The organism is Pseudoxanthomonas beigongshangi, from assembly GCF_016820515.1.
In the GTDB taxonomy this organism is placed as follows: Bacteria; Pseudomonadota; Gammaproteobacteria; order Xanthomonadales; family Xanthomonadaceae; genus Pseudoxanthomonas_A; species Pseudoxanthomonas_A beigongshangi.
Genome location: NZ_JADHDV010000006.1, coordinates 1 through 194,529 on the forward strand (window position 1 = coordinate 1; position 194,529 = coordinate 194,529).

Sequence of the window (194,529 nt, forward strand, 5' to 3'; positions counted from 1 at the left end):
TGTCTACAGAACTCTGGCCGGTCCAAATCGCGGGCGCTGTAGGTACCGTAACCGGTGGGATTGGAGGGCGGTTGGCAACCCAAGCGGCAAAAGGAACCATTACTGCAGCACGCGCGACCATTCAGACTGCGAAGGCTGGGGGGGCTGCTGCAACTCTTGGGTCTGGAGCAAAGGATGTCGCGAATGGTGAATCACCAAACGGAGCGAAAATGGCATTATCCGGTGCAATTGGAGCGGTCGCATCGGGTGCAGGTGCTCGCATAGGACTGACTAGTGTTGCGAACCTTGAGCGTGCAGCCCTCTCCTCTGCGCCAGGTGGGCCCAGCATTGCATCAACAACGCAATCAGCATTGCGTACCGGAGAGGTTTCAACCACCGCTGGACAAGCCGCTGCGCAGGTAGGAGTTGATGTGGCATCAGGTGCGGCTGACAAGGCGGCGGAGGTGCAGATGCAACGATGGCAAAAGAAATGAAGTGGCATCTTTTGGTTCGCGCAGAGATACACATTGCCGCTTGGGCGCTGTTCCCTGCGGCTATGTACTACTTTGCTCGCGACGCTGAAACGGCATTGTTGGTCTTTCTTGCTTGCTTCTTAGTTCCCCAACCGTTTTTACTATTTGCCGTTCGAAAACGAAGATAGTTCGGAGTAAGACTGGATAACGGAACCTAAGTGGCGGCTACTGATGCTCCGATTGGAAGCTTGATTAAGCCCTCGGGCCATCGCATCTCAGGTGGGTTTGGTAGTGGAATTGCCTCAATGTGCACCCCCAAACTCCGCCTCGATCTGCTCCAGCGTCCGCCCCTTGGTCTCCGGCAGCAGGAATGCCGCCACCAGGAAGTACAGCACGGTGCAGGCAGCCCAGAAGAAGAACATGCTGGCGTAGCCGTAGTGGCCGACGGTGGGCAGGAAGATCGCCGCGATGGTGGTGGAGACGAACTGGTTGATCAGCAGGGCGATGCTCATGCCGTTGGAGCGGATGCGGGTGGGCATGAGTTCCGACAGCGCCAGCCACACGCACACGCCGGGGCCGACCGCGAAGAAGGCCACGAACACCAGGATGCAGGCGGCGACCGCCCAGCCGTGTGCCGGCGACGGTACCGCGCCGAGGCTGGCACGCTCGATCACCAGCGGCGCGTGTGCCGCTTCGGCCGGATCCGGGAACGGATTCAGGTGCAGCCGGCGGAAGAAGGCTCCGATGACGCTGTCGGCCTGCACGGTCTGGTCGCGGCGCAGGACCACCTCGGGCGCGCCGGGCGCATCGCTGCGCAGCGATCGCACGTTGCTGAAACCTCCGTAGGCGTAGGCGATGGTCAGCTGCTGCGGTCCGGTCGCGCCGTCCACACCGAGGCGGCGCCATTGCGCGGCGTCCAGTTCCAGCTTCAGCGCATCGCCGGCAATCTGCGATTGCAGCACCGGCGAGACATCGCGCTGGCCGCCTTCGGCGCGGACGAACAGCAAGGCGGCGGCCAGCAGCGCCACCGCGATGCCGCCGCTGCCGAGCATCAGCAGGAACTTGCGTCCCTTGCGATCCACCAGCACCAGCGCCACCACCGTCATCACCGCGTTGAGCACCTTGATCGCCACGTCGGCGCCGTTGGCGACCGCGCCGGGCAGACCGGCCTGGTTGAGAATGTTGACCGCGTAGGCCAGCACGGAGTTGATGCCGGTGGCCTGGGTGAAGGCGAGCACCGCGCAGGCCAGCAGGAATGGCCACACATAGCGACGGCTGAGCAGGCGGTCGCGCGCCTGCGGGCCGCCGGCGTCTTCCGGCGCCTGCATCCGTGCCAGTGTCATCTCGACCTCGCTGGCGGGAACGGTCCGGCACAGCGCGTCGCGTGCGCGTTGGATCCGTCCACGCCGTACCAGCCAGCGCGGCGATTCGCTCAGCAGCAGCACGCCGGCGGTGAACACCAGGCCAGGCAGCAGGCAGCTCCAGAAAATCGTCCGCCACGCGTGATCCTTCGCGGCGAACAGCACGCGTTGCTGTTCGGCGGCGGCCAGTCCGCTTACCGAGGCTTCCGCCGCATCCACCGCGTGTGCGTGGTACAGGCCGATGACCGCCGCCAGCACCAGGCCGATGGTCAGCAGCAGCTGGAACATCGCCGCGCCGCGCCCGCGCCGTTCCGGCGCGAGCACTTCGGCCAGGTACAGCGGCACCACCACGCCGATCAGGCCGCCGCTCACGCCTTGCAGCAACCGGCCGAGCAGCAGTGGTGTATAGCCGGAGGCCAGCGCCATGATCGGAATGCTGAGGGTGAACAGCAGGCCGGCCAGGAACATCGCGCCGCGCCGGCCGATCAGATCCGCGATGGCGCCGGCGAACAGCGACGAAAGCACGCTGCCCAGCAGTACCGCCGCCACCACGAAGCCGAGCTGCTGGCTGGTGAGATGCCAGCTGATCGTGGCCGTGGCCTCCAGGTACGGCAACGCGCCGGCGATGATGCCGATGTCGATGCCATAGAGCAGGCCGCCCATGCCGGCGATGAACAGCAGGTAGCGCACCTGCCAGCGCGGAGAGGCGTCATGTGCAGGTGCGGCCAGGGTGGCGGAGGGATCGTTCATTCGGATGCCGGTCCTGTCGATTCATGCGCGCAAGGCGCGGGAAACACCGGCACGGGCGTACCGGTGCGGAGAACGAAAGCGGATCAGCCCAGCGGAATCGCGTCGCCTTCGACGAACACCTGCCGCACCTGAAGTTGCGGATCCAGGACCACCAGATCCGCCCACGCACCGGCCTGCACGCGGCCGCGATCGATCAGGCCCAGGTAGTCGGCCGGATAACGCGAGAGGCGGTTGGAGGCATCGGCGACATCGAGTCCCAGCGAGACCAGGTTGCGCAGCGCCTGATCCATGGTCAGCGCGCTGCCGGCCAGCGAACCGGCCGCCAGCCGCACGCAACCCAGGCACTTGAACACGCGCTGCGAACCCAGCGCGTATTCGCCATCGGGCATGCCGGTGGCGGCGGTGGCGTCGGTGACGCAGTACAGGCGTGGAATCGCCCGCAGTGCAGTGCGGATCGCACCGGGATGCACGTGCTTCAGGTCCGGAATCAGTTCCGCGTACTCGGCATGCGCGAGCGCGGCGGTGGCGATGCCCGGATGATAGTGGTCCACGCCGGTCATGCCGTTGAACAGATGGGTGAAACCGGCGGCGCCGGCCCGCAGCGCGGCCACGCCGTCCTCGTAGCTGCCGGCGCTGTGGCCCAGCTGCACGCGGATGCCGAGTTGGTTGAGCTGCGGAATCAGCGCCTGGTGCGCGCCGATTTCCGGTGCGAGGGTCAGTACCCGGATGGGCGCCAGCGTGTGCAGGCGGCGGACCTGGTCGAGCGTTGCCTCGACCACCAGCGGCGGCTGCGCGCCCAGCCGCTCGATGCTGATGTAGGGGCCTTCCAGGTGCACGCCCAGCACCCGCGCCATGCCTTCGTCGCGCTTGGCGATGGCCGGCGCGAGGCCTTCCAGCGCCTGCGCGATGTCGTCCTCGTGCGCGGTCATGGTGGTGCCCAGCAGCGCGGTGGTGCCGTGGCGCGCATGCGCGCGGGCCACGGTGCGCGCGGCGTCGCCGCCCTGCATGATGTCCACGCCGTCGCCGCCGTGCACGTGCAGGTCGACGAAGCCGGGCAGGATCAGCGGCTCGTCGCCGTCGCCTTCGCCGGCATCCGGCGCGGGATGGAGCGCACGCACGCGCTGGTCGAACTCGATGGTTCCGCGCATCCAGCCGTCGGCGGTGAGGATGCGGCCCTGCAACGCGCGTGTCGCGGTCATGGCGGTGGTGGCTCGGCGATGATCACTTCGATGCCCAGTCGCTGCAGTCCTTCGCGGTACTCGGCGCTGATGCCTTCGTCGGTGATGATGGTGTGGATCTGATCCAGGCGGGCGATGCGATGCAGGCTGACCCGGCCGAACTTGGAGGCGTCGGTCAGCACCACGATGCGGCGTGCACGCTCGACCATGCGATGGTTGAGGCTGGCTTCGGCCTCGTGGTGGGTGGTCAGGCCGAATTGCAGGTCCAGGCCGTCCACGCCGAGGAACACGGTATCGAAGCTGTAGGTGTTGAGGCTGGCCTCGGCCTGGCTGCCGTGCAGCGACAGCGACTGCTTGCGCAGCAATCCGCCGGTCAGCAGCAGTTCCACGCCAGGCGCGTTGGCCAGTTCCCAGGCGATGTTCAGGCCGTTGGTCATCACGGTGACGTCGCGATGATCGCGCAGGTGCCGCGCCAGGGTCATCGTGGTCGAGCCGGAGTCGATGATGATGTTGTCGCCGGGCTTGACCAGGCGCGCGGCGTGCGTGCCGATGGACTCCTTCAGCGGATGGTTGAGCGCGTCCTTCTCGTGGATGTCCTGCTCGGTCGGCGGTGTGCGCACCAGGGTGGCGCCGCCGTGGTTGCGGGTGGCCAGGCCCTGCGATTCGATGTGGGTCAGGTCGGCGCGGATGGTCACCGACGACACCTCGAAGCGATCCACCAGATCCGCGACCTGCACGTTGCCGTGCTGGACCAGCAGCTGGAGGATCTGTTGCCGGCGTTGGCGGGTATTGCGCATGACGGACCTGTGGACGTTCGGAAGCGGAACCGGAAGCTTACCGTTCCGAAAGCGCGCTGGCTGCGGAAGTTTCGTTTCCGGACCGCGAACCCGCCTGGTTGCGGGCACAGGCACGGGCGTACTCGCCCAGCCGCAGGGCGATCCGGTGCTGGATCAGCGCCAGCGGATCGGCGGTGAGGGTGCCGGCTTCGATGGCGCGCTGCTGTTCGGGCAGGAACTGGCTGAGCAGGATCATCGGCGGCGCGTGCCGGCGCAGGTTGGCAACCAGGCGATCCACCGCCACCCTTACCTCCGGCTCGCCCCAGTAGTAGCGGCAGCGATCGCTGAGCGCGTAGCGGCGCAGCAGGCGCAGTTCGGCCGGGTCGCCGCTGTAGTGGTTCTGCCAATGCTTCGGCTTCTCCACCATGCAGCGATCCAGCACCTCGGGCAGATGCGAGCGTTCGGCTTCCGGCAGCAGTTCGTCCTCGATCGCCGCCAGCGCGAACAACGCCTCGCGATAGGCGAAGGTGGCGGCCGGGCCGACCTTGAGGATGGCGAAGTGATCCCGTACCAGCGCATGCAGCGCGGCTTCGGTCTGGTAGTCGGTGGAGTGCGCCTCGAACACGATGCGCGGCTGGGTCTGGACGAAATCCGACAATGCGGTGGCGGCGACCGGGTCGTAGCCATGCACCTGGCTGTGATCGAAATCCACGCCCGGCTGCACCACCATCGCGATGACCCGTTCCCAGGCCGGGGTCAGTTCCGGCGTGGAAAATGCCTGGCGATGGATTTCCAGCGTGCGCGCGGCGGCGGCCGGCGTGGTGACCGCCAGACCGCCTTCCAGCGAAGCCTCGCCGCCGGGCACCGGCACTTCCGTGCCGATCACGTAGACCGGCGTCGGCAGCCCGGCGTCGGCGGCGGCGCGCTCGGCGATGACGGCCAGTTCGGCCGAGCGCGCGGCGACGATTTCGTCCGGCAGCGGATGCGGATCGCCGGCGCAGGACATGCTGCAGTCCAGATGGATCTTGTGGAAACCGGCGGCAACGTAGGCGGCGATCAGATCGCGCGCGTGCGCCATCGCCTGTTCGGCCGGGAGCTTCTGCCAGGCGTTGGGCCCCAGGTGATCGCCGCCGAGGATCAGGCGATCGGCGGGAAAGCCCTGCTGGCGTGCCAGCGTTTCGACATAGGCGCGGAACTGCACCGGATTCATGCCGGTGTAGCCGCCGAACTGATCAACCTGGTTGGAGGTGGCTTCGACCAGCAGCACCGTGTCGTACCGCCGCGCGACCTGCATCGACGCCAGCAATACCTGCTCGTTGCTGGAGCAGATGCTGTACAGGCCGACGTTTTCGCCTTTGCGATGCGCGGCAATCAGGGATTGGACAGCGGACACGGAACAGCCTCCGGGAAATATCAGGAAATCGGGTGGTGCTGGCGCGCCAGCAGCGCCGCGCCGCGCGCGCCGCCGGCATCGCCGAACACCGGCGGCAGGATCGGTGGCACCCGCACGCCGGTGAACAGATGGGCGGCGATCGCCGCCGGCAGTTCGCGGTACAGACGCTCGTCCTTGGACAGGCCGCCGCCCAGCACGATGACGTGCGGGTCGATGGCCAGGATCAGGCTGGCCAGCGCGTGGCCGAGCAGATCCCGGTGCACGTCGAGCGCCTGCGCGGCTAGCGCGTCACCCTGGCCCGCGCGCGCGATGATGGTCGCGGCATCGCCGTCGCCACCGAGGTGGCGATGGATCATCGCCAGCCCACCGCCGGAGACGTAGCGCTCCACGCAGCCGCGCAGGCCGCAGGCGCAATCGATCACCGGCAGGCCGTGTTTCGCCAGCAGGTGTGCGGCGACGCTCCAGTGACCCCATTCGCCGGCGATGCCGTTGTAGCCATCGATCAGCCGGCCTTGCACGCAATAACCGCCGCCTGCGCCGGTGCCGAGGATGGCGCCGAACATGCTGGGCTGGCCATCGGCCGCGCCGCCATGGGCCTCGGACAGGGCGAAGCATTGCAGGTCGTTGCCGAAGTGCAGCGGCTGCGCGATTCGCGCCTGCAGATCGCGGCCAACGGTCTGGCCGCTCAGCGCCGGCACGTTGGCGCTGAGCTGGCGGCCGCTGGCGCGATCGACCACGCCGGGCAGACCGATGCCGATCGCCTGCGCCGGCTGGCCGAGTTCCGTCCCGACTTCGCCAATCAGGCTGGCGACGGCGTGCAGGAAGGCCGGATAGTCGCGCGTGGGCGTGTCGATGCGGCGGCGGTGCAACACCTGCAGGCGCGCATCGCAGGCAACCAGTTCGATCTTGGTACCGCCGATGTCGATGCCGTAGTAGTGCTGCATGGCCAGCTCCGGATCAGCCGTGAGCGTGGATGACCACGCCCTGCACGACACGGTTGACCGTGCCGTCGGGGAAGGGGTTGTCGGGGGTCAGGCCGAGCGCGGCCGACCGGCGCAATGCGTAGCGCTGCGCCAGGGTCAGCCATACCGGCGCCAGCCAGGGATCCGGCAGCGACGGCACCGCGAGCGGGAAATCGTCCGCCGCGCCGTCCTCCGCGCGTGGACCGACCGACAGCACGCGTCCGGCCACGCCGTCGCGACGCAGTTCGTCCAGCAGATCCTGTTCGTAGCGGCGGGCCACCGGCTGCGCGCTGCGCATCATGACCACCAGCGTGTCGGCGTCCAGCGTCGATTTCGGTCCGTGGCGGAAACCGAGCGGCGTATTGGCCAGCGCCAGCACGCGGCCCGCGGTCAGTTCCAGTACTTTCAGCGCCGCTTCGCGGGCGAGTGCTTCCAGCGGGCCGCTGCCCAGGTAGATCACGCGCGAGAAGGCGCCGTCACCGGCCAGCGCGGTGACCGCGCGTTCCCAGTCGGCGAGCGCGCGCCGGCCCAGCGCGGCCACCGTGTGCAGTTGTTCCAGGCGTTGCTCCCAGGGAGCACGATCGAACACCGCCAGCGCCGCCAGTTGCATGCAGGTCAGGCTGCTGGTCATCGCGAACGCGCGATCGCAGCTGGCCGGCGGCATCAGCAGGGTCAGCGTGTCGTCGCGGCCACGTCCGCGGCGCGCGAGTTCGCCTTCGCTGTTGCAGGTGATGTCGAGGAAACGGCTCAGGGCCACGCGTTCGCGCACCAGATCCACGGCGGCGATGCTTTCCGGACTGGAACCGCTGCGGCCGAACGACACCAGCAGGGTGGGGCGTTCGCGTTCCAGGTACAGATCCGGATGGGTCAGCAGATTGGTCGTATGCAGTGCGCGCACGTCGGCGGGCCACTGCGCGTTGATGATGTCGGCGACCATTTCGGCGATGAAACCGGAACTGCCGGCGCCGGTGAAGATCACGCGATGGCCGGGTTGGCGCAGCCAGTCGCCGAGGAACGCATCGATGGCGGCCTGCCGGTCGGCCAGGGCTTTCGCCAGCGCATCCCACAACGCGGGTTGCTGGGCGATTTCTTCGGCGGTGTGGTGTCCGCCGAGGGGCTGCCAGGCGGACAAGTCGGAAAGCAGAGGAGCGTCCATTCATCGTTCCTGTTGGGCATGCGCACGATCTGCGTTTTCTTTCGAAATGTCAAATATCGAAAGATATTGGAAAGTTAGATGTGGCTAGCATTTTTCCACTTTCGGGATCGAAATCGCCCTACGGGTGCGATCGGAGATTGTCCTGTTAAGCGTCTTGAAGGGGTTGTGGCGAAAATGAATAGCGGGTTCTGAAAGTATTGCTTCGCAACAACTTTCGATATCCAGTAAATATCCTTCTTTTTTCTTTGCAATTTGTTGACATATTTCGAGACGCTGCCCTAGAGTCGGCCGCAATGGTTTCGTACTCCCGCTCACGCGGGCCTGGGGAGCAAGTTGGAAACCCACGTTTGGCATCGCTGCAACCGCTTCGTCGCCCTCGCCTTGCTGGCGTTCGCCGCGAGTGCGCCCGCCTTTGCCGAAAACGTCGGCAACGTGCGCACCCTGCAGGCCGCGCCGGCGCGTGATGGCACGCCCGGCTGGGATATCACCACCGACAGCGGCGCACGGGTACGCGTGGACCTGCTGCGTGCCGACACCCTGCGCGTGCAGGCCGGCCGCCAGGGCAAGCTGACGCCCGCCGGCGACAAGGCCGCGCCGATCGTGTTGCCGCAACCGGCGGGCAAGGTCGATTTCGCTTTCGAGGAGGACGCGCAGGAAGCGCGCATCCGCACCGGCGAGCTGGTGCTGCGTATCCAGCGCCAGCCGCTGCGCCTGTCGCTTGGGCGCGTGGCCGGCGATCAGGTCACGCCGCTGTGGCGCGAGTTGCAGCCGCTGGATCTGGACGCGCAGCAGAGCGTGCAGGTGCTGTCCAGCGAGGCAGGCGAACACTTCTACGGCGGCGGGCAACAGAACGGCCGCTTCGAGTTCAAGGGTCGCGAACTGGAAATCGCCTACTCCGGTGGCTGGGAGGAAGGCGATCGCCCGAGTCCCGCGCCGATGCTGTTGAGCTCGCGCGGCTGGGGCATGCTGCGCAATACCTGGAGCGACGGCAATTACGATCTGCGCCAACCGGACCAGGCCACCCTGCTGCACCGCGAGGACCGTTTCGATGCCTACTACTTTGTCGGCGCCGGCCTGCACGAACTGCTGGATCGCTACACCGCGCTGACCGGTCGTCCCGGATTGCTGCCGCGCTGGGCGCTCTCCTACGGCGACGCCGATTGCTACAACGACGGCGACAACAGGAAGAAACCCGGTACCGTGCCCGAAGGCTGGAGCGATGGCCCGACCGGCACCACGCCGGACGTGATCGACAGCGTCGCCCGCAAATACCGCGAGCACGACATGCCCGGCGGCTGGATCCTGCCCAACGATGGCTACGGCTGCGGCTACACCGATCTGCCCAAGGTCGTGCAGGGCCTGGCGCGCTACGGCTTCCGGACCGGGCTGTGGACCGAGAACGGTGTCGACAAGATTGCATGGGAAGTCGGCAAGGCCGGCAGCCGCGTGCAGAAGCTGGACGTCGCCTGGACCGGCAAGGGCTACCAGTTCGCGATGGACGCCAACCAGTCCGCCTACAACGGCATCCTGGACAACTCCGACTCGCGCCCGTTCCTGTGGACGGTGATGGGGTGGGCCGGCATCCAGCGCTATGCGGTGGCCTGGACCGGCGACCAGAGCGCCAGCTGGGACTACATCCGCTGGCACATCCCGACCCTGATCGGTTCCGGCCTGTCGGGCATGGCCTACGCCACCGGCGATGTGGACGCGATCTTCGGCGGCAGCGCCGAGACGTACACCCGCGATCTGCAATGGAAGAGCTTCACCCCGGTGCTGATGGGCATGTCCGGCTGGTCGTCGGGCGCGCGCAAGCACCCGTGGTGGTTCGACGAGCCGTACCGCAGCATCAATCGCGACTACCTCAAGCTGAAGATGCGCCTGACCCCGTACATGTACGGGCTGGCGCGCGACGCGGAAACCACCGGCGCGCCGATCGTGCGCGGCCTGATGTGGGATTACCCGGCCGATCCGCAAGCGTGGACCGAGGCGCACAAGTACCAGTTCCTGCTCGGCCGCGAACTGCTGGTCGCGCCGGTCTACCGCAGCCAGGCCGCCAGCCGCGGCTGGCGCCGCGACATCCACCTGCCACAGGGCCGCTGGATCGACTACTGGGATGGCCGCCAACTGCAAGCCGACGCGAACGGCCGACGCATCGATCGCCAGGTGGAACTGGCGACCCTGCCGCTGTTCGTGCGCGCCGGCGCGATCCTGCCGATGTATCCGGAGATGCTGTACGACGGCGAGAAGCCGCTGGACGAACTGACCCTGGATCTGTATCCGCAGGGCGAGTCGAGCTACACCTTGTACGAGGACGACGGCAACACCCGCCGCTACTCCAAGGGCGAGTTCAGCGAACAGGCCATCCGCATGCGCGCGCCCGCGCAGGGCAGCGGCGAGGTGCGCGTCGAAATCGATCCGGTGCGTGGCCAGTACGCCGGCCAGCTGCCGCAGCGCCGCTATGCGCTGCGCGTGCTGAGCCGGACGAAGCCGAACGCGGTGGAACTGGACGGCCGCGCGCTGCCGCCACTTGCCGATCGCGCCGCCTTCGACGCCGGCGCCGAAGGTTGGTACTTCGATGCGAAGGAGCGCCGCGGCACCGTGCATGTGCGTAGCGCGCCCACCGACATCCGCCGCGCGCTGGCGTTCCGGCTGGACATCCCGGTCGCCGCGACGCCGGCCGACGATGCCTTCCCGGCCGCGCCGGAACTGGGCCGCGCGTTGCCGGCCGACAGCCTGCTGGTGGTCAATCGTCCCGCCGAGGAACCCGGGCATCCGCTTGAGAACGCCTTCGACGACGATCCGGCTACCTGGTTCCGCACCGTGCGCAACCAGGCCGTGCGCACCGGCGCGCACGAGTGGACGCTCGGTTTCGGCGAACGCCGCCTGATCGACGGCATCGAACTGGCGCCGCGTACCGACCAGCACTGGAAACACGGCCAGGTGCGCGACTACGAAATCTACCTGGCCGACAGCAACGGCGAATGGGGTGAGCCGATCGCGCGTGGCCGCCTGAAGCTGGAACAGGGCACGCAGACGATCAGTTTCGCGCCGCGCGCCGGCCGCCTGCTGCGTTTCCGCGTGCTGAGCACGCAGAATCCCGACGGTGACGGCGCCGCCGGCAGCGATCCGATGGTGACGGCGGCGCAGGCCGGCACCGCGCGCGCATTCGATGCCTTGCAGCCGCGCGAGGTCGGGCCGATCACCCTGTCCACCTTCCGCGTGCTCGAACACCAGGATGCCGAGCGTCCGGCGCAGCAGCGTTATCTGTCCGAACTCGAATCGCCGGCCGGCGCCGCGCGGGATCGCGCCTTCGGCGGCCAGGCCGAGATGCGCATGAACGGTCTGCATTTCCGCCGCGGCCTGGGCGTGGGTGCGGAAAGCCGCATCGATATCGAACTGAAAGGCGGCTGGCGCCTGCTGCGCGCCGACCTCGGCATCGACGACAGCTGCCGCGAGGCCGGCGGCATGCAGTTCCAGGTCTGGGGTGACGATCGCCTGCTGTACGACAGCGGGATGGTGCGCGCGCCGGGCGTGGTCAAACCCGAACTCGACATCCGCGGCCTGCACCGCCTGAGCCTGCGCACCCTCGGCGCGCAGGGCGCGCGGCCGGCGCAGGTCTGCGGCAACTGGGCCAATGCTGTCCTGATGGGACAGGAGGGCGATACCGCCACCATTTCCCCGCCATAACCCGCTCCACAAAAAAGTTTCACGTCGTCTCCCCCGCCTAGTGACTGCGGCCCGTTGGCCGTGGCCCGGGACCGCTGTTGCCTCACGCAAGCCCATCCACCACAGCAGCGCCGCGCGCTGCACCCCCGAAACGAGGAGAGAACCCGATGTCGTCCGCAAGCCGCCGCCAACGCTGTATATCCATCACGCCACTGGCCTTCGCGCTGGGCACGGCGCTCGCCATGACCGGCACGGTCGCGGCGCAGACCGTCGAGACGCCGAAGGAAGACGGCAAGGCCACCGAACTGGCCCGCATCGAGGTCACCGGTTCCAACATCAAGCGCACCGACGTCGAGACCGCTTCGCCGGTGCAGATCATCAGCCGCCAGGACATCGAGAACATGGGTGCGCGCACCCTGTTGCAGGTGCTGGACAACCTGCCGGCCGCGCGCCCGGCGCAGCAGGACTTCAAGTCGCTGTTTACCGGCTCGGACGGCGCATCGCAGGCCAATCTGCGCGGCATGGGCGCGCAGGGCACGCTGGTACTGCTCAATGGCCGCCGCCTGTCGTACTACGGCGCGCCGGCGGGTTTCCAGACCCAGTTCGTCAACATCGACGCGATTCCCGCCGCGGCGATCGAGCGGATGGAAGTGCTGACCGACGGCGCCTCGGCCGTGTACGGCACCGATGCAATCGCCGGCGTGATCAACGTCATCACCAAGAAGTCCTACCAGGGCCTCGAGGTCAACCTGACCACCGACAGCTCCTCCCGCATCACCAGCTATGGCGAACACCAGGCCAGCATCACCGGCGGCTTCGGCAACCTCGACGAGGATCGCTACAACGTCTACGCCTCGCTGAACCTGTATCGGCGCGACCCGATCCCGCTGAGCGACTGGTACGACAAGAAGCCCGGCCAGTACTACGTCAATAATCCGAACTACATCAACAATTTCCGCCTGGGTACCGGCAGTGCGCCGGGCACGTTCAATCCCGGCAGCTACTTCGCCTTCGATCCGGTCACCGGCCGGCGCGTGCAGGAAGCCGCACCGGGTTGCCAGAACGTGGTCGTCGAGGCCGCCGGTCCCCGTTGCATCTGGCAGACCTGGATGAACAACGAGATTGACGCGGGCGCGAAGTCCGAGCGCATCACCGCCTACGTCAATGCCCACTTCCTGATCGGCGAAACCACCGAGGCCTTCGCCGAGGCGACCTACACCGACATCGATCTGCGCGCCAACGGCGGCACGCCGCGTGCATTCGGCACCACCACCGGCAATCCGACCAGCTGGTTCGCCCGCAATACCGGCACCAACGTCAACCAGTTCTTCTACCCCTACCTGGGCCCGAACAACGTCTACAACCACGCCAGTCCCGAACTGCGCGCGCTGATGGGCGGCGTGGTCGGCCTGCAGTACCTGATGCAGGACGTGGGCAAGAACCACTTCGGCCAGCGCAACACCGACAAGAGCTACCGAGGCCTGGCCGGCCTGCGCGGCAGCTTTGGTGACTGGAACTGGGAAACCGCGTTCGCCACCGCCGGCACGCATTCGGTCACCTACCAGACCGTCAACGTCAACCTGGACGGTTTCGCCCGGGCGTTCGGTCCGTTCACCGTCGATCCGGGCACCGGCCGCGTGATCATCTCGGACAATCCCGCCTACCGGTTCGGCGAGATCAGCGAGGCCAACGCGAAGCTGCTGCGCGAGGCCTACCCGACCTTCGACATCCAGTCCTGGACCCGCCTGCACACCCTGGACGGCAAGGTCGAAGGCCCGCTGTTCAACCTGCCCGCCGGCGAAGTACGCGCGGCCTTCGGCTTCAACGTCAGCCGCGAGACCTTCTATACGCCGGGCAATACGGATGCGGCCAACGGCAAGATCACCCAGCAGGGCGGTTCGTGGTTCGACGGCAAGCGCACCACCAGCGCGCTGTTCGCCGAAGTCGTGGCCCCGCTCACCGAGAAGCTGGAACTGGATGCGGCGCTGCGCGTGGACAAGTACCCGAACTTCGACGCCAACATCGCGCCGAAGATCGGCCTGAAGTACCAGGCGCTGCCGACGGTGATGCTGCGCGGCACCTACTCGGAAGGCTTCCGCGCACCGAGCCTGGCTGAAGCCGGCACCGGCGGCGTGTTCGCCCAGCTGGGCGGATTCGAGGACGACATCCGCTGCGACGAGACCAACGCGATCGCCAACCTGCTGTTGCAGTCGAATCGCCCGGGCGACGTCGATCTCGGCAATTCGCTGCTCAACGCCGACTGCAGCCGCACCGTGGCGCGCATGACCCAGCCGAACCAGAACCTGCAGCCGGAGAAAGCCAAGATCGCCACACTGGGCGTGGTGCTGGAGCCGTTCGACTGGCTGTCGGTGTCGGCCGACTACTGGTTCATCTACCGCCGCAACCAGATCGCCGCGCCGGACTACAGCAAGGAAACCGACATCGTGTCGATGACCCGCAATCCGATCACCGATAGCGACCGCGCCGCGGAAGCCGCGGTGGCGGCGATGTGCGCGGATCCGGCCAGCGGAGTGACCTGCCCGGGCACGCTGCCCACCTACAGCGTGGGCAACGTGGCCAGCGTGGTAGGCCAGTACAAGAACCAGGGCCGCACCCTGATCGATGGTTTCGATGTCGATGCGCGCGGTCATTTCCCGCTGGGCCAGTGGGGCGAGCTGAATGTCGGCGTGGCCGCGACCATCGCGCGCCGCAACGAGGCGTATCTGGACGATGAAACCCGCTGGTACTACGGCAACACGATCGGCTACTACGGCAACCCGCGTCTTCGCGCCACCTTGAATGCCGACTGGACCTACGGCGAGGTGACCACCAGCTTCTTCGTCAACTACGTCGGCAAGACCAAGTGGGCATGGGACCGGGTCGATGCGCAGGACAACTCGCCGGAAACCTGCACCGCCGGATCGCTGCCGGTGGATCCGGACAACTGCAATGGCGTGCCGGCCTGGTGGACCGCCAACCTGGGCCTGTCCTGGCGTCCGGATGACCACTGGCACGCCGGCTTCACCATCAAGAACCTGTTCAACCGGATGCCGTTCTACGATCCGAACAGCTTCCTGGGTGATTCCAGCGACTATGCCAGCATCTTCGGCCGCAGCTACAGCTTTACCGTAGGCTACAAGTTCTGACGAAACAAACGCGCCGGTCCGCCGGCGCCCTGTCACAGGGAGTCCCACTGCAAATGAAACGTAGAGAGTTCATCCTCGCGGGAGCCGCGCTCGGCGCGGCCACCCTGCTGCCGAGCACGCCGGCCTGGGCCAGCAAGCGCAAGATCCGGCTGGGCATGATCGGCACCGGCATGCGCGGCCAGGTCCTGCTGAAGGAGCTGCTGCGCCGCGAGGACGTGGAAGTGGCCGCGCTGTGCGACATCGAGCCGATCATGCTCAAGCAGGCGCTGGACATGGCCGCCAAGGCGGGCAAGCCGGCGCCGAAGGCATACGGACAGGACGGCGACACGCATGCCTACCGTCGCCTGCTCCAGCAGCGCGGCCTGGACGGCGTGATCATCGCCACGCCGTGGGAATGGCACGCACCGATGGCGATCGAGGCGATGGAAGCCAAGGTGGCGGTCGGCTGCGAAGTCGTCGCCGGCATCACCCTGCAGGATCACTGGGACGTGCTGGCCGCGCAGCAGCGCACCGGCACGCCCTACATGCTGCTGGAAAACGTGTGCTACCGCCGCGATGTGATGGCGGCGCTGCAGATGGTGCGGGCCGGCCTGTTCGGCGAACTGGTCCACCTGCAGGGCGGCTACCAGCACGATCTGCGCGCGGTGAAATTCAACTCCGGCAATCCGGCCGAACCCTATGGCAGCGGCGTGGAATTCGGTCCCAAGGGCTGGTCGGAGGCACGCTGGCGCACCGAGCATTCGGTCCGCCGCAACGGCGAGCTGTATCCCAGCCATGGTATCGGCCCGTGCGCCATGTACACCGGCATCAACCGCGGCAACCGCTTCACCCACATCAACAGTTTCGCCACCAAGGCGCGTGGCCTGCACGAGTACACCGTGGCCAAGAGCGGCGGCACGACCCATCCCAGCACGCAGGCGAAATTCAAGCTCGGCGACGTGGTCACCACCACCCTGGCCTGCGAGAACGGCGAGACCATCCTCCTCCAGCACGACACCTCGCTGCCGCGTCCGTACTCGCTGGGGTTCCGCGTGCAGGGCACCAGGGGCCTGTGGATGGATCTCAACCAGTCCATCCACATCGAGGGCCGCAGTCCGGGGCACAAGTGGGAACCGTTCCAGGCCTACCAGGACGAGTTCGACCATCCGTTGTGGCGCAAGTACGCGCAGGATGCGGAAGGTGCCGGCCACGGCGGCATGGACTACTTCGTCATCCACGCCTTCGTCGAGGCGGTGAAGGCCGAGGCGCCGATGCCGATCGACATCTACGACGCGCTTGCCTGGAGCGCGATCACGCCGTTGTCGGAGCAGTCCATCGCCGAAGGCTTCAAGACCCTGGAATTCCCGGATTTCACCCAGGGCCTGTGGAAGTCCCGCAAGCCGATCTTCGCCTTCGACGCGAAGTATTGATGTAGAGCCGAGCTCGCTCGGCTCCCCGGGAAAGATGGATCGCGTGCAGGTGGGTCGAGCTCACTCGGCTCCCCGGGGAGGATGGATCGCGCGCAGCCGAGCAAGCTCGGCTCTACGATCAGCGGAAGCGCCGCGCGTAACCGACGTAGATCTGTACGTCGGGACTGTCGTCGTTGAGTCCGGCGTTGACGCCCGCGTCCCATTGGGCGTCTTCGCCGTGCTGCCAGCCGAACGACAACCCGGCCAGCGCCTCGGTAACGTGGCCTGCGCGATCGCGATCCCGAATCAGCGAGACTTCGAACGAGCCGGACACCGCATCGCTCACCCCGAATCCCAGCCCGGCCACGGATCCATAGCTCAGGTGGCGGCCATCGCCGTCGCCGTCCACGGCGGCCTCGATCTGCGGGGTGAAACCCAGCGAGACCGCGCCCAGTTCGATGCTCATTGGCAGCCGCAGGCCGGCGCTCCAGTCTTCCGCGCCCACCGGCGTGCGGCCGCTGGGCAGGTTCACGTAGGGCATCAGCGCCAGCGAGAAGCCGCCGCCGTCGGGATTGCGCAGGTTCTGGCGCAGGGCGAGGCTGACATCGCCGAAACGCGAGGCCCGCGTGGTCGCGCCGGACAACGTGTCGCGTTCGCGCACACGGCCGTAGGTGGTCAAGCCCACCTGCGCCTCCAGCGTGTCGTTCAGGCCGAAGCGCAACAGCGCGTCGCCGATCAGGAATTGTTCGCTGCGCAGGCCGGGTGAACTGTCACGGGTCCAGTCGGCCAGGCCGATCTCGAACACCGTGTCGCCGCGTTCCACCGTGCAGGCCGGCGTGCCAAGGCCCGGACGATCGGGACACAGGTCACGGGGTTCCGACGCCAGCACAGGCGCGGTCGCCAGCCATGCGGCGGCGAAAAGAAAACCACGCATCCTTCTCTCCCTCGATCTCCGGTCCAGGCATTGAACCGGGGCGGGCGACGAGAATCAATGCCGCGGCGATCGCGCCATCACTCGTCGTCGTGATCGGGCAACGGCGATGCAGGAGCGCCTGGCGTGAACTCGCCTGGTTTGACGTAGGCGGCGAAGACGATGTCGATGACTTCGGCGCCATCGCGCATCAGATCGAACAGCTCCGGTTCCAGCATCGCGCTGTAGAGCACGCCGGACAGGCTGGCGTGCAGGATGCGCGATGCCGTGGCCGCATCCGCGTCGTCGCGGAGCTGGCCCAGATCCCGGGCGCGCTGGAAGGCGAGGGTGATGATCTCCAGTTCCTCGAGCGTGCTTTCGTGCTGCAGGTCCTGCATGGCCTGGCTTTCGGCCGACAGGTCATTGCGCAACATGATCTCCATCATGTTGCGTGCGCGCTCGTCCTCCGCCAGTTCCTGGATGGACACCAGCAATGCCGAACGCAGATCCAGCACCGGCGTGGTGCGCTTGGGAGAGTAGGTGCGGCGCAGGCGCTGGATGAAGGTGACGCGCTCGCGGTTGATCATCGCCTCGAGCACCTCGGTCTTGTTCTTGAAATGCCAGTAGACCGCGCCGCGGGTATAGCCGGCGCGGGCGCCGATCATCGCCAGGGTGGTGCCGGCGACCCCGTGTTCGTGGAAACAGGCCTGGGCGGCGTCGAGGATGCCTTCCCGCGTCGCCTGCGCTTCTTCTTTGGTTTTTCTGGCCATCTGCCTTGCGCATTCGCTGGGTGAAACCGGGCTGAATTGTACCGGTTTGCAAACAAACATTCATGCATGTATATTTCGCGCCCTGCACTGGACCCAGCCGGATGCCGCGCTCCGCGAGTAGCCAGGCCCGGTGCTCGTTTCCCGCTTTTTGACGGCCACTTGGCGCCGATAAGGCGCCTTTTAGCCGCCAATTGGCGCCCGAATCCCTACTTCGACCCCACCGCCATGTCCCGAATCCCGCTCCCCTTCCTCGCCCTGTCGCTGGCGATCGGCCTGTCCCTGTCCGCCTGTGGCGGTGGTGAACCGGAGGCGCCCCAGGGCGGCCCCGGCCAGGTCACCGTGACCACCTTGAAGACCGAACAGGTCGGCCTGACCCGGGAACTCCCCGGCCGCACCCAGGCGTTCCTGGTCGCCGAAGTCCGCCCGCAGGTCAACGGCATCGTTGCCCGCCGGCTGTTCACCGAAGGCGGCGTGGTCAAGGCCGGGCAGGCGCTGTACCAGCTCGACGACGCCAGCTATCGCGCCCAGGCCAACACCGCCCGCGCGCAGCTGGCGCGCGCCGAGGCCACCGCCCACGCCGCCCGCCTGAGCGCGCGCCGCATCGGCGAGCTGGCGAAGATCGACGCGGTCAGCCAGCAGGATCTGGAAAACGCCGTCGCCGCGCAGCAGCAGGCCGACGCCGATGTCGGTGCCGCCCGCGCCTCGCTGGACGCGGCCAACGTGACCCTGGGCTATGCGCGGATCACCGCGCCCATCAGCGGCCGCATCGGCAAGTCCACGGTCACCCAGGGCGCGCTGGTCAATGCCGGCCAGGCCGAAGCGCTGGCCACGGTGCAGCAACTGGATCCGATCTACGTCGACCTCAGCCAGTCCTCGGCCGAATTGCTGCAACTGCGCCGCGAACTGGCGGCCGGGCGATTGCAGGACAACCAGCAACTGCCGGTGAGCATCCTGCTCGAAGACGGCAGCACCTTCGATCACAAGGGCACGCTGGAGTTCTCCGAAGTCAGCGTCGATCCCGGCACCGGCAGCTTCGGCCTGCGGGTGAAGGTCGACAATCCCGAGGGTGTGCTGATGCCCGGCATGTATGTGCGCGCGGTGATCGGCGGTGGCGTGCGCAACGACGCGCTGCTGGTGCCGATGCAGGGCATCGCCCGCGACCCGAAGGGCGATACCACCGCGATGGTGGTCGGCAAGGACGGCAAGGTCGAAGTGAGGCCGGTCAAGGTCAGCCGCGCGCTGGGCGACAAGTGGCTGGTCGAGGACGGCCTCAAGGCCGGCGACAAGGTCATCGTCGAAGGCCTGCAGAAGATCGGTCCCGGCATGCCCGTGCAGGCCACCGAGCGGGATGCCAAGCCGGCGAGGACCGCGACGTCCACGGCGCCGGCCGCCGCCCACGGCGCGCGGTAAGCGGAGAATCCCATGGCACGCTTCTTCATCGACCGACCCATCTTCGCGTGGGTCATCGCCATCATCATCATGCTCGCCGGCGGCCTGGCCCTGTTCAAGCTGCCGGTCTCGATGTATCCCAACGTCGCGCCGCCGGCGGTGGAAATCAGCGCGACCTATCCGGGCGCCTCGGCCAAGGTGGTCGAGGATTCGGTGACCCAGATCATCGAGCAGAACATGAAGGGCCTGGACGGGCTGATCTATTTCTCGTCCAACAGCTCCGCCAACGGCATGGCGACGATTACCCTGACCTTTGAGAGCGGGACCAACCCGGACATCGCCCAGGTGCAGGTGCAGAACAAGCTGCAGCTGGCGATGCCGCTGCTGCCGCAGGAAGTGCAGCGGCAGGGCATCAACGTGGCCAAGTCCAGCTCGGGCTTCCTCAACGTGCTCGCCTTCGTCTCCGAAGACGGCAGCATGGACGAGAACGACATCGCCGACTATGTCGGCTCCAATGTCGTCGACCAGCTCAGCCGCGTGCCGGGCGTCGGCAACATCCAGGTGTTCGGCGGCAAGTACGCCATGCGCATCTGGCTGGATCCGAACAAGCTGCACACCTACAACCTCTCGGTACCGGAGGTGGTCGCCGCGATCCGGGCGCAGAACGCGCAGGTCGCCATCGGCCAGCTAGGCGGCGCGCCGGCGGTGAAGGGCCAGCAGCTCAACGCCACCATCAACGCGCAGTCGCGCCTGCAGACGCCCGAGCAGTTCCGCGACATCGTCGTGCGCAGCGCGCAGGACGGATCGGAACTGCGCCTGAGCGACGTGGCCCGGGTCGAGCTGGGCGCCGAGTCCTACGACTTCATCACCCGCTACAACGGCCAGCCGGCCAGCGGTCTGGCGATCACCCTGGCCACCGGCGCCAACGCGCTGGACACCGCCGCCGGCGTGCAGAAGACCCTCGACGAACTCACCCCGTTCTTCCCGGCGGGCCTGAAGGCCGAGACGCCGTACGACACCACCCCGTTCGTGCGGGTGTCCATCAAGGGCGTGGTGAAGACCCTGCTCGAAGCGATCGTGCTGGTGTTCGTGGTGATGTACCTGTTCCTGCAGAACTTTCGCGCCACCCTGATTCCCACCATCGCCGTACCGGTGGTGCTGCTGGGTACCTTCGGCGTGCTGGCCGCGCTGGGCTTCTCGGTTAACATGCTGACGATGTTCGCGATGGTGCTGGCAATTGGCCTGCTGGTCGACGATGCCATCGTGGTGGTGGAGAACGTCGAGCGCATCATGTCCGAGGAGGGACTGTCGCCGCTGGAGGCCACCCGCAAGTCGATGGGCCAGATCACCGGCGCGCTGGTCGGCATCGGCCTGGTGCTGTCGGCGGTGTTCGTGCCGATGGCGTTCATGAGCGGCTCCACCGGCGTGATCTACCGCCAGTTCTCCGCCACCATCGTGTCGGCGATGGCATTGTCGGTGCTGGTCGCGATCGTGCTGACCCCGGCGCTGTGCGCGACCCTGCTCAAGCCGCTGAAGAAGGGCGAGCATCATGTCGCCCACCGCGGCCTGGCCGGTCGCTTCTTCAACGCATTCAACCGCGGCTTCGATCGTTCCAGCGAAAGCTACCAGCGCGGCGTGCGTGGCATCCTGGCGCGGCCGTGGCGCTTCATGGGCATCGTGCTGGGCATGTTCGTGCTGATGGGCGTGCTGTTCGTGCGCCTGCCCAGCGCGTTCCTGCCCAACGAGGACCAGGGCGTGCTGATGGCGCTGGTGCAGGCGCCGGTGGGCGCCACCCAGGAGCGCACGATGGAATCGATCCGGGCGTTGGAGAACCACTTCCTGGAGAACGAGAAGGGCGCGGTGGAGTCGGTGTTCTCGGTGCAGGGTTTCAGCTTCGCCGGCATGGGCCAGAACGCGGGCATGGCCTTCGTCAAGCTCAAGGATTGGGGCGAGCGCGGCGCCGAGGAGGGCGTGATGCCGGTGACCGGCCGTGCGATGGCCGCGCTCGGCGGGATCAAGGACGCTTTCATCTTCGCGTTCCCGCCGCCGGCGATTCCGGAACTGGGCACCGCCTCGGGTTACACCTTCTTCCTGAAGGACAACGGCGGGCAGGGCCACGAAGCCCTGCTGGCCGCGCGCAACCAATTGCTCGGCATGGCCGCCGAAAGCGGCAAGCTGGCCAACGTGCGTCCGAACGGACAGGAGGACACGCCGCAGTTCCGCATCGACATCGATGTGGCCAAGGCCAGCGCGCAGGGCCTGTCGATCGAGCAGATCAACAGCACCCTGGCGACCGCCTGGGGCAGCCAGTACATCGACGACTTCGTCGACCGCGGCCGGGTCAAGCGCGTGTTCGTGCAGGCCGACCAGCCGTTCCGCATGGTGCCGGAGGATTTCGATCTGTGGTCGGTGAAGAATGCAGAGGGCCGGATGGTGCCGTTCAGCGCGTTCGCCTCCAAGCACTGGGACTACGGCTCGCCGCGCCTGGAACGCTACAACGGCGTGTCGGCGATGGAAATCCAGGGTGAACCGGCGCCCGGCGTGGCCTCGGGCGACGCGATGGCCGAGATCGAACGCCTGGCCGCGCAATTGCCACCGGGCTTCGGCATCGAATGGACCGCGCTGTCGTACCAGGAGCGCCAGGCCGGCGCGCAGACGCCGCTGCTGTACACGCTGTCGCTGATGATCGTGTTCCTGTGCCTGGCCGCGATGTACGAGAGCTGGAGCGTGCCGACCGCGGTGCTGCTGGTCGCCCCGCTGGGCATCCTGGGCGCGGTGCTGGCCAACACCTTCCGTGGCATGGAGCGCGACGTCTACTTCCAGGTGGCGATGCTGACCACGGTGGGCCTGACCAGCAAGAACGCCATCCTGATCGTGGAGTTCGCCAAGGAGAACCTGGAGCGGGGCATCGGCCTCATCGAAGCCACCATGAACGCGGTCCGCGATCGCCTGCGCCCGATCATCATGACTTCGCTGGCGTTCGGCCTTGGCGTGCTGCCGCTGGCCATCGCGGCGGGCGCGGGCTCCGGCGCACAGCGGGCGATCGGCACCGGCGTGCTCGGCGGCATGATCGTGGGCACCGTGCTGGGCGTGTTCTTCGTGCCGCTGTTCTTCGTGGTGGTGCAGCGCGTCTTCAGTCGCAAGAAGGCCGCCGCGAATGTCGGAAACGGGGAGATCCAGGGAGAAACCCATGCATAAGCCTTCGACCGCCGGCCTGGCGCTGGCGATGATCCTGGTGCTGTCCGGCTGCGCGACGCTCGCGCCGCGCGGCAGCGAAGTGACCCCGTCGATTCCGTCGCAATGGCCGGCGTCGCTCGCGGCCGGCGATGCCTCGCCGGCCCGGGCCGTGGCCGATGTCGCCGACATCGGCTGGCGCGAGTTCTTCCCGGACCCGCGCCTGCAAACGCTGATCACCCAGTCGCTGGACAACAACCGCGACCTGCGCGTGGCCGCGTTGAACGTGGTGCGCGCCCGCGCGCAGTACCGCATCCAGCGCGCCGACCGCCTGCCTTCGTTCAACGTGCAGGGACAGATGACCCGCAGCGGCGGCGACGTCCCGGTCAGCGAACAGTTCAGCGCCAATCTCGGCATGGCCGAGTTCGAGCTGGATCTGTTCGGCCGCGTGCGCAACCTGAGCGATGCCGCGCTGCAGAAGTATTTCGCCGAGACCGAGAACCGGCGCGGGGCGCAGCTGACGCTGGTGGCGGAAGTCGCCAACGCCTGGCTGACCCTGGGCGCGGATCGGGAACAACTGCGGATCGCCCAGGCCACCCTGGCCGCGCATGAGGACTCGTTGCGCCTGATCGAGGCACGCCACCAGCGCGGCGGCTCGTCCGCGCTCGACGTGAGCCAGGCCCGCACCCTGGTCGAAACCGCGCGCACCGACGTGGCGCGCTTCACCGGCCAGGTCGCGCAGGATCGCAACGCGCTGGTGCTGCTGGCGGGTGGCCCGGTCGAGGAAGATCTGCTGCCGCAGGACAACCTCGCCGACATCGCCGCACTGCGGCCGCTGCCGGCCGGCCTGCCGGGCGACGTGCTGCTGCGGCGCCCGGACGTGATGGCCGCCGAGCATGTGTTGCTGTCGGCGAACGCGAATGTCGGCGCCGCGCGCGCGGCGTTCTTTCCTTCCATCCAGCTGACCGGCGCCATCGGCTCGGCCTCGACCGAATTGTCCGGCCTGTTCGACGGCGGCACCCGCGCGTGGAGTTTCATCCCCCGGATCACCCTGCCGATCTTCCAGGGCGGGCGGCTGCGCGCGAACCTGGGCATGGCCACGGCCGATCAGGACATCGCGCTGGCCCAGTACGAAAAGGCGATCCAGTCCGGTTTCCGCGAAGTCGCCGACGCGCTGGCGCTGAGCGACAGCCTGGACGGGCAACTGGCCTCGCAGCGTGCGCTGGTGTCCGCCACCGAACAGGCCGAACGCCTGTCGCAGGCCCGCTACGACGCCGGCCTGGACAGCTTCCTCACCCTGCTCGACGCGCGCCGCGCCGCCTACGGTGCCCGCCAGACGCTGGTGAACACCCGGCTGGCCCAGCAATCCAATCAGGTCGCGCTGTACAAGGTGCTGGGTGGTGGCTGGCGCGAGGGCGGCCTGGCGCACATCCGACCGCAGCAGTGAGTCGAAAATGGCCCGACAAGCGCCAGCCTGATCCTCCCGCGGAAGGCGTTCAGTAGCGCGCCGCGGTCAGCGGCGCATCCGCCCACTGCCAGGCCGCGGCTTGCCGGCGCGAAGTCTCGCGCGCGGCATCGGCCTGGCCGAGTTTGGCCTGCGCCTGTGCCAGGCCGAACAGCGACCAGCCATTATCGGGATAGGTCTTCAGATCCTGGCCGAAGGCTTCCGCGGCACCTTGGGCGTCGCCGGTTTCGAGCAGTGCGGCGCCCAGATAGAGCCGTGCCGGCAGTGGCCAGTCGGCAGGTTCGTTGTAGGCCAGGGCGTCCTCGGCGGCGACAGCCTCGCGCAACGCGGCGATGCCATCCGCCGTCTTGCCCTGTCCACGCAGCAGCTCCCCGCGCAGCAGGGCGTCAGCGACCCGCAACACGCCATCGGCGTGGTTGATGTCGAAGAAGCTCACCTTCGTCATTGCCGGATCGATGGCGAGCGCGTGCAGGGCATCGGCCTCGCGCACGGCATCGGCCTCGCGCACGGCATCGGCCGGCGCGCCCTTGCGCAGGTGCGCCATGCCGCGCGCGAAGTGCCGGATGGCGGCCAGGTAGGGTGGCTCCGGCGATGTGCTGGCGTCGGCCAGGATCGCATCCCAGTCACCAAAACGGACCCGCGTGAGCAGGGGCGTGGCCACGAACTGCTGCATGAACTCCATTGGCGCCTGTCCCATCGCGGCGCGATCCGCGCGACTGGCGGTCTGTTCCGCCGCCTGCAGCGCCAAGGTGCGGGATCCGGTCAGGCCCGTGGTCATGGTGGCGAAATGCCAGTTGTGCGGCACATAGCCCAACGGGTAGACGCCGTTGCTGCCGCGGCACACCGCCAGGAAATCCTTGTCCGCGGTGGTCGCGGCGAAATTGGTCAGGGTCGCATCGTGGTAGCGGCCGACGCGGATGTAGATGTGTGCGGGCATGTGCACCAGGTGGCCCGAGCCGGGCGCCAGCGCGGCCAGCGCATCGGCGTAGCGTTCGGCACGCTGCGGCGCGGGCGAGGCTTCGACGGCATGGATGTAGTAGTGCATCGCGCCGATATGGCGCGGATTGCGCGCAAGTACCCGTTCCAGTTCGCCGAGCAGGCGCGGGGTGAATTCCGTGGGTGTGCCGTCGGTGTTCCAGTATGCCCAGGGCGACAGATCCATCAGCGCTTCCGCGTACAGGGTCGCCGCGTCGTCGTCGTCGGGAAACTGCGCGACCACCCGCGCCATCGCGTCGGCATAGGCGCGATCCAGCGGCTTGCGATCCTCCGGCGCCGGATCGGCGTAACGTGCCTGCAGGGCCTGGATCAGCGCGCGATCGGCCGGGCGTGCCGAACCGGCGAGGTGCGCGGCGCGCGCGGCGAGGGCCGTGGCGTCCTTCGCCTGCTCGGGATCCATCGGCAGGTTGATGTTCGGCCCCAGCACCAGCGCCTGGCCCCACACGCACATCGCGCATTGCGGATCGAGCCGCGCCGCCTCGGCGAATGCGCGTCCGGCCGCCTCATGGTTGAAGCCGTAGGCCATGCGCAGACCCTGGTCGAAGTAGCGTTGCGCCGCGGGCACGCGGATGGCCACGTCGCGATGCAGATCGCCGAAGGTGTCGAACAGGGGCAGGGCTGCGGAGGCGCGGGGCGCGGGCGCGGCCTCGGTGGCCGCCTCGCGGCTTGAATCGCAGCCGGCCAGCAGCAGCGTCGCCAGCAGTGGCAGGAGCAAGGAACGACGGATCATCGCGGTCTCCCCAGGCGGTGTACAAGTCACCAACGGCGTCAGTGAGCCGAAAGCGGACAGGACAGCCAGGCAGGTCGAGGGAACCAAGAGAAGATGGGTTGCGCCAAGGGTGCTGCCAGAGTCCGCAGGCATTGCCACAGGCTGGGCGTTTGCGTCCGGTCGGCGTCCCTGCCGCCGAGGGCTGGGAGAAAATGGCGCGCCCGGAGGGATTCGAACCCCCGACCAATGGCTTCGGAAGCCACTACTCTATCCGGCTGAGCTACGGGCGCGCAGACGGCATAGCTTACCCGAACCCAGCGCGCAGCCCAATGGCCGGCGGCGGAACGCGTGAAATCCCGGGGCCGTGCAACGCGGGGACGGCGGTCCGCCGTCGCCGGGGCGGTAAGATCGGCCGATGGCCCCGCCGGCCAGGATGCAGGCGGGCGCCATCGCCTCCACCGACATGCGCCGAAGATGGGCTACGAACGTTTTGAAGCTTCCCCGACGCCGCGCTGGCGCGAGCGTCTGGGCCAATACTGGAAACTGACCCGCGGCGATCGGCCGATCGGCGTGCTGTTGCTGCTGTGGCCGACCTGGTGGGCGCTGTGGCTGGCGGCCGGCGGCACGCCGCCGTGGTGGATCCTGTTCGTGTTCACCGCCGGCGTCTGGCTCACCCGTTCGGCCGGTTGCGTGATCAACGACTACGCCGACCGCTGGCTGGATCCGCATGTCGAGCGCACCAAGGGGCGACCGCTGGCGACCGGCGTGGTGAGCGGTCGCGAGGCGCTGATGGTGTTCGCGGCGCTGATGATCGCCGCATTCGCGCTGGTGCTGACGATGAACGCGCTGACCATCGGCATGAGCGTCGTCGGGCTGTTCCTGGCGGCCAGCTATCCCTATCTCAAGCGCTACACGCATCTGCCGCAGGTGTACCTGGGCATGGCGTTCGGCTGGGGCATCCCGATGGCGTTCGCGGCCGTACAGGGCGAAGTGCCACCGATTGGCTGGGTGCTGTATGGCGCCAACATCCTGTGGTCGACCGCCTACGACACCTGGTACGCGATGGTCGATCGCGACGACGACATCCGCATGGGTTCCAGATCCACCGCGATCCTGTTCGGCGATCTGGATCTGGTCATCCAGGGCGTGCTGTACGCGCTGGTGTTCCTGGCATTGGCGCTGGTCGGCCGACAGGCGGATCTGGGACTCTGGTACTGGGCCGGGCTGGGCGTGGCGGTCCTGCTGGTGGCCTACGAATTCCTCATCGCGCGCCACCGCGAGCGCGGGCCGTGTTTCCGCGCATTCCTGCACAACAATTGGGTGGGCGCGGCGGTGTTCGCGGGCATCGCGCTGCACTTCACGCTAGGCAGCGGCTAGGGCGACGCGCCGAAGGTGGGGTCACCGCCTCCGGCGCGCGCGGGCGGGATCAGCCCACGGATTGGAGGCGCTTGAGCCGGAACGCGACGATCAGCTGCAATACGCCGTAGATCAACGCACCCACGGCGATCCACACCGCGATGGTGATCATTCCGATGCCCGGCCGCGCCAGGAAAAGCACGCCCAGCAGCATCGCCAGCACGCCGCTGAGCGCCAGCAACCACTCGCCATTGATCAGCTTGCGTACCTGGATGGCGAACACGATGCGGGCGATGCCGGCGATGATCAGCCAGATGGCCAGCAGCCACAGCATCGCTTCGGCCATCTGCGCCGGCTGGGTGATGGCCAGCACGCCGAAGCCGATGGATATCAATGCATAGAGAATCAGCAGCCAGTTCGGCAATGCGATGTCCTTGCGGAAAATGCTGAGCAGGCTGACGATGCCATCGGCCAGCGACAGCACGCCGAACGCCAGCACCAATGCCAGCACCGAGCGGCCGGGCCACAACAAGGTGACCACGCCGAATACCAGCGCCAGCACGCCATAGAGCAGGAACACCCACCAGCCACGTGCGGCATTCGCCAACAGATTGCTGCCCATTTCCTTCTCCTTTCCGGGAAAGCCGGGCCACGAATACGCCCGGTGCGGGAAGCCGTCAAGTCGTGGCTTCCGTCCCGCAGGGAAACTGTGGGCGGCCCGGTCCGAATCAGGGCTTGGCGCGATACGGCACGTAGGTTGCGCTGGCGAGCTTCCAGTGGCCGCCGTCGCGGCGGAATTCGAATACCGTGCGCAACTGCTTCTGCTGCTCGGCGCCCTGGATGCGCAGCTTCGCGGTGTTCAAGGCGATGAGTCGCGCGTGATCGCCGTCGACGTGGACCTGTGGTTCCCCCAGGCTCGCCGACACCGGCTCCACGCCCTTGGCCAGCATCTGTTCGCGGGCCTGCGGCGCATAGAAGCCCAGTACCTCGTCGCGCGTATCGACATCGCCCACCGGCGAGACCTCGACGTAGTCCGATGCCAGCACCCTGTCCAGCGCGGGAACGTCGAAACGGATCTGGGCATCGAGCACCGACTGGGCCAATGCGCGCAACGTGGCGTCGTCATCGGCGGCGAAGGCGGCGGTGGATGTCACGCACAGCGACAGGCCAAGCAACAGCGGGCGAACCTTCATGGAGGGAAACTCCCGGGGATGTCCCGCGGAATGTGCGCCACCGCGTGCGTCCGCGCACCTGCCGGAAGTCCGGTCACGGCACGCGCGCGCAGACCCAGGCATCGACCCGCGCGACCCCGGCTCGCCGCAGCGCGGTGGCGGCGGCATGCAGGGTCTGTCCGGTCGTCATCACGTCATCGACCAGGGCCACGTGGTCCGGCAGCTTCGCGGCGTCTGCCGCGTGGAAGGCCCCGCGCAGGTTACGGCAACGCCCGTGGACATCCAATTCGGACTGCGGCGCGGTATTGCGAACCCGCCGCAGCGCCCCGGGCAGCAGCGGCAGATCCAGCCGCCGCGCCAGCGGCCGGGCCAACTCCAGCGCCTGGTCATAGCCCCGTTGGCGCAGGCGATCGCGGTGCAGTGGCACCGGCACCAGCGCGTCCGGCCTGGGCTGTGCGGCCAGCGACGCGGCCATCAGCCCGGCCAGCAGTCGCCCCGCCGCCAGATCGCGGTGGAATTTCAGCCGGGGCAGCAGCCGGTCGAGCGGAGCCGCGTACAGGAATACCGCGTGGGTCGCTTCCAGCGGCAGTGGCCGACGCAGGCATTGGCCGCACCGGCCGGGTGTCGGCAGCGGCAGCGCGCAACGGTCGCATGCGGCTTGGTTCCAGGGAAGGGAATCGAGGCAGATGGGGCACAAATCAATGCCGTTGCCGCCATTTTCGCGGCAAACGAGGCAGCGAGGAGGAAGCAGGGCATGGCCCAGCGAGGTCAGCCAGTTGTCAACTTTCATCGCGTCCTTGCGGTTGACAGGGTGGGGCGGGATTTCCAGACTGACCGACTTTATCCCCGCGAGCCTGCGATGTCCGCTCACATTGAAACGCCCGAACTCCGCCATGACTGGCAGCGCGAAGAGCTGCTGGCCCTGTTCGACCTGCCCTTCCCGGAACTGTTGTTCCGGGCGGCGACGGTGCATCGCGCCCATTTCGACCCGGCCGAGGTGCAGGTCTCGACCCTGCTGTCGGTGAAGACCGGCGGTTGCCCGGAGGATTGCGCCTACTGTCCGCAGGCGCAGCGCTACGACACCGGCGTGAACGCGCAGAAGCTGATGGAAACCGATGAGGTGCTGGCCAGGGCGCGCCAGGCCAAGGCCGCCGGCGCCTCGCGGTTCTGCATGGGCGCGGCCTGGCGTTCGCCGAAGGATCGCGACATCCCGAAGGTCGCCGAGATGATCCGCGAGGTGAAAGCGCTGGGACTGGAGACCTGCGCGACCCTGGGCATGCTCAGCGGCCCGCAGGCCAGCGCGCTGAGGGACGCCGGGCTGGACTACTACAACCACAACCTAGATACCGCGCCGGAGTTCTACGGCGACATCATCCGCACCCGCGAATACCAGGATCGCCTGGACACCCTGGCGCACGTGCGCGATGCCGGCATGAAGACCTGCTGCGGCGGCATCGTCGGCATGGGCGAATCGCGCGACCAGCGCGCCGGCCTGCTGCAGGCGCTGGCCAACCTGCCGGCGCATCCGGATTCGGTGCCGATCAACCGGCTGGTGCAGGTGGCGGGTACACCGCTGCACGGCACGGCAGAACTGGACCCGTTCGAGTTCGTGCGCACGATCGCGGTCGCGCGCATCGTGATGCCGCGTTCGATGGTGCGGCTGTCGGCGGGTCGCGAGGCGATGAGCGACGAGTTGCAGGCGCTGTGCTTCAGCGCTGGCGCCAACTCGATCTTCTACGGCGAGAAACTGCTGACCACCGGCAACCCCGATACGGAGCGCGACCTTGCCCTGTTTGCCCGGCTGGGCCTGCGGCCGATGGCGGTACAGGTGGAAAATTTTGACGACAGTCACAGAAGTAATGTTACCGGCGGCGCTACGGTGCACGCCGACATCACCGCGCCGGCCGCCTGCTGCGACCACGCGGCGTAGTCGGTTGTGCTCAGGGGGAATCTGGCAGACAGGCACGGCGCCGCAACGGCGTCGTCGGCGTGCGTCGTGTTTCCGGCCGTGCGGCGCAATTGAGGAAATCCCTTCGCCGTTCCGATGCCAGGCTGCCGTCCGCCATGACCCGTCCCGATCTGCTTGAACGCGTCCAGAACCAGCGCAAGCTCCGCGCCGCGCAGGGACGCTCGCGCGTGCGCCGTACCGTCACCCGCCGCGACGGCGTGCGGGTGGAGGTCAATGGCCGCTGGCTGACCGAATTCGCCGGCAACGACTATCTGGGCCTGTCGCGGCAGTTCGAGGTGCAGAGCGCACTGCAGGACGCGGCCGGCCGCGAAGGCGCGGGCGCCGGTGCTTCCCATCTGATCACCGGGCACCACCTCGCCCACGAGGCACTGGAACAGGACGTCGCCGACTGGCTGGGCTATCCGCGCGGATTGCTGTTCGGCAGCGGCTTCCTGGCCAACCTCGCCGTCCAGCAGGCCTTGTTGGAGGATGGTGACGTGTGCGTGCAGGACCGGCTCAACCACGCCAGCCTGATCGACGCGACCCGCCTGGCGGGCTGCAAGCTGCGCCGCTACCCGCACCTGGATCCGGAAGGCGCGATGCGCCAGCTGCGGCAGGCGCCGGAAGGCGCGGCGATGCTGGTTACCGATGGCGTCTTCAGCATGGATGGCGATGTCGCATCGCTGCGCGCATTGAGTTTGGTGGCGCGGATGCAGCAGGCCCTGCTGTACGTGGACGACGCGCACGGCGTGGGCGTGCGCGGCCCGGATGGGCGCGGCAGCGTCGCCGAGGCGCGGATGGGCGTGGACGAGGTGCCGCTGCAACTGGTGACGCTGGGCAAGGCGCTGGGCGGCTACGGCGCGGTGGTGGTGGGCAGCGAAACGTTGATCCAGCACCTCGCGGAAACCGCGCGACCGTACATCTACACCACGGCGCTGCCGCCGGCGCTGGCCGCCGCCGCCCGGGTGGCGGTGCGGCATGCGCGCCGGGATCACTGGCGCCGGGAGAAGCTGCAAGGCTTGGTGGACCGTTTCCGCACCGCCGCGCAGGGGCGCGGGCTGGAGCTGATGGCTTCGGACACGCCGATCCAGCCGGTGCTGTGCGGCAACGAGGCCAATGCGCTGGCACTGTCCTCGGCGCTGGAAAGCGCCGGCTTCTGGGTGCCGGCGATCCGGCCGCCGACCGTGCCGGAAGGCAAGGCGCGCTTGCGTGTCACCCTGTCGGCGTTGCACGCGCCGCAGGACGTGGACCAACTGGTCGATGTGCTGGCGCGTTCGTGGGAAGCGGTGCGCCGCATCCGCAACGTCGGCACCTGAACCCGCGGTGGCCGCCTGCGCGGCCGCCGTTCCCGAATCGGCGACAATGGGCGCCGTCTTTTCCCGTCGGTTGCGCCGGCGGCTTCCAGCTCCGTAACGCATGCATATCGAAGTCGTGGGCCACGGCCCTTCGCTGGTTCTGATTCATGGCTGGGCCCTGCACGGCGGCGTGTTCGCGCCGCTGGTCGAACGCCTGGTGGATCGCTGCACCCTGCATCTGGTCGATCTGCCGGGCCACGGCCACAGCCGGGAGTCGGCCACGCCGCTGGAACTGCAGGCATGCGCGACGGAAATCCTCGCGCGCACGCCGCCGGCGATCTGGCTGGGCTGGTCGCTGGGTGGCCTGTTCGCGATGCAGGCGGCGGTATCGTCGCCGCAGGTGCTGGGGCTGGCGCTGATCGCCGCGACCCCGCGCTTCGTGCGTGACGCGGACTGGCCGCACGCGGTCGAGTCCACGGTGTTCCACCAGTTCGGCGAGGAACTGCGGCGCGACTATCGCGGCACGCTGGAACGCTTCCTGGCGCTGGACACGATCGGTTCCGAACATGCGCGCGAGGAACTGCGCACGCTCAAGCAGACCTTGTACGCGCGCGGCGAGCCCGCGCCGGAAGCGTTGCAGCAGGGCCTGCGGTTGCTCGAACAGGTCGATCTGCGCGACGCGCTCGCCGGCCTGGCGATGCCCAGCCTGTGGATCTCCGGCCGCCGCGACCGGCTAGTGCCGGCGGCGGGCATGCGCGACGCCGCAGCGCTGGCGCCGTGGGGTCTGCACGTGAACATCGCCGGTGGCGGGCATGCGCCCTTCCTCGGCCATGCCGACCAGGTCGCCCGCGAGTTGATCGACTTCCTCTCCGCCGTCGGCCACGCGTCCGCCGGCTCCAGGACATGACCCGTCCAGGTCATTCCCCGCACCCGATTACAATCCGAAGATGAGTTCCCAGTTCGATCACCGCCACATCCGTCGCGCCTTCTCGCGCTCGGCCGCCGGCTACGACGCCGTCGCCGTGCTCCAGCACGAAGTCGAGAAACGCCTGCTGGAATCGCTGGACTATCTGGGCGATCGCGCGCCGAAGCTGGCGGTCGACGTGGGCAGCGGGCCGGGCCATGCCGCCGCGGCGATGCACAAGCGCTGGCCGAAGGCGCAGGTGGTGGCGCTGGACCTGGCCCTGCCGATGCTGCGCGAAGCGAAGAAGCAGGCGGGCTGGTGGAAACCGTTCGCGCGCGTATGCGCCGACGCGCGCGCGCTGCCGCTGGCCGAGGGCAGCGTCGACGTGCTGTTCTCCAACCTGTGCCTGCAATGGGTGGAGGATCTGCCGGCGGTGTTCGCCGGGTTCCGCCGCGTGCTCAGGCCGGGCGGGTTGCTGCTGTGCTCGACCTTCGGTCCGGATACGTTGCAGGAACTGCGCGACGCTTTCGCCCACGCCGACGACACGCCGCACGTCAGCCGCTTCACCCCGATCGCGCAGTTCGGTGACGCCTTGATGATGTCGGGCTTCCGCGATCCGGTGCTGGATCGGGATCGCTTCACCCTGACCTACGCGGACCTGCCGGCGTTGATGCGCGAACTGCGCGCGATGGGCGCGACCAACGCGATGAGTGCGCGCCGCCACACCCTGACCGGCCGCCGCCGCTTCGCCGCCGCCAGCGCGGCGTACGAACCGCTGCGTGGCGCCGACGGCAAGCTGCCCAGCACCTGGGAAGTCATCTACGCCCACGCCTGGGCACCGGAGCCGGGCGCGCCGATTCGCGGGCAGGGCGAGGAAATCGCCAGCGTGCCGGTGTCGCGGATTCCGATCCGCCGACGCGGGGAGTAGCGCCGGCGGATTGCGCCCACTGTGTCGGGTGAGGCGCATGGCGGATGCCGGTTTTGCCGTCATGCACGGCAGGAGATGCGGAGCCTTCCCTGATCCCGCGCAAATCCCCGTCGCCCGCTGGAGCGGGCGCCCATCCCCTTTTTGCTTTCAACAGCCGAATGGCTGATCAAGGGGGCTCTCCAAGATTGCGTCCGAACCGAAGTACCCGCCTTTCCTCCCCCTTCGCAGAAGGGGGACCGAGGGGGATTTGCTGTTCGCTCTCGCTGAAACCAGCCGCGTACTACTGGCTCACCTGCGCTATCCAGCCTGCAGGTTGTAGTCACTCGAACCGACGCACCCTCCTTTCCTCCCCCTTCTGCGAAGGGGGACCGAGGGGGATTTGCTGTTCGCTCTCGCCTGAACCCGCCGCCGTGCTACTGGCTCACCTGCGTAATCCAGTCCTGCAGGTTGTAGTCATTCGAACCGACGCACCCGCCGTTCCTCCCCCTTCTGCGAAGGGGGACCGAGGGGGATTTGCTGTTCGCTCTCGCCGGAACCCACCGCCGTGCTACCGGCTCACCTGCGCTATCCAGTCCTGCAGGTTGTAGTAATTGGTGACCCGGGCAATCCGGTCATCGCGGATATCGAAGAACGCGCCGCCGGGCAGCACGTAGGCCTGTCCCTTGGCCGGCGGCAGGCCTTCGTCGGTGTTGAGGTATTCGCCGTGCACCACGTACTCGGCGGCCGCGCGATCGCCATCCAGCGAAGCAAGCACCACGATGTCGCGCAACTTCTCGCGGTAGCTGGCGTTCATCCGGCCCAGGAATGCCGCGAAGGCTTCGCGTCCGGTTTCGCGCGCGCCCTGGTTGAGATCGTGCACGACATCGTCGGCAAGCAGCGCCAGCATGCCGTCCCAGTCGGCCCGGTTGAAGGCCGCGTAGTAAGTCAGCACCAGTTCGGTGGCGCGATCCTGCCTGCGGTTGCCGTCGATCTTCATGGGCGTGGCCTCGTCCGGAGCAAACCCGGATGATACTCCCGGCATGCGTCCACGGCGCTCATCGTGATTGCGGCAGCCGATCGCGGTGGAAGAAGTACACCTCGGCCAGCAGGAAACGCCAGCGGGTGGTGAAGCTGCGGAAGCGGGTGGTCGGCGTGGGCGATCCCAGCGCGTCGATGCCCTGTTCGTGGCTGATGCGCAAAGCGCGCGCCATGTGCAGCGGATCGCTGACCACGATCGCGCTGCGCAGATCATGGGTCTGCATCAGCGCCGCGGCCTGGCGCAGGTTCTCATGGGTATTGCGGGACACCGATTCGATCAGGATGGCCCTGGCCGGCACGCCCTGGCGGATGGCGTAGCGGCGACCGACCTGCGATTCGGAAAAACGCGCACCGGAGCCGCCGTAGCCGCCGGTGAAGATCAGGGTCCTGGCCATGCCCCGCTTGTACAGGTCGATGCCGTGGCGGATGCGCTCTTCGAACACCGGAGAAGGCTTGGCGTCGTAGGCGGCCGCGCCCAGCACGATGATGGCGTCGGCCGGGGCGGCCTGATCGCGCTGGCCCACCCAGCTGATGTAGCCGGCCACGCCGGCCAGCCACAGCAGCAGCAACATCAGCAGGCGCCACGTCCAGCCCCAGAATCCCCTGCGCCGCTTGCGGCGCGCCCCGCCCATGCTCACGCCGGCCCCCAGGGCAGGGCGTCGAGATCGACATTGCCGCCGGACAACACCAGCCCGACCCGTTGCCCGGCGAAGCGTCCGCGATGTTTCAGCAGCGCCGCCAGCACCAGCGCCGAGGAGGGTTCGACGACCAGCTTGAGACACTGCCAGAGCAGGCGCATCGCCGAGATCGTTTCCGCATCGTCGGCCACCAGCACCTGCACCCCGTGCTGGCGCAGGGCGGCGAAATTGGGTTCGCCGACGAGGGTGCGCAGGCCGTCGCAGATGGTGTCCGGCGTGAAAGCGTCCACGCGCCGACCGGCCACCAGCGAGCGCGCGGTGTCGTCGGCGCCGGTCGGTTCGGCCGCATAGATCCGGCAATCCGGTGCGACCCGCGCGGTGGCGATCGCGGTGCCGGTGCTCAGGCCGCCGCCGCCCACCGGGGTCATCACCGCGTCGAACGCGCCGTGGCTGTTGTGCAATTCCAGGATGGCGGTGCCCTGCCCCGCAATCACCGCCGGATGGGTGAACGGATGGATCAGCTGTGCGCCGGTTTCGGCCTGCACCCGCGCGCAGGCCGCCTCGCGCGCGGCCTGGGTGGGCGCGCAGCGATGGATGGTCGCGCCATAGCGCTGGATGGAAGCCAGCTTGGCGGCCACGGCGCCCTCGGGCACGACCACGTGGCAGGGGATGCCGCGGGTGCGCGCGGCCAGCGCGAGGGCGCCGCCGTGGTTGCCGGAAGAATGGGTGACCACACCGCGCCGGGCGTCGGCTTCGGGCAGCGACCACACGGCATTGCAGGCGCCGCGGAACTTGAACGCGCCGCTGCGCTGCAACGGTTCGGCCTTGAAGAACAGGGAGCAGCCGGCCAGTTCGTCGAGTTCGCGCGAGTGCAGGACCGGCGTGGTGTGGGCGTGGGGCGCGATGCGCGCGGCGGCGGCCAGGATGTCGTCGAACGTGGGCAGGGTGTGCGGCATGGCAACAGGTTAACGCACCGCCCGGCCCGGCTGGATGGAGGGGACGGGCAACGGCAGGTAAAGCCCCCGGCCCGCGATGGCCAGGGTTAAGCACGGATTCAATCCGCCGGCCCGATGCTGGCAGTCGCTGGAAAAGTCAGGGGCCGCACATGAAACCAAGACTGCTGATCATCGCTGCGCTCGCCGCGGCCGCACTGAGCGGTTGCGCGACGTACGACCATGTCGGCGCCAGCGCGGCCGGAGGCTATTACCAGGGCCGCCCGGTGGTCCGTTATTACGACGCCTACGGCTATCCGGTGTACGGCGGCTATTACGGCGGTTACTACAACCGGCCCTCCTACTACGGCCGTCAGCCGTATTACGGCTACTACGGTCCGTACTACCCCTATTACCCGCCGCCGGTGCATCGTCCGCGTCCGGGCCATGACCACGGCGGCTACCGGCCGCCGCCGGGCAGCGGTCCGGGCGGCAACCGTCCGGCGCCCTGGCGCGATCCGACCCGGGGCGCCTGGCGCGAGCACGGCCAGCAGCCGGCGGTCCCGGGCCAGCCGCCCCGACGGGTGAGTCCCGGCATGCCGCCGAGGGTCTCGCCAGGGGCTCCGCCACGGGTCTCGCCAGGCGCGCCGTCGCGGCCGCAGTCGATGCCGCGCAGCATCAACGAGCGTCCGGCCGGGGCGCCGCGAATCCAGCCCCGCGGCGGACGGGTCCGGGTCATCGAGAACTGATCCAGGGGGGCAGGCCGCCGGCCGTCGGGCCGTTGGAACCGAAGTTGACCGGTTGCGTCGCTTTCTGACGTCACAGGCGATAAAGGTTCCATGTCGACGTCCGGTGGGGAGTTCTGGATCCCCCCTGTTCCGGTCCCTGCCGGGCGTCGGCGCCCCTTCAAACCCGGCTCCGGCCGGGTTTTTCATTGGCCGACGCGGTATCCTTCGCGCACAAAAAAGGGCCGGCAGTCCCCCGACTACCGGCCCCCGGCATCCCCGCTGTGCGCATGGCTGGCCCCTGTTCCAATCCCAGCCCACGCCCCTGTCGCTTGCCACATCGGGTGCCACGGGTATTTCGCAGGAAGCGTGCCAATCCGGCACCACCCGGCCCGGCGACTCCACCGCGAACGCCGGCCTCCCAGGCTGAACACGAACCATGAACCACGATTTCTACCGCTACGACGTCATCATCATCGGCGGCGGCCACGCCGGCACCGAGGCCGCGCTTGCCGCGGCCCGCGCCGGCGCGCGCGCGCTGTTGCTGACCCACAACGTCGAGACCGTCGGCGCGATGAGCTGCAATCCGGCCATCGGCGGCATCGGCAAGGGTCACCTGGTCAAGGAAATCGACGCGCTGGGCGGGGTGATGGCATGGGCCGCCGACCGTGCCGGCATCCAGTGGCGCACCCTCAACGCGTCCAAGGGTCCGGCGGTGCGGGCGACCCGCTGCCAGGCCGACCGCGCGCTGTACCGTCGCGCCATCCGCAGCGCGGTGGAGGCCCAGCCCAACCTGACCGTGTTCCAGGCGGCGGTGGACGATTTGATCATCGAGAACGAAAGCGTGCGGGGTGCGGTCACCCAGACCGGGCTGCGTTTCCATGCACCCGCGGTGGTGCTGACCGCCGGCACCTTCCTGGCCGGCAAGATCCACGTCGGCGAGACCCAGTACGCCGCCGGCCGCGCCGGCGACCCGCCGGCCACCGCGCTGGCGCACAAGCTGCGCGAAGGCCGCTTCGTCGTCGATCGGCTGAAGACCGGCACGCCGCCGCGCATCGATGGCCGCACGCTGGACTACGCGGTGATGGAGGAACAGCCGGGTGACGATCCGATGCCGGTGATGTCCTTCATCGGCGACGTCGCCGATCATCCCGCGCAGGTGTCGTGCTGGATCACCCACACCAGCGAGCGCACCCACGAGATCATCCGCAACGCGCTGCACCGCTCGCCGCTGTACACCGGCCAGATCGAGGGCATCGGTCCGCGCTACTGCCCGTCCATCGAAGACAAGGTGGTGCGTTTCGCCGAGAAGGCCAGCCACCAGATCTTCGTCGAGCCGGAGGGCCTGGACGTCGTGGAGATCTACCCCAACGGTATTTCCACCTCGCTGCCGTTCGACGTGCAGCTGGATCTGGTGCGCAGCATCCGCGGCTTCGAGCAGGCCCACATCACCCGTGCCGGTTATGCCATCGAATACGACTTCTTCGACCCGCGCGGGCTGAAGTCCTCGCTGGAGACCAAGGCCGTCGCCGGCCTGTTCTTCGCCGGCCAGATCAACGGCACCACCGGTTACGAGGAAGCCGCCGCGCAGGGCCTGATCGCCGGCCTCAATGCCGCCCGTTTCGTGCAGCAGCGGGAGGCGTGGTCGCCGCGCCGCGACGAAGCCTATATCGGCGTGCTGATCGACGATCTGATCACCCACGGCACCAACGAGCCCTACCGCATGTTCACCAGCCGCGCCGAATACCGGCTGCAGCTGCGCGAGGACAACGCCGACCAGCGGCTGACCGGCGTCGGCCGCGAACTGGGCCTGGTCGACGACGCGCGCTGGGCGCGCTTCAGCGCCAAGCAGGAAGCGGTCGAGCGCGAGACCGCGCGCCTGCACGCGCTCTGGGCCACGCCGAACAACGCGCTGGGGCGCGAGCTGGAAGCGGTGCTGGGCGTGGCGGTGAGCCGCGAGACCAACGCGCTGGATCTGATCAAGCGTCCCGAACTGGACTACGCCAAGCTGATGCGGGTACCCGCGCTGGGACCGGCGGTCGACGACGCCAAGGTCGCCGAGCAAGTGGAAATCGGCGTCAAGTACGCCGGATACCTGGACCGCCAGCGTGAGGAAATCGAACGCCAGCAGCGCAACGAGTCCACCCCGATTCCGGCCGGTTTCGACTTCGCCGGCGTGCACGGCCTGTCGGCCGAGGTGCAGCAGAAACTGGCGCGCGTGCAGCCGCAGACCGTCGGCCAGGCCCAGCGCATCCCCGGCATGACCCCCGCCGCGATCTCGCTGCTGCTGGTGCATCTCACCCGCGCGCGGCGCGCGCAGGTGGCGTGAAGCACGAGGCTTGAACGCAAGCCGATATCGAACAGGAAACCACGTGACGCAAACGGAAACGGACATCCACCCCATTGCGCCGGAGAAACGGGCCGCCATCCTCGCAGCCCTGGCGGACATCGAACGAGAACACGATGTCCGGGTCGTGTTCGCCTGCGAATCCGGCAGCCGTGGCTGGGGGTTTTCGTCGCCGGACAGCGACTACGACGCGCGTTTCATCTATGTGCATCGCGCGGAGTGGTACCTGACCGTGAACGAGCGGACGCGTCCGGGGGCTCCCCAGCGGGATGTGATCGAGCTTCCGATTGACGGTGAACTGGACGTCAGCGGCTGGGATCTGCGCAAGGCACTGCGCCTGCTGTCCAAATGCAATCCCACGCTGTCCGAATGGCTGCGTTCGCCGATCGTCTATCTTGAGGACGGAAAGATCGTCGGAGGACTCCGCGAACTGGCGCAGAGCCACTATTCACGGCTTGCGGCGTGGCATCACTATCACAGCATGGCGAAGACCACTTTCCGTAGCCATTTGAGCGGCGATCGCATCCGCACGAAGAAGTATCTGTACGTCCTGCGCCCGATCCTGGCCTGCCTGTGGATCGAGAAGTCGGAGCAACCGCCGCCGATGGCCTTCGAGACCTTGCTGGATCAGCTGTTGCCGCATGGGCCGGTACGCGAGGCCATTGATGCGTTGTTGGTGGTGAAGCGGACCAGCGGCGAGATTGCCGATGGGCCGCGCGTTCCGGCGATCAGCGACTTCATCGAAATGCAACTGGAACGAATGGGGCGGGATGCTGTGCACCTGCCCGTGCGCGAGGCGGATGAAGAGCCACTCGACACGTTTTTCCGCCAGGCAATCGGCTTCTCCGCGCGCTAGTGGCGGGCCGGCCGGGGCCGAACCCGCCATTGCCGGCTTACTCCGCCGGCAGCCCCATTTCCTTCAGCAGGTGCGGGGCCGCGTAGACCTTGGACATCAGCCAGCGCATGTAGCGCATGTCCACGTGCACGGCGCGCTTGTAGCGCGGATCGAACATCCAGCTGGCGCTGACCGACTCCCAGTTGCTGTCGAAGTTCAGGCCGATCAGCTGGCCGCGCGCGTTGAGCACGGGAGAACCCGAGTTGCCGCCGGTGGTGTCCAGGTTGGTCAGGAAGTTGACCGTCTGGGTCTTCAGCGCGGGATCGGCGGTGCTGCCGAAGTCGCCCTTGGCGATCGCCGCCAGCAGTGGCTTGGGCGCATCGAACGGTACCGTGTCGGTGTTCTTCTCGACGATGCCGGCCACGGTGGTCACCGGCGAGTAGGTGACGCTGTCGCGCGGATGCAGCGATTCCACCTTGCCGTAGCTGACCCGCAGGGTGCTGTTGGCGTCCGGGTAGACCGAACGTCCCTGGCTGCGGTACCAGCCGGTCAGCGCCTGCATGTAGGCCGGGCGCAGGCGCAGCAGATCGCCGTCGCGCTGCTTGCGCTCGTTCTCGATGCGCAGCAGCGCCGGCTGCAGCTGCGCGGCGAGCGCCAGCAACGGATCGGTCGAGCCGGTGATCGCGGCCGGTTCGGCTTTCAGCAGGCCGACGCGGGTTGCTTCCTCACCCAGCGCGGTGCCGCCGTAGACACGCGCGAGGGTGGCTTCCAGGCTGGCGGCGTCGCGACCGAAGGCCGCGTCGAATTCCGGCAGGCGCTGCGCATCGGGCAGCTTCTGGTAGCGGCCGACCAGCTCGGTCAGGAAGGCGCGCTCCATGCCGGCGTCGTAGCGGCGCTGGACCTGCTTCAACTGGCCCTCGATGAGGGCGAGGTCGCGATCCTGGTAGCCGCCTTCGCGATCCGCGTCGGCCTTGCCGCGTTCCAGCGCCAGCCGCTGCAGGGTAATCGCGCTGCGCAGCAGCTGGGTGCGGCCGTCGATCATGCCGACCAGCATGTCGCGCTCGCGCATGGCGCTGGCCTGGTCGAGCAGCGCCTGCGCCTGATCGATGCGCGCGCGCGTCGACGTGGCGTCGCCGCCCGACTTCGCCAGCCACGCATACATCGCCTTCTCGGCGTCGGCGCGGACCTGGATGGCGTTGCTGCGGCGCAGGCCTTCCAGTTCACCGCTGAAGCGCTTGCTGCTGTTCTTCAGGCCGGACAGCTGGCTGGCGTACTTCACGCCGGCTTCCGGATCCGCCTTGCCGCGCTGCTGGACGATGCCGATCAGCGCGTCCAGCACTTCGACGTTGGCCGGCAGGCCCCATTCGATGCGCTCCTTGAACTCGCTGGCGAAGCGGTGGCGGTAGGTGATGCCGGGATAGCCGGCGAGCATCGCGAAATCGCCTTCCTTCGGGCCATCGAGCGCGACCTGCAGGTGCGCGGGTGCGCGGTAGGGCACGTTGTCCGGGCTGTACGCCGCCGGCTTGCCATCCTTGCCGACGTAGGCGCGCAGCAGGGTGAAGTCGCCGGTATGGCGCGGCCACATGAAGTTGTCGATCTCGTCGCCGTAGTTGCCGATCGCGCGTGGCGGTGCGTACACGAGGCGGATATCGCGCAGTTCCAGCTGCTTGATACGGTAGAAATCGGCGCCGTAGTACATGGTGGCGACGCTGCAGCGCATGCCCGCCTCGCGCTCGCACTCGCTGACGATGCGCTTGTTGGCGCGATCCACCGCGTCGTAGTACTCGCGACCGGTCTTGCCGGCGGCATCGCGCATCACGTCATCGGTCACGCGATCGAAACCGACGGTCACCAACACCCGGTAGTCGGGATTGGCCGGAAGCTCGGCGGCGCGATCGCCGGCGATGTAGCCCTGATCGATCAGGTTCTTCTCCGGCCTGGAGTTGTACTGGATCACGCCGTAGGCGACGTGGTGGTTGGTCAGCACCAGGCCATCGGCGGAGACGAACGCGCCGGTGGCGCCGCCGACCTTGACCACCGCGTTGAGCGGCGGCCGGGTCAGGTCGGCCAGCGCGGCCGGATCGCCCTCGAAACCCGCCTGGCGCAGCGGCGCGGCCAGCTGCGGCAGCTGCGAGGGCATCCACATGCCCTCGTTGGCCTGCGCGGGCAGGGCCAGGGCGATGCCCAGGGCCAGGGCGGTGAAGGGCGTGCGTGCGCTCATGGGCGGGAATCCTCGGAAAAGACAGCCTGCGACGATAGCGGCCCGCGCCGCGCGGGGCAATTGCGATCGCCGCATGGGCGCCTCAGTCCGCGGCGAGCACCACCGGCTGGCCGATGAACTCCCCGTAGCGTCTGGCGGCCCGCGCGAGCGCAGGCCGGTCCGCCTTGCGCAGGGGTCGCAACGGCGTCAGCGAGAGCGTGGCGCCCTGCCGGTCCAGCGTGCGCTTCCACAGTGCGTTGACGCGGCCGTCGACGATCAGGCTGGGGTTGACCAGCCCGTTGATGCCGACCACCTGCCGGTTGTGCGCGGCGTCCAGCGCGGCGCTGCGGTCCTTGTAGCCGACCAGGTATTCGTCGAACGGCGGCAGCAGGTGCACCGCCGGGACCGCTCGCGCGGGCGCCGACGGCGATTCGGTGAACCAATGCCGGACGCCGTCGTAATCATGGTGCGAAAGGGTCGGCTTTGCGCCATCCACCGCCGCCTGTGCATCGCGCACGGTCAGGCCCGACCACCAGGCCAGATCGTGCACGGTGGCCGGACCGTGTCCGGCGAAGTAGCGCCGCGCCAGTTCCGCCAGCGCCGCATCGCGGTCGAGGATCGCGGTGCGTGGAATCCATTCGTCCAGCAGCACGAACGTCGGCTGCTTGCCCTCACGTGGCCCCTGGCAGATCAGGCCCTCATGGGCGAGTCGACCCAGGATGTGCAGGCCGCGTTGCCCTTCGGTGTCGACTTTCCGGTCGGCCAATGCTTCGTAGAGCGCGCCACGGGTCAGCTGCCTGCCGCCTTCGAGCAGTCGCGTGACCACCTCGGCACAGCGGCCCGTCGTGCGCGCATCCAGGCCGAACTCGCGCTCCTGGCGCGCACGGTCGCGGTCGAGTGCACGAACCGCCATGAGCGACAGCATCCAGCGTGCATCCTCCGTCGCCACCAGGTGCAGCGTCCCGCGCATCGGCCAGGTGCGCACGATGCGGCGCTCGGCGATGGCCCGTTCGACATCGACCTCGCGCGCACCCGTGGTGCGCAGGCCCACCGCCCACAGTGACCCGTAGTAGTCCTGTGCCTGTACCGCCAGCAGGTGGCGGACCGTGTCGGCGGGATCGTCGCCCAGCGGCGTGCTGATGCCTTGCCGGTGAAGCCGCCATCCGGCTACCGAGGGAAGGTGTTCCATCTCAGCGCTTGAGCTCGAAGACCGCCCGGACGTTCTCGCGGTATTCCACGGTGGGCTGGACGTAGCGCCCGGATGCGCTGCTTCCGGTGACGGTGACTGCGTCCAGCATTCGACCCCGGTATCCGAACTCCACCTGCGAGGTGACACTGTCAATGCTGTAGATGGGGCCGAGTGCAGCACCGAACGCTACGGAAGTGTCGCGTGCCTGCGCGTGCGCATTCTGGATGGCCTTGCGCTTGGCCTCGGCGCGAAACTCGGCCGCACGCGAGGACTCAAACTGAAGGTTGCGGAAATTCGTGGCACCCGCAGCGAGTCCCGTGTCAATCAGATCATTGAGCTGATCGATCCGCGTCAGCAGCACGGTGACGGTCCGGCTGGCCTCGTAACCATTGGAAACCCGCTTTCCGGAGTCGGTGTAGTCCACGTCCTCGGAAGCCTGCAGGCTTCCCGCCTCGATGTCCCCGTCCGCGATGCCGAAGCGGGAAAGCGCTTCAAGCAACCGGTTGACTCCCTGATCCACGGCCTTCTTGGCGGGGAGCGGCTGCGCGGCACGGGATTCGAATTGGAAACTCAGGCGAGCATTGTCGGGTTTGGCGGTGACCTCGCCTGCGCCCGACACCACGATGTGCGGCGTGTCGGGAAGCGGAGTACCGGCGAAGGTGGGAGCGGCGAGGATGAACAACAGGGCAAGAAAAACCTGACGCATGAAAACTCCCTTTCCAGCGAAGTGGATGAACCCGTTCTATTTTTCCTTGCGCCAGTTGATCGAGCCACGGCTCTCGATCGTGCTGGACTCGATTTCGATGTCGAAGCCCTTGCGCAGCAGGTACTTCAGCGTCACCGCGGAACCCGAGCCGACCATCGAAACGCCGTAGCTGACATACAGCCGCGGCGAAAGGTACTTGCCGACGCCGAACACCGAACCGCCCAGCGTGCGCGATTCCAGCACGCCGGCGTCGTCCAGGCCAATCTTGGCGCCCAGCTGCGAGGCCAGCAGGCCGGCGCCCGCCGACAGCGCCGAGGAGGCGGCGTTGATGCGCTGGCTTTCGTCGCTGCTGGCGCTGTTGAGCGAGCGACCCAGCACCAGGTAAGACAGTGCCTCGGATTCGGAGCTGGCCGGATCCGACCACACCTTCGCACGCGGTTGGCTGGCGCGGCCGGTGACGTCGATACCGGCGGTGACACCCGCGCTGATCACCTCGCGCTGGGCGCGGATGTTGATGCGCGGATCACTCACCGCATTGTTGCTCCAAGTCAGCTCGCCGCGGGTGATCTGCAGCTTCTGTCCGTAGGCCTCGTAGCGTCCGTCCACGTCCAGCCGGCCCGTCGCGACCATCTCGCGGCCCAGGCGCGAGCGCACCCGCATGTTGCCGCCCAGCGTGCCTTCCAGCCCGTAGCCCTTCAGCGCGACCTTGTCGCCGAGGGTGATGCCCAGATCCAGATCCAGCCGCGAACTCGGCGTGCGTTCCGGATCCGCCGGATCCAGCACCACCACGTCCTCGGATGCGGAAACGCCATCGTCGAGTTTTTCGACGTCGATGCTTGCCGACGGTACGGTGACGTCGCCACGCACCTGGATTGTGTTGTCGGCGAAGCCGACCTGGATATCGGGCGAGGCGATGGCGCGCAGATCGGTGGTGTCGGACACCAGCACGTTGTCGCCGCGCACGTTGAATTGCAGCGGCGTGGTGTCGTTGTTCCAGCCCAGGCTGCCGTCGACCCGCAGCACGCCTTCGCCGGACTTCACGCTGCCGTCGATGCGCGCGCTGCCGTCGGCCAGCGCGACCAGGCGGGCGGTGCCGTCGGTGAGGGTGATGCCCAGCGCGGGCAGTTCGCCGGTGAACTCGGTCAAATCCGCTTCGCCGGTGAGCGCCGGGCGGCCACGGGTGCCGGCCAGGCCGATGTGGCCGGCCAGCTTGCCGCGCGGGCGTACCAGGTCCGGCGAGAACAGTTCCAGCCAGAACAGCCGCGAGTTGTGGAAATACAGATCGCCACGCAGCGGCGAGAACTCGTCCCAGCCGGTGTTGACGGTCGCGTCGACGTAACCGTTGCCCTTGAAGCCGCTGCCCAGCCGCGCCTGGATGCGCTGCGGGTTGAAGTCGGCGTCGAAGGTGAAGTTGTCGTAGCTGATCAGCTCGCCGCGCGCGTTGTTGCCCAGCTTCATGCCGCCTTCCAGCGAAGCCAGGTGGACCTTGCCTTCCCAGGCGTTGCCGCGTGGCCGCAGGCTGGCGTCGAGGGCCAGGTTGCCGCGCAGGACCAGCGGGCGGCCGCTGTTCTGCGGCAGCCACGGATGCACCAGCGTGAGCGGCAGCGAATCCGAATGCAGGCTCAATCCCTGGCGCGGCCAGTCGGCCTCGGCGCACAGCGCGCCACCGTCGTTCGAAACCAGGCAGGTACTGCCCAGCGTCCAGTTGGCGCCGCGCTGGGCGAACCGGGCCGGCTGCTGCAACTGCCATGCGCTGCCCTTGGACGGAGCGATGCGCAAGGCATCCAGTCCGCCCTGCCAGTTTTCGCCGCGCCGCTGCGCGCTGCCCGTCAGGGCGATCGCGCCCATCGGATTGCGGGCATCGGCGTCCACCCGCAGGTCCTCCACCGCGCCGCGCGCATCCAGGCGCAGCTCGTCCAGCACCATGCCGACGTTCACCGCGTTCGCGCGCACCGCCAGTTCGCCGTTGCCGCTGCGCCAGGGCAGACGTCCGCGCAGGCTGACGATATCGGCGCTCCAGTCGTTCCAGCGCAGCTGGTTGCCGGACAGATCGGCCTCGATGTCCGGCGCCGTGCGCGCGCCGGTCAGCTTGACCGTGCCCTGCAGGGTACCGCTGCCGGTGGGCAGCAGATCGGCCAGGTGCAGCGGCGACAGCGAAGCATCCACCGCGAGCCGATCGCCGACCTTGCCCTTGGCCTGCACGCGGCTGCCGCCCAGCGTCATCGCCAACTGGCCCTCGCCGTCCTCGCCGTGCAGCGCGAACTTGCCACGCGCATCCAGCGGCCGCCCACGCAGCCGGCCCGCCAGTTTGGGCAGATCCAGGGTGGCGTCGAAGCCGCCGGCCTCGCGCGCCTGGCCCTGGCTGCTGAATTCACCGGACAGGTTGCCGTCCCAGTCGGCCAGGAAATAGCCGGGATCGAAGCCGGCCAGCTTCGCTTTCATGTCCCACTTCAGGACCGGCGTCCACGCCACTTCGCCATCGGCATCCAATTGGCCGGTCGGCATCTTCGCGCGCAGCGTCTTCACCGTGGCGCGCTCGCCGTTGCCGGCCGCATCGAATTCGACCTGCGCCTTCTCGCCGGCGCGGGTGAAGCCGGCCTTGCCGACCGCCGCCCAGTTCTCCAGTTGGCCGGCCACGCCCAGATCGGCGTTGGCGCCGATGGCGGTCTCGGCGCTGTCGCCCCAGCGCAGGCCACGCGCGTTGACCGCGAACCGGAACTGCGGATTGGCCGGATCCTTGAAGTCGGCGCGCCCGCGCAGAGTGGTGATGCCTTCGAACGCGCGCACGACCAGCGGTTCCACCGTCAGTACCTCGTCGGCGATGGCCACCTGCGAGGGATCGATCACCAGCGTGGTCTGATCCTGGACCACGCGGCCCTGCAGCGTTGCCTTGCCGCCCGCGCCATCGGCTTTCAGATCGAAGGCGAGCGGCAGGCTGTCCTCGGTGACGGCCAACGACGCCAGATCCAGCAGATCGGTCTTGCCGGTGAAATGCCAGGTCGGATTCTCGGCGCCCTGCAGGGTGAGCAGCACCCGCACCGGCGCGGGTGCGTTGCCGGCGAGCGCCATCTCCATCTTGTTGATGTCGCCGCGCGCGACCAGGCCCAATCGAGCCGGGGCCTTGCCGGCCGGTGCGGGGAACACGCCGGTCGCGATCAGGTCGGTGCGGTAGCCCTTGCCCGGTGCATAGCTGCCATTCGCGTTGAAGCGGCCGCGGTCGGTGTCGAGCGCGAGCTTCTCGGCGGTGAAGTAGCCGTTGCCGATATCGATGCCGCCACGCCCGCGACGGATGTCGATTACCGGTTCGCCGGCCTGGGAAATCCTGAACCCGTCGATGACCAGGGTGTCGGCCTGGATCGCCAGCGGCATCTGGATCTGCGGCAGCGATTCGGGCCAGCGAGGCAGTTCGAACGGCTCGTCGCTTTCCGGCACGTCCAGGGTCGCATTGCGGATCTCCAGCGCGTCCAGCCGCAGGCGCTTGCCCAGCAGCGGACGCAGATCCGGATCCAGGTACACGCGCTCGGCGGTGAAATGGATCTTGTCCCAGCGGAAGTCGACACCGTGCAGGGTCAGCGGTCCGGCCAGCGGACCTTCGACCTTCTTCCAGGTCAGCGAGGAGTTGGCCGGCAGCCGCGCCACCACCTGCGCCAGCAGCACATCGCGGCCGGCCACGGTCTGCAGCAACCAGTACAGGCCGAAGCACAGCAGCAGGACCAGCACGCCGGTGCCGATCGCGCTGCGGATGGCGAGCACGCGCATGCGCGCCCGGCGTCGCGCCCGCAGTTCGGCGATGCGGGCTTCGCGCTCTTCCGGGGTGATGTCGTCGGCGGGCCGGCTCACAGGTCGGTTCCGATGTTGAGGTAGATCTGGAATTGCGAATCCGGGTCGTTCAGGCCGTGCGCCAGATCCAGCCGCACCGGGCCGATCGGCGAACGCCAGCGGAAGCCGACGCCCACGCCGGTGCTCAGGTCCGGCATGCCGCCGTCGAAGGCGCTGCCGGTATCGACGAACACCGCGCCGCCCCACGGACCGCCGCCGGGGTAGTACTCGTACTCGGCGCTGGCGGTGACCACGTTCTTGGCGCCCAGCGCGTACTTGCCGATGCGCGGGCCGACTTCGCGCCAGGCATAGCCGCGGATGCTGCGGTCGCCACCGGCGAAGAAGCGCAGCGAGGGCGGCATCCCGACCAGGCTGCTGGTGAAAGTGTGGCCATACTCGCCACGGAAAATCAGCGCGCTGTTGCGGCCGAACTCGCGCGACCAGCGCGCGCGGATGTGCGCCTGCAGGAAGCTGGCATCGGAGCCGGCGCCTTCCACGCCGCCGCGCAGCAGGACCGAGCCGGCCAGACGGTCGGGGCGGTTGGAACCCACCGGCGCGTTGAGGTAATCGGCCTGCAGCGAGGGATAGGTGAACGTGGCGTAGCGGTATTCCGGCGATTCAAGATCGTTGCCGTCCTCGTCCTCGTAATACGCCCAGCGCTCGCGCAGCGCGTGGATCGAGGCGACGGCGGTCCAGTCCTCGTTGATCTGGCCGCTGCGGCTGCCGATGAATTCGATGTGGCGCAGATCGATGTAGTCGGTCTGCTCGTCGCTGGCCTGCACCGCGAGGGTGTACCAGCCGTCCAGCCACTTGAAGGCGGGAATGCGGTACTGGGTGAGCAGGGTCTTGCGGTTCTGCGCGTAGTCCAGCTGGGTGGACAGCTTGTGTCCGCGCGAGTTGAGGTAGCGCCGATCCACGCCCATGCGGATACCGGCGCCGCTCTCCGAACCATAGCTCACGCCGGCGGTGTAGATGGTGCGCTTGGCCAGGCTGAGGTTGACGTCGATCGGCACGCGGCCGTTTTCCGCCTTGTCCGGATTGGCCTGGATATCGATGTTGCTGAAGTAGTCGAGCCCCACCAGCGACTCGCGCAGGCGATCCAGCTTGCCCTGGTGGAAATAGCTGCCTTCCTCCCAGTACACCAGCTTGTCCAGCAGTCCGGGTTCGAACTTGCTCTGGTGGAAGGTGGTGGGCCCCATGTCGTAGCGGATGCCGCTGACCCAGGCCAGGTCGATGTCGGCCGCATGCTCGGCGCGGGTGACTTCCACCCGGCGCTGGGTGAAGTCGGCGTCGAAATAGCCGCGATCGGCCAGGCGCCGCACGATCTTGAGCTTGCTGGCTTCGTAGGTGGTGTGATCGAAAATCTCGCCCGTGCGCGGCGCGAACGCGGCCAGATCCTCCTTCAGGTAGCGATCGTCGCCGCCTTCGCCGTCGATGCTCAGGCTCGAACGCCGGACCCGCACCGGCTCGCCCTTGGATACGCGGATGACCACCTCGACCCGTTCGTTTTCTCCATCGCCGGTACGGTTAGCCTGCACCTGGATGTCGGGCGAGTAGTAGCCGAAGGGTTCCAGCGCCTCGCGCGTCTGCGCCACGGCTTCGTTCAGCAGGTACTCCAGCCGCGATTCGCCCAGGCGCTTGCCGATCGTGTCGTTCAGCGACAGGGCGACGTTGATGTTCTCGACCATCGCCTCGTCCTCGACCCCTTCGATGCGGACCTTGTCGATGGTTGCCGCGGCCCAGGCGGAGCCACTGGCGGCAAGCAAGGCGATCAGGGTGGCGAGGGGGACGATTCGTCGCATGCGGGCAGGATAACCGGCGAAGGGATTTTCGGGTTAAAGGAACATGAGGGGCTCGTTCGGACCTCGATGCGATGGTCCGGACCGATGCTGAATGATGGAGCCCGTCGCGAAGGGCGATGGCCGTGGATCAGGGAAGCTTCGCCACCGGCGGTTGCATCGAGGGCCGCGCGTGCATGGCGGCGATGCCAGGCCTCCCCGCGGGCGCGGGGAGGCCGTCGGATCAGACCGAGAGATGTTCGATCGCGGCGACCGCGCGGAAACGATCGGCCAGGCGCTTGAGCAGGGCCAGGCGATTGGCGCGGATGGCCGGATCGTCCGCGTTGACCATCACGTTGTCGAAGAATGCGTCCACCTGCGGACGCAGGCGCGCCAGCCGGTTCAGCACGCTGACGTAGTCGTGATGGTGCAGGGCGTCGTCGGTGTCGCCCAGCGCGGCCTCCACCGCTTCGGCCAGCGCGCTTTCCGCCGGCTCCTTCAACAGCGCGCGATCCTCCATCGCCGGAATCGCGATGTCGGCCTTCTTCAGGATGTTGTTGATGCGCTTGTTGGCGGCGGCCAGCGCTTCGGCTTCCGGCAGGCTGGCGAAGGTGCCGATCGCATCCAGGCGGGTGTCGAAGTCGTACAGCGAGGCAGGCTTCAGTTCGGCGACCGCGTTGAAGTGCGCGGCCGGCACGCCCTTGTCGGCGTAGTAGCCGCGCAGGCGATCGAGGATGAAGTCATAGAGTTCGGACGTGTCGGCCTGCACGCCGCGCGCGGCCAATGCCTGGTTGGCATGGGTGAGCAGTCTGGGCAGATCCAGATTGAAGCCGGATTCGATCACCGTGCGCGCCAGGCCCAGCGCATTACGCCGCAGGGCGAACGGATCCTTGTTGCCGGTCGGCTTCAGGCCCGCGGCGAAACCGCCGGCCAGGGTGTCCAGGCGCTCGGCGATGGCCAGCACCTTGCCCAGCGGCGAGAGCGCGATGTCGTCGCCGGCAAAGCGCGGCTGGTAGGCCTCGTCGATCGCCAGCGCGATCTCCTTCGGTTCACCCGCCGCCAGCGCATAGTGGCGGCCGGCGATGCCCTGCAGTTCCGGGAATTCGTTGACCATGCGCGACTGCAGATCGTTCTTGCACAGTCCGGCGGCGCGACGCGCCTCGGCCGGATCGGCGCCCACCTGCGGGGCAATCGCCTCGGCCAGCGCCGCCACGCGCGCGGCCTTGTCCGCCACGCTGCCCAGCTTGGCCTGGTAGGTGACCGTCTTCAGGCCCTCGCCCATCGACGCCAGGCCCTGCTTGAGATCCTCGTCGAAGAAGAACTTGGCATCGGAGAAGCGCGGACGGATCACGCGTTCGTAGCCCTTGCGGACTTCGGCGGGATTGCGCGATTCGATGTTGGCGATGCCGATGAAGTGTTCGGTCAGCTTGCCGGTCTCGCCGAGCACCGGGAAGAACTTCTGGTTGATCTCCATGGTTTCGATCAGCGCTTCCTGCGGCACCGCCAGGAACGCCGGTTCGAAGCTGCACAGCACCGCGGTCGGCCATTCGGTCAGGCAGACCACCTGTTCCAGGTTGTCGTCGGTGACGCGGGCCACGCCACCGGCCTGGTGCGCCGCCGCTTCCACCTCGGCGACGATGCGCTGGCGGCGCTCGCCGGCGTCGACCAGCACCCGCGCCGCGCGCAGCGCGTCCACGTAGTCGCCCGGCTGGCCGATCCAGACCGGCTTGTCATGCTCGAAGCGGTGGCCGCGGCTCATGCGGTCGGCCTTCACGCCCAGCACTTCGGCGTCAACCACGTCGCCCCCGAGCAGCAGCACCAGCCAGTGCACCGGGCGGGCGAAGGCGTAGTCGTGATCGCCCCAGCGCATCGGCTTGGGGATGGGCATGGCGGCGATGGCTTCGCGCACGATGTCCGGCAGCAGGCCGGCGGTCTTCACGCCCGGCTTGATCGCGCGGTGGACGAAGCGCTCGCCCTTGCCGTCGGTGGTGCGTTCCAGTTGGGTCCAGTCGAGCCCGGCCTTGGCGGCGAAGCCCTGCAGCGCCTTGGTGGGTTCGCCGTTGGCGTCCAGCGCGATGTTGAGATACGGCCCCAGCACTTCCGATTTCTGTTCCAGCTGCTCCACCGCCACGCCCGGCAGCAGCACGGCCAGGCGGCGCGGCGTGTACAGCGGCTTGGCGTCGCCGCGCTGGAAGTCGATGCCGCGCTTTTCCAGCGCGCCGAGCACGCCGTCGAAGAAGGCCTGCGCCAGTCCGGGCAGCGCCTTGACCGGCAGTTCCTCGGTACCGAGTTCGATCAGCAGGGATTTTTGTTCGCTCATGTTGTGCAACCTGGTGTCTTGCCTGTCCCGCTTCGAAGCGGTGGGTAGGGCACGGGGCTTGCCCCCATCCGCCCTTCGGGCACCTTCCCCCGCGGGCGGGGGAAGGACGTGTGTCATGGAGTCCGGTTTTTCAGTCCGGGAAAGCCCAGTTTCTCGCGTTGCGCGTGGTAGGCCTCGGCGACCGCCTGGGCCAGCTTGCGCACGCGCAGGATGTAGCGCTGGCGTTCGGTCACCGAGATCGCGCGGCGCGCGTCCAGCAGGTTGAAGCTGTGCGAGGCCTTGCAGACCTGTTCGTAGGCCGGCAGCGGCAGGCCCGCCTCGACCAGCTTCATCGCCTCGGCCTCGCAGGCGTCGAAGCGGTGGAACAGCTCGGCGACGTCGGCATACTCGAAGTTGTAGGTGCTCTGCTCGACTTCGTTCTGGTGGTAGACGTCGCCGTAGGTGACGATGCCCTGCGGTCCCTCGGTCCACACCAGGTCGTACACGTTGTCGCAGTTCTGCAGGTACATGCACAACCGCTCCAGGCCGTAGGTGATCTCGCCCAGCACCGGCCGGCATTCCAGGCCGCCGGCCTGCTGGAAGTAGGTGAACTGGGTGACCTCCATGCCATTGAGCCAGACTTCCCAGCCCAGACCCCAGGCGCCGAGGGTCGGCGACTCCCAGTTGTCCTCGACGAAGCGCAGATCGTGCACGCGCGGGTCGATGCCCAGCGCCTTCAGCGACTCCAGGTACAACTCCTGGATGTTGTCCGGATTGGGCTTCATCACCACCTGGTACTGGTAGTAACGCTGCAGGCGGTTGGGGTTCTCGCCGTAGCGGCCGTCGGTGGGACGGCGGCTGGGCTGCACGTAGGCGGCGTTCCACGGCTCCGGGCCGAGCGCGCGCAGGAAAGTGGCGGGATGGAAGGTGCCGGCGCCGACCTCCAGGTCCAGCGGCTGGATCAGCACGCAGCCCTGCGCGGCCCAGTACTGGTTCAGGGTCTGGATGAGGCCCTGGAAGGTGACGGCGGGGGTTGAAGTGGCGGCCATCGGCTTATCGTGCACTGCGGAAAAGCGGGCTAGTATACGGGGGAACCCCCGCCCCACCTTCGTTTGCCCGCCGTGGACGTTCCCCTGAAAGCGCCTTTCCTCATCGTCGAAACCGGCCAGCCGGTGCCGTCGATGCGGCGCTATGGCGGCTTTCCGCACTGGATCCGGGTGGCGGCCGGACTGGAGGCGGACGAGGCGGTGGTGAGCAACGTCGAGCGTGGCGATGCGCTGCCGCGCCGCGAGGGGTTCGCCGGGGTCATCGTCAGTGGCTCGGCGGCGATGGTCACCGACCGCGCCGACTGGAGCGAGCGCAGCGCCGACTGGCTGCGCGAGGCCGCCCACGAAGGCGTGCCGGTGCTGGGGATCTGCTACGGCCACCAGTTGCTGGCGCACGCGCTGGGCGGCGAGGTCGCCTACAACCCGGCCGGGCGCGAGTCCGGCACGGTGACCATCGATCTGCATCCGCACGCCGACGCCGATCCGCTGTTCGCCGGGCTGCCGGCCAGCTTCGCCGCCCACGCGACCCATGTGCAGACGGTGCTGCGGGCGCCGGACGGCGCCACCGTGCTGGCCCGCTCCGAGCAGGACCAATGTCATGCCTTTCGCTGGCGGGACCGGGCCTGGGGCGTGCAGTTCCACCCCGAATTCGCCACCCACCACATGCGCGGCTACGTCCACGCGCGCGCCGAACACCTGCGCAACGAGGGCCGCTGCCCCGGCAGCATCGCCCGCGGCGTGACGGCGGCGCCGCAAGCCCGCAAACTATTGCGGCGCTTCGTCGCGCACGCGCGCGGGCTGCACGCCCGCTGAGCTTTCCTTCAACGGATTACCGATGAGCACGATCAACAAGGTGCCGGCCAGCGCCGGCGCGGAATGGCTGCTGGGTGGATTCGCGCTGCTGCGCCGCGCGCCGGTCGCGCTGGGCACCCTCGCGATCCTGTGGGGCCTGGGCTCCACGGTGCTGATGGCGCTGGCGGGCGCGACCGGCCTGACCGTGTTGCTGTACGCCGCGCAGTTCCTGTTGATCCTCGCCGGTCCGTTGTTCTTCGGCGCGATGATCTGGGCGGCGCGGGAAGTGGATCAGGGCCGCCCGGCCCAGCCCGCCCATCTGCTGCAGCCGATCCGCGACGGCCACGGCCCCGCGCTGCTCGCCACCCTGCTGCCGCAGGTAATCGCCTCGTTCGCGCTGGGCCTGCTGCTGCTGGCGATGATCGGCCCGGATCAGCTCAAGCACCTGGGCGAGGTGTGGGTGCAGATGCAGACCGTCGCCGCCGAGGGCGGGCAGCCGGATCCATCGTTGGTCAAGGATCTGCCGGCCGGCCGCCTGCTGCTGTGGCTGCTGCTGGTGGCCATCACCTTCGTGGTCATCAAGTGGATGACCTTCATCGCCGCGCCGCAGATCCTGTTCACCGGCACCGACGCGATCGGCGCGATGCGCAACAGCCTGCGCGCCTGCCTGCACAACTGGACCGCGATGCTGGTGTTCTACCTGCTGGCGGGCATCGCGATTTTCGCCATCACCTTCGGATCGCTGCTGCTGGTGGCGATCCTGCAACTGATCACCGGTCCGGTCATCGCGGTGCTGCTGTGGCAACTGGTACTGCTGGCGGTGCTGACGCCGGTGCTGGCTGGTGCCATGTATACGGCGTGGCGGCAGATGATGACGACGGCGGGTTCGGCCGCACCCTCCACGGCCCCCGCCACCACGCACATCGAAGTCTGATTCCGGGTAGACCGCGCCATCAGGCGCGGTGCCCGGTTCCCAGGTATTCGGCGCTCTGCATTTCGATCAGGCGCGAGGCGGTGCGCTCGAATGCGCCCTGCAGGCGCTCGCCCGTATACAGATCGGTCGGCACGGCGTCGGCGGTGCAGACCAGGTTGACCTGGCGGTCGTAGAGTTCGTCGATCAGGTTGACGAAACGGCGCGCGGCGTCCTCGTTGAGCCGATCGAAGCGCGGGATCCCGCCCAGCAGCACGGTGTGGAACTCGCGCGCCACCTCGATGTAGTCGGTGGTGCCGCGCGGGCCTTCGCAGATCGCGGCGAAGTCGAACCAGACAATGCCCTTGCCGCGCCCGCGCACCGGAATCCGGCGATCGTCAATGACGATGTTGCCGTCGCGGGTCGCGCTGCCGGCGCTCAGTTCCTTCCAGCGTTCGCACAGCCAGGCATCCGACTGCGCGTCCAGCGGGGCGCGGTAGACCGGCGAGCGGGTCAGCGCGCGCAGGCGATAGTCCTCCGCGCCGATGGCGTGCACTTCCACGCAGTACTTCTGCAGGAGGGCGATCGCCGGCAGGAAGCTGTCGCGCTGCAGGCCATCCTTGTAGAGATTCGCGGGTGCGGTGTTGGAACTGGTCACCAGGGTCACGCCCTCGGCGATCAGGCGTTCCAGCAGGCGTCCCAGCAGCATCGCGTCGCCGATGTCGGTGACGAAGAACTCGTCCAGCACCAACACGCGCAGGCGATCCCGCCATTCCTGCGCGATCTTCGCCAGCGGGTCGCTCTGTCCGGCGTGTTCGCGCAGGCGTTCGTGCACGCCGCGCATGAAACGGTGGAAGTGGGTGCGGTACTTGCCGCCTTCCGCGCGCGTCGAATCCGGATGGAACGGTTCCAGCGGCAGGCCGTCGTAGAACAGGTCGATCAGGAAGGTCTTGCCGCGGCCGACGCCGCCCCACAGGTACAGGCCGCGCACCGGCTCGGGTTTCTTCCAGAACGAGGACAGGCGATCCAGCCAGCCATCCTGCGCATCTTCGAGCAGGGCCAGGTGGATCCGATCCAGTTCGCGCAACGCGTCGTACTGCGCCGGATCGTCGCGCCAGCGGCCTTCGGCGACGCCGCGCGCATAGGCCTGCGACGGCGTCGGGGGCACCGGGGTATCGCCGTCCGCCATCACGCCTCCGGCAACCAGGCTTTCATCGCGTGCTTGATCGCCCCGCGCAGGTCCATCAGCTTGCGGTGGAAGAAATGGCTGGTCTCGGGCATGCGGATCAGCTCCGGCGGATTCCTGAGCTTGTCGATCCAGTCGTAGACCGCTTGCGGCTCGACGATCTCGTCCTGCTCGCCCTGGATCACCAGCCACGGACAGGACGGTGGTTCGATGGCGGCGAAATCCCAGCGGCCCGCCGGTGGCGCGATCGAAATCAGCGCGTCGGGCTTGAGCGCTTCCGCGCTGCGCAGCGAGACGTACGCGCCAAAGCTGAAACCAGCCAGCCACAGCCGCGTCCCCGGTCGATGCGCGCGCACCCATTCGACCACCGCCTGCAGATCCTCGGACTCGCCATCGCCATGGTCGAAGTTGCCGGCCGAGCCGCCGGTGCCGCGGAAGTTGAAACGCACCGTCACCGCGCCCAGCTCGCGCAGGCTGCGAGCGGTCATCACCACCACCTTGTTGTGCATGGTGCCGCCCTCGGTGGGCAGCGGATGGCAGACGATCGCGGTCAGCGGCAGCGCGGTGACGTCGTCGTCCGGCCACTCGACGGCGACCTCCAGCGGACCGACCGGGCCGGGCAGTTTGAGATTGGCGGTCTGGCGGGGGAAATCGGGTGTCGACATGGCTACATGATAAGGCTTCGCCCCGTCCGCGCCGGTCCGCATGCGGGCGCGCGGGCCGGCGCGCGTGCGACGCTGCGTTCGATGATTCCGTCTTGCGGTCGTCATTGTTGCGGCGCACAATCGTTGGTCCCTCCCGCCCGCGATGCCCGGTTTTGCCGGGATTTCCGCCCGCATGCGCCTTCCCCTCATCGCGCTCGCCGTGAGCGCCTTCGCCATCGGCACCACCGAATTCGTGGTGATGGGCCTGTTGCCGCAGATGGCGCAGGACCTCGATGTCTCGATTCCCTCCGCCGGCATGCTGGTGTCCGGCTACGCGCTGGGCGTGGTGTTCGGCGGACCGTTGCTGGCGATGGCGACCGCGCGGCTGCCGCGCAAGGCGGTGCTGCTGGTGCTGATGGGCGTGTTCGTGCTCGGCAACCTGCTGTGCGCGCTGGCGCCCAACTATCCGACCCTGATGGCGGCGCGGGTGATCGCCGCGCTCGCGCATGGCTCCTTCTTCGGCGCCGGCGCGGTGGTGGCCGGCCACATCGCCCCGCCGGGCAAGCGCGCGCAGGCCATCGCGCTGATGTTCACCGGCCTGACCGTCGCCAACATCCTCGGCGTGCCCGCGGGGACCTGGCTGGGGCAGGCGCTGGGCTGGCGGGCCACCTTCTGGGCGGTGGTGGCGCTGGGCGCGGCGGCCCTGATCGCCATCGCCCGCTACGTCCCCGCGCTGCATGATCTGGCGCCGCCGCGGCTGGGTCGCGAACTGCGGGTGCTGCGCGAGCCGCAGGTGCTGCTGGCGCTGGGCATGACGGTGTTCGGATTCGGCGGCGTGTTCGCGGTGTTCACCTACATCGTGCCGATCCTCACCGACGAAGCCGGTGTCGCCAGCCATTCGGTGGGCGCGGTGCTGGTGCTGTTCGGCCTGGGCGCGACCCTGGGTACGCTGCTGGGCGGGCGCCTGGCCGACTGGAAATTGATGCGCGCGCTGATGATCGCCCTGTCGACACTGTGCGTGTTCTTCCTGCTGTTCGCCGCGACCATGCACCTCAAGCCGTTCGCGATCGCCGGCGTGTTCCTGATCGGCTTCATCGGCTTCATTGGTGGTCCCGGCCTGCAGGCGCGCTCGGTGCAACAGGCGAAGGACGCGCCGCTGCTGGCGTCCACGCTCAACCAGAGCGCATTCAACCTCGGCAACGCCGGTGGCGCCTGGATTGGCGCCAGCCTGCTGGCGAACGGCGCCGCCTATCCGTGGCTGGGCGTGGCCGCGGCGATGGTGACCGCGGTGGGACTGGGCCTGACCGCGCTCAGCGCGGCGCTGGAACAGCGCGCCTTGCGTCCGGCGCTGGCGGCCTGCGAGTGCGGCGACAGCGGCATGTGAGGCGATGGCGCCGGGCGCCGCGGGGCGCCTGGCGGATGCCGCCTGTCCGAGGCATCAATCGGCCGGCACGGTCCGCTCGCGCGCCCACTCGCGCAGCGCGCCGACCTGTTCGGCCATCAGCACCGACAGCGGGCGGGTGTTGCGGATCTCGTCCATCAACAGTTCGGTGTCCAGCATGCGCTGGTCGCCGTGCGCCGTATACAGCGCGGAGACGATGACCTGCTCCAGTTCGGCGCCGGAGAAGCCGTTCGCCGCCGCCGCCAGCGCCGGCAATTGCAACTCGTCCAGCGGCAGCTGGCGGCGCTGCAGGTGCACGCGCAGGATCTCCACGCGGGTATCGGCGTCGGGCAGGTCGACGAAGAAGATTTCGTCGAAGCGGCCCTTGCGCAGCAGTTCTGCCGGCAAATCCTGGACCTGGTTGGCGGTGGCGACCAGGAACACCGGCGCCTTGCGTTCGGCCATCCAGGTCAGCAGGTAGCCCAGCACCCGCCGCGAGACGCCGCCGTCCTCGCCGCCGCTGGCCAGGCCCTTCTCGACCTCGTCGATCCACAGCACGCAGGGCGCCAACTGCTCGGCCGAGGCGAGCGCGGCGCGCAGGTTCTTCTCGGTCTCGCCGTGGTACTTGTCGTACAGGGTGCCGAAATCCAGCCGCAGCAGCGGCACGCCGAAGCCGGCGGCGGTGGCCTTGGCCAGCATCGACTTGCCGCAGCCCTGCACGCCCAGCAGCAGCACGCCGCGCGGCGGATCCAGCCCGGGCGGGACGTTGCCGGTGAAGGCGGCCCGGCGCTGCTCGATCCAGCGCTTGAGCCGGCGCGCCCCGGCTACGTCGGCGAAGCGCGCGGTGTCGTATTCGTAGTGCAGGTGGCCGCTGCGGTTGAGCAGTTCGAACTTGAGCCGGGTCAGCTGCGGCAGGTCGTCGGCGTTGAGGGCGCCGTCGGCATGAATCAGCTGGCGGGCGATGCGGCGGGCGTCGGACAGGCTCAGTCCCTGCAGGTTGCGCAGGACCTGGCGGGCCGCGTCGCCGTCCACCTCGACCCGGCGGCCGCCGTTCTCGCGGGCGTATCCATCGGCTTCCTCGCCCAGCATCTTCTGCAGGGCGGTGGCATCGGGCAGGCGCGGGCTGAACCGCACCGCCATCGATTCCAGTTCCGGCGGCAGCTCGACCTTGTGGCCGATCAGCACGATCACGTGCGGCAGGCAGTGGCGGCGCTGGATCAGGTCGCGCAGCGCGCGCTGGCTGCTGGCGTAGCCCAGGTAGGGATGGAAATCCAGCAGCAGGTAGACGCCGCGCTGGCTGGCCTGGCGCATGGCCTGCAACGCGGCGCTGGCGTCGGGCGGCCCTTCCGGCTCGTCCTCGCGGTCCATGTCGATGCGGCGCAGGCCCTCGGTGATCGTCCACCGGTACAGGGCCCGCCAGACCTGGGAGAGGGTCTGCCGGAAAAGGTCGACCGCGCGGGCTTCGTCCTGGGTCTCGATCACGATCAGCGGGGTGTTGGCCCGGATCAGCGCGGTCAAATCCTGGAGTTCGTTCATGAAAGCGGTCGTTCCCTCGGGGGACGAAAGATAACAAAGCGATTCACGCCGCGTGGACAAGCCCGGCGATTCCCGCCCGCCGGCCGCCGGTGTACCCTGCGGCTTCCCGGGCAACGAGGTGAGCGCATGAAGACGATTCTGGTCGCCAGCTCCAAGGGCGGCGCAGGCAAGAGCACCATCGCCACGAACCTGGCGGCGACCTTCGCCCTCGACGGCAAGCGCACGGTGCTGGTGGACGCCGACCCGCAGGGGTCCTCGACCCGCTGGGCCGAACGCCGCGCGGAGCTGGAGAGCGCGGTGCTGCCGGTGGACGGCACCGGGCGGCGCGCATGGCGCGACGCGGTGCCCGACGACGCCGACCGGGTGGTCATCGACGCGGCCGCCGGCGCGATGGCGGCGGATCTGGAATCGTTCCTGGACAAGGCCGACGCGGTGGTGGTGCCTGTGCTGCCGTCGGCGATGGACATCGAGGCCACGGTCGGCTTCCTCAACACCCTGGCCAAGGTGCCGCGCGTGCACAAGCGCAAACTGCCGGTGGGACTGGTGGTCAACCGCAGCAAACCCTGGACCAACGCCTCGCAGCAGGCGGTCGAAATGCTGTCCACCTGGCCCTATCCGGTGGTGGCGCAGCTGCGCGACACCCAGGCCTATGTGGTGCTGGCGGGACTGGGGCGCAGCCTGTTCGACTACCGTTCGGCACAGGTCCGCGATCATCAGTCCGATTGGGATCCGCTGCTGAAGTGGATCAAGAAAGCCTGACCAGGAAGGAGTCCCTGCCCGATGCGTCAACTGATCCTGCTGCGCCACGCGCATGCCGAGCCCGCCATCGCCGGGCAGTCCGACTTCGATCGGCCGTTGTCACCGCAAGGCCTGGCCGAGGCGGAGGCCGCCGGTCGCTGGCTGGCCGAGCACGGGCTGGTGCCGGACCGGGTGCTGTGCTCGCCCGCGCGCCGCGCACGCGAAACCCTCGAAGCGGTGCTGGAGGCCATCGGCTACGTCGAGCAGCGTCTTGAGGACGCCATCTACGAGGCGACCGCCGGCACGCTGGCCGAAGTGGCCGACGGCCACCGCGAGGTCGAGCGCCTGATGCTGGTCGGGCACAATCCCGGCTTCGAGCGGCTGGCGGCGCTGATGCACAGCGGCCAGTCCGGCGACTATCGCGGCATGCCCACCTCGGCGGTGGTGGTGCTGAGCCTGCCCGTCGACGCCACCATCGAACCCGGTGTCGCCACCCTGTCCTCGTTCTGGTGGCCATGACGCTGCTGTCCGGAAAGAGTTGGCTGGGTGTCTGTGGACTCGGCCTGTTGTGCGCCTGGCCGGTCTGGGCGGGCGGAGACAAGAATTTCGACCCGGCGCACACGCGGCTGGGTTTCGAACTGCGCACGCGCTGGGGACAGCGGCTGGACGGACTGTTTCCGCAATACGAAGGACAGGTGCGGGTGCTGGCGGATGGTCGCCAGCAGGTCCACCTGCGCATGTATACCCGCAACGTCGAGATTGTCGGCTACCCGCGCTATACCCAGTGGGCGCGCAGCGAGAAGTTCTTCGAGGCCGACCGTTATCCCGTGGTGACCTTCATCTCCAAGCCCTATGTGCCGCAACTGCTGCGCGACGGCGGCCTGCTGGAAGGCGACCTGAGCATCCGCGGCATCAGCCGCCCGCGCAGCCTGACGGTGGAACCAGCCACCTGCGCGCGCCCGGCGGTGGACTGCGACGTGGTCGCCACTGGCGCGGTGCGTCGCAGCGACTACGACATGGACGACTGGAAGCTGGCCGTGAATGACCGCGTGGTGTTCGTGCTGCGCGCCCGGGTCAGGGACGGGGCCCCGCAGTGAACCTGTCCCTGCTACGCGACGCCGCGCGCTGCGCGGCGATTCTGCTGTCGCTGGCGTGCACCGCCTGCGCCGGCCTGAGCGATGCCCAGCGCGATCGCGCGGCGGGAATCGCCGCCGCCGCGCGCTCGGAGATCGTGGACTGCCGCCAGCCCGATGCCTGCGCGCTGCCTTCGCCGCTGCATGATCTGGGACCGCGCGCGCTGTCGGCGTCCACACCGCAGTCGCCGCGGCACTACGCGCTGATCCTGGATCGCGGCGAGGACTCGCTGCTGGCGCGGCTCAACCTGATCCGCAGCGCCCGCCGCAACATCGACTTGCAGACCTACATCTTCGACAAGGACGACAGCGCGCGGCTGGTCATCGACGAACTGCTGGCCGCGGCCCGGCGCGGGGTCAAGGTGCGGCTGCTGATCGATCAGCTCTCGGCGATTGCCGATCTGCAGATCCTCGGCGCCCTGGCCGGCGCGCACCAGAACTTCGCCATCCGCATCTACAACCCCAGTTTCGGCAAGGCCAAGCTCAACTACTTCGACTACGCCGGCAGCGTGCTCTGCTGCTTCCGCCGCTTCAACCAGCGCATGCACACCAAGCTGCTGCTGGTGGACGGGGAAATCGGCATCACCGGCGGGCGCAACTACCAGGACGATTATTACGACTGGGACGCGGAGTACAACTTCCGCGATCGCGACGTGCTGGTGGCCGGGCCGGCCGCACGCGACATGGCGGTCAATTTCCAGGCGTTCTGGGATGCGCGCAGGAGCATCCCGGCCGAGCGGCTGAACGACGTTGGCCGGACCCTGCTGCGCGGAGGCGTGCCGGAGATGCCGCCGGCGCGCTTCCTGCGACCGGAACGGGTGGCGGCGATGGCGCAGGACGCCGCCGATCCGGCGGTGATCCAGGAGCGGCTGGTGGAATCGGTGCTGCCGGTCGGCGAGGTCAAGTACGTGGCCGATCTGCCGCAGAAGCATCGCCGCGAGCATGGCAGCGATGCGGCGCCTTCCGCACCAGAGCTGGAAACCCTGATCGGCAATGCCAGCCAGGAAGTGCTGCTGCAGACGCCCTACCTGGTGATGTCCAAGCAGGCGCAGGAGATCTTCCGCGACATGCGCAAGCGCCAGCCGCCGCCGAAGGTGATCGTGTCCACCAACAGCTTGGCGGCGACCGACAACCCGGTCGTCTACTCGATGTCGTTCAAGTACAAGCGCCGCTACCTGCGCGAGTTCGGTTTCGAGATCCACGAGTACAAGCCGTTTCCCGAGGACGCGCCGGTCGACTACGCCACGCTGATGCCGGAGGGGCCGCCGGTGGCGCCCGCCGATCCTTCCTCGCGCAGTCGTCCGCGCGGACCGTCGGGCTCGATCGGACCGTCGTCGTCGTCCGGGGAGCGGCGCGAATCGGCGGGCGAGACCACCCGCAAGCTGCAGCGCACCGAGGCGCGGCCGTCGTTCCTCAGCAGCGGCGCGGCGACCGGGCCGGTGCCGCTCAAGCGCGCCGGCGTGCGCATGGGCCTGCATGCCAAATCGATGGTCATCGACGGGCGCATCGGCGTGATCGGCACGCACAACTTCGATCCGCGCTCGGAGACCTACAACACCGAGAGCGTGGTGATCATCGAGGACGAGGCGTTCGCACAGGCGCTTGCCGACAGCATCCGCCGCGACATGAAGCCGGAGAATTCCTGGCTGGTGGCGCGCAAGGTCAAGCCGCCGGTGTTCTCCGGGCTGGACTACAGCCTGGGCAAGGTGTCGGAAGCCTTGCCGCTGTTCGACCTGTGGCCCTGGCGCTATGCCACCAGCTACGAATACGTGCCGGGGCCCGATTGCCCGGAACCGTTGCCGCCGGGGGATCCACGCTTCCACCAGTGCTATCGCTCGGTGGGCGATTTTCCGGAAGTGAACATCGGTCCGAAGTGGCTGTACACGCGCATCCTGACCGCCTTCGGCGCCGGCCTGGTGCCGATCCTGTAGCGGCGCCCTTCCAGCGGCGATCACATCCGCGCAAGGCCACGACGGCGACGCTGGCCTAAACTGGCCTTCTCGCGCTCCCCCAATCAACAGGACTTCGCCCATGGCCTTTCGCCAGCCCGTCGATCTCGACGCCATCAACGCCCACGCCCGCAACAGCCTGGTCGGCCATCTGGGCATCGTGCTGACCGAGGCCGGCGCGGACTGGCTGCGCGGCACCATGCCGGTGGATGCGCGCACCCACCAGCCGTTCGGCATCCTGCATGGCGGCGCTTCGGTCGCGCTGGCCGAGACCCTGGGCAGCATGGCCGGCAACCTCACCGTGGATACCAGCCGGGAAATGGTGGTCGGGCTGGAGATCAACGCCAACCACGTGCGCGCCGTACGCGAGGGCACGGTGACCGGCACCGCGCGCGCGCTGCATGTCGGCCGCAGCACCCAGGTGTGGGAAATTCGCATCGAGAACGAGGCCGGCAAGCTGGTCTGCGTCTCCCGCATCACCCTGGCGGTGGTGCCGGTGGCCGGGCCGGGCGCCTGACCTCGCCCCGGTTCCGGCGTCGCCGCGCGCCGTCTCCGTTTCGCTGAACGCGGGCATCCGGTATCGTGGGCGGATGAGCCTGACCCCCACTCCTGCCGCGGGACGCGGCGGTGTGGCGCGTGCGTTCCGCTACCTGTACCGCGTGCCGCTGCTGCTGATCCACCTGCTGGTCCTCCTGCCGCTGACCCTGCTGTCGATGGTGCCGCTCTGGGCCGGCCTGGACGTGGGCGGCGAGCGGCTGGAGCATCGCGTCGTTCGCGCCTGGTCGGCCGGGCTGATGTGGATCTTCGGTTTCCGCCTGCACCGCGAAGGCGCGCCGCTGGCGGGCGCGACCCTGTTCGTCGCCAACCACGTCAGTTGGGTCGACATCGAGATGCTGCACAGCCAGCGGATGATGGGTTTCGTCGCCAAGCGCGAAATCCGCGGCTGGCCGGTGGTGGGTTGGCTGGCCGAGCGTGGCGAGACCATCTTCCATCAGCGCGGCAGCCAGGAATCACTCGGCGGCGTGCTGCACGAAATGCTGCTGCGACTGCGCGCCGGGCGTTCGGTGGGCGTGTTTCCCGAGGGGCGCACGCGCGACGGGCAGGAAGTCGGTCCGTTCCACGCGCGCATTTTCCTGGCCGCGGTCGAAGCCGAGGTGCCGGTGCAGCCGGTGGCGTTGCGCTATGGCCCGCACGCGAGCGCGCAGACGGTGGTGGCGTTCGCCCCCCGCGAGAGCTTCTTCGCCAATTTCCTGCGCCTGCTGGGCGAACCGTCGCGCGAAGCGGCGATCTGTTTCCTCGAGCCGATTCGGGTGAGCGACGTCGAAGGACGCCGGCGCATCGCCGATCTTGCCCGCGAGCGCATCATCGCGGCGATGCGGTAAGCTCGGTCGCTTCGGCGCGGGTGAGGGGCCCGCCCACGACAACTCGAAGGGGAGACCATGGCAGCACGTTGGTGGAAGGCAACGGGTCTGGTGCTTGTCGGCGCGGCGATGACCGCGCTCGCGATGGCGGACGGACCACCCAGGGCAATGCCCGCGTCTCCACCGCTTGCCGCCGCCAGCGCTCCCGAGGACGACATTCAATTCGCCGCCGCCGATGCGGCGGCGGTCAGCGTGCCGAGTTCGCCGCAGGCCTGGGGCGGGCCGCGCACCGGGCAGGAACCGACGCTTTCCGATCGCGTGGTCGACTACAGGATCCAGGTCAGCCTGGATCCCGACAAGCACACGCTCAAGGGCAAGCAGCAGCTGACCTGGCGCAACCGCAGCGATCGATCGGTGCGTTCGGTTTACCTGCACCTCTACCTCAATGCGTTCCGCAACGAGGGCAGCACCTTCTTCAGCGAGAAGCGCAACCTGGGTTTCGATTTCCGTTCCGACGTGCCGATGAAGGATGGCGAGTGGGGCTGGATCGACATGACCAGGGTCATGCAGGCCGGCGCCCCGGTGCCGCAGACCTTCGTGCAGCCGGACAACGGTCCGTCCACCGACATGACGGTGGTGCGGCTGGATCTGCCGCAGGCCGTCGCGCCCGGCGGCAGCACCACGCTGGACATCGATTTCGACGCGCAGTTGCCGCGCGTGATCGCGCGCACCGGCTACTTCGGCAGTTTCCACCTGATCGCGCAGTGGTTCCCGAAGATCGGCGTGCTGGAACTCCCGGGCGAGCGGGGCGCCACCGCGCCGCGCTGGAACGTGCACGAGTTCCACCTGCACAGCGAGTTCTACGCCGACTTCGGCAGCTACGATGTGACCCTGGACGTGCCCAGCGAATATCGCGTGGGCGCGACCGGCGAGCTGCAGGGCACGCCCACGACCGCCAACGGACGCACCCGGCATCGCTACGTCCAGCATGATGTGCACGACTTCGCCTGGACGGCGGACAAGAACTATGCCGAACCGCTGCTGGGCGACTGGACGGGTCCGGGCAGCCCTCCGGTCAAGATCCGCGTGCTGTATCCGCCGGAATTCAAGGCCAGCGCCGCGCCCGTGCTGAAGGCGACGCAGGATTCGCTGACCTATTTCTCGCGCACGCTGGGGCCGTATCCGTACCGCACCGTGACGGTGGTGATTCCGGCCCACAACGCGACCGAAGCCGGCGGCATGGAGTACCCGACCTTCTTCACCGCCGATTCGTTCGAACAGGTGCCGGCGCTGGGCCTGAACGCGCTGGCGCTGGATTTCGTCACCATCCATGAGTTCGGCCACGGCTATTTCTACGGCATCCTCGCTTCCAACGAATTCGAGGAGCCGATGCTGGACGAAGGCCTCAACGAATACTGGGACCAGCGCATGCTGCGCGAGGCCGGCAACCGCTACATCGTCGCGCCCGAGTGGCTGCGCCGGCTGGGCGTGCGGCCGCACCTGGGCGAGTTCGAACTGGAGCGGCTGGGCGCGCGGCTGGATGATCCGGCCGACGGCACCGGCGCCAATTCCTGGGGCCGGCTGTCGAGCAGCAGCTATGGCGCGGTGTATTCGCGCACGGCCACGGTGATGCGGGACCTGGAAGCGCAACTGGGCACGCCGGCCATCGAAAAGGCGTTCAAGGATTATTACGCCACCTGGAAGTTCAGGCATCCCAGCATCGCGGATCTGCGCGAATCGCTGGCGGTCTCGACCGGCCGCCGCGACGTGGTCGAGCGGGTGTTCGCCCAGCAGGTGTATGCCACCCGCAAGGTCGATGATCGCATCGAGCGTTTCACCAGCACCGAGGTGTTGCCGCTGGCCGGGTTCCAGATGGAAAAGGGCAAGCGCGTGGACGTGAGCGAGGCCGAACGCGACAAGCGGATCAGCCGGCAGCGCGAGGCGTGGGACAAGGCCAATCCCAAGGCCAGGCCCGGCAGCGGGCCGTTCCCGTGGCGGACCACGGTGCTGGTGCGCCGCGACGGCGCGGCGGTGCCGCAGACACTGGTGGTCACCTTCGCCGACGGCAGTCGCAAGACGGTGCAATGGGATGACGACGCGGCCTGGAAGCGGTTCGTGTGGGAGGGGCCGAGCAAGGCGGTGTCGGTGCAACTGGATCCGCAGAAGCTGCATTACCTCGACGCCAACAAGCTGGACGACAGCCGCACGCTGGAAAGCGATGGCAGCGCCGCCCGCCGCTGGAGCGCCGATTTCGCGGCGTTGTTCCAAGCCCTGCAGACCTTCCTGGTGAGCCTATGAGCACCCATTCCCGTTTCGGTTTCTGGCGCCAGTTGTTCGGCGCGTTCGGCGGCGCCCTGCAGTGGCGCGTGCTGGTGCTGTGGATGATCGCGCTCGGCGTGGTCGCGTTGATCGCGGCGTTCCCGGTCTGGCGCGCGCTGGACGGCGCGCTCGGCCATACCATCGACGCCGCCCGTCACGCGGTCGGCCTGGACGCGCTGGCACTGGCGGATCTCGCCCGGGTCTTCGACAAGGACACCAGCGTGGGCTTCGGCGTGCTGGTCAGCCTGGTGTTGAGCCTGCTGCTGTCGCCCTGGCTGACCGGGGTGATGCTCGCCGGCATCCGCTACGGTCGCGCGGGACGGTTGGGCGTGCTCGCCGGCGAAGGCATGCGCGAGTACGGACGCCAGTTGCGCCTGATGATCTGGTCGCTGCTGCCGCTGGGCATCGCGATTGGCCTGGGGTCGTGGTGGATGGACATCGCCGCCACCCATGCCGAGGAAGCGGTGCTGGCTTCCAGCGCCCGCAATGGCGACCGGTTGGCGCTGCTCGGCGCGGTGCTGGTGTTCATCCTCGCACACGCCGGTATCGAACTGACCCGGGCGCGCATCGCGGTGCTGGACGACACCCGCTCGGTGCTCCGGGCATGGTGGCGCAGCTTCAAGCTGTTCCTGCGCCGCCCCTTCGCCGTACTGGGCCTGTACCTGCTGGTCTGCGTGATCGGCTTGGCGGTGGCGCTGGCGCTGGCGTGGCTGCGCAGCCGCGTGGCCGGCATTGGCTGGGGCGCGTTCGTGCTGGCGGTGTTCTGCGCGCAGCTGGTGGTCGCGGCGCTGGCCTGGGTCCGGCTGGCGCGCCTGCGCGCGCTGGCCGCCGTGGTCGAGGACGATGCGGCGCGCCGGGCCGCCTGACGGAACGCTGCATGCCGCCGCGCGGGGGCCGCGCGGCGGCGGTTTTGGAGCGACAATGCCGCCATCCCCTCCCACGGGCATGGCTTGCCGTCGATGTTGACCGCTGCTGACTACCGACCTCCCCGCTGGCTGCGCAATCCGCACCTGCAATCGGTGCTGGGTTCCAGCCTGATCCGCCGCAGGCGTGGCGTGCACGCGCTGCAGCGCGTCGGCGCGACGAACGCCGAGGTCATCGTCGATGGCGGCGACGGGGTGCGCCTGCAGGGTTTCCACAGCCAGGTGCCGGGACGCGCGCCGCGCGCGCTGGCGGTGCTCCTGCATGGCTGGGAAGGCAGCGCCGACTCCAGCTACATGCGGATGACCGCGGCCGAACTGCTGCTGCGCGGTTTCGACGTGTTCCGGCTGAACTTCCGCGATCACGGCGATACCCATCACCTCAACGAGGAACTGTTCCATTCCAACCGCATCGACGAGGTCGTCCATGCGGTCGGCGATGTCGCGGCCCGCTTCCCGCCCCGGCCGATGGTGCTGGCGGGCTATTCGCTGGGCGGAAACTTCGCCCTGCGGGTGGCCCTGCGCGCGCAGCAGGCCGGCCTGCCGCTGCGACGGGTGGCCGCGGTCTGCCCGTTGCTGGATCCGCACCGGACCATGGACTACATCGAGAACGGGCTGCAGATCTACGACTGGTACTTCCGTCGCAAGTGGCGCAGCTCGCTGCTGCGCAAGCGCCAGTTGTTTCCGGAACGCCACGCCTACGATGACGCCGTGCTGGCGCAGGACATGCGCGGGCTGATGCGCTGGGTGGCCGAGCGCCACACCGGTTTCGGCACCCTGGAAGCCTATTTCGATGGCTACTCGATCGCCGGCGAACGCCTGGCCGGACTGCAGGTGCCGTCGGACATCCTGATGGCGCAGGACGATCCGGTCATCCCGTTCGAGGACTTCGAGCACTGGCACCTGCCGGCCACCGCGCATCTGGAAATCGCGCCCTGGGGCGGGCATTGCGGGTTCATCGAAAACGCCGCCTGCGACGGGTTCGCCGAGCGCTGGGTCGCCGATCGGCTGGAAGCCGCGCTGGCCGACGCCTGAGTGCCGCGCGGTTACCATGGCGGCTGAATCCAACGTCATCCAAGGAGTCCCGCGCATGCGCATCTGGAGCCGGAGTTTCGAACCCGGGCAAGCCATTCCCGCCGAATTCGCCATGGGCCAGCCGGATGGATTCGCCGGCAACCGCAATCCGCACCTGGCCTGGGACGACGTGCCGGCCGGCGCGCGCTCGTTCGCGCTGCTGTGCATCGATCCCGACGCGCCGACGGTCGCCGAGACGGTGGGCCGCGAGGACATGGAGATTCCGCACGACCAGCCGCGCGCCGATTTCGTCCACTGGACAATGATCGACATCCCGGCGGATGTGCGCGAAATCGCCGCCGGCAGTTGCAGTGACGGCGTCACCGCGCATGGAAAGGTGTCGCCACAAGGGCCTGCCGGAGCACGCCAGGGCTTGAACGACTATACCGGCTGGTTCGCCGGTGACGCGCAGATGGGTGGCGACTACCTGGGCTACGACGGTCCGTATCCGCCGTTCAACGATGCGCGCGTGCACCGCTATTTCTTCCGCCTTTACGCGCTGGACGTGGCTTCGCTGGACCTGCCGGATCGCTTCACCGCCGCGGATGTGCAGCGCGCGGTGCAGGGGCATGCGCTGGCCGAGGCCGCGGTGCAAGGAACCTACACACTCAACCCGCGACTGCGCTGAAGGAGGCGGGCCATGGAAGGTCACGACACGCAGGATCCCTATCGCGCGCCCATCGCTGCCACCGAAGTTGTGATTTCCCCGGAGGCCCTGGGTGAACCGGCGGCGAAGGTACGGCGGTTTTTCAACTGGCTCATCGACAAGGTGATGATCTGGGGCCTGGCCATGCTCGTGGGCATCCTCAATGCCACTTTCGTGGATGACACGTGGATGGCGTGGTTGATGACCGCACCCTGGTGGGTGGATTATGTGTTTGGTTGTGTACTGGTCCTGATCTACTACACGCTGATGGAAGGCCTGTTCGGCGTCACCGTCGGCAAGCTGATCACCGGCACCCGGGTGGTCGACGAACATGGCCAGCGCGTGGCGTTCCCGCGCGCGTTGCTGCGCAGCCTGTGCCGGCTGATTCCCTTCGAGATCTTCTCGCTGCTGGTCAGCGACGACGCCAATCCGCGTGGCTGGCACGACTCGCTCCCGCGCACGCGGGTGGTGATGCGCCGATCGCGGCCACCATTGCCGCCGGTGGCCGTCGCCGAATGAGGCAACAAAAAGGCCGGATCCCGACGGATCCGGCCTTTTGTTCTCCACGCTTTGCCGCGCGGCTTACTTCTTCACGTTCTCCGACTCGACCACCATGTCCAGCACGTAGGCGGTGTCGGACGCGTCGGCCGGCACCGGGTTGCGCTTGAAGCGCTTCACCCGCAGCACGTTGCGGATGCCGGCTTCGTGGGTATAGCCCTCGATGTCCTCGTAGAAGTTCTGCCATTCGCCTTCGGACGATTTCACGCCCTTGTCGTCGTAGCGGATCTCGCGCACCTGCAGGCACTGCTTGTTCGGGATCAGCGGGTGGCTGCACGGCTTGGTTTCGGCCGCGACTTCAAGGAACGCCTGTTCGCCCGGGCCGCCGTAGCGGGTTTCGGCGGTGGCTTCGCCGGCAAAGGTCAGCACGTCGCCGGCCGCGTTGGTCAGGGTCAGGTGGGCTTCGTCGCCGCCCTGCACCGCGAGGGTGGAACTGCCTTCCAGACGCTTGCCGGCTTCACCGTCCAGCGCCATCAGCTTGCTGTCGGCGCAGGCCATCTGGGTCGCTACCATCGGCGACACCGTCAGCTTGTCGCCTTCCAGGGTGTAGCCGCCGCCCATCCGGTTGCAGGTATTGCTGACGCCCAGGCGTCCCTCGGCGAAGTCGAGGGTGAGCGGGTGATCGGCGCGGGCGAACAGCGCGTCGATGCGCTTGCCCTGCGCGTCCTTGGCGTCCTGCAGGCGCCAGTGGTACGCACCGAGCGCGGCGGCGCCGGTGGGAGCGGCCGGCGTGGCGGCGACCGGAGTGGTCGCGGCGGGCGGTTCGGTGCCGGCCGGCGGCGCCGCATCCGGGGTCGGCTTGGCGCAGGCGGCCAGGGCGATCGGCAGGGCGAGCAGGATGAGTCGTTTCATGGGGTTCTCCTTGAAGGGTGACCAGTGCAAACGCGTGGACGCCTGGAACGGGGTGAAACCGGCGCGACGCCGGGCGGTACCGCTCAGGAACCGTTCGGGGAAGCGCCGATCCCCAGGTCACCGCAGGGCGCTGGTATGGCTCAGCTTCCGGCGGGCATCAACAGCAGCAGGAGCGCGCCGAAAACGATGCGGTAGAAAGCGAAGCCGGTGTAGCGGTGGGACTTGATATAGCCCAGCAACCATTTGACGACGATGAAACCGGTCATCGTGGCGGCGGCGAAGGCCAGGCCGACCTCGCCCCAGTTCTCGCTGCCGATGGCGCCGTCCTTGACCAGTTCCAGGAAGGCGTAGCTGCTGGCCGCGAACATGGTGGGGATGCCCACCAGGAACACGAACTCGGTGGCCGACGAACGCCGGCTGGTGCCGGCCAGCATCGCCATGAAAATGGCCGCGGCCGAACGCGAGGTGCCGGGAAACACGCCCGCCACGACCTGCGCCAGGCCCACCAGCACCGCCACCTTCCAGGTGATGTTGGGCTGGTCGCCGCGCTTGCCGGCGAAATGCTCGGCCACCAGCATCCACACGCCGCCGATGATCAGCGCCCAGGCGATCGGGGTCAGGGTTTCGGGCAGTTCCCAGCCGGCCAGCCGCACCGGCAGGCCGACCAGGGCGGTGACCAGGAAGGCGGTGATGATCTTGGCGATGTAGTCGCGGTTGGCCGGTTCGCGCCAGCCGCGGGCCAGTTCCCACAGGCGATCGCGGAACACCAGGGTGATGGCGAGGATGGCGCCGGCCTGGATGACGATGTTGAAGAAGTCGGAGCGATGGCCGAGCCAGCGCTCGGCGATGAGCAGGTGACCGGTGCTGGAGATGGGCAGGAATTCGGTGATGCCTTCGATGATGCCGAGCAGGAGCGCGGCGAGCAGGTCGGTCATGGGACGCGGACAGGTGGGCGGGAAGCGACAAGGATAGAGGATTCCCGATGTCACATATTGGTGCGTTGTTTGCCAAGTTGGCACCACAAAGGTGCATTCCGCCAATGCGAGGTGAATTTCAGTCCTTTAAAAACAATCGCTTATCGGATTCCTTGGGTTGGCACACTGTTTGCTGAAGAGAAGGCACGTTCCTACCAACCCGAGGTTCCAAGATGTCTGCGGACAATGTTGAAAAGCTGATCAAGGACAACAAGGTCGAGTTCGTCGACCTGCGTTTCGCGGACGTCCGCGGCGTGCAGCATCACGTCACCTTCCCGGTCAACATCGTGGAGCCCTCGCTGTTCGAGGACGGCAAGATGTTCGACGGCAGCTCGATCGCCGGCTGGAAGGGCATCAACGAATCCGACATGGTGCTGCTGCCCGACGCCAGCACCGCCTTCCTGGACCCGTTCACCGCCGATCCGACCATCGTGCTGACCTGCGACGTGCTGGATCCGGCCACCATGCAGGGTTATTCGCGCTGCCCGCGCGGCGTCGCCAAGCGCGCCGAGGCCTACCTGAAGTCCAGCGGCATCGCCGACCAGGCGTTCTTCGGCCCGGAACCGGAATTCTTCATCTTCGACTCCGTGCGCTACGCCAATGAAATGGGCCACACCTTCTTCAAGATCGATTCCGAGGAAGCGGCCTGGAACAGCGGCACCAAGTACGAGGGCGGCAACAGTGGCTATCGTCCGGGCGTGAAGGGTGGCTACTTCCCGGTCGCCCCGGCCGACACCCTGCACGACATCCGCGCCGAAATGTGCAAGACCCTGGAGCAGGTCGGCATCGAAGTCGAAGTGCACCACCACGAAGTCGCCACCGCCGGCCAGTGCGAAATCGGCACCAAGTTCAACTCGCTGGTCAAGAAGGCCGACGAGCTGCTGACGATGAAGTACATCATCAAGAACGTGGCCTTCCGCAACGGCAAGACCGCCACTTTCATGCCCAAGCCGATCGTCGGCGACAACGGCAGCGGCATGCACGTGCACCAGTCGCTGGCCAAGGGCGGCACCAACCTGTTCTCCGGCGACGGCTACGGCGGCCTGTCGCAGATGGCGCTGTGGTACATCGGCGGCATCTTCAAGCACGCCCGCGCGATCAACGCCTTCACCAACTCGGGCACCAACAGCTACAAGCGCCTGGTGCCGGGCTTCGAGGCGCCGGTGATGCTGGCTTATTCGGCCCGCAACCGTTCGGCTTCCTGCCGCATTCCGTGGGTGTCCAACCCGAAGGCGCGCCGCATCGAGATCCGTTTCCCGGATCCGCTGCAGACCGGCTACCTGACCTTCGCCGCGCTGATGATGGCCGGCCTGGACGGCATCAGGAACCAGATCGATCCGGGCGCGCCCAGCGACAAGGATCTGTACGACCTGCCGCCGGAAGAAGAGAAGAACATCCCGCAGGTCTGCTCCAGCCTCGACCAGGCGCTGGAAGCGCTGGACAAGGACCGCGACTTCCTCAAGGCCGGCGGCGTGTTCAGCGACGACTTCATCGATGGCTACATCGCGCTGAAGATGCAGGAAGTGACCAAGTTCCGCGCGGCCACGCACCCGCTGGAATACCAGCTGTACTACGGCAACTGAGCAACCGCGGCGATGGCGACGGAATCCCCTCCCACCCGTCGCCATCGCCGCACCTCGACCCGGCTGGGGAGCCGGGGAGCCGCACCGCTTCAAGGAGATCGCAACACCGGCAACACAGGGGAACGCAACACAGAGCAACACAGGAGAGAACCATGAGCCGCCACTCCCTCCCACGTCACCTACCGTCACCGCGATGCATCGCGGCGACGGTTTGTGCGGCTCATGGGTTGTTCCGCACCGAGAACGTGTCCGCCGCCAGGGGGCTGCGCGCACGGGTGTCCTGAAACCACCGGCCGGCTGCGGCCGGCCGGTTCCATCCACCATCGGGGTATGCGCATGAAACTGATCACCGCCATCATCCGGCCGTTCAAACTCGACGAGGTCCGAGAGTCCTTGTCGCAGGCGGGCGTGTCCGGCATCACCGTCACCGAAGTGAAAGGCTTCGGCCGGCAGAAGGGCCACACCGAGCTGTATCGCGGCGCCGAGTACGTCGTCGATTTCCTGCCCAAGATCAAGATCGAAACCGTCGTCACCGACGAACGCCTGGAAGCGGTCATCGAGGCCATCCAGCAGGCTGCCGGCACCGGCAAGATCGGCGACGGCAAGATCTTCGTGACCACCATCGACCAGGTCATCCGCATCCGCACCGGCGAAGTCGGCGCGGACGCGCTCTAACACTCGGAGCCCCACATGAAGACTCGACTGTTCGACGGGTGGAAAGCCCGTGCGCAAGCGTTGTGCCTGGCCGCCGTATGCGGCGTGATGACGATGGGGTTCGCGGCCGGCGTTTCGGCCCAGGATCCGGCGCCCGCGCCGGCATCCGCATCGGCGCAGGAAACCGCGGCACCGGCCGCCACCGAAGTTGTGGCGCCGGTCGCCGAAACCACGCCCGCAGCCACCGCGTCCGCCGAAGCCGCTCCGGCCGCCGAAGCCGCACCGGTGGTGGAAAAGGGCGACGTCGCCTGGATGCTCACCTCCACCCTGCTGGTGCTGCTGATGGTGGTGCCGGGCCTGGCGCTGTTCTACGGCGGCATGGTGCGTTCGAAGAACGTGCTGTCGGTGCTGATCCAGGTCGCCACCGTGTTCTCGCTGCTGGTAATCCTGTGGGTGTTCTACGGTTACAGCCTGGCGTTCTCGGGCGAGGGACCGTGGATCGGCAATCTCGACAAGGCGCTGCTGAAAGGCGTGACGCTGGAATCGCTGGCGGCGACCTTCAGTGCCGGCGTGAGCCTGCCGGAGTACGTGTTCGTCGCGTTCCAGGCGACCTTCGCCGGCATCACCGGCGCGCTGATCGTCGGTGCGTTTGCCGAACGGGCCAAGTTCGCCGCGGTCGTGCTGTTCTCGGTGCTGTGGTTCACCTTCGGCTACCTGCCGCTGGCGCACATGGTGTGGGCCGCGGGCGGATTCCTGTTCGAGAAAGGCGCGCTGGATTTCGCCGGCGGCACCGTGGTGCACATCAATGCGGGCATCGCCGGCCTGGTCGGTGCCTACTTCGTCGGCCGTCGCGTGGGCTTCGGGCGTGAGGCGCTGAAGCCACACAACGTGACCTTCACCTTCGTCGGCGCCTCGCTGCTGTGGGTGGGCTGGTTCGGCTTCAACGCCGGTTCCAACCTGGAAGCCAATGCCGGCGCGGCGCTGGCCTTCCTCAACACCCTGCTAGCCACCGCCGCGGCGATTCTGGGCTGGGCGGCGACCGAGAAGTTCACCAAGGGCAAGTCCTCGGCGCTGGGCGTGGCGTCCGGCGCGGTCGCCGGCCTGGTCGGTATTACCCCGGCGTGCGGCACGGTCGGACCGTTCGGCGCGATCGTCATCGGCCTGGCCGCCGGCGTGATCTGCGTGTGGGGCGTGAATGGCCTCAAGCGCCTGCTGGGCGCGGACGACAGCCTGGACGTGTTTGGCGTGCATGGCCTGGGCGGCATCGTCGGCGCGATCCTCACCGGCGTGTTCAGCGCCGCCTCGCTGGGCGGGGTGAAGGGCGAGGGTTACGACATCGCCAGCCAGGTCGGCATCCAGGCGTTGGGCGTCGGCATCACCATCGTCTGGATTGGCGTGGTGTCGGTGGTCTCGTTCCTGATCGCCAAGCTGGTGTTCGGCCTGCGGGTGGCCGAGGAAGCCGAGCGCGAGGGCCTGGATATCACGTCCCACGGCGAATCGGCCTACGAGGCCTGATTCCCGCCACCGGGCCGGCTTTGCACTAAACTGGTGCAATGCCGGCCCCGGTGACTTTCCCCATGTTTCCCGCACCCGCTCCCGATGCGCTCAGCACGCCGGTGGCCTGGGCCGATGCCGGCGGCCACATCGCCGGGGTCAACGCGGCGTTCGCCCGCTGGCTGGGCGTCAGCGCCCGGCGCCTGCAGGGACAGCCACTGGCGGCACTGGAAATGGAGGGTGACGCGATGGCGCGTTTCCTGGAAAACACCGATCACGACGTGCTGCGCCTGCACCGCATGGCGCTGGGCATGCCGGGCGGCGAGGCGCCGCGCTTCGCCGAGGGCTGGCTGTCGCGGCTGGACGGCGGCGGCTGGCTGCTGGAGGCGCACCCGGTGGACGAATTCCCGGCCCCGGATCCGACCCAGGTGCTGCCGAGCGCCCTGGGCGCCGCGCTCAAGGGGCTGGCACATGAACTGCGCAACCCGCTCGCCGGCCTGAAGGGCGCCGCGCAACTGCTGGCGCGGCGGGCCGGGCAGCGCACCGACAATGAGGACGAGCGCGAACTGATCGACCTGATCGAATCGGAAATCGGTCGCCTCAACACCCTGCTGGATCAGTTGCTGTCGCCGGCGCCGCAGCGGCCGCATGCGCCGCTGAACATCCATGCGGTGCTGGAGCGCGTGTTGCGTCTGGCCGAAACCGAGGGCGGCTGGTCGGTGCGCCTGCAACGCGACTACGACCCCAGCCTGCCGGAACTGCCCGGCGATGCGGACCGGCTGACCCAGGCGGTCTGGAACCTGGTGCGCAACGCGATCCAGGCCGGCGCCGCCAGCGTCGTGCTGCGCACGCGGGTGGAACATGGCCTGCGCATCCACGATCACCTGCACACGATGGCGCTGCGCGTGGAAATCATCGATGACGGCCGTGGCGTGCCCGAGGAACTGGCCGAACACCTGTTCCTGCCGCTGGTCAGCGGGCGCGCCGAAGGCAGCGGGCTGGGCCTGGCGCTGGCCCAGCAGGTGGCGCGCGAACATCGCGGCACCCTGACCTACCGTTCGCGTCCCGGCCATACCGTTTTCACCCTGCTGTTGCCGCCGGGGAGCGACGAGGAAGAGGAACGCCATGTCCACTGACAGCGCCACGCCCCATCTGCAACGCATCTGGGTGGTCGACGACGACCGCTCGGTGCGCTTCGTCCTTGCCACCGCGCTACGCGACGCGGGCTACGACGTGGATGGTTTCGACAGCGCCGCCGCGGCGTTGCAGGCATTGGGCGCGCGTGGCGCGCCGGACCTGCTGTTCACCGATGTGCGCATGCCCGGCGACGATGGGCTGGTGCTGCTGGACAAGCTCAAGGCCACGCATCCGCAATTGCCGGTCATCGTGATGTCGGCCTACACCGACGTCGCCAGCACTGCCGGCGCGTTCCGCGGCGGCGCGCACGAGTTCCTGTCCAAGCCCTTCGATCTCGACGATGCCGTCGCCCTGGCTGCGCGCGCGCTGCCGGATGCCGAGCAGGATGTCTCCGCGGCCATGGAACCGGCCGGTTCCGTGCCGGGCCCGCCCCGCCTGATTGGCGACACCCCGGCGATGCGCGCGCTGTTCCGCGCGATCGGGCGGCTGGCGCAGGCGCCGCTGTCGGTGCTGATCAATGGCGAAACCGGTACCGGCAAGGAACTGGTCGCGCGCGCGCTGCACCAGGAATCGCCGCGTGCGCGCAAGCCGTTCGTCGCGCTCAACACCGCCGCGATTCCCGCCGAACTGCTGGAGAGCGAATTGTTCGGCCACGAGGCCGGCGCCTTCACCGGAGCGCAGAAACGCCACATCGGCCGCTTCGAGCAGGCCGACGGCGGCACCTTGTTCCTGGACGAAATCGGCGACATGCCGCTGCCCCTGCAGACCCGCTTGCTGCGCGTGCTCGCCGAGGGTGAATTCTTCCGCGTGGGCGGGCGTGAGCTCATCCGGGTCGATGTGCGGGTGATCGCCGCGACCCATCAGCATCTGGAAACGCTGGTCGCCGAAGGCCGTTTCCGTGCCGACCTGCTGCACCGCCTCGACGTGGTGCGCCTGCAGTTGCCACCATTGCGCGAACGCCTGGCCGACGTGCCGCAGCTGGCCGACAACTTCCTGGCCGCCGCCACCCGCAAGCTGGACATCGCGCCCAAGCGCTTCTCGCACGCGGCGCAGGTGCAGTTGCAGTCGTATGCCTGGCCCGGCAACGTCCGCGAACTGGAAAACGTGTGCTGGCGATTGGCGGCGCTCGCGCCGGGCGATGTCATCAGCGGCGCCGATCTGGAAGCGGTGTTGCCGCGTGGTGGAATCCGCAATCCGCCGGCCACCTCCGCGGGCGAATGGGACGAAGCCTTGGCCGGCTGGGCCCGCGCGCGCCTGGTCGAAGGCGCCGATGGCCTGCACGCCGAGGCGCGCGAACGCTTCGATCGGACCCTGCTGGAAGTGGCCCTTGAATTCACCCAGGGCCGACGCGCCGAGGCCGCGTCGCGGCTGGGCGTGGGGCGCAACACGGTGACGCGCAAGCTGGGCCCGGGACGCAAGCGGCGCTGAATTCATTGCACCTGAATGAAGCTGAGGTTACGTTTGCGTGCTCACGCTTCCAGGAGATCGCCATGCGTACCGCACTGCTCGCCACCGTCACCGCCGTCGCGCTTGCCGCCTGCGGCAGCAACCCGAAGCCGGCGGAACAGCCCGCCGCCCCGGCCGCCACCAGCACCGCCAAGCAGGGCATCGCGAACCTCGCCTCGGCGTCGGGAAGCCTGGTCAGCGGCAAGATCACGCTGGTGCCGATGGCCGATGGCGCGCACCTGACCGGCGAAGTCGGCGGACTGCCGGCCAACAGCGCGCATGGATTCCACGTGCACGAGAAAGGCGATTGCAGCGCGGTGGACGCCAGCAGCGCCGGCCCGCACTTCAATCCGACCGCGACCACCCACGGCAAGGCCGGCGGTGGCGCGCATCATGCCGGCGACATGGACAATGTCACCGCCAACGCCGAAGGCGTGGCCCGCATCAACGTGCACCTGACCGGCGTGACTCTCGGCGGCGGCGCGCCCAACGACATCGCCGGGCGGGCACTGATCGTGCACGGCTCGCCGGACGACTACACCAGCCAGCCCGCCGGCAACGCCGGCGCGCGCGTGGCCTGCGGGATCATCACCGTCACCCAGTGACGGTCAGGCGGGAACGGCGCAACGCGTCGTTCCCGCTATCGCCCGGCTCAGGGTTGGCCCAGGGCGTCGCGCGGATCCGCATAGCCGGCGCAGTGCGCGAACAGCACCGGAATGCCGTGCGCTTCCAGTACCGCGGCGAATTGCTGCTGGCGGGCGAGGAAATGGTTGTAGGCGCGCTCCAGCCGTTCTTCGGTGGCTTCCTGCGGCGCGTAGCGCGCACGCCAGGCGGAAGGCTCGAACAGCGCGATGCGTACTTCGCCGTCCAGGTAGCGCAGCAGCGGCTCCGGCGATGCGTCCAGCCATTCTTCCCGATCCGGCGCGAGCAGCGCGGTCTCGATGATCGGCCAGAGCGAATCGAGCCCGCCGTGGCCGTACTGCATCGCGGTCATGGCGGCGAGATCATGCAGGGTCAGGTAGCGCGCGTGTTCGATCTGCGCGCCGAAGGCCTGCTGCGCGAGCAGCGCGGTATCGGCCTGGGCCATGCCGGTCTCCAGCAGGATCGCTTCCAACCGTTCGGCAACTTCGGAAACCGTATGGTTCTCGCCGCTGAGCAGGAACGGCAGCACGCGCAGCGGCCCGCCTGCCAGATCGTTCTCGGAGGCGAATGGCAGCGGGACTTCCCCGTGCTCATCCGCGCCGAAGGCGATCATCCGCGGCCCGCTGTTGCGGCCGGGCGCGCGCTGCTGCAGCTCCTGCAGGCGACGATGCAGCGGCCAGCCCGGGCGCAGCGCCTCGGCGGGGTCGAAATGCGCCGCGGCCAGGGTCAGATCCAGATCGCGGATGGCGGGCACCAGCGCAGCCAGGTCGCGGCCAATCCGCTCCACCAGCATGGCGGCGTCGGCAGGCCGCAGCGCGGCCTGCGCAGGGGCGTTTCCGGCGGAGAGTTCCAGCGCCAGGAATCCCTTCACGTCGGCGGTCGTTGCGGATGCGGTCATATCAAGGTTTGGCGGCGATGGAGGGGGGCATTACACTCTCGCATTATGCCTGCCGCCGCCGCGGCTTCCGAACCACCGCACCGTGATGAGGTCCTCCATGCCAGCCGCCCGTCCCGTCGCCATCCTCGGTGGCGTCCGCATTCCGTTCTGCCGGCAGAACACCGCCTATGCGGATGTGGGCAACCTGGGCATGTCGGTGCGCACGCTCGGCGCGCTGGTCGAGCGCTTCGGCCTGCATGGCCAGCAACTCGGCGAAGTGGCGATGGGCGCGGTGATCAAGCATTCCAGCGACTGGAACCTGGGCCGTGAAGCCACGCTGTCCTCCGGGCTTTCGCCGCTGACGCCGGGCATCACCCTGCAGCGCGCCTGCGGTACCAGCCTGGACAGCATCATCACCGTCGCCAACAAGATTTCGCTGGGACAGATCGAATCGGGCATCGGCGGCGGTTCGGACACCACCTCCGACGTGCCGATCGTCTACGGCAGGAAGCTGCGCGCGCGCATCCTCGCCGCCAATCGCGCCAAGACCACGCAGGACAAGATCAAGACGCTGGTGAAGGGCTTCAAGTTCAGCGAGCTCAAGCCCGAGTTTCCCGGCGTGGCCGAGCCGCGCACCGGCAAGAGCATGGGCGATCACTGCGAGGACATGGCCAAGGAATGGAACATTTCCCGCGATTCGCAGGACGAACTGGCGGTGGCCTCGCACAAGAAGCTGGCGGCGGCCTACGAGCGCGGTTTCTTCAGTGATCTGATCGCGCCGTTCCGCGGACTGGAGCGCGACAACATCCTGCGTCCGGACACCTCGCTGGAAAAGCTCGCCACGCTCAAGCCGGCGTTCGACAAGACTTCCGGGCGCGGCACCTTGACCGCGGCCAACTCCACGCCGCTGACCGACGGCGCGGCCGCGGTGCTGCTGTCCAGCGAGGAATGGGCACGCACGCACGGGCACGAACCGCTGGCCTACCTGCGCGACGCGCAGGTGGCGGCGGTCGACTTCGTGCACGGCGAGGGCCTGCTGATGGCGCCGACCGTCGCGGTGCCGGAAATGCTCAAGCGCCACGGCCTGACGCTGCAGGATTTCGATTTCTATGAAATCCACGAAGCCTTCGCCGCGCAGGTGCTGTGCACGCTGCGCGCGTGGGAGAGCGAGGACTACTGCCGCAACCGGCTGGGCCTGGACGCGCCGCTGGGCCGGATCGATCCGGAGAAGATGAACCCGAATGGTTCCTCGCTCGCCACCGGCCATCCGTTCGCCGCGACCGGTGCGCGCATCGTCGCCACCGCCGCCAAGGAACTGAAGCAGCGTGGTGGCGGCCGTTGCCTGGTGTCGATCTGCACCGCCGGCGGCATGGGCGTGGTCGCGATCATCGAGCGCTGATTCGCACATACACGACCGGGTAGGAGCGCCGTCCCGGCGCGAGCTCCTTCTCGTGGACGCGCGAGGCAATCGGGGACGAGCCCGCGGAACAGCTCGCGGCCGGAGGCCGCTCCTACCTCTATCCCACCCGGTGTGCGGGATGCGCGGTTTGTCAGCCGCGCAGGCGCGGCAGGCCGTGTTCGTCGCGTTCCTCGACCACCGCCGCATCGAAAATCTTCTGCTTCATGTCGCGCCCCGGCAGTTCGATCGCCGGCTCGCCGCGCAGCGCACGCAACGCGTTGGCGAAACTGCGCCGCGCGCTGGCTTCGTCGCCAACGGCGGCGAAACCTTCACCCAGTTCTTCCCATGCGTCCGCCCCGGCTCCCTGCGCCAGCGCGCGGTGCAGGAATTCCTGCGCCTGCGGCCACTGTCCCTGCTGGCGGGCAAGCCGCGCCAGCGTGACCAGCAGCGCGGGACTGGCCGGGTGCGCCTGCAGCCAGCGCTGCGCGCTCGCCCGGCGCGAATCGGCCTTGCCCACCGGCAGCCGTCCATACAGCGCGACCAGGGATTCGTCCCAACGTACGTCGATGGCCGACTCCAGGCTGCGGATGGCGGCATCTTCCCAGCGCATCGCGGCCGCGCGCTCGGCATAGGCGGCGACCACCGCGGGATCGTTGCGCAGCGGCTTGGACAGGGTTTCCCAGCGCTCCGCCAGCACGTTGGCGTCGCCGGCCTCGCGCACCGCGCGGGCAGCCAGTTCCTTTTCCAGCGTATCGAGCCTACCGCCCGACAGTGACTGTTGTTGCTTCATCGCGCCCAGCAGGCCATAGGCTTCGCCACTGCGATTGAGCTGGGCGAGCGCCTGCGCGCGCAGCGACAGTCCGCGCGGCGGCAGCGGCTGCGCGGCAGGGGATTCCAGCGCGGTCAGCGCTTCGATTGGGGATTGGCGGGCCAGCGCGCGATCGGCGGTGGTCAACGCATGGGCCGCCGCGCTGCGCTGCGCGAGCGCTTCCAGATGGCGGCGGGCGGCGGCCTCGTCCTCGCGGGCATCGGCCGCGCGCACCGCGGCGATCCGCGCGATTGCGCCCACTTCATCATCCTCGGCGGCGCGTTCCAGCAACTTTTCCGCACGGTTCCAGTGGCCGCCATGCAGGTTGTCCAGGCCCTCGATCAGGCGCGCGCGCGCCTGCTTCCGGCGATGCCGAGCCCAGGCGCGGAACGGCAGGGTCAGCAGTTTGAGCAGCAGCCAGATGACGCCGGCGACCAGCAGCAGCGACAGCAGCGCGCGCGGCACGTCGGTTTCCCAGTCGTTGCCGCCGAACTCCACGAATACCCGGCCAAAATCACGAGTGTGTTCCTGCGCCAACCATTGCGCGGCGAACACGCCCACGGCCAGCAGGATCAGCAGGATGACGGTGGTGCGGAACACCTTCATGGCACGGTCTCCTCCTCCAGTCGGGTCGCCGTGGCAGCGGGAGGCGGCGCGGTGAAACCCGCGGAGCGCAGGCTGCGCAGCTGTTCCAGGGTACTGCCCAGCAGCGGCACGTCGTCTCGCAGCGGCAGCCGGCGCATCGCCGCCAGCTGCTGGCGACCCTGACGCAGTGCCGGTGAATCCGGCCACAACCGGGTGATCCATTGATCGATGCGGTTCAGCGAGGCTTGGAAGCCGGCCGCGTCGCCGCGTTCCAGCGCCGCGTGCGCCAGGCTGATCTCGATGCGCAGCGCGGCTTCGCCGGCATTGCGATCGGAGGGAGCGACGAACGCCGCCTGGCGGCTCGGCCGCACGTCCACCAGCGGCGCCAGCCAGCGCTGCCAGCGGCGTTGCTCGGTCACCGCCGACGCCGCTGCCGTGCGCTGCGGCAACCCCGCCAGGCCTGCGGCGAAAGCGTCCAACTGCCGGCTCAGGCGCGCGCGTGGTCCCGCACCCTGCGCCTCCAATGCCTGGCGCTCCTGCGCGAGGGTCTGCTTCAGATTGAGCAGACGATGATCGTCGATGCCTTCCAGCGCGCCGGCAGCCAATGCGTAGGCACGACGGGCACCGTCGCGATCATCGGCCACGCTCAGCCGCTGCCCGGCCAGCGACAGCAGCATCTCCACTTCGTCCAGGCGCAGGGCCTGCGCGCCGTGGCGGCTCGGGTCGGACAGCTTGGCGACGCTTTCCTCGAGCAGGGCGCCGCGCTGGCCCAGGCCCAGCACTTCATCGCGCAACACGCGGTTGGTCGCGGCCGCGTCCTGGACACGCTGGGTCAGCGTGCGTTGATCGCGACGCACCGATTCCAGCCGCTGTTCGATGGCGCCCAGGCGTTGCGCGGCATCGGCGGCTTGCGCCTGTGCCTGCGCGTCGCGCGCCTTCCAGCCGCGCCAGCCCAGCGCAGCGACGGCGGCCAGCGCGATCAGCGCCAGCAGCCACATGAACGCACCGCGGCCGCCGCGGCGATCCCGGTTACCGGAAGGAGAAGGGGAAGGGTTTTCGTCGTTCACTCGACCGTCCTTGTTGTCGTTCTGGCGGGCGTCGTGGGCTCATGCTAGCGGATCGGGCCGCGACAGGGCGGTTTCCGCGGCGTCCAGCATGTGCGCGTTGCGAGGTCCGGCGGCCTGCAGCACGCGCGCGAAACCGGTTTGCGATGCCTGCGTCGCGAGTCGTTCGCTGGCGGCGATCGCCGGCAGGCGCCGCAGCGTTTCGAGTGCGGTCGACGGCAGTTGCGCCACCAGCCGTTCGAGCGCACCGCCGCTGCTGATCAACACGCAGGCCGGCGCGCGCAACTGTTCCAGCGCCCGCAGGCTGCGCGCCGACACGGCCACGTCCGTTCGTTCATAAACGTCGGCGCGTTCCAGGCGGGCACCGCGCTCCGCCAGGCCGGGCGCCAGCAGGTTGCGGCCGGCCGGCGCGGTCACGAAGCCGATCCGTTTGCCCGCGATCGCTTGCAGTTCGGGCAGGGCCAGCAGGCCTTCGCTGTCCATCCGCGCAGGCGCCGAGACCCGAGCGATGCCCTGGCGACGCAGCGCGTGCGCGGTGCCACTGCCCACGGCGAGCCATGTCTGTCCCGGCGCGGCCTGCAGATGCTGCAGGCTCGCGGCGGCGGCAACGGCCGCCGGGCTGGTGAACAGCACGAGGTCGCCTTGCAGGGCACGCGCCAGCGCTGCGCGCGCGGCTTCGTCCCCGCGCACGGCGATCCGCCACGGCGACAACGCCAGCAGCCCGGCGCCGCGCCGCGCCGCCGCGCGGCGCAGCGCCTCATGCCCGCCCTGCGGCCGCAGCGAGATCACGTACCATCCTGCGTCTTTATCCGAAGCCATGGGCGGATTATCCGTGATGAATGCCGAAGCCGCGCTGGATCGCCTGCGTGCGTATTGTCGCGGGATGCCGCCGGTCGCCGCCATGCAGGTGGAAGTTGCCGGCTATGCGGATGGCGTATTGCGCCTGACGGCTCCGCTGGCGCGGAACGTCAATGACAAGGGCACTGCGTTCGGCGGCAGCCTGACTTCGCTGATGACGGTGGCCGGCTGGGGACGGGTCACGCTCGGCCTGGATCTGGCCGGCGAATCCGCCGAAGTGTATGTGGCGGACAGCAACATCCGCTATCTCGCGCCGCTGCGTTCGGATCTGCAGGCAGAAGCCCGGCTGGCGCCGGGCGAGTCCTGGGAGACCTTCCTGGCCACCCTGCGCCAGCGCGGGCGGGCGCGGATCCAGGTCGAGGCGGTGGTGTACCTGCCCGATGGCGGCGCGGCCACCACCTTGAGCGGTCGTTTCGTCGCCATCGCGAGGCGGTAGGATGGAGGTACCTGTGGGGGAGGGGAACCGATGCCGATGAGCCTGCGCTGGGTACTGCTGGTGGTCCTGGCGATCGCCGCGTTCGGTGTGCAGGCCGCGGGAGGGCGGCAGCGGGCCAAGCTGGAACAGGCCCAGAACGCCTACGCGGCGGCGATTCGCTGGGGCGATTTCGAAGGCGCATGGACCTTCGTCGAGCCCGCCTACGCCGCGGCGCACCCGATGGGCGAATTCGAGCTGCGGCGCTACGAGCAGGTCCAGGTATCCGGCTATCGCGACCTGTCCAGCCTGGTGGAACCGGACGAGGTGGTCGTGCGCCTGATCGAGGTCCGGGTGATCAACCGCCATACCCAGGCCGAGCGAACCCTGCGCTACCGCGAGCGCTGGCGCTGGGACGCCGAGGGCAAGCGCTGGTGGCTGGTCGGTGGCCTGCCGGACTTCTGGGAAGGCGAATAGCGCCCCCGCCGCAGTCCGCGCCGCTATGCGACAATCGCGGTTTGCCCAGACCCGCGTATTCCCGTGAGTTTCGAAAAACTGCAGGCGTTCGTCGCCCATAGCCCGGTCCTGTCGCTGCTGCTCGTCGGCCTGACCGCGGTGATCATCTACACCGAAATCGCCCGCCTGTTCCGCGGCTACAAGGCCCTGCGCCCGGCCGAGCTCACTGGTCTCATCAACCGTGAGAACGCGTTGGTGGTGGATCTGTCGGCCACCGGCGATTTCGAGAAGGGGCACATCGCCGGCAGCCGCAACGTCGCGCCCAGCCAGTTCGACCCGGAGAGCAAGCTGCTGTCCCCGGCCAAGGCGCTGCCGGTGGTGATGGTGTGCCGCAATGGCCAGGCGTCCGCGGACGCGGCCAAGCGCCTGAAGAAGGCCGGCTTCACCCAGGTGTACTGGCTGGATGGCGGCATCGCCGCCTGGCAGCAGGCCGACCTGCCGCTGATCAAGGGCCGCTGAGCCGCCCTTGATTCCGGGCGGGCGCGTCGCCAAGACATGCCATAATCACCCTCTTTACTTTCCGTTCAACCGAATTCCCGGAGTTTCGAAATGTCCGAAGAAACCAACAACGGCGCCGTCGCGCCGGCCGAAGCTGGCGCCGCGTTCACCGTCGAGAAGATCTACGTCAAGGACGTTTCGTTCGAAGTCCCGGGTGCGCCGGCCATCTTCACCGAGAACGTGCAGCCGGACCTGCAGCTCAACCTCAACCAGCGCGTGCAGCGCCTGAACGAGAACGCGTTCGAAGTCGTGCTCGGCGTCACCCTGACCTGCAAGGCCGGCGACAAGACCGCGTACGTGGCCGAAGTCCAGCAGGCCGGCATCTTCGGCCTGGTCGGCCTGGAGCCGCAGGCGGTCGACGTGCTGCTCGGCACCCAGTGCCCGAACATCCTGTTCCCGTACGTGCGCCAGCTGGTCAGCGACCTGGTCCAGTCCGGCGGCTTCCCGCCGTTCTTCCTGCAGCCGATCAACTTCGACGCCCTGTACGCCGAAACCCTGCGCCAGCGCGCCGCGCAGCAGGGTGGCGACGGCGAACTGGCCAACACGGAACCGGCGGGCAACGCCTGATTCATGAGGCACAATCCCGTCGTGGCGCGAACCGCGCCGATGGGGGTGACGCATGGCTGATTCGTTGAGGATCGCCGTCCTCGGCGCGGGCTCCTGGGGCACCGCGCTGGCGACCCTGATGGCTCGCAACGGCCATCAGGTCGTGCTGTGGGGCCGCGACGAAAAAGTCGCGGCCGCGATCGATGCGCAGCACGAGAACCCGCGCTACCTGCCGGGCATCGCGCTGCCGGAAAGCCTGCGCGCCACCACCGATCTCGCCACCGCCATGCAAGGCGCCGAACTGGTGCTGGTGGTGGTGCCGTCGCATGCGTTCACCGAAACGCTGAAGCTGGTCGCCCCGCTGCGGCCGGCCGGCGCCGGCGTCGCCTGGGCCACCAAGGGCTTCGAGCCCGGTTCGGGACGCTTCCTGCATGAGGTCGCCGAGGAAATCCTGGGCGCGGACGTGCCGCTGGCCGTCGTCACCGGCCCGTCCTTCGCCAAGGAAGTCGCACTCGGCCTGCCGACCGCGGTCACCGTGCATGGACATGACGCCGGCTTCGCCCAGTTGATGGCCGAAGTGCTGCATGGCCCGGCGTTCCGCGCCTACACCGGCGACGACATGGTCGGCGCCGAACTGGGCGGCGCGATGAAGAACGTGCTGGCCGTGGCCACCGGCGTCGCCGATGGCATGCAGTTGGGACTGAATGCGCGCGCCGGCCTGATTACCCGCGGCCTCAACGAGATGTTGCGACTGGCCGCGGCAATCGGCGGCAAGCCGGAAACCCTGATGGGCCTGGCTGGCCTGGGCGATCTGGTGCTCACCGCCACCGGCGATCTCTCGCGCAACCGGCGGCTGGGCCTGGCGCTGGGGCGTGGCCAGCCGATCCAGGAAGCGATCCGCGAAATCGGCCAGGTGGTCGAATCCATGCAGGCCGCCGACGAAGTGATGCGCCAGGCGGAGCGGCACGGCATCGACCTGCCGATCTCCAGCGCGGTCCGTGCCGTGTTGCATGGCGAGATAACGCCCACGCTGGGCCTGCAGCAACTGCTGGCGCGCGAACAGAAACCGGAATATCCGGAGACGCTGTTCAAGTAAGCCGTCGAGCGGATCGAGGATGCAGAAAGCCCGGTCATTGGCCGGGCTTTTTTATGGTTGCCGGGAAGTGGACTCGCCATTCGGTGGTTGAGGAGCATTTGCTCTTCTACCAAGAGCAAATCCTCCTTTACCTGCTGCGCAGGTGCCCGCCCCCTTTTTCGCTTTCAACAGCCGAATGACTGATCAAGGGGGCTATCAACGACTCGACCGCCTAGGGAAACCCGCTTCGCCTCCCCCTTCGAAGAAGGGGGACCGAGGGGGATTTGCTCTTGGCGCGAAATGTAGCCGCTCCTCAACCACCGGATGGCGGGCCATCTCCATCTTCGAGGCCGGAGAAACGGCATTCGCGCCGCTTGGACCAGAAAAGAGAAGCCCGGCTTGTGGCCGGGCTTCGGGTCGCGACGCGGGGAGAGAGAGACACGTCGCGGGAGGCGGTGTGGCTTCCTGGATTACCAGCTGAAGCGCGGACCGACGAACCACTGGGTATCACCACCGTCGACGACCTTCACGTCGGCCGAGGCGCTCCAGTTCGGGGTGAACTTCACCTGCGCGCCGAGGCGGCCGTAGAAGTCACCGTCATAGTCGTCGCCGTCTTCGTAACCGGCCAGGGCATAACCGTTCAGGCGGTTGGTCAGTGCGCTGTTCACGCCGACTTCGACGCTGTAGCCATCGGCGCTGAAACCGGGAACGCGGATGCCGGACGGGGTGGTGAAGCGATCGGTCTTGACCTTCTCGTAGGCCACGCGGGTCAGCAGGTCCACGCGCTTGGACAGCTCGTGGTTGTAGCCGACGCCGACGCGCCACTGGTCGAAGTCGACCTTCACGTCGTCCACTTCCTGCTGGCTGTAATCAGCGAACAGGTGGAAGTTCGGGTGGATGGCCACCGAGCCCTTCAGCGCCCAGCCGTCGGAATCCGGACCATCGATGTTCGTCTTGGTGTAGCCGCCTTCCACGTAGTTGTAGGAGACGCCATCGGCCGCGGAGGCGGCGAACGGCAGGGCGGCCAGCAGGGTCAGGGCAAGCAAGGACTTCTTCATACGCTCAAACCTCTATTTTTTTAGTTGGTATCCAGCGCTGAGGAGGTGATCCGTTCGCTGCTGGTGATGTGAATTATCCGTTAGCGCCCTCAATGTGCCCTGAATATCAAACTGAGCAGTACATAAATTGAAGAGTGATTTGCGGAACTTTCGGCACATGAGCAGGCGGCCGAAAAACGCAGGCCGACGCGCAAAGTCAGCCTTTCATCACGTGCGGGATTCCTGCACGCATCCCACACCGGCGACGACCTAGCGTTGCGGGTGTCGAGGAAAGGAAACGAGGAGCAGGTCATGGCCGCATCATCCCCGCACGAAAAAGCGCACGACGGCAATCATCGGGCATCGGGTCACTACAGGCGCCTGCTGGTGATGATCGCGCTGTCCTTCGCGGTCATGTACCTGTTGATGTATGCGATGGTCGATCGTCCCGGCAACGTCTTCCACAATCTCAACCAGATCTACATGGCCGGCTTGATGGCGGCGCCGATGCTGCTGATCGAGGTTCTGCTGATGCGGAGCATGTATCCGGATCGCCGGCTCAACCTGCTGTTGGCTTTTTGCGCACTTGTCGTCGCACTGGTGTGCTGGCTGGGAATCCGCGGACAGTGGGCCATCGGTGACCAGCAGTTCCTGCGCTCGATGATTCCCCACCATGCGGGCGCCGTCCTGATGTGCCGGAAGGCGGAACTGGACGCGCCGGATCTGCGCCGCCTGTGCGACGGCATCATCCGCGGCCAGGAAGCCGAGATCACGCAGATGAAATCCCGGCTGGAATGACGGCGTCGGCGACCCTGCTTGTGCCGGAACCGCGTCAGGCGTTCGCCGGCACCCTGCGCCGGAACAGATACAGCACCGCACCGATCACCAATGCGACCGCGGCGGCAAGCAGGTTGCCGATGTTGGCGCTGGCGAGCAGGCCGAGCGACAGGATCAGCGCGGCCAGCGGAATCAGCGGGCCACCGGGCAACTTCAGCGCGCCTAGATGGTCGGCGTAGCGGCGCTGCAGCACGAGCACCGACAGTGTGGTGCCGATGTAGGCACACAGGCGTGCCACCACCGACAGCAGCGCGAGCTGCACGAAAGAGCCGGACAGCGCCAGGGCCAGAGCGAGCACGCCCTGGGTCACGATCGCCACCGCGGGGGTATGGAAGCGCGGGTGGATGCTGGCGAGCGCGCGCGGGCCGAAGCCGTCTTCCGCCAGCGAATACAGCACGCGGGGACCGAACAGCATGGTGTTGCTGTTCGTGCCGAGGATGGAAATGGTCGCGCCGACGGTCAGGATCAGGGCCAGGCCCTCGCCGCTGAAACTGGCGGCGGCATCCGCCAGCGGCGTCTTCGACAGGGCCAATCCCGCCAGGGTGCCTTGCGCGACCAGCTGCACCGCCGCATAGATCAGGGTGACGGTGGCGATCATCGTGAGCAGCGCGAACGGCACGTCGCGTCGCGGATTCTTGAACTCGCCGGCCGCCGCGGGGATGTTCTCGAAACCGGCATAGGCGAACAGCAACAGCAATGCCGCCTCGCCCAGATTGCGCATAGGCGGCAGTTCCCCGCTGCGAAGCAGATCGATATCGATGTAGAACACGCCGATGAGGATGAACAGCGCCAGCGGGAGCAGCTTGCCGATGACCAGCGCCACGCCGGTGCGTGCGGCCGACTTCACGCCGATGACGTTGATCAGGGTCAGCAGGCCCAGCGAGCCCACCACGACCGCCAGGCGTCCGCCACCGGACGCGGCTGGCGCCCAGAACCGCGCGGTCGCATCCGCCAGGCCGTTGCTGAGCGCCGCGGCCGAGGCGATGCGGGTCAGCCAGACCATCCAGCCGATCTCGAAGCCGACGAACGGGCCGAACGCTTCCCGCGCATACAGGTAGCTGCCGCCGGGCTGATCGAAATAGCTGGCTGCCTGCGCGTAGCACAGCACGAGCAGGGCAACCGCGAGGCCTGCCAGCAGCACCGCCCATACACTGGCCGGACCCAGCAGCACCGCAGTGGCGGCCGGCAGTAGATAGATGCCGCTGCCGATGACGTCATTGATCGATAGTCCGACGATCTGCCAGCGGCTGACCGCGCGCACGAAGCCGGGATTGGGGGTGGCGTCGCTCATGGGGCGGCCTCCGTGATCGCGGGCAATTGCCAGTCGGCGCGCAGGCGCCGGTACTCGGCCTCGGGCAGCAACACGAACACCGGATGCCGCTTGTCATCCAGCCAGGCGAGCAGGCGATCCATCATCGGCTCGGCCATGGCGGTGCAGCCCGCGGTCGGTTCGCCGGGCGCCTTCCACAGATGGGCGAAGATGCAACTGCCGGCGCCACTGACGTTGTCGGGGTTGTGCTGGATCACGAAGCCTTCCTTGTAGCGGACATCGCCATCGGCGTGCAGGTCGCGGCGCATCGGTTCGGTCGAGCCTTCGACCGCGGCCGCGCCGACCGCGTCGCGGTCGACGATGCGGTTGTAGAGCGGCGAGGCAGGCACGTCGATGCAGTAATGCGACGCGTGCATGGACGCATAGGCCAGCCCGGTATCGCGCTGGGCGGCATAGCCGAAGGCTTCGCCCAGGGTGAACACGCCGGCTGGCGCCCTGCCGTCGCCTTCCCGTTTCTGCGGGCCGTCCGCCTGCGCGGGATGCAGGCCGCGTCCCCACGCGGCACCGCTGCGGCCGATGGTGACCGGCACCGGCGATTCCGTGGCACGCCAGCTCTCGCCGAGGCGTTCGAACGTCTGCATCCTCCCCCCGCTGGCGTCCCAGCCTGGCGTTACGATCAGGATCAGTTGTTGCGCCTGCCGCCAGGCCGATGCCACCTGCGCCGTCACCGGGGAGGACGCCGCATGGGCCGGAAGGCTGGCCGCCAGGGCGGTGGCCAGCACGAGGTTCGACAGCGCGAAGCGGAACACAGAGGCCATGGCGGCTCCGGGACGGGGATCAGGAATCCAGCAGGTGCTGGATCCTTTCCAGATTGATGTTCAACTGCCGATGGCGGTCGTCGTGGTTGTGGCACAGCAGGACGAACAACACGTCCAGCAGGTACTGCAGCGAGGAACGATAGAGCAGCGCTTCGACGTGCGGGGCGGAATCATGCGCCGATACCACCAGCGATGTGTCGGCATGCGCCCGCAGCGGGTTGGACGTATGCCGGGTGATCGACACCACCTTGCCTTCGGCGTCCTGGAACTGCCGGCTGATCTGCGAGAGCGTGGGCAGTTTGCCGAACTCGGAGAACACCAGCAGCACATCGCCGGGACGGGCCGCCGACAGGTTGGCCATCATCAGGATGGGATCGGCATGGTGCACGGTCAGCACGCCCAGCAGCGACAGGCGCATCGCGAACTCGCGCGCGAACAGGCCATCGTCGCCCAGGCCATAGACGAACACCTTGCCCGCGCCATGGATCAGGCCGGCGATGTGTTCGATGTTGGCTGGCGGATTGAGCAGCCGGGTTTCTTCCTCGGCGGCGGCCTTGCCACGGCGCAGGCCGGCCTCAAGGCGCTGGTAGGCGCTGTTTTCGCCTTCCGCGTCGCCCGCGTCTTCGGCCTGCCGCGGCTGCGGCGCGCCGCCATTGCGGGCCACGGCCTCGCCGATGGAGAACTTGAGATCCGGATAACCCTTGAAGCCGAACTTCTGCGCGAACTTCACCACGCTGGACTGGCTGATGCCCAGCGCGCTGGCCAGTTGCTGCGAGGAGTAGTCGCGCAGCAGGTGGGCGTTCTCGAGGATGAAGTCGGCGATGCGGCGTTCGATCGCCGACATGTGGTCGCGTTCGGATCGGATTTTGACCAGGGGCGGCATGTGCGCTCTTTATCCCATCCTGTGTCGGGTCGGTCCAGGGGTCAGACCGAAATCAGTTCCAGGCCATGGATGGTCTGGATGCCCAGCCCCGGCGCGTCGGTGATGGAGATCTCTGATTCGTTGAAGATGACCCCGCCCTCCACCGGGTTGAACTGGCACAGCGAGGGGCCGTCCAGGTCCACTTTGGTGATCGATTGCGATTTGGCGACCGCCAGGTGCACCGCCGCGGCAACGCTGATGCTGGTTTCCAGCATGCAGCCGATCATGCATTCCACGCCGTACAGCGAGGCGATGTCGGCGATGCGCACCGCGTTGGAAATGCCGCCGGTCTTCATCAGCTTGATGTTGATGATGTCGGCCGCGCGCATCTTGATCAGATCGATGACCTCGGTGGGGCCGAACACGCTCTCGTCGGCCATCACCGGTGTATGTACCCGGTCGGTGACGTACTTCAGGCCATCGATGTCCTGCGCCTTGACCGGCTGTTCCAGCAGTTCGAGCACCACGCCGGCGTCTTCCAGGTTGTGCATGGCGAATACCGCCTGCTTGGCGGTCCAGCCCTGGTTGGCGTCCAGACGCAGCAGCGCGCGTCCTTCCACCGCCGAATAGATTGCCTTGACCCGCTCGATGTCCAGGCCGATGTCCTTGCCCACCTTGATCTTCAGCGATTCGAAACCACGCTCGACCGCGTTGATCGAGTCGGCCACCATCTTGTCGATGTAGTCGACGCTGATGGTGATGTCCGTGGTGATTACCGGATCGCCGCCGCCGAGTATCTTGTAGAGCGGCGCGCCATACAGCTGGCCGAACAGATCGTAGACGGCGATTTCGACCGCGGCCTTGGCGCTGGTGTTGCGCTCCAGCGCGGTCTGGATGAGGTGGGTGATGTGGTTGAGGTTGGCGATTTCCTGGCCGATCAGGCGCGGTTTGATGAAACGCGCGATGGCCTCGATGATCGAACCATGGGTATCGCCGGTGATCACCGCGGTGGCCGGCGCTTCGCCGTAGCCGACATGGCCGGTATCGGTGCGCACGATGACCACGATGTCCTCCACCGTATCGACCGTGCGCAGGGCCGTCTTGAAGGCGGTTTTCAGCGGCACGCGCAGCATGCCGAACTGGATGTCGGTGATTTTCATGGGGGCCTTAGGGGCGGATTCTCTGGATGCTGTAGATGCGATCGATGAAGGTCTTGTCACCACCGGCCAGCAGTGGCTCCAGCGGAGTCACCGACACGGCGTTGAGCGAGGCGCGGACCAGCTGGCCGCGGCCATCCTTGTAGGTGATGCCGGTGGTGTCGTGGATCAGGTAGGTCTGGCCGTTCTCCTTGCCGATCACCATCATCACGTGGCCGGGGATGTAGATCAGATCGCCCACCTGCAGATCGCGGATGACCTTCATGCGTGCTTCGCGATCATCCTTGTCGGTGAAGGCGATGCGGTTGAGCGCCGGGCTCACGCCCTGGTCACTGGTGTTGCGCGGCAGTTCCACCCCGAAGCTGCGGTAGACCTCGGACACGAAGCCACTGCAGTCGCGGGTGTTGTAGGAGTGGCCCCAGCCGTAGCGTTCGCCGAGGAACTTGAAACCCTGCCGCAACAGTCGCGCCGGGGTAAGTGGAAGGTACTCGGTGCCGACGTCGGCGTTCTTCGGCAGCAGCGCCGGGACCAGCTCCAGTCTGCCGTCCGTGCCGCGCACCGGCAGCTGGATGACCCAGGACGTGTACGGATGCTGGCCATTCACCGGCTTGTCGGCCGGCCAGTCGCTCAACAGCGGCACGCGCACGCCCATGTCCAGTTGCAGTTCGGACACGCCGGGTTGTTCCGGCGTATGCACCGTATGCACTGTCGGACCGGTGACGATCAGCGTCGGCGTGCGATGGGCGTAGCCGAACACCTGTTCGCGCGCGCCTTCGGCCAGGTAGGCGTTTTCAATCCAGGCCGCATACAGCGGGCTGATCACGAACGACCACTGGCGATCGCGGCTTTCGTGCAGGACCACTACCGGCGTGCCCGGGAACAGCGCGCTTTCCTGGAAGCGATCGATGTCCGTGTCGCCCGGCTCGCGGAAGACCCGCAGCCGGGTCGGGAAGGTACGCAGGTCGGCGCGCCTGACCACCAGCGCGTAGCGCACGTCGCTCCGCGCCGGCACCGAGTCGAGCGCGGCATTGGCGACGATGGCGTCAAGCGCGGCCTTGTCGACCGGCTGTCCCTTCGCGTCATACAGCGTTCGGGTGGGCGGGCTGGACAGCTTGCCCACCCATTCGCGCAATTCCTCGGCGCTGAAATGCGCCGGCAATCCCTCGATGTCGTGGACCGAGCGGTCCAGCTCGTGCAGGCGCTCGTTCTGGGCGGCGATCGCCCGCGGCTCCAGGACGACGCGATCCGGCTGCGCGAGCTTGTCGATCCAGTACTGCGGATCCAGGTGCCGGTCCTCCACTCCAATGACGGCGTGCGCGGGAACCGGCAGCGCGGGTGCCGGTTCGTGGGCCAGCAATCCGCCCGCCGGCAGGACCAACAGGGCGGAAAGGAGCAGGCCAGGCATGCGACGGCCCCGCATTCCGGAGGCCGGGTGCGCAACCCGCGAGGCGAATGTTGGCGCGGCATGTCGCCGGGCCGGACCACCGGTGTCTTGTTTCATTTGCCTCCCCTCGGAACGGATGCGACGGCCTGGTGTTGCACGGACGGCAAACGACCGGGTCGATTCCGAGGAATATTTACTTCTTTTTCTGAAAGATTCAAGAATAAATTATTGACCGGGTTCTCCGGTCGTGTTACACAACGGTGACCAGTCGGCTGAGGGGCAAGTGATCGACGTGGACGCCAGCGGGGGCCAGCGAAACCGTTCCATTCGAAGGGAGCACCGGAGTGCCGGGCGTTCCGTGCGCGTGCGTGCGACTGCATGGCCGATATTACTCCTGATGGCCCTCGTCGCGTCCAGCGTTGCCGGCGAATTGCCGCCGCCGGCGCCACCGGCCATCGTCGCCCAGGTGGATGCGGGCCGTTTCGCCGAGGCCGAACAGGCCATCGCGCGTGCGCTCGCCCAGCCCGGCCTGGACGATGAACAGCGTGACGCGCTGCAATACGAACGCGAGCGCATGCGCCGGATCCGGCTGGATTTCCAGCTCACCGAAGCGGATGTGCTGGCACAGCTGCGCAAGCAGATTCCGGATCTGAAGCCGGAGGAATTCGCCAACTGGGATCAGGCCAACCGGATCGAGCGGCTCACCATCGACGGCGAGAAGCGCTACTTCAGCCGCTCGGTGTCGAACCTGTTCCGCCTGTATCCGGATGTCGCCGCGCGTCGCGCGCCGCCGATCAAGCCGTTCTCCGAGGGCCCCTTCGAACGCCTGCACCCGCATCATCGCGAGGCGCTGGAACAGGCACGCGCCACCGGTGCCAACAGCATCGCGCCGCGCCGCTTGCGGGTCACCCAATCACTGGTGGTGAAACCGGATGCCGTTCCGGCCGGCGAAACGGTGCGCGCCTGGATTCCTTATCCGCAGGCGATTGCGGGACAGCAGGAACACATCCGTTTCATCGGCAGCACGCCGGAGAAATCGCGGATCGCGCCCGAAGGCACGCCGCAACGTACCGTCTATATGGAGCAGACCGCACGGGCCGGGCAGCCGACGCGGTTCGCCATCAGCTATGAACTGACCATCCACGCGCGCCACTTCGATCTCGATCCGGAAAAGGTCGTAGCGACCGCCGCGACACCGGAACTCGCGCCCTACCTGGGCGAACGCGGACCGCACATCGCATTCACGGACGACATCAAGCGCTTCTCGGCGCAGGTGGTGGGCGACGAGAAGAACCCCTACCGCATCGCCAGGAAGCTGTTCGACGCGGTGGACCGGATCCCCTGGGGCGGCGCGCGCGAATACTCGACCATTTCCAACATCAGCGACTATGCCCTGCATTCGGATCACGCCGACTGCGGCCAGCAGACCCTGCTGCTGATGACGCTGCTGCGCTACAACGGCATCCCCGCGCGCTGGCAGTCGGGCTGGACCTACTCGGACGAGGAGGTCGGCTACGACAACATGCATGACTGGGGCTGGATGTACCTGGCGCCCTATGGCTGGGTACCGATGGATGTCACCACCGGCGCGCTGCAGAGCGACGACGCGGGCCTGCGCGACTTCTACTTCGGCGGCCTGGACGCTTACCGCATCAGCTTCAACAACGACTTCTCGCAGCCGCTGGTGCCGGCCAAGCGGCATTTTCGCTCGGAAACGGTGGATTCGCAGCGAGGCGAGGCCGAGTGGCGCGGAGGCAACCTCTATTTCGATCAATGGGACTACCAGTTCGAATGGACCATGCTGCCCATCGCGGGCAGTGACCAGTAAACCGGGCGGGATCACTTCAACACCTAGCAGGAGAGAGCGGGGATGAATGGCAAGACCTTGAAGAAAGCAGCGCTGTGTATCGCGCTGGGCACGTGCATCGCGTCGATGGCGCCGATGGTGATGGCGCAGAGTGTCACCGGTGCCGTGGCGGGCCGCGCCAATGCGGGCGACACGATTACGTTGACCAATCCGGCTACCGGCCTGAGCCGCACGGTCACCGTCAGTGCCGACGGCAGCTACCGCCTCAGCCAGTTGCCAATCGGCGACTACCAATTGCAGATTAAGCGTTCCGGCAAGAACGTGGGCACGCCCATCGCGGTCGAGGTGTCGCTTGGTGGCACGACCACCGTCAATGTGGGCAATGAAGGTGGGCTGGTGAATTTGGACGCGCTGCAGGTTGTGGGTTCGCGCGTCGTCAATCGCGTGGACGTACGCTCGGTGGAATCGGCAACCAACATCCGCCGCGACGAGATTGCCCGCTTGCCGGTGGACCAGAGTCTGGCCTCGGTCGCGTTGCTGGCACCGGGAGTGGTGTCCTCAGGCGCCACTTTCGGCGGCCTGACCTTCGGTGGTTCGTCGGTGGCGGAAAACGCCGTCTACATCAACGGCCTCAATGTCACCGACCCGTATCGCCGCCAGGGCTTTTCCTCGGTCCCGTTCAATTTCTACGAGGAGTTCCAGATCAAGACCGGCGGCTATTCCGCCGAGTTCGGCCGCAGCACCGGCGGCGTGATCAATGCAGTCACGCGTTCCGGTAGCAACGAATTCCAGGCCGGCGCCGTAGTGACGCTGGAACCGGCAGGCTGGGCCGCTTCCAAGGAGAACCACTTCCATCGCGATGGCACCGACGATGAGCGTAGCCTCACCAGCCGGGACAGCAATCCGCTGTACAAGACCAACGTCTGGGCATCAGGTCCCATCTTGAAGGATCGCCTGTTCTTCTTTGCGATGTATGAAATGCGTGACAGCAGGCCGAAGGACATCGATCGGAATGAAGCCGCATACACCGATAGCGACAATGATTTCTGGGGCGCCAAGCTGGACTGGCAGATCTCGGACAATCATCTGCTGGAGCTGCTAGCTTTCTCCGACAAGGCTGATTCGACCACCACGTACTACACGTACGACTGGGATACCGGGCAGCGGGGCGCGTGGGATGGCGACGGCACCAGCGGGTCGGGCGGCGACAACTGGTCGGTGACGTATACCGGTCACTTCGGCAGCAACTTCACCGCCAAGGCGATGTACGGCGAAAACAAACGGCGCGCGGTCAACAGCTCGTCGGTGCAGGATCTCTGCAGCATCGTCACGCTCGCCAACAGCTATACCAATGCTTTCGGTGACCTGGATGACCACGAAGGTTGCTATCCGGAATCCAGCGGCATCACCAATCGCTGGGACAAGCGCGAAGCGGCGCGACTGGATTTCGAATGGACGCTGGGCGATCACCTGCTGCGATTCGGTGCCGACCGCGAAATCATGGATTCCGTTAGCTCCACGATCTACCCGGGCGATGGCGTGAGCTATCAGGCGCAGGCCCTCGGCCCCAACGCCATCCTGCCCAACGACGCGATCGTTCCGGACGGCGTGCTCATGACCATCGATGCGCGCCGTTACATCACGGGCGCTCCGGTCAGCACGGAAGCCAAGGCCATCTACATCGAGGACAACTGGAGCATAACCCCCAACCTGCTGCTCAACCTGGGCCTGCGCTTCGACGCCTTCCACAACAAGCTGGCCTCGGGTGCGACCTTCGCCAAGGCCGATTTCTCCGACATGATCTCCCCGCGCTTCGGGTTCAGCTGGGATATGAAGGGGGATGGCACCACCAAGGTATTCGGCAACGCGGGCCGCTACTACATCCCGCTGACCAACAAGCTGACCGATTACTTCGGCGGCGGAACGACCGACGAGCATACGTACTACGTCCTCAATGGGTGGACGGAACGTGCCCATCCCATAACGGGCGAGATGTATCTGTACCCTGACCTGGGCCCGCAGATCGGTCCAGTCAACACCGATGGCAATGCGCCGGCGCCCGATGACGTGCGCACGGCGGTTGCTGACAACATCAAGCAGGTCTTCCAGGACGAGTTCATTCTGGGTTTCCAGCAGGCAATCAACGAGGCCTGGTCGTACGGTGTGAACGCGACCTACCGCAAGGTCACCCGCGCCGTGGAAGACGCGCGCATCAACCACGTCGAAGGCTGCCCGTGGTACTCCGGCGACTGGCCGATCATCAATCCCGGTGAAACCACCCGCCTGTGGTGCCCGGATACCAACGATTGGGTAACCTTCGATTCCTCGAAAGATGGCTATAGGGCCAACGGAAGCGGTGCGATCATGGGTTACAAGAAACCCAAGCGTACGTACAAGGCGGTCGAATTCCAGGTGGATCGTGCGTGGGACGACAAGTGGGCGTTCAACGCCAGCTACCTGTGGTCCAAATCCGAAGGCAACATCGAAGGCCCGGTTAATTCGGATACCGGCTATGCGGACACCAACCTGGTGCAGTACTACGATCATCCGGCCGTCAACGAGCGGTACGGTGTGCTGTTCAACGACTACCGCCACCAGTTCAAGTTCCGCGGCAGCTACAAGCTCAATGAAATGTGGAGCTTTGGTTCGACGCTGTCGGTGCGCTCGGGTGGTCCCATCACCGCGTTCGGTGTGGTGTGGCCGAACGATAATCGCTCGGCGGGCGGTCCCGGCGAGTTCAGCGGCGGCGGTTCGGGCTGGCTGTGCACGGATACGGCCACGAACGACTGTACCAATTGGCAGACCCGGCAGTTGCAGTACAGCCCTCGCGGTGCGTTTGGCCGCATGCCGTGGATTTGGGATCTGGGCGCCAGCGTGGTCTGGACACTGCCGGTGGAAGGTGTCGATCTAAAGGCGCGCCTCTCGGTGTACAACCTGCTCAACAACCAGAAAGAGATCAACGTGCATTCCCGTTACGAGAGCACGCCGGGTGTGCGGATGCCGTACTTTGGCGAAGGCACGGTCTGGCAGGCGCCGCGCTACACCCAGCTTGTCGTGACCTATAACTTCTGAGTCACCCGCGGGCACTCCGGATTCGTTCCGGAGTGCCCAGAGCGGTACGGAACCCGCGGATGCCCAAGACCCGATATCGTTGGATACCTCTCCTTCCCTGCCTCCTGCTGGCGGGGATTTCTTTTTCCGCCATCGCCATCGAGCGTAGCAGGGCCGATGCCGCGTTCGACGAGACCTTCAAGCGTTATCGATTGCCCGGCATCGCCGTCGGCATCATCGAAGACGGCGAGGTCGTCTACCAGCGCACCGAAGGCGAACTGGCCGTGGGTACTGGCCAGCACATCAACCCCGACACCCTCTTCAAGATCGCGTCCAACACCAAGGCCATGACCGCCACCGTGCTGGCCCGGTTGGTCGATCAGGGAAAGCTGGAATGGAACGATCCGGTCACCAAGTACCTGCCGCAGTTCCGCATGAACGATCCGTGGGTGACGCGGAACATGCAGGTGCGGGATCTGCTGATCCACAACAGCGGCCTGGGTCTTGGGGCCGGGGATTTGATGCTGTGGCCGGAGCCCAATGACTTCACCCGCCAGGACATCATCGCCGGGCTGCAACATCTCAAGCCGACCCACGGCTTCCGTTCGCACTATGCCTACGACAACCTGCTGTACGTGGTCGCTGGCGAAGTGGCGGCGGCTGCGGGCGGTGCGCCTTATGACGTTCTGGTGCGGAAGGAGCTTTTCGAACCACTGGGAATGACCCGCTGCCAGGTCGGCGAGTGGAACCGCGAAAAGGTTGGCAACGTCGCCCAGCCGCATATGCGCACCGCGGCGGGCAATGTGCCGATTCGCGAAGACGGCGCCATCGTTCCCGACATCACCTCGATGGCCGCCGGCGGCATCCGCTGCAGCCTCAACGACATGCTGACCTGGATGCGCACGTGGCTGTCGCCGGAACGGCAGCCGGCCTGGCTCGGCGCCGAACAGCGCCGCGCGGTGTGGACGGCGCACATGCCGATGCCGGTTTCCGCGCGGATGCGCGAGTGGGACAACAGCCACTTCTCCGCCTACGGCTATGGCTGGCGCCTGTCCGATGTCGACGGCGTCTGGAAGGTCGCGCACACCGGCACGCTGGCCGGCATGTATTCCTCGGTCATCCTGCTGCCGGACAGGAAAGTCGGCATCGTCATCCTGATCAATGGCGAAGGCGAGGACGCCCGCTCCGTGTTGGGCGAAGTATTGACCAAGCACTACACCGCACCCGCGCAGAAGGTGTCGGTGGCCCACTACGCCGAGGCCATCGCGCGCGAGGACGCGGCGATACCGGCGCAGAAACGCAAACCGGACACCTCCGCGCGTCGATTCGCGACCGGAACGGAACTGGCGGGACAGACGGGGCGATACCGTGATCCGTGGTTCGGCGAAGTAGCCCTGTGCATGAAGGACGACGGCGTGAGATTCCAGTCGGCGCGTTCGCCGATGCTGGCGGGCCGGGTGATGAAGGTCGGTGACCGTTGGCTGGTGGACTGGGACGATGACAGCGTCGACGCCGAGCCCTGGCTGGCGTTTCATCCGGCCACGGCGGGGACGCCGCCACGCATGACCCTGTCCCACGTCGATCCCGACGCCGATTTCAGCTATGACTATGCGGACCTGGATTTCCAGCGGACCGGCGGATGCGATTGACATGATGCGTCTCGGCAAGTCGTTGTGTGTGGGCCTGTTGGTGATCTCGGGCCTGGCTTCCGCCCGGGCCGGCGAGGTGACGGTGTCGACGGCGACGCGCTTCGACCAGGTCGATCTGGTCGACGTGGGCGAGCGGATCCCGCTAGCGACCCTGGAAATCCGCTATGCAGGTGACGACAACTTCGTTGGCAGGACCGTGGACGGTTACCAGGCGCCGAAGTGCTATCTGCTGCGGCCGGCGGCCGAAGCGCTGCAACAGGTGGCGACGGATCTGGCCGCCGACGGCTATCGCCTGCGCCTGTTCGATTGCTACAGGCCGGTGCGCGCGGTGAAAGATTTCGTGCGCTGGGCGCGGGATCCGGCGGATCAGCGCACCAAGGCGCGCTTCTATCCGAACCTGGACAAGTCGAAGCTGCTGGATGGCTACATCGCCGAGAGTTCCGGCCACAGCCGCGGCGCCACGGTGGATCTGGGCCTGGAAAGATGCGAGCGCGCGCGCTGCGAGTTGCTGGACATGGGGACCGGATTCGATCGCTTCGATACCCTGGCCAACACCGACGACCCGCGCATCGATGGTGAGCAGAAAGCCAATCGCCAGCGCCTGCGTGCGGCAATGGAGCGGCGCGGTTTCCGCAATTACCCGCTGGAATGGTGGCACTACACCTTCCAGCCGGAACCCACGCCCACCACCGCCTACGACATACCGGTGCAATGAGTTCCGATTCCTGGCGGCCCCCGCCGCGCGTCATCGACGTCGCGGTGATCGGGTGCGGCATCGTTGGCCTGTCGGTGGCATTCCAGTTGCAGCGCCGCGGCCTGTCCTGCCTGCTCATCGATCCGCGCGGACCGGCGGGCGATGCCTCCCACGGCAACGCCGGTGCGGTATCGGTCGGCAACCTGATGCCGCAATCGATGCCCGGCATGCTTGGGCCGGCGCTGCGCGGGCTGGGCGATCCGCTGGCGCCCTTCAAGCTCGACGCGGGTGCGTGGCCACACTACGCCGGCTGGCTATGGCGGTTCCTGCGGGCGGGCCGCGCGCAACAACTGCCGGCGATCATCGACGCGACCCAGGCACTCAACCAGGGCGCGCGTGGCGCGTGGCTGGATCTGGCCGAAGCCATCGGTGCGACGGATCTGGTCGGCCATACGGGTTACCTGCATGTCTACAGCGAGGATGCGACGTTCGAGCGCGCCGCCGGCGGGCGTGCCCACATGCAGCGGCACGGTGTCGCGTTCGATGTGCTGGACGCCGCGCAACTGCGTGCGCTCGAACCGGACCTGGCCGATTTCGTGCGCCATGGTGTCCTGCAACGCGATTCGCTGTTCGTGCGCGAGCCAGGCGAGTTCTGTCGCCGATTGTTCAACTGGCTGAGCGCCCGCGGTGCCGACATCCTGATCGCCAGCGCACGGGCCATCGAGCGGGAAGGCGCGGGCTACCGCGTGCGTACCTCGGGCGGTGACCTCCATGCCGATCAGGTCGTGGTCGCTGCCGGCGCGTGGAGCGGGACGCTGCTGCAGACGTTCGGCTTGCGCCTGCCATTGGCGGCCGCGCGCGGTTACCACGCCACCTATCCGCGACAGGATGGGGGCGTGCGCCGCCCCACGCTGTGGGCGGAACGCTACATGGTGGTGTCGCCGATGCGCTCTGGCGTGCGGGTCACCGGATTCAAGGAGATGACCGCGCCGGGGCGTCCGTCTCGCCCGGCCCTGATCCACGGCCTGGCGCCGCAGGCGCGTCGGTTGTTTCCGGCATTGGCCGGGGAACCCGCCTCGGATTGGTCCGGACTGCGGCCCTGCACGCCGGATTCGCTGCCCATCCTGGACCGCGTGGATGACGAGCGCATCTTCATCGCCACCGGACACGGCCACCTGGGATTGACCCAGGGACCGATCAGCGGCCAATTGATGGCGCGGATGATGACGGGCGAGGTGAATGCGATTGCGCTGGCGCCCTACCGCCTGGCGCGTTTCGGATCGTACGCGCGCCACTGAATCACCGAATCAGGCACCGCCCGGAAATCCCTGCTGGCGCCAGGCTTCGAACACCATTACCGCGACCGTGTTGGACAGATTCAGGCTGCGGTTGTCCGGACGCATCGGCAGGCGCAGGCGGTGTTCGGCCGGTAGCGCGTCCAACACGTCCTGCGGCAGTCCGCGGGTCTCCGGACCGAACAGGAACGCGTCGCCCGGCTGATAGCGGGGCTGGTCGAACCGGACCGTGCCGCGGGTGCTCAATGCGAACAGTCGCGCCGGCGCGAGCGCGGCCAATGCGGCGTCGAGCGAATCGTGGACCTGCAGGTTGGCGTATTCGTGGTAATCCAGGCCGGCGCGGCGCAACTGCCGATCGTCCAGATCGAAACCCAGCGGCCGGATCAGGTGCAGTCGCGCACCGGTGTTGGCGCACAGGCGGATGACATTGCCGGTGTTGGGAGGAATTTCCGGCTGGTAGAGCAGGACATCGAGGGAAAGCGCGGTCATGCGCGGATTCTACGGGCCGGACCGGAAGGTTCCCATGGATGCGGCGAGCGGAAGGGAGCCTGCCGCGATCCGGTGGGTGCCTGTCATGCTTTGGAGGGAAGCCGCGTCGCGGGATGCGGCTTCCTTGTCCTGGCGACCGGGGGATCGCGGAAATCTTCGTGGCCGGATTCAACGGGAATCGACGGCTTCGGTGGTGCGGCCTGCGCGCGCGTCGCGGGACGGTGCGCGGCGGAAGTACGGGTACTGCAGCGGCTGGAACGCGCTTTACCGGAGGATGGAGCGATGAAGCAGGTGGAAGCTTGAAGCGGTTGCGTGAATCAATCCGGTAATCAGCGCGCGGCCAGCTGCTGGGCCAGTACACCCGCCTGCACGGCGAACTGCTGCAGATCTTCCGCCGACGGGCGCACGGTGATGGTCGGCATGTCGACGATGCTGGCGGTCTGGGTGGCCAGGTAGTACGCCAGGTCGCGCGCATCAGGCGTCACGGTCACGGCCGGCAGGTTCACCACCTTCGCATCCTTGTAGGTCAGGTAGTGCGCCAGGTCGGCGGCTTCGGGCTTGACGGTCACGGCCGGCAGGTCGACCACGTGGGTGCCGGCCGGAGTGGCGGACTGCGCCTGGAGGTTGTTGTCGGCGTAGCTGTTGGCCGACAGGACCATGGAACCGGCACACAGCGCGAACACGGCGGCGGCGGTCAGCGGGAGCAGGGTCTTGGTGTTCATTGTTTTGCCTCTGTAGTGATGTTGTGGGGTGGTGTGGTAGTAAGGTAGTACACCTAATCAGACCGATCAAGCGGAACTTGTATTTGGAGTTCCTTTGTTCAGCGTTTAGTCAGGATTGCTTGGGTTGCTGCTGTTCGCAGTTGAAGTAAAGCAGGACTCGTGCCAACTGCAAATTATTGATTCAAAAGGAAATCCTTTTCTTTCTTCGTGTCCGTGTCCGGCCAGTGTCCGGGTGGCGCCGTCCGTTTTCTGGTTATCAGGACGTGCCTGGCGGCGGGATGTGACCTCCAACACGCCCTTCCCACCGTCATCCGGTCATTTCCGGGACTTGCTGGTTTGGATGCCGTTTAGGCGGAAACGGTTGCGCTGGGGCGGGTTCCGTTGGCACAGGTTCACCCGGGCACATTCATCAGGGCACGTTCACCACGGCAGCGGCTGGCCCTGCCAGTCGAAGAAGCCGCCGGATTGCCCGGGCGACAGTTGATGGATCACGTGCAGCAGGCCGGCGACCGATTCCTGCGCGGAAAGCGCGGCCTGCGCACCGCCCATGTCGGTGCGGACCCAGCCCGGGTGCAGCGCGACCACCGTGATGCCCCGCGCCGCCAGCGCCTGGGCCAGCAGCGAGGTCGCCATGTTCTGCGCGGCCTTGCCCATCGCGTAGCTGGGCGTGCGGAATTCCTGCCGCAGCGCGATGGAACCGACTTCCGAGGAAATGTTGGCCACGGTCGCGCCGTCGGCCAATTGCGGGGCCAACGTCTGGGTCAGCAGGAACGGGCCGGCGGCATTGGTGCGGAAGCTGGTTTCCAGATCCGAAGCATGGACCTGGCCGAAGCGCTCGCCGCCACGCAGGACGCCGGCATTGTTGATCAGCAGATCCAGCGGCTGCTCGTCGGTCACCAGGGCGATTTCGTTGGCGAGTGCGGCATGCGTGCGCGGCTCGGCCAGATCCAGCGGCAGTACCTGCAGGCGGCCGGGGTGCTCCCCGGCCAGCAGGTTGAGCGCATTCGCCTTGCCGGGATGGCGGCAGGCGGCGATGACATGGTCGCCGCGGGCCAGCAACTGGCGAACGAACTCCAGCCCCAGCCCGCGATTGGCGCCGGTGACCAGGCAGTGGCGACGATCCATGAGACACCTCGCTTTGAGGGGCACGTGCCATGAGGCCTAGTGTATGGCCCCCGCGACCGGGTTAGCATCCGGGGTTCTTGGGGAATCCCGTACCTGTATACAAGGAGTCACACGATGATCGCATCCCGTCGGCCGCGCGCCGCGCTGCTTGCCGTCGCCCTCGGCACCGCCCTTGGCGGCCTGGCCTACGCGCCGGTCCCCGCCCTGGCCCAGGCCAAACCGGCCGGCACCGACATCGTCATACCGTACGAGGAGTTCACCCTGCCCAACGGCCTGCGGGTGATCGTGCACACCGATCGCAAGGCGCCGATCGTCGCGGTCAACGTCTGGTACCACGTCGGCAGCAAGAACGAGCAGCCCGGCCGCACCGGCTTCGCCCACCTGTTCGAACACCTGATGTTCCAGGGCAGCGAGAACCACAAGGGCGAGTTCTTCGAGCCCTTCGAGCTGGTCGGCGCCACCGATCAGAACGGCACCACCAACCAGGACCGCACCAACTACTTCCAGAACGTGCCGACCACCGCGCTCGACATGGCGCTGTGGATGGAATCGGACCGCATGGGCCACCTGCTCGGCGCGATCGACCAGAAGGCGCTGGACGAGCAGCGTGGCGTGGTCCAGAACGAGAAGCGCCAGGGCGAGAACCAGCCCTACGGTCGCCGCATCTACACCAAGATCTTCGAGGCCCTGTATCCGCCGGGTCACCCCTACAGCTGGCAGACCATCGGCTCGATGGCGGATCTGGACGCCGCCACCCTGGACGACGTGAAAACCTGGTTCCGCAGCTGGTACGGCCCGAACAACGCGGTGCTGGTGCTGGCCGGCGACATCGACCTGAAGACCGCCAAGGAAAAGGTCACCCGCTACTTTGGCGACATCCCGGCCAGCGCGACGCTGGCCGACATGAAGTCCAACATTCCCAAGCGCGCGCAGGACACCCGCGAGACGGTGCCCGACCGCGTGCCGCAGGTACGCATCTATCGCGCCTGGCCGGTCGCCGAAATGGGCACGCCGGACGCGACCCAGCTGGAGCTGTTCTCGCAGATCCTCGGCGGCAGCGCTTCCTCGCGCCTGGATGCCCGGCTGGTGCATGGCGACAAGATCGCCGACCAGGTCAGCACCTCGCCGTGGATGAGCGAGATTGCCGGTACCTTCATCGTCAGCGCCACCGTCAAGGATGGCGTGGATCCGGCCAAGGTCGAGAAGGTGCTGGACGAGGAAATCCAGCGCCTGATCAGCGAAGGCCCGACCGCCGCCGAAGTCGAGCGGGCGCGCACCTACAGCCGCGCCGGTTTCGTGCGCGGCATCGAGCGCATCGGCGGATTCGGCGGCAAGTCCGACGTGCTGGCCTCCTGCACGGTCTACCAGGGCAAGCCGGATTGCTACCGCGACGAACTCGATGAATTGATGAAGGCCACCCCGGCCAGCATCCAGGCCGCCGCGCGCAAATGGCTGGGCGCGGGTTCGCACACGCTGGTGGTGCAGCCCAGCGACAAGCCGCTGTCCTCGCTGCCGGAAACCGTGCTGGCCGCACCGGCGACCCGGCCGGCGGAAATCCCGGCGGTGGATCCGAAGTTCAAGACGGTCAAGACCGACGTCGATCGCAGCCAGGGCGTGCCCAAGACCACTTCGTTCCCGGATCTGAAGTTCCCGGCCCTGCACCGCGCCAAGCTGTCCAACGGCATGGAAGTCGTGCTGGCCGAGCGCCATGAAACGCCGGTCGTGCAACTGTCGGTGCAGTTCCCCGGCGGCTACACCGCGGACGTGGGCAAGAAGCTCGGCACCGCCAGCTTCACCATGCAGATGCTGGACGAGGGCGCGGGCGACTACAGCGCGCTGCAGTTCGCCGCACGCAAGGAGGCGCTGGGCGCCGAGTTGACCACCGGCGCCGGCCTGGACAGCGCCTCGGTCGGCCTGTCGGCGCTGAGCGACAAGCTGCCCGAATCGCTGGATCTGCTGGCCGACGTGCTGCGTCGTCCGACCTTCGACGCGAGCGAACTCGAGCGGGTGCGCGCGACCTGGATCGCCGGCATCAAGCAGGAGAAGGCGCGTCCGCAGACCGCCGCGCTGCGGGTGATGCCGCCGTTGCTGTACGGCCAGGGCCATCCGTACGCGATTCCGTTCACCGGCAGCGGCACCGAGGCATCGATCGCGTCGCTGAGCCGCGATGATCTGGTCGCGTTCCAGCGCGACTGGCTGCAGCCGGACAAGGCCCGCGTGATCGTGGTGGGCGACACCACCCTGGCCCAGATCGTGCCGCTGCTGGAAGCCCGCCTGGGTGACTGGAAGACCGCGCCCAACGCGCCGGCGCTGCCGGCGGTGCCGACCGTGGCCAAGCCGGGCGCGCCGCGCGTGTTCCTGATCGACCAGCCCGGCGCGATCCAGTCCAACATCTATGTCGGCCAGTTGATTCCGCCGACCGGCGACAAGGGCACGATCGATTTCGACTTCGCCAACGGCGTGCTCGGCGGCCAGTTCAGCTCGCGCCTCAACATGAACCTGCGCGAGGACAAGCACTGGGCTTATGGTTCCTACAGCGGCGCCACCAACACCCTGGGCCAGCGTCCGTGGTTCGCGCAGGCGGCGGTGCAGAGCGACAAGACCGTGGATTCGGTGAAGGAACTGAAGGCCGAGATCACCCGTTTCGCCACCGGCGAGGCGCCCGCCTCCGACGCCGAAGTCACCAAGATCCGCGCCAGCAACACGCTGGAGCTGCCGGGTGCCTATGAAACCGCGGCCGCGGTGATGGGCCAGGTGACCAGCAACCTGCGCTACGGCCGTCCGGACGACTACATCCTGACCTACAAGGCGCGCAACGAGGCGATCACCTCCAAGGACGTGACCGCGGCGGCGAAGACCCTGGAACCCAACGCGCTGACCTACGTGGTGGTCGGCGATCTGGCCAAGATCCAGCAGCCGATCCGGGATCTGAAGATCGGCGAGGTCACCGTGCTCGATGCCGATGGCAAGCCGGTGACGGCCGCCGGGAAGTAAGCTCCTTAGCGCCCCTTCCTTCTGGGGAGGGGCGCGTGGTTGCAGGATGTTCCGCACGCTTCCGCCGCCCGTGCGGCGGAAGCCACCCATGATTCATCCCGGCTGGGCGAGAATGCCCGCCGTTCCCGCACAGAGGCGAATCCATGCGCACTTTCATTCTCCTCGCCGCCGTCACCACCCTGGCGGCCTGCACCTGGGTGCCGCTGGCGCCGAACGCCAAGGGCATCCGGGTCGTCGCGGCCGGCGCCGCCCCCGCCAACTGCCAGAAGCAGGGCGAGGTCTCGGTCTCGGTCAAGGACAAGGTGGCCTTCTACGAACGCAACAACCTGCGCGTGCGCGATGAGCTGGAAACCCTGGCGCGCAACGAGGCACCGGGCATCCAGGCCGACACCATCCAGCCGCTGGGCGACCCCGCCAATGGCGAACAGCGCTTCGCGGCGTATCGCTGCGGGCGCTGAAGTTCCTGAAAGGAACAACGGTTCGTCGTGCCGCCGGCGCTGTGCGGCGTCCGGATGAACCTACCGGTGGCCATTGCGATGCCCGCTCCGGCAAGGGCCGCCCCGGCACCTGCAGTGCTCGTCGGCGGGTCAGAATGGGGCTGCCGCCACCTGGGGCGGGGCCCGCCCAAACGGCAGCGTACGGAAAATGTGATAATCATCACGTAAATTGCCCGTTCGGCCTTCTGTCAGAACCTGCATAAAGATGCGGTGAAGTCCGGAAGCCGGTAACCTTGTCGCCCCCTTCGGCCTGAGCCTTGGCGCTACTTTCGATGCTCTTCAAGAACGTCTCCATCGCGGGACTGGCGCACGTTGATGCGCCGCACACGCTGACTTCCAAGGAAATCAACGAGCAGCTCAAGCCCACGCTTGAGCGCCTGGGCATCCGCACGGACGTGCTCGGCGACATCGCCGGCATCCACGCGCGCCGCCTGTGGGACGATGAGCAGCAGGCGTCCGACGTGGCGACGCTGGCGGCGAGGAAGGCGCTGGACGACGCCGGCGTGTCCGCCGATCGCATCGGCCTGCTGGTCAACACCTCGGTCAGCCGCGACTACCTGGAGCCGTCCACCGCCAGCATCGTGTCCGGCAATCTGGGCCTGAGCGAGAACTGCCAGAACTTCGACGTCGCCAACGCCTGCCTGGCCTTCATCAACGGCATGGACATCGCCGCCCGCATGCTCGAGCGCGGCGAGATCGACTACGCCCTGGTCGTGGACGGCGAGACCGCCAACCTGGCCTACAAGAAGACCCTCGAGCGGATGGTCGCGCCGGACATCACCGAGGAACAGTTCCGCAACGAGCTGGCTACCCTGACCCTGGGCTGCGGCGCCGCCGCGATGGTCATGGCGCGCGCCGAGCTGGTGCCGGAAGCGCCGCGCTACAAGGGCGGCGTGACCCGTTCGGCGACCGAGTGGAACAAGCTCTGCCGCGGCAACCTGGACCGCATGGTCACCGACACCCGCATGCTGCTGATCGAAGGCATCAAGCTGGCGCAGAAGACCTTCATCGCCGCCAAGCAGGCGCTGGGCTGGGCGGTGGACGAACTGGATCAGTTCGTCATCCACCAGGTCAGCCAGGTGCACACCGCCGCCTTCATCAAGGCGTTCGGCATCGATCCGAAGAAGGTGCTGACCATCTTCGGCGAGCACGGCAACATCGGCCCGGCCAGCGTGCCGATCGTGCTGAGCAAGCTGAAGGAACTGGGCCGGCTGAAGAAGGGCGATCGCATCGCCCTGCTGGGCATCGGTTCCGGGCTGAACTGCTCGATGGCCGAAGTGGTCTGGTAACACCGGCCCACTGACCTTTCCCGAGGGCCGGTTCGCCGGCCCTTTTGTTTACCGCGGCACCGTGCGATGAATCTTCCCGGCTACCCCTTCACTCCCCAGCGCTTCGAAGTCCGTCCCGGCCTGTCCATGAGCTACCTGGACGAAGGCCCGCGCGATGGCGAGGTGGTGGTGATGCTGCACGGCAATCCGTCGTGGAGCTATTACTGGCGGAATCTGGTGTCGGGGCTGAGCGATCGCTACCGCTGCATCGTGCCGGACCACATCGGCATGGGCCTGTCCGACAAGCCGTCCGACGAGCGCTACGACTACACCCTGCAATCGCGCGTGGACGATGTGGCGTCGCTGCTGGATCACCTGGGCATTACCGGTCCGGTGACGCTGGCCGTGCACGACTGGGGCGGCATGATCGGTTTCGGCTGGGCCCTCTCGCACGCGGATCAGGTCAAGCGGCTGGTGATCACCAACACCGCGGCCTTCCCGCTGCCCAAGGCCAAGCCGATGCCCTGGCAGATCGCGCTGGGCCGCGACTGGAAATTCGGCGCGTTCATCATCCGCGCGTTCAACGCCTTCTCCGGCGGCGCGTCCTACCTGGGCGTTGAGAAGAAGATGCCGGCCGAGGTGCGCCGCGCCTATGTCTCGCCCTACGACAGTTGGGCCAACCGCATTTCCACGGTCCGCTTCATGCAGGACATTCCGCTTGGTCCCGGCGACAAGGCCTGGGCGTTGCTGGAAGAAGCCGGCCGGCGCCTGCCGGAGTTCGCCGACCGGCCTGCGCTGCTGGGTTGGGGCCTGAAGGATTTCGTGTTCGACCAGCATTTCCTGGCCGGCTTTCGCGCGGCGCTGCCGCGGGCGGAGGCGCACGCCTGGGACGACGCCGGCCATTACGTGCTGGAAGACAAGGCGGCCGAGCTGGTGCCGCTGATCCGCGACTTCCTGGAACGGCACCCGCTGGCCGGCTGAGCGCCGGCTACGCGCCGCTGTCCGCCTCAGGCCGCCCGTATCGGCGGCAGCGGCGTCGAGGGATCGTTGTCGTGATCGTCCGGATTGCTGTCGTCGTCGTTGGCCGCGCCGTCGCGCCAGCGCCAGTCCGCCGCAGTCAGCGCCGGCAGGCCCCAGGCGATGCGGGCCTTGTCGCACTGCGGACTGGCTTCGCCGAATTCCCATGACGCCGGCACATCGCGGCAGACGGTCGGTCGCTGCGGATGGATGCTGCAGCGCGAACGCACGCCGATTTCCGCGTCCAGCGCCACGCAGCGCGGCTTCTGCTCCCAGGTGCCCCGCATGACCACGCGATGCGGGTCGAACGGCTCGGTCAGTTCGGACGGCACCGGGCCGCCGAGGGCCGGGTCGGTTTCGCTCCAGTGGAAACTGACGCGGAAATAGGCGCAGCAGGCGCCGCAGGTCAGGCAGGGATGCATGGGAAAGGCTCGGGCGGTGCGCGAGGAGGGGGCAGGGGGTGCGGAATTGTGAGGCCTCTCTCGGCTGACGCAAGTACCGTCCAGCGGCGACAATGGGCGGATGACCGAACCCTGCAACATCGCCGCCTCACTGCCGCGGCTGGCGCGCGAGCAGCCCGACCGCGTCGCGATGCGCTGCCCGGGCCGCGATGGCCGCTATGCCACCGAACTCACCTATGCCCAACTGGATGCCCGCAGCGATGCCCTCGCCGCCGGCCTGGGCCGCCACGGCATCGGCCGCGGCACCCGCACCGTGGTCATGGTCCGGCCCACGCCGGAGTTCTTCCTGCTGATGTTCGCCCTGTTCAAGGCCGGCGCGGTGCCGGTGCTGGTGGATCCGGGCATCGACAAGCGCGCGCTGAAGCAATGCCTGGACGAGGCGGCGCCGGAAGCCTTCATCGGCATCCCGCTCGCCCAGCTCGCGCGCCTGCTGCTGGGCTGGGCGCGAAGCGCGCGCCGGATCGTCACCGTCGGCACGCGCTGGGGCTGGGGCGGCACCACCCTGGCCCGGCTGGAACGCGCGGGGCGGGGCGCCGGTCCGCAATTGGCGGCGACCGCGCCCGACGACGTGGCCGGCATCCTGTTCACCAGCGGCTCGACCGGCGTGCCCAAGGGCGTGGTGTACCGCCATCGCCATTTCGTCGCCCAGATCGAACTGCTGCGCGAGGCCTTCGCGATGCAGCCCGGCGGCGTGGACCTGCCGACCTTCCCGCCGTTCGCGCTGTTCGATCCGGCGCTGGGCCTGACCTCGATCATCCCGGACATGGATCCGACCCGGCCGGCCAATGCCGATCCGGAAAAACTGCACGCGGCGATCGCGCGGTTCGGCGTGACCCAGCTGTTCGGTTCGCCGGCGTTGATGAAGGTGCTCGCCGACCATGGCCAGCCCTTGCCGACGGTGCGCCGGGTGACCTCCGCGGGCGCGCCGGTGCCGCCGGACACGGTGGCGCGCATGCGCGCGTTGCTGCCGGACGACGCGCAGTTCTGGACACCCTACGGCGCGACCGAATGCCTGCCGGTGGCGGTCATCGAAGGGCGCGAGCTGGAAGCCACGCGCGAGGCCACCGAGGCCGGCGCCGGCACCTGCGTGGGCCGGCCGGTGCCGCCCAACCAGGTGCGCATCATCGGCATCGACGATGGCGTCGTCGCCGACTGGGACGCGGCGCGGGTGTTGCCCACAGGCGAAGTGGGCGAGATCACCGTCGCCGGTCCGACCGCCACCGACACCTACTTCAACCGCGACGCCGCCACCCGGAATGCCAAGATCCGCGAGCGCCTGGGCGATGGCGGCGAACGCATCGTCCATCGCATGGGCGATGTCGGCTATTTCGACGGCGAGGGCCGGCTGTGGTTCTGCGGCCGCAAGACCCAGCGGGTGGAAACCGCCCAGGGACCGCGCTACACCGAACAGGCCGAACCGATTTTCAACACCCACCCGGACGTGCGCCGCACCGCGCTGGTCGGCGTGGGCGAACCGGGACGCCAGCGACCGGTGCTGTGTTTCGAACTGCTGCCGGAAGTCGCGGCGATGCGCCGCGACGCCGTGGCCGCCGATCTGCGCACGCTCGCGCAGCGCCATCCGCACACGGCGGGCATCGAGACCTTCCTCTGCCATCCGGGCTTCCCGGTGGACATCCGCCACAACGCCAAGATCGGCCGCGAGAAACTGGCGGTCTGGGCGACCCAGCAGCTGGAGCAGCGCGCATGAAGATCCTGGTCACCGGCGGCGGTGGATTCCTCGGCCAGGCCCTGTGCCGGGGGCTGGTCGAACGCGGCCACCACGTCATCAGCTTCAACCGAGGCCACTATCCCGCACTGGCCACGCTGGGGGTGGGCCAGGTGCAGGGCGACCTGGCCGATGCGCACGCGGTGATGCACGCGGCGGCCGGCGTCGACGCGATCTTCCACAACGCTGCCAAGGCCGGTGCCTGGGGCGCCTACCGGCTCTATCACCAGGCCAACGTGGTCGGCACCGAGAACGTGCTGGCCGCCTGCCGCCAGCATGGCATCGGCCGGCTGGTCTACACCTCCACACCCAGCGTGACCCATCGCGCCACCCATCCGGTCGAAGGCGGCACCGCCGACAGCGTGCCGTATGGCGAAGGCTTCAAGGCACCCTACGCCACCACCAAGCTGATCGCCGAGAAGGCGGTGCTGGCGGCGAACGGTCCGGCGCTGGCGACGGTGGCGCTGCGCCCGCGGCTGATCTGGGGGCCGGGCGATCAGCAGATCCTGCCGCGGTTGGTGGAACGCGCGAAATCCGGGCGCCTGCGCATCGTCGGCGACGGCAGCAACCGGGTGGACACCACCTACATCGACAACGCCGCGCAGGCGCATTTCGATGCCTTCGAACACCTGGCGCCGGGTGCACGCTGCGCCGGCAAGGCCTACTTCATTTCCAATGGCGAACCCAAGCCGATGGGTGAACTGCTCAACACCCTGCTCGCCGCGGCGGGCGCGCCGGGCGTGGACAGGCACCTGTCGTTCAAGGCCGCCTACCGCATCGGCGCGGTCTGCGAAGCGCTGTGGACGGTGCTGCCGCTGAAGGGCGAACCACCGATGACCCGTTTCCTGGCCGAGCAGCTCAGCACCACCCACTGGTACGACATGACGCCCGCGCGCGAGGACTTCGGCTATGTGCCGGGGGTGTCCTTTAACGAAGGCATCACCCGGCTGAAGTCATCACTCCGCGACAACGCCGCCATCACTTCTCCGTGACTCCGCGGACTCCAGCATGGACGTGCGCCGAATGGAGCGCGCCCGTGTTTCAGGAGATCCCATGCTGCGCTATGCCGTCATCTTCTTCGTTATCGCCCTGATCGCGGCGGTGCTGGGTTTCAGCGGTATCGCCGGCGCCGCCAGCAATATCGCCTGGATCCTGTTCGTCGTCTTCCTGATCCTGGCCATCATCTCCCTGTTCCGCGGCCGCAGCGTGTAGCACGCCGGTCCCGCGCGCGGCCCGGCGCGGGCGTATGGGTAGAATGGCGGCATGTCCGCCTCGCCCTTCGACCTGCTCAAGCCCTTCGCCGGCCGCGCGCTGGAAGCCGCGCTCAATCGCGCGCTGGCCCTGGATCCCGATACGCGCGCCGGCCTGGCGCCACTGGAGGGCCGGCGCGTGGCGCTGGCGCTGGAGTCCGCGGTGGCGATGGAAATCCGGGTCGGCGGCGGCGAACTGCAGGTCGGCCCGGTCCATGAGGTCCACGAACCCGACCTGGCCGTGCGCGCCACCCTCGGTGGCGTCCTGTCGCAGCTGCCGTTCCTGCGCCGCGACAACGCCGCACCGGTGGGGCGCATGCGCATTTCCGGCGATGCCGATCTGGCGCGCCGCCTGCAGACGCTGGCCGAGCGTTTCGACCCGGACTGGCAGCAACCTTTCACGGCCGTATTCGGCGACATCCTGGGCGTGCAGATCGCCAACGCCCTTCGCACCGGACTGCGCCAGGCGCGCACCGCCGCGCGCGGATTCGCCGAGAACACCGCCGAGTACCTCACCGAGGAATCGCGCGATGTCGTCGCGCGCGCGGAACTGAATGCCTTCCACGATGATGTCGACGCGCTGCGCGACGACGTCGAACGGCTGGCCGCGCGTGTGCAGCGGCTGGCGGCCCGGCGCGGAGGCGCCGCATGAGGCCGGTGCTGCGCGCCAGCAAGATTGGACGGGTGCTGCTGCGCTACCGACTCGATGATCTGCTCGACGACACGCCCGCCGAGCGCTGGCTGAAACTGGCGCGCCCGTTCGTGCCGCGCGCCTCCGCCGAGATCGCCGCGCAGCCGCGCGGCGCGCGCCTGCGGCTGGCGCTGCAGGAACTGGGACCGATCTTCGTCAAGTTCGGCCAGATCCTGTCCACCCGCCGCGACCTGGTGCCGCCGGACGTGGCCGAGGAACTGTCGCTGCTGCAGGATCGGGTCAAGCCCTTCGACGGGGACGCCGCGCGCGCCATCGTCGAACAGGTGCTGGGCCGGCCGATCGGCGAGGCCTTCGCCCACTTCGATACCTCGCCGCTGGCGTCGGCCTCGATTGCCCAAGTGCATGCGGCGACCCTGCCGGATGGCCGCGAAGTCGTGGTCAAGGTGCTGCGTCCGGACATCGAGAGGCAGATCGCCGCCGACATCTCCCTGCTCAAGTCGGTCGCCGCGCTGGTCGAGCGCGCCCACCCGAGCGCCGACAAGATCCGCCCGCGCGAGATCGTCGCGGAAATCGAATCCACCCTGGCCGCCGAACTGGATCTGCAGCGCGAGGGCGCCAACGCCAGCGTGATGCGGCGTTTCTGGAAGGATTCCGACGATCTGTACGTACCGGAAATCATCTGGACGCACACCAGCGAGCGCGTGCTGACCATGGAGCGCGTGCACGGCATCCCGTCCGACGACGTGGCCGCGCTCGACGCGGCCGGCGTGGATCGACGCGCGCTGGCGGCCAAGGGCGTGCGGGTGTTCTACACCCAGGTGTTCCGCGACAACTTCTTCCACGCCGATGCGCATGCCGGCAACATCTGGGTCGACAGCGATCCGGCGCGCCGCGCCAATCCGCGCTTCATCGCCCTGGATTTCGGCATCACCGGGCAGCTCTCGCCGGAGGACCAGTACTACCTGGCCGAGAACTTCATGGCCATCTTCAACAAGGATTACCGGCGCATCGCCGAGCTGCATGTCGAGGCCGGCTGGATGCCGGCGACCGTGCGCATCGACGAACTGGAAGCGGCCGCGCGCGCGGTGTGCGAGCCCTACTTCACCCGGCCGCTGTCGGAAATCTCGCTGGCCGAGGTGCTGCTCAAGCTGTTCCGCACCGCGCAGAAATACGAGCTGACCCTGCAACCGCAGTTGATCCTGTTGCAGAAGACCCTGCTCAACATCGAGGGCGTCGGCCGCCAGCTGGATCCGCGCCTGGATATCTGGGCGGTGGCGCGGCCGGTGCTGGAGAAGATCCTGCTGGAGCGCTACAGCCCGCAGCGCGCGGTGCAGGAATTCCGCAAACGTCTGCCGGAAATCATGACCCACGCGCCGGACATGCCGCGGCTGGTGCACGCCTGGCTGACCCAGCAGGTCGAGGGCAGACACGAGCTGTCGATGCGCTCGCGCGATCTGGCCGATCTGGCGACAACGCTGCGCGGCATGCAGCGCCGGATCGTCGCCGCGATCCTGGGCGTGGGCCTGCTGCTGGTGGCGGCGGTGCTGTACGGACTGGAAGCCGGCGGCCCGCGCATCTTCTCGGTGCCGGCCTCGGCCTGGATCGCCGGCATCGGCGGCCTGTGGGCGCTGCTGGCGGCCTGGCCGCGCCGGTGACCGGAAACCGCCCTGTAGGAGCGACGTAAGTCGCGACCGGATGCCCGCCGCGCTTTCGCGACTCACGTCGCTCCTACAACTGCTCCATGACGATCTTGGCAATCAGCGAGTGATGACCCGATGCGGAAACCGGTATTCCTGAAAGTATTGCTGGCGATGACGGTCCTGGCGCTCAGCGCCTGCACGCACGTACCGAAACCGGAACACAATCCGCTCGCGCGCTGGGCGTCCTCGCCGAACCATGAAGCGCGCAGACCGATCCTGATCGTCATCCACGCCACCGAGCAGAACTCGGTGGCCGAGAGCCTGGAGACCCTGCGGACGGAGAATTCCGGCGGGCCGGTGAGCGCGCACTACCTGATCGGCCGCGACGGCGAGCGCTACCAGTTGGTCGCCGATGAACTGCGCGCCTGGCACGCGGGTGGCGGACGCTGGGGCACGATCACCGACGTCAACAACGTGTCCATCGGCATCGAGCTGGACAACGACGGGCGATCCGAGTTTCCCGCCGGGCAGATCGACAGCCTGATCGTGCTGCTGGAGGATCTGTGCGAGCGGCTGTACATCCCGCGCACGCAGATCGTCGCGCATGCCGATTTCGCGCCCACCCGCAAGCAGGATCCGGGCACGCGCTTCCCGTGGAAGCGGCTGGCCGAAGCCGGCTTCGGCATCTGGCCGGCCGCCGACGCGCCACCGGCGCCGGCGGGATTCGATCCCTGGAACGCGCTGCGCCTGATCGGCTATCCGCTGACCGATCGCGCCGCCACCGTGCGCGCCTTCCATCGGCGCTTCCGCGGCACCGAGACCGACGTGCTGGACGATGAGGATCTGCGCATCCTGGCGTCGCTGGTGCGACAGTCCACGGGCGAGTAAGCGGGTCGCCGCCCGCGCGGAAGATCCGCGCTAGCGGCCGGACAGGCCATAGGCGGCCGGCGAGCCGGACGTGAACGTCAATCCCGGCTGCGCGACCAGCGTCTCACCGTCCAGCCGGAACACATGCACGCGGCGATCGATCATGCTCTGCGCGAACACCGTGCGTGCATCATCAAGGAATCCGACGCCCTGCGCCCAGCCGCCGAATCCGGTTTCCGCCACGCGTCGCAGCCGTCCCGACTCGATGGCCAGCACCACCAGCCGGCTGTCCGACGAATACAGCGGATGCGAGCGCGGGAGCGTGCTCATGTTCTGCAGGGCCGCGGCCGCATGGCGGCCATCGGGCGCGCAGGCCACGCCTTCCGGTGACATGCCGACGGAGGCGGTGTCGATGACCCGCGGCAACGCGCCGCGCGTGTCGATCAAGCTGATCGTGTCGACATCGCCGGTCACCTTGCCGTAATTCGCGACCACCGCCAGTCCGGTGTCGCCACAGAACGACAGCGCGGTGGGGCCGACGCCGGCGCTCATTTCGTGGCGGGCGGGGAGGACCGGTCGGCCCTGATCCGCCGCGAGCCAGGCGATCCGCTGGCTGCCTGGCAGGCTCACCAGCGCATGCGCGCCATCGGCGCTGAACGCCGTCGCGATTGGCGCGCTGCCCGCTTCGAAGCGCACCACCTCGACGACTTCCCAGATGCCGGCGCGTTTCTCCAGCACGCTGACGCTGTCGGCGCCGGTATGCGGCACCCAGGCATGGCGGCCATCCGGATGCAGGCTCACCGACGAAGGGGCCGCCACCAGGGTCAGCGTCTGCGACACACGCATCGGTGTCGAGGCCAGATCGATCACCGCCATCGCGGGATTGGCGGTGAAGGCGCCGGCGCGTTCGGGATCGGCGCGGGTGAAGGCGGTGACCAGCGCCTCGCGTCCGTCCGCACTGATCGCGATGCTGGAGGGCGGTCCCTGGAAACTGATCGGCACCTCGACTTCGCCGAGCAGGCGCAGTTGTCCGTTGGTGGTGTCGTAGAACGCCGCGCGATCCGGTGCGGGTGTCCCGAGTATTTCCACCTCGCCGTTGTTCATCCGCGCCTTGCCGTCCAGGGCGATGCCGAGCACCTGGGCATGCGCGGGCGCGACTGCGAACAGGCAGGCCAGGAGGCACCCTCCGGCAGATGCGACACGACCAGGCATGGAGGCGCTCCGGAAGAGGGGAGGCCGGAATCCTAAGCGCATTCGCGCCAGCCGCGTGTTCAGCCGGCCGACTTCATGAACGCCGGCATGCCGGCGCCGACCGGAAGCGGGTGACTTAAAGCTCTTTTAATGCCGCCGGCGCAGGATGCGCCGCGACGCAGTGCAGCCCCCACCCGGAGGAATCCCGTGAACCTGTTCCCCGCTCTCGTGCCACGCGGTCGTGTATCGCCACCCACCTTTCCCGCCACGGCCGGTTACACCGTCGCCCGGGTTTCCCGTCGCGATATCGAGGTGCTGATGGCGTTGTGCGACCTGCAGCGCGACCGCGGCCGGAGTCCGGCGGCGGACGATCGGGAGACGTCCGCGGGCCTGCTCGAACTGATGGAAGCGCTGTTCGATCCACCGCTGCGCGCCTGGGCCTGGATCGCGCGCGACGGCGAGGCCGCGGTCGGTTATGCCGCCGCCACCGTCGGTTTCTCGCTGCTGGAGCGCGGCTACTACCTGCGACTGGAATCGCTGTACGTGGATCCGGCGCATCATGGCCGCGACGTGGAAGCACGCCTGCTGGCCTCGGCGAGCGCGACGGCGGTGCAACTGGGATGCTTCGCCGTGCAGTGGCAACAGGACGCTGGCCTGCCGCCGCTGCAGCTCAGCGGCGCCAGCATCGGCGACGGCCGCTGCGGCATGCTCCGCCTGTCCACTCCGACCGCATCATGAGCCGCGGGCGCCGCCGTTCCTCCCCCCGGCGGCGCCCCGGCCGGCGCGTCGCCGCCTTCTTCCTGTTCCTGATCGCCGGAATGCTCTACATGTCCCTGTCCGCCTGCAGCACCGTCCCCTATCCGCAGTCACCGCAGTACCGCGAGCGCGCGTTCCACAATCCGGTCGAACCACGCCAGCCGGCCACGCGGGAAATCCCCGGTCTGTGGTGGCGCTTCATGTTCGGAAAATCCGATCGCACCGTGCCGCCCGCCGCATTGCCGGTCCGGAAAATCACCCGTGCGGAACTGGACGCGGCCGCGGATGGCACGCTCTATCGCATCGGCCATTCGACCATCCTGCTGAAGCTCGAAGGCGGCTACTGGATCACCGATCCGGTGTTCTCCGAGCGTGCCTCGCCCGTGCAATGGGCGGGACCCAGGCGCTTTCACGCGCCGGCGATCGCACTGTCCGAGCTTCCGCCGCTCGCCGGGGTCATCCTGTCGCACGATCACTATGATCACCTGGACAAGGCGACGATCCGGGCACTGGCCGCGCGTGCCGAGCGCTTCATCACACCGCTGGGCGTGGGTGATCTGCTGGCGCGCTGGGGCGTGCCCAAGGATCGGATCACGCAACTGGACTGGTGGCAGTCGGTGCGGGTGGGTGGCCTGCACTTGACTGCCACCCCCGCGCAGCATTTCTCCGGACGCGCGCCGTTCCAGCGCAATCCCACCCTGTGGGCCTCCTGGGTCATCGAGACGCCGCGCCAACGGATCTTCTTCAGTGGTGACACCGGCTACTTCGCCGGCTTCCGCGAAATCGGCGAGCGGCTGGGACCGTTCGATCTGACCCTGCTCGAATGCGGCGCCTACGATCCGCTGTGGGAAGGCGTGCATATGCTGCCGGAGCAGAGCGTGCAGGCGCACCTGGATCTGCGCGGCCGCTGGATGATGCCGATCCACAACGGCACCTTCGATCTGGCCTTCCATGACTGGAATGCGCCGATGGAATCGGTCAGCGCGATCGCCGCCGAGCGTGGCGTGGCCTTGAGCACGCCGATGATCGGGCAGGCGGTCGCGGTAGACGCGCCGCAGGCGTTCACGCCATGGTGGCGCCTGCCGCGTTGAGCGGAGGCGTCAGCGTCCCGGATCCGGGAACCGCACCCGGATCGACAGGCCACGTCCGTCGAGCCCGTCGTCCAGGGTGACCTCCGCGCCATAGGCCTGGGCGATGCGCCGGACCAGTGACAGGCCGATGCCGCTGCCGCGCTCGCCATTGCCGTTGCTGCCACGGAAGAACCGGTCGAAGATCTGCGCGCGCTCTTCCCGCGGCACGCCCGGGCCGTTGTCGGTGACGGTCAATTCCACGCACGTGCCGTCCAGGCCGCGACCACAGGCCACCACCACCCGGCCGCCTTCGCCGCTGTAGCGGATGGCGTTGTCGATCAGGTTGCGCACCAGCACGCCCAGGTCGTCGAGATCACCGGACACCGGCGCGACGGCGGTGTTCAGCACGATGGTCTGCTGCCGGCGCGAGGCCATGATCTCGAACTCGCGCACCACCATCGTCACCACGTCGGCGAGTTCGACCGTCGCGTGGTCATGGCGACGCTGCGAGGCATCGATGCGGGCCGAGTCGAGCAACTGCTGCGCCAGCCGCGACGTGCGTTCGATGCCGTGGGCGAGCTGGCCCAGTGCCTGCCGGGCGTCGGCCTCGCTGCCGGCGCGCAGCGCGACCTGGGTCTGGGTCTGCAACGCCGCCAGCGGCGTGCGCAGTTCATGCGCGGCGTCGGCCAGGAATTGGCGCTCGCCGTGCATCGCGTCGGCCAGCCGGGACAGCAGGCCATTGAAGGATTGCACCAGCGGCTGGATCTCGCGCGGAATGCCGGCCGTGGGCAGCGGGGCCAGGTCCAGCGCATCGCGCTGCGACATCAGATTGCGCAGGCGATTCACCGGCCGCAGGCTCCAGCCGATCGCCGCCCAGATCGCCAGCGCCAGCCCCACCATCAGCGCCACCGCCGACAGCAGGGTGATCTTCACCCACCAGGCAACCTCGGCCCGCAATTGCTTGCGCGACATGCCGACCTGCACCTGCACGCGTCCGCTGGCGTCGGTGACCGCGTAGACGCGCCAGTTGTCGCCCGCGGTGCGGGTGTTGGCCAGTCCGGTCCGGAAACTGGGCTGCAGCGGGGTCTTCGGCGCGCCATTGGACGACACGATGCTCTCGCGGCGCTGCAGGCTCCAGACCTGGAAACGGATCTTGTCGAACTTGTAATTGGGCTGGGCGGGCAAATCCGCCGGCAGTTGCAGGCGCGAACGACCACCGACGGTGTCCACGTCGCTCGGCATCGACATCAGGATCTGCTGGCCGATTTCGCGCAGCGATTGATCCCAATGCCCGTTCTGCTGCCGCGAGACCTGCACGTACTGGCAACCCAGCCAGATCAGCCAGCCGATCAGGCTGACACCCATCAACGTGGCCAGCAGCTTGCCCTTGAGCGAATGGTGGCGCCTCATCCTCATTCCACCTCGCCGACGCGGTAGCCGAATCCATGCACCGTGGTGATGAAGTCGTCGCCGAGCTTGCGTCGCAACTGGTGGATGTAGACGGCGATGGTGTTGCTCTCGATGGTGCCGTCGCCGCCGTAGACCAGCGATTCCAGCGCGTCGCGCGCCACCACCCGGCCCTGGCGTTCCATGAGTGCCATCAGCGTGCGGTACTCGTGCACGCCCAGCTTCACCGCCTGGCCGCCGCGGGTGACCGCGCGGGCGGCAGGATCCAGGACCACGTCGCGGTAGGACAGCACCGGCGCCACCCGGCCCTGGCTGCGCCGCACCACCGCGCGCAGGCGCGCGCACAGCTCGTCGGTCTGGAACGGCTTGACGATGTAGTCGTCGGCACCGGCGTCCAGGCCGCGCACGCGATCGCTGAGCTGGTCGCGGGCGGTGACGATGAGTACCGGGGTGGTGTCGTAGCGCTGGCGCAGCGCGTTCAGGACATCCAGGCCGGATCCACGCGGCAGGCCCAGATCCAGCAGGACCGCGGCGAAGGCGTGGTCGATCAGCGCGGTCTTGGCGGCGCCGGCGTCCTCGGCGCGGGCGACGTCCCAGCCATCCTGGCGCAGTGCGGTGGCCACGGCGTCGCCGAGCATGCGGTCGTCTTCCACCAGCAGGATCGGGGTCACGGGAATGAGGCCAAGCTTCAAAAGGGAGACGATGTTACCGCCGGGCCGTTAAAGCCGTTTTAAGGGACTTCGGCCATCCACTAGCCGCCCGAACAGACCTGGTTGCCGTTCGAGTCTGTTGAACAACTCCGGGAGCGGGTGCTGTCTTTCCAGGTCCGGATGCGTTCGACGCGTGCGGCTTCGTCTCGCTGCCTTTGCTGCTGCGTGTATTCCGCCTGATCCCTGAAACGCTGCGATTCGGATCGGTGCTTGCTCTCCGCGACAGGGCGTTCCTTGTCCTGCGTGGATGCGCATGCTGCCAGCAGGCCAAGCATGGAAATGACAACGATGCGACGAATGCTGATGTACATCACCTCTCCTTGTCCGTAAGACCGCTGGTGGGAAAGATGTCGCCGAGGACACCTGGATGCCGACATAGTCATACCATCTGGCGGCAGGAAAGATGAATGGAATTCGAATAGGGGACTATGGTGTCTCCCCCGTCTTACGCACCGGCTTGGTCATGGCGGGTGCCGCACTGGCCTTGGCGAAATCGCCGGCCAGGTACACGCTCAACGTTTCCGGCTTGAGGTGCTTGCGGATGGCGGCATTGACCTGTTCCAAGGTCAGTGCGGCGTAGGCGGCATCCAGGTCGGCGGTGAACTGCATGGTGCGGCCGAAGTACGCCTGATCGGACAGCATGCCGGCGACGGCGCCGTCTTCGGCGCGGCCCTGGCGCCGCTCGGTCAGCGTGCCGGACACGGCATCGCGCAGCTCCTCCCCGGTGATGCCGTCGCGGACCAGCCGCGCCAGCTCCTCGCGGATGGCGGCTTCCACCTTGGCCATGTTTTCAGGCGCGGCGATGGCCTGGATATTGAAGCTGCCATTGTCGTCGGTGCCTTCGCGGCTGTCGTCGGCGCGAACCGCGCTGGAGACGCCGTAGCTCAGGCCTTCCTTCTGGCGGATGCGATCCCCGAGTCGCGATTTGAGCGCGCCACCGCCGAAGATGCGGTTGGCGATCAGCATCGCCGGATAGTCGGGGTCGGTGACCTTGAGCGACAGGTTGCTGCGTGCCAGCAATACCGCGTTGGGTTTGTCCGGCGTGGACAGGCGCTGGTGGGTCGCGGCGACCGGCGTGTAACGGGTGTTGATCGGCGCATACGGATGCGGCGAGTTCCAGCCCGCGAACAGGGATTCCAGCTGCGCGCGCACCGCCACCGGATCGAAGTCGCCGACCACGGCGATTTCGCCCTCGGCGGTGCCGTAGAAGTCACGATGGAACGCCGCCAGATCCTCGCGCTTGAGCGCCTTCACCGCGGCGATGGCCTCATCGAGGGTTTCGATGTGCAACGGATGGCCCTTCGGCCAGGGGTCGAAATGATGCGCCAACGCCTGGCCCGCGACCGCGCCGGGCTCCTTGCGGGAGGCTTCCATGCCGGTGAGCGCCTGCAGGCGCAACTGTTCGAACTCGCTCTCGGGGAAGGCCGGGTGGCGCAGGATGTCCGCCGCCAGCGCCAGCGCGTCGGCCAGTTGGGTGCGCCGGCTCAGCAGCGAAATCCCGGCGCCCTGCAGGCCGCCGCTGACGCTGGCCTGGGTCTTCAGCGCCTCGAACCGTTGATCGATCTGTTCCCGGCTCAGCGTGGTGCTGCCACGCATCAGCATGGCGCCGGCCAGGCCGGAGGCATCCTGCCGGCCGGTCAGCGAAGCGACGTCGCCGAAGCGGAAGTTGGCATCCACCACCACCGTCTCGCCGCGGGTCTTGCGCGGCAGCAGGGCCACCCGCAGGCCATTGCCGAGGGTGAAACGCTGGGTGCGCGCCTCCAGGTTCTGCGGCGTGGGATCGAACTGTTCGCCGGCCGAGACGGCGGGGCGCCCGACATAGCCGTCCACCAGCTTGGCGATTTCCGGGCGCGGGGTGATGGTGACGCGCTCCGGCGGATCGGTGGGGATGAAGCGGCCGAGGGTGCGGTTGCTGGTCTTCAGGTATTCGGCGGCCACCCGGTTGACGTCGGCGGCGGTGACCTTGGCGATCGCGTCGCGGGTGATGAACAGCAGGCGCCAGTCCCCGGCCGCCAGGAACTCCGACAGGCCCATGCCGACCGCGTTGACGTCGGTGAAATAGAGTTCGTAGGCATTGGCGATGCGCTGCTTGGCTTCCTCGACTTCCGCCTCGGTCACCGGCGTGCGCGCCACGCCTTCGACCTGGGCCAGCAGTTCCTGCTCGGCCTTGGCCGCGTCGCCATCCTTCGGCAGCACCGCCAACGCGGTGAACAAACCGGGATCGCGCAGTGATTCGCTGCCGGCGCCGCTGCCGGCGGCGAGGCGCGGCTGCACCAGCGTCTTGTGCAGGCGGCCGCCCGGCGTGTGTCCCAGCACATTGCCCAGCACGCTCAACGCGGGGCTGTCCGGATGGCCGGCGGCGGGAATGTGGTAGGCCGCGGCGACGATGCGCACGTCGCCGGCCCGGCGCACATCGACCTGGCGTTCGCCGTCCTGCGCGGGCTCGGCGGTATGGAAGGCGGGCAGCGCGCGGGCGGGTTTCTTCAGCGGACCGAAATGGGCCGCGACCCGCGCCAGCGTCGCCGCCGGGTCGATGCGGCCGGCGATGATCAGGGTGGCGTTGTCCGGCTGGTACCAGGTGCGATAGAAGCCCTGCAGGCGTTCGATCGGCACGCCTTCGACGTCCGAACGCGCGCCGATCGTGCTGTTGCCGTAGTTGTGCCACAGAAACGCGGTCGAGCGGATGCGCTGGAACAGCACGCCGCCGGGATTGTTCTCGCCCGCTTCCAGTTCGTTGCGGACCACGGTCATCTCGCTGTCCAGATCCTTGCGCGCGACATTGGAGTGGACCATGCGATCGGCTTCCAGTCCCAGCACCCAGTCGAGGGTGGCGTCGTCGGCGGGGAAGGACGCAAAGTAATTGGTGCGATCCAGCCCGGTGGTCGCATTGAACTGGATGCCGCGCTTCTTCATCTCGCCGCTGATGTCGGCGTGGGTGGGCGTGCCCTTGAACAGCAGGTGCTCCAGCAGGTGCGCCATGCCGGTCTCGCCATAGTTCTCGTGTACCGAACCGACGCCGTAGACCAGGTTCACCGTCACCGTGGGCTTGCTCGCATCCGGGAACAGCAGCACCCGCAGGCCATTGCCCAACCGGTACTCGCTGATGCCTTCGACGCTGGGACCGGCGATCACGCCGCGGGGCAGCGCGGTATCCGCGAAGGAGGCCGGCGCCATGCCGAGGCTTAGCGTCAATGCCAGGCCCAATGCGAGAATAAGGCGGCGTGGTTGCATGCAGGACTCCCTGTAAACGGCAACCCGCAGTGTCGCAGATTTGCGGGAGCCGGACGTTACATGAGCGATAGTGAGAGCGGTCACGACATTGGCGGCGTGCTGTACCAGGACGCGGACCTGGCCATCATCGACAAGCCGGCGGGACTGATGGTCCATGACAGCAAGCTGGCGCGCGGCGAGACCGAGTTCCTGGCCGACCGCCTGCGCGAGCGTTTCGGCAGGCCGATCTTCCTGATCCACCGGCTTGACCGCGCGACCAGCGGTTGCCTGTTGATCGCCTTTGATCGCGATGTCGCCTCGGCGCTGGGCCGGACATTCATGTCGCGCGAAGTGGAAAAGGACTACCTGGCCATCTGCCGAGGGTGGCCGGAACCGCAGATCGACCTCGACTATGCGCTCGATGGCGGACCCGGCAAGCCGGAGAAGCGAGCTGCGTCGACCCGGTTTACCCGGCTGGCGACCGGCGAATTGCCCCTGCCGTCCGCGGGTTTCTCAAGTTCACGCTACGCGTTGCTGCGCTGCCGGCCGGAAACCGGGCGCTTCCGCCAGATCCGTCGGCATCTCAAGCACCTGTCCCACCACCTGATAGGCGACAGCAGCCACGGCGACGGCCGCCACAACCGCAATTTCCGCATGCATGGCGTGCATCGCATGTTGCTGCATGCGGTGCGGCTGTCGTTCCTGCATCCGCTCAGTGGCGCGCGAATCGAAGCCATCGCGCCGCTGGACGCCGAATTCCGCCGCGCCTTCGCGCTGTTCGACTGGGACGAATCGCTGCGCTGACCGATCCCTTCAGCCGAGCAAGCTCGGCTCTACCCGGGTGTAGAGCCGAGCTCGCTCCGCAGCTGTTCGGTCAGGCGATCTTCAATGCCGCCATCACGATCAGCGCCAGTGCGCTGGCGAATCCGACCGCCCACACCAGGCTGCGCAGCGCGGCCTGGTTGGCGATGTAAAGCACGCCGTGCAGCACGCGCGTTATCGTGAAGACGATCGCCAGCAGGTTGATGGTGGCGGGATCGACACCGGCCAGTTGCGCCATCAGCACGCCGGCGACGAAGGCCGGGAAGGATTCGAAACCATTGAGGTGCGCGGCGTGGGCGCGATGCGAGCGCGGATTGTCCTGCCTGGCCTGCCACTCGCGCGGCGCGCGGTTGTTGTAGCGCTCGCCCGAACGCTTGGCGATGGTGACCCACAGATAGGGCAGCAGGGCGGTGATCAGGATGCACCAGTAAGCGATGGACATGGATTCCTCCTTGGATTGCCGCATAGCCTAGCCGAAGCCCCGCGCGATGGAGCGCTTCGATGTACTTCCCGGCTTCGGCGGCGGAACGGGCCGCGGTGGGAAGCGGGTTCCGATCGGAAGTACTCGCCGATCGGCCTCCCGGAAACAGCAACGGCGCCCTGGGGCGCCGTTGCCGTCAATGCCGCGGAGGCTTACTTCGCCGCCGGTTGCATCATCTTGTCGCGGGCCGCCTTGAACGGATTGCCCGGATACCAGTTCGGCCACTTGTCGCCGCCGGCGATGTCCTTGCCGACGCCGTACAGCGCTTCCAGATCCTGCACCGTGCCATCCAGCTTCCAGGTTTCCGGATAGTACTGATCGCTCGGCGAGTGGTAGTGCCTGGCGTAGTCCTCGGCCGCCTTCTTGCCGGCCTCGGTGCCGCCCTCGACCAGATCCTCGCCGCCATCGGCATACAACGCCGGCACGCCGGCCTTGGCGAAGTTGAAATGATCCGAGCGGAAGTAGAAGCCGCTCTGAACCGAGGTCTCGCCGTGCAGGGTGCGGCCCTGCGCGGTGGCGATCGGCTTGAGCACGTCTTCCAGCTCCGAGCTGCCGAAGCCGACCACGGTGATGTCCTTTGCCTTGCCGGCCACCGACATCGCATCGATGTTGATCACCGCCGCGATCTTGGCGAGCGGGAAGGTCGGATGGGCGACGTAGTACTTGGAGCCGAGCAGGCCGGACTCCTCCAGGGTCACCGCCAGGAACACCAGCGAACGCTTCGGCTTGGGTTCCTGATGGGCGAAGGCGTCGGCGATTTCCAGGATGCCCGCCACGCCGGTGGCGTTGTCGATCGCACCGTTGTAGATGTTGTCGCCGGTCTCGCCTTCATGCTTGCCCAGGTGATCCCAGTGCGCCATGTACAGCACCGCCTCGTCCTTGCGATCGGTGCCCGGCAGCACGCCGACCACGTTGCGCGAGTTCTTTTCGCTGATGGTGCTCTTCAGATCGATGGAGGCCTTGGTCTTCAGCGTGACCGGCTTGAAGCCGCGCTGGTTGGCGGCCTTGTACGAGGTGTCCAGATCCAGGCCGGCGTCGGCGAACAACTGGCGGGCGGCGTCGGCGGCCAGCCAGCCCTGCACCGGGATGCGGCGCTCGGGATCGTCCTTGGCCGGCAGGTCGTACTGCGCGCCGGACCAGGAATTCTTCACCACGTCCCAGCCGTAGCTGGCGCCGGGCGTGTCATGGACGATGAACGCGGCGGCGGCGCCCTTGCGCGCGGCCTCCTCGAACTTGTATGTCCAGCGCCCGTAATAGGTCATGCGCTTGCCTTCGAACAGCTTCTCGTCGCCGGTGTGGAAGCCGGGATCGTTGACGAACATGACGACCGTCTTGCCCTTCCAGTCCTGGCCGGCATAGTCGTTCCACTGCTGTTCCGGCGCGTCCACGCCGTAGCCGACGAACACCATCTCGCTGGCGTCGACCTTCACTTCCTTCTCGCCGGTGCGGGTGCCGGCAACGAAATCCACGCCGAACTTCAGCTCGCGCGTCTTGCCGTTGCTTTCCAGCTTCAGCACGGTGCCTTCGTCGGCGGTGGTCTCCACCATCGGCACGTCCTGGAAGAAGCTGCCGTTGTTGCCCGGCTGCAGGCCGATGCGCTTCATCTGCGCTTCCAGGTAGGCGACGGTCTTCTCCTCGCCGGTGGAACCGGGACCGCGGCCTTCGAATTCGTCGGAAGACAGCGTCTTCACCAGTTGGGCGAAGTCGGCCTCGTTGATGGCCGGGGCGAAGGCGTGATCCGCGGGTGCCGGCGCGGCGGGCGCAGTGGCGGCCGGTGCTTCGGCGTCAGGTTTCTTGCACGCGGCGAGCAGGGTGGTGGCGGCCAGCACGGCCGCCGCCAGAGGGAGCTTGCGGGACATCGGGATTCCTCAAATCCAGGAATCCCGAGTGTATGCGATCGTCCCGCGCGATGTGCCCGGCGCTCAGTCGGCCGGCGCGGTCGGCGTATCGAACGGGCGTGCGGTGGCGCCGGTGACCGGGCCGATCTTGGCCGTACGGTGGACGTAGAGGACCACTTCGCGTTCGAACACCAGCGGGCCGTCGACGGTTGCGTTCGGGCCGATCACGATGCGGGGCGGACGCTTGCGCTCGATGTTGAAGTTGCCCTTGGGCTTTTCGACCTTCAGCCCGCCGCGCACGTGCGAATCCACGCCCACGGTGACGTCGCCGTTGACCGTCTCGATGCTGCCGCCGACTTCGGTGCCGACCAGGCCGATGCCGCCGTTGACCGTGGAAACGCCCTCGCGCACGCGGCTGCCGCGATCCAGGAAGATCGGACCGTTGACGGTTTCCACGTCGCCGTCCACCTGGACCTTGCTGCCGGCGCGGATGCCGCCGTTGACCGTTCCCATGCCGCCGGTGCGGGCGCCATCGCCGATCTTGAGCGAACCGTTGACGGCTTCGACCGAGCCCGTCGTGGCATTGTCCTCGACGACGATGGAGCCGTTCACGGTGCTGAGGTCGCCGTGGCTCTGGCCGGCCTGGGCGGTGATGGAGCCGTTGACCTTGGAGATGTCGTTGCCGGCGAAGGCGGGTGTGGCCGCCAGTGCCAGGGTCAGCAGCAGGGCAGGGGAAGTACGGGTCATGGTGAAGTCCTGTTCGTCGAAAGTACGGGTTGGATGCCGGGGCCGCCCAAAGGGTTTAACCGGGCCTGGCGACGGGACCTCCCGCCGCGTTCAGGGTAACGCCGCCATCGCAGCACGCTTCGCTACAATCTTCACCTGCCTGAAGTCACCGGAACCCCCACCGTGTCCCCAACGCCGTCCGCCTCCCCGCGTCCCAAGCCCGTCGTCCTGCTGATCCTCGATGGCTGGGGCCACCGTGAAGATCCCACCGACAACGCGCTGGCACAGGCGGAACTGCCGAACTGGCGCCGCCTGCTGGCGACCGCGCCGCATACCCTCATCCACACCGAGGGCCGCCATGTCGGCCTGCCCGACGGCCAGATGGGCAATTCCGAGGTGGGCCACATGAACCTGGGCGCCGGCCGCATCGTCTACCAGGACCTGACCCGCATCGACGCCGCCATCGAGGACGGCAGCTTCTTCGACACCGCGGAGCTGGCGGCGGCCTGCGATGCCGCCAAGGCCGGCGGGCATGTCCTGCACGTGTTCGGCCTGCTTTCGCCGGGCGGGGTGCACAGCCACGAGAACCACATCTTCGCCATGCTGGAACTGGCCCATCGCCGCGGTGTGCCGAAGGTGGCCGTGCATGCCTTCCTGGACGGCCGCGACACCCCGCCGCAATCGGCCGAACCCAGCCTGCGCGCGCTGCAGGATGTCTGCGCACGCCTGGGCAATGCCAGCCTGGCCACGGTCAGCGGCCGCTACTACGCCATGGATCGCGACAAGCGCTGGGATCGCCTGCGCAAGGCGTGGGATGCCATCGTCGAGGCGCAGAGCGAATACCGTGCCGCCGACGGGGTGGCCGCGTTGCAGGCGGCCTACGCGCGCGGCGAGAACGACGAGTTCGTGCTGCCCACGGTGATCGACGGCGCGCAGCCGATGGTCGATGGCGACGCGGTGGTGTTCATGAACTTCCGCGCCGATCGCGCGCGCCAGTTGACGGCTGCGTTCGTCTCGCCGGATTTCGACGGGTTCCAGGCCCGCCGCCCACGGCTGTCGCGCTTCGTCTGCCTGACCGAGTACGACGCGAAACTGCCGGCGCCGGTGGCGTTCCCGCCGGATGACCTGCGGCACACGCTGGGCGAACTGCTGGCCGAGCAGGGCCTGACCCAGCTGCGCATCGCCGAGACCGAGAAGTACGCCCACGTGACGTTCTTCTTCAGCGGCGGGCGCGAGGATCCCTTCGCCGGCGAGGAGCGCATCCTGGTGCCCAGCCCCAAGGTCGCGACCTACGATCTGCAGCCGGAAATGAGCTGCCCCGAGCTGACCGCCAAGCTGGTCGACGCGATCGGTTCCGGCCGCTTCGACGTGATCATCTGCAATATCGCCAATCCGGACATGGTCGGTCACAGCGGCGATCTGCAGGCCGCCATCCTCGCCGCGCAGGCGGTGGACCAGGCCATTGGTGCGGTGGACACCGCGGTGCGCGCCGCGCACGGCGCGCTGATCATCACCGCCGATCACGGCAACCTGGAGATGATGCGGGATCCGGAAACCGGACAGCCGCACACCGCGCATACGGTTGGGCCGGTGCCGCTGGTCTACGTCGGCGAGCGCGCGGCGAGGCTGCGCGCGGGTGGCGCGTTGCGCGACGTCGCCCCGACCCTGCTGGATCTGCTGGGCCTGCCGCAACCGGCCGAGATGTCCGGCCAGTCGCTGATCGCCGCCGCGCAATGACGCGTCGCCTGCTCCGCACCGGCCTCGGCCTGCTGATCGCGCTGGGCGTGATCAGCGGAGGCGTGTCGGCGCAGAGCCAGCGCGACGCGCAGAAGAAATTGGAAAAGGCGCGCGGCGAACTGAAATCGATCGCCCAGGAGCGACGCAAGCTGGAGGGCGAACGCGGCGATGCCTCGCGCAAGCTGCGCGAGGCCGACGAGCAGGTTGGCCGCAGCAGCCGCACGCTGTCCGAAACCGAATCCTCGCTGCGGCGCGAGGAGGCCGCATTGGCCGAACTGCAGCAACGCCGCGAGGACATGCTGAAGCGGCTGGGTGGACAGCGGGAACAATTGGCCGCGCTGGTGCGCTCGGCCTACATGACCGGCGGCGACGCGCCGTTGAAGGTGCTGCTGTCGCAGGACAGCGCCGCCGACGCCAGCCGTACCCTGGCCTATCACCGCTACCTGCAGCGGGATCGCGCCGCCCGCATCGACGGTCTGACCACCGAGCTGCGGGCGCTGGCGCAGGTCGAACAGGACATCACCAGCCGGCGCGCGCAACTGGATACCGATCGCCAGCGCCTGCGCGGACAGATGGACCAGTTGCAGAAGGATCGGCAGAGCCGGGCCCGCCTGGTGGCCGATCTCGATCAGCGCTACCAGGACCGTGCCGACCGCGAAAAGGCGCTCGGCCAGGATGTGCGGTCGCTGGAGCGCCTGCTCGCCAACCTGCGGGCGGCGGCGGCGCGTGCCGAAGCCGAGCGCCGTGCGGCCGCGCGCAAGGCGGCCGAGGAGCGCGCGCGGGCGCAGGCCCGCCAGGGCGCCACGCGAGGCGCGCAAACCCCTTCGCGCCCACGGCCGGAAGCGGCCAACGCGCCCGCATTGAAGGTTGGCGGGCTGGGCTGGCCGCTGTCCGGAAACCTGTTGGCCCGCTATGGCGGGCGGATGCCGGACGGTCGTACCAGTTCAGGCGTGCTCATCGGTGCGCCGGCCGGCAGCACGGTGACCGCGGTGGCCGACGGCACGGTGGTGTTCTCCGAATGGATGACCGGCTACGGACTGATCCTGATCATCGACCACGGCAACGGCTACATGAGCCTGTACGCGCACAACGAGAGCCTGTTGCGTGACACCGGCGTCCAGGTCAAGCGTGGTGATCCGGTGGCCAAGGTCGGCACGTCCGGCGGCCAGGGCACGCCGGCGCTGTACTTCGAACTGCGCCGCAACGGCCAGCCGGTGGACCCGGGCAGTTGGCTGCAGCGGCGCTGAACCGGAACGCCATTCACCGCCGGTTCGCGCATAATCGGGCGAACTCCGTGGACCGCGCGGGGTCCATGGTTCCGCCGCTTTCCCACGGAGTTTCGATGCGTTCTTTCCTGCCCCTGGCCCTGTTGCTCGCCCTCGCCGGCGCGCCCGCGTTCGCGCAAGAGACCGCCAAGGAACCGGAGGTGGGCGCCAGCGACGATCCCTCCGCCGCCGAGACCGCGCCCTCGAAGGTGCCGCTGGAGGAAATCCGCCGGTACGTGGCCGTGTTCAATGCGGTCAAGGAGGCCTATGTCGAGCCGGTCGAGGATCGCAAGCTGATGCAGTCCGCCATCCGTGGCCTGCTGCTGGATCTGGATCCGCACAGCATCTATTTCGACAAGGAAGACGCGCAGGCCTACGACGAGCAGACCTCCGGCGCCTATGAAGGCATCGGCGTGGACCTGCTGCAGCAGCCGGACAATACCCTGCTGGTGGTCTCGCCGATCGACGACACGCCGGCGGCCAAGGCCGGGATCAAGGCCGGAGACGTGATCGTGGCCATCGACGGCAAGCCGATCGAGAAGACCGATGGCATGGAACCGCTGCGCGGCAAGCCCGGCAGCAAGGTCACCCTCACGCTCGTGCGTGAAGGCACCGCCAAGCCATTCGACGTCAGCCTGGTGCGCGACGTCATCCGCATCGCCAGCGTGCGCAGCCGGATGCTGGAACCGGGTTACGGCTACGTGCGGATCAGTGCGTTCCAGACCGAGACCGCGGCGGACTTCCAGAAGCACGTGGCCGACCTGAAGGCGAAGGGCAAGCTGCGCGGGCTGGTGCTGGATCTGCGCAGCAATCCGGGCGGCCTGCTGCTGGCGGCGGTCCAGATCGCCGACGATCTGCTGGACAAGGGCAACATCGTTTCCACCCGCGGGCGCATCGTGGTCAGCGATTCGCGCTTCGACGCCACGCCCGGCGATCTGCTCGAAGGCGTGCCGGTGGTGGTGCTGGTGGATGCCGGTTCGGCCAGCGCTTCGGAAGTGCTGGCGGGCGCGTTGCGCGACAACCAGCGCGCGCGCGTGGTCGGCAGCCGTACCTTCGGCAAGGGCTCGGTGCAGACCGTGCTGCCGCTGGACAACGGCGATTCGGTGAAGCTCACCACCGCCCGCTACTACACGCCCAGCGGCAAGTCGATCCAGGCGCGCGGCATCGTCCCGGACGTGGAACTGCATCCGGAAACGAAAGACGGCGAGCCCGGGATCATCGACTACAGCGAGGCCACCCTGCCCGGTCACCTGCGTGGCGATGACGAGGGCCAGGAAGGCTATACCGCGGGCGAAGTGCTGGACGGCGAGAAACCGATCGCCGCCGCCCTGGCCGAGTTGAAGAAGCAGCTCGCGTCCGCGCCGGCCACGTCGGCGAAGGCACCACCGGCGCGCCGCTGAGCCGGCGGCGGCGTCAGGCGGAGCGTTCCGCCACCAGGCCGTACATCAATGGCAGGCTGGGCATCGTCGCCGGCGGATACATCCGCCGGCCCTGCGCTTCGCGCATGCCGTCGAATCCACGCCAGCCGTTGGCGTAGGGATACTCCTGCAACCGGCGCAGCCGCAGCCCCGCGCGCAACAACGCATCCACGACTTCGCCCAGGCTCCACTGGAATTCGTAGCTCGGATGCGGATTGCGGAAATCCCGTACGCCGGGCTGGTTGCCGGAAGGCGCCAGCGCCTCGCCGGACAGTGCCACGTAGTCGCTGACGCCATCCTCCCAGACCAGCGGTTCGCCATGGGCGAAGTAGGGGTACTTCGGCTGCCATTGCGGATCGAAAATCATCGCCACCGGATGGAACTCGACGCAGACGAAGCGTCCGCCAGGTTCCAGCACTTCCGCCAATCCACCTGCCCATGCATCCAGATCCGACAGCCAGCACAACGCGCCGTAGGAACTGAAGGCGATGTCGAACCGCCGTCCATCCGCCCGTGCCCGTTCGAACCAATCGTATACATCGGCGCGCTCGAACCCGGCGCGGATGCCCGCGTCGCCCGACAATTGGCGGGCGAACTCGATCGCGGCATCGCTGATGTCCACGCCCGTGACCTGCGCACCGAGTCCGGCCAGGCTCAGGCTGTCCTGGCCGGCGTTGCACTGCAGGTGGATGAGCCTCCTGCCGGCGATGTCACCCAGCAGCGCGATCTCTTCCGGAAACAGCGTGCTGCCGCCGGCGCGGAAGAACGACACCTGATCGCGCTTGTGGCTGTTGTGCGCCACGGTGGCGGCGTTCCAGGAATGGCGATTGCCTTCGTGCAGATCCTTGCGCATGGCCGATCGGGGAGCGGGAAGGGAGTGGCGATTCTAGGCCATCCATCCCCGCGAACCGCACGGTCAGGGCAGCGAGGGATCCCCGGCCATCGGCGGACTGGCGGCGCGGCGGTCGCGCATGATCCGATTGAACAACGGTGTCGCCATCAGGGTGGTGAGGATCGCCATGATCACCAGGATCGAGAACAGGCCCGGTTCGATGACGCCGGCCTGCAGGCCGATGTTGATGATGATCAGTTCCATCAGGCCGCGGGCGTTCATCAGGGCGCCGATCGCCATCGCGTCACGCGGCGGCTCGCCCGACAATCGCGCCGCCGCCCAGCAGGCGATCGCCTTGCCGCCGAACGAGGCCAGCAGGATCGCGATGGCCGGCAGCAGCATCGCCGGATCCATGAACACCGACAGTTGGGTCTTCAGGCCGGAATAGGTGAAGAACAGCGGCAGCAGGACCACCACCACCATCGGCTGCAGCAGTTCGCGCAGGCGTTCGGTGAGCACGCCGCGCGGCAGGCAGGCACCGAGGATGAAGCCGCCGAACACCGCGTGGATGCCGATGGCGTCCATCGCCCATGCGCACAGGAAGAACAGGGCCATCACCCAGGCCAACACCGAGGACGGCAGCGGTCCCTGCTCCGGCACGCGCGCGGCCAGCGGTGCCAGCAGGCGCCGGCCCGCCAGCAACATGAAGCTCAGGTAGGCGATGCCGCCGCCGATCGCCAGCCATGCCTGCGCCCAACTGCCGCCGAAACTGGCCAGCACGATCGCCAGGATGCACCAGGCCGCGGCGTCGTCCATCGCGCCCGCGGTGAGCGCCAGGGTACCCAGCGGCGTTCCGGTCAGTCCGCGCTCGTGGATGATGCGCGCCAGCATCGGGAACGCGGTGATCGCGATCGCCGCGCCGAGGAACAACGCGACTTCCAGGAAGCGGGTCTTGTCCGAGAACAGCCCCGGCACGTGCTGCAGCCAGGGCGCCAGCGCGAACGCGAGCAGGAACGGCACGGCGATGCCGGCCCAGGACACCGCCATCGCGCTGCGGTAGCGCGCGCGGAAATGATCGGCGCGGAACTCGGTGCCGACCAGGAACATGTACATGCCCACGCCGACCTGTCCGCCGACATACAGCATGTCCAGGGTCGGCTTGGGGAACAGCGCCAGCTGGGTCTCGGGCATCAGCGCGCCGAACAGCGAGGGGCCCAGGGTGACGCCGGCGATCATCTCGCCGACCACCTGCGGTTGTCCGAAACGTTGCGCGAGGCGGCCGACCAGGCGGCAGACCAGGATGATGATGCCCGCCTGCAGGAAGAAGTAGACGGACAACTGCGGCGTGGACATCAAGACAACCCCGGGACTCGACGCGCCATCATAGGCGGTCGGCGGGGACGGCGGAGCGTACTGGCGGTTACCCGCCGGCGCCGGTCAGCGCGGCTTGGCCGGCAGCGGGAACGGGGTGACCACCTTCTCGCCGGTGGCGGCGTCGCGGATGGCCGACTGGCCTTTGCGCTCGACTTCCTCGACCCGGATGATGCTCTGCATCGGCAGGTGCAGGACGCGCGTATCGCCGAACTCGTCGCGCAGGCGCTCCTCGGTGGGATCCACCACCAGCCCGTCGTGCAGATCGAAGACCAGCTCGCCCACTTCGGTGAAGCCCCACAGGCCGCTGGCGCCCACGTGGCCCGCATACAACTCGTAGACCTTGTTGTGGTTGAGGAAGGTGACCTTGTAGAGCTTCTTTGCCATGGGGCGGGGAGTGGGGAAACCGATGCGATGGGGGGAAAGTGAGGCCGCCCCGCCGCCGCTTCAATAGCCCTGCCGCTTGCGCAGGCGCCGGGCGATGGCGGCGCGGACGAACAGGGCGAACACCACCCCGAACAGGAATCCGGCGATGTGCGCCGACCAGGCCACCGCGCCGAAGGCCGGGCCGGTGTAGGCGAACACCACCTGCAGCAGCGCCCAGATGCCGATCAGCAGCGAGGCCGGCGCCTTGACGAATTCCAGGAACAGCCCGAGCGGCAGCACCACGCCGAGCTTGGCGGTCGGGAACAGCGCCAGGTAGGCGCCGATCACCGCCGAGACCGCGCCGCTGGCGCCGATCACCACCCGGTCGGGCGCACCGATGGTGAGCACCGCGGCCAGGTTGGCGACCGCGCCGCCCAGCAGGAACAGGATCAGGAACCGCCACGGCCCCATGGTCCGCTCGGCCGGCATCCCGAAGATCAGCAGGAACACCAGATTGCCCAGCAGGTGGGCCCAGTCCGCGTGCAGGAACAAGGCGGTGAACAGGCGCAGCACGCTGCCGTCCTGGAGATCGGCCAGCCAGGCCGGCAACGAGGTCAGGCCGCCGGACAACGCGCCCCATTCCTGCAGCAGCAACGCACGATCCGGTTGCATCGCCGCCCACAGGAACGCCAGCCACAACAGGCCCAGCAGCGCGGGCGTGGCCCAGCGCAGCGAAGGCTTCCGGCGGGAGGGCAAGGAGACGAACATGCCGCCTCACTTTAACTCGCAGCGCCTGTCACCCGTGTCGTTTCCCTGTTCAGGAAAACCCCTTGGACCGTGCCAAGAGTTTGTTAGCTTTCGGTTAGAAGACATGGGTATACTGCATACGGCGTCGTATGTCGGGAGGGGCTTCCGGCGGACGAACCGGCGGGCATAACGCCGGTCGCTTCCAGCGGCGCATTGACCGTAACCCACGTCCTCCGGAGAGAGACACCATGCATTCCGTCAACAGTTTTGCCCGTATTTCCGCGCTGGCCTTCGGCATTGCCGGCGTTCTGGCTTTCGGTCAGGCGCACGGCGCCGCGTTCCAGCTGAAGGAAAACAGTGCCAAGGGTCTCGGCCGCGCGTTCGCCGGTTCGGGCAGCGCCCCGGGCGACGCCTCGGTGATCGCGACCAATCCGGCCGCGATGCGCCACATGAAGGAAACCCAATTCCAGGCCGACGTCAGCGCCATCAGCTTCTCGGCTGATTTCGAGGGCGGCGGACGCCTCGCCGGTCCGACCGGTGCGGGCACCGGCATGCCGATCTCCGGCGGCAACGGCGGCGACGCCGGCACCATCGCGGCGGTTCCGGCCGCGTACTTCCACACCATGATCGGCGAAAAGGCCCACCTGGGCGCGTCGCTGACCGTGCCGTTCGGCTTCAAGACCGAATACGACCGCAACTGGGTCGGCCGCTACCATGGCGTCAAGACCGACCTGAAGACCGCCGACCTCGGCCTGGCGATTTCCTATGACGTGAACCCGTACGTGTCCTTCGGCGCGTCGGTGTTCGTCGAGCGCCTGGAAGTGGACCTGAGCAACGCCGTCGATCTGGGCGCGGTGATGTTCTCGCAGGGCGGCGGCGCGCTTGGCTTCCTGCCGGGCAACGCCGACCTGTACAGCCAGCTCGAAGGCAGCAGCAATGACTGGGGCTTCACCGTCGGCGGCCTGTTCAGCGTCAACGACCAGACCCACATCGGCCTGAGCTACCGCTCCAAGGTCAAGCACGAGATCACCAACGGCAAGGCCACCTTCACGGCGACCAATGCCCGGGCCACCCAGGGCCAGGCGGTGCTGGCCGCGCGCGGCCTGTTCGTGAACACCGGTGGCCGCGCGACCATCGAACTGCCGGCCTCGGCGACCCTGAGCTTCACCCGCCAGGTCAACGACAAGCTGACCATCATGGCCGACGTGACGCGCACCTTCTGGGCGCCCTCGTTCGACGCGGTCACCGTCGATTTCCAGTCGAACCAGCCGAACAACGTGCTGCCGTTCCACTACCGCGACACGACCTTCAGCTCGATCGGTGCGGACTACCGCCTGAGCGACACGCTGACCCTGCGCGGCGGCGTGGCCTACGACCAGACCCCGACCACCGCCGAGCACCGCGACGTGCGCGTGCCGGACACCAGCCGCAAGTGGCTGTCGCTCGGCCTGACCTGGGCGCCGTCGGAAAAGGCGGAGTACAGCTTCGGCTACACCCACCTGTTCACCAAGGACCCGACCGTCGATCAGGTCTCGGCGACCGGCAGCACGCTGTCCGGTTCCTACGACGTGGCGGGCGATGTGCTGGCGGCTTCGATCAACTACAAGTTCTGATCGAATCCCGGCATTGCCGACGCGACACCGGAAAACCCCGCTTCGGCGGGGTTTTTCTTTTCCGTGATCGCGCCATTGAATGCTGGCGTGTTGTCCGAGCTAGAGCACAGGCGCGGGATGCATCCGCAGTTCGACGCGATTGCGTCCATTGCGCTTGGCCGCGTAGAGGGCCTCGTCCGCCAGCCGCACCAGGTCATTGAATCCGGTATGGCGATAGCGGGTGTGGGCGATGCCCAGGCTGACGGTGACCCGGAAAGCGGGCGCGGGGAATTCCAGCGACATCACCTGCGTGCGGATGCGTTCGGCCAGCCGATGCGCGACTTCCGGCGAGGTCTCGCGCAGCACCAGCATGAATTCCTCCCCACCCAGGCGCACGAACAGATCGTTGCTGCGGATGCATCCGCGCACCACGTCTGAAAACCGCTGCAGGACCTGATCGCCGGTTTCGTGGCCGTGGTGATCGTTGACCGCCTTGAAGTGATCCAGGTCCAGCGCGATCACCGCGAGCCCGCCTTCCAGGGTGACGAAGCGGGCGCTGGAACGCAGTTCGCTGTCCAGGCCCCGGCGGTTCAATGCGCCAGTGAGCGGATCCAGCAGCGCGCTCTGGCGCAGCGCTTCCGCGGCGCGGAAGCTGGCCAGCATCAGCATGCAGAAATTGAGCATGAACCAGATCGACAGATCCGCGTTCACCCATGACGGATTCGGGCCATAACGCCCGGTCAGCGCATGTGCGAGATCGCGGCCATAGAGGTACAGGAGCGCCACGCACGCGGTCATCATCAGCCGGGCGGGCACGTGGTCCGGGCCGGCCCGCAACAGGCGCAGCTGCCAGATCACCACCGCCAGCGCGAACACCTCCACCGCGCTCATCGCCGCGCCTTGTGCGTCCTGGATATCCCCATGGCCGTAGAGCAGCCAGCCGCCCAGCGGCAACGCCAGGGCCAGCGGCATGAGCGCGCGTTCACCGGGAAGGAGCGCGCGCTGGTGCACGAACTGGATCACCGACCACGCCAGGCCGATCAGGCCGGCACAGGCCAGCAGCCCACCCAGCCCGGCGATGGCATGCGCCAGATCCTGCGCGCCGGAACGCGAAGCCACCTGCGAGGTGCCGTCGAGCAGGGCCGCGCCCAGCGAGTAGACGAAATGGGCCACGCCCCAGGCGGTGATGCCGCGCACGCCGCGCGATACCCGCGACACGTAGAAGAAAAGTCCCAGCAGCACCGCCGCCAGCGCGCAGTCGCTAATCAGCAGATGGTAGAAATCGGTGGTCATCAAGCCGGTCTTGCCTTTGGCGCGGTGCAACGTCCTGTTCCCCGTACCAACGCAGAACGCGGCCAATTCCGGCTATCGGCGGGAAGGCGGCGCGGCGGAGCGCCACGGCCGCATTCAGGGTTGCATCTCGACCCGGTTGCGGCCCTTGCGCTTGGCCGCGTACAACGCATCGTCCGCGCGTCGCATCAGCTCCACGAACGGCTCTCCGTCGCTTCCACCGAAAGCGATGCCCAGGCTGATCGTCACCCGGAACGGGCGCCCCTCGGGAGGACTGAACTCCAGCCGCATCATCTGGTTGCGCAGGCGCTCGGACAGGTGCCGCGCGGTTTCGCGATCGGTTCCCGGCATGACCACCGCGAATTCCTCGCCCCCCATGCGCGCGAACAGTTGATCGCTGCGCAGGCCGCTGCGCACGGTTTCGCTGAAGCGTTGCAGGACCCGATCGCCGGTGTCGTGGCCATGGCGATCATTGATCGCCTTGAAATGATCCAGATCGATGGCGATGACGCTGAGTCCGGGCTGGTCGCGATCCGGCCAACTGCTGAGTTCGCCGTGCAGGCCGCGCCGGTTCAGCGCGCCGGTCAGCGGATCGAACATGGCGCTGAGCTTGAGCGATTCGGCGGCGCGGAAGCTGCATAGCATCAGCATGCAGAAATTGAGCATGAACCAGATCGACAGGTCCACGCTGACCCAGATCTCGTCGAAACCGAAATGACTGAGCGACCACCCGGGCACCACGCTGCCGTACAGCACCGCCAGCAGTCCACACCCCAGCATCATCATCCGCGCGGGCAGCCGGTAGGGATCCTCGCGCAGGACATGCAGGTGCCAGATCATCCACAACAGGACCAGCAATTCCACGCAATTGAGGACGACGCTCTGCGCCTCCCAGCCACCGCCCAGGCCCCAGACCAGCAGCGGCGGCGCGACGGCCATGGGCACGACCGCGATTTCCAGCCGGTGCAGTGCGCGCCGCCGGGCGAACTGCACGACCGCCCAGCCCAGCGCCGCCATCCCGCCGCACAGGACGGCCGAACCCAGGTGGGTGGACAACGCGGCTGCGGTTGCCAGGCCGGCGTCGGCGAAAGTGGCCGTGCCGGCGTCGAACAGGGTCGCCCCGATCGTGTAGACCAGGTGCGCGGCGCCCCAGGTGAACACGCCCTGGATGTTGCGCGACACCCGCGCCACGTACCAGAACAGGACGAACAGCACGACCGCCAGCAGGCAGTCGCTCAATAGCGTCAGCAAAACCGCCCAACTCATCCGCCTGCCAGCCCCTGGATCCCCATGGGCATGTTATCGGCACTACGTCACAAAACAACAGGGCCGCGCGAGGCGGCCCTGTGGGGGGAACGATGGCCTGGCGGCCTCTGCCGGAACTCAGTCGCCCAGGGTCAGCAGCGAGGCATTGCCGCCGGCGGCCGTGGTGTTGACGGTCACGGTCTTTTCGGTGGCGAAGCGCGGCAGGTAGTGCGGACCGCCGGCCTTGGGGCCGGTGCCGGACAGGCCCTGGCCGCCGAATGGCTGCACGCCCACCACCGCGCCGATCTGGTTGCGGTTGACGTAGACGTTGCCGACCTTGACCCGCGCGGCGATGCGATCGACCGTCTCGTCGATGCGCGAGTGCACGCCCAGGGTCAGGCCGAAACCGGTGGCGTTGATGGCGTCGATCACCTGGTCGAGCTGATCGGCCTTCCAGCGCACCACGTGCAGGGCGGGTCCGAAGATCTCGCGATGCAGCTGGTCCAGCGATTTCAGCTCCCACGCACGTGGCGCGAAGAAGGTGCCGTGGGCGGCGTCCTCGCCCAGGTTGGCCTGCTTGATCAGGCGGGCCTCGGTGGCCATGCGCGCGGCGTGGTCCTCCAGGATCTTCAGCGCGTCGGCGTCGATCACCGGGCCGACGTCGGTGGACAGCAAGCCGGGATCCCCGACCTTCAGTTCCTCCATCGCGCCGGCCAGCATGGTCATCACCTTGTCGGCGATGTCGTCCTGCACGAACAGCACGCGCGCGGCCGAGCAGCGCTGGCCGGCGGAGGTGAAGGCCGAACCGATGGCGTCCTTGACCAGTTGTTCCGGCAGCGCCGAGGAGTCGGCGATGAACGCGTTCTGGCCGCCGGTCTCGGCGATCAGCACGCCGATGGCGGCATCGCGCGCGGCCAGCGAGCGGTTGATCGCGCGAGCGGTCTCGGTGGAACCGGTGAAAGCCACGCCGGCCACGCGCGGATCCTTGGTGAGCGCGGCGCCGACGGTGGCGCCGTCGCCGGGCAGGAACTGCAGCACGCTTTCCGGGATGCCGGCTTCGTGCAGCAGTTTCACCGCCGCGTGGCCGATCAGGTTGGTCTGTTCGGCGGGCTTGGCGATGACACTGTTGCCGGCGGCGAGCGCGGCACTGACCTGGCCCAGGAAGATCGCCAGTGGGAAGTTCCACGGACTGATGCAGACGAACACGCCACGGCCGTGCAGCTGCAGTTCGTTGGATTCGCCGGTCGGGCCGGGCAGGCGTTCGGCGGCGCCGAACTGCGCGCGCGCCTGGGCGCCGTAGTAGCGCAGGAAATCCACTGCCTCGCGCACTTCGGCGACGCTGTCGGGCAGGGTCTTGCCGGCTTCCTTCACGCACAGCGCGATGTACTCGGGCATGCGCTGTTCCAGCAGGTCGGCGGCGTGCTCCAGGATCGCGGCGCGGCTGGCGGCCGGGGTGCGATCCCAGGCCGGCTGCGCGGCCACGGCGTTCTGCAGCGCTTTTTCCACCGCCGCGCCGTCGGCCGGTTGCCATTCACCCACGGTCTGGCGGCGATCGGCCGGGTTGGTCACCGGCAGCGCCGCGCCCGCGACCACCGCGCCCGGCACCAGCGGCGCCGCGCGCCACGGCTTGACCGCGGCATTGACGCGCTCGGCCAGCACGCGCAGGTCGTTGTCGTTGGCGAGGTTGGCGCCCATGGAGTTGTTCCTGTCAGAAGTCGGGATGGGGGCTGCCTGGTTGCGGAAGAGATCGCGCGGCAGCGGGATGCGGGGATGCGGGATGGAATCGAACGCGGACACGGTTTCCACCGGGTCGCGGATCAGGTCCTCGATGGCCACGTTCTCGTCGGTGATGCGGTTGACGAAGCTAGAATTGGCGCCGTTCTCCAGCAGGCGGCGGACCAGGTACGGCAGCAGATCCTCGTGCGAGCCCACCGGCGCGTAGACGCGGCAGGGCACGCCCAGGCGGTCGGCGGGAATCACTTCCGCGTACAGGTCGTCGCCCATGCCATGCAGCTTCTGGTGCTCGTACGGGCGGCCCCGGGCAATCGAGCGAATCGCGGCGATGGTCTGTGCGTTGTGGGTGGCGAACATCGGATACAGCGCGTCGCCGTGCTCGAACATGCGTCGCGCGTTGGCCAGGTAGGACACGTCGGTGTTCGGCTTGCGGGTGAACACCGGATAGCCCGGATGGCCGTCGATCTGCGCGCGCTTGACCTCGGCGTCCCAGTAGGCGCCCTTGACCAGCCGCACCGGCATGCGCCGGCCGACCCGGCGGGCCAGATCGGCGAGGAAGTCGATCACGTAGGGCGTGCGCTTCTGGTACGCCTGCACGGCCAGGCCGTAGCCTTCCCAGCCGTCCAGCGACTGGTCGGAGAAGGTGGCCTCGATCAGATCCAGCGACAGTTCAAGCCGGTCGGCTTCCTCGGCGTCGATGGTGAAGCCGATGCCGTACGACTTGGCCAGCTGCGCCAGCTCCAGGATGCCCGGCGCCAGTTCCTTCATCACCCGCGCGCGCTTGGCGTGCTCGTAGCGTGGGTGCAGGGCCGAGAGCTTGATGGAGATGCTGGGAGCGGCGAAGACGTCGGGGAAGGGGCCCGTCTTGCCGATTGAATGGATGGCCTTCCGATAGGCCTCCAGATAGCGCGCGGCGTCCTTCGAGGTCAGCGCGCCCTCGCCCAGCATGTCGAACGAATAGCGGTAGTTGGCGTTGTCGCCCTTGCGCGAACGGCCCAGCGCTTCCTCGATGGTCCGGCCCATCACGAACTGGTGGCCCATGATGCGCATGGCCTGGCGCACCGCCAGCCGGATGACCGGCTCGCCGACGCGGCCGATCAGGCGCTTGAACGCGCCGGGCACGTCGTGGCGGGTCAGATCGTTGAGGTTGACCAGCCGGCCGGTCAGCATCAGGCCCCAGGTGGAGGCGTTGACCAGCACCGAATCGCTCTGGCCCAGGTGCTTTTCCCAGTCGGCGTCGCCCAGCTTGTCGCGGATCAGCTTGTCGGCGGTTTCCTGGTCCGGAATGCGCAGCAGCGCCTCGGCCACGCACATCAGCAGTACGCCTTCCTCGCTGCCCAGGTCGTACTGGCGCATGAAGGCCTCGATCGCGCCCTGATCCTGGGCGCGGGCGCGGACCCGCGCGACCAGATCGGCGGCCAGCGCCTGCGCGCGGGCCTGCTCGTCGGCCGGCAGCCGGGCCTGGGCGAGCAGTTCGCGCACGTGTTCGGCTTCGTCGCGCAGCCAGGCCGCGGTGATGGCGGCCCGCAGGGCCGACGGCGGGGCGGGGAGTTCGGGGGAAACGATGCCGGCGGTCGCCGGCGGCGGGGCCGCCTCGGTGCCGGACTGGGGCTGGGAGCTCATGAACGTGATCGGAAGCGGGCGATGGAGCCCGATAGTGTAGTGAGCTGGACCACCGTTCGCGAATGGATGGAACCGGATGGCGCGGGTTTCACGCCATCCGGGGCAGCCGGAAACGGCGCGCGCGGGGTCCGGCCGATTGACCGAGATCATTGCAACTTGCCGCAACAGGGGGGTGAGGCTAACATTTAGGGGTTTTCCGCGGCCTCGTTGCGCGGTTGGCAGCATGATCGAAGTGCTTCCGTCATTGCCGGGTATCCACGGCGCGCGGCTCCGGCTGCGACCGCCCCGGGCCTTGACGGCCCGCCAGTTCGTGGCCTTGTTCGCCGCGCTGGCCGGGGCGATGTGGCTGGTGGCCCTGCTGGGCTGGCTGGCCGGCAACGCCTTCGCACCGGCCTTCACCCTGCTGCACAGCGCATTCGTGGGCGCGGCGTTGCGTTGGCTATGGCGCAGCGGCGAGCGGGGTGAGGACATCACCATCGGTCCGGAGGTCGTGGAAGTCAGCCGCACCCCCGAGGCCGGACCGGTGTTCCGGGCGCATCCTTATTGGGTGCGGCTCCGTATCGAGGCGGATGGCGAAAGGATTTCGCTGGCTTCCAGTGGTCGCCGGGTCGAGGTGGGCAATTTCCTCGGTCCGGGCGAGCGCCGGCAGCTGGCGGACAAGTTGCAGGATTTACTGGCGGCCGCGAGCGGTCGCAACCGATGACGCATTTGGGGTCTAGGCAATGACGCAAGTGAATGGGTATTGGAAGCGTTTGATGACGGCCTGCGCGCTGCTGGCTGCGCCGGCGCTGGCGTGGGCGCAGTCGGCGGACCCGAAGCCGTGGCAGCTGAACATGGGCAAGGGCGTCACCGCCTCGTCCCAGCATGCCTACGACGCGCACATGGTGGCGCTGATCGTGTGCATCGTGATCGGCATCATCGTGTTCGGCGCGATGGGCTACGCGATGTTCAAGTTCCGCAAGTCCAAGGGTGCGGTGGCCGCGCAGTTCAGCCACAACACCACCGCGGAAATCATCTGGACCGTCATCCCGGTGCTGATCCTGGTGGTCATGGCCTGGCCGGCGACCGCCAAGCTGATCGCCATGTACGACACCCGCGACTCCGAGATGACCGTCAAGGTCACCGGTTACCAGTGGATGTGGAAGTACGAATACCTGGGCGAGGACGTGTCCTTCACCAGCCGCCTGGACCGCGAGTCCGACCGCATCCGCCAGAGCGGCGAGAAGCCGGACCTGGCCAAGAACCCGCACTACCTGCTGGACGTGGACAACGAGCTCGTCCTGCCGGTCAACACCAAGATCCGCTTCGTGATCACCGCCGACGACGTCATCCACGCCTGGTGGGTGCCGGCGCTGGGCTGGAAGCAGGACGCTATCCCGGGCATCGTCAACGAGGCCTGGACCGACATCAAGGAACCGGGCGTGTACCGCGGCCAGTGCGCCGAGCTGTGCGGCAAGGACCACGGCTTCATGCCGATTGTCGTGCGCGCGGTGCCGAAGGAAGAATTCCAGAAGTGGCTGGCAGAGAGGAAGCCGGCCCCGGCGCCCGCTCCGGCGGCCCCGGCTGCTCCCGCCGCGCCGGCGGAAGCCGTGCCCGCCGATGGCCAGGCCGTTCCGGCCCCGGCCACCGACGCCGCCCCCACCAGCGAGCCGGCCGCGCCCCAGGCGCAGGCTTAATCGTCCGCTTCAGCTGCAAGAGATCACGAACATGGCCCACACCGCCGTCGATCACCACGACGATCACCACGGTCACCAGCAGAGCTTCATCGAGCGTTGGTTCTTTTCGACCAACCACAAAGACATCGGTACGCTCTACCTGATTTTCAGCTTCATCATGTTCATCATCGGCGCGGGCATGTCGGTGATCATCCGTGCCGAGCTGATGACCCCGGGCCTGCAGTTCGTCAAGCCCGAGTTCTTCAACCAGATGACCACCGTGCACGCGCTGGTCATGATCTTCGGTGGCGTGATGCCGGCCTTCGTCGGCCTCGCCAACTGGATGATTCCGCTGCAGATCGGCGCGCCGGACATGGCGCTGCCGCGCATGAACAACTGGTCCTTCTGGATCATGCCGTTCGCCTTCACCCTGCTGCTGATGACCCTGTTCCTTGATGGTGGCGCGCCGGCCGGTGGCTGGACCCTGTATCCGCCGCTGTCGCTGCAGGGCGGCGCCAACGTGGCCTTCAGCATCTTCGCCATCCACATGATGGGCGTGAGCTCGATCATGGGCGCGATCAACATCATCGCGACCGTGCTGAACATGCGCGCCCCGGGCATCGACCTGCTGAAGATGCCGATCTTCTGCTGGACCTGGCTGATCACCGCGTTCCTGCTGATCGCCGTGATGCCGGTGCTGGCGGGTGCAGTCACCATGCTGCTGACCGACAAGTTCTTCGGCACCAGCTTCTTCAACGCCGCCGGCGGCGGCGACCCGGTGATGTACCAGCACATCTTCTGGTTCTTCGGCCACCCCGAGGTCTACATCATGATCCTGCCGGCGTTCGGCGTAGTGTCGGAAATCATCCCGACCTTCAGCCGCAAGCCGCTGTTCGGCTACCAGGCCATGGTGTACGCGACCGCCTCGATCGCGTTCCTGTCGTTCATCGTGTGGGCACACCACATGTTCACGGTGGGCATGCCGCTGGGCGGCGAGATCTACTTCATGTTCGCCACCATGCTGATCGCCATCCCGACCGGCGTGAAGGTGTTCAACTGGGTCAGCACGATGTGGAAGGGTTCGCTGAGCTTCGAAACCCCGATGCTGTGGGCGGTGGGCTTCGTCATCCTGTTCACCATCGGTGGCTTCTCCGGCCTGATGCTGGCCATCGTGCCGGCGGACTTCCAGTACCACGACACCTACTTCGTGGTCGCGCACTTCCACTACGTGCTGGTGACCGGCGCGCTGTTCTCCATCATCGCCGCCACCTATTACTGGTGGCCGAAGTGGACCGGCCGCATGTACAACGAGACCGCCGGCAAGTTCCATTTCTGGTGGACGGTGATCTTCGTCAACCTGCTGTTCTTCCCGCAGCACTTCCTGGGCCTGGCCGGCATGCCGCGCCGCATTCCGGACTACAACCCGGTGTTTGCGGACTGGAACCTGGTCAGCTCGATCGGCGCGTTCGGCATGTTCCTGACGCCCTTCATGATGGCCTTCATCCTGTGGAGCTCGCTGCGCAACGGTGCCAAGGCCGATGCGCGCGCCTGGGAAAACGCCCGTGGCCTGGAGTGGACCGTGCCGTCGCCGGCGCCGCACCACACCTTCAGCACCCCGCCGGTCATCAAGGATGGCGACCTGGCGCACGGCGACGTGACCCACTGAGCCGGGTGACGGGTGGCTGAGTCCATGAACGCTCCGATGCTCTCGCCGGAAGAAACCGCGCGCCGCCGCAAGGCGGTGCTGCGCACGGCGTGGATCGTGGGCGGGCTGGCCTTCGCCATCTTCGTGCTGTTCATCCTGCGCGCGGTGCTGAGCGCATGAGCGGCAAGGCGTCCAATTCGGCGGGCCTGCTCAAGCTGGTGGGCGTGGCGCTGGGCGTGTTCGTGCTGACGTTCTCGCTGGTGCCGCTGTACCGGATTGCCTGCGAGAAGGTGTTCGGCGTGCGTCTGGAAAAGGGACCGGGCCAGGCCCAGGTCGCCGAGGTCAAGGCCAAGCGCGTCGTCACCGTGCAGTTCGACGGTGGCGTGAACTCCAAGCTGCCGTGGGCGTTCCATCCCGAGCAGTTGACCATGCAGGTGGTGCCGGGCGAGCTGTACGAGGCCAAGTACTTCGCGCGCAACGACGGCCAGCGGCCGATCGTGGGCAGCGCGGTGCCGTCGGTGGCCCCGGCGCGCGCCTCGGGCTACTTCACCAAGACCGAATGCTTCTGCTTCACCGCCCAGACCCTGCAGGCCGGTGAAGTGCGCGACATGCCGGTGCGCTTCATCGTCGATCCCAACCTGCCGGCCGACGTGAAGACCATCACCCTGTCGTATACCTTCTACAAGAACGATGCCATGACCGCGCAACTGGGCGCGGGCAACGCGTCCAATTCGCCGCACGCGGCACCCTGATCGAGCCTTAGGAACCGGAAGACACGCCATGGCACAAGCTCATTCGCCAGACGCCAACATCTACTTCGTGCCACACAGCAGCAAGTGGCCGTTCGTGGGCTCCATCTCCATGTTCGTCACCATGGTCGGCGTGGCCAGCTGGCTCAACGACGCCGCCTGGGGCAAGTGGACCTTCTTCGCCGGCGTGTTCCTGCTCTGCGCGACCCTGTTCATGTGGTTCGGCGACGTGATCCGGGAGTCGGTCAGCGGCAACTACAACAAGCAGGTGGACGTGTCCTTCCGCATGGGCATGGTCTGGTTCATCTTCTCCGAAGTGATGTTCTTCGCCGCGTTCTTCGGCGCGCTGTTCTACGCCCGCCAGTTCGCGCTGCCGTGGCTGGGCGGCGAGGGCGACGGCGTGATGACCAACGCGCTGCTGTGGGATGGCTTCTCCTCGGCCTGGCCGAGCGCCGGTCCGGGCCAGGTCGGTGGCCAGTTCCAGACCATCCCGGCCTGGGGCCTGCCGCTGCTCAACACCCTGATCCTGCTGACCTCGGGCGTGACCATCACCATCGCCCACCACGCGCTGAAGGCGGGCCACCGCAAGCAGTTGCTGGTGTTCCTGGGCCTGACCGTCCTGCTGGGTTGCGTGTTCCTGTTCTTCCAGGCGGAGGAGTACATCCACGCCTACAAGGAGCTGAACCTGACCCTGGGTTCGGGCATCTACGGTTCGACCTTCTTCATGCTGACCGGCTTCCACGGCGCGCACGTGACGCTGGGAACGATCATGCTGGCGATCATCTGGCTGCGCTGCGCGCGCGGCCACTTCACCAAGGACGACCACTTCGGCTTCGAAGCCGTGGCCTGGTACTGGCACTTCGTCGACGTGGTGTGGCTGGGCCTGTTCCTGTTCGTGTACGTGCTGTAAGGACGGGATTGGAGATTGGGGATTCGGGATTCGTTTCCGGTCCCCGATGCAGAAAAGGCGACGGTCAGCCCGTCGCCTTTTTTCATCTGGAGGATTCGAAGGCCACTTTCGAATCCCGAATCACAAATCCCGAATCCCGGCGCAAAGCGCCATCAGGCTCCCACCCCATGCGGCTTGATCCAGCCCATGTAGATGGCGAGGATGACCAGCAGGATGAGGGCCACGGACAGGCCGATGCGGCGGGTCAGGGCGTTGACGGTGCGTTTGCTCTGGCCCTTGTCCACCAGCAGGTAATACAGCCCGGCGCCGAGGTTCCAGATGATGAGGATCAGGAACGCGATGATCAGCAGGGTTTTCAACGAATCATTCATGGGTGCCTCGAAGGGCGTGCAGCGGGCATGAACACATTATTGCAGCCGACGGGAAATCGCGCGTGAGCCGCCGGCGGATGCCGCTGGCGGTCGGCTGGGCGCTGGCCCTGGCCGTGATCGCGCTGTTCTGCGGCCTGGGCACCTGGCAGCTGGGACGCGCCAAGCAGAAGGAGGCCATGCTGGCGGCCTCGCAGAAGATCCTGAGCGAGCGCCGGGCGGTCCCGCTGGCCGACGCCGCGCGGCCGGGATCGCGTGGCGACTACGCCTGGGCCTCCGGTCATGGCCGGTTCCTGCCGGGGCCGGCGGTGCTGCTGGACAACCAGAACCGCGAGGGGCGCGCGGGCATCCGCGCCTACCGGGTGTTCCAGCCCGAAGGCGCGCCGCCGCTGCTGGTGGAGCTGGGCTGGTTGCCTCTGCCCGGCGATCGGCGCCTGCCGGCGATTCCGTTGCCCGAGGGCGCGTACACCCTGAGCGGCCTGCTCGCGCCTCCGCCCGCCGAGGGATTGGTCAAGGCAGTCAGCGCGACCCAGTCCAGCGGGGACCGGTTGGTCACTGGACTGGACATGGCCGCACTGGCGCGCGACCTGGAACTGCCGGCGCTCGCGCCGCGCGTGTTCCGGCCCGATCCCGCGCTGCCGCTGGGCTATGCGCGCGATCTCGACATCCTGCCCAACACGCTGCCGCCCGAACGCCACCTCGGCTATGCGGTGCAGTGGTTCGGGCTGGCGCTGGCGGTGCTGATCACCGCGCTGGTGGTGAGTCGTCGTGGCCGCCGCCGACAGCAGGAGCGCTGAGCCGCCGTGCATGAGAAAATAGCCGGATGACTTCGATGCCCCCCGATGCCGGCCGCGCCCGCGGACGCTGGATGCTGGTCGCGCTGTTCGCCCTGTTCTTCGGCACCGTGTTCGGTGCCGGCGTCCTGCGCTTCGCCGGCTGGCAGCCTGCTGGCCACAAGAACAACGGCGAAATGTTGCAACCGCCGTCCGACGCCCGCCAGATCGTGCCCCGCCTGGCCGATGGCCGGTCCTACGCCTGGCAGCCGGGCGAACGGATCTGGCGCATCGTGGTGGCGCCGCCAGCCGATTGCGCCGCCGACTGCCTGAAGCTGGCGCAGGACCTGGACAAGGTCTGGCGTCTGTTCGGGCACAACGCCGACAAGGTGGAGATTCTCTGGATCGGCCCGCTACCGGCGGGAGCGCCGGCGACCGAGGCACGCCGCCAGTTGCAGGCTTCGCCGGAACTGCTGGCGGCATTGCCGCGCCTGCAGGATCCCAAGGGCGTGCCCGTCTATGTCATCGATCCCCATGGTTTCGTGATCCTGCGCTATCCGCCCGGCTTCGACGCCGGCGGCCTGTACAAGGACGTCGCGAAGCTGCTGAAACTGATTTGAGGGTGCGCCCGAGATGAATGCCGTCGCCCGGCCCGTGCTGTATCGCCATTTCCATCGCATCGCCTGGCTCGCCGTCGGTCTGGCGCTGTGCGTGATCATCTTCGGCGCCTTCGTTCGCCTGTCCAACGCGGGCCTGAGCTGCCCGGACTGGCCGACCTGCTATGGCCGCGCCACCTGGCCGCAGAGCACGCATGAAGTCGTGGACCACGCCGCCAGCGCGATCCGTCCGTTCGAGACGCACAAGGCCTGGCGCGAGCAGGTGCACCGCCACATCGCCGCCACCCTGGGCATGCTGGTGCTGATCCTGTCGCTGCTGGCCGCGCGCCGGCGCCGCTTCGGCATCGCCACCATCCTGCTGGCATCGGCGTTCGTCGCCACCGCGATCCCGCTGTACATGCATGGCGAACATGTCGCCGCATCGGTGCTGGCGATCATCGGCGAGGCGATCCTGCTGTTCGCCGCGCTGCGCTGGTCCAACCTGGATCTGGCGCGGGTCAGTGCGCTGACCCTGGCGGTGATCATCTTCCAGGCGCTGCTGGGCATGTGGACGGTGACCTGGCTGCTCAAGCCAATCGTGGTGATGGGGCATCTGCTCGGTGGCCTGACCACGTTCGCGCTGCTGGTATGGATGGCCTGGCGCGCCACCGATCAGCCCATCAAGCTGGCCGATGCGGTGTCGCTGCGCCGCTGGGTGATCGGCGGGCTGGTCCTGCTGGGCATCCAGATCGCGCTGGGCGGCTGGGTGAGCGCCAACTACGCCGCGGTCGCATGCGGCCTGGATTTCCCCAAGTGCGTGGGACGCTGGTGGCCGCCGGCGGACTTCAGCCAAGGCTTCGTCCTGTGGCGCGGCATCGGCGTGGATTACGAAGGCGGCGTGCTGGACGGCGCGTCACGCATCGCCATCCAGATGACCCACCGGATCATGGCGGTCATCGTCGCGCTGTACGTGCTGGGCCTGGGCGTGCGGTTGTTCCGCACGCCGGGCATGCGTGGCTGGGCCACCCTGCTGGTGCTGCTGATCATTGCCCAGTTCACCCTCGGCATCCTCAACGTGAAGTTAAACCTGCCGCTGCATGTCGCGGTCGCGCACAATGCCGGCGCGGTGCTGCTGCTCTTCACCCTGGTCTCGCTGATCGCGCGCCTGCGCAAGCCCGAATGAGCATCGCACTGCGCCAGTACTGGGACCTGACCAAGCCGCGCGTGGTCGCGCTGATCGTGTTCACCGCGATCGTCGGCATGTTCCTGGCCATCGATGGGTTGCCGGACCTGGATCAGCTGCGCCGCGGCGCGCTGGGCTTCCTCGGCATCTGGCTGGCCGCCTCCAGCGCGGCGGCGATCAACCAGCTGCTGGACACCCGCATCGATGCCAAGATGGCGCGCACGTCCTGGCGTCCGCTGGTGGTGGGGCAGGTCAAGCCGTGGCAGGCGCTGGTGTTCGCGCTGTGCCTGGCGGCGCTGTCGATGGCGATCCTGGTGCTGTGGGTCAACGTCATCACCGCGATCCTGACCTTCGCCTCGCTGATCGGCTACGCGGTGGTCTACACCGTGTTCCTGAAACGGGCGACGCCGCAGAACATCGTCATCGGCGGCATCGCCGGCGCCGCGCCGCCGCTGCTGGGTTGGGCCACCATGACGGGCATGCGCGGCGAGTGGGACTGGGCGCACGCGCTGCTGCTGGTGCTGATCATCTTCGTGTGGACGCCGCCGCATTTCTGGGCGCTGGCCATCTTCCGCCGCGAGGACTACGCGCGCGCGCTGGTGCCGATGCTGCCGGTCACCCATGGCGTCACCTACACACGCTGGCAGATCCTGTTCTACACGGTGCTGCTGGTGGAGGTGACCGTGTTGCCGGTGGTGTTCGGCATGAGCGGCCTGTTCTACCTGGGCGGCGCGCTGGTGCTGGGGCTGGTGTTCCTGTGGTACGCCTGGCGCCTGCTTGATCCGCCGGACGAGTTTTTCGCGATGCGGATGTTCAACTACTCCATCGTCTACCTGATGGCGCTGTTCGCCTTCCTGCTGGTGGACCACTGGCTGTAGTCGCGGCGCGCGTCAGCCGCTATGAAGAAAGGCCCGCGCGAGCGGGCCTTTCCGTTTTCCGGACGCGTGGCGGGTGCGTCACTCCAGCAGGTGGCGCTGCCAGAACAGCATCGAGGCGGCACTGAAGTAGTCGCTGTTGGATTTCTTATGGAAGCCGTGGCCTTCGTCCGAGAATTCCAGGTACCAGACCGGCTGGCCATTGCCGCGTACCGCCTTCACGATCTGCTCTGCCTCGGTATAGGGCACGCGCGGATCATTGCGCCCCTGTGCGACGAACAGCGGCGATGTGATGCGGTTGGCGTGGTTGAGCGGGGAGATCTTCTCGAAATGCTCGGCCATCGCCGGATCGCGTTCGTCGCCGTATTCGGCCCGGCGCAGATCGCGGCGGTAGCTTTCCGTGTTCTTCAGGAACGTACCGAAGTGGGAAATGCCGACCACGTCGATGCCGGCGCGGATGCGGTCGCTGTAGTGCATCAGCGACGCCAGCACCATGTAGCCGCCATAGCTGCCGCCGTAGACGCCCACGCGTTTGGCATCCAGTTCCGGCTGCTGGCCAATCCAGTCCAGCAACGCGCCGATGTCCTTGACCGAGTCCTCGCGCTTGAAGCCGTTGTCCAGTTGCACGTAGGTCTTGCCGTAGCCGGTGGACCCGCGCACGTTGGGCACCAGCACGGCGATGCCCATTTCGTTGACCAGGTACTGGATGCCGGCATTGAAGGCCGGCAGCGACTGTCCTTCCGGGCCCCCGTGGATGTCGATCAGCACCGGATGGCGACCATTCTTCGCCGGCTTGGCAGGCTTGTAGTAGAACGCCGGGATGGTGCGCGGCTTGCCGTCCACCTGATCGAAGGTCGGATAGCGCACCAGCGTGGGCGCGACGAAGCCGCCGGCATCCAGTCCGCCGACTTCGCTGCGCGTCCAGCGGGCCAGTTTCGCCGCCGCCAGATCGATCACGTAGACATCGCTGGGCGAGGTGGCGGTGTTGAGGGTCAGCGCCAGTTTGCCGCCGTCGGGCGAGAAGCCCATGCGGCCGACGATGCCGATGGGCAGTTCCGGCAATGCGACCGGCTGGAACGACGGCCAGGCGAACACATGCAGGCGATCGATGCCGTCCTCGTTGCTCACATAGGCGACATGGCGACCGTCGTCGGAAACGTCCAGCTGATCCACGTCCCAGGGAATGTGCGCGCTGACCACCTTGAATTCGCCGGTGGCGGGATTGTGGTAGCGCAGGGTGCTGAACTCCTGCGGCTTGCCGTCGAGGTTCTCGTCGGAGACGTAGAACACCCCGCGGCCATCGCCCGCGTAGCGGAATCCGCCGGACGCCGCCTTGCCACCCTCGATCGGGAAAAGGGTGAGCTTGCCGCTGGCCAGATCCACCTTGCCCGGATGCGTTTCATTGACCGATACATATTGGTTGACCAGCAGCGTCTTGCCATCCGGCGAGAAATCCATCGCGCTCCACTGGCCGCCTTCGGTGACCACCGTGCGCGCCTTGCGGGTGGCCAGATCCATCACCCAGACGTCGGTGTCCTTGCCGTTGCGGGCGGTGCTGCTCCAGGCGAGTTGTTTGCCGTCATGCGAGAACAACGGCCCCTGGTTGCGCGCCTTGCCGTCGGTGAGCAGGGTGGTTTCGCGGGTTGCCAGGTCGAACCAGTGCAACTGCCAGAACTCGTTGCCGCCTACGTCCTTGCCGAACACGAAGCCATCCCGATCGGACTTCGCCGGCGCGGTGCCGACGCTGTTGATGGGCTCGCGGTAGAAGGTCAGCTGCTCGCGCATGCCCATCGGCTGGCAGACACGATGGGCCTGGTTCGTCTCGGCGAAGCGGGTGGTGATCAGCACGCAGCCCTCGCGGGTCCAACCGGCGAAGCCGGCGCCGCGCGTGTTCTGGTAGCGATTGAGGCGCTCGGTCAGTTCGGCGGGAATCGCCGGCACGTATTCGGTGGTGCGATTGCCGACTTGTTCGCGTGCCTGCGCCTGGGAGGGCGTCGCGGTGCTCTGGGCCAGCGCCGGAAGCGCGAGCACGGAGAGCAGCAACGGCAGGCATCTGCCGGAAGGAAGGGTCATGCGAAGGTTCTCCCCGGGATGAAAGAGCCCGAGGTTAACCACGTTCCGTCATTCCCGGCCAGTGTCGGAGGTTGGCCGCGATGCGGGAACGACCGGAGCGCGTCCGGTCGTCCCGTGAATGCTTACGGTGCCTGCAGCTTCTGCTCGACCACCGGCGCGAGTGATTTCAGGCCAGCCTGGCGCCCCAGTTCCAGCGCCTTGTCGTTGCTGGCGCCTTCTTCCTGTTTGGCCATCAGCGCCAGCAAGGCACCGACCCGGTTGCCGGACGCGCAGTGCAACAGCACGTTGTCGCCACCTTCCTGCAACAGTTTCTTCAGTGCCGCGGCGTTGGCGGCGGTGAGGTCGTCGGCGCCGGCGATGGGCAGGCGCTCGTAGCGCATGCCGTTCTGTTCGGCGGCCGCGGCTTCGTCGAAACCACGATCCTCGCCCGGGGCGCGCAGATCGATGACGGTGCGCACGCCCTGCCTGGAGAAATCGGCGAGCTGATCGGCGGTGGGCTGGCCGCCGGTATGCAGGCCGGGGCGCGGTTGGGTGAAATCACCGGCCTGGACCTGCAGGGCGAACAGCAGCACGGCGCTTCCCAGCAGGTGACGGAACGATGCGGCGGTACGGCGGGATCCACGTTTCATGGGAATCTCCTCGTTCAGCGGGCCACGCGCGCCTGCAGCAGGGCGCGCAATTCGTATTTGTCGGCTTCGTCCAGGCCGATATTGCGCTGTTTCACCTGAAGTTCGTCGATACGTTGCTGCAACAGCTGTCTTTCCATCTGGTGCGCGGCGTCCAGCAGTTCGGCCTGCCAGATGTTCTCGTCGCCGGGCAGTTCCTGCATCGCCAGTTTCTGCAACGCGGGCAGTTCCTCGCGCTCGGCGAAATGTTCCAGCAGCACGCCGGTGGTGATGTCCGGGCGCGCGTGCACGATGTCCAGCAATTCCAGCAGCAGTTCGACACCGGGCAGGCGCAGGCCGGCGAACGCATGCGGCGGTTGCAGCGCCAGCGCCAGCGACGGCTTGTGCAGCAGGCACACGATCGCGCTGCGCACCAGACTGGGCTTGTTGCCGGCGGAGCGATGCGCGGCGGCGCGGGGAAGGGGCTTGGCGGGCGGCGGCGCGGATGCGGTGGCGGCACCGACGCCGGTAATCTCGCTCAGCCGCTGCCGCATCAGATCGCCGAACGCGCCATCCGGAATCTGCGCGAGCAGCGGACGCGCGCGCTCGGCCAGGCGCGCCTTGCCGTCCAGGGTGGACAGGCGGATGTCCTTGCCCAGTTCCTGGAAGAAGAACTCCGACAGCGGCATCGCCTGCTGCAAGCGTGCGTCGAACGCGGCGGCGCCTTCCTGGCGCACGATGGTGTCCGGATCCTCGCCGTCGGGCAGGAACAGGAAGAACGCCTGGCGGCCATCCTTCATGCGCGGCAGCACCGATTCCAGCGCGCGCCAGGCGGCGCGCTGGCCGGCGGCGTCGCCGTCGAAACAGAAGTACACGTCCGGCGCGTTGCGGAACAGCAGTTCGGCGTGGTCGGGCGTGGTCGCGGTGCCGAGCGTGGCGACCGCTTGCTTGACCCCGAACTGGAACAGCGAGACCACGTCCATGTAGCCCTCGACCACGATCAGCCGCGCGATCTTCTGGTTGGCCTGGCGCACCTGCCACAGGCCGTACAGTTCGCGGCCCTTGTGGAACAGCGCGGTCTCCGGCGAATTGAGGTACTTCGGACCGTCGTCCTTCTGCAGCACGCGGCCGCCGAAGGCGATCACCCGTCCGCGACGGTCGTAGATCGGGAACATCACCCGATCCCGGAACTTGTCGTAGGTGTGGCCGCGATCGTTCTTGGAGAACAGGCCGGCGCGATCCAGCAGCTTCATCCGCCGCTCGTCGGTGCCGAGCGCGTCCTTCAGCGCGGAGAAACCATCCGGCGCGTAACCGATGGCGAACTGCGCCCGGGTGGCCGCATCCACGCCGCGTCCGTCCAGGTAGGCGCGTGCCTTGTCGCTGCCTTCCAACTGGCGCTGGAAGAAGCGCGCGGCCGCTTCCAGCGCGCCGAACAGGTCGCGGGTGTCGTTGTCCTGGTTGCGCTGCTGGGTCTCGCGCGGCACTTCCATGCCGTTGCGCCGGGCCAGTTCCTCGACCGCGTCGAGGAACTCCAGGCGGTCGTAATTCATCAGGAACGACAGCGCGGTGCCGTGCGCGCCGCAGCCGAAGCAGTGATAGAACTGTTTGGTCGGCGAAACCGTGAACGAGGGCGAGCGCTCGTCGTGGAACGGGCAGCAGGCCGAGTACTCCTTGCCCTGCCGCTTCAGCGGCACGCGCGTGCTGATCACCTCGACGATATCCGTCCGGGCGAGCAGTTCGTCGATGAAGGCGTCGGGGATGCGGGCCATGGACTGTGTAGTATTCCACGCCCGGCCGGTGACGTCAGGGCGCCCGGTGGGCGCCCGCCTGCCGGCGCCGGGCCAGCCGTTCGTCGATCAGCGCGGTCAGCAGGGCACCCACCAGGAACACCACCGTGGCGTAGTACATCCAGACCAGCAGGATGACCAGCGTGCCCATCGAGCCATAGGCGCTACCGGGCGCCGCCTGCGCGAGGTACAGGCCAATCGCCCAGCGGCCGGCGATGAACAGCACCGAGGTCAGCGCGCCGCCGAGAAAGGCGCGTCGCCACGCCACCCGCCGATCCGGCAGGTAGTGGTAGAGCAACGCGAAGGCGAACACGTACAGCGCCAGCGAGGCCAGGTCGCCCAGCGCGGGCAACAGCGACGGCACCCGCGCGAACAGCACCTGCAGCAGGGTGTTGAGGGTCATCGACACCAACAGCAGGAAACCCAGCCCGAGCACCACGCCGAACGAGAAGATCCGCTTGCGCAACCATGCCCACGGACCTTCCAGGCGCTGGGCGTCGGTGCGGAAGATCAGGTTCAGCGCCTGCTGCAACTGGCCGAACACGGCGGTGGCGCCGATGAACAGCAGCACCGTGCTCCAGCCACCGGCCAGCGAGCCGACGCTGGGACGGTTGCGCGCGTTGCGCAGGACGGTGGTGGCGATGTCGGCGGCATCCCGTCCGGCCAGATCGCCGATCTGCCGCAGCAGCGCCTCCTGCGCGCTGGGATACAGCGCGGTGGTCAGCCACAACAGCAGCACCAGCAGCGGCGCCAGCGACAGCAACGCGTAGAACGCCAGCGACGCCGCCTGCGCCATCACGTCGATTTCGATGAACCGTCGCGCCAGCGCGACCGGCAGGCTGCCGTGGAACCGTTTCAGCCATCGCAGCAACTGATCGCGCAGGCCCCGCATCGGATTCGGCATCGGTCCAGACACGCTGCCAGCATGACAGGCGCCTGTCGTCGCGCCGTGAGCGCGGGGTGCGGCGCGATCAGGCCGCCGGAGTTGCCGCCAGCCGGTGCAGGGCGTCGCCGGTGACGCGCTGTACCGTCCATTCGTCCTGGCCGAGCGCGCCGAGGCCGCGGTAGAAGCGGATGGCCGGTTCGTTCCAGTCCAGCACCGACCATTCGAAGCGGCCATAGCCGCGTTCCACCGCGCGCCGCGCCAGATCGATCATCAGGCGCTTGCCCACGCCGAGCCCGCGGAACGACGGCCGCACGAACAGATCTTCCAGGTACAGGCCCGGAAGCCCGAGGAAGGTGGAGAAGCTGGTGAAGAACAGGGCGAAGCCGGCGGGTTCGCCATCGACCTCGGCGATCACCACTTCGGCGGCCGGACGCGGGCCGAACAGGTGCTGGTCCAGTAGCGCCTCGGTGGCGACCGCTTCATGGGCCAGCCGCTCGTATTCGGCCAGTTCGCGGATGAAGGCGAGGATGTGCGGCAGGTCGGCGCGGGTCGCTGCCCGCAGGAGGATCGTCGGGGACATCGTGGAGCGGAGCTTGCTCCGCCGGGTGTGGAGGGAGGCCCAAGCATACCGGCGAAGGCGGAGCGGCCGGCGCCGCGCCGCCATCCCGCCGGCCAGGCGGGCTCAGCCCGCGAACTTCTTCTTTACCAGCGCCGAAACCTGGCCCATGTCGGCCTGGCCGGCCAGGCGCGGCTTGAGCACGCCCATCAGCTTGCCCATGTCGGCCGGGCCGCTGGCACCGGTCTCTGCGATGGCCGTGTCGATGGCGGCCAGGATCTCGGCTTCGCCCAGCTTGGCCGGCAGGTAGCGCTCGATCACCACGATTTCCGCGCGCTCGACCGCGGCCAGGTCCTCGCGGCCGGCGGCCTCGTACTGGTTCACCGAATCCTTGCGCTGCTTGACCATCTTCTCCAGCACGGCCAGTACCGCGGCGTCGTCCAGCTCCACCCGCTCGTCCACTTCACGCTGCTTGATGGCGGCGTTGACCAGGCGGATGACGCCCAGGGTGTCCTTGTCGCCCGCCTTCATGGCGGCCTTCATGTCGTCGGTGAGCTGCTGCTTCAGGGGCATGGGGGTTCTCCGGGGGCCTGCCGGGGGGCAGGAAAGGGATGGGGAATGTACGGGATCCAGAAACGCAAAAAGCCGGCCACGCTCGCGCGTGCCGGCTTCTGGCGAACCGCCGTCGCTCAGTACAGGCGCTGGCGCTTGGTGACGTCGCGCGAGGAGCGACGCAGCTGGCGCTTCACCGCGGCAGCGGCCTTGCGCTTGCGTTCCTGGGTCGGCTTCTCGTAGAACTCGCGCTTGCGGGTTTCAGCCAGCACGCCGGCCTTTTCGCAGGTGCGCTTGAAGCGACGGAGCGCAAACTCAAACGGCTCGTTTTCGCGGACTTTGACGCTGGGCATACGTAATCTCGTTGATGGAAACGACCCGGACATACCGGGTGAGCCGCGCATTATAGCGGCGGCCCTCGGAAAAGTGCAACATAGCGCCCATGAAGGTCCTAGGCATCGAAACCAGCTGCGACGAGACCGGCGTGGCGGTCTACGACACCGGCCGGGCCGGGGCGGACGGCCTGCTGGCCCATGCGGTCTACAGCCAGATCGCCCTGCACGCCGAGTATGGCGGGGTGGTGCCCGAGCTGGCCAGCCGCGATCACGTCCGCAAGCTGCTGCCCCTGATCCGCCAGACCCTGGCCGAGGCCGGCCTGGACACCCGCGATCTGGACGGGGTCGCCTATACCGCCGGCCCCGGCCTGGTCGGCGCCCTGCTGGTGGGCGCCGGCGTGGCGCGGGCGCTGGCCTGGGCACTGGACCTGCCGGCGGTGGCGGTGCACCACATGGAAGGCCACCTGCTGGCCCCGTTGATCGAGCATGACCCGCCGGAACCGCCGTTCGTGGCCCTGCTGGTCTCCGGTGGGCATACCCAACTGGTGGCGGTGGACGCCATCGGCCGCTACCGGCTGCTGGGCGAGACCCTGGACGACGCGGCCGGCGAGGCCTTCGACAAGACCGCCAAGCTGATGGGCTTGCCGTATCCGGGCGGCCCGCAACTGGCCAAACTGGCCGAATCCGGCACGCCCGGACGGTTCCGGTTCGCCCGCCCGATGACCGACCGGCCCGGGCTGGATTTCAGTTTCTCGGGCCTGAAGACCCAGGTGCTGCTGGCTTGGCGCGACAGCGACCAGCAGCCGCAGACCAAGGCCGACATCGCACGTGGTTTCGAGGATGCGGTGGTCGACACGCTGGCGATCAAGTGCGGGCGCGCGCTCGATGAGGCCGGTTGCGACACATTGATCGTCGCTGGCGGCGTGGGCGCCAACAAGCGCCTGCGCGCGCGCTTGCAGGAGATGACCGCGCGGCGCGCGGGTGGGCGGGTGTGTTTCCCGCGACTGGATCTGTGCACCGACAATGGCGCCATGATCGCCTTCGCCGGCGCGTTGCGACTGGAAGCCGGCCAGCACGAGAGCGCGGAAGTGAAGGTGACGCCGCGCTGGGACATGGCGACACTGTCGCCGGTGGTGGCGCCGGAACCGGCGGAAATCACCCGGTAACAGGCGAGAGCAGGCGGGTAACAGGCACGACGCAGGCGCGGCACAGGGAAGGTTCGGCCACGGGCGGGTACCATGCCGGTTCCGCATTCTCGATTTCCGCTGCACATGGACAAGGTTTTCATCGACGGCCTGCAGGCCGACGCGGTGATCGGCATCTACGACTGGGAGCGGCGCATCCGCCAGACCCTGCGCCTGGATCTCGAACTCGGGTTCGACAACCGCAAGCCCGCCGCCAGCGACGACGTCGCCGACACGCTCGACTACGACGCGATCAGCCGCCGCCTCACCGCCTTCATCCAGGCATCCGAATTCGGTCTGGTCGAAACCCTGGCCGAGCGCTGCGCCGCGCTGGTGATCGACGAATTCGGAGTGGCCTGGCTGCGCCTGCGGCTGACCAAGCCCGGCGCGGTGGCCAATGCCGCGGGCGTGGGCGTGATCATCGAACGCGGTTCGGTGCAGCCGGCATGAACCAGCGGCTGGAACAACTGCGCGCCTGGCTGGAACCCTATCCCTGGGCCTACACCACGCTGACCATCTGCGCGCTGGTGATGGCCGCCTGGCTGGCCAACTGGGTGACCAAGCGCGTGCTGCTGCGGGGACTGCGGCGGATGATCAACTCGCTGCCTCTGGGCGAACCGCACGAGATCCGCCTGCGGGTGATTCCACGCCTGGCCAACGTCATCCCGGCAATCGTGCTCTCGGCCGGCGTGGTGGCGGTGCCGGATCTGCCGGAACACCTGGTCACGGTGGTGCGCAACGTCTGCACCGCCTTCATCATCCTAACCCTGGCGCTGGCCTTCTCCGGCGCGATGGATCTGGTCAACCAGATCTACCAGCGCCGTCCGGATGCCCACAACAGGCCGATCAAGGGCTACCTGCAACTGCTGAAGATCGTGGTGTTCACTATCGCGGCGGTGCTGATGGTGGCGACCCTGATCGACCGCTCGCCGCTGATCCTGCTGTCGGGGCTGGGCGCGATGATGGCGGTGCTGATCCTGGTGTTCCAGGACACCATCCTGTCGCTGGTGGCCAGTCTGCAGATCAGTTCCAACGACATGGTGCGGGTGGGCGACTGGATCGAGATGCCCCAGCTCAACGCCGACGGCGAAGTGATCGATATCGCCCTGCACACGGTGAAGGTGCAGAACTGGGACAAGACCATCACCACCGTCCCGACCAAGAAGCTGATCAACGATTCGTTCAAGAACTGGCGTGGCATGAGCGATGCGGGTGGACGCCGGATCAAGCGCGCGCTGTACCTGGACCAGCACAGCGTGCGCTTTCTCACCGACGAGGAACTGCGGCGCATGCACGGCTTCACCGTGCTGGACCGCTATCTGAACGACAAGGGCAGGGAGATCTCCGCCTGGAACAGCGATCTGGAACAGCGCGGCATCCATCCGGTGAACGCGCGCCGGGTGACCAACCTCGGCACGTTCCGTGCCTACGTGGAGAACTACCTGCGCCAGCATCCGGGCATCCACCAGGACATGACCCTGCTGGTGCGCCAGCAGCAGCCGGAATCCACCGGCCTGCCGCTGGAAATCTACTGCTTTACCCGCGACATCCGCTGGGGCGTCTACGAGAACATCCAGTCGGACATCTTCGACCATTTGCTGGCGATCCTGCCGGAGTTTGGGCTGCGGGTGTTCCAGGAATCCTCGGACGCGGGCGTCACCGCCGCGCTGATGGCGACCGCCGCATTGAAACAGGCGGACCAGCGGACCTCGCCTCCGGCATGAGCGCGCACCGCTACCTGCTGATCCTGGGCAGCGGCACCGATGGCGCGGCCCAACTGGCCCGTGCGCGCGCCGCGCTGGCCGGCGAGGGCAGGATCCTGGCGCTGTCGCCGATGATCAGCGGTGGCAGCGTGGTGGCGGGCGATCCGCATCGCTACGCCAACCAGGCGCTGCTGTTCGAAACCGCGCTGGAAAGAACCGCATTCAACGCGCGACTGAAGGCGCTGGAGGTCGAACTCGGCCGGCATCCCGGGGATGCGGCTTGCGCCATCGATCTGGATCTGGCCCGCGAGTATGCCCCGGACGGCGAATTGCGCTGGGAAAACCCGGCCAAGCTCGGGCACCCGGTATTCGTGGACCTCGCGGCGCAGGTTGCCCCGGTCAGATGAACAGCGAGCGCCCGCCGTCGATGGCGAGCACCTGCCCGGTGATGTAACCGTTGCCGCCCAGCAGCCAGCGCACCGCCGAGACGATGTCGTCCGGCGCGCCCTGGCGCTTGAGCGCGGTGCGCGCATGCACCAGTTCCAGGGTTTCCGCCTTGACCGGATTCTCGGACCACAGCACGTTGCCCGGCGCGACCGCGTTCACCCGCACTTCCGGCCCGAGTTCGCGTGCCAGCGACTTGGTCATCATCACCAGCGCGGCCTTGGCCATGCAGTAGACCGTATGTCCGCCCAGCGGGCGCTCGGCGTAGATGTCGGCGATGCTGACGATGGCGCCGTGGCTGGCCTTCAGGTGGGGTGCGGCGGCCTGCGCAAGGAAGAACGGCGCGCGCGCATTGGAGGCGAACAATTCGTCCCACTGCTGTGGCGTGGCCTGGCCAATCGGCGTGGCGTAGTAGGCCGAGGCATTGTTGACCAGGGCGTCGAGCCGGCCGTAGTGGCCGACGGTGCGCGCGATCAGTTCCGGCAGTCGATCGAATTCGGCCAGGTCCGCGTGCAGGGTGAGCACGCTGTGCGGGCGCGCGGCCTCCAACTCGCTGGCCAGTGCCTGCATCGCCTCGCCGGAATGGCGATAGTGCAGGGCCAGATCGTAACCATCGGCGTGCAAGCCGCGGGCGATGGCCGCACCCACCCGTTTGGCGCTGCCGGTGACGAGGGCGACGGGGGACGACTCGGGCATGTGGAACCTCCTGGAAAACGAGCCCCATTGTCGCCGGTCGGCCTCAGGGAGGCATGCCGCTTGACGCCTCGCGGGGTTTCGCGCATGTTGCAATGCAGTAACCCCACCGGCATGTCGCCGGTGGCGGCGCGGAAAGAGCGGATGGACTGGGCCAAGTACCGTACCACCACCTTTGACGAGCTGATCCAGCCTGACGGCAGCCCGCGTCCCGCCGCGCGCCGTCTGGTCGACTACCTCTCCGGTCTGGGCAGCCGCGAACTCGCCCAGCGCCAGCTTGCCGCCGACGTGGTCGCCCGTGCCCACGGCATCACCTTCACCGTCTATTCCGATGGCCGCAACGTCGACCGCACGCTCCCGTTCGACTTGATTCCGCGGGTCATCGATCGCCGCGAATGGCAGCGCACCGAAGCCGGCCTGAAACAGCGCATGCAGGCGCTGAACCTGTTCATCGGCGACATCTACGGCGAGCAGCGCATCGTCCGCGACAAAGTATTCCCGGCGATGCTGCTGAAGGATTCGGTCAACTTCCGGGCGCACTGCGTTGGTATTTCGCCCCCACTGGGGGTATGGGCGCATATCTGCGGTTCCGATCTGGTCCGTGACGGCGACGGCACCCTGTATGCGCTGGAAGACAACCTGCGCATTCCCAGCGGCGTGTCCTACATGCTGGAAAACCGCATGGTTGCCAAGCGCGTGTTTCCGGAACTGTTCGAAACCAGCGCCATCCTGCCGGTCGATGAATATCCTTCGCAGCTGTACGACACCCTGGCGGCTTTGTCGCCGCGGCCGGGGGACACGCCCAGCATCGTCCTGCTCACGCCGGGCGTGTTCAACAGCGCCTATTTCGAGCACGCCTATCTGGCGCAGGCGATGGGCATCGAACTGGTGGAAGGCAGCGACCTGTTCGTTGCCGATGATGACTGCACCTACATGCGGACGGTGTACGGGCCGCAGCGCGTGGACGTCATCTATCGGCGGGTGGACGATCTGTTCATCGATCCGGAAGTATTCCATCCGGATTCCGTGCTGGGTGTTCCCGGCCTGATCCGAAGCTGGCGCGCCGGCAAGGTGGCGCTGGCGAACGCCCCCGGCGCCGGCGTCGCCGATGACAAGGTGGTGTTCGCCTACGTGCCGAAGATGATCAAGTACTACCTGGACCAGGAACCAATCCTGCCCAATGTACCCAGCTACCTGTGCCACAACCCCAAGGAACGCAGGTACGTGCTGGATCACCTGGAAAATCTGGTGGTAAAACCGGCCAATGAATCCGGCGGCTACGGCATGCTGATCGGTCCACGCTCCACCAAGCGCCAGCGCGACAGGTTTCGCCAGCTGATCGAAGCCAATCCGCGGAACTACATGGCACAACCGACGCTGTCGTTGTCCACCGCCCCCATCGTCTCCAAGCAGGGACCCTCACCCCGGCACCTGGATCTGCGTCCTTTCGTGCTGTCGCGGCAGGACATCCATGTCACCACCGGTGGATTGACCCGGGTGGCGATGACCAAGGGGTCATTGGTGGTCAACTCCTCGCAGGGAGGCGGCGCCAAGGACACCTGGGTTGTCGATGTCGACGAGGAGGAGGCCTGATGCTGTCGCGCGTGGCCGACAACCTGTACTGGTTCAGTCGCTATGTGCGGCGCGCGGAGAACACCGCGCGGCTCGTGGGCGTCGGCAGCCAACTGCAGCTGGATCTGCCGCGTTCGGTGCATTTTACCTGGCGGCCGATGATCGACACGGTGGGCGCCGGCGAGTTTTTCGCCCAGCAGTTTCCCCAGTCCGGTGACGACGTGGGCGACGCGGACGTGGTGCGCTTCCTGTTGCTGGAATCCCGCAACCCCTCGTCGTTGCGCAGTTCGGTGGATGCCGCGCGCGAACTCCTGCGCAGCGTCCGCGACAGCCTTCCGCAGGAGGTCTGGGAAGCCATCAACGATCTGCACCAGCAGATCGAGACCACCGGCGAGCGTGGCCTGAGCCGCCGTTACCGCGTCGATTTCCTGAACCGCATCGTCGATGGCTGCCTCAAGGTGTCCGGTCTGCTCAGTGCCAACGTCAGCCGTGACATCGGCTTCCAGTTCCTGCGTCTGGGCACCGCGCTGGAACAGGCCGACATGACCACCCGCATCATCGACGCAGGCGCCTCGGGCCTGGTCAGGCCACGCAATGACGAGGATCGCGAGACTTTCCGCAACATGCAGTGGATGAGCGTGCTGCGTTCATTGGCGGCCTACCAGATGTTCCGTCGCCATGTGCGCCAACGGGTCAGCGCCGAGCTGGCGCTGCGTTTCCTGCTGCAGAACGGCGAGTTTCCGCGCAGTGTGCAGTTCTGTCTGTCACGCGTGCAGAACGTGTTGCCGACCATGCCGCCGCGGCCGGGAGTGGATCGCCATCTCAACCGGGTGATCGGGCTGACCCGCAACGCCGATCCGGTATCGCTGGCGCAACGCAATCCGGCGGCGTTCATGGATGAGATCCAGGTCAACCTGGGACGACTACACGACGCCATCGCCGAAGGCTACTTTCACGGTTGAGCCGACATTGTCGGCGCCAGCTTCCATGGATGCGGAGCGTTTACTGCTGGCCCTGCATGTCGCCCGGATCCTGTCGCGACGGCAAGCGCCGTGGCGGCATTGCCGGCACTGTGGAAGCCGGTTCCTCGACCTCGCGCCGGGGTTCCCACGGAAAACGCGGCAGGCCGTGCACCGCCGCCTCCAGCTTGCGCGACCAGGTCTCGTGGATTTCCGAATACAAGGGCGTGTCGCTTTCCAGCCGGAGCGTCTGGGTCAGCCTGAGATCACCCGCGCGCAGCAATGTCAGATCGATCGGCATGCCGACCGAAAGGTTGGAGCGGATGGTCGAATCCAGCGATACAAGCGCGCAGCGGGCGGCGTCCTCCAGCGTGGTCTGCGGGCGCAGGATCCGGTCCAGGATGGGCTTGCCGTACTTGGACTCCCCGATCTGCAGGTAGGGGGTTTCCGGCGATGCGGCAATGCAGTTGCCGAGCGGGTAGATCATGTACAGCCCCGGCCGCTCGCCGGCGATCTGGCCGCCCAGGATCAGCGTGGCCTGCACGCTGACGCCGCTTTGCTGCGCTTCGTCACTGACCTTGGCCTGGCTGGCCACGAGTACGTCGCCGACGTACTCGGCCACTTCATACAGGTGGGCGAAGCTACGCAGGCTGCGGGAGGCCGCGGCATCTCCGGCGTCGCGCTGCAAACGCGAGATGGTCAATTGGGTGGTGGCAAGGTTGCCTGCCGACAGGATGACGAACACCCTCTCTCCGGGGTATTCGAAGCTATGCATCTTGCGGTACACGCGCACATCATCGAACGAGGCGCTGGTGCGGGTATCCGACGCGAAGACCAGGCCTTCGTCCACCTCGATGCCGACGCAATAGGTCATGGCGGTTCCGTTGTTGCCGTGCATCATGATTCTAGGCGCGGCCTCGCCGCTTGGCTAGGCTGAACCGCGGGCACGTACAATACGTCCCGGATCCGCAGACATCGAGTGGCCCCATGCCGGCCCAGTTACCCCTTCCCGATGCCGACGCGCTCGCCCACAGCGAGCGGCTGGCGGCCCTGCTGCGCGAGGAAATCCGCGCCAGCGGCGGCTTCCTGCCGTTCTCGCGTTTCATGGAGCGCTGTCTCTATGCGCCCGGCCTGGGCTACTACAGCGCCGGCAGCGCCAAATTCGGCGATGCCGGCGACTTCGTCACCGCGCCCGAGCTCGGTCCACTGTTCGCCGCCTGCGTCGCCAGCGCGGTCGCGCCGGTGCTGCAGGAACTGGGGCCGGAGGCCGAATTCCTGGAACTGGGCGGGGGCAGCGGCGCCTTCGCCGAAGTGATGCTCAAGCGCCTGCTGGAACTGGATGCGCTGCCGGCGCGCTACGCCATCCTCGAACCCAGCGCCGACCTGCGCGAACGCCAGCGCGAGCGCCTGTCACAGCGGCTGATTCCACCGGTGTTCGCGCTGGTCGAATGGCTGGACGGACCGCCGGGCGAAGCCTGGAATGGCGTGCTGTTCGCCAACGAGGTGATCGACGCGCTGCCCACGCCGCGCTTCACCCTGCGCGATGGCGAGGTGTTCGAGGAACACGTGGCACTGGATGACGAAGGACACTTCATCCGCACCGATCGTCCGGCCGACGCGTTGCTGGCGGCGGCGGTCCGCCACGTCGAACGTTATCTCGAACAGCCTTTCTCCGATGGCTACCGCTCCGAACTGCTGCCGCAACTGCCGTACTGGATCCAGGCGGTCATGGGTGGACTGCGCGCCGGCGCGATGCTGTTCGTCGACTACGGTTATCCGCGCCGCGAGTACTACCTGCCGGATCGCGACGAGGGCACGCTGCGCGCGTTCTACCGCCAGCACGTGCATGCCGATCCCTACCTGTGGCCGGGCCTGCAGGATCTGACCGCGTCGGTGGATTTCACCGCGCTGGCCGAGGCCGGCACCCAGGCTGGCTTCGAACTGGCCGGTTACAGCGATCAGGCCAGCTTCCTGCTGGGCAACGGCTTGCCTGAGCGCCTGCAGGACATCGAGGAAAGGGCCGACGAGACCGCCAAACTGCGTTTTCGCAACGAGGCGAAGAGGTTGACCCTGCCCAGCGAGATGGGCGAGCGGTTCCAGGTGATGGGATTCGCGCGCGACGTCGAGTTCGGTCCGGCCTTCCTTGCCAACGATCTGACCTGGCGCCTGTGAGATGACCCTGCTGAAACCGTTCCGCCATCCCCGGCTGTGGCTGTGCCTGTGGCTGCTGGCCATCGCGACCGTGGTCGCGCTGTCGCTGGGACCGCCGCCGCCGTTCCCGGACATGCCCTCGGGCACCGACAAGCTGGAGCACGGCCTGGCCTACTTCCTGCTGGCGGCCGGGGCGGTGCAGTTGTTCCGCAGCCGCGGCGGCTGGATGACCGTCGGGCTTGCGTTGGTGATCGTGGGCATCGGCGTGGAATTCGCCCAAGGGGCCTACACCACCGACCGCATGCGCGATCCCTTCGACGCCATCGCCAACACCGTCGGCGTGCTGCTGGGCCTGTCCACGGCGCTGACGCCGTTGCGGGATCTGCTGCTGCGGCTTGAGGGCAAGGTCCGCAAGCCGGTCTAGGCGGGCTTGCGGCACAGGCAAATAAAGCCCCCCGTCCGCGCGTGGACGAGGGGCGGAGCGAGGAGTGCAGGATCCCCGCGCCAGGTCACGGCGATGCGCGGTGCGTCAGCGCGGCACCAGCCGCACCTCGTCCAGCACCCACATCTCCGGGCGCGTATCGCCGGTGAACACCAGGCACAGGTCCTGTCTGCCGGAGAGTCCTGCCGGCAGGTTCGCATCGAGGGTGACGAATCCGTCGGCTTCGGGGCTGGCCGGCAGCGGCACCGTGGCGAACGGTTCGGCCTTGCAGTTGCCGGCGCGGACCAGCAACTCGCCGTGCGCCGAGCGGGCCGGCTCGAACTTGCGGTTGACCTCGTCGTGCGCCAGCTGGAAGTAGTACGGAATGCGCCCGGCGCGCACCTGCAACTTCGCAATGCCCGCCAGATCCGCCTGTGGCCACTGCCAGCATGGATTGAAGATGGTGACGTTGAACATCGCGCGCGCGCCCTCGCGCGGGCCGTCGTCCTCCAGCCGCAGCAGCAGGCGGCCACCTTCCGGACAGCTCGCCAGCGCGTCGCTGGTCCGGCGTAGCAGCCATTCGCGATCCACGAGCTGCCCGGTGACATCTGCCAGCGGCTTGCCGTCGAAGAACGCGACGGCGCGCACCTGCGCCGGCGGCGTCACCGTGAAGGGTTGCGCGTAGCGCAGCGAGGTGGCGGCGGGCACGCTGCCATCGAGGGTGTAGCGGATCTCGTAGCCCAGCGGGTTGGCCAGCGTGACCTGCGCCTGTCGGGACTCGCGCAGGTCCTGCGCGGTGACAACCACTTCGAACGGTGTTTTCGCATAGGCGATGCCGAGTGACCGATAGCGCTGCAACTGCGCAGGCAGGCGCTTGAGGAAGTCGCCGTAGTCCTTGCGCGCCATCGGCGTCCAGCCCACTTCGGCCAATGCGGCCAGGCGCGGATACAGATGATGCTGCAGGCGCGCATAGTGGCGTGTGTGTTCGGTCCACACGTTGGCCTGCAGGCCGAGGATGTGATGGCGCAGCGAAGGCGCGAGCGCTTCCGGCACCGGTTCGAAACCGTAGACCTTCTCCAGCGGCACCTGGGTCGGCCGGCCCGGCGGCTCGTTCGGCGAGGTGGTCTGGTGATAGTCAAGATACAGGTGCGACTTGGGTGTCATCACCACGTCGTGGCCCTGCGTGGCCGCTTCCAGTCCGCCTTCGGTACCGCGCCATGACATCACCGTGGCCTCGGGCGGCAGGCCGCCTTCAAGGATTTCGTCCCAGCCGATCAGGCGGCGATCGTGCGCTTCCAGGAACTTCTCCAGCCGCTTGATGATGTGGCTCTGCATCTCGAACTCGTTCTTCAGGCCGAGTTCGCGGATGCGCGCCTGCGCGCGCGCGGAGTTTTCCCACTGGATCTTGACCGCCTCGTCCGCGCCGACATGCACGTAGCGTCCGGGGAACAGCGCGATCACCTCGGTCAACACATCCTCCAGGAATGTGATCGTGCTTTCCTCGGTATTGAACAGGTAGCTGTGCACGCCCCACTGGTTGGATACCGGTGGTGTACTGCCCAGCACGCCGAGTTCCGGATACGCGGCGATGGCCGCCTGCGCGTGGCCCGGCACATCGATTTCCGGCAGCACGGTGATGTGGCGATCGGCCGCGTACTTCACGATCTCGCGGATCTGGTCCTGGGTGTAGAAACCGCAATAGGGCTTCGGTTGGCCATCGGCGCCGACGCCGGCCTCGCCCGCGGCGACCCGGCAGCCACCCACTTCGGTCAGCTTCGGATACTTCTTTATCTCGATGCGCCAGCCCTGGTCGTCGGTCAGGTGCCAATGGAAGGTATTGAGCTTGTGCAGCGCCATCGCATCGAGAATCTGTTTGATCTCGTCGAGCGACTGGAAATGCCGCGCGGAGTCGAGCATGAAGCCGCGCCAGGGGAAGCGGGGGGCGTCCTGGATGCTGGCGGCCGGTATCCGCGCCGGCAGCGCGGAAGACTGCGTCGCCAGTTGCCAGAGGGTGACCGCGCCATAGAACAACCCACGTTCGTGGGCGGCGGTGACGCGGACCCGCTCAGGCGTCACTTCCAGGCGATAACCTTCCGGCGAGGAAGCCGAAGCTGTCGGGTCGAGGGCGAAGACAACGCCGCCTTCTCCCGGACCGGAAAGCACAAGACGCGTGCCGCGCGTTGTCGCTAGAAATTCCGCGAATTGGCCGGCGACCCTGCGCGCGACTTCACCCTCGGCATGCAAGGTGGTGCCGGCATCCAGCATGAAAGCGCCTTCGTTCGGCTGCAGGCTGGCGGGAGCGGGGATCAGCGCGAACGCCGGAGACGTTGCGGCGTCTCCAGCCAGGGCTGGCGCCGCGACCAACGCGGTCAGCAGGCCCAGGTGCAGGGCGAAACGGCGCGGAAAGTGATGGTTTGGGGATGTCATGGTTTTCCTGGATTCCCTGTTCCAAAAAAAACGGGCCCAGAAGTCCTGGACCCGTGGAGAGACAATAATGTCAAAGGCAAAGCGATGGCATCAGAACTGCACGCGCAGCGAGGTCATGAAGCGGCGGCCGGTGCGATACACGCCTCGGGTCAGCTGCTCAACGCCCGAATAGCTGTGGTACTCCTCGTCGAGCAGGTTCATGCCGTCCAGGCTGACGCTCAGGAAGTCGTTGACGCGGTAGCCGACGCTGGCATCCAGCGATGCGTAGTCCTTGACCCAGATTTCGCGGCCGCCGCTGACCTGGGTGAAGTACTTGTCCCGCCATCCATAGGTGATCCGGGCCGTCCAGTTGCCGCTTTCGAAGTAGGGGCTGATGTTGAATTGGTGGCGGGAATTGAACGGCAGGTCGCGGCCGCTGTTGGCCTGGGCATCGGAGAACGTGTAGTTGGCCAGGACGCCGAAGCCCGCGCCGATGTCCTGCTGGTAGGCGATCGCCGCTCCCTTGACCTTGGCGTCACCGGCATTGCGCGGGCGATCCACGTCGTAGGTGCTGACCTGGTTCTGGTTGATGTTCCAGTGATCTTCCTTGCCCGAGGTCATCAGCACGTAGTCGGAGATGTCCTTGTAGAAAATCGAGCCGGCCAGGATGGAGTTCGGCGAGAAGTACCATTCGGCTGACAGGTCCAGATTGGTCGAGCGGTAAGGCTTGAGGTCCGGATTGCCGCCACCGCCCTTGAGGGTGGCGTCCGCCAGCCACAGGTAGCTGGACATGTCCGCGTAGTTGGGACGCGCCATCACCTGCGCCGCGGAGAAGCGCAGCACGAACTCGTCGTTGACGTCGTAGACAAGATTCACGTTGGACAGGGTGTTGTTGTACTTCTTCTTCAGCACCTGCGGCACGTACTGGCTGACCGCGCAGTTGGCGACGTTGACCGAGCACTTCCAGCTGCCGTTCTCCGATTCCGTCCGTACATGGCGGACGCCGACGTTGCCGCGCAGCTTGCCGAAGCTGAAATCGGCCTGGACGTACGCAGCCTGGATGTCTTCATTGATCGACCAGGTGTTGCGAACAAACTCGGCCGAGTTGAAGGTGGAGATCGGCGTCATGCTCTGGCCGGGCGGCAGCCATTCACCGCCGAGGATATAGTCGGCCAACTGGGAACCGTCGATGGTGAAGCGCCGGCCGAGATCGCCGTAGCCGCTGAAGCCGTCCAGGTAGTTGCCCGGCAGCCAGCGCGGGCTGAACCGGGATGCGGCGGTGGTGACGCCGGAAAGAATCACGCCGCGCTGGATCTGGCTGGTCTCGTGATCGCGCTTCTTGTAGCCGAAACGGAGCAGATAGACCGGCGAGTCGAGCTTGAGGCCGAAATCGACCTGGCCGTACTTCTCCTTGTCCAGGGTCGGCTTCTCCACCACGTTGCCACCCCAGCCCGCATCCATCTGGAAGGACGCCGGATCCAGGAACGGATTGGCGCCGTGGAAGGTCAGGCTGCCCGGATGCTTGGGCGCATTGCTGATGTCCCAGGTGTAGTCGGCGCGGGCAAGGAATTCGCCGAACACCTGGCGCGGGCCGCCATCGGCCTTGGTCGAGCCCAACTGGGTCGAGGCGAACCAACGCTCGTCGTTCCAGGTGGCCTTCAGATCATAGGTTTCGGACTCGACGGAGGCTTCGCGATGCTGCAGGTCGAAGATGACCAGGCCGTCGTTCATGGTGCCGCGCGTCATCAGGCCATTCTGGACGGTGACGTCGGTCAGCCTGCTCAGGCTGTTCCAGGTGTTGCCCTGCATCGCGAACATCGACTGCGTGGAGTGATCGTAGCTGGAGTCGATCTTCAGCGCATTGAGTTCGATATCCAGCTGTTCGACCGGTTTGAACTGCAACGAGGCCGAATACGTACGGCGATCACGCTCCTGCTCGAAGAAATGCGCGCTCATCGAGTTGGGGCCGACCGCGGTCATGTTGTTTGTCAGCGTCTGTTCGCAGGTACCGGTGCAGTTGCCGGAACCGACCGAGCCCGGCGCGCCGCCGGAACCGTCGCGGAACTGGGCGGCGGTGACAGTGCCATAGGACTCGATGCCGTCGCGGCGGATTTGTTCCTTGGCCTTCTGCGCGGACACGATGAAGCCGAAAGTGCCGGCGTCGTTCTTCCAACCGAACAGGGCGGAAGCCTGTGGGTCGGTGTCCTCGACGCGGTCATTGCGAACATAGTTGATCTGGCCGGCGATGGTGATGTCGTTGGCCATGTCCAGCGGCTTGCGGGTGCTGATGATCACGGTGCCGCCGATCGAGCCCTCGTCGATGCGCGCTTCCGGCGACTTGAACACCTCCACCTTGCCCACCAGCTGTGGCGCCAGCAGGGAATAGTTGAAGGTGCGGGTCGGGAATTCGGACATGTTCCAGTCGCCGGAGGCGATGGACTGGCCGTTGAGCAGCGTGCGGTTGAGCGAGGGATCGGTGCCCAGGATGCTGACTTTCTCGCCCTGGCCGAATGCGCGGTCGATCGCCACGCCGGGAATGATCGTCATCGCCTCGGCCACGTTGGTGGCGGGGAACTTGCCGACGTCCTCGGCGGTGATCACGTCGACGATGGCGTCGGCGTTGCGCTTGGTGTCGAGCGACTGCTGCAGGCTGGCGCGGATGCCGGTGACGACGACCTTGTCCAGTTCGACGGCTTCGCCGGTGTCGGCGGCGGCCTGCGCCGGGGCGGCATCCTGCGCGTGCGCGGTGATGCTCAGGCACATCACGATTGCGGCGGATAGTGCGGTCTTGCGGTGGCTCATGCTGTCTCTCCCATCATGATTTTTGTGGTCGGCCCGCCTTGCTGGCGGGTCGTGCGGTTGCCTGACTCCCACGGCGGGCAACTCGCCGCTGTCTTACCGAGGTGCGATCCGGCCGGGCTGCCAACGAGGGGCGTCGGCGACGTCCCGTTGCCCATCCATGGCCAGCCTCGCGGGAATGCATTCGAGCGGGTTGCCCTGCGGTATTCCGCGGGCGGCGACCAGGTCGGTGATGGCGATGACCGGTCGAACGGAGGCATCGGCGGCGCGCATCGAGCCCGAGCGGACGGGCGAGCAGGTCATGGCGGCGGCGGACAGGGACTGTTCCCGCAGTCGCGATTCCACCCTGGGCGCTGGATTGGTGATGGCAGCCACACGTCTCCCCACATGTCCCGCAGACGGGAGCCCCTCAGGCCCCCTTCGAAGCCGAGTGTGGGAGAGTGCTGACAACGTTGTCAAGCAAATTGCAAAAAATTTTCATAAAAGACATGCTGCGCCGCATCAATAAGATGGTTGATTTGACTGGGTTTTTGTTGGCTACGGCGCTGGAGTGTCCGGAAATGCCCCTATGGATATCCGGGAATTGTCGTTTTCGTGCTGTTGCTTGTAAAAAATTATCTGGCACGAAATCCCCTGTGAGCCACTCGGAAGTCGCGTCCCTTCCACGTGGCTCGTTGAAGACAAGGCGTCGTCAGGCGCGGTGCCGCCGGTGAATCGATGGCATCGGTCGGCATGTCCCCGTACCGCAGGTTGACCGGTGCGATTTGGCACGAGGTGCGGCTGTTGAAACCACGCCAGGTGCCGGCATGCGACAGGGAAGGTCGGGTACGTCTTTCAAGGTCGTCGGGTCCATCAACAGCGCATTCCCGCCGGCCCGATGGAAGCGCCTTTGTCCACGCGAATCGCCAGTACGCTCGACGTGCGCCGGACTGGTGCTTCGCGTCCAGCGCGAACGCGCGGCGGCTGCGCGGATATCCGGCGACGAACACGACGGGTGTATTCGCATCGGCTGGATGGACCACGGTGCCGTGGGCTTCAGTCCGCGCGGTCGTCGTCACCCATCGGCGCGGGATGCTGCCATGCCCGGGGATTGGGAGCGCGATAGGCACATCGCAGGTCGCGTCTTCAGTGGTTCCGCAGGCGATCTCGAACCGTGTGTGCCCGGGCAATCGAGGCCCGGCCGGCTTTCCGTCGCCTGTAGTCCGGAATGGCGAGCAAAAAAAAGGGCCTGGACAAGTCCAGGCCCTGCAGAGGGAGCGCTCTGTCAGATTGCCGCGATCAGAACTTCAGGCGGACATTGAAGTAGTACTGGCGACCATTGCTGTAGAACGAGGTCGGGATCGCCGCGCTCTGGTAGTACTTGATGGTCGGATCGTTGAGGTTTAGCGCATCCAGCGAGAAGCTCAGGTGGTCGTTGAACTTGTAGCTCAGCGCCGCCGACAGGGTGCCGAAGTCATCCTGGTAGTACGGGTTGGCGCCGGACAGGCCGATCAGGAACGAGGAGCGGCGGGTGTAGCTCACGCGCGCACCGAAGGTGTCGTTCTCGAAGTAGGCGCCCACGTTGTAGGTGTTCTTCGAGGTGCCCAGCAGATTGTCGCTGCCGTCGGCCCAGGTGTGCGAGGTGCTGCCGTTGGCGTAGGTGTAGTTGGCGACCACGCCGAAGTTGTCACCGATCGGCTGCTCGTAGGCCACTTCCACGCCGGTGACCTTGCCGTCGGAGTTGACCGGCACGGACACCAGGTATTCCTCGAGCTGGTTGGTCAACTCGCTGAACAGCATCTGCTTTTCCGTACCGAAGGCGACGTAGTCCTTCATGTTCATCGAATAGGCGCCGACGGACAGCAGGCCGCGCGGCATGAAGTACCACTCGATGTTGGCATCGAAGTTGGTGGAGACCACCGGATCCAGGTTCGGATTGCCGCCACCACCGGTGCGGTTCAGATCCGAGCCCCAGGACGAAGCGCCCAGCGCGGAGAAGTCGGGCAGGGTCTGCGTCTGCGAGGCGGCGAAGCGGAACACCAGGTTCTCGCCCATGTCGAACTTGATGTTCGCGCTGGGCAGGACACGGCTGTGCTTGTTGTTGGTGAACTTGCGGATCCACTGGCCGAACAGGCTGGAGACATCGGCATTGGCCGCGTTGGCGACGGCCTGGTAGGAGCTGATGTCCTGGTCGACGTTGACGTAGCGCAGACCGATGTTGCCGCTCCAGTTGTCGCCGACGAAGTTGGCCTGGATGTAGGCGGCGAGGTTCTTCTCCTCCACCTTCCACTCGGCGCCGTAGTTGTGGCGACCGGTCGGACCATCGTTGTTGTACAGCCACGTCGAGTTGTTGATGATCGCGTCCTTCAGCGCGCCCGGCGTGAAGTACCACAGATCGCGCGGGAAGCTGCCGCCGATGCTGCTGGCGAAGCCGCCCGGATACGGCGCGGTGGCGCCATTCTGCAGTGCGTCCCAGATGCCAGCCCCGGGGCTGGCGCCTTCCGGCGACAGCGCTTCGCGGGTGTGGTCGGCGTAACGCGCACCGAAGTCGAGCGATGACAGCACGCCGCTGTTGAAGTAGTGGGTGAAGTCGGCGGTGAACCAGTCCTCGTCGTCCTTCGCCGTGACCTCCTGGTTACCCCAGGTGCCGCCCCAGGTGGCGCTGGCGGGACTCAGATCGCCGCCCACGTTCCAGTCCACCGGCGAGCCGGCGCCATGACTGGTCCAGCTGGCGCCGCCACCATTGGCCATGTTCAGTTCGGCGATGAACTGGCGCGGGGTGGAGCCTTCGCCGCTGGTGGTGCCGACCTGGAACTTGGAGCTCAGGTTGTCGTTGATCTGCCAGTCGACGTCGAAGGTGACGTATTCGCTCTTGGCCGACGCCTCGCGGTAGATCATGTCGTACACCGCGTAGTTCTGCCCGGCCTGGCCGGTGTAGGTGGCGTTGGTCAGCACGCCGTCCTTGACCACGTAGCCGGGATCCGGAGCCCATGCGCGGGCGAAATTGCCACCCCACATCATGAAGTTGCGGTTGTAGTTGTTGGCGTCCATGTCCGAACGGAAGCCGCTCAGGCCCAGGGTCAGGTCGTCGTTGGGCTTGAACTGCAGTTCGATCAGGCCGCCCTTGCGCTCGCGGGTCTGTTCGAACAGGGTCGAGCCGAGCAGGCCGGGGGCCCAGACGCCAACCAGATCCGGATTGCTGATGCCGGCCGGATCGGTGGCCGAGATCTGGAAGAAGCCGCCCGGAACTTCCTGCGCTTCACGGCGCAGTTCGCGCTTCTGGCTGAACGCCTGGACCATCACGCCGAAGGTGCCGGCGTCGTTCTTGTAGTTGAACAGGCCCGAGATCTGCGGGTCGGTGGAATCGGCCTGTTCCGCGTTGACCACGCCCAGCGAGGCTTCGGCGGTGATCTTGTCGGCGAACTGCAGCGGCTTGCGGGTGATGATGTTGACCGAGCCGGTGGTGCCGCCGTCGGGCAGCTTGGCCTGCGAGGACTTGTGCACTTCCACCGAGCTGACCAGTTCGGAGGGCAGCAGGGTGTAGCTGACGCTGCGACCGACGTTGTTGCCCTGGCTCAGCACGAACCAGTCGGCCGAGCCGACCGTGTGGCCGTTGATCAGGGTCTGGGTCAGGCTGGGGCTGGTGCCGCGCAGGCTGACGCGGTCGGCTTCGTCGAAGCCGCCTTCATCGGAAGACGACGAACTGATGTTCACGCCCGGCAGGCGCTGCAGGGTGTCGGCCACGTTATGGGCCGGCAGCTTGCCGACGTCTTCGGCCGTGACCACTTCCACGCGGGAATTGGCTTCGCGCTTGGTATCCAGCGACTTCTCCATCGAGCCGCGGATACCGGTGACGATCACGGTGTCCAGATCGGTGGCCTGCTGCTGCGCGGCCGGCTGGGCCTGTTGCTGGGTGGCCGCATCCTGCGCCTGGGCGTGCATGGAGACCGCGAGGCCCGTCGCGACGGCGACGGCGAGTAGCGATTTACGGTGATTCATGGTGTCTCTCCCATCATGATTTTTGGTTGTCGGCCGGGGCGTGATCCGGAGCCGTATTGCTGCCTTTGCTGCCAGGGAATCGGCTGACCGCTCCGACCCGTTTCTTTTTGCGGGCGCCTGTCCCGACGCCTTCGTTTCTTTTCTTTTTTCTTCAGTTGTTTTCGGTTTGATCGAGGTACCAGCTGGCGGCGCCGATGACGCCCAGTTGCCCGTGCTCGACCAGCTTCACGGGAATGCGTTCGAGCGCCTCGCGCATCGTTCCCTTGTTGAGGAAACGCGGTACGAAGCTGCTCTGGAGAAGGAATTCGCGGATGTTCGGCAGGATGCCGCCGGCCAGGTAGACGCCGCCCTGCACGCCGTACAGCAGCGCCATGTCGCCGACCACGCTGCCGAGCAGGCCGCAGAACACGTCGAGCGTCTCGTGGGCCAGCGCGTCTTCGCCCGCGAGGGCGGCGGCGGTGATATCGCCGGGACGCGAATGGGCGGGCGTCACGCCACCGCGCACGGCGCACAGCGCGGTATAGAGGTTCATCAGTCCGGGGCCGGACAACGCCTGTTCGATCGGCACGTGCGGACGCGTCTTCAGCATTTCCGTCAGCACCGCCATTTCCAGCGCGTTGCCGGCGGTGAGCGCGGCCTGGCCGGCTTCGGTCGCCAGCACCACCGAGCGCTTGCCCGACGGAATCCACACTGCCGCGCCCAGACCGGTGCCCGGACCCAGGATCAGGATGGGGCCGCGCGGCGGCGCCCCGACCGGGCCGGCGAGCTGCAGCACCTGGCTGGCGTCGACCTGCGCGGCGGCGTGCGCGACCGCTTCGAAGTCGTTGACCAGTTGGAAGTCATCGAAACCCAGGCGCGCGCGGAGTTCGGCCAGCGACAGGCGCCAGGGCAGGTTGTTGGTGATGACGGTACCGTCTTCCAGCGCGTAGCCGGCGCTGGCGATCACGCCACGATTCACAGGCAGGCCGCCCAGGCCGGCCAGGAAGTCCTGCAGGATGTCGGCCAGCCCCGGGTAGTCGGCGCAGGCGTATTTGCGGTATTCCAGCACGCTGATGGGCACGGCCGGATCGTTGCCGCCGCGCACCAGTCCGACACGGACGTGGGTGCCGCCGACATCCGCGGCAATGAAGGCGTCGCCTGCCCGGCTCATGGGATCCACCGGCAATGGATTGGCGATTGCGACCACACGTCTCCCCACATGTCCGCGAAGGGGCGAAAACGAACAGCCCCGATGGCGCCGGAGTGTGGGAGGGGTTTGACAACGTTGTCAACACTCTGTCATCAAATACAGGCAGGGCGGGTGGTGCTCGGATCAAATTTGCGTGTGATCCGATGCAGACTCTCCTGTTCAGTTTCAAAACTGAAGAAATACATTCAGATTTAAGGGTTTGAGGCGCCCTGCGGGCCGTGCCCGTTGTTGCGGTGCGACAAATCCGGAAACCCAAGCGTGCTGTACGCGTGCAAGGAGAAGCCGGTCGCGGGTGGCTTCGCGGACGATTCTGTGACAACGTTGTTTCCAGAGGGAGCCACGCAGCGGCAGGGCGTGGACGCCGGTCGCGGATCGGCCATCACAATCAGAGAGAGGGGAGTTCGCCAGACATGACTGCGGTACAAGGCTCGCGACAATACGTGTCCATTGCCATCATCGGCCTGCTGTTTTTCATCTTCGGTTTCGTCACCTGGCTCAACGGGCCGCTGATCACCTTCGCCAAGCTGGCGTTCAATGTCAGCGAGACCTACGCCTTCCTGATTCCCAGCGCGTTCTACATTTCCTATTTCTGCCTGGCGTTGCCGTCCTCGGTGATCCTGCGCAGGACAGGCATGAAGAAGGGCATGGCGCTGGGGCTGTTCGTGATGGCGATCGGTGCGCTGGTGTTCGGCCAGTTCACCACCCATCGCTGGTATCCCGGCGCGCTCGGTGGCGTGTTCACCATCGGCGCCGGCCTGGCGATCCTGCAGACCGCGGCCAATCCCTACATCAGCATCCTTGGCCCGATCGAGGGCGCGGCGCAGCGCATCGCGGTGATGGGCATCTGCAACAAGGTCGCCGGCATGCTCGCGCCCATCGCGCTGGCGGCTTTCGTGATGCACGGCATGGGCGACCTCGCCGCGCAGGTCGAAGCGGCCGCCCCGGAGGCGAAGGAACTCCTGCTCAACGAGTTCGCCGCGCGCGTCTACGGCCCCTACATGGTGATGGCCGGCCTGCTGGTATTGCTGGCGGTCGGCATCCTGTTCTCGCCGTTGCCGGAAGTGAACACCGCCGAAGCTAATGCCAACGGAGCTGGTGGTGAAGAGACGACTCGCCGCAGTGTGTTCCAGTTCCCCCATCTGCTGCTGGGCGTGATCTGCCTGTTCGTTTATGTCGGTGTGGAAGTGCTTGCCGGCGATGCCATCGGTACCTATGGAGAAGGTTTCGGCCTGCCGCTGGACGAGACCAAGATATTCACGCTTTACACCCTGTTCGCGATGCTACTGGGTTACCTGTTCGGCCTGGTCGCCATCCCGCGCTTCATCTCGCAGGAGCGCTACCTCAGCGTGTCGGCCGTGCTGGGCATCGTGTTCGCCATCGGCGCGTTCCTGACCCATGGCTATGTGTCGGTCGGCTTCGTTGCCGCGCTCGGCTTCGCCAACGCGATGATGTGGCCGGCGATCTTCCCGCTGGCGATCCAGGGCCTGGGCCGCTTCACCGAAACCGGATCGGCGCTGCTGATCATGGGCATCGCCGGCGGCGCGGTGATTCCGCAGCTGTTCGCGGTGTTCAAGCAGACCCATGATTTCCAGCTGGTGTTCACCGCACTGGCGGTGCCCTGCTACCTGTACATCCTGTTCTTCGCCCTGCGCGGCCACAATGTCGGCCGCGTGAAGGCGGGTTGAGCGGCCATGGACCGCGTGGAGATTCCCCATGGCTGAGAACGGCATGCGCAGGCCCACCATCAAGGATGTCGCCGAGCGGGCCAAGGTTTCGCTGAAGACGGTCTCGCGGGTCATCAACAACGAGCCGTCGGTGATGCAGGGCACGCGCGCGCGCGTCCTGCACGCCATCGCCGAACTGGACTACGAACCGGATCAATCCGCGCGCAACCTGCGCAGCGGCACGCCGTTCGTGATCGGGCTGGTCTACGACAACCCCAACCCGTACCACATCATCGGCGTGCAGAACGGCGTGTTGGCGGCGTGCCGGGAAACCGGTTTCGGCCTGCAGATCCATCCCTGCGACTCGACTTCGCCGTTGCTGGCCGAGGAACTGGCCGAGTTCGTGCAGCGATCGCGCCTGGCCGGACTGGTGCTGACCGCGCCAATGTCCGAGCGGATGGAACTGGTGAACGCGCTGGCCGCGCGCGGTGTCAAGATGGTGCGGATCATCGCCGCCACCGAGGACCCGCAGGATGGCCAGCCGTGCGTGTACGTGGATGATCACGACGCCGCCTACGAGATCACCGAGCACCTGATCCAGCTGGGCCACCAGCGCATCGGTTTCCTCTGGGGCGGGCTTGCGCACCGTTCCTCGATCGAGCGCTACAACGGCTACGAGAAGGCGTTGAAGGATTACGGCATCCCGCTGGACAAGCACCTGGTGGTGCCCGGCGACTACACCTTCGACGACGGATTCCGCGGTGCGCGCCGGCTGCTGGCCTTGCGCGAACCGCCGACGGCGATCTTCGGCTCCAACGACGAAATCGCCGCCGGCGTGCTGGCGGCGGCCAAGTCGGCGGGCATGAACGTGCCCTACGACCTGTCCATCGCCGGTTTCGAGGACAGTCCGTTCTCGCGCCAGTCCTGGCCGCCGCTGACCACCGCCAAGCAGGCCACCGAGGACATCGCCAAGCAGGCCGCGCGCCTGTTGATCGCCACGCTGCGGCAGGACGCCTACGACGACAACCCCACTCCCGTGCACAACCAGGGCTTCGTGCCGCAACTGGTGGTGCGCGGATCCACCGCGCCGGTCCGCCTGCGCGCCGAACGCCCCGACCCCACGACATGACCGACGTTTCCCCACTTCCCGCTCCCGCCGATACGCTGATGTTCCAGGAGGCGCAGCAGACCGCCGACGTGGTCGCCGCGCAGTACCAGCGCAACGAGGCCACGATCCGCGCGCTGGCCGCGGATCTGCGCGCCAATCCGCCGCCGTTCGTGGTGACCTGCGCACGCGGCAGTTCCGATCACGCCGCGACCTACGCCAAGTACCTGTTCGAAACCCAGCTGGGTTTCGTCACCGCGTCGGCCTCGCCCTCGGTGGGCTCGGTGTACGAAGCGAAGCAGAAGCTCAGGGACGCGCTGTACATCGTCATCTCGCAGTCGGGCAAGAGTCCGGATCTGCTGCACAATGCGCGCGCCGCCGCCGAGGCCGGTGCGCGGGTGGTGGCAATCGTCAACGTCGAGGATTCGCCTTTGGCGGGACTGGCCGACACGGTGATCCCGCTGCACGCCGGTCCGGAGCGCAGCGTCGCGGCGACCAAGAGCTACCTGAGTTCGCTGGCGGCGATCCTGCAACTGGGCGCGTACTGGAAGGACGAGGCGACCCTGCGCGATGCGCTGCCGCTGCTGCCGGACGCGCTGCGGCAGGCGTGGGCGGCGGACTGGTCGCCGGTCACCGACGGCCTGGTGGATGCGCACAACCTGTTCGTGCTTGGCCGTGGCCTGGGCCTGGCCGCTGCGCAGGAAGCCGCGCTCAAGTTCAAGGAAACCTGCGGCCTGCACGCCGAAGCCTACAGCTCGGCCGAAGTGAAGCACGGTCCGATGGCACTGGTCGGTCCGGGCTTCCCGGTGCTGTGCTTCGCCCAGCCGGATGAAACCGGCGCCGGAACCCTGGCGCTGGCGCGCGAGTTCCGCGGCCGCGGCGCGCAGGTGTGGGTGGCTTCGGAGGAAGCCGATCCGACTGCCGGTCCCGGCGAGTCGCTGCCGCTGGTGCGCGCACCGCATCCGGCCTGCTCTCCGCTGCTGACCATCCAGAGCTACTACCGTGCAATCAACGCGCTGGCGCTGCGTCGCGGCTACAACCCCGACGTGCCGCCGCATCTGAACAAGGTCACCGAAACCGTATGAGCACCGCGCTTGTCCAGGGCCGCGTGCTGACCGCGCAGGGCTTCGCCGAGGGCGTGGCGGTGGTCATCGACGGCGGCGATATCGTTTCGATACTGCCGGAAGCGGATTTGCCCGCCGATTTGCCGCGCCACGATCTGCGCGGTGCATGGCTGGTGCCGGGCTTCATCGATGCCCAGGTCAACGGCGGCGGTGGCGTGCTGTTCAACAATACGCCGACGGTGGAGGCGATCCGCCGCATTGGCGAAGCGCACCGCCGGTTCGGTACCACCGGTTTCCTGCCGACCCTGATCAGCGATGATCTCGACGTGATGCGCGAAGCCGTCGCCGCGACCCGCCAGGCGATCGCCGAGGGGGTGCCCGGGGTGCTCGGCATCCACCTGGAAGGGCCGTACCTGGCCCCGGCGCGCAAGGGCACCCACGATGCGGGCAAGTTCCGCGTGCCGGACGCGGCGGAGATCGAGCTCGCCTCGTCGCTGGACAATGGCGTCACCCTGATCACGCTCGCGCCCGAACGCCTGCCGACCGAAACCATCCATGCGCTGGTGGCGCGCGGCGCGGTCGTCGCCGCCGGCCATACCGCCGGCAGCTACGAGGAAATCCGCGCCGGCCTGGCCGCGGGCATCCGCGGTTTCACCCATCTGTACAACGCGATGTCGCCGCTGCAGGGACGCGAGCCCGGCGCGGTCGGCGCTGCGCTGGAGGATCCCGACAGCTGGGTCGGCATCATCGCCGACGGCCACCACGTGCATCCGGGCAGCCTGCGGGTCGCGCTGGCGGCCAAGCCGCGCGGCAAGGTGTTCCTGGTGACCGACGCGATGCCGCCGGTGGGTTCCGACGATCCCAGCTACGAACTGTATGGCGAGACCATCACCGCAGTGGACGGCGTGGTCCGAAACGCGGCCGGTTCGCTTGCCGGTTCCGCGCTGGACATGGCGATGGCGGTGCGCAACGCGGTGAACCTGCTGGGACTGCCGTTGGCCGAAGCCGCGCGCATGGCCTCGACCTATCCGGCCGAGTTCCTCGGACTGTCCGCCACCCACGGCCGTATCGCCACCGGCTTCCGCGCGAACCTGGTCGCGCTGGACGATCGGTTGCAGGTGGCGGCGACCTGGATTGACGGCCAGCACGCCGCGCACGCGGGCTGATATCGCGGTCGCCGACGGAGCGCAGTGGAGATGAGCACGAAGGCGCCGCAGCGCTTCTCTTCGGTGGATGCATTGCGTGGCCTCACCGTCGCGGCGATGCTGCTGGTCAATGATCCTGGCGACTGGGGGCATGTGTATGCGCCGCTGATGCACGCCGAGTGGCATGGCTGCACGCCGACCGATCTGATCTTCCCGTTCTTCCTGTTCATCGTCGGCGTGTCGATTTCGCTGGGTGTCTCGCCGCGGCTGGAAGCCGGCGGCGAGCGCGGTGCCTTGCTGCGCGCGGTGCTCTGGCGCGGCACCAAGATCATCGCCATCGGCCTGCTGCTGCACCTGCTGGCGTTCTGGTGGCTCGACAAGCCGTGGTTCCGGCCCTGGGGCGTGTTGCAGCGGATCGGCCTGTGTTTCATCGCCGCCGGCGCGATGGCGCTGTACCTGCGTCCGCGCGGACAATGGATGGTTGCGGCGTTCCTGTTGCTGGGTTACTGGGCGCTGCTGGCGATGGGCGGCAGCTACGCGCCGCTGGACAACCTGGCCAGCCGCGTCGATACCGCGTTGTTCGGATCGTTGCTCTACCAGTTCGATCCGGCTACCGGGCGAGGCCACGATCCCGAAGGACTGCTCAGCACGTTGCCAGTCATCGCCACGACCCTGCTGGGCGTGCGCGCCGGCGACTGGCTGCGGCGCCAGCGGGTCGGGCGGCTGCTGCCGGCGGCCGCGCTGGCGCTGGCGGTCGGCGGACTGTGGTCGCTGTGGCTGCCGTTGAACAAGAACCTGTGGACGTCCTCCTACGTGGTGTGGACGGCGGGCTGGGCGCTGCTGGCGCTCTGGGGCGCGCACGTGCTGATCGATCGGAAGGGCCTGCGCCCCTGGGGACGCAGTTTCGGCGTCAATGCGATTGCCGCCTATGCCGGCTCCGCGATCATGGTCTATGCGTTCTCCGCGCTGGGCTGGATGCAGGCGATCTACCGGCACGGTTTCGCCGACTGGATGACACCCCGGTTCGGCCCGTACCTACCTTCGCTGGCCTTCGCCGTGGCGTTTGTCCTGGTCTGGTGGGCGATCGTCCGGCTGATGGATCACCGGCGCTGGTACCTGAAGGTCTGAGGCCACGACGCGGGACGCGCATCGGATCACGACTTCCTTCGCCTGACCGGAGTAAAAGGGGGCATCCCCGACCGGAATCCGGCCATGAACCTGTCCGCCTGGAGCGTCACCTGCCTGACCCTGTCGTTGATCGCCTGCGATGGCAATGCGGTCGCGGTGACCGCGCCCGACGATGACCGGAACGAACCCGCGTCGACACCACTCGTGCTCGCGGGCCATGTGCCGTCCCCGCCGATCGCGGCCGCCGCCCAGGCCGCGCCGGCACCGCAGGTGACCGGCGGGACGCAGCCAGCATTGCGGATTCCCGATCCGCCCTTCGTCAGCACCGAGGTCGCGCGCTTCGACCAGCCGTGGGCGATGACCTTCCTGCCGGATGGGCGCCTGCTGGTGACCGAGAAGCCCGGCCGCCTGCGCCTGTTGAATCCCGCCACCGGGCAAAGTGGCGAGATCAGCGGGGTGCCCACCGTGGCCTATGGCGGCCAGGGTGGCTTTGGCGATGTGATCCTGCATCCGCGATTCGCCGACAACGGGATGATCTACGTGAGCTATGCGGAGCAGGGCGCCAACAGCACGCGCGGCGCGGCGGTGGCGCGGGCGCGCCTGGTGATCGATGCCGGCGCCAACACCGGACGGCTGGAAGGATTGCAGGTGATCTGGCGGCAGGTACCCAAGGTCACCGGCGACGCCCACTACAGCCACCGCATGCTGTTCGATGCGCAGGGCAAGCTGTGGATCAGTTCCGGCGAGCGCCAGAAGGCTTCGCCCGCGCAGGACATGCAGAGCAATCTCGGCAAGATCATCCGGCTCAATGACGATGGCAGCGTGCCGCCCGACAATCCCTTCGCCAACCAGGGCGGGGTAGCGGCGCAGGTCTGGTCACTTGGACACCGCAATGTACTGGGATTGGCGTTCGATCCGTCGGGCAGGCTGTGGGCGCACGAAATGGGACCGGCTGGCGGCGACGAACTGAACCTGATCGAGCGCGGCTCCAACTATGGCTGGCCGATCGTTTCCAACGGCGACAATTACGATGGCAGCCCGATTCCGGATCATCCGACCCGACCCGAATTCAACGCGCCGGAGATTTCATGGACGCCGGTGATCGCGCCGGCCGGGTTCATCATCTACCAGGCGGATCTGTTTCCGTACTTCCGTGGGCGTGGTTTCATCGGCGGTCTCGCGTCGCAGGCGTTGATCCAGGTGGAGTTCGGTGACACTCCGCGCGAAGTGAAGCGCTATCCGATGGGACGTCGCATTCGCGAAGTCGAACAGGGGCCCGACGGCGCGATCTGGTTGCTGGAAGACGGAGCGGATGCGCGCCTGCTGAAGCTCACGCCCAATCGCGGCTGACGTCCGCCGGCGAACACCGGCGGACGCGCCTCAAGGCAAATCAGTCGACGACCACCAGACGCACGTCGATGTTGCCGCGGGTGGCATTGGAGTACGGGCACACCTGGTGCGCCTGTTGCACCAGCGCCTCGGCCTCCTCGCGGGGCAGCCCCGGCAGGTGGATGCGCAGTTCGGCCTCGATGCCGAAACCACCCGGAATCTGGCCGATGCCGACGCTGCCGTCGATGCGGGTCTCGGCCGGCAGCTTGGCCTTGGCCTGACCGGCGACGAACTTCAGCGCGCCGAGGAAGCAGGCTGAATAGCCGGCGGCGAACAGCTGTTCCGGATTGGTACCGTCACCACCCGCGCCACCGAGTTCGCGCGGGGTGGTGAGCTTCACGTCCAGCACGTTGTCCGAGGACACGGCGCGGCCGTCGCGGCCGCCGGTGGCGGTGGCGTGGGCGGTATAGAGGACTTTCTCGATCGACATGGGAGTCTCCGTGGAGGAAAGTGGCGGCGGAGCCGGGCGCCACGACCGGTAATTTGTTTGCTATTTAGTAGCGTACTATTTACATGGGAAAGAAAAAGCGACTCATGCATTTGCTCCCAGATTGTCACGCAGGGCTTCCAACTGGGACTTCAGCCCCGTGACTTCGCGGGGATTGCAGCCGGATGCGCATAGCAGCGCCTCCGGAATACTTCGAGCCTTCTGTTTCAACGCGCGGCCCTGCGCGGTGAGGCTGATGATGACCTGGCGCTCGTCCTCGCGTGCGCGCTCCCGGACGATCAGGCCACCAGCCTCCAGCCGCTTGAGCAGGGGAGTCAGGGTCGCCGAATCCAGGAACAGGCGTTCGCCGATCTGCGAGACGGTCAGCGCGTCGCCTTCCCACAGGACCAGCATCACCAGGTATTGCGGGTAGGTCAGGCCCAACTTGCCCAGCAACTGCCGGTACACCTTGTTGAGCGCCAACTGTGCCGAATAGAGCGCGAAGCACAGCTGGTTGTCCAGCGCCAACGGATTGGCGGGAGACGCTTTGGCGGTGGCGGTCGGCTTGCTCATGGCCGTGCAATTTACATAGTGCGCTATTTAATTGCAAGCATCTCATGGAACGCTGCGTCGCAGCCCCCGGGGGGGATCAGGTCCCGGCGGGCGCGATGGGCTGGCGTGCGGCGGCAATCGCGTGGATACGGGCGCGTCTCAGTTCCTCGCCGATCCGGGGTCCGCTGAGACCCGCGGCGGCGAACTCGCGGGCATTCACCGCCATCGCGGCCGCGAGCAGGCGCACCAGCGCCGGCCCCTGTGGATAGTCCGTGTCCTCGTTGCCGAGCCGGCCGCGCTTGTCGGCCTCGCAAACCAGCGCCAGCCTCGCGATGCGTTCGGGCCGGCGGAACGCATCGCAGCGCGACAGAAGTTCGAAGACGGTGGCGTCGCGCAGTTCGTCCAGGCGATGCACGTTGAGATGCTCGCGGCAGGCAATCACTGCCAGGTCGCGATGTTCCAGCGGAACCTTCAACCGTTCGCACAATGCCAGCACCGGCGCGACCCCGCGTTGTTCGTGCATGACGTGGCGCGGCAGCTCTTGCTCCGGCGTGAGCGCCTTGCCCAGGTCGTGGCAGAGCGCGGCGAAGCCGACCAGATCGTCACCCGGCGCCAGTCTCGCGGCCATGTCGCTGACCATCTGCTGGTGCACACCGGTATCGATTTCGGGATGGTATTCGGCGCGCTGCGGCACGCCGTACAGTGCGTCCACCTCGGGCAACACGCTGGCCAGCGCGCCGGCTTCGTGCAGGGTGCGCAGGAAGGCGGAGGGACGCGCGCAGGCCAATGCGCGGCGCAGTTCCTGCCAGACCCGTTCCGGTACCAGTGTGTCGAGCTCGCCACTGGCCGCCATCTCCCGCATCAGCGCCATCGTTTCCGGCGCGATCGTGAAGCCCAGCGGCGCCAGCCGGGCCATGAAGCGGGCCGCGCGCAGTACCCGCAGGGGATCCTCGACGAAGGCCGGGCCCACATGCCGCAGCAGGCGTGCGTCCAGATCCTTCGCGCCACCGCAGGGATCGACGATGCGGCCGTCCTCATCCTCGGCAATGGCGTTGATGGTGAAATCGCGCCGCTGCAGATCCTCTTCCAGGGTGACCGAGGGATCGGCATCGACCTCGAACCCCCGATACCCGCGTCCGCGCTTGCGCTCGGTCCGCGCCAGCGCGTATTCCTCGCCACTGTCCGGATGCAGGAACACCGGGAAATCCTGGCCCACCTGCTTGTAGCCCAGCGCCAGCATCTGCGCGGGCGTGGCGCCGACCACCACATGGTCGCGGTCGCCGGCCTCGAGGCCCAGCAACCGATCACGCACCGCGCCGCCGACGAGATAGGTCTTCATGCGCGCATGATGCCGGATAGTGGCGGGAGGATCAGCTCTTCGGCATGCGCGCATCCGGGCAGGCGAACTCGCGGCGCCTGCCGTCGAGCTTGCCGAGCATGCGATCGCTGACCGGCAGGGCATTGCCGTTGAGGCGCCAGTCGTAGATCACGCTGAAGGCGAGGATACGGGCGACGTATTCGCGGGTTTCCTTGTAGCTGATGGTCTCGATCCAGATATCCGGATCGTAGCCGGGTCGCTGCGACTGCCAGCGCGCGGTCGGGGTGGGACCGGCGTTGTAGGCGGCGATGGCGACATAGGGAACGCCGTACTTGTTTTCCATTTCGCGCAGGTAGGCGGTGCCCAGCGCGATGTTGGTGTCCGAATCGTACAGGCTGGCGGCGCCGCCCCAGGGCAGGCCCAGGCGCTTGGCGGTGGCCGCGCCGGTGGCGGGCACGACCTGCATCAGGCCCATCGCGTTGGCGCCGGAGCGGGCGCGCGGATTGAACACGCTCTCGGCGCGGATCTCGGCGGCCACCCAGGCCGGGTCCAGCGCATGGCGGGCGGATTCGCGACGGATGGTCTCGCCGTGGTGCAGCGGGAAGCGCAACTGGTACAGGCGCTGTTCGTCCGGACGCTTGCCCAGCGAGAACACCGCGCGATCGAACCAGCCGTTGTCCTGCGCCACTTCCACCGCGATGCGACGCTGGGTGTCGTCGAAACGCGACAGCGCGCTGTTCCATTCGGCGACCGCCCAGCCGGAACGCTCCAGCTTCCACAGTTCCATCGCGCGGACGATGGCGGGATCGCGGGCGATTGCGTCCTTGGCCGCCTTGCCGTCGTTGGGAATCCACGGGCACAGCGCGTAGGGCTGCTTGAGCCGGTCCGCGGCGAGGAAGCCGTGGAAGGTCGGCGCGCGCGCGGCCTCGCGCAGCAAGGGCTGCGCGGCGGCGGCGTCACCGGTCTTCTCGGCCATGCGTGCCTCGAAATAGCGCCAGCGCGAGTCCTCGCGCTGCTTGGCCGGCATCTTGCGCAGCGCGACCAGCGCGGCGCGCCAGTCGCCACGCGCCATCGCCTCGCGTACGCGCCATTCGTGCAGGCGTTCGTCGTAGGCCGACTCGGGAACGGCATTGAGGCGGCGCGCCGAATCCGGCTCATAGGACGCCACCGTCCACAGGGCGATCTGGTAGAGCACGCGGCCGCGATCGGCTTCAGTCATGCCCAGCGCACTGGCGTATTGGGGCAGTTGGGTCTCGGCGGCGCCGGGGTCGCGGCTGGCCAGCCGCGCCAGGCCATAGCTGGCCATGCGCCGGCTGCGATCGGTCTTCGGCCAGTTCAAGGCGCGCGCGTGCACGGCGTCGATGAAGGCGGCGTAGTCGTTGGCCAGCACGGCTTCGTCTCCCGGCAGGCCGCGCGCGGCAGTGCGCATCACCGCGGTCTGGCTCTCGGCGGCGGCCGCGTCGATGCGCTCCCAGCGCAGCGCGGGTGGCAGGCCGCCCTTGTTGGCGAGGATCGCGAACACCGGATCGCAACCGTCCGGCAGCGATTTGGCCGCGCCGCGCCACAACGCCTGCGCGTCCTTGACCCACTGCGCGTCGGCGCGGCCGGTGGCCTGGCGCGCATCCAGCTCGGCGCAGCGCAGGGTGGTGTTTTCGGTGGGCTTCCATGCGCCGAGGAACGTCGGCCAGTCCTGCCGGCGGGCCAGCGACGCCAGCCACAGGGCGCGGAAGTTCTCCGCCACCGCCTGGCCTTCGTAGCGCTTGAGGAAACCCTGCGCCTGCGAGGTGGGCAGTTTGTCGACGTCGCGGCGCAGCGAGGCCAGTTCGACCCAGCCATAGATCGGGTGCGAGGCCAGGCTTGCATACTGCGCGGCGTTGAACTGCCCACGCTCGGCGGCTTCCAGCGCCGCGCGCAATTGTGGCCGTTGCGCATCCAGGTTCTGCGCGTGGACGGCGGCCAGGGGCAGGAGCGCGAGCGCCGCAGCGAGTACGATGAGTGGGGTGGGACGGTTCATGGCCGGAATATACCGGAGCCGGCTGAACGGTCGCGTGCGTGCTTGATGGAAGGAGATTGCGTTTGGAGCATTTCTGGATTTTCCCGTTGCTGGGCGTGGTTGCCGGGGTGCTGGCCGGCCTGCTCGGCATCGGCGGCGGGCTGGTGTTGGTGGCCGCACTGGTATGGGTGCTGCCGCTGTTCGGCATCCCGAAGGAAGCGGCCATGCACGCGGCGCTGGCCAGTTCGCTGGCGAGCATCGTGCTGACCGCGACCTCCTCCGCGTACGCGCATCACCGGCGCGGCAGCGTGATGTGGCCGACGGTGGCCTGGATGGTGCCGGGACTGCTGCTGGGTGGCTGGCTCGGCAGCGGGCTGGCGGTGTATCTGGACGACAACGTGCTGCGCTGGGTGGTGGCGATCTACTGCCTGATCGCCGGTGCGCAGATGGCGTTCGGGAAAACACGCAACGGTGCCGGCGCGGCGGGGCCCGCGCCACCGCCGCGCGGTTGGCCGATGACCGCGGTCGGCACCGGCATCGGCGCGGTGTCGGCGGTGGTCGGTATCGGTGGCGGCAGCATGACCGTGCCGGTGCTGGTCTGGCATGGTATCGCGCCGGTCCGCGCGGTGGGCACGTCGAGCGCCTGCGGCGTGGCGATCGCGATCGGCAGCGCGCTGGGCTATGCATTGCATGCCCCTCCCGGCGCCCTGCCGGCACACGCGGTGGGCTATGTCTACCTGCCGGCGGCAATCGGCGTGGCGGTGGCGTCGGTACTGGCCGCGCCGTGGGGCACCCGGCTCGCGCACGCCATCGGCGGCACCGCGCTGAAGCGGGTGTTCGCGATCTTCATGGTGGTGATGGGGATCAGCATCCTGGTCGCGGGCTGACCGCGGCCGGGAATCCGTTGCTCAGCGCAGGGCTTCGGCGGGCACGTCGATGCTCATCGCCAGGGCGAGATGATCCGAATTGGCGGCGGGCATCGCGCGCGCGCCGTCGGCGACCAGCGCTTCGCTGATCAGGATGTGATCGATGGCGCGCTGCGGGCGCCAGCTGGGAAAGGTCGGAATCCGGTGCTGCGGCGGACGCAGCCGGGTGTTCCGGTACAGCACGTCCATTTCCGGTGTGTCGGGCATGCAGTTGAAGTCGCCCATCAGCACGGCGTGCGGATGATCCGACAGCAGTTCGGCGATGAATGACAACTGCGCGCGTCGCGAGTTGGCGCCCAGCGACAGGTGCGCGACGGCGACGGTGAGGCCTTCGTCGCCATCGCCGAACCGCGCCACCAGCACGCCGCGGCCGCTGATGCGGCCGGGCAGCGCATGGTCGCTGACCTCCACCGGTTCCAGCCGGCTCAACAGGCCGTTGGCGCTGGATGCCACCCGCCCGACGTTGCGGTTGGGCTGGTGGGTCCAGTAGTCGAAGCCCGCGCGCTCGGCCAGATAGTGGGTCTGATTGGTGAATCCCGAACGCAGGCTCCCCGGATCCGCCTCCTGCAGGCCGACGATGTCGTGTTCGCCGGCGAGCTGCGCGATGGCGTCCAGGCTGCCCCGCTTGTTGCCGGCAGGCAGCGCGTGTGACCAGCTGCGGGTCACATAGTCGCTGTAGCGGCGGGTGCTGGAGCCGGCCTGGATGTTGGCGCTGAGCACCCGCAACCGGCGCTTGCCGGGCATCGTCGTCATGGTGGGGGGCGGGGGAACCTGGGGGTGCGGCTTACTTGGCGGCGCGTTCCTGCGCGATCAAGTGATCGGTGATGCGCAGCATGTCCTCGAAGCTGCGGCCCTTCACCTTGTACTTGCCGTTGACGACCAGGCTGGGCGTGCTGTTGACGCCGGACTGGATCGCGAACTGCTTGGCGCGGTTGACCTTGGCATTGATGCCGAAGCTGTTCATCAGGCCCAGGAATTCCTTGGCGTTGACGCCGTAACCGGCATAGAACTCGGCGACCTTGGCCGGGTCCGGCTTCCTGCCCTCGCCCGGCAGACTGCGCTCGGCGTGGATCTTGGCGAACACCGTGTCATGGGTGCGTTCGACCAGGCCCTTGCTCTCGGCGGCGTAGTAGGCCTGCGCGTACGGCAGCCATTCCGGACCGAAGGCGACCGGGACGTAGGTCAGGCGGACGTCGGCCGGCAGCGTCTTGCGCCACGGCATGATCTGGGTCTGGAAGCTTGCGCAGGCCGGGCAGACATAGCCGAACACTTCCACCACTTCGATCTTGCCGTTGAGCGGCGCGTAGGGCTGGCCGTTCGGAATCAGCTCGTAGTCGACGCCGGCGACCGGCGCGGGACCGGACGGCGCGACCGGCGCGGGCGCATTGGCCGGCGCCGGGGTGTCGGTGGCGGCCGGCGCGGCACCTTC

The 194,529-nt window shown here is 67.5% G+C and carries 164 protein-coding genes, 1 tRNA gene and 1 pseudogene; 88 read left to right on the forward strand and 78 right to left on the reverse strand.

Features of this window, described 5'->3' with window-relative positions:
• Nucleotides 1-754 precede the first annotated feature (754 nt).
• The 6 genes from IQ458_RS05975 to IQ458_RS06000 all read right to left on the reverse strand — a co-directional run bounded on the left by IQ458_RS05975 (nt 755) and on the right by IQ458_RS06000 (nt 8,028).
• Nucleotides 755-2,563: an MFS transporter gene (locus IQ458_RS05975; protein WP_203322215.1), complete on the reverse strand. Its 1,809-nt coding sequence runs from the start codon at nt 2,561-2,563 to the stop codon at nt 755-757.
• Between the two features lie 83 nt (nt 2,564-2,646).
• Nucleotides 2,647-3,762 (reverse strand): N-acetylglucosamine-6-phosphate deacetylase, encoded by a 1,116-nt coding sequence (nagA, locus tag IQ458_RS05980; RefSeq protein WP_203322216.1) that lies wholly within the window; start codon nt 3,760-3,762, stop codon nt 2,647-2,649.
• Nucleotides 3,759-4,538, reverse strand: a complete 780-nt coding sequence (locus IQ458_RS05985) for a DeoR family transcriptional regulator (protein WP_183640106.1) — start codon at nt 4,536-4,538, stop codon at nt 3,759-3,761. The genes nagA (IQ458_RS05980) and IQ458_RS05985 overlap by 4 nt, the downstream gene beginning before the upstream one ends.
• Nucleotides 4,539-4,575: 37 nt before the next feature.
• Nucleotides 4,576-5,910: a D-tagatose-bisphosphate aldolase, class II, non-catalytic subunit gene (locus IQ458_RS05990; protein WP_203322217.1), complete on the reverse strand. Its 1,335-nt coding sequence runs from the start codon at nt 5,908-5,910 to the stop codon at nt 4,576-4,578.
• 20 nt (nt 5,911-5,930) lie between these two features.
• On the reverse strand, nt 5,931-6,854 hold the full coding sequence (locus IQ458_RS05995; protein WP_192198184.1) for an ROK family protein: 924 nt from the start codon (nt 6,852-6,854) through the stop codon (nt 5,931-5,933).
• 13 nt (nt 6,855-6,867) lie between these two features.
• Entirely contained in the window at nt 6,868-8,028 is a 1,161-nt protein-coding gene (locus tag IQ458_RS06000; protein WP_203322218.1) for an SIS domain-containing protein, read from the reverse strand.
• Nucleotides 8,029-8,409: 381 nt separating this feature from the next.
• Between IQ458_RS06000 and IQ458_RS06005 the strand changes: the two genes are divergently transcribed.
• The 3 genes from IQ458_RS06005 to IQ458_RS06015 all read left to right on the forward strand — a co-directional run bounded on the left by IQ458_RS06005 (nt 8,410) and on the right by IQ458_RS06015 (nt 16,249).
• Nucleotides 8,410-11,715 carry a TIM-barrel domain-containing protein gene (locus IQ458_RS06005; protein ID WP_203322303.1) on the forward strand — a complete coding sequence of 1,102 codons (3,306 nt, stop codon included), beginning with the start codon at nt 8,410-8,412 and terminating at the stop codon, nt 11,713-11,715.
• 221 nt (nt 11,716-11,936) lie between these two features.
• The gene (locus IQ458_RS06010) at nt 11,937-14,840 is read left to right on the forward strand and encodes a TonB-dependent receptor plug domain-containing protein (protein ID WP_328805103.1); all 2,904 of its coding nucleotides are present in this window, start codon (nt 11,937-11,939) and stop codon (nt 14,838-14,840) included.
• Between the two features lie 53 nt (nt 14,841-14,893).
• The gene (locus tag IQ458_RS06015) at nt 14,894-16,249 is read left to right on the forward strand and encodes a Gfo/Idh/MocA family protein (protein ID WP_183640118.1); all 1,356 of its coding nucleotides are present in this window, start codon (nt 14,894-14,896) and stop codon (nt 16,247-16,249) included.
• Nucleotides 16,250-16,367: 118 nt separating this feature from the next.
• Here IQ458_RS06015 and IQ458_RS06020 read toward each other — a convergent pair whose 3' ends face one another.
• Nucleotides 16,368-17,162, reverse strand: a complete 795-nt coding sequence (locus IQ458_RS06020; protein ID WP_203322220.1) for a transporter — start codon at nt 17,160-17,162, stop codon at nt 16,368-16,370.
• 77 nt (nt 17,163-17,239) lie between these two features.
• Complete coding sequence (locus tag IQ458_RS06025; protein ID WP_141454746.1) at nt 17,240-17,908, reverse strand: TetR family transcriptional regulator; 669 nt, start codon at nt 17,906-17,908, stop codon at nt 17,240-17,242.
• A 225-nt stretch (nt 17,909-18,133) separates the two neighbouring features.
• On the opposite strand from IQ458_RS06025, the gene smeD reads away from it, so the two are divergent.
• Genes smeD through IQ458_RS06040 form a run of 3 tightly spaced genes read left to right on the forward strand, consistent with a single transcriptional unit; the run spans nt 18,134 to nt 23,918 of the window.
• Nucleotides 18,134-19,318, forward strand: coding sequence for a multidrug efflux RND transporter periplasmic adaptor subunit SmeD (gene smeD / locus IQ458_RS06030; protein ID WP_203322221.1), 1,185 nt, complete (start codon nt 18,134-18,136; stop codon nt 19,316-19,318).
• 12 nt (nt 19,319-19,330) lie between these two features.
• Nucleotides 19,331-22,495 carry a multidrug efflux RND transporter permease subunit SmeE gene (smeE, locus tag IQ458_RS06035; RefSeq protein ID WP_203322222.1) on the forward strand — a complete coding sequence of 1,055 codons (3,165 nt, stop codon included), beginning with the start codon at nt 19,331-19,333 and terminating at the stop codon, nt 22,493-22,495.
• On the forward strand, nt 22,488-23,918 hold the full coding sequence (locus IQ458_RS06040; protein ID WP_203322223.1) for an efflux transporter outer membrane subunit: 1,431 nt from the start codon (nt 22,488-22,490) through the stop codon (nt 23,916-23,918). Before smeE ends, IQ458_RS06040 begins: the two co-directional genes overlap by 8 nt.
• A gap of 49 nt (nt 23,919-23,967) precedes the next feature.
• Here IQ458_RS06040 and IQ458_RS06045 read toward each other — a convergent pair whose 3' ends face one another.
• Nucleotides 23,968-25,662 (reverse strand): tetratricopeptide repeat protein, encoded by a 1,695-nt coding sequence (locus tag IQ458_RS06045; RefSeq protein WP_203322224.1) that lies wholly within the window; start codon nt 25,660-25,662, stop codon nt 23,968-23,970.
• 192 nt (nt 25,663-25,854) lie between these two features.
• Nucleotides 25,855-25,931 (reverse strand) — tRNA-Arg (locus IQ458_RS06050).
• Nucleotides 25,932-26,115: 184 nt separating this feature from the next.
• On the opposite strand from IQ458_RS06050, the gene ubiA reads away from it, so the two are divergent.
• Nucleotides 26,116-27,018 carry a 4-hydroxybenzoate octaprenyltransferase gene (gene ubiA / locus IQ458_RS06055; RefSeq protein ID WP_203322225.1) on the forward strand — a complete coding sequence of 301 codons (903 nt, stop codon included), beginning with the start codon at nt 26,116-26,118 and terminating at the stop codon, nt 27,016-27,018.
• A gap of 49 nt (nt 27,019-27,067) precedes the next feature.
• Here ubiA and IQ458_RS06060 read toward each other — a convergent pair whose 3' ends face one another.
• The 3 genes from IQ458_RS06060 to IQ458_RS06070 form a co-directional block, all read right to left on the reverse strand.
• Nucleotides 27,068-27,619 carry an HdeD family acid-resistance protein gene (locus IQ458_RS06060; RefSeq protein WP_203322226.1) on the reverse strand — a complete coding sequence of 184 codons (552 nt, stop codon included), beginning with the start codon at nt 27,617-27,619 and terminating at the stop codon, nt 27,068-27,070.
• A 106-nt stretch (nt 27,620-27,725) separates the two neighbouring features.
• Nucleotides 27,726-28,190, reverse strand: coding sequence for a nuclear transport factor 2 family protein (locus IQ458_RS06065; RefSeq protein WP_192198174.1), 465 nt, complete (start codon nt 28,188-28,190; stop codon nt 27,726-27,728).
• 73 nt (nt 28,191-28,263) lie between these two features.
• Nucleotides 28,264-28,959 carry a ComF family protein gene (locus IQ458_RS06070; protein WP_203322304.1) on the reverse strand — a complete coding sequence of 232 codons (696 nt, stop codon included), beginning with the start codon at nt 28,957-28,959 and terminating at the stop codon, nt 28,264-28,266.
• A gap of 69 nt (nt 28,960-29,028) precedes the next feature.
• On the opposite strand from IQ458_RS06070, the gene bioB reads away from it, so the two are divergent.
• From bioB to bioC, 4 genes are all read left to right on the forward strand, one after another.
• A complete protein-coding gene (gene bioB, locus IQ458_RS06075; protein ID WP_203322227.1) occupies nt 29,029-30,099 on the forward strand; it encodes a biotin synthase BioB in 1,071 nt (356 codons plus the stop codon).
• Between the two features lie 134 nt (nt 30,100-30,233).
• Nucleotides 30,234-31,433 carry an 8-amino-7-oxononanoate synthase gene (bioF, locus tag IQ458_RS06080; protein WP_203322228.1) on the forward strand — a complete coding sequence of 400 codons (1,200 nt, stop codon included), beginning with the start codon at nt 30,234-30,236 and terminating at the stop codon, nt 31,431-31,433.
• 100 nt (nt 31,434-31,533) lie between these two features.
• The gene (gene bioH / locus IQ458_RS06085; RefSeq protein WP_203322229.1) at nt 31,534-32,319 is read left to right on the forward strand and encodes a pimeloyl-ACP methyl ester esterase BioH; all 786 of its coding nucleotides are present in this window, start codon (nt 31,534-31,536) and stop codon (nt 32,317-32,319) included.
• A 40-nt stretch (nt 32,320-32,359) separates the two neighbouring features.
• Complete coding sequence (bioC, locus tag IQ458_RS06090) at nt 32,360-33,244, forward strand: malonyl-ACP O-methyltransferase BioC (RefSeq protein WP_203322230.1); 885 nt, start codon at nt 32,360-32,362, stop codon at nt 33,242-33,244.
• Between the two features lie 547 nt (nt 33,245-33,791).
• Here the strand turns inward: bioC and IQ458_RS06095 are convergent.
• Genes IQ458_RS06095 through IQ458_RS06105 form a run of 3 tightly spaced genes read right to left on the reverse strand, consistent with a single transcriptional unit; the run spans nt 33,792 to nt 35,855 of the window.
• Complete coding sequence (locus tag IQ458_RS06095; protein WP_203322231.1) at nt 33,792-34,220, reverse strand: ketosteroid isomerase-related protein; 429 nt, start codon at nt 34,218-34,220, stop codon at nt 33,792-33,794.
• A gap of 58 nt (nt 34,221-34,278) precedes the next feature.
• Entirely contained in the window at nt 34,279-34,893 is a 615-nt protein-coding gene (locus IQ458_RS06100) for a YdcF family protein (protein ID WP_425504643.1), read from the reverse strand.
• Nucleotides 34,894-34,895: 2 nt separating this feature from the next.
• Nucleotides 34,896-35,855, reverse strand: coding sequence for a threonine ammonia-lyase (locus tag IQ458_RS06105; protein WP_183640158.1), 960 nt, complete (start codon nt 35,853-35,855; stop codon nt 34,896-34,898).
• A gap of 149 nt (nt 35,856-36,004) precedes the next feature.
• Here IQ458_RS06105 and IQ458_RS06110 point away from each other — a divergent pair, with 149 nt between their 5' ends.
• From IQ458_RS06110 to IQ458_RS06120, 3 genes are all read left to right on the forward strand, one after another.
• Nucleotides 36,005-36,580, forward strand: coding sequence for a hypothetical protein (locus tag IQ458_RS06110; protein WP_181444180.1), 576 nt, complete (start codon nt 36,005-36,007; stop codon nt 36,578-36,580).
• A 415-nt stretch (nt 36,581-36,995) separates the two neighbouring features.
• Complete coding sequence (gene mnmG, locus IQ458_RS06115; protein WP_203322232.1) at nt 36,996-38,885, forward strand: tRNA uridine-5-carboxymethylaminomethyl(34) synthesis enzyme MnmG; 1,890 nt, start codon at nt 36,996-36,998, stop codon at nt 38,883-38,885.
• Nucleotides 38,886-38,928: 43 nt separating this feature from the next.
• Nucleotides 38,929-39,759, forward strand: coding sequence for a nucleotidyltransferase domain-containing protein (locus IQ458_RS06120; protein ID WP_203322233.1), 831 nt, complete (start codon nt 38,929-38,931; stop codon nt 39,757-39,759).
• Between the two features lie 37 nt (nt 39,760-39,796).
• Here the strand turns inward: IQ458_RS06120 and IQ458_RS06125 are convergent, their stop codons facing one another.
• The 7 genes from IQ458_RS06125 to glyQ all read right to left on the reverse strand — a co-directional run bounded on the left by IQ458_RS06125 (nt 39,797) and on the right by glyQ (nt 52,778).
• Nucleotides 39,797-41,959 (reverse strand): S46 family peptidase, encoded by a 2,163-nt coding sequence (locus IQ458_RS06125; protein WP_192198171.1) that lies wholly within the window; start codon nt 41,957-41,959, stop codon nt 39,797-39,799.
• Nucleotides 41,960-42,041: 82 nt separating this feature from the next.
• Nucleotides 42,042-43,127 carry a winged helix DNA-binding domain-containing protein gene (locus IQ458_RS06130; RefSeq protein ID WP_203322234.1) on the reverse strand — a complete coding sequence of 362 codons (1,086 nt, stop codon included), beginning with the start codon at nt 43,125-43,127 and terminating at the stop codon, nt 42,042-42,044.
• Between the two features lies 1 nt (nt 43,128).
• Nucleotides 43,129-43,833: an SIMPL domain-containing protein gene (locus IQ458_RS06135; RefSeq protein ID WP_203322235.1), complete on the reverse strand. Its 705-nt coding sequence runs from the start codon at nt 43,831-43,833 to the stop codon at nt 43,129-43,131.
• A gap of 36 nt (nt 43,834-43,869) precedes the next feature.
• Nucleotides 43,870-47,592, reverse strand: coding sequence for a translocation/assembly module TamB domain-containing protein (locus tag IQ458_RS06140; protein ID WP_203322305.1), 3,723 nt, complete (start codon nt 47,590-47,592; stop codon nt 43,870-43,872).
• Between the two features lie 77 nt (nt 47,593-47,669).
• The gene (locus IQ458_RS06145) at nt 47,670-49,454 is read right to left on the reverse strand and encodes an autotransporter assembly complex protein TamA (protein WP_183640174.1); all 1,785 of its coding nucleotides are present in this window, start codon (nt 49,452-49,454) and stop codon (nt 47,670-47,672) included.
• 220 nt (nt 49,455-49,674) lie between these two features.
• Nucleotides 49,675-51,750 (reverse strand): glycine--tRNA ligase subunit beta, encoded by a 2,076-nt coding sequence (gene glyS, locus IQ458_RS06150; RefSeq protein ID WP_203322236.1) that lies wholly within the window; start codon nt 51,748-51,750, stop codon nt 49,675-49,677.
• A 113-nt stretch (nt 51,751-51,863) separates the two neighbouring features.
• The gene (gene glyQ / locus IQ458_RS06155) at nt 51,864-52,778 is read right to left on the reverse strand and encodes a glycine--tRNA ligase subunit alpha (protein WP_183640179.1); all 915 of its coding nucleotides are present in this window, start codon (nt 52,776-52,778) and stop codon (nt 51,864-51,866) included.
• An 84-nt stretch (nt 52,779-52,862) separates the two neighbouring features.
• On the opposite strand from glyQ, the gene IQ458_RS06160 reads away from it, so the two are divergent.
• Together IQ458_RS06160 and IQ458_RS06165 are read left to right on the forward strand one after the other, a co-directional pair.
• Entirely contained in the window at nt 52,863-53,588 is a 726-nt protein-coding gene (locus tag IQ458_RS06160) for a glutamine amidotransferase (RefSeq protein WP_192198387.1), read from the forward strand.
• A 22-nt stretch (nt 53,589-53,610) separates the two neighbouring features.
• Nucleotides 53,611-54,501 (forward strand): BPSS1780 family membrane protein, encoded by an 891-nt coding sequence (locus IQ458_RS06165; protein ID WP_203322237.1) that lies wholly within the window; start codon nt 53,611-53,613, stop codon nt 54,499-54,501.
• A gap of 19 nt (nt 54,502-54,520) precedes the next feature.
• Here IQ458_RS06165 and zapE read toward each other — a convergent pair whose 3' ends face one another.
• Entirely contained in the window at nt 54,521-55,666 is a 1,146-nt protein-coding gene (zapE, locus tag IQ458_RS06170; protein WP_203322238.1) for a cell division protein ZapE, read from the reverse strand.
• A complete protein-coding gene (locus IQ458_RS06175) occupies nt 55,666-56,328 on the reverse strand; it encodes an alpha/beta hydrolase (protein ID WP_203322239.1) in 663 nt (220 codons plus the stop codon). Before IQ458_RS06175 ends, zapE begins: the two co-directional genes overlap by 1 nt.
• Nucleotides 56,329-56,500: 172 nt before the next feature.
• Between IQ458_RS06175 and IQ458_RS06180 the strand changes: the two genes are divergently transcribed.
• Nucleotides 56,501-57,691 carry an MFS transporter gene (locus IQ458_RS06180; RefSeq protein WP_235996639.1) on the forward strand — a complete coding sequence of 397 codons (1,191 nt, stop codon included), beginning with the start codon at nt 56,501-56,503 and terminating at the stop codon, nt 57,689-57,691.
• A 54-nt stretch (nt 57,692-57,745) separates the two neighbouring features.
• Here the strand turns inward: IQ458_RS06180 and IQ458_RS06185 are convergent, their stop codons facing one another.
• Entirely contained in the window at nt 57,746-59,224 is a 1,479-nt protein-coding gene (locus IQ458_RS06185) for an AAA family ATPase (protein WP_203322241.1), read from the reverse strand.
• A gap of 126 nt (nt 59,225-59,350) precedes the next feature.
• On the opposite strand from IQ458_RS06185, the gene IQ458_RS06190 reads away from it, so the two are divergent.
• From IQ458_RS06190 to IQ458_RS06240, 11 genes are all read left to right on the forward strand, one after another.
• The gene (locus IQ458_RS06190; RefSeq protein ID WP_183640194.1) at nt 59,351-59,983 is read left to right on the forward strand and encodes a ParA family protein; all 633 of its coding nucleotides are present in this window, start codon (nt 59,351-59,353) and stop codon (nt 59,981-59,983) included.
• A 21-nt stretch (nt 59,984-60,004) separates the two neighbouring features.
• On the forward strand, nt 60,005-60,481 hold the full coding sequence (locus tag IQ458_RS06195) for a SixA phosphatase family protein (RefSeq protein WP_141454659.1): 477 nt from the start codon (nt 60,005-60,007) through the stop codon (nt 60,479-60,481).
• Nucleotides 60,478-61,059 carry a YceI family protein gene (locus tag IQ458_RS06200; protein WP_183640196.1) on the forward strand — a complete coding sequence of 194 codons (582 nt, stop codon included), beginning with the start codon at nt 60,478-60,480 and terminating at the stop codon, nt 61,057-61,059. The genes IQ458_RS06195 and IQ458_RS06200 overlap by 4 nt, the downstream gene beginning before the upstream one ends.
• Nucleotides 61,060-61,061: 2 nt before the next feature.
• Complete coding sequence (locus IQ458_RS06205) at nt 61,062-63,026, forward strand: phospholipase D family protein (protein WP_235996647.1); 1,965 nt, start codon at nt 61,062-61,064, stop codon at nt 63,024-63,026.
• A gap of 100 nt (nt 63,027-63,126) precedes the next feature.
• On the forward strand, nt 63,127-63,561 hold the full coding sequence (locus IQ458_RS06210) for a hotdog fold thioesterase (protein WP_203322242.1): 435 nt from the start codon (nt 63,127-63,129) through the stop codon (nt 63,559-63,561).
• A gap of 73 nt (nt 63,562-63,634) precedes the next feature.
• Nucleotides 63,635-64,426, forward strand: coding sequence for a lysophospholipid acyltransferase family protein (locus IQ458_RS06215; protein ID WP_183640201.1), 792 nt, complete (start codon nt 63,635-63,637; stop codon nt 64,424-64,426).
• Between the two features lie 57 nt (nt 64,427-64,483).
• Complete coding sequence (locus tag IQ458_RS06220) at nt 64,484-66,703, forward strand: M1 family metallopeptidase (protein WP_235996640.1); 2,220 nt, start codon at nt 64,484-64,486, stop codon at nt 66,701-66,703.
• Entirely contained in the window at nt 66,700-67,590 is an 891-nt protein-coding gene (locus IQ458_RS06225; RefSeq protein WP_203322243.1) for a hypothetical protein, read from the forward strand. The genes IQ458_RS06220 and IQ458_RS06225 overlap by 4 nt, the downstream gene beginning before the upstream one ends.
• Nucleotides 67,591-67,686: 96 nt before the next feature.
• Entirely contained in the window at nt 67,687-68,679 is a 993-nt protein-coding gene (locus tag IQ458_RS06230) for a YheT family hydrolase (protein ID WP_183641361.1), read from the forward strand.
• Nucleotides 68,680-68,734: 55 nt separating this feature from the next.
• Nucleotides 68,735-69,346: a YbhB/YbcL family Raf kinase inhibitor-like protein gene (locus IQ458_RS06235; RefSeq protein ID WP_183640206.1), complete on the forward strand. Its 612-nt coding sequence runs from the start codon at nt 68,735-68,737 to the stop codon at nt 69,344-69,346.
• 12 nt (nt 69,347-69,358) lie between these two features.
• Nucleotides 69,359-69,883 carry an RDD family protein gene (locus IQ458_RS06240; RefSeq protein ID WP_203322244.1) on the forward strand — a complete coding sequence of 175 codons (525 nt, stop codon included), beginning with the start codon at nt 69,359-69,361 and terminating at the stop codon, nt 69,881-69,883.
• Between the two features lie 63 nt (nt 69,884-69,946).
• Here IQ458_RS06240 and IQ458_RS06245 read toward each other — a convergent pair whose 3' ends face one another.
• A complete protein-coding gene (locus IQ458_RS06245) occupies nt 69,947-70,774 on the reverse strand; it encodes an META and DUF4377 domain-containing protein (protein ID WP_192198158.1) in 828 nt (275 codons plus the stop codon).
• Between the two features lie 140 nt (nt 70,775-70,914).
• Nucleotides 70,915-71,709: an undecaprenyl-diphosphate phosphatase gene (locus IQ458_RS06250; RefSeq protein ID WP_183640214.1), complete on the reverse strand. Its 795-nt coding sequence runs from the start codon at nt 71,707-71,709 to the stop codon at nt 70,915-70,917.
• 212 nt (nt 71,710-71,921) lie between these two features.
• Between IQ458_RS06250 and glnA the strand changes: the two genes are divergently transcribed.
• From glnA to IQ458_RS06280, 6 genes are all read left to right on the forward strand, one after another.
• Nucleotides 71,922-73,331 carry a type I glutamate--ammonia ligase gene (glnA, locus tag IQ458_RS06255; protein WP_141454571.1) on the forward strand — a complete coding sequence of 470 codons (1,410 nt, stop codon included), beginning with the start codon at nt 71,922-71,924 and terminating at the stop codon, nt 73,329-73,331.
• Nucleotides 73,332-73,667: 336 nt separating this feature from the next.
• Nucleotides 73,668-74,006, forward strand: a complete 339-nt coding sequence (locus IQ458_RS06260) for a P-II family nitrogen regulator (RefSeq protein WP_055941078.1) — start codon at nt 73,668-73,670, stop codon at nt 74,004-74,006.
• Between the two features lie 93 nt (nt 74,007-74,099).
• Nucleotides 74,100-75,500, forward strand: coding sequence for an ammonium transporter (locus IQ458_RS06265; protein ID WP_425504644.1), 1,401 nt, complete (start codon nt 74,100-74,102; stop codon nt 75,498-75,500).
• Nucleotides 75,501-75,562: 62 nt separating this feature from the next.
• Complete coding sequence (locus tag IQ458_RS06270; protein WP_183640219.1) at nt 75,563-76,615, forward strand: two-component system sensor histidine kinase NtrB; 1,053 nt, start codon at nt 75,563-75,565, stop codon at nt 76,613-76,615.
• On the forward strand, nt 76,605-78,044 hold the full coding sequence (gene ntrC, locus IQ458_RS06275; RefSeq protein WP_183640222.1) for a nitrogen regulation protein NR(I): 1,440 nt from the start codon (nt 76,605-76,607) through the stop codon (nt 78,042-78,044). The genes IQ458_RS06270 and ntrC overlap by 11 nt, the downstream gene beginning before the upstream one ends.
• Nucleotides 78,045-78,100: 56 nt before the next feature.
• Nucleotides 78,101-78,667 carry a superoxide dismutase family protein gene (locus tag IQ458_RS06280; protein WP_425504645.1) on the forward strand — a complete coding sequence of 189 codons (567 nt, stop codon included), beginning with the start codon at nt 78,101-78,103 and terminating at the stop codon, nt 78,665-78,667.
• A 47-nt stretch (nt 78,668-78,714) separates the two neighbouring features.
• On the opposite strand, the gene IQ458_RS06285 is transcribed toward IQ458_RS06280, so the two are convergent.
• A complete protein-coding gene (locus tag IQ458_RS06285; RefSeq protein ID WP_203322246.1) occupies nt 78,715-79,602 on the reverse strand; it encodes a hypothetical protein in 888 nt (295 codons plus the stop codon).
• 97 nt (nt 79,603-79,699) lie between these two features.
• Between IQ458_RS06285 and IQ458_RS06290 the strand changes: the two genes are divergently transcribed.
• Nucleotides 79,700-80,980 (forward strand): acetyl-CoA C-acetyltransferase, encoded by a 1,281-nt coding sequence (locus tag IQ458_RS06290; RefSeq protein ID WP_183640232.1) that lies wholly within the window; start codon nt 79,700-79,702, stop codon nt 80,978-80,980.
• Between the two features lie 151 nt (nt 80,981-81,131).
• Here the strand turns inward: IQ458_RS06290 and IQ458_RS06295 are convergent, their stop codons facing one another.
• The 3 genes from IQ458_RS06295 to IQ458_RS06305 form a co-directional block, all read right to left on the reverse strand.
• Nucleotides 81,132-82,394: a heme biosynthesis HemY N-terminal domain-containing protein gene (locus IQ458_RS06295; protein ID WP_183640235.1), complete on the reverse strand. Its 1,263-nt coding sequence runs from the start codon at nt 82,392-82,394 to the stop codon at nt 81,132-81,134.
• Nucleotides 82,391-83,371: a uroporphyrinogen-III C-methyltransferase gene (locus IQ458_RS06300; RefSeq protein WP_203322307.1), complete on the reverse strand. Its 981-nt coding sequence runs from the start codon at nt 83,369-83,371 to the stop codon at nt 82,391-82,393. The genes IQ458_RS06295 and IQ458_RS06300 overlap by 4 nt, the downstream gene beginning before the upstream one ends.
• A gap of 108 nt (nt 83,372-83,479) precedes the next feature.
• Nucleotides 83,480-84,256: a uroporphyrinogen-III synthase gene (locus tag IQ458_RS06305; RefSeq protein ID WP_203322247.1), complete on the reverse strand. Its 777-nt coding sequence runs from the start codon at nt 84,254-84,256 to the stop codon at nt 83,480-83,482.
• Between the two features lie 16 nt (nt 84,257-84,272).
• On the opposite strand from IQ458_RS06305, the gene IQ458_RS06310 reads away from it, so the two are divergent.
• The 5 genes from IQ458_RS06310 (at nt 84,273) to IQ458_RS06330 (ending at nt 87,363) form a co-directional block, all read left to right on the forward strand.
• Complete coding sequence (locus IQ458_RS06310) at nt 84,273-84,731, forward strand: YiiD C-terminal domain-containing protein (RefSeq protein ID WP_235996641.1); 459 nt, start codon at nt 84,273-84,275, stop codon at nt 84,729-84,731.
• A gap of 36 nt (nt 84,732-84,767) precedes the next feature.
• Nucleotides 84,768-85,184: a hypothetical protein gene (locus IQ458_RS06315; protein ID WP_183640242.1), complete on the forward strand. Its 417-nt coding sequence runs from the start codon at nt 84,768-84,770 to the stop codon at nt 85,182-85,184.
• A gap of 63 nt (nt 85,185-85,247) precedes the next feature.
• A complete protein-coding gene (locus IQ458_RS06320; protein WP_183640245.1) occupies nt 85,248-85,682 on the forward strand; it encodes a rhodanese-like domain-containing protein in 435 nt (144 codons plus the stop codon).
• Between the two features lie 90 nt (nt 85,683-85,772).
• The gene (secB, locus tag IQ458_RS06325) at nt 85,773-86,288 is read left to right on the forward strand and encodes a protein-export chaperone SecB (protein ID WP_183640248.1); all 516 of its coding nucleotides are present in this window, start codon (nt 85,773-85,775) and stop codon (nt 86,286-86,288) included.
• Nucleotides 86,289-86,340: 52 nt separating this feature from the next.
• Nucleotides 86,341-87,363, forward strand: a complete 1,023-nt coding sequence (locus tag IQ458_RS06330) for an NAD(P)H-dependent glycerol-3-phosphate dehydrogenase (protein WP_183640251.1) — start codon at nt 86,341-86,343, stop codon at nt 87,361-87,363.
• A 449-nt stretch (nt 87,364-87,812) separates the two neighbouring features.
• Here the strand turns inward: IQ458_RS06330 and IQ458_RS06335 are convergent, their stop codons facing one another.
• Nucleotides 87,813-88,400 (reverse strand): OmpO family porin, encoded by a 588-nt coding sequence (locus tag IQ458_RS06335; RefSeq protein ID WP_183640254.1) that lies wholly within the window; start codon nt 88,398-88,400, stop codon nt 87,813-87,815.
• A 291-nt stretch (nt 88,401-88,691) separates the two neighbouring features.
• On the opposite strand from IQ458_RS06335, the gene IQ458_RS06340 reads away from it, so the two are divergent.
• Complete coding sequence (locus tag IQ458_RS06340) at nt 88,692-89,177, forward strand: DUF305 domain-containing protein (RefSeq protein WP_203322248.1); 486 nt, start codon at nt 88,692-88,694, stop codon at nt 89,175-89,177.
• A 34-nt stretch (nt 89,178-89,211) separates the two neighbouring features.
• Here IQ458_RS06340 and IQ458_RS06345 read toward each other — a convergent pair whose 3' ends face one another.
• From IQ458_RS06345 to IQ458_RS06365, 5 genes are read right to left on the reverse strand one after another with little or no spacing between them, the layout of a single operon-like run.
• Nucleotides 89,212-90,507, reverse strand: a complete 1,296-nt coding sequence (locus IQ458_RS06345; RefSeq protein WP_203322249.1) for an APC family permease — start codon at nt 90,505-90,507, stop codon at nt 89,212-89,214.
• Nucleotides 90,504-91,304 (reverse strand): L,D-transpeptidase family protein, encoded by an 801-nt coding sequence (locus IQ458_RS06350; protein ID WP_203322250.1) that lies wholly within the window; start codon nt 91,302-91,304, stop codon nt 90,504-90,506. The genes IQ458_RS06345 and IQ458_RS06350 overlap by 4 nt, the downstream gene beginning before the upstream one ends.
• 19 nt (nt 91,305-91,323) lie before the next feature.
• Nucleotides 91,324-92,187, reverse strand: a complete 864-nt coding sequence (locus IQ458_RS06355; RefSeq protein ID WP_183640259.1) for a MurR/RpiR family transcriptional regulator — start codon at nt 92,185-92,187, stop codon at nt 91,324-91,326.
• A 41-nt stretch (nt 92,188-92,228) separates the two neighbouring features.
• Complete coding sequence (locus IQ458_RS06360; RefSeq protein ID WP_183640269.1) at nt 92,229-93,326, reverse strand: dipeptide epimerase; 1,098 nt, start codon at nt 93,324-93,326, stop codon at nt 92,229-92,231.
• Between the two features lie 7 nt (nt 93,327-93,333).
• Nucleotides 93,334-94,728, reverse strand: coding sequence for a C40 family peptidase (locus IQ458_RS06365; protein ID WP_203322251.1), 1,395 nt, complete (start codon nt 94,726-94,728; stop codon nt 93,334-93,336).
• 376 nt (nt 94,729-95,104) lie between these two features.
• On the opposite strand from IQ458_RS06365, the gene IQ458_RS06370 reads away from it, so the two are divergent.
• From IQ458_RS06370 to IQ458_RS06390, 5 genes are read left to right on the forward strand one after another with little or no spacing between them, the layout of a single operon-like run.
• The gene (locus IQ458_RS06370) at nt 95,105-96,535 is read left to right on the forward strand and encodes a transglutaminase-like domain-containing protein (protein ID WP_203322252.1); all 1,431 of its coding nucleotides are present in this window, start codon (nt 95,105-95,107) and stop codon (nt 96,533-96,535) included.
• Nucleotides 96,536-96,577: 42 nt separating this feature from the next.
• Complete coding sequence (locus IQ458_RS06375) at nt 96,578-99,586, forward strand: TonB-dependent receptor (RefSeq protein WP_203322253.1); 3,009 nt, start codon at nt 96,578-96,580, stop codon at nt 99,584-99,586.
• A gap of 59 nt (nt 99,587-99,645) precedes the next feature.
• Entirely contained in the window at nt 99,646-101,214 is a 1,569-nt protein-coding gene (locus IQ458_RS06380; protein ID WP_203322254.1) for a serine hydrolase, read from the forward strand.
• A gap of 4 nt (nt 101,215-101,218) precedes the next feature.
• Nucleotides 101,219-101,929, forward strand: a complete 711-nt coding sequence (locus IQ458_RS06385) for a M15 family metallopeptidase (RefSeq protein WP_203322308.1) — start codon at nt 101,219-101,221, stop codon at nt 101,927-101,929.
• On the forward strand, nt 101,926-103,206 hold the full coding sequence (locus IQ458_RS06390; protein ID WP_203322255.1) for an NAD(P)/FAD-dependent oxidoreductase: 1,281 nt from the start codon (nt 101,926-101,928) through the stop codon (nt 103,204-103,206). The genes IQ458_RS06385 and IQ458_RS06390 overlap by 4 nt, the downstream gene beginning before the upstream one ends.
• Nucleotides 103,207-103,215: 9 nt before the next feature.
• On the opposite strand, the gene trmL is transcribed toward IQ458_RS06390, so the two are convergent.
• The 3 genes from trmL to IQ458_RS06405 all read right to left on the reverse strand — a co-directional run bounded on the left by trmL (nt 103,216) and on the right by IQ458_RS06405 (nt 105,539).
• Nucleotides 103,216-103,692: a tRNA (uridine(34)/cytosine(34)/5-carboxymethylaminomethyluridine(34)-2'-O)-methyltransferase TrmL gene (gene trmL / locus IQ458_RS06395; RefSeq protein ID WP_192198144.1), complete on the reverse strand. Its 477-nt coding sequence runs from the start codon at nt 103,690-103,692 to the stop codon at nt 103,216-103,218.
• Nucleotides 103,693-104,021: 329 nt separating this feature from the next.
• Entirely contained in the window at nt 104,022-104,414 is a 393-nt protein-coding gene (locus IQ458_RS06400) for a hypothetical protein (RefSeq protein ID WP_203322256.1), read from the reverse strand.
• A gap of 420 nt (nt 104,415-104,834) precedes the next feature.
• Nucleotides 104,835-105,539, reverse strand: coding sequence for an SDR family oxidoreductase (locus tag IQ458_RS06405; RefSeq protein WP_192198143.1), 705 nt, complete (start codon nt 105,537-105,539; stop codon nt 104,835-104,837).
• Nucleotides 105,540-105,653: 114 nt separating this feature from the next.
• Between IQ458_RS06405 and IQ458_RS06410 the strand changes: the two genes are divergently transcribed.
• The 4 genes from IQ458_RS06410 to IQ458_RS06425 all read left to right on the forward strand — a co-directional run bounded on the left by IQ458_RS06410 (nt 105,654) and on the right by IQ458_RS06425 (nt 111,279).
• A complete protein-coding gene (locus IQ458_RS06410; RefSeq protein WP_203322257.1) occupies nt 105,654-108,533 on the forward strand; it encodes a M16 family metallopeptidase in 2,880 nt (959 codons plus the stop codon).
• A 143-nt stretch (nt 108,534-108,676) separates the two neighbouring features.
• Entirely contained in the window at nt 108,677-108,991 is a 315-nt protein-coding gene (locus IQ458_RS06415) for a DUF4156 domain-containing protein (protein WP_183640300.1), read from the forward strand.
• Between the two features lie 311 nt (nt 108,992-109,302).
• Nucleotides 109,303-110,319, forward strand: coding sequence for a 3-oxoacyl-ACP synthase III (locus IQ458_RS06420; protein ID WP_183640303.1), 1,017 nt, complete (start codon nt 109,303-109,305; stop codon nt 110,317-110,319).
• A 66-nt stretch (nt 110,320-110,385) separates the two neighbouring features.
• The gene (locus tag IQ458_RS06425; RefSeq protein ID WP_183640305.1) at nt 110,386-111,279 is read left to right on the forward strand and encodes an alpha/beta fold hydrolase; all 894 of its coding nucleotides are present in this window, start codon (nt 110,386-110,388) and stop codon (nt 111,277-111,279) included.
• Nucleotides 111,280-111,305: 26 nt separating this feature from the next.
• Here the strand turns inward: IQ458_RS06425 and IQ458_RS06430 are convergent, their stop codons facing one another.
• Nucleotides 111,306-111,737, reverse strand: a complete 432-nt coding sequence (locus IQ458_RS06430; RefSeq protein ID WP_183640309.1) for a YkgJ family cysteine cluster protein — start codon at nt 111,735-111,737, stop codon at nt 111,306-111,308.
• 100 nt (nt 111,738-111,837) lie between these two features.
• Here IQ458_RS06430 and oleC point away from each other — a divergent pair, with 100 nt between their 5' ends.
• From oleC to IQ458_RS06460, 6 genes are all read left to right on the forward strand, one after another.
• Complete coding sequence (gene oleC / locus IQ458_RS06435; protein WP_203322258.1) at nt 111,838-113,484, forward strand: olefin beta-lactone synthetase; 1,647 nt, start codon at nt 111,838-111,840, stop codon at nt 113,482-113,484.
• A complete protein-coding gene (gene oleD / locus IQ458_RS06440) occupies nt 113,481-114,494 on the forward strand; it encodes a 2-alkyl-3-oxoalkanoate reductase (RefSeq protein ID WP_203322259.1) in 1,014 nt (337 codons plus the stop codon). The genes oleC and oleD overlap by 4 nt, the downstream gene beginning before the upstream one ends.
• A 61-nt stretch (nt 114,495-114,555) precedes the next feature.
• The gene (locus IQ458_RS06445; RefSeq protein ID WP_141454537.1) at nt 114,556-114,714 is read left to right on the forward strand and encodes a DUF1328 domain-containing protein; all 159 of its coding nucleotides are present in this window, start codon (nt 114,556-114,558) and stop codon (nt 114,712-114,714) included.
• A gap of 51 nt (nt 114,715-114,765) precedes the next feature.
• Complete coding sequence (locus IQ458_RS06450; RefSeq protein WP_203322260.1) at nt 114,766-115,404, forward strand: ubiquinone biosynthesis accessory factor UbiJ; 639 nt, start codon at nt 114,766-114,768, stop codon at nt 115,402-115,404.
• Complete coding sequence (gene ubiB, locus IQ458_RS06455) at nt 115,401-117,059, forward strand: ubiquinone biosynthesis regulatory protein kinase UbiB (RefSeq protein WP_183640331.1); 1,659 nt, start codon at nt 115,401-115,403, stop codon at nt 117,057-117,059. The genes IQ458_RS06450 and ubiB overlap by 4 nt, the downstream gene beginning before the upstream one ends.
• Nucleotides 117,060-117,179: 120 nt before the next feature.
• Complete coding sequence (locus IQ458_RS06460; protein ID WP_203322261.1) at nt 117,180-117,932, forward strand: N-acetylmuramoyl-L-alanine amidase; 753 nt, start codon at nt 117,180-117,182, stop codon at nt 117,930-117,932.
• Nucleotides 117,933-117,962: 30 nt separating this feature from the next.
• On the opposite strand, the gene IQ458_RS06465 is transcribed toward IQ458_RS06460, so the two are convergent.
• The gene (locus IQ458_RS06465; RefSeq protein WP_203322262.1) at nt 117,963-119,123 is read right to left on the reverse strand and encodes a lactonase family protein; all 1,161 of its coding nucleotides are present in this window, start codon (nt 119,121-119,123) and stop codon (nt 117,963-117,965) included.
• A 186-nt stretch (nt 119,124-119,309) separates the two neighbouring features.
• On the opposite strand from IQ458_RS06465, the gene IQ458_RS06470 reads away from it, so the two are divergent.
• Together IQ458_RS06470 and IQ458_RS06475 are read left to right on the forward strand one after the other, a co-directional pair.
• Nucleotides 119,310-119,840: a GNAT family N-acetyltransferase gene (locus IQ458_RS06470; protein ID WP_203322263.1), complete on the forward strand. Its 531-nt coding sequence runs from the start codon at nt 119,310-119,312 to the stop codon at nt 119,838-119,840.
• A gap of 89 nt (nt 119,841-119,929) precedes the next feature.
• Entirely contained in the window at nt 119,930-120,949 is a 1,020-nt protein-coding gene (locus IQ458_RS06475; RefSeq protein WP_203322264.1) for an MBL fold metallo-hydrolase, read from the forward strand.
• A 9-nt stretch (nt 120,950-120,958) separates the two neighbouring features.
• Here IQ458_RS06475 and IQ458_RS06480 read toward each other — a convergent pair whose 3' ends face one another.
• The 4 genes from IQ458_RS06480 to IQ458_RS06495 form a co-directional block, all read right to left on the reverse strand.
• A complete protein-coding gene (locus IQ458_RS06480) occupies nt 120,959-122,338 on the reverse strand; it encodes an ATP-binding protein (RefSeq protein WP_203322265.1) in 1,380 nt (459 codons plus the stop codon).
• Between the two features lie 2 nt (nt 122,339-122,340).
• On the reverse strand, nt 122,341-123,006 hold the full coding sequence (locus tag IQ458_RS06485; RefSeq protein ID WP_328805096.1) for a response regulator transcription factor: 666 nt from the start codon (nt 123,004-123,006) through the stop codon (nt 122,341-122,343).
• Nucleotides 123,007-123,086: 80 nt separating this feature from the next.
• A complete protein-coding gene (locus IQ458_RS06490) occupies nt 123,087-123,356 on the reverse strand; it encodes a hypothetical protein (protein ID WP_203322266.1) in 270 nt (89 codons plus the stop codon).
• A 115-nt stretch (nt 123,357-123,471) separates the two neighbouring features.
• Nucleotides 123,472-126,276, reverse strand: coding sequence for a M16 family metallopeptidase (locus IQ458_RS06495; RefSeq protein WP_203322267.1), 2,805 nt, complete (start codon nt 126,274-126,276; stop codon nt 123,472-123,474).
• 60 nt (nt 126,277-126,336) lie between these two features.
• Between IQ458_RS06495 and IQ458_RS06500 the strand changes: the two genes are divergently transcribed.
• The gene (locus IQ458_RS06500; RefSeq protein ID WP_203322268.1) at nt 126,337-127,059 is read left to right on the forward strand and encodes a pseudouridine synthase; all 723 of its coding nucleotides are present in this window, start codon (nt 126,337-126,339) and stop codon (nt 127,057-127,059) included.
• A 70-nt stretch (nt 127,060-127,129) separates the two neighbouring features.
• On the opposite strand, the gene IQ458_RS06505 is transcribed toward IQ458_RS06500, so the two are convergent.
• The 3 genes from IQ458_RS06505 to IQ458_RS06515 form a co-directional block, all read right to left on the reverse strand.
• Nucleotides 127,130-127,519, reverse strand: coding sequence for an MAPEG family protein (locus IQ458_RS06505; RefSeq protein ID WP_203322269.1), 390 nt, complete (start codon nt 127,517-127,519; stop codon nt 127,130-127,132).
• A gap of 191 nt (nt 127,520-127,710) precedes the next feature.
• Nucleotides 127,711-129,417 (reverse strand): M28 family metallopeptidase, encoded by a 1,707-nt coding sequence (locus IQ458_RS06510; RefSeq protein WP_203322270.1) that lies wholly within the window; start codon nt 129,415-129,417, stop codon nt 127,711-127,713.
• 63 nt (nt 129,418-129,480) lie between these two features.
• Entirely contained in the window at nt 129,481-130,143 is a 663-nt protein-coding gene (locus IQ458_RS06515) for a DUF4097 family beta strand repeat-containing protein (RefSeq protein WP_192198136.1), read from the reverse strand.
• A 162-nt stretch (nt 130,144-130,305) separates the two neighbouring features.
• On the opposite strand from IQ458_RS06515, the gene gpmI reads away from it, so the two are divergent.
• From gpmI to IQ458_RS06530, 3 genes are all read left to right on the forward strand, one after another.
• Nucleotides 130,306-131,859: a 2,3-bisphosphoglycerate-independent phosphoglycerate mutase gene (gene gpmI, locus IQ458_RS06520; RefSeq protein WP_203322271.1), complete on the forward strand. Its 1,554-nt coding sequence runs from the start codon at nt 130,306-130,308 to the stop codon at nt 131,857-131,859.
• Nucleotides 131,856-133,106, forward strand: coding sequence for a murein hydrolase activator EnvC family protein (locus IQ458_RS06525; protein ID WP_203322272.1), 1,251 nt, complete (start codon nt 131,856-131,858; stop codon nt 133,104-133,106). The genes gpmI and IQ458_RS06525 overlap by 4 nt, the downstream gene beginning before the upstream one ends.
• Before the next feature lie 95 nt (nt 133,107-133,201).
• Entirely contained in the window at nt 133,202-134,524 is a 1,323-nt protein-coding gene (locus IQ458_RS06530; protein ID WP_183640369.1) for a S41 family peptidase, read from the forward strand.
• 13 nt (nt 134,525-134,537) lie between these two features.
• Here IQ458_RS06530 and IQ458_RS06535 read toward each other — a convergent pair whose 3' ends face one another.
• From IQ458_RS06535 to IQ458_RS06550, 4 genes are all read right to left on the reverse strand, one after another.
• Entirely contained in the window at nt 134,538-135,395 is an 858-nt protein-coding gene (locus IQ458_RS06535; RefSeq protein ID WP_203322273.1) for a class I SAM-dependent methyltransferase, read from the reverse strand.
• A 63-nt stretch (nt 135,396-135,458) separates the two neighbouring features.
• Nucleotides 135,459-136,727, reverse strand: a complete 1,269-nt coding sequence (locus tag IQ458_RS06540) for a cation:proton antiporter (protein ID WP_203322274.1) — start codon at nt 136,725-136,727, stop codon at nt 135,459-135,461.
• A gap of 84 nt (nt 136,728-136,811) precedes the next feature.
• The gene (locus tag IQ458_RS06545; RefSeq protein ID WP_183640377.1) at nt 136,812-137,132 is read right to left on the reverse strand and encodes a DUF1820 family protein; all 321 of its coding nucleotides are present in this window, start codon (nt 137,130-137,132) and stop codon (nt 136,812-136,814) included.
• A gap of 60 nt (nt 137,133-137,192) precedes the next feature.
• On the reverse strand, nt 137,193-137,879 hold the full coding sequence (locus tag IQ458_RS06550) for a rhomboid family intramembrane serine protease (RefSeq protein WP_141454517.1): 687 nt from the start codon (nt 137,877-137,879) through the stop codon (nt 137,193-137,195).
• A gap of 227 nt (nt 137,880-138,106) precedes the next feature.
• Between IQ458_RS06550 and IQ458_RS06555 the strand changes: the two genes are divergently transcribed.
• A complete protein-coding gene (locus tag IQ458_RS06555) occupies nt 138,107-139,471 on the forward strand; it encodes an outer membrane protein transport protein (protein ID WP_183640383.1) in 1,365 nt (454 codons plus the stop codon).
• Between the two features lie 99 nt (nt 139,472-139,570).
• Here the strand turns inward: IQ458_RS06555 and IQ458_RS06560 are convergent, their stop codons facing one another.
• From IQ458_RS06560 to putA, 3 genes are all read right to left on the reverse strand, one after another.
• Nucleotides 139,571-140,773 (reverse strand): GGDEF domain-containing protein, encoded by a 1,203-nt coding sequence (locus IQ458_RS06560; RefSeq protein WP_192198133.1) that lies wholly within the window; start codon nt 140,771-140,773, stop codon nt 139,571-139,573.
• Between the two features lie 84 nt (nt 140,774-140,857).
• On the reverse strand, nt 140,858-141,991 hold the full coding sequence (locus IQ458_RS06565) for a GGDEF domain-containing protein (protein ID WP_203322275.1): 1,134 nt from the start codon (nt 141,989-141,991) through the stop codon (nt 140,858-140,860).
• Nucleotides 141,992-142,123: 132 nt separating this feature from the next.
• Nucleotides 142,124-145,342, reverse strand: coding sequence for a bifunctional proline dehydrogenase/L-glutamate gamma-semialdehyde dehydrogenase PutA (putA, locus tag IQ458_RS06570; protein ID WP_203322276.1), 3,219 nt, complete (start codon nt 145,340-145,342; stop codon nt 142,124-142,126).
• Between the two features lie 223 nt (nt 145,343-145,565).
• Here putA and IQ458_RS06575 point away from each other — a divergent pair, with 223 nt between their 5' ends.
• The 6 genes from IQ458_RS06575 to IQ458_RS06595 are packed head-to-tail and all read left to right on the forward strand — an operon-like array spanning nt 145,566 to nt 150,301.
• Nucleotides 145,566-146,045 carry a DUF2244 domain-containing protein gene (locus IQ458_RS06575; RefSeq protein ID WP_203322277.1) on the forward strand — a complete coding sequence of 160 codons (480 nt, stop codon included), beginning with the start codon at nt 145,566-145,568 and terminating at the stop codon, nt 146,043-146,045.
• A 19-nt stretch (nt 146,046-146,064) separates the two neighbouring features.
• The gene (gene coxB / locus IQ458_RS06580) at nt 146,065-147,018 is read left to right on the forward strand and encodes a cytochrome c oxidase subunit II (RefSeq protein ID WP_203322278.1); all 954 of its coding nucleotides are present in this window, start codon (nt 146,065-146,067) and stop codon (nt 147,016-147,018) included.
• 31 nt (nt 147,019-147,049) lie between these two features.
• A complete protein-coding gene (gene ctaD / locus IQ458_RS06585) occupies nt 147,050-148,663 on the forward strand; it encodes a cytochrome c oxidase subunit I (RefSeq protein WP_203322279.1) in 1,614 nt (537 codons plus the stop codon).
• 24 nt (nt 148,664-148,687) lie between these two features.
• Nucleotides 148,688-148,822 (forward strand): hypothetical protein, encoded by a 135-nt coding sequence (locus IQ458_RS19765; RefSeq protein ID WP_255431422.1) that lies wholly within the window; start codon nt 148,688-148,690, stop codon nt 148,820-148,822.
• The gene (locus tag IQ458_RS06590) at nt 148,819-149,394 is read left to right on the forward strand and encodes a cytochrome c oxidase assembly protein (RefSeq protein WP_141454509.1); all 576 of its coding nucleotides are present in this window, start codon (nt 148,819-148,821) and stop codon (nt 149,392-149,394) included. The genes IQ458_RS19765 and IQ458_RS06590 overlap by 4 nt, the downstream gene beginning before the upstream one ends.
• A 28-nt stretch (nt 149,395-149,422) precedes the next feature.
• Nucleotides 149,423-150,301, forward strand: coding sequence for a cytochrome c oxidase subunit 3 (locus tag IQ458_RS06595; RefSeq protein WP_183640398.1), 879 nt, complete (start codon nt 149,423-149,425; stop codon nt 150,299-150,301).
• Nucleotides 150,302-150,453: 152 nt separating this feature from the next.
• On the opposite strand, the gene IQ458_RS06600 is transcribed toward IQ458_RS06595, so the two are convergent.
• The gene (locus IQ458_RS06600) at nt 150,454-150,672 is read right to left on the reverse strand and encodes a twin transmembrane helix small protein (RefSeq protein WP_183640400.1); all 219 of its coding nucleotides are present in this window, start codon (nt 150,670-150,672) and stop codon (nt 150,454-150,456) included.
• A gap of 77 nt (nt 150,673-150,749) precedes the next feature.
• Here IQ458_RS06600 and IQ458_RS06605 point away from each other — a divergent pair, with 77 nt between their 5' ends.
• Genes IQ458_RS06605 through cyoE form a run of 4 tightly spaced genes read left to right on the forward strand, consistent with a single transcriptional unit; the run spans nt 150,750 to nt 154,099 of the window.
• Complete coding sequence (locus IQ458_RS06605) at nt 150,750-151,466, forward strand: SURF1 family protein (protein ID WP_203322310.1); 717 nt, start codon at nt 150,750-150,752, stop codon at nt 151,464-151,466.
• 26 nt (nt 151,467-151,492) lie between these two features.
• Nucleotides 151,493-152,062: a hypothetical protein gene (locus IQ458_RS06610; RefSeq protein ID WP_203322280.1), complete on the forward strand. Its 570-nt coding sequence runs from the start codon at nt 151,493-151,495 to the stop codon at nt 152,060-152,062.
• Nucleotides 152,063-152,075: 13 nt separating this feature from the next.
• Nucleotides 152,076-153,221 (forward strand): COX15/CtaA family protein, encoded by a 1,146-nt coding sequence (locus IQ458_RS06615; protein WP_203322281.1) that lies wholly within the window; start codon nt 152,076-152,078, stop codon nt 153,219-153,221.
• A complete protein-coding gene (cyoE, locus tag IQ458_RS06620) occupies nt 153,218-154,099 on the forward strand; it encodes a heme o synthase (RefSeq protein WP_183640409.1) in 882 nt (293 codons plus the stop codon). Before IQ458_RS06615 ends, cyoE begins: the two co-directional genes overlap by 4 nt.
• A gap of 78 nt (nt 154,100-154,177) precedes the next feature.
• Here the strand turns inward: cyoE and IQ458_RS06625 are convergent, their stop codons facing one another.
• From IQ458_RS06625 to rpsU, 7 genes and pseudogenes are all read right to left on the reverse strand, one after another.
• Nucleotides 154,178-156,169: a prolyl oligopeptidase family serine peptidase gene (locus tag IQ458_RS06625; RefSeq protein ID WP_203322282.1), complete on the reverse strand. Its 1,992-nt coding sequence runs from the start codon at nt 156,167-156,169 to the stop codon at nt 154,178-154,180.
• 122 nt (nt 156,170-156,291) lie between these two features.
• On the reverse strand, nt 156,292-156,798 hold the full coding sequence (locus IQ458_RS06630) for a fused DSP-PTPase phosphatase/NAD kinase-like protein (RefSeq protein WP_203322283.1): 507 nt from the start codon (nt 156,796-156,798) through the stop codon (nt 156,292-156,294).
• Between the two features lie 14 nt (nt 156,799-156,812).
• Nucleotides 156,813-158,543 (reverse strand): DNA primase, encoded by a 1,731-nt coding sequence (gene dnaG, locus IQ458_RS06635; RefSeq protein ID WP_203322284.1) that lies wholly within the window; start codon nt 158,541-158,543, stop codon nt 156,813-156,815.
• 34 nt (nt 158,544-158,577) lie between these two features.
• On the reverse strand, nt 158,578-159,453 hold the full coding sequence (locus IQ458_RS06640) for a YihY/virulence factor BrkB family protein (RefSeq protein WP_203322311.1): 876 nt from the start codon (nt 159,451-159,453) through the stop codon (nt 158,578-158,580).
• 79 nt (nt 159,454-159,532) lie between these two features.
• A pseudogene (locus IQ458_RS06645) lies at nt 159,533-160,039 on the reverse strand (GNAT family N-acetyltransferase); the annotation flags it as partial.
• Between the two features lie 90 nt (nt 160,040-160,129).
• Nucleotides 160,130-160,576, reverse strand: coding sequence for a GatB/YqeY domain-containing protein (locus IQ458_RS06650; protein WP_192198123.1), 447 nt, complete (start codon nt 160,574-160,576; stop codon nt 160,130-160,132).
• 116 nt (nt 160,577-160,692) lie between these two features.
• Nucleotides 160,693-160,908: a 30S ribosomal protein S21 gene (gene rpsU / locus IQ458_RS06655; protein WP_002808376.1), complete on the reverse strand. Its 216-nt coding sequence runs from the start codon at nt 160,906-160,908 to the stop codon at nt 160,693-160,695.
• Between the two features lie 89 nt (nt 160,909-160,997).
• Here rpsU and tsaD point away from each other — a divergent pair, with 89 nt between their 5' ends.
• The 4 genes from tsaD to IQ458_RS06675 all read left to right on the forward strand — a co-directional run bounded on the left by tsaD (nt 160,998) and on the right by IQ458_RS06675 (nt 164,184).
• Nucleotides 160,998-162,056, forward strand: coding sequence for a tRNA (adenosine(37)-N6)-threonylcarbamoyltransferase complex transferase subunit TsaD (gene tsaD / locus IQ458_RS06660; protein ID WP_203322286.1), 1,059 nt, complete (start codon nt 160,998-161,000; stop codon nt 162,054-162,056).
• Between the two features lie 105 nt (nt 162,057-162,161).
• Entirely contained in the window at nt 162,162-162,524 is a 363-nt protein-coding gene (folB, locus tag IQ458_RS06665; RefSeq protein ID WP_183640429.1) for a dihydroneopterin aldolase, read from the forward strand.
• On the forward strand, nt 162,521-163,798 hold the full coding sequence (locus IQ458_RS06670) for a mechanosensitive ion channel family protein (protein ID WP_203322287.1): 1,278 nt from the start codon (nt 162,521-162,523) through the stop codon (nt 163,796-163,798). The genes folB and IQ458_RS06670 overlap by 4 nt, the downstream gene beginning before the upstream one ends.
• Nucleotides 163,795-164,184: a 2-amino-4-hydroxy-6-hydroxymethyldihydropteridine diphosphokinase gene (locus IQ458_RS06675; RefSeq protein WP_203322288.1), complete on the forward strand. Its 390-nt coding sequence runs from the start codon at nt 163,795-163,797 to the stop codon at nt 164,182-164,184. The genes IQ458_RS06670 and IQ458_RS06675 overlap by 4 nt, the downstream gene beginning before the upstream one ends.
• On the opposite strand, the gene IQ458_RS06680 is transcribed toward IQ458_RS06675, so the two are convergent.
• Complete coding sequence (locus IQ458_RS06680; protein WP_203322289.1) at nt 164,177-164,917, reverse strand: pteridine reductase; 741 nt, start codon at nt 164,915-164,917, stop codon at nt 164,177-164,179. The genes IQ458_RS06675 and IQ458_RS06680 overlap by 8 nt on opposite strands.
• A 141-nt stretch (nt 164,918-165,058) precedes the next feature.
• Between IQ458_RS06680 and IQ458_RS06685 the strand changes: the two genes are divergently transcribed.
• Both IQ458_RS06685 and IQ458_RS06690 read left to right on the forward strand, forming a co-directional pair.
• On the forward strand, nt 165,059-166,507 hold the full coding sequence (locus IQ458_RS06685; RefSeq protein WP_183641374.1) for a circularly permuted type 2 ATP-grasp protein: 1,449 nt from the start codon (nt 165,059-165,061) through the stop codon (nt 166,505-166,507).
• Nucleotides 166,507-167,448, forward strand: a complete 942-nt coding sequence (locus IQ458_RS06690; protein WP_183640441.1) for an alpha-E domain-containing protein — start codon at nt 166,507-166,509, stop codon at nt 167,446-167,448. The genes IQ458_RS06685 and IQ458_RS06690 overlap by 1 nt, the downstream gene beginning before the upstream one ends.
• Before the next feature lie 40 nt (nt 167,449-167,488).
• Here the strand turns inward: IQ458_RS06690 and IQ458_RS06695 are convergent, their stop codons facing one another.
• Nucleotides 167,489-168,319, reverse strand: coding sequence for a proteasome-type protease (locus IQ458_RS06695; protein ID WP_203322290.1), 831 nt, complete (start codon nt 168,317-168,319; stop codon nt 167,489-167,491).
• A gap of 113 nt (nt 168,320-168,432) precedes the next feature.
• On the opposite strand from IQ458_RS06695, the gene IQ458_RS06700 reads away from it, so the two are divergent.
• Together IQ458_RS06700 and IQ458_RS06705 are read left to right on the forward strand one after the other, a co-directional pair.
• Nucleotides 168,433-169,617, forward strand: coding sequence for a class I SAM-dependent methyltransferase (locus tag IQ458_RS06700; protein ID WP_203322291.1), 1,185 nt, complete (start codon nt 168,433-168,435; stop codon nt 169,615-169,617).
• 1 nt (nt 169,618) lies between these two features.
• Nucleotides 169,619-170,020: a VanZ family protein gene (locus IQ458_RS06705; protein WP_183640449.1), complete on the forward strand. Its 402-nt coding sequence runs from the start codon at nt 169,619-169,621 to the stop codon at nt 170,018-170,020.
• Between the two features lie 105 nt (nt 170,021-170,125).
• On the opposite strand, the gene IQ458_RS06710 is transcribed toward IQ458_RS06705, so the two are convergent.
• The 5 genes from IQ458_RS06710 to IQ458_RS06730 form a co-directional block, all read right to left on the reverse strand.
• The gene (locus IQ458_RS06710; RefSeq protein ID WP_203322292.1) at nt 170,126-172,444 is read right to left on the reverse strand and encodes a family 20 glycosylhydrolase; all 2,319 of its coding nucleotides are present in this window, start codon (nt 172,442-172,444) and stop codon (nt 170,126-170,128) included.
• 90 nt (nt 172,445-172,534) lie between these two features.
• On the reverse strand, nt 172,535-175,225 hold the full coding sequence (locus tag IQ458_RS06715) for a TonB-dependent receptor (protein WP_203322293.1): 2,691 nt from the start codon (nt 175,223-175,225) through the stop codon (nt 172,535-172,537).
• Between the two features lie 93 nt (nt 175,226-175,318).
• Entirely contained in the window at nt 175,319-175,597 is a 279-nt protein-coding gene (locus IQ458_RS06720) for a hypothetical protein (RefSeq protein WP_192198117.1), read from the reverse strand.
• Nucleotides 175,598-176,500: 903 nt separating this feature from the next.
• On the reverse strand, nt 176,501-179,200 hold the full coding sequence (locus IQ458_RS06725) for a TonB-dependent receptor (protein ID WP_203322294.1): 2,700 nt from the start codon (nt 179,198-179,200) through the stop codon (nt 176,501-176,503).
• Nucleotides 179,201-179,351: 151 nt separating this feature from the next.
• Nucleotides 179,352-180,350 carry a glucokinase family protein gene (locus tag IQ458_RS06730; protein WP_203322295.1) on the reverse strand — a complete coding sequence of 333 codons (999 nt, stop codon included), beginning with the start codon at nt 180,348-180,350 and terminating at the stop codon, nt 179,352-179,354.
• 449 nt (nt 180,351-180,799) lie between these two features.
• On the opposite strand from IQ458_RS06730, the gene IQ458_RS06735 reads away from it, so the two are divergent.
• The 6 genes from IQ458_RS06735 to IQ458_RS06760 all read left to right on the forward strand — a co-directional run bounded on the left by IQ458_RS06735 (nt 180,800) and on the right by IQ458_RS06760 (nt 187,845).
• Nucleotides 180,800-182,074: a sugar MFS transporter gene (locus IQ458_RS06735; protein WP_203322296.1), complete on the forward strand. Its 1,275-nt coding sequence runs from the start codon at nt 180,800-180,802 to the stop codon at nt 182,072-182,074.
• Nucleotides 182,075-182,117: 43 nt separating this feature from the next.
• Entirely contained in the window at nt 182,118-183,182 is a 1,065-nt protein-coding gene (locus IQ458_RS06740) for a LacI family DNA-binding transcriptional regulator (protein ID WP_141454635.1), read from the forward strand.
• On the forward strand, nt 183,179-184,243 hold the full coding sequence (locus IQ458_RS06745) for an SIS domain-containing protein (protein WP_192198113.1): 1,065 nt from the start codon (nt 183,179-183,181) through the stop codon (nt 184,241-184,243). Before IQ458_RS06740 ends, IQ458_RS06745 begins: the two co-directional genes overlap by 4 nt.
• Nucleotides 184,240-185,388 (forward strand): N-acetylglucosamine-6-phosphate deacetylase, encoded by a 1,149-nt coding sequence (nagA, locus tag IQ458_RS06750; RefSeq protein WP_203322297.1) that lies wholly within the window; start codon nt 184,240-184,242, stop codon nt 185,386-185,388. Before IQ458_RS06745 ends, nagA (IQ458_RS06750) begins: the two co-directional genes overlap by 4 nt.
• 30 nt (nt 185,389-185,418) lie before the next feature.
• Entirely contained in the window at nt 185,419-186,495 is a 1,077-nt protein-coding gene (locus tag IQ458_RS06755) for an acyltransferase family protein (RefSeq protein WP_203322298.1), read from the forward strand.
• Between the two features lie 84 nt (nt 186,496-186,579).
• The gene (locus tag IQ458_RS06760; RefSeq protein WP_203322299.1) at nt 186,580-187,845 is read left to right on the forward strand and encodes a PQQ-dependent sugar dehydrogenase; all 1,266 of its coding nucleotides are present in this window, start codon (nt 186,580-186,582) and stop codon (nt 187,843-187,845) included.
• Nucleotides 187,846-187,885: 40 nt separating this feature from the next.
• On the opposite strand, the gene IQ458_RS06765 is transcribed toward IQ458_RS06760, so the two are convergent.
• From IQ458_RS06765 to IQ458_RS06780, 4 genes are all read right to left on the reverse strand, one after another.
• Nucleotides 187,886-188,314 carry an organic hydroperoxide resistance protein gene (locus IQ458_RS06765; protein ID WP_141454480.1) on the reverse strand — a complete coding sequence of 143 codons (429 nt, stop codon included), beginning with the start codon at nt 188,312-188,314 and terminating at the stop codon, nt 187,886-187,888.
• 102 nt (nt 188,315-188,416) lie between these two features.
• A complete protein-coding gene (locus IQ458_RS06770; RefSeq protein WP_203322300.1) occupies nt 188,417-188,884 on the reverse strand; it encodes a MarR family winged helix-turn-helix transcriptional regulator in 468 nt (155 codons plus the stop codon).
• Between the two features lie 76 nt (nt 188,885-188,960).
• Nucleotides 188,961-190,202 carry a multifunctional CCA addition/repair protein gene (locus IQ458_RS06775; RefSeq protein ID WP_183640494.1) on the reverse strand — a complete coding sequence of 414 codons (1,242 nt, stop codon included), beginning with the start codon at nt 190,200-190,202 and terminating at the stop codon, nt 188,961-188,963.
• Nucleotides 190,203-190,233: 31 nt separating this feature from the next.
• On the reverse strand, nt 190,234-192,195 hold the full coding sequence (locus IQ458_RS06780) for a transglycosylase SLT domain-containing protein (RefSeq protein WP_203322301.1): 1,962 nt from the start codon (nt 192,193-192,195) through the stop codon (nt 190,234-190,236).
• A 62-nt stretch (nt 192,196-192,257) separates the two neighbouring features.
• Between IQ458_RS06780 and IQ458_RS06785 the strand changes: the two genes are divergently transcribed.
• Complete coding sequence (locus IQ458_RS06785; protein ID WP_221188935.1) at nt 192,258-193,061, forward strand: sulfite exporter TauE/SafE family protein; 804 nt, start codon at nt 192,258-192,260, stop codon at nt 193,059-193,061.
• A gap of 21 nt (nt 193,062-193,082) precedes the next feature.
• On the opposite strand, the gene IQ458_RS06790 is transcribed toward IQ458_RS06785, so the two are convergent.
• Both IQ458_RS06790 and IQ458_RS06795 read right to left on the reverse strand, forming a co-directional pair.
• Complete coding sequence (locus IQ458_RS06790) at nt 193,083-193,853, reverse strand: endonuclease/exonuclease/phosphatase family protein (protein WP_249889386.1); 771 nt, start codon at nt 193,851-193,853, stop codon at nt 193,083-193,085.
• 31 nt (nt 193,854-193,884) lie between these two features.
• A partial coding sequence (locus tag IQ458_RS06795) for a thiol:disulfide interchange protein DsbA/DsbL (RefSeq protein ID WP_203322302.1) occupies nt 193,885-194,529 on the reverse strand: 645 nt, incomplete at its 5' end.

Coding starts and splice junctions, on each gene's coding strand:
- IQ458_RS06590 (WP_141454509.1), top strand. CDS start 148,819: ATGAGCGGCAAGGCGTCCAATTCGGCGGGCCTGCTCAAGCTGGTGGGC.
- IQ458_RS06070 (WP_203322304.1), bottom strand. CDS start 28,959: ATGAAAGTTGACAACTGGCTGACCTCGCTGGGCCATGCCCTGCTTCCT.
- IQ458_RS06475 (WP_203322264.1), top strand. CDS start 119,930: ATGTCCCTGTCCGCCTGCAGCACCGTCCCCTATCCGCAGTCACCGCAG.
- nagA (WP_203322216.1), bottom strand. CDS start 3,762: ATGACCGCGACACGCGCGTTGCAGGGCCGCATCCTCACCGCCGACGGC.
- IQ458_RS06615 (WP_203322281.1), top strand. CDS start 152,076: ATGAATGCCGTCGCCCGGCCCGTGCTGTATCGCCATTTCCATCGCATC.
- IQ458_RS06270 (WP_183640219.1), top strand. CDS start 75,563: ATGTTTCCCGCACCCGCTCCCGATGCGCTCAGCACGCCGGTGGCCTGG.
- IQ458_RS06710 (WP_203322292.1), bottom strand. CDS start 172,444: ATGACATCCCCAAACCATCACTTTCCGCGCCGTTTCGCCCTGCACCTG.
- IQ458_RS06575 (WP_203322277.1), top strand. CDS start 145,566: ATGATCGAAGTGCTTCCGTCATTGCCGGGTATCCACGGCGCGCGGCTC.
- IQ458_RS06390 (WP_203322255.1), top strand. CDS start 101,926: ATGAGTTCCGATTCCTGGCGGCCCCCGCCGCGCGTCATCGACGTCGCG.
- IQ458_RS06305 (WP_203322247.1), bottom strand. CDS start 84,256: ATGGCTTCGGATAAAGACGCAGGATGGTACGTGATCTCGCTGCGGCCG.
- IQ458_RS06335 (WP_183640254.1), bottom strand. CDS start 88,400: ATGAAGAAGTCCTTGCTTGCCCTGACCCTGCTGGCCGCCCTGCCGTTC.
- IQ458_RS06460 (WP_203322261.1), top strand. CDS start 117,180: ATGCGGAAACCGGTATTCCTGAAAGTATTGCTGGCGATGACGGTCCTG.
- IQ458_RS06405 (WP_192198143.1), bottom strand. CDS start 105,539: ATGGATCGTCGCCACTGCCTGGTCACCGGCGCCAATCGCGGGCTGGGG.
- IQ458_RS06515 (WP_192198136.1), bottom strand. CDS start 130,143: ATGACCCGTACTTCCCCTGCCCTGCTGCTGACCCTGGCACTGGCGGCC.
- IQ458_RS06210 (WP_203322242.1), top strand. CDS start 63,127: ATGGCCTTTCGCCAGCCCGTCGATCTCGACGCCATCAACGCCCACGCC.
- IQ458_RS06060 (WP_203322226.1), bottom strand. CDS start 27,619: ATGGGCAGCAATCTGTTGGCGAATGCCGCACGTGGCTGGTGGGTGTTC.
- IQ458_RS06525 (WP_203322272.1), top strand. CDS start 131,856: ATGACGCGTCGCCTGCTCCGCACCGGCCTCGGCCTGCTGATCGCGCTG.
- smeE (WP_203322222.1), top strand. CDS start 19,331: ATGGCACGCTTCTTCATCGACCGACCCATCTTCGCGTGGGTCATCGCC.
- cyoE (WP_183640409.1), top strand. CDS start 153,218: ATGAGCATCGCACTGCGCCAGTACTGGGACCTGACCAAGCCGCGCGTG.
- IQ458_RS06165 (WP_203322237.1), top strand. CDS start 53,611: ATGAGCACGATCAACAAGGTGCCGGCCAGCGCCGGCGCGGAATGGCTG.
- IQ458_RS06510 (WP_203322270.1), bottom strand. CDS start 129,417: ATGTCCCGCAAGCTCCCTCTGGCGGCGGCCGTGCTGGCCGCCACCACC.
- IQ458_RS06175 (WP_203322239.1), bottom strand. CDS start 56,328: ATGTCGACACCCGATTTCCCCCGCCAGACCGCCAATCTCAAACTGCCC.
- IQ458_RS06630 (WP_203322283.1), bottom strand. CDS start 156,798: ATGAAACGTGGATCCCGCCGTACCGCCGCATCGTTCCGTCACCTGCTG.
- IQ458_RS06110 (WP_181444180.1), top strand. CDS start 36,005: ATGAAACCAAGACTGCTGATCATCGCTGCGCTCGCCGCGGCCGCACTG.
- IQ458_RS06780 (WP_203322301.1), bottom strand. CDS start 192,195: ATGAACCGTCCCACCCCACTCATCGTACTCGCTGCGGCGCTCGCGCTC.
- IQ458_RS05975 (WP_203322215.1), bottom strand. CDS start 2,563: ATGAACGATCCCTCCGCCACCCTGGCCGCACCTGCACATGACGCCTCT.
- IQ458_RS06685 (WP_183641374.1), top strand. CDS start 165,059: ATGGACTGGGCCAAGTACCGTACCACCACCTTTGACGAGCTGATCCAG.
- IQ458_RS06675 (WP_203322288.1), top strand. CDS start 163,795: ATGAGCGCGCACCGCTACCTGCTGATCCTGGGCAGCGGCACCGATGGC.
- IQ458_RS06135 (WP_203322235.1), bottom strand. CDS start 43,833: ATGCGTCAGGTTTTTCTTGCCCTGTTGTTCATCCTCGCCGCTCCCACC.
- IQ458_RS06015 (WP_183640118.1), top strand. CDS start 14,894: ATGAAACGTAGAGAGTTCATCCTCGCGGGAGCCGCGCTCGGCGCGGCC.
- IQ458_RS06025 (WP_141454746.1), bottom strand. CDS start 17,908: ATGGCCAGAAAAACCAAAGAAGAAGCGCAGGCGACGCGGGAAGGCATC.
- IQ458_RS06705 (WP_183640449.1), top strand. CDS start 169,619: ATGACCCTGCTGAAACCGTTCCGCCATCCCCGGCTGTGGCTGTGCCTG.
- IQ458_RS06240 (WP_203322244.1), top strand. CDS start 69,359: ATGGAAGGTCACGACACGCAGGATCCCTATCGCGCGCCCATCGCTGCC.
- IQ458_RS06770 (WP_203322300.1), bottom strand. CDS start 188,884: ATGAGCAAGCCGACCGCCACCGCCAAAGCGTCTCCCGCCAATCCGTTG.
- IQ458_RS06235 (WP_183640206.1), top strand. CDS start 68,735: ATGCGCATCTGGAGCCGGAGTTTCGAACCCGGGCAAGCCATTCCCGCC.
- IQ458_RS06400 (WP_203322256.1), bottom strand. CDS start 104,414: ATGAACACCAAGACCCTGCTCCCGCTGACCGCCGCCGCCGTGTTCGCG.
- IQ458_RS06140 (WP_203322305.1), bottom strand. CDS start 47,592: ATGCGCGTGCTCGCCATCCGCAGCGCGATCGGCACCGGCGTGCTGGTC.
- IQ458_RS06700 (WP_203322291.1), top strand. CDS start 168,433: ATGCCGGCCCAGTTACCCCTTCCCGATGCCGACGCGCTCGCCCACAGC.
- secB (WP_183640248.1), top strand. CDS start 85,773: ATGTCCGAAGAAACCAACAACGGCGCCGTCGCGCCGGCCGAAGCTGGC.
- nagA (WP_203322297.1), top strand. CDS start 184,240: ATGAGCACCGCGCTTGTCCAGGGCCGCGTGCTGACCGCGCAGGGCTTC.
- oleD (WP_203322259.1), top strand. CDS start 113,481: ATGAAGATCCTGGTCACCGGCGGCGGTGGATTCCTCGGCCAGGCCCTG.
- IQ458_RS06605 (WP_203322310.1), top strand. CDS start 150,750: ATGCCGCTGGCGGTCGGCTGGGCGCTGGCCCTGGCCGTGATCGCGCTG.
- IQ458_RS06185 (WP_203322241.1), bottom strand. CDS start 59,224: ATGAACGAACTCCAGGATTTGACCGCGCTGATCCGGGCCAACACCCCG.
- dnaG (WP_203322284.1), bottom strand. CDS start 158,543: ATGGCCCGCATCCCCGACGCCTTCATCGACGAACTGCTCGCCCGGACG.
- IQ458_RS05985 (WP_183640106.1), bottom strand. CDS start 4,538: ATGCGCAATACCCGCCAACGCCGGCAACAGATCCTCCAGCTGCTGGTC.
- coxB (WP_203322278.1), top strand. CDS start 146,065: ATGACGCAAGTGAATGGGTATTGGAAGCGTTTGATGACGGCCTGCGCG.
- IQ458_RS06355 (WP_183640259.1), bottom strand. CDS start 92,187: ATGCCGCCCCTGGTCAAAATCCGATCCGAACGCGACCACATGTCGGCG.
- oleC (WP_203322258.1), top strand. CDS start 111,838: ATGACCGAACCCTGCAACATCGCCGCCTCACTGCCGCGGCTGGCGCGC.
- IQ458_RS06370 (WP_203322252.1), top strand. CDS start 95,105: ATGGCCCTCGTCGCGTCCAGCGTTGCCGGCGAATTGCCGCCGCCGGCG.
- IQ458_RS06745 (WP_192198113.1), top strand. CDS start 183,179: ATGACCGACGTTTCCCCACTTCCCGCTCCCGCCGATACGCTGATGTTC.
- IQ458_RS06735 (WP_203322296.1), top strand. CDS start 180,800: ATGACTGCGGTACAAGGCTCGCGACAATACGTGTCCATTGCCATCATC.
- smeD (WP_203322221.1), top strand. CDS start 18,134: ATGTCCCGAATCCCGCTCCCCTTCCTCGCCCTGTCGCTGGCGATCGGC.
- IQ458_RS06375 (WP_203322253.1), top strand. CDS start 96,578: ATGAATGGCAAGACCTTGAAGAAAGCAGCGCTGTGTATCGCGCTGGGC.
- IQ458_RS06200 (WP_183640196.1), top strand. CDS start 60,478: ATGACGCTGCTGTCCGGAAAGAGTTGGCTGGGTGTCTGTGGACTCGGC.
- IQ458_RS06020 (WP_203322220.1), bottom strand. CDS start 17,162: ATGCGTGGTTTTCTTTTCGCCGCCGCATGGCTGGCGACCGCGCCTGTG.
- IQ458_RS06045 (WP_203322224.1), bottom strand. CDS start 25,662: ATGATCCGTCGTTCCTTGCTCCTGCCACTGCTGGCGACGCTGCTGCTG.
- zapE (WP_203322238.1), bottom strand. CDS start 55,666: ATGGCGGACGGCGATACCCCGGTGCCCCCGACGCCGTCGCAGGCCTAT.
- IQ458_RS06730 (WP_203322295.1), bottom strand. CDS start 180,350: ATGAGCCGGGCAGGCGACGCCTTCATTGCCGCGGATGTCGGCGGCACC.
- IQ458_RS06245 (WP_192198158.1), bottom strand. CDS start 70,774: ATGAAACGACTCATCCTGCTCGCCCTGCCGATCGCCCTGGCCGCCTGC.
- IQ458_RS06530 (WP_183640369.1), top strand. CDS start 133,202: ATGCGTTCTTTCCTGCCCCTGGCCCTGTTGCTCGCCCTCGCCGGCGCG.
- tsaD (WP_203322286.1), top strand. CDS start 160,998: ATGAAGGTCCTAGGCATCGAAACCAGCTGCGACGAGACCGGCGTGGCG.
- bioH (WP_203322229.1), top strand. CDS start 31,534: ATGCATATCGAAGTCGTGGGCCACGGCCCTTCGCTGGTTCTGATTCAT.
- IQ458_RS06195 (WP_141454659.1), top strand. CDS start 60,005: ATGCGTCAACTGATCCTGCTGCGCCACGCGCATGCCGAGCCCGCCATC.
- IQ458_RS06190 (WP_183640194.1), top strand. CDS start 59,351: ATGAAGACGATTCTGGTCGCCAGCTCCAAGGGCGGCGCAGGCAAGAGC.
- IQ458_RS06650 (WP_192198123.1), bottom strand. CDS start 160,576: ATGCCCCTGAAGCAGCAGCTCACCGACGACATGAAGGCCGCCATGAAG.
- IQ458_RS06555 (WP_183640383.1), top strand. CDS start 138,107: ATGCATTCCGTCAACAGTTTTGCCCGTATTTCCGCGCTGGCCTTCGGC.
- IQ458_RS06695 (WP_203322290.1), bottom strand. CDS start 168,319: ATGACCTATTGCGTCGGCATCGAGGTGGACGAAGGCCTGGTCTTCGCG.
- IQ458_RS06410 (WP_203322257.1), top strand. CDS start 105,654: ATGATCGCATCCCGTCGGCCGCGCGCCGCGCTGCTTGCCGTCGCCCTC.
- IQ458_RS06385 (WP_203322308.1), top strand. CDS start 101,219: ATGCGTCTCGGCAAGTCGTTGTGTGTGGGCCTGTTGGTGATCTCGGGC.
- IQ458_RS06625 (WP_203322282.1), bottom strand. CDS start 156,169: ATGACCCTTCCTTCCGGCAGATGCCTGCCGTTGCTGCTCTCCGTGCTC.
- ntrC (WP_183640222.1), top strand. CDS start 76,605: ATGTCCACTGACAGCGCCACGCCCCATCTGCAACGCATCTGGGTGGTC.
- IQ458_RS06680 (WP_203322289.1), bottom strand. CDS start 164,917: ATGCCCGAGTCGTCCCCCGTCGCCCTCGTCACCGGCAGCGCCAAACGG.
- IQ458_RS06295 (WP_183640235.1), bottom strand. CDS start 82,394: ATGAAGGTGTTCCGCACCACCGTCATCCTGCTGATCCTGCTGGCCGTG.
- IQ458_RS06425 (WP_183640305.1), top strand. CDS start 110,386: ATGAATCTTCCCGGCTACCCCTTCACTCCCCAGCGCTTCGAAGTCCGT.
- IQ458_RS06670 (WP_203322287.1), top strand. CDS start 162,521: ATGAACCAGCGGCTGGAACAACTGCGCGCCTGGCTGGAACCCTATCCC.
- IQ458_RS06690 (WP_183640441.1), top strand. CDS start 166,507: ATGCTGTCGCGCGTGGCCGACAACCTGTACTGGTTCAGTCGCTATGTG.
- glnA (WP_141454571.1), top strand. CDS start 71,922: ATGTCTGCGGACAATGTTGAAAAGCTGATCAAGGACAACAAGGTCGAG.
- IQ458_RS06505 (WP_203322269.1), bottom strand. CDS start 127,519: ATGTCCATCGCTTACTGGTGCATCCTGATCACCGCCCTGCTGCCCTAT.
- IQ458_RS06465 (WP_203322262.1), bottom strand. CDS start 119,123: ATGCCTGGTCGTGTCGCATCTGCCGGAGGGTGCCTCCTGGCCTGCCTG.
- IQ458_RS19765 (WP_255431422.1), top strand. CDS start 148,688: ATGAACGCTCCGATGCTCTCGCCGGAAGAAACCGCGCGCCGCCGCAAG.
- bioC (WP_203322230.1), top strand. CDS start 32,360: ATGAGTTCCCAGTTCGATCACCGCCACATCCGTCGCGCCTTCTCGCGC.
- IQ458_RS06450 (WP_203322260.1), top strand. CDS start 114,766: ATGTCCGCCTCGCCCTTCGACCTGCTCAAGCCCTTCGCCGGCCGCGCG.
- folB (WP_183640429.1), top strand. CDS start 162,162: ATGGACAAGGTTTTCATCGACGGCCTGCAGGCCGACGCGGTGATCGGC.
- IQ458_RS06130 (WP_203322234.1), bottom strand. CDS start 43,127: ATGGAACACCTTCCCTCGGTAGCCGGATGGCGGCTTCACCGGCAAGGC.
- IQ458_RS06365 (WP_203322251.1), bottom strand. CDS start 94,728: ATGCCTGGCCTGCTCCTTTCCGCCCTGTTGGTCCTGCCGGCGGGCGGA.
- IQ458_RS06550 (WP_141454517.1), bottom strand. CDS start 137,879: ATGTTCGTCTCCTTGCCCTCCCGCCGGAAGCCTTCGCTGCGCTGGGCC.
- IQ458_RS06725 (WP_203322294.1), bottom strand. CDS start 179,200: ATGAATCACCGTAAATCGCTACTCGCCGTCGCCGTCGCGACGGGCCTC.
- IQ458_RS06215 (WP_183640201.1), top strand. CDS start 63,635: ATGAGCCTGACCCCCACTCCTGCCGCGGGACGCGGCGGTGTGGCGCGT.
- IQ458_RS06360 (WP_183640269.1), bottom strand. CDS start 93,326: ATGAAAATCACCGACATCCAGTTCGGCATGCTGCGCGTGCCGCTGAAA.
- IQ458_RS06420 (WP_183640303.1), top strand. CDS start 109,303: ATGCTCTTCAAGAACGTCTCCATCGCGGGACTGGCGCACGTTGATGCG.
- IQ458_RS06790 (WP_249889386.1), bottom strand. CDS start 193,853: ATGACGACGATGCCCGGCAAGCGCCGGTTGCGGGTGCTCAGCGCCAAC.
- IQ458_RS06415 (WP_183640300.1), top strand. CDS start 108,677: ATGCGCACTTTCATTCTCCTCGCCGCCGTCACCACCCTGGCGGCCTGC.
- bioF (WP_203322228.1), top strand. CDS start 30,234: ATGACCCGTCCCGATCTGCTTGAACGCGTCCAGAACCAGCGCAAGCTC.
- IQ458_RS06315 (WP_183640242.1), top strand. CDS start 84,768: ATGAGCCTGCGCTGGGTACTGCTGGTGGTCCTGGCGATCGCCGCGTTC.
- IQ458_RS06145 (WP_183640174.1), bottom strand. CDS start 49,454: ATGCGACGAATCGTCCCCCTCGCCACCCTGATCGCCTTGCTTGCCGCC.
- IQ458_RS06095 (WP_203322231.1), bottom strand. CDS start 34,220: ATGAAGATCGACGGCAACCGCAGGCAGGATCGCGCCACCGAACTGGTG.
- putA (WP_203322276.1), bottom strand. CDS start 145,342: ATGAGCTCCCAGCCCCAGTCCGGCACCGAGGCGGCCCCGCCGCCGGCG.
- IQ458_RS06265 (WP_425504644.1), top strand. CDS start 74,100: ATGGGGTTCGCGGCCGGCGTTTCGGCCCAGGATCCGGCGCCCGCGCCG.
- IQ458_RS06535 (WP_203322273.1), bottom strand. CDS start 135,395: ATGCGCAAGGATCTGCACGAAGGCAATCGCCATTCCTGGAACGCCGCC.
- IQ458_RS06350 (WP_203322250.1), bottom strand. CDS start 91,304: ATGGCCTCTGTGTTCCGCTTCGCGCTGTCGAACCTCGTGCTGGCCACC.
- mnmG (WP_203322232.1), top strand. CDS start 36,996: ATGAACCACGATTTCTACCGCTACGACGTCATCATCATCGGCGGCGGC.
- rpsU (WP_002808376.1), bottom strand. CDS start 160,908: ATGCCCAGCGTCAAAGTCCGCGAAAACGAGCCGTTTGAGTTTGCGCTC.
- IQ458_RS06640 (WP_203322311.1), bottom strand. CDS start 159,453: ATGCGGGGCCTGCGCGATCAGTTGCTGCGATGGCTGAAACGGTTCCAC.
- IQ458_RS06100 (WP_425504643.1), bottom strand. CDS start 34,893: ATGGGCGGGGCGCGCCGCAAGCGGCGCAGGGGATTCTGGGGCTGGACG.
- IQ458_RS06105 (WP_183640158.1), bottom strand. CDS start 35,855: ATGCCGCACACCCTGCCCACGTTCGACGACATCCTGGCCGCCGCCGCG.
- IQ458_RS06380 (WP_203322254.1), top strand. CDS start 99,646: ATGCCCAAGACCCGATATCGTTGGATACCTCTCCTTCCCTGCCTCCTG.
- IQ458_RS06310 (WP_235996641.1), top strand. CDS start 84,273: ATGAATGCCGAAGCCGCGCTGGATCGCCTGCGTGCGTATTGTCGCGGG.
- glyS (WP_203322236.1), bottom strand. CDS start 51,750: ATGAGCGAACAAAAATCCCTGCTGATCGAACTCGGTACCGAGGAACTG.
- IQ458_RS06000 (WP_203322218.1), bottom strand. CDS start 8,028: ATGGACGCTCCTCTGCTTTCCGACTTGTCCGCCTGGCAGCCCCTCGGC.
- IQ458_RS06715 (WP_203322293.1), bottom strand. CDS start 175,225: ATGAGCCACCGCAAGACCGCACTATCCGCCGCAATCGTGATGTGCCTG.
- IQ458_RS06775 (WP_183640494.1), bottom strand. CDS start 190,202: ATGAAGACCTATCTCGTCGGCGGCGCGGTGCGTGATCGGTTGCTGGGC.
- ctaD (WP_203322279.1), top strand. CDS start 147,050: ATGGCCCACACCGCCGTCGATCACCACGACGATCACCACGGTCACCAG.
- glyQ (WP_183640179.1), bottom strand. CDS start 52,778: ATGGCCGCCACTTCAACCCCCGCCGTCACCTTCCAGGGCCTCATCCAG.
- ubiB (WP_183640331.1), top strand. CDS start 115,401: ATGAGGCCGGTGCTGCGCGCCAGCAAGATTGGACGGGTGCTGCTGCGC.
- ubiA (WP_203322225.1), top strand. CDS start 26,116: ATGGGCTACGAACGTTTTGAAGCTTCCCCGACGCCGCGCTGGCGCGAG.
- IQ458_RS06480 (WP_203322265.1), bottom strand. CDS start 122,338: ATGAGGCGCCACCATTCGCTCAAGGGCAAGCTGCTGGCCACGTTGATG.
- IQ458_RS06500 (WP_203322268.1), top strand. CDS start 126,337: ATGAGCGATAGTGAGAGCGGTCACGACATTGGCGGCGTGCTGTACCAG.
- IQ458_RS06760 (WP_203322299.1), top strand. CDS start 186,580: ATGAACCTGTCCGCCTGGAGCGTCACCTGCCTGACCCTGTCGTTGATC.
- IQ458_RS06180 (WP_235996639.1), top strand. CDS start 56,501: ATGCGCCTTCCCCTCATCGCGCTCGCCGTGAGCGCCTTCGCCATCGGC.
- IQ458_RS06765 (WP_141454480.1), bottom strand. CDS start 188,314: ATGTCGATCGAGAAAGTCCTCTATACCGCCCACGCCACCGCCACCGGC.
- IQ458_RS06225 (WP_203322243.1), top strand. CDS start 66,700: ATGAGCACCCATTCCCGTTTCGGTTTCTGGCGCCAGTTGTTCGGCGCG.
- IQ458_RS06740 (WP_141454635.1), top strand. CDS start 182,118: ATGCGCAGGCCCACCATCAAGGATGTCGCCGAGCGGGCCAAGGTTTCG.
- IQ458_RS06040 (WP_203322223.1), top strand. CDS start 22,488: ATGCATAAGCCTTCGACCGCCGGCCTGGCGCTGGCGATGATCCTGGTG.
- IQ458_RS06345 (WP_203322249.1), bottom strand. CDS start 90,507: ATGAGCGACGCCACCCCCAATCCCGGCTTCGTGCGCGCGGTCAGCCGC.
- IQ458_RS06545 (WP_183640377.1), bottom strand. CDS start 137,132: ATGGCAAAGAAGCTCTACAAGGTCACCTTCCTCAACCACAACAAGGTC.
- IQ458_RS06430 (WP_183640309.1), bottom strand. CDS start 111,737: ATGCATCCCTGCCTGACCTGCGGCGCCTGCTGCGCCTATTTCCGCGTC.
- IQ458_RS06490 (WP_203322266.1), bottom strand. CDS start 123,356: ATGTACATCAGCATTCGTCGCATCGTTGTCATTTCCATGCTTGGCCTG.
- IQ458_RS06065 (WP_192198174.1), bottom strand. CDS start 28,190: ATGAAGGTTCGCCCGCTGTTGCTTGGCCTGTCGCTGTGCGTGACATCC.
- IQ458_RS06610 (WP_203322280.1), top strand. CDS start 151,493: ATGACTTCGATGCCCCCCGATGCCGGCCGCGCCCGCGGACGCTGGATG.
- IQ458_RS06290 (WP_183640232.1), top strand. CDS start 79,700: ATGCCAGCCGCCCGTCCCGTCGCCATCCTCGGTGGCGTCCGCATTCCG.
- IQ458_RS06755 (WP_203322298.1), top strand. CDS start 185,419: ATGAGCACGAAGGCGCCGCAGCGCTTCTCTTCGGTGGATGCATTGCGT.
- IQ458_RS06285 (WP_203322246.1), bottom strand. CDS start 79,602: ATGACCGCATCCGCAACGACCGCCGACGTGAAGGGATTCCTGGCGCTG.
- bioB (WP_203322227.1), top strand. CDS start 29,029: ATGTCCGCTCACATTGAAACGCCCGAACTCCGCCATGACTGGCAGCGC.
- IQ458_RS06330 (WP_183640251.1), top strand. CDS start 86,341: ATGGCTGATTCGTTGAGGATCGCCGTCCTCGGCGCGGGCTCCTGGGGC.
- IQ458_RS06595 (WP_183640398.1), top strand. CDS start 149,423: ATGGCACAAGCTCATTCGCCAGACGCCAACATCTACTTCGTGCCACAC.
- IQ458_RS06260 (WP_055941078.1), top strand. CDS start 73,668: ATGAAACTGATCACCGCCATCATCCGGCCGTTCAAACTCGACGAGGTC.
- IQ458_RS06220 (WP_235996640.1), top strand. CDS start 64,484: ATGGCAGCACGTTGGTGGAAGGCAACGGGTCTGGTGCTTGTCGGCGCG.
- IQ458_RS05995 (WP_192198184.1), bottom strand. CDS start 6,854: ATGCAGCACTACTACGGCATCGACATCGGCGGTACCAAGATCGAACTG.
- IQ458_RS06300 (WP_203322307.1), bottom strand. CDS start 83,371: ATGTGGCTGCTGGCGCTGATCGCGCTGGCCGCCGTCGCTGCGCTGGGC.
- IQ458_RS06600 (WP_183640400.1), bottom strand. CDS start 150,672: ATGAATGATTCGTTGAAAACCCTGCTGATCATCGCGTTCCTGATCCTC.
- IQ458_RS06540 (WP_203322274.1), bottom strand. CDS start 136,727: ATGTCCACGCCGCAGTTGTCCGTCTACTTCTTCCTGCAGGCGGGCATC.
- IQ458_RS06495 (WP_203322267.1), bottom strand. CDS start 126,276: ATGCAACCACGCCGCCTTATTCTCGCATTGGGCCTGGCATTGACGCTA.
- IQ458_RS06250 (WP_183640214.1), bottom strand. CDS start 71,709: ATGACCGACCTGCTCGCCGCGCTCCTGCTCGGCATCATCGAAGGCATC.
- IQ458_RS06445 (WP_141454537.1), top strand. CDS start 114,556: ATGCTGCGCTATGCCGTCATCTTCTTCGTTATCGCCCTGATCGCGGCG.
- trmL (WP_192198144.1), bottom strand. CDS start 103,692: ATGACCGCGCTTTCCCTCGATGTCCTGCTCTACCAGCCGGAAATTCCT.
- IQ458_RS06340 (WP_203322248.1), top strand. CDS start 88,692: ATGGCCGCATCATCCCCGCACGAAAAAGCGCACGACGGCAATCATCGG.
- IQ458_RS06125 (WP_192198171.1), bottom strand. CDS start 41,959: ATGAGCGCACGCACGCCCTTCACCGCCCTGGCCCTGGGCATCGCCCTG.
- IQ458_RS06010 (WP_328805103.1), top strand. CDS start 11,937: ATGACCGGCACGGTCGCGGCGCAGACCGTCGAGACGCCGAAGGAAGAC.